Origin of the sequence: Pseudomonas sp. M2(2023) (assembly GCF_030263955.1) — a bacterium.
Taxonomy (GTDB): domain Bacteria; phylum Pseudomonadota; class Gammaproteobacteria; order Pseudomonadales; family Pseudomonadaceae; genus Aquipseudomonas; species Aquipseudomonas asiatica.
Window position 1 is genome coordinate 341,159 of sequence record NZ_CP127114.1, and the last position, 183,842, is coordinate 525,000.

General features: G+C 62.1%; 152 protein-coding genes, 1 tRNA gene and 2 pseudogenes (1 of these 155 cut by a window edge). 73 read left to right on the top strand and 82 right to left on the bottom strand.

All coding sequences use genetic code 11. The features are described from left to right. Both choW and QN085_RS01595 read right to left on the bottom strand, forming a co-directional pair. Positions 1 to 816 carry the 5' portion of a choline ABC transporter permease subunit gene (gene choW, locus QN085_RS01590; RefSeq protein ID WP_169774667.1) on the bottom strand. The gene continues 33 nt to the left of window position 1, outside the view, so 816 of the gene's 849 nt are visible here — the first part of the coding sequence; the start codon lies at positions 814 to 816; its stop codon lies beyond the left edge, outside the window. 81 nt (positions 817 to 897) lie between these two features. Beyond that, entirely contained in the window at positions 898 to 1,845 is a 948-nt protein-coding gene (locus QN085_RS01595; protein ID WP_003257486.1) for a choline ABC transporter substrate-binding protein, read from the bottom strand. Between the two features lie 453 nt (positions 1,846 to 2,298). On the opposite strand from QN085_RS01595, the gene QN085_RS01600 reads away from it, so the two are divergent. Together QN085_RS01600 and gbdR are read left to right on the top strand one after the other, a co-directional pair. Beyond that, complete coding sequence (locus QN085_RS01600) at positions 2,299 to 3,675, top strand: L-serine ammonia-lyase (protein WP_023661916.1); 1,377 nt, start codon at positions 2,299 to 2,301, stop codon at positions 3,673 to 3,675. Positions 3,676 to 4,131: 456 nt separating this feature from the next. After that, positions 4,132 to 5,238 (top strand): choline metabolism transcriptional regulator GbdR, encoded by a 1,107-nt coding sequence (gbdR, locus tag QN085_RS01605; protein ID WP_015268639.1) that lies wholly within the window; start codon positions 4,132 to 4,134, stop codon positions 5,236 to 5,238. Positions 5,239 to 5,357: 119 nt separating this feature from the next. On the opposite strand, the gene QN085_RS01610 is transcribed toward gbdR, so the two are convergent. The 5 genes from QN085_RS01610 to choX all read right to left on the bottom strand — a co-directional run bounded on the left by QN085_RS01610 (position 5,358) and on the right by choX (position 9,459). Beyond that, complete coding sequence (locus QN085_RS01610) at positions 5,358 to 5,615, bottom strand: hypothetical protein (protein WP_003257487.1); 258 nt, start codon at positions 5,613 to 5,615, stop codon at positions 5,358 to 5,360. Positions 5,616 to 6,035: 420 nt separating this feature from the next. Then, positions 6,036 to 6,512 (bottom strand): thioesterase family protein, encoded by a 477-nt coding sequence (locus QN085_RS01615; protein ID WP_013970499.1) that lies wholly within the window; start codon positions 6,510 to 6,512, stop codon positions 6,036 to 6,038. Positions 6,513 to 6,522: 10 nt separating this feature from the next. Further along, entirely contained in the window at positions 6,523 to 7,488 is a 966-nt protein-coding gene (locus tag QN085_RS01620) for an L-carnitine dehydrogenase (protein ID WP_013970500.1), read from the bottom strand. Positions 7,489 to 7,506: 18 nt separating this feature from the next. Next, entirely contained in the window at positions 7,507 to 8,391 is an 885-nt protein-coding gene (gene cdhC, locus QN085_RS01625) for a 3-dehydrocarnitine:acetyl-CoA trimethylamine transferase CdhC (protein ID WP_023662282.1), read from the bottom strand. A gap of 123 nt (positions 8,392 to 8,514) precedes the next feature. Continuing rightward, complete coding sequence (gene choX / locus QN085_RS01630) at positions 8,515 to 9,459, bottom strand: choline ABC transporter substrate-binding protein (protein WP_013970502.1); 945 nt, start codon at positions 9,457 to 9,459, stop codon at positions 8,515 to 8,517. 147 nt (positions 9,460 to 9,606) lie between these two features. On the opposite strand from choX, the gene QN085_RS01635 reads away from it, so the two are divergent. After that, entirely contained in the window at positions 9,607 to 10,551 is a 945-nt protein-coding gene (locus tag QN085_RS01635; protein ID WP_023662283.1) for a GlxA family transcriptional regulator, read from the top strand. 104 nt (positions 10,552 to 10,655) lie between these two features. Here QN085_RS01635 and QN085_RS25815 read toward each other — a convergent pair whose 3' ends face one another. The 4 genes from QN085_RS25815 to QN085_RS01655 all read right to left on the bottom strand — a co-directional run bounded on the left by QN085_RS25815 (position 10,656) and on the right by QN085_RS01655 (position 12,984). Beyond that, positions 10,656 to 10,805: a bacteriocin immunity protein gene (locus QN085_RS25815; RefSeq protein WP_352230948.1), complete on the bottom strand. Its 150-nt coding sequence runs from the start codon at positions 10,803 to 10,805 to the stop codon at positions 10,656 to 10,658. A gap of 327 nt (positions 10,806 to 11,132) precedes the next feature. Continuing rightward, positions 11,133 to 11,684: a hypothetical protein gene (locus QN085_RS01645; RefSeq protein WP_023662285.1), complete on the bottom strand. Its 552-nt coding sequence runs from the start codon at positions 11,682 to 11,684 to the stop codon at positions 11,133 to 11,135. A gap of 66 nt (positions 11,685 to 11,750) precedes the next feature. Beyond that, positions 11,751 to 12,467 carry a hypothetical protein gene (locus tag QN085_RS01650; protein WP_230397048.1) on the bottom strand — a complete coding sequence of 239 codons (717 nt, stop codon included), beginning with the start codon at positions 12,465 to 12,467 and terminating at the stop codon, positions 11,751 to 11,753. A gap of 115 nt (positions 12,468 to 12,582) precedes the next feature. Beyond that, a complete protein-coding gene (locus QN085_RS01655) occupies positions 12,583 to 12,984 on the bottom strand; it encodes a lysozyme inhibitor LprI family protein (protein ID WP_013970506.1) in 402 nt (133 codons plus the stop codon). Positions 12,985 to 13,271: 287 nt separating this feature from the next. Here QN085_RS01655 and QN085_RS01660 point away from each other — a divergent pair, with 287 nt between their 5' ends. The 7 genes from QN085_RS01660 (at position 13,272) to QN085_RS01690 (ending at position 22,639) form a co-directional block, all read left to right on the top strand. Beyond that, positions 13,272 to 14,249 (top strand): dipeptidase, encoded by a 978-nt coding sequence (locus tag QN085_RS01660; RefSeq protein ID WP_003257506.1) that lies wholly within the window; start codon positions 13,272 to 13,274, stop codon positions 14,247 to 14,249. A 77-nt stretch (positions 14,250 to 14,326) separates the two neighbouring features. Continuing rightward, positions 14,327 to 14,857 carry a DUF5943 domain-containing protein gene (locus QN085_RS01665; protein ID WP_013970507.1) on the top strand — a complete coding sequence of 177 codons (531 nt, stop codon included), beginning with the start codon at positions 14,327 to 14,329 and terminating at the stop codon, positions 14,855 to 14,857. Between the two features lie 15 nt (positions 14,858 to 14,872). Then, entirely contained in the window at positions 14,873 to 16,933 is a 2,061-nt protein-coding gene (gene dgcA, locus QN085_RS01670; RefSeq protein ID WP_013970508.1) for a dimethylglycine demethylation protein DgcA, read from the top strand. Positions 16,934 to 17,110: 177 nt separating this feature from the next. Further along, entirely contained in the window at positions 17,111 to 19,063 is a 1,953-nt protein-coding gene (gene dgcB, locus QN085_RS01675) for a dimethylglycine demethylation protein DgcB (protein ID WP_013970509.1), read from the top strand. Continuing rightward, entirely contained in the window at positions 19,063 to 20,295 is a 1,233-nt protein-coding gene (etfA, locus tag QN085_RS01680) for an electron transfer flavoprotein subunit alpha (protein WP_013970510.1), read from the top strand. The genes dgcB and etfA overlap by 1 nt, the downstream gene beginning before the upstream one ends. Before the next feature lie 10 nt (positions 20,296 to 20,305). Continuing rightward, positions 20,306 to 21,076: an electron transfer flavoprotein subunit beta gene (gene etfB, locus QN085_RS01685; RefSeq protein WP_013970511.1), complete on the top strand. Its 771-nt coding sequence runs from the start codon at positions 20,306 to 20,308 to the stop codon at positions 21,074 to 21,076. A 675-nt stretch (positions 21,077 to 21,751) separates the two neighbouring features. After that, complete coding sequence (locus tag QN085_RS01690) at positions 21,752 to 22,639, top strand: RHS repeat-associated core domain-containing protein (protein WP_080676080.1); 888 nt, start codon at positions 21,752 to 21,754, stop codon at positions 22,637 to 22,639. Positions 22,640 to 22,712: 73 nt separating this feature from the next. Here QN085_RS01690 and gbca read toward each other — a convergent pair whose 3' ends face one another. Further along, positions 22,713 to 24,005, bottom strand: a complete 1,293-nt coding sequence (gbca, locus tag QN085_RS01695; protein WP_013970512.1) for a glycine betaine monooxygenase oxygenase subunit — start codon at positions 24,003 to 24,005, stop codon at positions 22,713 to 22,715. Positions 24,006 to 24,299: 294 nt separating this feature from the next. Between gbca and gbcB the strand changes: the two genes are divergently transcribed. Together gbcB and QN085_RS25880 are read left to right on the top strand one after the other, a co-directional pair. Continuing rightward, on the top strand, positions 24,300 to 25,400 hold the full coding sequence (gene gbcB / locus QN085_RS01700) for a glycine betaine monooxygenase reductase subunit (protein WP_015268654.1): 1,101 nt from the start codon (positions 24,300 to 24,302) through the stop codon (positions 25,398 to 25,400). A gap of 260 nt (positions 25,401 to 25,660) precedes the next feature. Next, positions 25,661 to 26,230 carry an RHS repeat-associated core domain-containing protein gene (locus QN085_RS25880; protein WP_082041870.1) on the top strand — a complete coding sequence of 190 codons (570 nt, stop codon included), beginning with the start codon at positions 25,661 to 25,663 and terminating at the stop codon, positions 26,228 to 26,230. Positions 26,231 to 26,306: 76 nt separating this feature from the next. On the opposite strand, the gene QN085_RS25885 is transcribed toward QN085_RS25880, so the two are convergent. After that, positions 26,307 to 27,179 (bottom strand): methyl-accepting chemotaxis protein, encoded by an 873-nt coding sequence (locus QN085_RS25885; RefSeq protein WP_413468970.1) that lies wholly within the window; start codon positions 27,177 to 27,179, stop codon positions 26,307 to 26,309. Positions 27,180 to 27,209: 30 nt separating this feature from the next. Beyond that, a pseudogene (locus tag QN085_RS25890) lies at positions 27,210 to 27,932 on the bottom strand (MCP four helix bundle domain-containing protein); the annotation flags it as partial. Between the two features lie 274 nt (positions 27,933 to 28,206). Here QN085_RS25890 and QN085_RS01720 point away from each other — a divergent pair. From QN085_RS01720 to QN085_RS25900, 4 genes and pseudogenes are all read left to right on the top strand, one after another. After that, the gene (locus QN085_RS01720) at positions 28,207 to 28,437 is read left to right on the top strand and encodes a hypothetical protein (RefSeq protein WP_003257514.1); all 231 of its coding nucleotides are present in this window, start codon (positions 28,207 to 28,209) and stop codon (positions 28,435 to 28,437) included. Beyond that, complete coding sequence (locus QN085_RS01725) at positions 28,434 to 28,736, top strand: cell division protein ZapA (protein ID WP_013970515.1); 303 nt, start codon at positions 28,434 to 28,436, stop codon at positions 28,734 to 28,736. Before QN085_RS01720 ends, QN085_RS01725 begins: the two co-directional genes overlap by 4 nt. Positions 28,737 to 29,097: 361 nt before the next feature. Further along, a pseudogene (locus QN085_RS25895) lies at positions 29,098 to 29,940 on the top strand (PDC sensor domain-containing protein); the annotation flags it as partial. Between the two features lie 207 nt (positions 29,941 to 30,147). Beyond that, positions 30,148 to 30,852 carry a methyl-accepting chemotaxis protein gene (locus QN085_RS25900; protein ID WP_397427731.1) on the top strand — a complete coding sequence of 235 codons (705 nt, stop codon included), beginning with the start codon at positions 30,148 to 30,150 and terminating at the stop codon, positions 30,850 to 30,852. A gap of 153 nt (positions 30,853 to 31,005) precedes the next feature. Here the strand turns inward: QN085_RS25900 and QN085_RS01735 are convergent, their stop codons facing one another. Next, on the bottom strand, positions 31,006 to 32,046 hold the full coding sequence (locus tag QN085_RS01735; protein ID WP_013970517.1) for a threonine aldolase family protein: 1,041 nt from the start codon (positions 32,044 to 32,046) through the stop codon (positions 31,006 to 31,008). A gap of 338 nt (positions 32,047 to 32,384) precedes the next feature. Here QN085_RS01735 and QN085_RS01740 point away from each other — a divergent pair, with 338 nt between their 5' ends. From QN085_RS01740 to purU, 6 genes are all read left to right on the top strand, one after another. Further along, positions 32,385 to 33,638, top strand: coding sequence for a serine hydroxymethyltransferase (locus QN085_RS01740; RefSeq protein ID WP_013970518.1), 1,254 nt, complete (start codon positions 32,385 to 32,387; stop codon positions 33,636 to 33,638). Positions 33,639 to 33,653: 15 nt separating this feature from the next. Continuing rightward, the gene (locus QN085_RS01745) at positions 33,654 to 34,904 is read left to right on the top strand and encodes a sarcosine oxidase subunit beta family protein (protein ID WP_003255680.1); all 1,251 of its coding nucleotides are present in this window, start codon (positions 33,654 to 33,656) and stop codon (positions 34,902 to 34,904) included. Positions 34,905 to 34,918: 14 nt separating this feature from the next. After that, a complete protein-coding gene (locus QN085_RS01750) occupies positions 34,919 to 35,254 on the top strand; it encodes a sarcosine oxidase subunit delta (RefSeq protein ID WP_013970519.1) in 336 nt (111 codons plus the stop codon). After that, positions 35,251 to 38,268: a sarcosine oxidase subunit alpha gene (locus QN085_RS01755; protein WP_013970520.1), complete on the top strand. Its 3,018-nt coding sequence runs from the start codon at positions 35,251 to 35,253 to the stop codon at positions 38,266 to 38,268. Before QN085_RS01750 ends, QN085_RS01755 begins: the two co-directional genes overlap by 4 nt. Positions 38,269 to 38,450: 182 nt before the next feature. After that, complete coding sequence (locus tag QN085_RS01760) at positions 38,451 to 39,083, top strand: sarcosine oxidase subunit gamma (protein WP_013970521.1); 633 nt, start codon at positions 38,451 to 38,453, stop codon at positions 39,081 to 39,083. Between the two features lie 12 nt (positions 39,084 to 39,095). Next, positions 39,096 to 39,953: a formyltetrahydrofolate deformylase gene (purU, locus tag QN085_RS01765; protein ID WP_013970522.1), complete on the top strand. Its 858-nt coding sequence runs from the start codon at positions 39,096 to 39,098 to the stop codon at positions 39,951 to 39,953. Positions 39,954 to 39,959: 6 nt separating this feature from the next. On the opposite strand, the gene QN085_RS01770 is transcribed toward purU, so the two are convergent. Further along, positions 39,960 to 40,292 carry a hypothetical protein gene (locus tag QN085_RS01770; RefSeq protein WP_023660605.1) on the bottom strand — a complete coding sequence of 111 codons (333 nt, stop codon included), beginning with the start codon at positions 40,290 to 40,292 and terminating at the stop codon, positions 39,960 to 39,962. A 271-nt stretch (positions 40,293 to 40,563) separates the two neighbouring features. Here QN085_RS01770 and fdhA point away from each other — a divergent pair, with 271 nt between their 5' ends. Then, positions 40,564 to 41,763 (top strand): formaldehyde dehydrogenase, glutathione-independent, encoded by a 1,200-nt coding sequence (gene fdhA, locus QN085_RS01775; RefSeq protein ID WP_023660606.1) that lies wholly within the window; start codon positions 40,564 to 40,566, stop codon positions 41,761 to 41,763. 122 nt (positions 41,764 to 41,885) lie between these two features. On the opposite strand, the gene QN085_RS01780 is transcribed toward fdhA, so the two are convergent. Further along, entirely contained in the window at positions 41,886 to 42,791 is a 906-nt protein-coding gene (locus tag QN085_RS01780) for an RHS repeat-associated core domain-containing protein (protein WP_080563728.1), read from the bottom strand. Positions 42,792 to 42,987: 196 nt separating this feature from the next. On the opposite strand from QN085_RS01780, the gene QN085_RS01785 reads away from it, so the two are divergent. Next, on the top strand, positions 42,988 to 43,569 hold the full coding sequence (locus tag QN085_RS01785; RefSeq protein ID WP_013970525.1) for a DUF2780 domain-containing protein: 582 nt from the start codon (positions 42,988 to 42,990) through the stop codon (positions 43,567 to 43,569). A gap of 191 nt (positions 43,570 to 43,760) precedes the next feature. On the opposite strand, the gene QN085_RS01790 is transcribed toward QN085_RS01785, so the two are convergent. Next, positions 43,761 to 45,110, bottom strand: a complete 1,350-nt coding sequence (locus QN085_RS01790; RefSeq protein WP_031324235.1) for an APC family permease — start codon at positions 45,108 to 45,110, stop codon at positions 43,761 to 43,763. Positions 45,111 to 45,355: 245 nt separating this feature from the next. Further along, the gene (yihG, locus tag QN085_RS01795) at positions 45,356 to 46,243 is read right to left on the bottom strand and encodes a 1-acylglycerol-3-phosphate O-acyltransferase, YihG family (protein WP_013970527.1); all 888 of its coding nucleotides are present in this window, start codon (positions 46,241 to 46,243) and stop codon (positions 45,356 to 45,358) included. A gap of 182 nt (positions 46,244 to 46,425) precedes the next feature. Here yihG and rloA2 point away from each other — a divergent pair, with 182 nt between their 5' ends. The 4 genes from rloA2 to creD all read left to right on the top strand — a co-directional run bounded on the left by rloA2 (position 46,426) and on the right by creD (position 50,572). Continuing rightward, positions 46,426 to 46,926 carry a retropepsin-like aspartic peptidase RloA2 gene (gene rloA2 / locus QN085_RS01800; protein WP_003257529.1) on the top strand — a complete coding sequence of 167 codons (501 nt, stop codon included), beginning with the start codon at positions 46,426 to 46,428 and terminating at the stop codon, positions 46,924 to 46,926. 93 nt (positions 46,927 to 47,019) lie between these two features. Further along, complete coding sequence (creB, locus tag QN085_RS01805) at positions 47,020 to 47,700, top strand: two-component system response regulator CreB (RefSeq protein ID WP_013970528.1); 681 nt, start codon at positions 47,020 to 47,022, stop codon at positions 47,698 to 47,700. Next, on the top strand, positions 47,700 to 49,136 hold the full coding sequence (gene creC / locus QN085_RS01810) for a two-component system sensor histidine kinase CreC (RefSeq protein WP_023660608.1): 1,437 nt from the start codon (positions 47,700 to 47,702) through the stop codon (positions 49,134 to 49,136). The genes creB and creC overlap by 1 nt, the downstream gene beginning before the upstream one ends. Before the next feature lie 107 nt (positions 49,137 to 49,243). Next, a complete protein-coding gene (gene creD / locus QN085_RS01815; protein WP_285689332.1) occupies positions 49,244 to 50,572 on the top strand; it encodes a cell envelope integrity protein CreD in 1,329 nt (442 codons plus the stop codon). A 165-nt stretch (positions 50,573 to 50,737) separates the two neighbouring features. Here creD and QN085_RS01820 read toward each other — a convergent pair whose 3' ends face one another. The 5 genes from QN085_RS01820 to aceE form a co-directional block, all read right to left on the bottom strand. After that, positions 50,738 to 51,361 (bottom strand): glutathione S-transferase, encoded by a 624-nt coding sequence (locus tag QN085_RS01820; RefSeq protein WP_013970531.1) that lies wholly within the window; start codon positions 51,359 to 51,361, stop codon positions 50,738 to 50,740. A 3-nt stretch (positions 51,362 to 51,364) separates the two neighbouring features. Further along, entirely contained in the window at positions 51,365 to 52,033 is a 669-nt protein-coding gene (gene msrA, locus QN085_RS01825; protein ID WP_023660610.1) for a peptide-methionine (S)-S-oxide reductase MsrA, read from the bottom strand. 159 nt (positions 52,034 to 52,192) lie between these two features. Further along, a complete protein-coding gene (locus QN085_RS01830) occupies positions 52,193 to 54,883 on the bottom strand; it encodes a putative bifunctional diguanylate cyclase/phosphodiesterase (protein WP_023660611.1) in 2,691 nt (896 codons plus the stop codon). A gap of 282 nt (positions 54,884 to 55,165) precedes the next feature. Then, entirely contained in the window at positions 55,166 to 56,794 is a 1,629-nt protein-coding gene (gene aceF, locus QN085_RS01835; protein ID WP_285689336.1) for a dihydrolipoyllysine-residue acetyltransferase, read from the bottom strand. A 13-nt stretch (positions 56,795 to 56,807) separates the two neighbouring features. Next, positions 56,808 to 59,453: a pyruvate dehydrogenase (acetyl-transferring), homodimeric type gene (gene aceE / locus QN085_RS01840; protein WP_003258640.1), complete on the bottom strand. Its 2,646-nt coding sequence runs from the start codon at positions 59,451 to 59,453 to the stop codon at positions 56,808 to 56,810. A 383-nt stretch (positions 59,454 to 59,836) separates the two neighbouring features. Here aceE and glnE point away from each other — a divergent pair, with 383 nt between their 5' ends. The 8 genes from glnE (at position 59,837) to QN085_RS01880 (ending at position 69,954) form a co-directional block, all read left to right on the top strand. Beyond that, the gene (gene glnE / locus QN085_RS01845; protein ID WP_041506298.1) at positions 59,837 to 62,770 is read left to right on the top strand and encodes a bifunctional [glutamate--ammonia ligase]-adenylyl-L-tyrosine phosphorylase/[glutamate--ammonia-ligase] adenylyltransferase; all 2,934 of its coding nucleotides are present in this window, start codon (positions 59,837 to 59,839) and stop codon (positions 62,768 to 62,770) included. 223 nt (positions 62,771 to 62,993) lie between these two features. After that, a complete protein-coding gene (gene waaF / locus QN085_RS01850; protein ID WP_013970536.1) occupies positions 62,994 to 64,043 on the top strand; it encodes a lipopolysaccharide heptosyltransferase II in 1,050 nt (349 codons plus the stop codon). Next, positions 64,044 to 65,102, top strand: a complete 1,059-nt coding sequence (gene waaC, locus QN085_RS01855; RefSeq protein ID WP_013970537.1) for a lipopolysaccharide heptosyltransferase I — start codon at positions 64,044 to 64,046, stop codon at positions 65,100 to 65,102. After that, positions 65,102 to 66,226 (top strand): glycosyltransferase family 4 protein, encoded by a 1,125-nt coding sequence (locus QN085_RS01860; protein WP_013970538.1) that lies wholly within the window; start codon positions 65,102 to 65,104, stop codon positions 66,224 to 66,226. Before waaC ends, QN085_RS01860 begins: the two co-directional genes overlap by 1 nt. After that, positions 66,223 to 67,029, top strand: a complete 807-nt coding sequence (gene rfaP, locus QN085_RS01865) for a lipopolysaccharide core heptose(I) kinase RfaP (protein WP_013970539.1) — start codon at positions 66,223 to 66,225, stop codon at positions 67,027 to 67,029. The genes QN085_RS01860 and rfaP overlap by 4 nt, the downstream gene beginning before the upstream one ends. After that, positions 67,029 to 67,763: a lipopolysaccharide kinase InaA family protein gene (locus QN085_RS01870; protein WP_013970540.1), complete on the top strand. Its 735-nt coding sequence runs from the start codon at positions 67,029 to 67,031 to the stop codon at positions 67,761 to 67,763. The genes rfaP and QN085_RS01870 overlap by 1 nt, the downstream gene beginning before the upstream one ends. Then, positions 67,760 to 68,512: a lipopolysaccharide kinase InaA family protein gene (locus QN085_RS01875; RefSeq protein ID WP_003258637.1), complete on the top strand. Its 753-nt coding sequence runs from the start codon at positions 67,760 to 67,762 to the stop codon at positions 68,510 to 68,512. The genes QN085_RS01870 and QN085_RS01875 overlap by 4 nt, the downstream gene beginning before the upstream one ends. Next, on the top strand, positions 68,512 to 69,954 hold the full coding sequence (locus QN085_RS01880; protein ID WP_013970541.1) for a lipopolysaccharide kinase InaA family protein: 1,443 nt from the start codon (positions 68,512 to 68,514) through the stop codon (positions 69,952 to 69,954). Before QN085_RS01875 ends, QN085_RS01880 begins: the two co-directional genes overlap by 1 nt. Here the strand turns inward: QN085_RS01880 and QN085_RS01885 are convergent. The 8 genes from QN085_RS01885 to QN085_RS01920 form a co-directional block, all read right to left on the bottom strand. Further along, positions 69,915 to 72,734 (bottom strand): dermonecrotic toxin domain-containing protein, encoded by a 2,820-nt coding sequence (locus QN085_RS01885; RefSeq protein WP_285689345.1) that lies wholly within the window; start codon positions 72,732 to 72,734, stop codon positions 69,915 to 69,917. The genes QN085_RS01880 and QN085_RS01885 overlap by 40 nt on opposite strands. 66 nt (positions 72,735 to 72,800) lie before the next feature. Beyond that, positions 72,801 to 72,986 carry a hypothetical protein gene (locus QN085_RS01890; RefSeq protein ID WP_003258635.1) on the bottom strand — a complete coding sequence of 62 codons (186 nt, stop codon included), beginning with the start codon at positions 72,984 to 72,986 and terminating at the stop codon, positions 72,801 to 72,803. Continuing rightward, the gene (locus QN085_RS01895) at positions 72,983 to 74,095 is read right to left on the bottom strand and encodes a PepSY-associated TM helix domain-containing protein (RefSeq protein ID WP_024086126.1); all 1,113 of its coding nucleotides are present in this window, start codon (positions 74,093 to 74,095) and stop codon (positions 72,983 to 72,985) included. The genes QN085_RS01890 and QN085_RS01895 overlap by 4 nt, the downstream gene beginning before the upstream one ends. Before the next feature lie 56 nt (positions 74,096 to 74,151). Continuing rightward, positions 74,152 to 76,587, bottom strand: coding sequence for a TonB-dependent siderophore receptor (locus QN085_RS01900; RefSeq protein ID WP_013970544.1), 2,436 nt, complete (start codon positions 76,585 to 76,587; stop codon positions 74,152 to 74,154). A 219-nt stretch (positions 76,588 to 76,806) separates the two neighbouring features. Next, the gene (locus tag QN085_RS01905; protein ID WP_041506297.1) at positions 76,807 to 77,763 is read right to left on the bottom strand and encodes a FecR domain-containing protein; all 957 of its coding nucleotides are present in this window, start codon (positions 77,761 to 77,763) and stop codon (positions 76,807 to 76,809) included. After that, a complete protein-coding gene (locus QN085_RS01910; protein WP_013970546.1) occupies positions 77,760 to 78,278 on the bottom strand; it encodes an RNA polymerase sigma factor in 519 nt (172 codons plus the stop codon). The genes QN085_RS01905 and QN085_RS01910 overlap by 4 nt, the downstream gene beginning before the upstream one ends. Positions 78,279 to 78,521: 243 nt before the next feature. Then, the gene (locus QN085_RS01915) at positions 78,522 to 79,232 is read right to left on the bottom strand and encodes a 3'-5' exonuclease (protein WP_013970547.1); all 711 of its coding nucleotides are present in this window, start codon (positions 79,230 to 79,232) and stop codon (positions 78,522 to 78,524) included. Then, complete coding sequence (locus tag QN085_RS01920) at positions 79,229 to 81,166, bottom strand: DUF294 nucleotidyltransferase-like domain-containing protein (protein WP_023660892.1); 1,938 nt, start codon at positions 81,164 to 81,166, stop codon at positions 79,229 to 79,231. Before QN085_RS01920 ends, QN085_RS01915 begins: the two co-directional genes overlap by 4 nt. Positions 81,167 to 81,282: 116 nt before the next feature. Here QN085_RS01920 and QN085_RS01925 point away from each other — a divergent pair, with 116 nt between their 5' ends. Beyond that, complete coding sequence (locus QN085_RS01925) at positions 81,283 to 81,822, top strand: response regulator (protein WP_031324351.1); 540 nt, start codon at positions 81,283 to 81,285, stop codon at positions 81,820 to 81,822. 139 nt (positions 81,823 to 81,961) lie between these two features. Here QN085_RS01925 and QN085_RS01930 read toward each other — a convergent pair whose 3' ends face one another. After that, positions 81,962 to 84,139, bottom strand: coding sequence for a malate synthase G (locus tag QN085_RS01930; protein ID WP_023660891.1), 2,178 nt, complete (start codon positions 84,137 to 84,139; stop codon positions 81,962 to 81,964). 451 nt (positions 84,140 to 84,590) lie between these two features. On the opposite strand from QN085_RS01930, the gene QN085_RS01935 reads away from it, so the two are divergent. Beyond that, the gene (locus tag QN085_RS01935) at positions 84,591 to 85,109 is read left to right on the top strand and encodes a glycine cleavage system transcriptional repressor (RefSeq protein ID WP_013970551.1); all 519 of its coding nucleotides are present in this window, start codon (positions 84,591 to 84,593) and stop codon (positions 85,107 to 85,109) included. Positions 85,110 to 85,441: 332 nt separating this feature from the next. On the opposite strand, the gene rarD is transcribed toward QN085_RS01935, so the two are convergent. From rarD to QN085_RS01955, 4 genes are all read right to left on the bottom strand, one after another. After that, positions 85,442 to 86,329: an EamA family transporter RarD gene (gene rarD / locus QN085_RS01940; protein WP_013970552.1), complete on the bottom strand. Its 888-nt coding sequence runs from the start codon at positions 86,327 to 86,329 to the stop codon at positions 85,442 to 85,444. Positions 86,330 to 86,393: 64 nt separating this feature from the next. Continuing rightward, positions 86,394 to 87,368: a serine/threonine protein kinase gene (locus QN085_RS01945; RefSeq protein ID WP_013970553.1), complete on the bottom strand. Its 975-nt coding sequence runs from the start codon at positions 87,366 to 87,368 to the stop codon at positions 86,394 to 86,396. 162 nt (positions 87,369 to 87,530) lie between these two features. After that, entirely contained in the window at positions 87,531 to 88,295 is a 765-nt protein-coding gene (locus QN085_RS01950; RefSeq protein WP_031324349.1) for a TOBE domain-containing protein, read from the bottom strand. A gap of 82 nt (positions 88,296 to 88,377) precedes the next feature. Next, positions 88,378 to 89,109, bottom strand: coding sequence for a ComFC family protein (locus QN085_RS01955; RefSeq protein WP_031324348.1), 732 nt, complete (start codon positions 89,107 to 89,109; stop codon positions 88,378 to 88,380). Between the two features lie 89 nt (positions 89,110 to 89,198). On the opposite strand from QN085_RS01955, the gene bioB reads away from it, so the two are divergent. The 9 genes from bioB to QN085_RS02000 all read left to right on the top strand — a co-directional run bounded on the left by bioB (position 89,199) and on the right by QN085_RS02000 (position 99,777). Next, positions 89,199 to 90,257, top strand: a complete 1,059-nt coding sequence (bioB, locus tag QN085_RS01960) for a biotin synthase BioB (RefSeq protein ID WP_013970556.1) — start codon at positions 89,199 to 89,201, stop codon at positions 90,255 to 90,257. 1 nt (position 90,258) lies between these two features. Next, entirely contained in the window at positions 90,259 to 91,431 is a 1,173-nt protein-coding gene (gene bioF, locus QN085_RS01965) for an 8-amino-7-oxononanoate synthase (RefSeq protein ID WP_041506296.1), read from the top strand. Then, a complete protein-coding gene (locus tag QN085_RS01970; protein WP_024086135.1) occupies positions 91,424 to 92,155 on the top strand; it encodes an alpha/beta fold hydrolase in 732 nt (243 codons plus the stop codon). Before bioF ends, QN085_RS01970 begins: the two co-directional genes overlap by 8 nt. After that, on the top strand, positions 92,148 to 92,966 hold the full coding sequence (bioC, locus tag QN085_RS01975; RefSeq protein ID WP_023662347.1) for a malonyl-ACP O-methyltransferase BioC: 819 nt from the start codon (positions 92,148 to 92,150) through the stop codon (positions 92,964 to 92,966). The genes QN085_RS01970 and bioC overlap by 8 nt, the downstream gene beginning before the upstream one ends. 10 nt (positions 92,967 to 92,976) lie before the next feature. Beyond that, a complete protein-coding gene (gene bioD / locus QN085_RS01980; RefSeq protein WP_013970560.1) occupies positions 92,977 to 93,657 on the top strand; it encodes a dethiobiotin synthase in 681 nt (226 codons plus the stop codon). Positions 93,658 to 93,887: 230 nt separating this feature from the next. Continuing rightward, complete coding sequence (locus tag QN085_RS01985) at positions 93,888 to 94,184, top strand: hypothetical protein (protein WP_013970561.1); 297 nt, start codon at positions 93,888 to 93,890, stop codon at positions 94,182 to 94,184. Between the two features lie 286 nt (positions 94,185 to 94,470). Then, positions 94,471 to 96,276 (top strand): phenylacyl-CoA dehydrogenase, encoded by a 1,806-nt coding sequence (locus QN085_RS01990; protein ID WP_013970562.1) that lies wholly within the window; start codon positions 94,471 to 94,473, stop codon positions 96,274 to 96,276. 315 nt (positions 96,277 to 96,591) lie between these two features. Further along, on the top strand, positions 96,592 to 97,875 hold the full coding sequence (locus QN085_RS01995; RefSeq protein ID WP_013970563.1) for a GGDEF domain-containing protein: 1,284 nt from the start codon (positions 96,592 to 96,594) through the stop codon (positions 97,873 to 97,875). A gap of 123 nt (positions 97,876 to 97,998) precedes the next feature. Continuing rightward, positions 97,999 to 99,777, top strand: a complete 1,779-nt coding sequence (locus QN085_RS02000) for an acyl-CoA dehydrogenase C-terminal domain-containing protein (RefSeq protein ID WP_013970564.1) — start codon at positions 97,999 to 98,001, stop codon at positions 99,775 to 99,777. 252 nt (positions 99,778 to 100,029) lie between these two features. On the opposite strand, the gene QN085_RS02005 is transcribed toward QN085_RS02000, so the two are convergent. After that, positions 100,030 to 100,953 (bottom strand): LysR family transcriptional regulator, encoded by a 924-nt coding sequence (locus tag QN085_RS02005; RefSeq protein WP_004375209.1) that lies wholly within the window; start codon positions 100,951 to 100,953, stop codon positions 100,030 to 100,032. A 208-nt stretch (positions 100,954 to 101,161) separates the two neighbouring features. Between QN085_RS02005 and QN085_RS02010 the strand changes: the two genes are divergently transcribed. Both QN085_RS02010 and QN085_RS02015 read left to right on the top strand, forming a co-directional pair. Further along, positions 101,162 to 102,442, top strand: coding sequence for an aspartate aminotransferase family protein (locus QN085_RS02010; RefSeq protein WP_041506295.1), 1,281 nt, complete (start codon positions 101,162 to 101,164; stop codon positions 102,440 to 102,442). A 153-nt stretch (positions 102,443 to 102,595) separates the two neighbouring features. Then, a complete protein-coding gene (locus QN085_RS02015) occupies positions 102,596 to 102,754 on the top strand; it encodes a YqaE/Pmp3 family membrane protein (protein WP_009681539.1) in 159 nt (52 codons plus the stop codon). A gap of 134 nt (positions 102,755 to 102,888) precedes the next feature. Here the strand turns inward: QN085_RS02015 and QN085_RS02020 are convergent, their stop codons facing one another. From QN085_RS02020 to QN085_RS02060, 9 genes are all read right to left on the bottom strand, one after another. Then, positions 102,889 to 104,712: an alpha/beta hydrolase family protein gene (locus QN085_RS02020; RefSeq protein WP_041506294.1), complete on the bottom strand. Its 1,824-nt coding sequence runs from the start codon at positions 104,710 to 104,712 to the stop codon at positions 102,889 to 102,891. Continuing rightward, positions 104,678 to 105,838, bottom strand: coding sequence for a pyrroloquinoline quinone biosynthesis protein PqqE (pqqE, locus tag QN085_RS02025; protein ID WP_013970567.1), 1,161 nt, complete (start codon positions 105,836 to 105,838; stop codon positions 104,678 to 104,680). Before pqqE ends, QN085_RS02020 begins: the two co-directional genes overlap by 35 nt. Further along, positions 105,810 to 106,085 carry a pyrroloquinoline quinone biosynthesis peptide chaperone PqqD gene (gene pqqD, locus QN085_RS02030; protein WP_004375207.1) on the bottom strand — a complete coding sequence of 92 codons (276 nt, stop codon included), beginning with the start codon at positions 106,083 to 106,085 and terminating at the stop codon, positions 105,810 to 105,812. Before pqqD ends, pqqE begins: the two co-directional genes overlap by 29 nt. After that, positions 106,082 to 106,837 carry a pyrroloquinoline-quinone synthase PqqC gene (gene pqqC / locus QN085_RS02035; protein WP_031324410.1) on the bottom strand — a complete coding sequence of 252 codons (756 nt, stop codon included), beginning with the start codon at positions 106,835 to 106,837 and terminating at the stop codon, positions 106,082 to 106,084. Before pqqC ends, pqqD begins: the two co-directional genes overlap by 4 nt. Before the next feature lie 153 nt (positions 106,838 to 106,990). Further along, complete coding sequence (pqqB, locus tag QN085_RS02040; RefSeq protein WP_024086143.1) at positions 106,991 to 107,902, bottom strand: pyrroloquinoline quinone biosynthesis protein PqqB; 912 nt, start codon at positions 107,900 to 107,902, stop codon at positions 106,991 to 106,993. 78 nt (positions 107,903 to 107,980) lie between these two features. Next, on the bottom strand, positions 107,981 to 108,052 hold the full coding sequence (gene pqqA / locus QN085_RS02045) for a pyrroloquinoline quinone precursor peptide PqqA (RefSeq protein ID WP_003243383.1): 72 nt from the start codon (positions 108,050 to 108,052) through the stop codon (positions 107,981 to 107,983). A 158-nt stretch (positions 108,053 to 108,210) separates the two neighbouring features. Continuing rightward, positions 108,211 to 110,511, bottom strand: a complete 2,301-nt coding sequence (gene pqqF / locus QN085_RS02050; RefSeq protein ID WP_041506293.1) for a pyrroloquinoline quinone biosynthesis protein PqqF — start codon at positions 110,509 to 110,511, stop codon at positions 108,211 to 108,213. Between the two features lie 157 nt (positions 110,512 to 110,668). Next, entirely contained in the window at positions 110,669 to 111,463 is a 795-nt protein-coding gene (locus tag QN085_RS02055) for a carbon-nitrogen hydrolase family protein (RefSeq protein WP_013970571.1), read from the bottom strand. Between the two features lie 14 nt (positions 111,464 to 111,477). Then, positions 111,478 to 113,160, bottom strand: coding sequence for a flavin monoamine oxidase family protein (locus QN085_RS02060; RefSeq protein WP_013970572.1), 1,683 nt, complete (start codon positions 113,158 to 113,160; stop codon positions 111,478 to 111,480). Positions 113,161 to 113,771: 611 nt separating this feature from the next. On the opposite strand from QN085_RS02060, the gene QN085_RS02065 reads away from it, so the two are divergent. Next, positions 113,772 to 114,062: a hypothetical protein gene (locus tag QN085_RS02065; RefSeq protein ID WP_023661772.1), complete on the top strand. Its 291-nt coding sequence runs from the start codon at positions 113,772 to 113,774 to the stop codon at positions 114,060 to 114,062. 13 nt (positions 114,063 to 114,075) lie between these two features. On the opposite strand, the gene QN085_RS02070 is transcribed toward QN085_RS02065, so the two are convergent. The 12 genes from QN085_RS02070 to rpsU form a co-directional block, all read right to left on the bottom strand. Continuing rightward, a complete protein-coding gene (locus QN085_RS02070) occupies positions 114,076 to 114,537 on the bottom strand; it encodes an Lrp/AsnC family transcriptional regulator (RefSeq protein ID WP_013970574.1) in 462 nt (153 codons plus the stop codon). A gap of 557 nt (positions 114,538 to 115,094) precedes the next feature. Next, positions 115,095 to 122,594 (bottom strand): CHC2 zinc finger domain-containing protein, encoded by a 7,500-nt coding sequence (locus QN085_RS02075; RefSeq protein ID WP_164842892.1) that lies wholly within the window; start codon positions 122,592 to 122,594, stop codon positions 115,095 to 115,097. Positions 122,595 to 122,911: 317 nt separating this feature from the next. Next, a complete protein-coding gene (locus QN085_RS25905; RefSeq protein ID WP_404691356.1) occupies positions 122,912 to 123,232 on the bottom strand; it encodes a plasmid mobilization protein in 321 nt (106 codons plus the stop codon). Between the two features lie 313 nt (positions 123,233 to 123,545). Continuing rightward, positions 123,546 to 123,788, bottom strand: coding sequence for a TraK family protein (locus QN085_RS25820; protein WP_161629586.1), 243 nt, complete (start codon positions 123,786 to 123,788; stop codon positions 123,546 to 123,548). Positions 123,789 to 123,805: 17 nt separating this feature from the next. Beyond that, positions 123,806 to 124,699, bottom strand: a complete 894-nt coding sequence (locus tag QN085_RS02080; RefSeq protein WP_174435896.1) for a helix-turn-helix domain-containing protein — start codon at positions 124,697 to 124,699, stop codon at positions 123,806 to 123,808. A 5-nt stretch (positions 124,700 to 124,704) separates the two neighbouring features. Then, the gene (locus QN085_RS02085) at positions 124,705 to 124,923 is read right to left on the bottom strand and encodes a helix-turn-helix domain-containing protein (RefSeq protein ID WP_028633554.1); all 219 of its coding nucleotides are present in this window, start codon (positions 124,921 to 124,923) and stop codon (positions 124,705 to 124,707) included. A gap of 206 nt (positions 124,924 to 125,129) precedes the next feature. Then, the gene (locus tag QN085_RS02090) at positions 125,130 to 126,221 is read right to left on the bottom strand and encodes a site-specific integrase (protein WP_023662785.1); all 1,092 of its coding nucleotides are present in this window, start codon (positions 126,219 to 126,221) and stop codon (positions 125,130 to 125,132) included. Positions 126,222 to 126,347: 126 nt separating this feature from the next. Beyond that, positions 126,348 to 126,424, bottom strand: a tRNA-Ile gene (locus QN085_RS02095). A gap of 16 nt (positions 126,425 to 126,440) precedes the next feature. Then, positions 126,441 to 130,184 (bottom strand): bifunctional diguanylate cyclase/phosphodiesterase, encoded by a 3,744-nt coding sequence (locus QN085_RS02100; protein ID WP_013970577.1) that lies wholly within the window; start codon positions 130,182 to 130,184, stop codon positions 126,441 to 126,443. Positions 130,185 to 130,396: 212 nt separating this feature from the next. Next, a complete protein-coding gene (gene rpoD, locus QN085_RS02105) occupies positions 130,397 to 132,247 on the bottom strand; it encodes an RNA polymerase sigma factor RpoD (RefSeq protein WP_013970578.1) in 1,851 nt (616 codons plus the stop codon). Positions 132,248 to 132,314: 67 nt separating this feature from the next. Further along, positions 132,315 to 134,297 (bottom strand): DNA primase, encoded by a 1,983-nt coding sequence (gene dnaG, locus QN085_RS02110; RefSeq protein WP_013970579.1) that lies wholly within the window; start codon positions 134,295 to 134,297, stop codon positions 132,315 to 132,317. 303 nt (positions 134,298 to 134,600) lie between these two features. Beyond that, complete coding sequence (rpsU, locus tag QN085_RS02115) at positions 134,601 to 134,816, bottom strand: 30S ribosomal protein S21 (protein ID WP_003255575.1); 216 nt, start codon at positions 134,814 to 134,816, stop codon at positions 134,601 to 134,603. Between the two features lie 204 nt (positions 134,817 to 135,020). Between rpsU and tsaD the strand changes: the two genes are divergently transcribed. Next, positions 135,021 to 136,046 carry a tRNA (adenosine(37)-N6)-threonylcarbamoyltransferase complex transferase subunit TsaD gene (gene tsaD, locus QN085_RS02120; protein ID WP_023661234.1) on the top strand — a complete coding sequence of 342 codons (1,026 nt, stop codon included), beginning with the start codon at positions 135,021 to 135,023 and terminating at the stop codon, positions 136,044 to 136,046. A gap of 3 nt (positions 136,047 to 136,049) precedes the next feature. Here the strand turns inward: tsaD and plsY are convergent, their stop codons facing one another. Beyond that, entirely contained in the window at positions 136,050 to 136,619 is a 570-nt protein-coding gene (plsY, locus tag QN085_RS02125; RefSeq protein WP_004375186.1) for a glycerol-3-phosphate 1-O-acyltransferase PlsY, read from the bottom strand. Between the two features lie 74 nt (positions 136,620 to 136,693). On the opposite strand from plsY, the gene folB reads away from it, so the two are divergent. After that, positions 136,694 to 137,050 (top strand): dihydroneopterin aldolase, encoded by a 357-nt coding sequence (gene folB / locus QN085_RS02130; RefSeq protein ID WP_004375185.1) that lies wholly within the window; start codon positions 136,694 to 136,696, stop codon positions 137,048 to 137,050. Then, positions 137,041 to 137,550: a 2-amino-4-hydroxy-6-hydroxymethyldihydropteridine diphosphokinase gene (folK, locus tag QN085_RS02135; RefSeq protein ID WP_013970583.1), complete on the top strand. Its 510-nt coding sequence runs from the start codon at positions 137,041 to 137,043 to the stop codon at positions 137,548 to 137,550. The genes folB and folK overlap by 10 nt, the downstream gene beginning before the upstream one ends. 206 nt (positions 137,551 to 137,756) lie before the next feature. On the opposite strand, the gene QN085_RS02140 is transcribed toward folK, so the two are convergent. The 11 genes from QN085_RS02140 to QN085_RS02190 form a co-directional block, all read right to left on the bottom strand. Further along, positions 137,757 to 138,863: a multifunctional CCA addition/repair protein gene (locus tag QN085_RS02140; protein WP_023661235.1), complete on the bottom strand. Its 1,107-nt coding sequence runs from the start codon at positions 138,861 to 138,863 to the stop codon at positions 137,757 to 137,759. 55 nt (positions 138,864 to 138,918) lie between these two features. Next, positions 138,919 to 140,487, bottom strand: coding sequence for a SpoVR family protein (locus tag QN085_RS02145; RefSeq protein ID WP_013970585.1), 1,569 nt, complete (start codon positions 140,485 to 140,487; stop codon positions 138,919 to 138,921). Next, positions 140,484 to 141,755 (bottom strand): YeaH/YhbH family protein, encoded by a 1,272-nt coding sequence (locus QN085_RS02150; RefSeq protein WP_013970586.1) that lies wholly within the window; start codon positions 141,753 to 141,755, stop codon positions 140,484 to 140,486. The genes QN085_RS02145 and QN085_RS02150 overlap by 4 nt, the downstream gene beginning before the upstream one ends. A 130-nt stretch (positions 141,756 to 141,885) precedes the next feature. After that, a complete protein-coding gene (locus tag QN085_RS02155) occupies positions 141,886 to 143,808 on the bottom strand; it encodes a PrkA family serine protein kinase (protein WP_023661236.1) in 1,923 nt (640 codons plus the stop codon). 283 nt (positions 143,809 to 144,091) lie between these two features. Continuing rightward, positions 144,092 to 144,421 (bottom strand): thiosulfate sulfurtransferase GlpE, encoded by a 330-nt coding sequence (gene glpE, locus QN085_RS02160; protein ID WP_013970588.1) that lies wholly within the window; start codon positions 144,419 to 144,421, stop codon positions 144,092 to 144,094. A gap of 14 nt (positions 144,422 to 144,435) precedes the next feature. Further along, positions 144,436 to 145,302, bottom strand: a complete 867-nt coding sequence (locus QN085_RS02165; RefSeq protein WP_023661237.1) for a symmetrical bis(5'-nucleosyl)-tetraphosphatase — start codon at positions 145,300 to 145,302, stop codon at positions 144,436 to 144,438. Further along, positions 145,302 to 145,682 (bottom strand): Co2+/Mg2+ efflux facilitator ApaG/CorD, encoded by a 381-nt coding sequence (apaG, locus tag QN085_RS02170; protein ID WP_013970590.1) that lies wholly within the window; start codon positions 145,680 to 145,682, stop codon positions 145,302 to 145,304. Before apaG ends, QN085_RS02165 begins: the two co-directional genes overlap by 1 nt. A gap of 205 nt (positions 145,683 to 145,887) precedes the next feature. Next, on the bottom strand, positions 145,888 to 146,688 hold the full coding sequence (gene rsmA, locus QN085_RS02175; RefSeq protein ID WP_013970591.1) for a 16S rRNA (adenine(1518)-N(6)/adenine(1519)-N(6))-dimethyltransferase RsmA: 801 nt from the start codon (positions 146,686 to 146,688) through the stop codon (positions 145,888 to 145,890). After that, entirely contained in the window at positions 146,685 to 147,674 is a 990-nt protein-coding gene (gene pdxA / locus QN085_RS02180; RefSeq protein WP_041506291.1) for a 4-hydroxythreonine-4-phosphate dehydrogenase PdxA, read from the bottom strand. The genes rsmA and pdxA overlap by 4 nt, the downstream gene beginning before the upstream one ends. Then, positions 147,671 to 148,990: a peptidylprolyl isomerase gene (locus QN085_RS02185; RefSeq protein ID WP_013970593.1), complete on the bottom strand. Its 1,320-nt coding sequence runs from the start codon at positions 148,988 to 148,990 to the stop codon at positions 147,671 to 147,673. The genes pdxA and QN085_RS02185 overlap by 4 nt, the downstream gene beginning before the upstream one ends. After that, positions 148,971 to 151,778 (bottom strand): LPS-assembly protein LptD, encoded by a 2,808-nt coding sequence (locus tag QN085_RS02190; RefSeq protein WP_024086163.1) that lies wholly within the window; start codon positions 151,776 to 151,778, stop codon positions 148,971 to 148,973. Before QN085_RS02190 ends, QN085_RS02185 begins: the two co-directional genes overlap by 20 nt. Before the next feature lie 130 nt (positions 151,779 to 151,908). On the opposite strand from QN085_RS02190, the gene QN085_RS02195 reads away from it, so the two are divergent. From QN085_RS02195 to QN085_RS02205, 3 genes are read left to right on the top strand one after another with little or no spacing between them, the layout of a single operon-like run. Continuing rightward, entirely contained in the window at positions 151,909 to 152,928 is a 1,020-nt protein-coding gene (locus tag QN085_RS02195) for an aminoglycoside phosphotransferase family protein (RefSeq protein WP_041506290.1), read from the top strand. After that, positions 152,925 to 153,596 carry an N-acetylmuramate alpha-1-phosphate uridylyltransferase MurU gene (gene murU / locus QN085_RS02200; RefSeq protein WP_023662470.1) on the top strand — a complete coding sequence of 224 codons (672 nt, stop codon included), beginning with the start codon at positions 152,925 to 152,927 and terminating at the stop codon, positions 153,594 to 153,596. Before QN085_RS02195 ends, murU begins: the two co-directional genes overlap by 4 nt. Position 153,597: 1 nt before the next feature. Then, positions 153,598 to 154,365: a TerB family tellurite resistance protein gene (locus tag QN085_RS02205; RefSeq protein ID WP_013970597.1), complete on the top strand. Its 768-nt coding sequence runs from the start codon at positions 153,598 to 153,600 to the stop codon at positions 154,363 to 154,365. Positions 154,366 to 154,504: 139 nt separating this feature from the next. Here the strand turns inward: QN085_RS02205 and QN085_RS02210 are convergent, their stop codons facing one another. Next, positions 154,505 to 155,503: an alpha/beta hydrolase family protein gene (locus QN085_RS02210; RefSeq protein WP_031325444.1), complete on the bottom strand. Its 999-nt coding sequence runs from the start codon at positions 155,501 to 155,503 to the stop codon at positions 154,505 to 154,507. Between the two features lie 94 nt (positions 155,504 to 155,597). On the opposite strand from QN085_RS02210, the gene QN085_RS02215 reads away from it, so the two are divergent. From QN085_RS02215 to trpE, 9 genes are all read left to right on the top strand, one after another. Further along, positions 155,598 to 157,985, top strand: coding sequence for a PAS domain-containing sensor histidine kinase (locus QN085_RS02215; protein WP_041506289.1), 2,388 nt, complete (start codon positions 155,598 to 155,600; stop codon positions 157,983 to 157,985). Between the two features lie 7 nt (positions 157,986 to 157,992). After that, on the top strand, positions 157,993 to 158,625 hold the full coding sequence (locus tag QN085_RS02220) for a response regulator (RefSeq protein ID WP_169774891.1): 633 nt from the start codon (positions 157,993 to 157,995) through the stop codon (positions 158,623 to 158,625). Between the two features lie 296 nt (positions 158,626 to 158,921). Beyond that, on the top strand, positions 158,922 to 160,046 hold the full coding sequence (locus QN085_RS02225; protein ID WP_012270208.1) for an ABC transporter ATP-binding protein: 1,125 nt from the start codon (positions 158,922 to 158,924) through the stop codon (positions 160,044 to 160,046). 40 nt (positions 160,047 to 160,086) lie between these two features. Then, positions 160,087 to 161,121 carry an ABC transporter substrate-binding protein gene (locus QN085_RS02230; RefSeq protein WP_023662375.1) on the top strand — a complete coding sequence of 345 codons (1,035 nt, stop codon included), beginning with the start codon at positions 160,087 to 160,089 and terminating at the stop codon, positions 161,119 to 161,121. A 157-nt stretch (positions 161,122 to 161,278) separates the two neighbouring features. Further along, positions 161,279 to 162,526 carry an ABC transporter permease gene (locus QN085_RS02235; RefSeq protein ID WP_013970602.1) on the top strand — a complete coding sequence of 416 codons (1,248 nt, stop codon included), beginning with the start codon at positions 161,279 to 161,281 and terminating at the stop codon, positions 162,524 to 162,526. A gap of 11 nt (positions 162,527 to 162,537) precedes the next feature. Beyond that, positions 162,538 to 163,365, top strand: a complete 828-nt coding sequence (locus tag QN085_RS02240; protein WP_013970603.1) for an ABC transporter permease — start codon at positions 162,538 to 162,540, stop codon at positions 163,363 to 163,365. A gap of 194 nt (positions 163,366 to 163,559) precedes the next feature. Continuing rightward, positions 163,560 to 164,234 (top strand): ribulose-phosphate 3-epimerase, encoded by a 675-nt coding sequence (rpe, locus tag QN085_RS02245; RefSeq protein WP_023662374.1) that lies wholly within the window; start codon positions 163,560 to 163,562, stop codon positions 164,232 to 164,234. Beyond that, complete coding sequence (locus tag QN085_RS02250; protein ID WP_023662373.1) at positions 164,231 to 165,049, top strand: phosphoglycolate phosphatase; 819 nt, start codon at positions 164,231 to 164,233, stop codon at positions 165,047 to 165,049. Before rpe ends, QN085_RS02250 begins: the two co-directional genes overlap by 4 nt. A 69-nt stretch (positions 165,050 to 165,118) precedes the next feature. Continuing rightward, positions 165,119 to 166,600: an anthranilate synthase component I gene (trpE, locus tag QN085_RS02255; RefSeq protein WP_013970606.1), complete on the top strand. Its 1,482-nt coding sequence runs from the start codon at positions 165,119 to 165,121 to the stop codon at positions 166,598 to 166,600. 131 nt (positions 166,601 to 166,731) lie between these two features. Here the strand turns inward: trpE and estP are convergent, their stop codons facing one another. Then, a complete protein-coding gene (estP, locus tag QN085_RS02260) occupies positions 166,732 to 168,612 on the bottom strand; it encodes an esterase EstP (RefSeq protein ID WP_041506288.1) in 1,881 nt (626 codons plus the stop codon). A 368-nt stretch (positions 168,613 to 168,980) separates the two neighbouring features. Between estP and QN085_RS02265 the strand changes: the two genes are divergently transcribed. The 4 genes from QN085_RS02265 to QN085_RS02280 all read left to right on the top strand — a co-directional run bounded on the left by QN085_RS02265 (position 168,981) and on the right by QN085_RS02280 (position 172,334). Next, complete coding sequence (locus QN085_RS02265) at positions 168,981 to 169,574, top strand: aminodeoxychorismate/anthranilate synthase component II (protein ID WP_003259809.1); 594 nt, start codon at positions 168,981 to 168,983, stop codon at positions 169,572 to 169,574. Between the two features lie 9 nt (positions 169,575 to 169,583). After that, complete coding sequence (gene trpD / locus QN085_RS02270; RefSeq protein ID WP_013970609.1) at positions 169,584 to 170,633, top strand: anthranilate phosphoribosyltransferase; 1,050 nt, start codon at positions 169,584 to 169,586, stop codon at positions 170,631 to 170,633. Beyond that, positions 170,630 to 171,463: an indole-3-glycerol phosphate synthase TrpC gene (gene trpC / locus QN085_RS02275; RefSeq protein ID WP_013970610.1), complete on the top strand. Its 834-nt coding sequence runs from the start codon at positions 170,630 to 170,632 to the stop codon at positions 171,461 to 171,463. Before trpD ends, trpC begins: the two co-directional genes overlap by 4 nt. Before the next feature lie 166 nt (positions 171,464 to 171,629). Further along, the gene (locus tag QN085_RS02280; RefSeq protein ID WP_013970611.1) at positions 171,630 to 172,334 is read left to right on the top strand and encodes a lipoate--protein ligase family protein; all 705 of its coding nucleotides are present in this window, start codon (positions 171,630 to 171,632) and stop codon (positions 172,332 to 172,334) included. Here QN085_RS02280 and crp read toward each other — a convergent pair. Further along, on the bottom strand, positions 172,331 to 172,975 hold the full coding sequence (gene crp / locus QN085_RS02285; RefSeq protein WP_012270218.1) for a cAMP-activated global transcriptional regulator CRP: 645 nt from the start codon (positions 172,973 to 172,975) through the stop codon (positions 172,331 to 172,333). The two genes, QN085_RS02280 and crp, sit on opposite strands and share 4 nt — an antisense overlap. Positions 172,976 to 173,166: 191 nt before the next feature. On the opposite strand from crp, the gene QN085_RS02290 reads away from it, so the two are divergent. Continuing rightward, positions 173,167 to 173,595, top strand: a complete 429-nt coding sequence (locus QN085_RS02290; protein ID WP_013970613.1) for an OsmC family protein — start codon at positions 173,167 to 173,169, stop codon at positions 173,593 to 173,595. 88 nt (positions 173,596 to 173,683) lie between these two features. Here the strand turns inward: QN085_RS02290 and QN085_RS02295 are convergent, their stop codons facing one another. From QN085_RS02295 to hemJ, 6 genes are all read right to left on the bottom strand, one after another. Beyond that, entirely contained in the window at positions 173,684 to 174,724 is a 1,041-nt protein-coding gene (locus tag QN085_RS02295; RefSeq protein ID WP_013970614.1) for a hypothetical protein, read from the bottom strand. A 10-nt stretch (positions 174,725 to 174,734) separates the two neighbouring features. Further along, the gene (gene coq7 / locus QN085_RS02300; protein WP_003258825.1) at positions 174,735 to 175,382 is read right to left on the bottom strand and encodes a 2-polyprenyl-3-methyl-6-methoxy-1,4-benzoquinone monooxygenase; all 648 of its coding nucleotides are present in this window, start codon (positions 175,380 to 175,382) and stop codon (positions 174,735 to 174,737) included. Between the two features lie 65 nt (positions 175,383 to 175,447). Further along, positions 175,448 to 175,786 (bottom strand): histidine triad nucleotide-binding protein, encoded by a 339-nt coding sequence (locus QN085_RS02305; protein WP_013970615.1) that lies wholly within the window; start codon positions 175,784 to 175,786, stop codon positions 175,448 to 175,450. A 63-nt stretch (positions 175,787 to 175,849) separates the two neighbouring features. Then, positions 175,850 to 176,632, bottom strand: a complete 783-nt coding sequence (locus tag QN085_RS02310; protein ID WP_013970616.1) for an SDR family NAD(P)-dependent oxidoreductase — start codon at positions 176,630 to 176,632, stop codon at positions 175,850 to 175,852. 67 nt (positions 176,633 to 176,699) lie between these two features. Further along, positions 176,700 to 177,656: an NAD(P)H-dependent flavin oxidoreductase gene (locus tag QN085_RS02315; RefSeq protein ID WP_013970617.1), complete on the bottom strand. Its 957-nt coding sequence runs from the start codon at positions 177,654 to 177,656 to the stop codon at positions 176,700 to 176,702. A gap of 28 nt (positions 177,657 to 177,684) precedes the next feature. Further along, positions 177,685 to 178,110: a protoporphyrinogen oxidase HemJ gene (hemJ, locus tag QN085_RS02320; RefSeq protein WP_003258833.1), complete on the bottom strand. Its 426-nt coding sequence runs from the start codon at positions 178,108 to 178,110 to the stop codon at positions 177,685 to 177,687. Between the two features lie 141 nt (positions 178,111 to 178,251). On the opposite strand from hemJ, the gene argC reads away from it, so the two are divergent. Both argC and erpA read left to right on the top strand, forming a co-directional pair. Continuing rightward, entirely contained in the window at positions 178,252 to 179,286 is a 1,035-nt protein-coding gene (gene argC, locus QN085_RS02325) for an N-acetyl-gamma-glutamyl-phosphate reductase (protein WP_013970618.1), read from the top strand. 146 nt (positions 179,287 to 179,432) lie between these two features. Then, positions 179,433 to 179,783 carry an iron-sulfur cluster insertion protein ErpA gene (erpA, locus tag QN085_RS02330; RefSeq protein ID WP_015268740.1) on the top strand — a complete coding sequence of 117 codons (351 nt, stop codon included), beginning with the start codon at positions 179,433 to 179,435 and terminating at the stop codon, positions 179,781 to 179,783. A gap of 59 nt (positions 179,784 to 179,842) precedes the next feature. Here the strand turns inward: erpA and QN085_RS02335 are convergent, their stop codons facing one another. Both QN085_RS02335 and QN085_RS02340 read right to left on the bottom strand, forming a co-directional pair. After that, the gene (locus QN085_RS02335; RefSeq protein ID WP_013970620.1) at positions 179,843 to 180,934 is read right to left on the bottom strand and encodes an anhydro-N-acetylmuramic acid kinase; all 1,092 of its coding nucleotides are present in this window, start codon (positions 180,932 to 180,934) and stop codon (positions 179,843 to 179,845) included. A gap of 4 nt (positions 180,935 to 180,938) precedes the next feature. Next, positions 180,939 to 182,360 (bottom strand): peptidoglycan DD-metalloendopeptidase family protein, encoded by a 1,422-nt coding sequence (locus QN085_RS02340; RefSeq protein WP_041506286.1) that lies wholly within the window; start codon positions 182,358 to 182,360, stop codon positions 180,939 to 180,941. 213 nt (positions 182,361 to 182,573) lie between these two features. Here QN085_RS02340 and tyrS point away from each other — a divergent pair, with 213 nt between their 5' ends. Next, positions 182,574 to 183,773 (top strand): tyrosine--tRNA ligase, encoded by a 1,200-nt coding sequence (gene tyrS, locus QN085_RS02345; RefSeq protein ID WP_013970622.1) that lies wholly within the window; start codon positions 182,574 to 182,576, stop codon positions 183,771 to 183,773. Positions 183,774 to 183,842: the final 69 nt, after the last annotated feature.

Sequence of the window (183,842 nt, forward strand, 5' to 3'; positions counted from 1 at the left end):
CTTGCAGATACGGTCGAGCATGATCGCCAGCAGCACGATCGCCAGGCCCGCTTCGAAGCCCAGGGAAATATCGGCGGTGTTCAGTGCGTTGACCACAGGTTTGCCCAGGCCGTCAGCGCCGACCAGGGCGGCGATCACCACCATCGATAGCGACAGCATGATGCACTGGGTAACGCCGGCGGCGATGCTTGGCATCGCGTGCGGCAGTTCGATACGGGTGAGCAGCTGGCGCCGTGAGCAGCCAAATGCCTTGCCGGCATCCATCAGCTCCTGCGGGACGTCGCAGATGCCCAGATACGTGAGACGGATCGGCGCGGCGATGGCAAACACCACTGTCGAGATCAGCCCCGGCACCACACCCAGGCCGAACAGGGTCAGGGTGGGGATCAGGTAGACGAAGGTAGGTACCGTCTGCATCAGGTCGAGTACCGGGCGCATGGCGGTATAGAACATCGGTTTGTGCGCGGCGACGATGCCCAGTGGCACGCCGATGGCCACGCAAACCACCGTGGCGAAGGTGACCTGCGCCAGGGTTTCCATGGTTTCCTGCCAGTAACCCAGGTTGAGGATCAGCAGGAACGACAGGGCGACGAATGCGGTCAGCGCCCACTTGCGCTGGATGAAATGCGCCAGGGCGGCGAACAGAGCGATGAGCACGAACGGATTGAAGAAAGTCAGGGCACTGGTTACGCCATGGATCATGAACTCCAGGCCTTGCGCGATGGCGTCGAAGTAATTCGCGCCGTTCTGGGTCAGCCACTCGACGAACGACGCGATGTACTGGCCCAGGGGTATTTTCTGATCGATAAGCATGATAGCGAGCTTCCACCTGCATAGATTGAACTCAACCCGGGGCAGGCACGGTCCTGCCCCGAGGTAGCGCTATTGCGTATTTCGTTATTGCGTCAGCTTGGCCTTGGCCGCCTCAAGGCCGGGTTTGCCATCCACGGTGGTTACGCCGGCCAGCCAGGCATCCAGTTTGCCAGGGTTGTCCTTGAGCCACTTCTTGGCAGCCGCCTCGGGTTTCATCTTGTCGTCCAGGACATAGCCCATCATGGTGCTTTCATCCTTGAGCTCGAACGACAGGTTCTTCAACAGCTGGCCAACGTTGCTGCATTCCTGCACATAGCCCTTGCGGGTGTTGGTCAATACGGTCGCCTTGCCGAAGTCGGGGCCGAAGAATTCGTCTCCGCCGGTCAGGTACTGCATCTTGAAGCGGGTGTTCATCGGGTGCGGTTCCCAGCCGAGGAACACGATGGCCTCGCCGCGTTTCTGCGCGCGGTCGACCTGCGACAGCATGCCGGCCTCGCTGGACTGAACGATCTTGAATCCGGCGTCCTTCAGGCCGAAGGCGTTCTTGTCGATCATGCTCTGGATGGTGCGGTTGCCATCGTTGCCGGGCTCGATGCCGTAGATCTTGCCGTCCAGTTCCTGCTTGAACTTGGGAATGTCGCTGAAATCCTTCAGGCCCTTGTCATACAGCGCCTGGGGCACGGCCAGGGTGTACTTGGCGTTTTCCAGGTTGGCGCGCACGGTTTCCACGGTGCCGGCGTCGCGATACTGCTTGATGTCGTTCTCCATGGTCGGCATCCAGTTGCCGAGAAACACGTCCAGGTCCTTGCCGGTGGCCAGCGACTTGTAGGTCACCGGTACCGAGATCATGGTGGTGTGGGTCTTGTAACCCAGTGCTTCGAGCACAACGCTGGTGGTCGCGGTAGTGACCGTGATGTCGGTCCAGCCGACATCCGAGAACCGTACCGTCTGGCATTGCTCGGGTTCGGCGGCCTGGGCCAGCAAAGGCGCGGACAGCAACGCAACCAGCAACAGCGAGGGTGAACCTTTCATGGATGGACTCCTGTGATTTTGTCTTCGGGTTCGCGTGGGTCGCCGGGCTTTCTCAGGGTCCGGTCGACCAGGCCTGCAGAGGGCAGGATGCGTGGCCGTGCTTTACGAGTCGCTTTCGATAATCCTCCAGCGCCGGGCAATCGCCTACTGGTGGGGTCGTAACCAGTACGGAACGGGTCGTATCCAGTATGGGCGATGTCGTTTATGGATTTTTCCACCCCCTCAGCCGCATTTTTACGTCACCAGGCCGCCGTAAAGCGGCGTGGCAAGGGCAGCTCCCCGGTTGAAAACAGCGCGGCGCTGCTGGACAAAAGTACGTCGGTTGCAGACGGCGAGGGGGTTGGTAAAAGCCCGATGATGCGTGCATTCAAGGCGGCCCGCTGCTTCAGCCTAGCAGTTGCCCCGCCCTGCGCATGGCGCGCAGAGACAAGCCCAGCAAGAGGTGATTCGACAATGGCCATCAGCGTGTTCGACCTGTTCAAGATCGGTGTCGGGCCCTCCAGCTCCCACACCGTAGGCCCCATGCGTGCTGGCGCCCTGTTCGTCCAGGGCCTGCGCGAACGCGGCGAGCTGGAACGTGTGAAGCGGATCGAAGTGCGCCTGTATGGCTCGCTGTCGGCCACAGGTGTGGGGCACGGCACCGACAATGCCACCATCATGGGCTTGATGGGTGAATGGCCTGACGCCATCGACCCGACCCAGATCGTGCCGCGTATAGCCGACCTGCGCGAAACCAACACCCTGCAGCTGGACAGCCGCCTGCCCATCGAATTCGTCTGGGCCCGCGACATGCTGTTGCTGGACGAGAATTTGCCGTACCACCCCAACGCCATGACCCTGGTTGCCGAAGGCGAACAGGGCGAGCTGCACCGCGACACCTACTACTCGGTGGGTGGCGGCTTCGTGGTCGATGCCGCCCAGGCCGCCAGCGGCGTGCTGGATGCTGACCAGACGGTGCTGCCTTACGATTTCAATAGCGCTGCCGAACTGCTGCGCCTGTGCAAGCAAAACGACCTCAGCGTGTCGCAATTGATGATGGCCAACGAGAAGGTCTGGCGCAGCGAGGAAGAGATCCGCGCCGGCCTGCACAAGCTCTGGGAAGTCATGCAGGAATGCGTCAACAACGGCCTCAAGTACGAAGGCACGCTGCCCGGCGGATTGAACGTGCGCCGCCGCGCCGCCAAGCTGCACCGCAGCCTGCAGGAAATCGGCAAACCCAACGTGATCGGCTCGACCATGAGCGCCATGGAGTGGGTCAACCTGTTCGCCTTGGCGGTCAATGAAGAAAACGCTGCCGGCGGGCGTATGGTTACCGCACCGACCAACGGTGCGGCGGGCATCATCCCGGCGGTGTTGCACTACTACATGCGCTTCAGCGATGCGGTGGACGAGTCCAGCGTGGTCGACTTCTTCCTCGGTGCTGCCGCGGTGGGCATCCTGTGCAAGAAGAACGCCTCGATCTCTGGTGCCGAAGTGGGTTGCCAAGGGGAAGTCGGTTCGGCTTGCGCCATGGCAGCGGCGGGGCTTGCCGAAGTGCTGGGCGCGACCCCGCCACAGGTGGAGAACGCTGCCGAGATCGCCCTGGAGCACAACCTGGGCCTGACCTGCGACCCGGTCGGTGGGTTGGTGCAGGTTCCGTGCATCGAGCGCAACGCGATTGCCGCGGTCAAGGCCATCAACGCTGTGCAGATGGCCCTGCGTGGTGACGGCGAGCACTTCATTTCCCTCGACCAGGTGATCCGCACCATGCGCGATACCGGGGCCGACATGCACGACAAGTATAAAGAGACTTCGCGCGGTGGTTTGGCGGTCAGCGCGATCGAGTGCTGATAGCTTGACCGGACCTCAACGGCCTCTTCGCGGGTGAAACCGTGAAGAGGCCCTTGAGTTTGACGCAGGTGCAGCACAGCCCCCCAATGCATCCTTATGGTGCAGTGCGACGCATACCAATCGTCGGGTGTCGTAATCAGTGCGGGCATTGTCGGTGACACTCAAGAGTGTCGTTTCTGGGCATCCTACACTGCGCGTGTCACCAAATTGCTCAGCCATTCCACGCACACCGCCTAGCACGCCCGTTCTACGATGATTGACCAACTCGATCAAAGCACCTGATTTGCCTAACAAAGGCGTCGTTTTCAGGTTTTTTTGGATGGCCGTTCAACTTCAGGCACGGCGTTTGCGTAGAGATTGGTACCAAGGCCCCCACACATGAAACCGGGGCCATACATAACAAGAAATCAGTGCTCGCCTGAGGCACCCCCTGCATTTGTGTGAGGAGAAATCGCGATGACGTCGTACACCTCCGGGAACCCAACCCAGAACCGCACAGCCCCCCAGTCCATCGGGTTTCTCCTATTGGACAATTTCACCCTGATTTCCCTGGCGTCGGCCGTCGAGCCGCTGCGCATGGCCAACCAGCTGTCCGGCCGCGAGCTGTACCGCTGGCACACCCTCACCGCCGATGGTGGACAGGTGTGGGCCAGCGATGGCTTGCAGATAACCCCTGACGCCGCGATGCACAGTGCGCCTCCCATCGATACCGTGATTGTTTGCGGCGGCGTGGGCATCCAGCGCAGTGTCACCCGCGAGCATGTCACCTGGTTGCAAACCCAGGCCCGCCAGTCGCGCCGCCTGGGCGCGGTATGCACCGGCAGCTGGGCCTTGGCCTGTGCCGGGTTGCTGGATGGTTTCGATTGCAGTGTGCACTGGGAGTGCCTGGCTGCGATGCAAGAGGCTTTCCCGCGCGTCAACATGAGCACCCGGCTGTTCACCCTCGACCGTAACCGCTTCACCAGCTCCGGCGGTACTGCGCCGCTGGACATGATGCTGCACCTGATCAGCCGCGACCACGGCCGTGAACTGTCGGCGGCGATCTCCGAAATGTTCGTCTACGAGCGCATCCGCAACGAGCAGGATCACCAGCGCGTGCCGCTCAAGCACATGCTTGGCACCAACCAGCCGAAGCTGCAGGAAATCGTTGCGCTGATGGAGGCCAACCTCGAAGAGCCGATCGACCTGGACGAACTGGCGGTATACGTGTCGGTATCGCGCCGGCAGCTCGAGCGCCTGTTCCAGAAGTACCTGCACTGTTCACCGTCGCGTTACTACCTGAAGCTGCGCCTGATCCGCGCCCGGCAGCTGCTGAAGCAGACGCCGATGTCGATCATCGAAGTGGCGTCGGTGTGCGGCTTCGTGTCTACCCCGCACTTCTCCAAATGCTACCGCGAGTATTTCGGCATTCCGCCGCGTGACGAGCGCGTGGGCTCCAACACCGCGCAGCAGGTGGCGATGATGCCGATCCCGCAGGCCATGACCCTGTCGCCGCACAGCGGGCCGATGGCGGCCCTGAGCCAGGCGCGCAACGAGTCGACCTTTGCCAGTGTAAGGCTCTGAAACAGCACTGGCCTCTTCGCGGGTAAACCCGCTCCCACAGGTACTGCACTGCTTTTGAATTCAGTGCAGTACCTGTGGGAGCGGGTTTACCCGCGAAGAGGCCAGTACAGGAAAACGAATCAGCCGCGCTTGTTGAACTGCGCCAACGCCGGCAACAGCTGTTTGTCGATGGCCTGGCGCACCGCCGGCAGGATCGTCGCACTACCAGTATACATCTGCTCCACCATCCCCTTCAGCGCCCGTGCATTGGGCTCGGTCAACCCACGCACCACCGCTTCGCACGCCTGCTCGGCAGTAGCGCCGGCCGGAATCTCGAACCCGCGCGCGCGCAGGTGGCCTGCCAGATCGTCCTGGTCAATCAAATCCGCATGCATCATGGCTGTTGTCCCTTTTATCGCTAAGAGAGTGCTGCTGTGATTTACGACCGATTCTGTGACGCCGGCGACATGCCCGCAACAACAGAATGGCGCCATGGCTGCTTTGGCTAAGAACAGGTCGTTTACGGCTAAATCCAGTGTTCGGGAAGTGCGCAAACTCAAGCCATCTGCCGCAACGGAGGGTTTGGTCACCCTCGTTCGTGTACAGTGGATGTTGCTCGCTCTTGGCCCCGGATGCTCACGGCTTTCCGGGGTTATTTTTTTGCCCGGAGCAACACCGCCACCGCTGTTGGCTCACTGTCTTGCTCAATACTTGCAGGCATGCATGCCTCTGTGGGAGCGGGTTCACCCGCGAATGCGTCGGTAGCTTCACCATCGCATTCGCGGGTGAACCCGCTCTCACAGGGTACGCAGTTTTGTTCAGGATCGGGTGTTCAAACCCATCACCCGTCCGACGAACTCAGCCGGGGGCACATCCTGCTGCTCATCCACCAACCCTTGCAGCAACTCGACACTACGCTCACTGAACGGTGCCGACCTCGGCCCCGCCAGGTCCACATGCAGCAGCATCTGCTCACTGGTCGCCAGCGCTTCGGCGAACCCTGCCCGGTGCAGGCTGTGGTAGACATGCAGGCGCTTGCGATCAAAGCCGATGATCTGCGTCTGCACCCATACCTCGGTGCCCAGCTTTACTTCGTGCAGGTAGTTGATGTGCGCCTCCAGGGTGAACAGCGAGTTACCGCTCTGGCCGCGGCTGTCGGCATCCAGGCCGATGCGCTCCATCAGCGCGTCGGTGGCGTAGCTGAAGATCAGCAGGTAGTAGGCATCGCGCAGGTGCCCGTTGTAGTCGACCCAGTCCTCCTGGACCGGGGTGCGGTAGGTGATCAGTGCGGGCATCGCGGTCTCCTCAGTCGCCGAAAGCCATACCGTGGCTGGCCTTGCTGGTCTTTACCGCTTCCAGCACTGCCAACAGGGTGTCATCACGATAGCGCTCCAGCGCGGCGATGCTGCGATCCGCCAGTTGCACGGATGTCCCTTCGACCACATCGTCGATCAACTTGTCGGTGAGTTCCGGCGCCGGCAGGTAGGTCCAGGGCAGTTTCAACGCCGGGCCGAACTGGGCCATGAAGTGACGCATGCCCGCATCACCACCGGCCAGGGTGTAGGTGAGGAACGTGCCCATGAACGACCAGCGCAAGCCGGCACCGAAACGGATGGCATCGTCGATCTCGCCGGTACTGGCCACGCCGTCGTTGACCAAGTGCAGTGCTTCGCGCCACAGCGCTTCGAGCAGGCGGTCGGCGATGAACCCGGGCACTTCCTTGCGTACGTGTAGCGGGCGCATGCCCAGGGCGGTGTAGATGGTCCGGGCCGCTTCGATGGCTTCGGGGGCGGTGCGGTTGCCACCGACGATTTCCACCAGCGGCAGCAGGTACACAGGATTGAACGGGTGGCCGACCACGCAGCGCTCGGGGTGGGTGGCCGACTCGTAGAACTCGCTGGGCAGCAGGCCCGAGGTGCTGGAACCGATGATCGCGTCGGGTTTGGCGGCGGCGCTGATCTTTGCGTGCAGGTCGAGCTTCAGGTCCAGGCGCTCAGGGGCGCTTTCCTGGATGAAATCGGCGTCGCGGACACATTCCTCGATGGTGGCGACGAACTTCAGGCGGTCTTGTGATGCTCCTGGTGCCAGGCCTTGTTTTTCCAATGCCGGCCAGGCGTTGGCGATGCGCTTGCGCAAGGCCTGCTCGGCGCCTGGCGCCGGGTCCCAGGCGACCACGTCCAGGCCGTGGGCCAGGGCGCGCGCGACCCAGCCGCTGCCGATCACGCCACTACCCAGCGCGGCGAAGGTCTTGATCTCGGTGATGAAGGTCATGTTGAGCTCCTGAAGGTGTCAGCGGCGTTTGAGGTTCATCTTTTCCCGGCCTTCGGCCGGGGTCAGCACACGGGCGCCAAGGCGCGAAATGATTTCCACCGCGCGCTCGACCAACTGGCCGTTGCTGGCCAGCACGCCACGGTCCAGGTAAAGGTTGTCCTCCAGGCCCACCCGCACGTTGCCGCCCAGCAGCACCGCCTGTGCGGCCATCGGCATCTGCATGCGACCGATACCGAACCCGGCCCAGGTGACGTTTGGCGGCAAGTTGTCGACCATCGCCTTCATGGTGGTGGTATCGGCCGGAGCGCCCCACGGGATACCCAGGCACAGCTGGAACAGCGGGTCTTCGAGCAGGCCTTCCTTCATCATCTGCTTGGCGAACCACAGGTGGCCGGTGTCGAAGATTTCCAGCTCGGCTTTTACCCCCAGCTCGGTAATGCGCTTGGCGCCGGCGCGCAGTTGTGCCGGCGTGGAGACGTAGATCGAGTTGCCGTCGCCGAAGTTGAGGGTGCCGCAGTCGAGGGTGCAGATTTCCGGCAGCAGCGCTTCGACATGGGCCAGACGCTCCAGTGGGCCGATCAGGTCGGTACCCTGGCCGAACTCCAGTGGTGTTTCACCCGGGCCGATTTCCAGATCGCCACCCATGCCCGCGGTAAGGTTGACGATGATGTCCACGTCGGCTTCGCGGATGCGCTCCATGACTTCTCGATACAGCGCCACGTCACGGCTGAAGCGGCCGGTTTGCGGGTCGCGCACGTGGCAGTGGACCACGGTGGCGCCGGCTTTGGCGGCCTCTACGGCAGACTCGGCGATCTGCTTGGGGGTGACTGGAACAAGGTGGCTTTTCGAGGCGGTGTCGCCGGCGCCGGTGAGGGCGCAGGTGATGATGACGTCGTGGTTCATGTCGGGGTTCCTTGAGAGAGCTGTGGTGGCCTTTTCGCGGGCATGCCCGCTCCCACAGGGGACGATGTTGCCCCTGGCATGTGCATGACTTGTGGGAGCGGGTTTACCCGCGAATGGGCCGGATCAGTTGGCAGTGAGGTTTAGGTTGTCGGCAGCCGGCTTGCCATCGAAGGTGGTCACACCCTCCAGCCAGCGGGCCTTGTCCTCGGGGTGGTCCTTGAGCCACTGGCGGGCCGACTCCAGCGCATCCTTGTGGTCGAGCAGCGGCTGCATCATGCGGCTCTCGTCTTCGGCACTGAAATTCAGGTTGGCCAGCAGGCGGTGGGCGTTGGGGCAGCGTTCGGCGTAGTCCGGCGCGGTCACCGTCCACACTGTCGCGCGGCCTTCGTCCGGGCCCAGTGCGTCCTGGCTGTCGCCCAGGTAGACCATGTCGATATTCACGTTCATCGGGTGCGGTGCCCAGCCGAAGAACACCACAGCCTCGTTGCGCCGCACCGCGCGGTCGACGGCGGCGAGCATGCCGGCCTCGCTGGACTCGACCAGCTGGAACTTGCCCAGGCCGAACTGGTTCTTGGCGATCATCGCCTTGATCTGGGTATTGGCGCCGGAGCCTGGTTCGATGCCGTAGATTTTCCCACCCAGTTCCTTCTCGAACTTGTGGATGTCGGCGAAGGTCTTCAGGCCCTTGTCGGCCAGGTACTTGGGCACCGCCAGGGTGGCGCGGGCGTCTTCCAGGCTCGGCTTGTCGAGCACCTTGACCTGTTTGGCGTCGACGAACGGTGTGATGGTCTGGGTCATGATTGGGTTCCAGTAACCCAAGAACATGTCCAGGCGCTTGTCGCGGATGCCGGCGAAGATGATCTGCTGTGAAGCGCTGGTCTGCTTGGTCTGGTAGCCAAGGCCATCGAGCAGCACCTGCGCCATGGCGCTGGTGGCGATGACGTCGGTCCAGTTGACCACGCCCAGACGGACGTTCTTGCAAGCCGCGGGCTCGGCGGCGAATAGTGGGGAAGTGGCGATGCTGCTCAGGGCAAGGGTCAACAGGCTGCGGCGGATCAAGCTGTGCATGGTGGCTCTCCATCGGCAGTGCATATTGTTATTGGGGTTCGACCTCTCTGGGTCGTATGAAGAAGCTACGCTGCTGTCAGGGTGGGAAATCGCACCCTGGCGACCAACATTTGCACGGAGGCGACCACCTTTGCCGTGGAGCATGCAATGCCGCAAATCATTCACTTCCTGTTGTTGCCCGGGTTCTCGGCCATGGGTTTCATCAGTGCCCTGGAACCACTGCGGGTGGCCAACCGCTTCAAGGGCCCGTTGTATCGCTGGCAGGTGTTGAGCCTGGACGGCGGGGCGGTGCTGGCCAGCAATGGCATGTCGGTGAACGCCGATGCAGCGCTGGCGGCGGGCGAGCCTGGTGGCATCCTGCTGATCGTCGCCGGTTTCGAGCCATTGGCCTGTTATGGGCCGGCGCTGCAGCAGGCGCTACGCCGCCTGGACCATGAGGGGGTGGTTCTGGGTGGCATCGATACCGGCGCGGTGGTGCTGGCCGAGGCCGGCCTGCTCGACGGCCACCGCGCCACCGTGCACTGGGAGGCGCTGGAGGCGTTCAAGGAGCGCTATCCACGCTTGCAGGTGACCCAGGAGCTGTTCGAGATCGATCGGCGTCGCATCACCTGCGCAGGCGGTACCGCGTCAATCGACCTGATGCTTGACCTGATCGGCCAGGCCCATGGCAGCGAGCTGGCGGTGCAGGTGTCCGAGCAGTTCGTGCTCGGGCGTATTCGCCAGCGCCAGGACCACCAGCGCATGCAGATCGCCAGCCGTTACGGCATCAGCAACAAGAAGCTCGTAAAGGTGATCGGCGAGATGGAGCGAAATATCGAGCAGCCGCTCAATACCCAGGTGCTGGCCGATGCAGTGCAGGTGACCCGGCGGCAACTGGAGCGCCTGTTCCGCTTGCATCTGGACGACACGCCCAGTGGCTTCTATCTGCGATTGCGACTGGACAAGGCTCGGCAGCTATTGCGCCAGACCGACATGAGTGTGCTGGAGGTGGCAGTGGCGTGCGGGTTCGAGTCGGCGTCGTATTTCACACGCAGCTACCGGGCACGGTTCGAGCGGTGTCCGCGGGAGGATCGGTTGGCCCGGGTGGTGTGACTGGTCCTCGTGAGCCATTGAGGTTCAACTCTCGCCTCCTTGGAAAACTTGTTTGGTTAGACGAGGTGGGAGCCCCGATCAGTTTTTTGATCGGGGGACACATATTAAGGTTGAGCAAACCCTGGTTTGCCGTTTGCAGCACGCCAAGCCTTCACCTCGGCCACAATTTGCTCAGGACTATCTTTCCCTTCCTCTGGGTAAAAAAGAAGATCTGATCCAGCGGGGTGCTCTGACAGTTTCTCAAACTTTTCCACAGCGCTACGGTGCGCTTCGTCGCTAGGGTAGTCAACTACCTAAATTTTGTTCACAAACTCCAAAAATTCTATTTCTTTAATATTGTTAATCGAATCATTCATCTTTTATCACCTTGGTGAATTTGGATGTGGAGGCCGGCAGTGCATGGCGCAATCGGTAGGAGGTATCGAGCGAATCGGCCAAGTTGTCTACCGAGCAGAAGCCAAACAGGGTGAAAAAGTAACTGAAATCCTTTACGCGGCCCATGCTCTGGGCCATGCGTTCTGGCGACTAACCTTTGCACGGTGGCGACCACCCTCAGCCGTGGAGCGTGCAATGCCGCCTGGTTAGAACTGATCGAGGTCAGAAAGCGCCTGGAGGCGGTTTTCGACCTGTACTCGTCGCGCCTCGAAAGCCCGGGCGTCGAGTTTCGCGCCCATGTGGTCCAGTTGCAGGGCAAGGCGCGTACGTGGGGCATCCGGGTCGGTCGAACAGCACAGGTTGAAGACGATCGCCAGCGGGCTGCCGCTGTCATCCAGGTCAAATTCGATGCGCAGGTGCGAGCTGGCCGAAGTGCTGCGCAGCAGGGCGAGGTCTGGCTGTTTCAAGCCATTAAGTATTCCGTTGGCAACCCGCTCGAACTTGAGGTTGCGACGCTGGGGCGCTGGAATCCAGCCGTTGAAGACGTCTTGAAACACAGCATCCGTGGGTACGCAGTTGATGCTTTTCGTCGTCCGTTCGATCAGTTCGACACCGCTGTTCTCCAGGCCCTGCAGAAAACGGCTGAACCAGCGCTGGCCATCCTGTTGGCGATCGTGAGCCTGGTTGGCTTCCAGTTGCGCCAGGCGCAGGCAGGCATGAAGGTCTTCCCAGGGTTGGTTGGCGAGTTTGGTGGGCATGCTTGTGGTCCTCGCTGCAGGCGTAGGAAGGGGAGCCTGGCGCCGCTGGGCGGCGCCAGGTGCAGGTCAGAGTTCCAGCGCCAGGATGTCGAACGCCTGGCTGGCCAACTTCATCCTGACGGCTTCGCGCATGGCGTCGAAGTGGCGAACACTGAACGAGCCCTGTTGCGAGGCCCGGTATACACGGGTATTCGACTTGTCGATGATGCGGCCAGCGGACCCTGCGGCTTTCTCGGCCTTGTCATAGCTCAGCTGAACGCTGGTCATGTGCATGATCGGCAGGCCTTGCGGTGTCATCTCGCAGGCCGAAATCTGGATGGTGCTGGATTTGCCCGAAACGCTCACGCTGCTTTCTTCGAGCAGTTGCTGCGCCTTGGGTGTTTGCACGATCACTTCGAAGGAGCGTTTTACACAGCGGCTCAGGCGGTGGCTGGCGCCGATCTGGACGGTGACGATCTGCGGCACCAGGGTGGCCAGCGTGTGGGTGTCCTTGTCGATTGCTTCCTCGACATGGGCGGCGCCGGTCAGCGTCCAGCCGAACTTGCCCAGGCCGTCGTTGTAGAAGTTGTACCACTCGCGCTGCTGGGTTTCCTTGTCGAACTTCTTGTTTGCCGACAGGTTCATCAAGCGCATGCCATCGAGCACGTCTTCGGCAACGCTGGCAGGTACATCCGGGGCAAAGATGCAGACGGTGTTGGCAACCATGACGGCGCGTTCTTCGCCTTCTTTCTTCAGGGCGGCAATGGCGCTGTTCATGTCGGTCTTGCTGATAGTAGAGGTCATGTCTTGGTTTCCGATCGAGTTCATCATCGGCACCTCGGGTGAGGCGCCGGGGACGCACTTTGGTTCGGATCGTCAAGACAGATAAGCCGAAAGCCTTTCCTGCCGAGGAACTCCCTTACTGCTGGCCGATGGACTGCAGGTACTCCGAGCGGTCATCGCTGCGTTGTGCCACGCAGGTGTTCCACGCCGCTTCGAACGCCTTGCTGCCCGGTTTCTCGGCATAGGTTTCGACCTTGCAGTCGGCATCGCGCAGTTGCGTCCACAGTTTCTCGGCCGCCTCCATACGCTCGGCCAAGGCGTCTGCCTTGTCGCCTTCGTCGGCGTACTGGTCGCGAATGCGCTGTATCAGGTCGTCATACGCCGACTTAAGTTCACGCTCGGCCGTCTGCTTGTTGAACGCCGCGCAAGCGAATGTCTGCTGGTCGGTCTCGACGTTGTCGCACGGGGTGCTTTCTTCCTCGCCGGCCTGGGCGCCCGATACGACAGCCAGCAATACCAGCCATGCCATTGATTTCATCCGTTTTCTCCTCAACAAGGCTGACGAATCGGCTGGATTCTCGCTCAGCCGCCGACAAGACGATAGCTCCCTGAAGAAATGTTCATGAAACGGTCGGAAATGTCGTTATCGAGACTGTCTCTCATCGCCAGACGGCGCGCCAGAGGGCGCGATGTCGCGCATTGACGCTTTCGGCAAACCCCCTGTCGTTTTTGCATCGGGGCGCCTTTGGGCACAGGCATATGCTGGCCCCAAAGCGCCGGCAATAAGGTTTGGCGCAAACCCATTCAATAAAAGGGGACAGCCTGATGAGCCCAGCCGAACTTCACGCCGACAGCATCGTCATCGACGGCCTGATCATTGCCAAATGGAACCGCGAGCTGTTCGAAGACATGCGCAAAGGCGGGCTGACTGCGGCCAACTGCACGGTGTCGGTCTGGGAAGGCTTCAAGGCTACCGTCGACAACATCGCCGCCAGCCAGAAGCTGATCCGCGATAACAGTGACCTGGTGATGCCGGTACGCACCACCGCCGACATCCGCAAGGCCAAGGAACTGGGCAAGACCGGCATTCTCTTCGGCTTCCAGAACGCCCACGCCTTCGAAGACCAGATCGCCTACGTCGACGTATTCAAGCAGCTGGGCGTGGGCATTGTGCAGATGTGCTACAACACCCAGAACCTGGTCGGTACCGGTTGCTACGAGCGTGACGGCGGCCTGTCGGGCTTCGGTCGCGAGATCGTTGCCGAAATGAACCGCGTCGGCATCATGTGCGACCTGTCCCACGTGGGCTCCAAGACCTCCGAAGAAGTCATCCTCGAGTCGAAAAAGCCGGTTTGCTACTCGCACTGCCTGCCTTCGGGCCTGAAAGAGCACCCGCGCAACAAGTCGGACGAAGAGCTGAAGTTCATCGCCGACCACGGCGGTTTCGTTGGCGTGACCATGTTCGCGCCGTTCCTGGCCAAGGGCATCGACTCGACAATCGACGACTACGCCGAAGCCATCGAGTACACCATGAACATCGTCGGTGAAGACGCCATCGGTATCGGTACCGACTTCACCCAGGGCCACGGCCAGGACTTCTTCGAATACCTGACCCACGACAAGGGTTACGCCCGTCGCCTGACCAACTTCGGCAAGATCATCAACCCACTGGGCATCCGCACTGTGGGCGAATTCCCCAACCTCACCGAAACCTTGCTCAAGCGCGGCCACTCCGAGCGCGTGGTGCGCAAGATCATGGGTGAGAACTGGGTCAACGTCCTCAAGGACGTGTGGGGCGAATAAGCCGCTCTCCAAGCCTGAAAGCCCCTGCCAGCAACGCCGGGGCATCCCGATAAAAAATTTTATGGAGTTGAGTTTCCATGGCCAAGATCGCCCCGCAATTGCCAATCGAAGTAGACAGCGAGACCGGTGTCTGGACCAGCGACGCCTTGCCGATGCTGTATGTGCCGCGCCATTTCTTCGTCAACAACCACATGGGCATCGAAGAAGTCCTGGGCGCCGACAAGTACGCCGAGATCCTCTACAAGGCCGGCTACAAGTCCGCCTGGCACTGGTGTGAAAAAGAGGCCGAGTGCCATGGCCTGGAAGGCGTGGCGGTGTTCGAGCACTACATGAAGCGCCTGAGCCAGCGTGGCTGGGGCCTGTTCGAGATCCAGGACATCGACCTCGACAAAGGCACCTGCAGCGTCAAGCTCAAGCACTCCGCGTTCGTGTACGTCTATGGCAAGTGCGGCCGCAAGGTCGATTACATGTTCACCGGCTGGTTCGCCGGCGCCATGGACCAGATTCTCGCTGCCCGCGGCAGCTCGATCCGCACCGTGGCCGAACAGGTCTATGGCGGGTCGGAAGAAGGCCACGAAGATGGCCTGTTCGTTACAAAGCCGTTGTAAGCCGGAGATAGCGTCATGGCATTCGAAGCAATGTTCCAGCCGATCCAGATCGGCAAACTGACCATCCGCAACCGTGTGCTCAGCACCGCGCACGCTGAGGTCTACGCCACTGACGGCGGCATGACTACCGACCGCTACGTGAAGTACTACGAAGAAAAGGCCAAGGGCGGTATCGGCCTGGCGATCTGCGGCGGCTCGTCGGTGGTGGCCATCGACAGCCCGCAGGAGTGGTGGTCGTCGGTCAACCTGTCGACCGACCGCATCATCCCGCACTTCCAGAACCTGGCCGACGCCATGCACAAGCATGGCGCCAAGATCATGATCCAGATTACCCACATGGGCCGTCGCTCGCGTTGGGACGGCTTCAACTGGCCGACCCTGATGTCGCCGTCGGGTATCCGTGAACCCGTGCACCGCGCCACCTGCAAGACCATCGAGGTGGAGGAGATCTGGCGCGTGATCGGCAACTATGCGCAAGCTGCCCGCCGTGCGAAGGAAGGCGGCCTGGACGGCGTGGAACTGTCGGCCGTGCACCAGCACATGATCGACCAGTTCTGGAGCCCACGGGTCAACAAGCGTACCGACGAATGGGGCGGCACCTTCGAAGGCCGCATGAAGTTCGGCCTGGAAGTACTGAAGGCCGTGCGCGCCGAAGTCGGTGACGACTTCTGCGTGGGCATGCGTATCTGTGGCGACGAATTCCACCCCGATGGCCTCAGCCACGAGGACATGAAGCAGATCGCTGCCTACTATGACGCCACCGGCATGCTCGACTTCATCGGCGTGGTCGGCTCGGGTTGCGACACCCACAACACCCTGGCCAACGTCATCCCGAACATGAGCTACCCGCCGGAGCCGTTCCTGCACCTGGCGGCCGGCATCAAGGAAGTGGTCAAGGTCCCGGTGCTGCACGCGCAGAACATCAAGGACCCGAACCAGGCCACGCGCATCCTCGAAGGCGGCTACGTGGACATGGTCGGCATGACCCGTGCGCACATGGCTGACCCGCACCTGATCGCCAAGATCAAGATGGGCCAGATCGACCAGATCAAGCAGTGCGTCGGTGCCAACTACTGCATCGACCGCCAGTACCAGGGCCTGGATGTACTGTGCATCCAGAACGCCGCGACCTCCCGTGAATACATGGGCGTGCCGCACATCATCGAGAAGACCACCGGCGCCAAGCGCAAGGTGGTGGTGGTTGGCGCCGGCCCGGCCGGCATGGAAGCGGCCCGCGTGGCTGCCGAACGTGGCCACGATGTGACCCTGTTCGAGAAGAAGGAGCAGATCGGCGGGCAAATCACCATCGCCGCCAAGGCCCCGCAGCGTGACCAGATCGCCGGTATCACCCGTTGGTACCAGCTGGAGCTGGCGCGCCTGAAGGTCGACCTGCGCCTGGGCACCGCCGCCGACGTGGCTGCCATCCAGGACCTGCGCCCCGACATCATCGTGCTGGCGGTAGGTGGGCATTCCTTCCTGGAGCAGAACGAGCACTGGGGCGCCGCCGAAGGGCTGGTAGTCAGCAGCTGGGACGTGCTCGACGGCAAGGTTGCGCCGGGCAAGAACGTGCTGGTGTACGACACCATCTGCGAGTTCACTGGCATGTCGGTGGCTGACTTCATCGCCGACAAGGGCAGCCAGGTCGAGATCGTCACCGACGACATCAAGCCGGGTGTGGCCATGGGCGGTACTACCTTCCCGACCTACTACCGCAGCATGTACCCGAAAGAAGTGATCATGACCGGCGACATGATGCTGGAAAAGGTCTACCGCGAAGGCGACAAGCTGGTGGCGGTGCTGGAAAACGAATACACCGGCGCCAAGGAAGAGCGCGTGGTCGACCAGGTGGTGGTGGAGAACGGCGTGCGTCCTGACGAGCAGCTGTACTACGCACTGAAGGAAGGTTCGCGCAACAAAGGCCAGATCGACGTGGAGGCGCTGTTCGCCATCAAGCCACAGCCGATCCTCAGCCAGCCGGGCGAAGGCTACCTGCTGTACCGCATCGGCGACTGCGTGGCCCAGCGCAACGTGCATGCGGCGATCTACGACGCCTTGCGCCTGTGCAAGGACTTCTGATCGAGAAAAATCGTCGCCACCGGGCGCGGTCCCTGTGGGAGCGGCTTCACCCGCGAAAGCGTCAGCACAAGCAACAGAGTTGTCTGATCTGACGCATTCGCGGGTAAACCCGCTCCTACAAGGGGCCAATCCCATCTTCAGAGTGGCGCAAGAATCCAGCTGTTGTGGGAGCCTCCCATGTTGAACACCCTTCTACCAATCCTGCTGTTCGCTGCCCTTGGCCTGGCAGTGCTCGGCGCCCTGCGCCGGGTGCGCATGTGGCGGCGTGGCCGGCCGTCCAAGGTCAACCTGATCGGCGGCCTGCTGGCCATGCCGCGCCGCTACCTGGTGGACCTGCACCATGTGGTCGAGCGCGACAAGTACATGTCCAAGACCCACGTGGCCACCGCTGGCGGCTTCGTGCTGTCGGCCGTGCTGGCGATCCTGGTGCACGGCTTCGGCCTGCAGAGCAAGATCCTCGGCTACGCGTTGCTGGTGGCCACGGTGATCATGTTCAGCGGCGCCATCTTCGTCTTCAAGCGCCGCCTCAACCCGCCTTCGCGCCTGTCCAAGGGCCCGTGGATGCGCCTGCCGAAGAGCTTGCTGGCGTTTGCCGTTAGCTTCTTCATCGCCACCTTGCCGGTTGCCGGCATCCTGCCGGCCAACACCGGTGGCTGGGTGATGGTAGGCATTCTCGGCCTGGGCGTGCTGTGGGGCGTGTCGGAGCTGTTCTTCGGCATGACCTGGGGCGGCCCGATGAAACACGCCTTCGCCGGTGCCCTGCACCTGGCCTGGCACCGCCGCGCCGAACGCTTCGGCGGCGGCCGTTCCACCGGCCTCAAGCCGCTGGACCTGGAAGACCCGAACGCGCCGCTGGGCGTGGAAAAGCCGGTGGACTTCACCTGGAACCAGCTGCTGGGCTTCGACGCCTGCGTGCAGTGCGGTAAATGCGAAGCCATGTGCCCGGCCTTTGCCGCCGGCCAGCCGCTGAACCCGAAAAAGCTCATCCAGGACATGGTCATCGGCCTGGCCGGTGGCACCGACGCGCAGTTCGCCGGCAGCCCATACCCGGGCAAACCGATCGGTGAGCATGGCGGCCACCCGCACCAGCCGATCGTCAATGGCCTGGTCGACGCCGAAACGCTGTGGTCGTGCACCACCTGCCGTGCCTGCGTCGAGGAATGTCCGATGATGATCGAGCACGTCGATGCCATCGTCGACATGCGTCGTCACCTCACCCTGGAAAAAGGCGCCACCCCGAACAAGGGCGCCGAAGTGCTGGACAACCTGATCGCTACCGACAACCCGGGCGGCTTCGCCCCTGGCGGGCGCATGAACTGGGCCGCCGACCTCAACCTGCAACTGCTGTCGGAGGTGAAAACCACCGAGGTGCTGTTCTGGGTCGGTGACGGTGCCTTCGACATGCGCAACCAGCGCACCCTGCGCTCGTTCGTCAAAGTGCTCAAGGCGTCGGGCGTGGACTTTGCCGTGCTCGGCCTGGAAGAGCGCGACAGCGGCGACGTGGCGCGCCGTCTGGGCGATGAAGCGACCTTCCAGCAATTGGCCAAACGCAATATCCAGACCCTGGCCAAGTACAAGTTCCAGCGCATCGTCACCTGCGACCCGCACAGCTTCCATGTGCTGAAGAACGAGTACGGCGCCCTGGGCGGCGACTATCAGGTGCAGCACCACAGCACGTACATCGCCGAACTGATCGCGGCCAACAAGCTCAACCTCGGCCAGCACAAGGGCGGCAGCGTCACCTACCACGACCCGTGCTACCTGGGCCGTTACAACGGTGAGTACGAAGCTCCGCGTGCCGTGCTCAAGGCCCTGGGTATCGAAGTGCGCGAGATGCAGCGCTCGGGCTTCCGTTCCCGTTGCTGCGGCGGTGGTGGCGGTGCGCCGATCACCGACATCCCTGGCAAGCAGCGTATCCCGGACATGCGCATGGACGACATCCGCGAGACCGAGGCCGAGCTGGTGGCCGTGGGTTGCCCACAATGCACCGCCATGCTCGAAGGTGTGGTCGAACCGCGCCCGCAGATCAAGGACCTGGCCGAACTGGTGGCCGACGTGCTGATCGAAGAGGACGCGCCCTCTGCCCCAAAGCCGCAAACGGCCAAACGTGAACCTGCGGAGGTGCACTGATGAGCGACATTATCCGCCGCGACCCACGCGCCGAGTGGATCGCCCGTAACCGTCTGCACCCGCTGCATGCAGCGATGCAGACGCAGCAGACCAGCTGGATGGGGCCCAACGGCCTCATCCGCAAGAACCCCCATGCGATTGCCGCAGGCTTCATCGGCCCGGCCGGCATCAAGCGCATCGACCGCAGCGGCGCCCAGCAGGGCACCGCCGTGGGCGGGCGACGCACGGCGGCGGCCGAGGTCAAGCTGCCGCTGCACCAGGTGCCGGCGCCGGCGTTCTACATCGCCGTGGTGCCGGACATGGTCGGTGGCCGCCTGAGCAGCCACGACCGCGACCTGCTCGGCCTGGCCCACAGCCTGGCCGGCAGCGACGGTGCGGTGCTGGCAGTGGTGTTTGGCGAGCACAAGGAAAGCAACTTTTCCACAGCCGGGGTCGACCGCCTGCTGGTCATCGAAGGCGAGGCGTTCGAAGGTTATGCACCGGAGCAACTGGTACAAGGCCTGCGGGCTGTGGATAACCAGTTCACCCCGCGCCACTGGCTGCTGCCCGACAGCCGCACCGGTGGTGGCGAACTGGGCCGGCGCCTGGGCGCGGCACTGGGCGAGCGCCCGGCGACGCGGGTATGGCAGGTCAAGGACGGCCAGTGCATCGGCCGTGCCGGTGCCGGCCAGCAGGACCTGCAGCGCGCCGTACCACGCTTGATCCTGGCGGCGGCCGAGTGCGCCGAGCCGGTCAGCGAAACCCGTCACGAAGCGCTGCCCGTGGAGTTGTCCACAAGCGTGGCGCGCAGCCTGTCGCGCATCGAAGACCTCGGTTCGGTGGCCGTGGACCCGGCCACCATTGCCATGGCCGAAGCCGAGTTCATCATCTCGGGCGGCAACGGGGTCAAGGACTGGGACCTGTATCACAAGGCCACCGCGGCCCTTGGCGCCACCGAAGGCGCCTCGCGGGTGGCGGTGGACGACGGCTTCATGCCGCGCAACCGCCAGGTGGGTGCCACCGGTACCTGGGTTACCGCGCGGGTCTACGTGGCTGTGGGTATCTCGGGCGCGATCCAGCACCTGCAGGGCATCGGCGCCTGCGACAAGGTGGTAGCGATCAACATGGACCCGGGCTGCGACATGATCAAACGGGCGGACTTGTCGGTGATTGGTGACAGTTCGGCGATTCTCCAGGCACTGATCGAGGCTGTGGACAACTACCGCAGCGGCGGCCAGCGCGACGCGGCATAAGGGCACGAGCATGAGTACGAAAGTGATCAGCCTGGTTTCCATCGGTGCCCACCCCAGCTCCGGCCGCGCTCGCCGCGCCGAGCAGGATGCGCGCGCCGTGGAGCTGGGTTTGCAGCTGGCTGGGGATAACTTACAGGTGGTGCATGCCGGCGACCCACGGGAAGAGGCGCTGCGCGCCTACCTGGGGATGGGCCTGGACCACCTGGATGTGCTGGAGCAGCCGGCCGGCGCCGACGTGCTGGGCGTGCTCGGGGATTACCTGCGCGATGCCGGGGCACAGCTGGTGCTGACCGGCAGCCAGGCCGAGACTGGCGAAGGGTCGGGCATGTTGCCGTTCCTGCTGGCCGAAAAGCTCGGCTGGCCGCTGATTGTGGGGTTGGCTGAAGTGGAGTCGATCGAAAACGGCACCGCCCAGGTATTGCAGGCGCTGCCGCGCGGTCAGCGGCGTCGGCTGAAGGTGCGCCTGCCGTTGCTGGCGACTGTGGATAACGCCGCGCCCAAGCCGCGCCAGAGTGCTTTCGGGCCGGCGCGTCGGGGTGTGTTGGCGGCACGCAACGTGGCTATCGTCGAAGACGAACTGCTGGCCGAAGCCGAACTGCAACCAGCCCGCCCACGGCCCAAGCGGCTGAAGGTGATCAAGGCCAAGAGCGGTGCCGACCGGATGAAGGCGGCGACGGCCAAGGCCAGTGGCGGCGGTGGCAAGGTGTTGAAGGACGTTTCTCCACAGGAAGGCGCCGAGGCCATCCTCAAGCTGCTGGTGGAAGAGGGCGTGCTGCGCTAGAGCCTCACGCGGTCCCGGTGTGGGAGCGGCCTTGTGTCGCGATGGGCTGCGCAGCAGCCCCGGCAATCTTGACTCATAGTCGAGATCCTGAGGCCGCACTGCGGCCCATCGCGACACAAGGCCGCTCCTACATTCCATACACAGCCTCGATCGAGCGCTTTTGCCCACCGAATCTGTTCGCCAAGGTGTGGATAAAGTGTTGGCGCATGGCCGCAGCCCTTGTGTGACGGCGCCTCCAAGATTATGGTCAAAAAACAACCAGTATTATCCCTGCCTTCGCATGCAACGCGCGGCAGTACCCTCCGGATTTTGTCCACAATCACTGTTAGCCGGTCTGTGGATAATCTGTTCGGTAGCACCTGTAAGCCACATAGTTAAAGGCTTTGACAGGTTTGTTCAGAAAGTGATCAATCTCGCCATAATCCTGCTCGATCCTTGATAATCATGGTCGTGAGTGGCTTATCCACAATCCGATTGCACAAACTGCATCAGTTGCTCACAAACTCTGTTGGTGTTTCTGTGGACAAGGTGTAAGAAGTCCGCTGTAGCCCAATATCCACGCCATCCTGGCCGGTTTGATCAAACAATGATCAGGGGTTTGTCTGATATTTTTGCCAGTACGCAAACCTGGCGTCCGTCGTTACCCTGTCCACATGCGATCAGTGTGAGTCAACCATGGCGACATCCCTGTTGAATATCGATCGGCAGCACTCTGTACTGGGCGCGCTTTCCTTGGGTCCGCGCGCTTACTCACCCTATGGCTTCCTTAGCGGTTCCCTGGGTTCAGGGCTGGCTTTTTGTGGCCAATACCAAGATCCGTTGACGCATAATTATCTGTTGGGCAGTGGCCATCGCTCCTACAGCCCGGGCCTGATGCGGTTCATCACGCCGGATTCGCTTAGCCCATTCTCCAAGGGCGGAATCAATGGATACGCCTATTGTGAGGGGGACCCGATTAACAGGCACGATTCAACGGGCCGCGTTTGGCAGTGGATACCTCCACTGGCTCAGGCCGCCTCTAGTGTTTCAACAGGACTCGGCGCGGTTAACCGCAGGTCGCTTGCTGTGGTTAGACAGCGGATTCAGAGGATGAACGGGGAGTTACCCGACCAGGAACTTGTGCGCGCAGAGCTTGCAGACTCGCTCCAGTTTTATTCCTCTATCCCTATGGGGGCTGGTGCCAATCTCGCCCGAAATATCCTCAATGCACCTGTGTCGCCGGCAGATCCACTGGTCAGTCAGCTTGTCTGGACCGGAGCTGGGGGAAGTTCTGGCGTTGCCATAGGCACCAATTTAAACGGCTATTCGGTGTATCAAACATGGACGCAACTCGCAGATCAACATGGCATCAACCGGTGGAGCGTGGTGGCCGAGGCCATAGGGCAAGTCTTGCTCCCACCTTTCGTCAGGAGGGGGAGTTTGCAGGCGGGGCAATGGGCAGCGGAAGCGCTCGGTAGCGGAATAGCCGGGGCCTACCGTGTGCCGGGGAGGGTGATGGCCAAGGTACATAGCGATGATGGAGGAGAAGTTCTGAGAGCTGTCCTTGTCGTTAGAGGGAGTTGATGCTATTAGCGCCCCTTACTGAAACGCAGGTGTGTCGTGCCTCGTCATACCGGACGAGGCACGGCATCATCGTTTACTGTGCCTGAACTTCCTTCAGATACGCCGCCGGCTCCGCCCCCAGGTTGTTCAGCAAGCGCTGGCTGTACCAGTCAATGAAGTTGACCACGCCAAACTCGTAGGTTTTCGAGTATGGCCCAGGCTGGTAAGCGGTGGAGTTGATACCACGCTGGTTTTCCTCGGCCAGGCGACGGTCCTGGTCGTTGGTGGCGTCCCACACCTTGCGCATGTTCTCGGGGTTGTAGTCCACACCCTCCACGGCATCCTTGTGCACCAGCCACTTGGTGGTGACCATGGTTTCCTGGGCGCTGATCGGCCACACGGTGAACACGATCATGTGGTCGCCCATGCAGTGGTTCCAGGAGTGCGGCAGGTGCAGGATGCGCATCGAGCCCAAGTCCGGGTTCTGGATACGACCCATCAGCTTCTGGCAGGCCTGTTTGCCGTCCATGGTCATCGACACGGTGCCCTTGAGCAGCGGCATGCGCACGATACGGTTACGCAGGCCATGGCTTTTGTGCAGGTACGGGATCTTCTCGGCTTCCCAGGCGGCGGCGGAGGCAGCCACGTGGTCCTTGAATTCCTGGCTGGCGCGCGGGTCGTTGGTGTCGTCCCATTCCAGCAGGGTTTGCAGCAGCTCCGGGTGCGAACCGTTGCAGTGGTAGCACTCGCGGTTGTTTTCCAGCACCAGCTTCCAGTTGGCCTTTTCCATCAAGGTGGTCTGTACCGCCACCTTGGTGTTTTCCATGTCGTACGGTTCCATGTAGTGGTCCAGGGTGGCCAGGAACTCGTCGATGGCAGGCGGGTTTTCCGCCAGGCTGATGAAGATGTAGCCGCCGGCGACCTTCACGTTCACAGGCTTCAGGCCATACTGGTTCATGTCGAAGTCGGCACCCATTTCGGTACCGGCGAACAGCAGGCGGCCGTCCAGCTCGTAGGTCCACTGGTGGTACGGGCAGACCAGCTTGGCCACCTTGCCCTTGTCGCTGACGCACAGGCGCGAACCGCGGTGGCGGCAGACGTTGTGGAAGGCGTGCACCTTACCTTCGGCGCCACGCACCACGATGATCGGGTTCTTGCCGATCTGCAGGGTGATGTAGTTGCCCTTGGCCGGGATCTCGCAGGTCATGCCGGCGATCAGCCACTCCTTGTGGAAGATCTCCTGCATGTCGATCTGGAACAGACGCTCGTCGGTGTAGAAAGGCTGGGGCAGCGAGTAGGTGCGCTCGCGGGTCTGCAGCATCTCGGCGGTGGCCTTGCGTGCAGGTTCCAGTGGATCGCCCAGGCTCAGGGTTGCGGTGACGTCCATCGTGTATTCCTCGGGGCCGTGTGCGGCCGGCAAAAGGTGGCTAATCGTTGTTGTGGTGCCGCAAGGCTGCTCATCAGAAACAGCTAGTTGTTTTGCCGTGGAGTGTGCGTCCGAAGGCGTCATGAACCGTATCCATGGGCGACATGGCCGATTTGAATTACGACGCGCCAGCCCTTGCAGTGCGGGGCTGGTCGCGATAAGCACGCCGATGTCGCTGGCAGGAATGTACGTCGTCTTCAGCTTGCGCATTATCCAAGCCATAAAACGGCCAATAGTCGGCTGCTGGAGATGAACATGTCCGATACCTTCCTCAATCCGGTCACTACCCAGACCTGGGCCAACGGCCGCCACATCGTGCGCTGCGTCAAGGTCATCCAGGAGACCTGGGACGTGCGCACCTTCTGCTTCATGGCCGATCAACCGATCATGTTCTTCTTCAAGCCGGGGCAGTTCGTCACCCTGGAGCTGGAGATCGAAGGCAAGCCGGTGATGCGTTCCTACACCATCTCCAGTTCACCGTCGGTGCCCTACAGCTTCTCGATCACCGTCAAGCGTGTACCGGGCGGCCTGGTGTCCAACTTCCTCCACGACACCATGCACGAAGGCGCCGAGCTGCCGGTGCACGGCCCGGTGGGGCTGTTCAACGCCATCGATTTCCCGGCGCAGAAGGTGCTGTACCTCTCGGGCGGTGTCGGGATCACCCCGGTCATGTCGATGGCGCGCTGGTTCTACGACACCAACGGCAATGTCGACATGGTGTTCGTGCACAGCGCCCGTTCGCCGAAGGACATCATCTACCATCGTGAACTGGAGCAGATGGCCTCGCGCATCCCCAATTTCAGCTTGCACATCATTTGTGAAAAGCATGGCCTGGGTGAGCCGTGGGCGGGTTATCGCGGTTACCTCAACCAGCGCCTGATGGAGCTGATCGCGCCGGACTACATGGACCGTGTGGTGTTCTGCTGCGGCCCGACGCCATACATGACTGCGGTCAAGCGTATGCTCGAAGCGGTCGGCTTCGACATGAAGAACTATCACGAGGAATCGTTCGGTGCGACGCCGCCCGAGGCCAAGGCCGATGCGGTGGAGCATGCCGAGCAGGCTGCCGACGCGCCGGAACTGGATGCGGCCGACCTCAACCTGGTGGAGTTCATCGGCAGCGAGAAGAGCATCCGCATCGCCCCGGGCGAGACCGTGCACGCGGCGGCGGCCAAGGTTGGCCTGATGATCCCGAAAGCCTGCGGTATGGGCATTTGCGGCACCTGCAAGGTGCTCAAGCTGGGCGGCGAAGTGGAGATGGAACACAACGGCGGCATTACTGAAGAGGACGAAGCCGAGGGCTACATTCTGTCGTGCTGCAGCGTGCCGAAAGGGGATGTGCGGATCGATTACTGATCCGAGAATGCAGGGGGCTGCTATGCAGCCCATCGCCGGCAAGCCAGCTCCCACAGGTTTTGCACAAGGCAGAAATCCCCAGCAAGCCAGCTCCTAAAGATGCTGCACAAGGCAGAAGAGGTGCGCGGTCGGTGTAGGAGCTGGCTTGCCTACGATGGGCCGCAAAGTGGCCCCGGCTTTATAAAAGAACTAGTAAAACTATCAGTTCCAGAGTATCCGGCGGTGAAGTAGCTTTTCTTCAAAACCTCTGGAGGCTTTGTATGATTCAACCCATTTCAGCTTCTGTGAGCCTATGCCGTTCAGTACGGTACGACCCTTACGGCATTCAGCCTGGTCGATCTGCCTCCTTACTCGCATTCAATGGAGAGTGCCAGGATCGTCTAACTGGCAGTTACCTGCTCGGCAACGGTAGAAGAGCATACAGTCCAGCGCTAAGGCGATTTCTCAGCGCAGATCGGCTAAGCCCTTTCTCGCAGGGAGGCATCAATGGATACGCATACTGCCTAGGGGATCCCGTCAATCGTATGGACCCGAGCGGCGAATTCAGCGTCCTGGGCGCGCTCAAAGCGTTTAAACAAGTGCTTTGGGTTGCCGCGCGAATAAAAAATTTTGGCTTGAGAAATAGCACGCTGAAGACCGTGAGTGAGCTTGCCAAATATGGGGACAAGGTAGGTGCCGCAATGATCGGTGCTGGCATACCCGGTGGCCAAGAAGTGCTCACCGTCTCGCTTGGCGTAACTGTTGCTGTCAAGACAATCAAGTTTCTCCCGACAATCACGCCGCCGACATCGATGCTTCGTGCAGTTGGCAGGATGCCCAATCAAATGTGAGCATGAATGCTTGCCGATAAATTGAGTTATTAATGATTTTTTGCTGGGGTCGCATTGCGACCCCGATCTCGCATAATTAGGTACGGAAGCGTGCTACCAGACCATTCAAGTCAACCGCCAACCGCGACAACTCCGCACTCGCCGCACTGGTCTGATGCGCCCCGGTAGCACTCTGCACCGACAGGTCATTGATGTTCACCAGGTTGCGGTCCACTTCACGCGCCACCTGCGCCTGCTCTTCCGCCGCGCTGGCAATCACCAGGTTACGCTCATTGATCTGCGCCACCGCCCCGGCGATGGTGTCCAGCGCCATGCCTGCGCCACGGGCAATGTTCAGGGTTGATTCGGCACGCTCGGTGCTGGTGCGCATCGATTCCACCGCCTCTTCCGTACCGCCCTGAATACTGCCGATCATCCGCTCGATCTCGCTGGTCGACTGCTGGGTACGATGAGCCAGCGCCCGCACCTCATCCGCGACCACGGCAAAGCCACGGCCCGCCTCACCGGCACGTGCCGCCTCGATCGCGGCGTTCAGCGCCAGCAGGTTGGTCTGGTCGGCCAGGCCACGGATCACGTCCAGCACCTTGCCGATATCGCGCGACTGTTCGGCCAGGTGGGTGACCAGTTTGGCGGTGGCCTGCACATCGCCACTCATGCGCTCGATGGCACCCACGGTTTCCATGACCAGGTCGCGGCCGTCGCCCGCCGAACGGCTGGCTTCGCTGGAGGCTTCCGAGGTGCTGACTGCATTGCGCGCTACTTCTTCGACGGCGCTGGTCATCTCGGTCACCGCCGTGGCGGCCTGTTCGATTTCGTTGTTCTGCTGCTGCAGGCCGCGGGCGCTTTCGTCAGTGACGGCGTTCAGCTCTTCGGCAGCCGAGGCCAGCTGTGTCGCCGACCCGGCGATCAGCTGCAAGGTGTCGCGCAGTTTGTCTTGCATGCGGGCCATGGCGCGCAGCAGGCGGGCAGCTTCGTCGGTACCCTCGGCATGGATGACATGGGTCAGGTCGCCGTCGGCAATCTGTTCGGCACATCTAAGCGCCTCGTCGATCGGCTTGACGATGCTGCGGGTCAACAGCAGGGCACAGACAAAAGTCAGCACGGTGGCGGCGACCAGCAGGCCGATCACCAGAGAGAAGGCCGCGTCATACTGGCTGGCGGCTTTCGCGTTGGTGTCACGGGTCTGCTCGGTATTGATGCCCACCAGGGTCTCCATGATCTTGTTGATCTGCTCGGAGTTGGCCTGCAAGTCACGGTTGAGAACATCTCTCAGCTCGTCGAGGCGGCCGGCCTGGTTGAGGCTGCGCATTTGCGCCTCCAGCTGGCGATACTGGTTGAGCAACTGAACGTACTGGTCGTACGCAGCCTGTTCGTCGGCGGCAGTGATCAGCGGCACGTAGGCCTCGCGCGCGCGGTCGATCTGCTGGTTGCGCTGGTCCATCAGGTTGAGGATTTCCTGCTGGTTTTGCGGGTCGCGGTTCACCAGCAGGCGGTAGGAGAGGCTGCGCAGGCGCAGGTTCAGCGCGCTGATCTCATCCAGTGTCTTGATGGCGGGGACGCTGATTTGCTCGATGACCAGGCCGGCCTGGCGGATGTTGCCCATCTGGATCAGAGAGAAGATACCGAGGCCGAGCATCAGCAGGCCGATGAGCGCAAAGCCCAGCAATGCGCGTGGGGCAATATTGATGTTGCGTAATGACATGGTGGGCAGATCCAGGCAAGTGAAGGAGACGCATCCAGTGCGACAGAATGTGTCTCTCTGAGTATCGGTCGTGACCCGTCAGCCTTGAGTGCGCGCCTGGCAAAACTCCGAGTTGGCCCGGTTGTTCCTGACCGGCGGTTGACCCAGGTCGGAACAAGGGGCCGGTTACCCTGTCAATCTGCGGGTTAGACACTTTGTGAATCCGATATTTAATGGCGATGGGCCGCACTTTTCTTTATCGTGTGCGCCCCTCGCAACAACCTGAGATAGACCCATGCTGGAAGCTTCCCTGAATCAAATCGAGCAACTGGTCAGCGACCTGATGCAGAAGAACGCTCAACTCACCGAGCAGAACGCCGCCCTCGGTCAGGAACTGGCCCAGGCCAAGGAAGAGAACGAAACCCTGCAGCTGTCGCTGATGGAGCAGGAAGAGAAGAACGGCAGCACCGCCGCACGCCTGCAGGCCCTGCTCGAGCGCGCCAACGCCGGCGTCGTAGGCGCATGACACTGCGAGCGCAGCCGATCAATGTCGTGTCGATCCTCGGCAACGACTATTCGATCAAGGCGCCTGCAGGCCAGGAAGCGACCCTGGCCCAGGCGGTGCAGATGCTCAACACCGCCCTGGCCCAGACCAAGCGTCAGTACCCGACCCTGATCGGCGACAAGTTGCTGGTGCTGGCCGCGCTGAACCTGTGTTCGCGGCAGATCGAGCTGCAGGATGAGCACCGCAAGACGCTGGAGCGTACCCAGGCGCAGATCGATGCCACGGTGGACGCCATCGTGCGGACCATAGCCGAACAATAAGGCCTTGCATCGACCTCTGTGGGAGCGGATTCACCCGCGAATGCGTCAGTGCATTCAGCATCGCATTCGCGGGTAAACCCGCTCCCACAGGGTATCTGATTGCTTCAGGTCACTGGATTAACTGCATACGCAAGTGTATACACTTTCCGCAAAACAATAATTATGCGGGGAGTAGGGCATGCGTATCTGGCGTAAAAGCATCCAGTGGCAGTTGATCACCAGCATGGGCGCCGCCCTGCTGGCGAGCATCCTGGTGGTGGTCATCATTTTCACGGTGGCGCTAAACCGCCTCACCGAACGCTACCTGGTCGATACCGCGCTGCCCGCCAGCATCGAGGCCATCCGCAACGACATCGAGCGCATGCTCGGCCAGCCGCTGGTGGCGGCGGCGGATATTGCCGGCAACACCCTGCTGCGCGACTGGCTTGCCGCCGGTGAAGACCCCGCCCATGCCGCTCCATTCATCGAATACCTGACCGCCGCCAAGCAGCGCAACCAGGCCTTCACCACTTTGTTCGTTTCGACCGAAACCGGCCACTACTACAACGAGAATGGCCTGGACCGTACTCTCAGCCGCAGCAACCCCAAGGACAAATGGTTCTACGGCTACATCGACAGCGGTGCCGAACGCCTGATCAACATCGACATCGACGGTGCCACCGGCGAGCTCGCGCTGTTCATCGACTATCGCGTGGAAAAGAATGGCCAACTGGTCGGTGTGGCTGGCATGGGCCTGCGCATGACCGAACTGTCGAAGCTGATTCATGACTTCAAATTTGGCGAGCACGGCAGGGTGTTCCTGGTGCGTAACGATGGCCTGATCCAGGTTCATCCGGACGCTGCCTTCAGCGGCAAACGCCAGCTCACCGAACAGCTCGGCGCGGATGCCGCCAAGGCGCTGATGACCGGCGACGAGGGCCTGCGCAGCAGCCGCTTCAGCCGTGACGGCGAAAGCTACCTGGCGCTCGGCCTGCCCTTGCGCGACCTCAACTGGACCCTGGTGGCCGAGGTGCCGGAGGAGGAAATCTACGCGCCAATGCACCAGGCGGTATGGCTGACCAGCCTGATCGGTGGTGCCGTGGCCCTGGTATCGCTGCTGCTGGTGGTGCTGCTGGCGCGTGGCCTGGTGCGGCCGATCCGCCGCGTGACAGCGGCGCTGGTGCAGATTGGCAGTGGCGCGGGCGACCTCAGCCACCGGCTGGACGATTCACGCCAGGACGAACTGGGCGACCTGGCGCGTGGCTTCAACCGCTTCCTCGACAGCCAGCGCCGGTTGATCGGCGAGATATTGCACACTTCCGAGCGGCTGCACCTGGCGGTCGAGCAGGTGACACAGGTGGTGGACAACACCGCCGAGCGTTCCGGGCGCCAGCAGGAAATGACCGAAATGGTCGCTACCGCCGTGCACGAAATGGGTTTGACCGTGCAGGACATTGCCCGCAATGCCGGTGATGCGGCCCAGGCCTCGCAGTCGGCGAGGGACGAAGCCTTGCAGGCGCGTGAAGTGGTGCAACGCTCGATCCGTGGTATCGAAGGGATGTCGGGTGATATCGGCAAGGCTGCCGATGCAGTCAGCCAGCTGGCCGAGGAAGTAGCTTCGATCGACGAAGTTCTGGCGGTGATCCGTAGTATTTCCGAGCAAACCAACCTGCTGGCGCTGAATGCCGCCATCGAGGCGGCCAGGGCAGGGGAGATGGGCCGTGGGTTTGCCGTGGTGGCCGATGAGGTGCGTACCTTGGCCCGGCGCACGCAGCTGTCCACCGACGAAGTGCAGCAGATGATCCAGCGCTTGAAGCAGGGCGCGGGTTCGGCTGTGAGTTCGATGCAGGCTGGGCAGCAGGCGACGGGTAGCGGGGTGGAGTCGAGCCAGCGCACCGGAGCGTCATTGGGGGCGATCACTGACCAGGTCGAGCACATCAGCGACATGAACCATCAGGTAGCTACTGCGACCGAAGAGCAGTCGGCGGTGACCGAGGAGATCAATCGTACGGTGCAGGGGATTTCCGACCTGGCGCGGGAGACCGCGGCGGAGGTGCAGGGCTGTCGTGAAGAGTGCCAGGCGCTGCGTGGCTTGGCGGATGACCTGGCGCGGCAGATGGGTGGGTTCAGGCTTTAGATCAGTGTTGGCTTCTTCGCGGGTAAACCCGCTCCCACAGGTTCATCATTGCTCTTGAGGGCAGAGCTGTACCTGTAGCTCCCACAGGCTCACCTCAGGCCTTGAAACCTGCGCGATCCCTGTAGGAGCGGGTTTACCCGCGAATGCGGCCTGTCAGGCGCCGATGATGGCGCGGATATCCGCCGCCAGCTCGCGCACCCGCTCTTCCTCGGTATCCCACGAGCACATGAACCGCGCCCCGCCGCTACCAATGAAGGTATAGAACCGCCATCCCCTGCTGCGCAGTGCCTCGATCGCATGCTCCGGCATCTGCAGGAACACCCCGTTGGCCTCAACCGGGAACATCAGATCCACTCCCGGCAAATCACTCACCAGCGAGGCGAGCAACTGCGCGCAATGGTTGGCATGCGCGCCATGGCGCAACCAGGCGCCATCTTCCAGCAGGCCCACCCAAGGCGCCGACAGGAAGCGCATCTTCGATGCCAGTTGCCCGGCCTGCTTGCAGCGGTAGTCGAAGTCCTCGGCCAGTTGGCGGTTGAAGAACAGGATCGCCTCGCCCACCGCCATGCCGTTCTTGGTGCCGCCAAAGCACAGTACATCGACACCGGCCTTCCAGGTCAGCTCTGCCGGGCTGCAGCCCAGGAACGAGCAGGCATTGCTGAAGCGTGCGCCGTCCATGTGCAGGTTCAGCCCCAGCTCTTTGCAGGTGGCGCTGATCGCCTTCAGCTCGTCGGGGCGATAGACGGTGCCCACCTCGGTGGCCTGGGTAATGGTCACCACCCGTGGCTTGGGGTAGTGGATGTCCTGACGCTTCAGCGCCACTTCGCGGATCGACTGTGGTGTCAGCTTGCCGTTGACGCTGGGCGCGGTCAGCAGCTTGGAGCCGTTGGAGAAGAACTCCGGCGCACCGCACTCGTCGGTTTCGACGTGGGCGGTCTCGGAGCAGATCACGCTGTGGTAGCTCTGGCACAGCGAGGCCAGCGCCAGGGAGTTGGCGGCGGTGCCGTTGAAGGCGAAGAACACCTCGCAGTCGGTTTCGAACAGCTTGCGGAAGTATTCCGCGGCGCGTTCGGTCCACTGGTCGTCGCCGTAGGCGCGGTCGTGGCCATGGTTGGCCTTTTCCATCGCTGCCCAGGCTTCGGGGCAGATGCCGGAATAGTTGTCGCTGGCGAATTGTTGGCTCTTATCTGTCATGACACTGTCCTGTGAACGACGCAGAACAGCACTCTAAACCATCGATTCAGCAGTTGCCTATACAAGCGGTGCAGCGTTTGATTTCGGCATTGCCTGTACTGGCCTATTCGCGGCTAAAGCCGCTCCCACTGGGAGATTGCAAGCATTGAGGCAGCGCCGTACCTGTGGGAGCGGGTTCACCCGCGAAAGGGCCGGCACGGTCAACACAAAAGCGAATGTCGTAAACGCGCCATTGCAAGGCGTGCGCAGGCATCTGACCCGCCCCGGCCAGTCATAACATCGCCACAAAGGGCCACAGTGCCCCACGACAAAAAACGATCGCTGCCGGGAGATACACGATGTTCAGCAAGCAAGACCAGATTCAGGGTTACGACGATGCACTGCTGGCGGCGATGAATGCCGAAGAGCAGCGCCAGGAAGACCACATCGAGCTGATCGCCTCGGAAAACTACACCTCCAAGCGCGTGATGCAGGCCCAAGGCAGCGGCCTGACCAACAAGTACGCCGAAGGCTACCCGGGCAAGCGCTACTACGGTGGCTGCGAGCACGTGGACAAGGTCGAGGCCCTGGCCATCGAGCGCGCCAAGCAGCTGTTCGGTGCCGACTACGCCAACGTCCAGCCGCACTCCGGCTCCTCGGCCAACGCTGCGGTTTACCTGGCCCTGCTGCAGGCTGGTGACACCATCCTCGGCATGAGCCTGGCCCACGGCGGCCACCTGACCCACGGCGCCAAGGTGTCGTCCTCGGGCAAGCTGTACAACGCTGTGCAATACGGCATCGACACTAACACCGGCCTGATCGACTACGACGAAGTCGAGCGCCTGGCTGTCGAGCACAAGCCAAAAATGATCGTTGCCGGCTTCTCGGCCTACTCCAAGACCCTCGACTTCCCACGCTTCCGCGCCATCGCCGACAAGGTCGGTGCGCTGCTGTTCGTCGACATGGCCCACGTAGCCGGCCTGGTTGCCGCTGGCCTGTACCCGAACCCGATCCCGTTCGCCGATGTGGTTACCACCACCACTCACAAGACCCTGCGCGGCCCACGTGGCGGCCTGATCCTTGCCAAGTCGAACGAAGAGATCGAGAAGAAGCTGAACGCCGCGGTGTTCCCAGGCGCCCAGGGCGGCCCGCTGATGCACGTGATCGCCGCCAAGGCCGTTTGCTTCAAGGAAGCGCTGGAGCCTGAATTCAAGGCCTACCAGCAACAAGTGATCGAAAACGCCCAGGCCATGGCCCAGGTGTTCATCGACCGCGGCTACGACGTGGTTTCCGGCGGCACCGACAACCACCTGTTCCTGGTCAGCCTGATCCGCCAGGGCCTCACCGGCAAAGATGCCGACGCCGCCCTGGGCCGCGCGCACATCACCGTCAACAAGAACGCCGTGCCGAATGACCCGCAGTCGCCATTCGTCACCTCGGGCCTGCGCATCGGTACCCCGGCCGTTACCACCCGCGGCTTCAAGGTCGCTCAGTGCGTGGCCCTGGCCGGCTGGATCTGCGACATCCTCGACAACCTCGGTGACGCAGACGTCGAAGCCGATGTGGCGAAGAACGTCGCGGCCCTGTGCGCAGATTTCCCTGTTTACCGCTGAGTGGAGTCACACACCATGCAACGTTACTCGGGCTTCGGCCTTTTCAAGCACTCCCTCAGCCACCACGAGAACTGGCAGCGCATGTGGCGCACGCCAACCCCTAAAAAGGTCTACGACGTGGTTATCGTCGGCGGTGGCGGCCATGGCCTTGCCACGGCCTACTACCTGGCCAAGGAACACGGCATTACCAACGTTGCCGTGATCGAGAAGGGCTACCTGGGCGGCGGCAACACCGCCCGTAACACCACCATCGTGCGTTCCAACTACCTGTGGGACGAGTCGGCGCACCTGTACGAGCACGCCATGAAACTGTGGGAGGGCCTGTCCCAGGACCTCAACTACAACGTGATGTTCTCCCAGCGCGGCGTGTACAACCTGTGCCACACCCTGCAGGACATGCGCGACTCCGAGCGCCGGGTCAGCGCCAACCGCCTGAACGGCGTGGACGGCGAGTTGCTCAACACCGCCCAGGTCGCGGCCGAGATCCCGTACCTGGACTGCTCGAAGAACACCCGCTACCCGATCCTCGGTGCCACCGTGCAGCGCCGTGGCGGCGTGGCGCGTCACGACGCCGTGGCCTGGGGCTTTGCCCGTGCCGCCGACGCCCTGGGCGTGGACCTGATCCAGCAGACCGAAGTGATCGGCTTCCGCAAGGAAAACGGCGCGGTCATCGGTGTGGAAACCAACAAAGGCTTCATCGGCGCCAAGCGCGTCGGCGTGGTCACCGCCGGTAACTCCGGGCACATGGCCAAGCTGGCCGGCTTCCGCCTGCCGCTGGAATCTCACCCGCTGCAAGCACTGGTATCCGAGCCGATCAAGCCGATCATCGACAGCGTGATCATGTCCAACGCCGTGCACGGCTACATCAGCCAGTCCGACAAGGGTGACCTGGTGATCGGTGCCGGTATCGACGGCTGGGTCGGCTACGGCCAGCGCGGTTCGTACCCGGTGATCGAGCACACCCTGCAGGCCATCGTCGAGATGTTCCCCAACCTCTCGCGCGTGCGCATGAATCGCCAGTGGGGCGGCATCGTCGATACCTCGCCGGACGCTTGCCCGATCATCACCAAGACCCCGGTCAAGAACATGTTCTTCAACTGCGGTTGGGGTACTGGCGGCTTCAAGGCGACCCCGGGTTCGGGCAACGTCTTCGCCGCGAGCCTGGCCAAGGGCGAAATGCACCCACTGGCCGCGCCGTTCTCCATGGACCGTTTCTACAACGGCGCACTGATCGACGAACACGGCGCCGCCGCCGTCGCCCACTAACCGGAGACACCGTCATGTTGCATATTTTCTGTCCCCACTGCGGCGAGCTGCGCTCCGAAGAAGAGTTCCACGCCTCTGGCCAGGCGCACATCGCCCGCCCGCTGGACCCTAACGCCTGCTCCGACGAGGAGTGGGGTACCTACATGTTCTACCGTGACAACCCACGCGGTATTCACCACGAACTGTGGGACCACGTTGCCGGCTGCCGCCAGTATTTCAACGTCACCCGTGACACCGTGACCTACGAGATTCTGGAAACCTACAAGATTGGCGAGAAGCCGCAAGTGACCGCCAGCGGCAAGCAGAACAGCGCCGCGTCGACCGTCAAAGGCCAAGGGGAAAAAGTATGAGCCAGACCTATCGCCTCGCCAGCGGCGGCCGTATCGACCGCAGCAAGGTCCTTAACTTCAGCTTCAACGGCAAGACCTACCAGGGTTATGCCGGTGACAGCCTGGCCGCCGCGTTGCTGGCCAACGGCGTCGACATCGTCGGCCGCAGCTTCAAGTATTCGCGTCCACGCGGCATCATCGCCGCCGGTACCGAAGAGCCGAACGCCATCCTGCAGATCGGCTCCAGCGAAGCCACCCAGATCCCCAACGTGCGTGCCACCCAGCAGGCGCTGTACGCAGGTCTTGTAGCTACCAGCACCAACGGCTGGCCGAACGTCAACAACGACGTCATGGGCATCCTGGGCAAGGTTGGCGGCAGCATGATGCCGCCGGGCTTCTACTACAAAACCTTCATGTACCCGAAATCGTTCTGGATGACTTACGAGAAGTACATCCGCAAAGCCGCAGGCCTTGGCCGCGCGCCGCTGCAGAACGACCCGGACAGCTACGACTACATGAACCAGCACTGCGACGTGCTGATCGTCGGCGCCGGCCCTGCCGGCCTGGCCGCTGCCCTGGCCGCTGGCCGCAGCGGTGCCCGCGTGATCCTGGCTGACGAGCAGGAAGAGTTCGGCGGCAGCCTGCTCGACACCCGCGAAACCCTCGACGGCAAGCCTGCTGCCGATTGGGTCAGCGCTGTGGTCAAAGAGCTGGAAAGCCTGCCGGAAGTGACCCTGCTGCCACGTGCCACGGTCAACGGCTACCACGACCATAACTTCCTGACCATCCACGAGCGCCTCACCGACCACCTCGGCGATCGCGCCCCTATCGGCCAGGTACGCCACCGCGTGCACCGCGTCCGCGCCAAGCGCGTGGTGCTGGCTGCCGGCGCCCACGAGCGCCCGCTGGTGTACGGCAACAACGACCTGCCGGGCAACATGCTGGCCGGTGCCGTGTCCACCTACGTACGCCGCTACGGCGTGGCCCCGGGCCGCAAGCTGGTGCTGTCGACCAACAACGACCACGCCTACCGCGCCGCGCTGGACTGGCACGACGCCGGCCTGCAAGTGGTCGCCATTGCCGACGCCCGCCACAACCCACGTGGCTCGCTGGTTGAAGAAGCACGTGCCAAAGGCATCCGCATCCTTACCTCCAGCGCCGTGATCGAGGCGAAGGGCAGCAAGCACGTCAGCGGCGCCCGTGTGGCCGCCATCGATGTGCAGGCACACAAGGTCACCAGCCCTGGCGAAACTCTCGAGTGCGACCTGATCGCCACCTCCGGCGGCTACAGCCCGATCGTGCACCTGGCTTCGCACCTGGGCGGTCGCCCGGTATGGCGTGAAGATATCCTCGGCTTCGTGCCGGGCGATGCTCCGCAGAAACGCGAATGCGTGGGTGGCATCAACGGCGTCTACGCCCTGGGCGACGTGATCGCCGATGGCTTCGAAGGCGGCGTTCGCGCAGCCACCGAAGCGGGCTTCAAGGCCACCGTCGGCAGCCTGCCGAAAACCGTTGCGCGCAAGGAAGAGGCCACCGTGGCACTGTTCCAGGTGCCGCACGACAAGGGCACTGCCCGCGCACCCAAGCAGTTCGTCGACCAGCAGAACGACGTCACCGCGGCCGCAATCGAACTGGCCACCCGCGAAGGCTTCGAGTCGGTCGAGCACGTAAAACGCTACACCGCGCTGGGCTTTGGTACCGACCAGGGCAAACTGGGCAACATCAACGGCCTAGCCATCGCCGCCCGTTCGATCGGCATTACCATCCCTGAAATGGGCACCACCATGTTCCGCCCCAACTACACGCCGGTTACCTTCGGTGCAGTAGCGGGCCGTCACTGTGGTCACCTGTTCGAGCCCGTACGCTTCACCGCCCTGCATGCCTGGCACGTGAAGAACGGCGCCGAGTTCGAAGACGTCGGCCAGTGGAAACGCCCGTGGTACTTCCCGAAAGCCGGTGAAGACATCCACGCCGCCGTGACCCGTGAATGCAAGGCCGTGCGCGACAGCGTGGGCCTGCTGGACGCCTCGACCCTGGGCAAGATCGACATTCAGGGCCCGGATGCGCGTGAGTTCCTCAACCGCATCTACACCAACGCCTGGACCAAGCTCGACGTGGGCAAGGCCCGCTATGGCCTGATGTGCAAGGAAGACGGCATGGTCTTCGACGACGGCGTAACCGCCTGCGTCGGCGACAACCACTTCATCATGACCACCACCACTGGCGGCGCCGCCCGCGTGCTGCAGTGGATGGAGCTGTACCACCAGACCGAATGGCCGGAACTGAAGGTGTACTTCACCTCGGTCACCGACCACTGGGCCACCATGACCCTGTCCGGCCCCAACAGCCGCAAGCTGCTGAGCGAGCTGACCGACATCGACATGGACAAGGAAGCCTTCCCGTTCATGACCTGGAAGGAAGGCAACGTCGGCGGCGTACCGGCCCGGGTGTTCCGTATCTCGTTCACCGGCGAGCTGTCGTACGAAGTCAACGTGCAGGCCAACTACGCCATGGGCGTGCTGGAACAGATCATCGAGGCAGGCAAGAAGTACAACCTGACCCCGTACGGTACCGAGACCATGCACGTACTGCGTGCCGAGAAGGGCTTCATCATTGTTGGCCAGGATACCGACGGCTCGATGACCCCGGACGACCTGAACATGAGCTGGTGCGTAGGCCGCAACAAGCCGTACTCGTGGATCGGCCTGCGTGGCATGAACCGCGAAGACTGCGTGCGCGAGAACCGCAAGCAACTGGTAGGCCTGAAGCCGGTCGACCCGAACCAGTGGCTGCCGGAAGGCGCCCAGCTGGTATTCGACCCGAAACAGCCGATCCCGATGGATATGGTTGGCCACGTCACCTCCAGCTATGCGTCCAACTCCCTGGGCTACTCGTTCGCCATGGGTGTGGTCAAAGGCGGCCTCAAGCGCATGGGCGAGCGCGTCTACTCGCCGCAGGCGGATGGCAGCGTGATCGAGGCGGAGATCGTGTCTTCGGTGTTCTTCGATCCGAAGGGTGAGCGGCAGAACGTTTGAGGCTTCACCGGTAGCTCTGATTGGAATGCGGCCTCTGTGGGAGCGGGTTCACCCGCGAATGCGATGGTGGATTCACCGCCCTCTTCGCGGGTAAACCCGCTCCCACAATGGGTCTCCTCAGTCTGTGACTACAGGTTCTACCTCAGGTCTTCGCGATCAACAGAATTCAAGGCAGGTAAGAAATGAGCGCTATCAACGTCTTCCAGCAAAACCCCGGTGCCGAGGCCAAGGCCCAGTCGCCACTGCACCACGCCGACCTGGCCAGCCTGGTTGGCAAAGGCCGCAAGAACGCAGGCGTAACCCTGCGTGAACGCAAGTTCCTCGGCCACCTGACCATTCGTGGCGATGGCCACGACCCGGAGTTCGCTGCCGGCGTGCACAAGGCCCTGGGCCTGGAGCTGCCGGTGGCACTGACCGTGGTCGCCAACAACGAAATGTCGCTGCAATGGATGGGCCCCGACGAGTGGTTGCTGATCGTCCCGGGTGGCCAGGAGTTTGCCGTTGAGCAAAAGCTGCGCGCAGCCCTCGAAGGCCAGCACATCCAGGTGGTCAATGTCAGCGGCGGGCAGAGCCTGCTGGAACTGCGCGGCCCGAACGTGCGCGAAGTGCTGATGAAATCCACCAGCTATGATGTTCACCCGAACAACTTCCCGGTGGGCAAGGCAGTCGGCACCGTGTTCGCCAAGTCGCAACTGGTGATCCGCCGCACCGCCGAAGATACCTGGGAGCTGGTGATTCGCCGCAGCTTCGCCGACTACTGGTGGCTGTGGCTGCAGGACGCTTCGGCCGAGTACGGCCTGAGCATCGAGGCTTAAGGAGAACAGAACATGAGTCGGGCACCGGATACCTGGATTCTCACCGCCGACTGCCCGAGCATGCTCGGCACCGTCGACGTGGTGACGCGTTACCTCTTCGAGCAGCGCTGCTACGTGACGGAGCACCACTCCTTCGATGACCGGCTGTCGGGGCGTTTCTTCATTCGCGTGGAGTTCCGCCAGCCGGATGATTTCGATGAAGCCGGCTTCCGGGCCGGCCTTGCCGAGCGCAGCGAGGCGTTCGGCATGACCTTCGAGCTGACCGCACCTAACCATCGCCCCAAGGTGGTGATCATGGTGTCCAAGGCCGACCACTGCCTTAACGACCTGCTGTATCGCCAGCGTATCGGTCAGCTGGCCATGGACGTGGTCGCGGTGGTATCCAACCACCCTGATCTCGAACCACTGGCACACTGGCACAAGATTCCTTACTACCACTTTGCCCTCGACCCCAAGGACAAGCCCGGGCAAGAGCGCAAGGTACTTCAGGTGATCGAGGAAACCGGCGCCGAACTGGTGATTCTTGCGCGCTACATGCAGGTGCTGTCACCGGAGCTGTGCCGGCGTCTGGATGGCTGGGCGATCAATATTCACCACTCGTTGCTGCCAGGGTTCAAGGGTGCCAAGCCTTATCACCAGGCGTACAACAAGGGCGTGAAGATGGTTGGCGCTACGGCACACTACATCAACAACGACCTGGACGAAGGCCCGATCATCGCCCAGGGCGTGGAGGTGGTCGACCACAGCCATTACCCCGAAGACCTGATTGCCAAAGGGCGCGACATCGAGTGCCTGACCCTGGCGCGAGCGGTGGGGTATCACATCGAGCGACGAGTGTTCCTCAATGCGAACAGGACTGTGGTGCTCTGACCGCGTCTAGCTTTTATCGCGGGCATGGGCTTTCAGGGTTTCGCGGATGGCTGTAACGAACCTCTGGCGCATGTCCGCACCCAGTTTGTTGCCTGGGATTGGATCGCCGTCGCGGTCCACCCAGCCTGCTTTGAACTCGTGAAGATCCATGTCTTCGGCTTCTTCGTCGAAGTCGTAGCCGGGACCATAAGCCGCGTAATAGAAGATCTTATCGGCGTCCAGAAAGTACCGCTGTTTGCCGAACAATGCTGCTTCGATGTCTGGGTCGAAGCCCTGCTGCCTGGCAGCCTCGACCCAGTAGGGCCAGAAGGCGTCCTCGGGGCGCTCAGTATCCGTCATGGTGGTTCTCCAGTTTGATAGACGATGGGTTACTGCATCCCTATCGAAACACTCGGTCGCCGACGTATTGCGGTAGATATTCATCGTCCCGGGCATGCGCGCGACCACCACCTGGCCGATTGCCGTTCAGAGGCATTTGCCTGTCGTTTCCAGTCAGCGCATCCGTCCCCATCAGGCCCACAATTCCCTGCATTCCAGTAACACATGCCGCCCACGGATGGCGGCGCGTTCAACCACCGCTGCATAAATATAAATCAAGCGAGGTAAGAGCATGTCTGGCAATCGTGGAGTGGTATATCTCGGCGCCGGCAAGGTCGAGGTGCAGAAGATCGACTACCCGAAAATGCAGGACCCACGCGGCAAGAAGATCGAGCACGGCGTGATCCTGAAGGTGGTCTCCACCAACATCTGCGGCTCCGACCAGCACATGGTCCGCGGCCGCACCACTGCCCAGGTCGGCCTGGTCCTGGGCCACGAAATCACCGGTGAGATCGTCGAGAAGGGCCGTGACGTCGAGCGCATGCAGATTGGCGACCTGGTCTCGGTGCCATTCAACGTCGCCTGTGGCCGCTGCCGCTCCTGCAAGGAAATGCATACCGGTGTCTGCCTCACTGTCAACCCTGCCCGCGCTGGCGGTGCCTATGGTTACGTCGACATGGGCGACTGGACCGGCGGCCAGGCCGAGTACGTGCTGGTGCCGTACGCTGACTTCAACCTGCTGAAACTGCCCGAGCGCGACAAGGCCATGGAGAAGATCCGTGACCTGACCTGCCTATCTGACATCCTGCCTACTGGTTACCACGGTGCCGTGACTGCCGGTGTAGGCCCAGGCAGCACCGTCTACGTTGCTGGCGCCGGCCCGGTCGGTCTGGCTGCCGCTGCCTCGGCGCGCCTGCTGGGTGCTGCTTGCGTCATCGTCGGCGACCTCAACCAGGCCCGTCTGGCTCACGCCAAGTCCCAGGGCTTCGAAGTGGTCGACCTGTCCAAGGATACCCCGCTGCACGAGCAGATCGTCGATATCCTCGGTGAGCCGGAAGTGGACTGCGCCGTCGACGCCGTCGGCTTCGAAGCCCGCGGCCATGGCCATGAAGGTGCCAAGCATGAAGCCCCGGCCACCGTGCTGAACTCGCTGATGCAGGTTACCCGCGTTGCCGGCAACATCGGTATCCCGGGCCTGTACGTGACCGAAGACCCGGGTGCGGTGGATGCTGCCGCCAAGATCGGCGCGCTGAGCATTCGCTTTGGCCTGGGCTGGGCCAAGTCGCACAGCTTCCACACCGGCCAGACCCCGACCATGAAGTACAACCGCCAGCTGATGCAGGCAATCATGTGGGATCGAATCAACATCGCTGAAGTGGTTGGTGTGCAGGTGATCAACCTGGATCAGGCGCCGGAAGGTTATGGCGAGTTCGATGCAGGTGTACCGAAGAAGTTCGTGATCGACCCGCACAAGATGTGGGGTGCGGCGTGATGCCATGATGTAACGAGAAGCCCCTCATACTGAGGGGCTTTTTGCATGGGTGCGCCAGCGCATTAAGCTTGTCTGTAGCGGCCGTGCTGGTGATTTGGTGGTGGCGAGACGTGATGCAATACTTAATTTCTTCGAGCATTGCTCATTATTGCCCAAACAGCCAGCCCGACAATTATCCCGCCAAAAAGAACCCCGAATATCCCTCCAAGCATATTGGAGCTGCGTCTGTCTCCAATGATACGGTTAACTCTGACTTCGCTAGGTTGAGTCGGTTTTCTGACCGCAGGGGTGTGGATCTTATCAATATTCGAAAAAACGGGTTCAACGGGTTTTTCTGGGGCGATTGTCAAAGCTTTGGAGCCAGTCGATGTAGATGCTGGAGCAGTACCTGCTAATGTGGAGGGATTTGCAGTTATCGTGGTGGCGTTATTTGCAATGTTATTAAAGCCTGCTTTTTTTCTGCTGGCGCCTTTTCCTACGAATCCGTGACCCCCATTAATAGCAAAATTGACCGATGCTTTCTTGAACGAGTTGAAAGCGCGGAAAAGCAGCAACCGGGAAGATTCACCCGTTGGGTCATCCCGATTGATAGGGTCTCCCACGCAGTAGGCATATGAATTCAGACCGCCTTTTCCGAATGGGCTCGACGGGTCTTCGGTGCACAAGCGCATAAGTCCGGGTGAGTGAAACCGACGCCCCGCACCCAGGGGGTTCCCTTGAGTAACCCGGTCATACCTCTGCCCAGTGAATCCCAGCAACGCTTCCAATCTGTCGGTGGCCAAGTATCCATAGGGTGAATACGCCATTGGCCAAGAACCAATACCGAGGACTGAATTGGCAAGGTCAACTCGAAGCATCTTTGCCGATGGTGCCTGATCCAGTTGGGCTAGCGCCATGTCATTTGCCCATAACAAGCGACGATTGCCCTGCGCGGCTATTTCAGTTGTCAGATTCTCACTCTTGTAGAAGTGCAGGCTACGCTGGGGAGCCAGACCCTGATCGTTCTTGCTTGTGGAAGAGGTAGGCATGATGGTGACCTGAGTGGTGATTGCTGTGTCGATTACTTTGCGGGTCCTGTAAAACCATCACAACTAGCAGTTTTAACAGGTCGTGAGCACTGTGGCGGATTGCAAAGGTGGTCGACAGCCGGGTCGGAACAAACCTGCAAAAAGCCAGTCAGATGTCGCGTTTCCCAGGCCATCCCGGCCCACGAGGTCCCACCCGATGAAAGCATTCACCTTGGCAACCTTGATGACCCTGGCCGCAAGCCCGGTGTTCGCCTTCAACCTCAGCGACGCCGCTAACGCCGTGTCGGCCATGCAGAACCAGAATCAAAGCCAGCAAGGCCAGGTGCAGGCACCCGAGGCGCAGGCAAACCTGCTCAACACCTTGGGTAGCCAATTGAATATCACCCCAGAGCAGGCCGTGGGCGGGGCAGGGGCCATGCTGGGGCTGGCGCGCAACAACCTGAGTTCCGACGACTACGGTCAGCTGACCAAGGCCGTGCCAGGGCTGGACCTGCTTGCCGGGGCCAATGCACTGGGTGGCTTGAGTGGCTTGGGTGAGTTGCTGGGCAAGAACAGCGAGAGCCAGTCGGCGTTGAGCAATGCGCTGGGCAACAATGTGGAAAACCGCAGCGACCTGGACAATGCGTTCAAGGCGCTGGGCATGGATACCGGGATGATCGGGCAGTTTGCGCCGTTGCTGCTGCAGTACCTGGGGCAGCAGGGGATTGCCGGGTCGCTGTTGCAGAACCTGGGGAGTTTGTGGACCACTCCTGCTCCATTGACCCGACCTTCGGTCTGAGGGTTTTGCCAGCATCACAGCCTTGAAGGCTGACGCTGTACCTGTTGTGGGAGCGGCCTAGCGTCGCGAAAGGGGCGCGAAGCGGCCCCAGGGTTTCGGCATAATTGCAGAGATTGCTGGGGCCGCTTTGCGGCCCTTTCGCGACGCAAGGCCGCTCCCACAAAAAGGCAGATTTGCGTCGGGTCAGCAGATCAGGTCGCTTCGGTGAAATCCACCAGCCGCACCGGGCGGCGGAAGCCGGCGGTCAGTACTGCCAAGTACGCAAGACCCAGCGCAAACCAGCACAGGCCAATCACCAAGGTAAGCGCCGACAGGCTGGTCCACAGCCACAGTGTCAGCCCCAACCCCACCATCGGCACCAGGCCATAGCTCAGCAGCCCTTTGAGGCTGCGCTGCGAGCCATCGTCCACCAGGTGGGTCTTAACCACCGCCAGGTTCACTGCCGAAAACGCCACCAGCGCACCAAAGCTGATCAGCGAGGCAAGGGTCGCCAGGTCGATTATCAACGCCAGCAACGAGAACGCCGAAACCAGCAGAATGGCGAACACCGGCGTGCCAAAGCGCGGTGACAGGTAGCCGAACGTTCGCTGCGGCAGCACCTTGTCACGACCCATGGTGAACAGAATGCGCGACACCGCCGCCTGCGAGGCCAGCGCCGAGCCCAGGCTCCCAGCTACATAGGCCGCAGTGAAGAAGTTGGCCAGGAATTGCCCACCCGCCTTGAACATTACCTCGTTGGCCGCCGCATCGGCATTGGCAAAGGTGGTGCCGGGCAGTACCAGTTGGCTGACATAGGCCAGCACGGTGAACAGCACGCCGGCGAACAGGGTGGTGAGGATGATTGCCCGTGGCACATCGCGGCGGGCATCGCGGCATTCTTCGGCCAAGGTCGAGACAGCGTCAAAGCCGAGGAACGAGAGGCACAGCACCGCCGCACCAGCCATCAGCGCGCCGAAGCCCGGCTGCGAGCCGTCGCCCAGCAGTGGCGAAAGCAGGTCGAGCGGTTGGCCGGCCAGGGACTGGCAGGACAGGGCGACGAACACCACGATGAAGACGATCTGTGCACCGACGATCAGGTTGCTGGTCTTGGCCACAGAGTGAATTCCGACCACGTTGAGCACCGTGACCAGGGCGATAGCAGCCAGTGCGATCGACCACGCAGGGATGGCCGGAAAGGCGATGTTCAGGAACAGGCCGATCAGCAGGTAGTTGATCATCGGCAGGAACAGGTAGTCGAGCAGCAGCGACCAGCCGGCCAGGAAGCCCACGTTCGGGCCGAAGGCCATGTTGGTGTAGGAGTACGCCGAGCCCGCGACCGGGAAGCGTTTGACCATGAAGCTGTAGGAGGTGGCGGTGAACAGCATGGCCACCAGGGTGACGATATAGGCGCCGGCCGTGCGGCCACCAGTAAGTTCGGTGACGATGCCGTAAGTGGTGAAGATGGTCAGCGGGACCATGTACACCAGGCCGAAGAATACCAGGGCGGGCAGGCCGAGGACACGGCGGAGCTGGACGGGGGTGGAGCTGGGTGGGTTGGCCATCGTTCGATCCAGAGCTTTTTTGTAGTTGTGCTTTGGTCGATTTTTATCCACTTAGGTGGGGTGTGACAAAGAAGTAATCCTAATGCTGATTATTAGCCAGGTTTTTAATCGGATTCTTGTAATGCCTGTACCGGCCTCTTCGCGGGTAAACCCGCTCCTACAGGGGGCTCACAGGTCTTGAGTACTGCGCAGTACCTGTGGGAGCGGGTTTACCCGCGAAGAGGCCTGGTCAGGCAATGGAAATCTCAGCCCATCTCCACCCGCAGCTGCTCGATCCGCAAGTCCTTCTCAACCCACAACTGGTTCACCCAGGCCTGCACGGTCTGCCTGAACTCAGCATCATTCTCGTAATCCCCCGCCCACAGCATCGGGTCCAGTTCACGTACACGAATGTCGATAATCACCCGGCTGATGCTGCCATTGAGCAAATCCCAGAACCCCGGCGCCTTGTTGCCGGGGTACACGATGGTCACGTCCAGCAAGGCATCCAGCTGCTCGCCCAATGCCGCCAGCACGAACGCCACGCCACCAGCCTTGGGCTTGAGCAGGTAGCGATAGGGCGATTGCTGCTCGCGGTGCTTGGCCTCGGTAAAGCGTGTGCCTTCCAGGTAGTTCACCACGGTCACCGGCTGGCGTTTGAACAGCTCGCAGGCCGCCTTGGTGATCTCTAGATCCTTGCCCTTGAGCTCTGGGTGTTTCTCCAGGAAGGCCTTGCTGTAGCGCTTCATGAACGGGTAATCCAGGCCCCACCAAGCCAGGCCCAGCAACGGCACCCAGATCAGCTCCTTCTTCAGGAAGAACTTGAAGAACGGTGTACGGCGGTTGAGGCTCTCGATCAGCGCCGGGATATCGACCCAGGTCTGGTGGTTGCTGACGGCTAGGTACGAGGTGTCCTTGCGCAGGTTCTCGACGCCGCGGATATCCCACTGGGTAGGAATGCACAGGGCAAAGATGGCCTTGTCGATCTCCGACCAGGTCTCGGCCACCCACATCACCGCCCACGAGGCATAGTCACGCCCACGCCCCGGCAGCACCAGTTTGAGCAGGGCGAAGACCAGCAGCGGGCAGATCAACACCAGGGTGTTGAGCAGCAGCAGGGTGGTAGTGAGGATGCCGGTCAGCAGGCGACGCATAAAGAGACTCTTGTTGTGGGAGATAAACGGTTGGCAATGATAAGCAGGGCAGTGGCCTACGCCAAATTTCCAGTGCCCTGCGGCGAGGACAAATGTTTCACATTATGTTGGATAGGCTTGTGACAGCGAACCTATCCTGCCAGTGCAGTCTAAGCACTGACTCTCCTCAAGGAAGCTTGCCTGTGAAACCTCTGCTTGCCCTGTTGTCGTTGTTGGCGCTGCCGGTCATGGCCGCCGAGCCCACAATCTATGGCCGTTACGAGAACATAGCCCTGCCCGAACTGGGCGAAACCCTGAAAGCCAAGATGGATACCGGTGCCTTCACCGCGTCGCTGTCGGCCAAGGACATCGAGCTGTTCACCCGTGATGGCGACGAGTGGGTGCGCTTCCGTCTGGCCACCAAGGACTCGGACGGCAAGGTGTATGAGCACAAGGTCTCGCGCATCAGCAAGATCAAGGGCCGTGCCGATGAAGAGGAGGAAGGCGATGCGCCGGAAATCTCCAAGCGCCCGGTGGTCGACCTGGAGCTGTGCCTGGGGGACGTGAAGCGCACCGTCGAGGTCAACCTGGTGGACCGCAGCAGCTTCAACTACCCGTTGCTGGTGGGCTCCAAGGCTTTGCGCGAGTTCAAGGCGGCGGTCAACCCGGCCAAGAAGTTCACCGCTGGCAAGCCTGACTGCTGATCGCAAGCCACCTGTGCCGGCCTCTTCGCGGGCTTGCCCGCGAAGAGGCCGGTAAGTTAAAAGTCCAGTCTGCCCCCAGTTAGGCCGGACGCCATGCCCCACATCCTCATCGTCGAAGACGAAGCCGCCATCGCCGACACCTTGGTCTATGCCCTGCAGGCCGACGGCCATAGCACCGAATGGGTAACCCTGGGCAGCGCCGCCCTCGACCAGCAGCGCCAGCGCCCGGCCGACCTGGTCATCCTCGATATCGGCTTGCCCGATATCAGTGGCTTCGAAACCTGCCGTCAGCTGCGCCGCTTCAGCGAAGTACCGGTAATGTTCCTCAGCGCCCGCGACAGCGAAATCGACCGGGTGGTGGGACTGGAAATCGGCGCAGACGACTATGTGGTCAAACCCTTCAGCCCGCGTGAAGTGGCGGCGCGAGTACGGGCGATCCTCAAGCGCATGGGCCCCAGGGTCGAGCCAGCTGTCGAGACCACGCTGTTCCAGCTCGATACCTTACGCATGCAGATCACCTACCGCAGCCAGCCTCTTCCCCTTACCCGCCACGAATTCCGCCTGCTGCAATGCCTGCTCGAGCAACCGCACCGGGTATTCAGCCGCGAACAGTTGCTCGACGCTGTGGGCGTGGCCTCTGACGTGGGGTACGAGCGCACCATCGACAGCCATATCAAGAGCCTGCGCGCCAAGCTGCGCCAGGTGGCCAGCGACGCCGAACCGATCCAGACCCACCGCGGCCTCGGCTACAGCTACAGCCCGGACCATGCCTGATGCGCCTGGGTATCCGGATCTTCCTGGTGTACTTCCTGTTCGTCGGGCTGGCGGGCTACTTTCTGCTCAACACGGTGCGTGAACAGATCCGTCCGGTAGTGCGACAGTCCTCGGAAGAAACGCTGGTGGACACCGCCAACCTGCTGGCCGAGATCCTGCACGATGACGTCAAGGCCGGCACCCTGAACCAGAGCCGCTTGCCCGAAGTGCTCAAGGCCTACGGCTCGCGCAGCCCGGGTGCGCAGATCTGGGGCCTGGCCAAGAACCAGGTCAGCCACCGCATCTATGTCACCGACGCCAAGGGCACCGTGCTGCTGGACTCCAGCGGCGAGGACCTGGGCAAGGACTACTCGAAGTGGAATGACGTGTACCTGACCTTGCGGGGCCAGTACGGCGCCCGCTCCACCCGCAGCGACCCCGACGATGAAAGCACGTCGGTGATGCACGTGGGCGCACCGATCATCGACGAGGGCAAGATCATTGGCGTGGTCACAGTGGCCAAGCCCAACAGCTCGCTGCAACCGTACATCGACCGTTCCGAACGGCGCTTGCTGACCCTGGGCCTGGGGTTGATCGGCCTGGGCCTGCTGATCGGTGCCGCGTTGTCATGGTGGCTGGCGCGCTCGCTGCGCCGGCTGGCCCACTACGCTCAGGCGGTCAGCGAGGGCGAGCGCGCCGCTCTGCCGCATTACAAGGGTGGTGAACTGGCGCACCTGGCCCAGGCGGTCGAGCGCATGCGCACCCAACTGGAAGGCAAGGCTTATGTCGAGCGGTATGTGCATACCCTGACACACGAGCTGAAAAGCCCGCTGGCGGCCATTCGTGGCGCTTCCGAGCTGTTGCAGGGCGATGACATGCCGGCTGACCAGCGGGCGCGCTTTGCCGGCAACATCGAGCGCGAGAGCGAGCGTTTGCAGCAGATGATCGACCGCCTGCTCAACCTGGCCCGGGTCGAGCAGATGCAGGCGCTGGAGGATGAGCAGCAGGTGGCGCTGGCGGCATTGGTGGACGAGTTGCTGTTGGCCCATGCGGCGCGTATCGAAGGTGCCGATTTGCAGGTGCGCCAGCGGGTGCCGGCTGGTTTGCGCTTGTTGTGTGACCCATTCCTGATGCGCCAGGCGCTGGCCAACCTCCTCGACAACGCGTTGGACTTCACCCCGGAGGGCGGCGCGCTGCTGTTCGACCTGGAGCGCGATGGCGAGCGGGTGGCGCTGAGTGTGTTCAACCAGGGGCAGGCGATACCTGCCTACGCCATTGGGCGGGTGAGCGAGCGGTTCTACTCGCTGCCGCGGCCGGGGAGTGGGCGCAAGAGCACCGGGTTGGGGCTTAATTTTGTGGCCGAGGTGATGCAGCTGCATGGCGGGGCGTTGGCTGTGGATAACGTCGATGGAGGGGTGCGGGTGAGGTTGTGGCTGCCGGTGCGGCGTATCAGCTGACATTGCCGGGGCTGCTGCGCAGCCCCAAAAACACACAATCTCCACACCATCTCCCCGAGGCCTCCACGCAAGGCGCAGACACTGCGCCCACTGCCACAGGAGGCCCCATGAACAAGACCCTCGGTTTCAAACTCGGCATGATCGCCGTATTGATGTTGCTGCTGCTCGTCCCGCTACTGCTGATCAGCGGCCTGATCGGTGAACGCCAGGCCCTGCGCGACAGTGTGCTGCGCGATATCGCCCAGAGCGCCAGCTTCGACCAGCAACTCAGCGGCCCGCTGCTGGTGGTGCCCTACCGCAAGTACCAGCGCCGCTGGATCGAAAAGGACGGCGAGCGCACCCAGGAAACCAGCACCATTGCCGGCCACCTGTACTTCCTGCCGGAAACCTTCGCCGCCGACCTTGGCGTGGACACCGAACTGCGCGCCCGTGGCATCTACCAGGCCCGGCTGTTCCACGCCAAGGGCCGTATCAGTGGCCGCTTCAAGCTCCCGGAACGCTGGGGCATCGACAAGGATTTCGACGACTACCGCTTCGACAAGCCGTTCCTGGTGGTGGGTATCAGCGATATCCGCTGCATCGAGAACGGCCTTGAGCTGAGCATCGGCGAGCAGAAAGTACCGTTCGAAGCCGGTACCCGGCTCGACTGGATGCGCGGCGGCGTGCACGCCAGCCTGCCGGGGCTGGACGGCCTGCAGGCGCGTGAATTCAGCTATGGTTTCGATCTCGCACTGCAAGGCACCGGCCAGCTGCATGTAGTGCCGGTGGGCCGCACCAGTGCCGTGGACCTGCGTGCCAACTGGCCGCACCCGAGTTTCGTCGGCAACTACCTGCCCAGTCGCCGCGATATCGAGGCCCACGGCTTCAGTGCCCACTGGCAGACCTCGTTCTTTGCCACCAACCTCGAAGACGCCCTGCGCCAGTGCGCCACCGCCGGGCAGTGTGCGGACTTCAGCGAGCGCAGCTTCGGCGTCAGCTTCGTCGACCCGGTGGACCAGTACCTGAAGAGCGAGCGGGCGATCAAGTACGCCTTGCTGTTCATCGCCCTGACCTTCGCCGGCTTCTTCCTGTTCGAAGTGCTGAAGAACCTCAGCGTGCACCCGGTGCAGTACATCCTGGTGGGGGTGGCGCTGGCGTTCTTCTACCTGCTGTTGCTGTCGTTGTCCGAGCACATCGGCTTTGGTTTGGCGTATGGGCTGTCAGCTTCGGCGTGTGTGCTGCTGATCGGCTTCTACCTGAGCCATGTGTTGCGCAGCCTGGGGCGTGGAGTGGGCTTTGCGGTGGGGTTGGCGGCGTTGTATGCGCTGCTCTACGGGCTGCTGAGTGCCGAGGACTATGCGCTGTTGATGGGCTCGTTGCTGTGCTTTGGCCTGCTGGGGGTATTCATGGTGCTGACCCGGCGGCTGGATTGGGCCCGGGTGGGGAGGGTGGCATGAGGGAGGACAGAGAGATCGGGCGGTGGTTGGCTCTCAGAATCGGGCAGCTGTTTCCTTTGATACCGAGGTAAGGCCTTCGCGGGTGAACCCGCTCCCACAGGTACGGCGCACATTTCGAACCTGGCGCTATTCCTGTGGGAGCGGGCATGCCCGCGAAGAGGCCCTTCAGGCCACCGGAGAGGTTGCGACCATCGATGGCCGCTTGACCACCTCGGCATACCACGCAGCCAAGCCAGGCTGGTGCTCACGCCAGCCAAACTCGGGCTGGCGCAAATCCAGATACCCCAGCGCACAGGCCACGCCAATCGCTGCCAGGTCGAACCCGGACATCAACTCGGGCAAATGCTCCTGCTCCAGATTGGCCAGGCTACGGCGGATCTTGTCGCCCTGTGCCTGCAGCCAACCATCCCAGCGCTTGTCTACAGGGCGCAGGAAACTCTCGTAGCGGCTCGACACCGCCGCATCCATGATGGCATCGGCCTGCGACACCAGCGTCATGCGCCGCCAGCGTGCCGAGCCTTCGCGCGGCAGCAGCGGCAGGCCGACGTGCTGCAGGTCGAGGTACTCGCAGATCACCCGGCTGTCATGCAGCACGGTGCCGTCTTCCAGGCGCAGGGCCGGGATCTTGCCGATCGGGTTGTCCTGGTTGAGCTGTGGGTCGCCGCTGACCGGGCTGATGTTCACCGGCTGCAGCTGCACGCGCTCAAGTTGGCCGGTCTCGTGCAACACCACCATGACCTTGCGCACGAAAGGCGACAACGGCGAGTGGAACAGGGTCATCGTGCTCATGCTTCAGTTATCCTGCAGGCTCGGTGGAAGGCACACGCCGGTACCGCCGATACCGCAATAGCCGTCCGGGTTCTTTGCCAGGTACTGCTGGTGGTAGGCCTCGGCGAAGTACACGGTCGGTGCCTGATCGATTTCGGTGGTGATCTCACCGAAGCCGGCCTTGCTCAGTTCGGCCTGGAAGGCGTCGCGGCTGGCCTTGGCCTGTTCCAGCTGTTCAGGGCTGGTGCAGTAGATGGCCGAGCGGTACTGGGTGCCGATGTCGTTGCCCTGGCGCATGCCCTGGGTCGGGTTGTGCAGTTCCCAGAACATCGCCAGCAGCTCGCGGTAGCTGACCTTGTCCTTGTCGAACACCACCAGCACCACTTCGGTGTGGCCGGTCAGGCCCGAGCACACTTCCTCGTAGGTGGGGTGGGGGGTGAAGCCACCTGCGTAGCCGACCACTGTGCTGACTACGCCTTCACGTTGCCAGAAGCGACGCTCGGCGCCCCAGAAGCAACCGAGGCCGAAGATGGCGAAGTCGATGGCGCCTTCGAAGAAAGGGCCGAGCAGCGGCGTGTCTTTGAACACATAGTGGAACTCGGGCAGGCTCATTGGCGTTTCGCGGCCAGGCAGGGCCTGTTCCGCGGTTGGCATGACGTTTTTGTTCACCAGGATTTCCGAACGCAGGACCATGGCCGTTCCTCTGTAGATCTTTGAGATGGGGGCATTCGCGGGTAAACCCGCTCCCACAGGTCCTGCACAGATTTCGAATATTGTGATGTACCTGTGGGAGCGGGTTCACCCGCGAAGGGGCCCGTATGGGCTCTATAGTGCCCGAGGTTTGCGCGGCTGTCAGGCCACTGGGCCACGCGGATAGCGCTTCAGCCGTTCAGCCAGCTCGCGCCCCGGAATCGGCCGGTCGAACAGGTAGCCCTGGCCCACGTCGCAGCGGTGCCGACGCAGGAACGCCAGCTGCTCCGGTGTCTCTATACCCTCGGCCACCACCTTCAGCTTGAGGTTGTGAGCCATGGCTACCACCGCCGAGGTGATTTCCATGTCGTCCTGGTTGTCCGGGATCTCGTTGATGAAGCTGCGGTCGATCTTGAGGATGTCGATCGGAAACTTCTTCAGGTAGCTCAGCGACGAATAACCGGTGCCGAAATCGTCCATGGCCAGGGTCAGGCCCAGGGCCTTCAGTTCATCCAGCTGGCGGTGGGTATCTTCGGTGGCCTCCAGCAGCAGGCCTTCGGTCAGCTCCAGCTCCAGCAGGTGCGGGGGCAAGGCTTCTTCCTCAAGGATCGTGCTGATCGATGCCACCAGGTCCGGGTCGGAGAACTGCTTGGGGGACAGGTTGATGGCCACATGCAGGTTGCCCATGCCGGCTTCGCGCAGTTGCTGGCTCATGCGGCACGACTGGCGCACCACCCATTTGCCGATGGGGATGATCAGGCCGGTTTCTTCCGCCACGCTGATGAACTGGTCCGGGCGGATCATGCCGCGTTCGGGGTGGTTCCAGCGCAGCAGTGCTTCCAGCCCCAGCAGGCGGCCGCTGCGCAGGCACAGCTTGGGCTGGTAGAACACCTCCAGCTCGTTCTGGGTCAGGGCACGACGCAGGTTGTTCTCGACGAACAGCTTGTAGCTGGCTTCGGCATTGAGCACTTCGGTAAACACCTGCACCTGATGCTTGCCGTTGGCCTTGGCCTTGTGCAGCGCCAGGCCGGCGTTCTTCATCAGGCTGGCCGGGTCGGCGCCATGCAGTGGCGCGCAGGCCAAGCCCACCGAGGCGGTGACGTTGATCAGCTGGTTGTCGACGAACATCGGTTTGTCGAGGGTGCGCAGCAATTGCTGGGCGACGCCCTGGCCATCTTCAAGGCTTGTATCGTCGAGCAGTACGGCGAACTCGTTACTGGCAAAGCGCGCCAGGATACCGCCGGAGTGCAAGCTGTTGCGCAGGCGCCGGGCCAGGCTGATCAGCAGCTTGTCGCCGGTCTGGTGGCCGAGGCTGTCGTTGATGCGCTTGAAGTTGTCGATGTCCACCAGCAGCAGGCACATCGAGTATTCGCCATCACGGGCAAAGCGCTCGTCCAGGCTGCGAATGAACGCCGGGCGGTTGCCCAGGTTGGTCAGGTTGTCGGTGTAGGCCAGGCGCTCGATGCGCTGCTGGGCCAGCTTCGTCTGGGTGACGTCTTCGTAGATGCCGATGTAGTGGGTCAGCTCACGGTTGTCGCCATATACCTTGGAAATCGAAAGCTGCCCCCAGTAGGGTTCGAGGTTCTTGCGCCGGCTCTTGAACTCGCCCTGCCAGCTGTTACCCATGGCCAGGCTCGACGGCGAGTCGAACAGCAGCTCGCTCAGGTTCTCCAGCGCTGGCAGCTCAGCCAGGTGGCGGCCTTGCACTTCTTCGGTGCTGTACTGGGTGATGGCAGTAAAACTGGGATTGACGTATTCCACCACACCGTCGCGGTTGACCAGCAGGAAGGCGCTGGCGCTTTGCTCGACTGCGCGCTGGAACAGGTGCAGGGCGCTGGCGGCGGTGCGCCGGTTGTGGTTGGTGATGACCTGGGCGAACTGGTCGGCCAGTTCGCCGGCAAAAGCGATTTCGTCCGACTGCCAGGCCCGTGTCTGGCCGGTCTGCTCCAGGCACAGCACGCCGACAACCTGGCCATCGACACGGATACTGGCATCGAGCATGGCCTTGTTATCCGGGCACAGGCTTTGCGTCAGGGCGCGGGTCCGCGGGTCGTGGCTGGCATTGTGGGCGTCGATGGCGCGGCTGGCGTGCAACGCGTCAAGGTAGTCGGGGAAGCGGCTGGCATCGATGGCTTCGGGCTGGCGGTGTTCTTGCGCGTCCCGGTACCAGGCGATGATCGGCTCCAGGCGCTGGTCTTCAAGGTGCCAGATACTCGCAATATCGACCTTGTAGATTTCGCAGGCGCTCTGGGTAATCAGCTGGGCGGCTTCCCGCAGAGAGTTGCCTGCGCTGTAGCGCTGGCGGGCCAGGCGCAGGATCAGGTCTTGCTGGCCACGTACCCGCTCCAGGTGCTCGAGTTGTTCCTGCTGCGCGCGCTGGTTCAGTTGCAGTGCCAGTTGCAGGCGGTTGTTGCGCGATTCCAGGTCGCTGGCACCGGCCTCGCTGGTATCTTCGGCGAGGTCGTCGAGCACGCTCAGGAAGCCGCGCAACAGATGGCGGTTGTGCTGCTTGTAGGCTTCCCCAGCCTCCAGCAGGCGTAGCGAAGCAGTTGGCGTGTGCAAGGTGTAGCGCACGCGGTAGTAGCCGCGCTGGGCCAGTTGCAGCTGGATCTCGTCGTGCAGCCGGTAGCGGGCCTCGGGTTCCATCAGGCTGGCGTAGGGTGCGTCTACCAGGGCGCAGAGCTCGCCAGCGTGCAGGCCGAACTGGCGCTCGCAGGCCGGGTCGAGGTAGAGCATGGCCCAAGTGGCTTCGTTGAGCCTTTCGAAGCGCAGCATGCCGAGCCGCGAGGGCACGGGTAACTGCGTGACGACCTCGGCCGCCACACGGCTGGCGGCATCGGGTTGGCTTTTCATCGAAGACTCGCTTGAAGAGGAAACGCGGCCTTTGGGGGCGGCAGGTCTGGCAAGGTTGCATCATGTCCCGGGGGCTGGCAAGCAGCCATGCGTGATGCTGTGGACGGGTTATCGGCTGGTGGGCGGGAATCTGTAGTCTGGCTGATATTTCCGGGGCCGCTTTGCGACCCCAATGTGCCTTATGCGAGGCAAAAAAAAGCCCCGCCAATCGACGGGGTTGAGGTACGAGCGTGGCAGCTCGAAAAGCATACTGCCCCTCGCAGGGAGGGGCAGCGGGCTGCCTTACAGCAGCATGGTGCGGATATCGCCCAGCACGTCGCCCAGGCGCTTGGTGAAGCGCGCGGCGGCAGCGCCGTTGATCGCACGGTGATCGTAGGACAGCGACAGCGGCAGCATCAGCTTCGGCTGGAAGGCCTTGCCATCCCAGACTGGCTGCATGGTCGCCTTGGAGACGCCCAGGATCGCCACTTCCGGCGCGTTGACGATCGGCGTGAAGCCGGTGCCGCCAATGTGGCCGAGGCTGGAGATGGTGAAGCAGGCGCCTTGCATCTCGTCGGCCGACAGCTTCTTGGTGCGGGCTTTTTCGGCCAGCGCAGCCGCTTCGGCAGCCAGTTGCAGCAGGCTCTTCTGGTCGACGTTCTTGATCACAGGGACCAGCAGGCCGTCCGGGGTGTCCACGGCAAAGCCGATGTGGACGTACTTCTTGCGGATGATGGCCTTGCCGCTTGGCGCCAGCGAGCTGTTGAAGTCTGGCAGTTCCTTGAGCAGGAAGGCGCAGGCCTTGAGCAGCAGGGGCAGCACGGTCAGCTTAACGCCAGCCTTCTCGGCCACGGCCTTCTGCGCAACGCGGAAGGCTTCCAGCTCGGTGATGTCGGCGGAGTCGAACTGGGTCACGTGCGGCACGTTCAGCCAGCTGCGGTGCAGGTTGGCAGCACCGACCTGCATCAGGCGGGTCAGGGCCACTTCTTCCACTTCACCGAACTTGCTGAAGTCCACGGCAGGGATCGGCGGGATGCCGGCGCCACCGGTTGCGCCGGCGGCTGCCGGTGCTTCCTTGGCCTTCTGCATCATCGCCTTGACGTAGACCTGCACGTCTTCTTTCAGGATGCGGCCGTGCGGACCGGTCGCGGCAACCGCGCCCAGGTCGACGCCGAATTCACGGGCCAGCTGACGAACCGCCGGGCCTGCGTGAACCTTGGCGTTGCTACCGGCAGCCGGTGCGGTAGCAACCGGTGCAGGAGCAGCAGACGGGGCAGCAGCGGCAGGTGCGGCGGCCGGAGCCGCTTCAGCCTTGGCCGGGGCAGCAGCGGCAGGTGCCGGAGCAGCAGCCGGGGCAGCACCCGCGACTTTCAGCTTGAAGATCAGGTCGCCAGTGCCGACTTCGTCTTCCAGCTTGCACAGGACTTCTTCGACCACGCCGGCAGCCGGCGACGGGATTTCCATGGAGGCCTTGTCGGACTCCAGGGTAATCAGCGACTGGTCGGCTTCGACGGTGTCGCCGACCTTGACCAGCACTTCGATGATCTTGGCCTTGCCCGACGAACCGATGTCCGGCACGTGGATGTCCTGCACGCTGGCGGCAGCCGGGGCTGCTGCCGGAGCTGGGGCAGGGGCGGCTTCGGCGGCCGGAGCCGGCGCAGCAGCCTGGGCCGGAGCCTCAGGGGCCGCTGCAGCGGCGCCCTCGGCTTCCAGGACCAGCAGCTCGTCGCCTTCTTTCAGGCGGTCGCCCAGCTTGACCTTCAGTTCCTTGATGACGCCGGCTTTCGGGGCCGGGATCTCCATGGAGGCCTTGTCGGACTCCAGGGTCAGCAGGCTCTGGTCAGCCTCGATACGATCACCGACCTTGACGAACAGCTCGATGATTTCACCTTCACCGCTGCCGATGTCAGGTACGCGAATGAGTTCGCTCACTTAAAAATACTCCTCAGCAGTCCAGTGGGTTGCGCTTGTCCGGGTCGATACCGAACTTGACGATAGCGTCTGCAACAACCTTTGGTTCGATCTCGCCGCGGTCAGCCAGGGCTTCCAGGGCAGCCAGCACCACGAAGTGGCGGTCGACTTCGAAGAAGTGACGCAGCTTCTTGCGGCTGTCGCTGCGACCGTAACCGTCGGTACCCAGGACCTTGAACTCTTTGCTCGGTACCCACTGGCGAATCTGCTCGGCGAACAGCTTCATGTAGTCGGTGGAGGCGATGACCGGGCCCTTGCGACCGTTCAGGCACTGCTCGACGTAAGTCTGCTGTGGCTTCTGGCCAGGTTTCAGGCGGTTGGCGCGTTCCACGGCCAGGCCGTCGCGACGCAGTTCGTTGAAGCTGGTGACGCTCCACACGTCGGCACCAACGTTGAACTCTTCACGCAGGATCTTCGCTGCTTCGCGGACTTCGCGCAGGATGGTGCCGGAGCCCATCAGCTGTACGTGGTGCGCGGCTTCGCGGGTGTCTTCTTCCAGCAGGTACATACCTTTGATGATGCCTTCCTCGACACCGGCCGGCATGGCTGGCTGCTGGTAGGATTCGTTCATCACGGTGATGTAGTAGAAGATGTCCTGTTGCTCTTCGGTCATCTTCTTCATGCCGTCCTGGATGATCACCGCCAGCTCGTAGCCGTAGGTCGGATCATAGGTGCGGCAGTTCGGGATGGTGCCCGCCATCATGTGGCTGTGACCGTCTTCGTGCTGCAGGCCTTCACCGTTCAGGGTGGTACGGCCGGCAGTACCGCCGATCAGGAAGCCACGGGTGCGGCTGTCGCCAGCGGCCCAGGCCAGGTCGCCAATACGCTGGAAGCCGAACATCGAGTAGAAGATGTAGAACGGCAGCATCGGCTGGTTGTGGCAGCTGTACGAGGTACCGGCAGCGATGAACGACGACATGGCGCCGGCTTCGTTGATGCCTTCCTCGAGGATCTGGCCCTTCTTGTCTTCGCGGTAGAACATCACCTGGTCTTTATCGACTGGCTCGTAGAGCTGGCCGACCGACGAGTAGATGCCCAGCTGGCGGAACATGCCTTCCATACCGAAGGTACGGGCTTCGTCCGGGATAATCGGGACGATGCGCTGGCCGATTTCCTTGTCCTTGACCAGCTGCGCCAGAATACGCACGAAGGCCATGGTGGTGGAGATTTCGCGGTCGCCCGAGCCATCCAGGATCGCTTTCAGCGTTTCCAGTGGAGGGGTCGGTACGCTGAAGCTCTTGGCGCGGCGCTGTGGCACGAAACCACCCAGGGCAGCACGGCGCTCGGCCAGGTACTTGGCTTCGGCAGAACCTTCTTCCGGCTTGAAGAACGGCAGGTTCTCCAGGTCGGCATCCTTGACCGGGATGTCGAAGCGGTCACGGAAGTGACGCAGGCTGTCGACGTCGACCTTCTTGGTGTTGTGCGCGGTGTTCTTGGCTTCGCCGGCACCGGTACCGTAACCCTTGATGGTCTTGGCCAGGATGACGGTAGGCTGGTCCTTGTGATTGACCGCCTGGTGGTACGCCGCGTAGACCTTGTACGGGTCGTGGCCGCCACGGTTGAGCTTCCAGATCTCTTCGTCGGACAGGTCTTCGACCATGGCCTTGAGCTCTGGGGTGTTGAAGAAGTTTTCACGAACGTACGCGCCGTCTTTGGCTTTGTAGTTCTGGTACTCGCCGTCGATGACTTCGTCCATGCGGCGCTGCAGGGCACCGTTGGTGTCCTTGGCGAACAGTGGGTCCCAGAAGCGGCCCCACACGACCTTGTTGACGTTCCAGCCACCGCCACGGAACACGCCTTCGAGTTCCTGGATGATCTTGCCGTTGCCGCGAACCGGGCCGTCGAGGCGCTGCAGGTTGCAGTTGATGACGAAGATCAGGTTGTCCAGCTTCTCGCGGCCGGCCAGGGCGATTGCGCCCAGGGATTCCGGCTCGTCGCACTCGCCGTCACCCATGAAGCACCAGACCTTCTGCTTGCCGGCCGGGATGAAGCCGCGGGCTTCCAGGTACTTCATGAAACGTGCCTGGTAGATGGCCTGGATCGGGCCCAGACCCATCGAAACGGTCGGGAACTGCCAGAAGTCAGGCATCAGCCATGGGTGCGGGTACGAAGACAGGCCGTTGCCGTCCACTTCCTGACGGAAGTTGTTCATCTGGTCTTCGCTGATGCGGCCTTCCATGAACGCACGGGCGTAGATGCCTGGCGAAGCATGGCCCTGGAAGAAGATCAGGTCGCCGCCGTGTTCTTCGGTCGGGGCCTGGAAGAAGTAGTTGAAGCCGATGTCGTACAGGGTGGCGCTGGAGGCGAAGCTGGAGATGTGTCCGCCCAGGTCCGAGTCTTTCAGGTTGGTACGCATGACCATGGCCAGGGCGTTCCAACGCACCATCGAGCGAATGCGGCGTTCCATGAACAGGTCGCCAGGCATGCGTGCTTCGTGGGTGACAGGGATGGTGTTGCGGTATGGCGTGGTGATCGCATACGGCAGCTGGGAGCCACTACGGGTGGCCAGCTCGCCCATACGGGTCATCAGGTAATGAGCGCGGTCTTCGCCTTCTTTGTCGAGGACCGACTCCAGGGCATCCAGCCATTCCTGGGTTTCGATTGGATCGAGGTCTTGCATGGCTTGCTCCAGGGCGGAAAGGCAACCAGAATCGATTGCCTGAGATTGCGACTGGCCTTATGGGCAGACGTCGTGAATTCTTGGATTACCGGGGTGTCCTCCGGCGCCGTGTAGTTTTACTACATTTGCTTTCGCATTTCATGCTTTTACACGACACGAGTAGTAGTAAAACTACATTTGTGCGACGTTTCGTCGCATGCTGGCTTGTGAGGAAAAACGTTCATGTTGGTTGGCATTGTGTCGCGAACGGGTAATTCTTGATGTTTGTTGCCATTTTTTCGCTTCTTTCAGCTATTTCCAACTTTTGTACGACAGTCCAACCGTGGTCCGGCTTCCCCTTGGCCGCTTCTTCCCCTCTATTTCACGCCGATCAAGGATAGACCATGCGCCTACCTTTGCCGTCCGATCTGCCCGCTACCCTGCAGCCGCTGGTCGCGCGCAACCAGCAATTCATCAGCGATGCTGTGGCTGCCCACCCGGAACTCGACCTCCAGGCCTGGAGCCCGCTGCACCGGCAACAGTTCGATCAGGTAGCCGCCGCCAGCGACTTCGTGCTCGGCCTGGTCCGGCGCGAGCCGGCCATGCTGTTCGGCCTGCTGGCCAGTGGCGAGCTGGATCGGCGTTACGCCGCGGGTGAACTGCGCGGGCACATCGCTGCAGCCGCCCAGGCGGCGCAGAGCGAGGACGAGCTGGCGCGCAACCTGCGCCGCGAGCGCAACCGCCAACAGCTGCGCATCATCTGGCGCGACATCACCCGCCAGGCCGCGCTGGGCGAAACCTGCCGCGACCTGTCCGACCTGGCCGACGCCGCCATCGACGAAGCCTACCAATGGCTGTACCCGCGCCACTGCCAGCAGTTCGGCACGCCTGTCGGCAACCGCAGCGGCCAGCCGCAGCACATGGTGGTGCTGGGCATGGGCAAGCTGGGTGCAGTGGAGCTGAACCTGTCGTCGGACATCGACCTGATCTTCGCCTTCCCCGAAGGCGGCGAAACCGAAGGGGTGAAGCGCTCGCTGGACAACCAGGAGTTCTTCACCCGCCTGGGCCAGCGCCTGATCAAGGCGCTGGACCCGGTCACCGTCGACGGTTTCGTGTTCCGCGTCGACATGCGCCTGCGCCCGTATGGTTCGGCCGGCGCGCTGGTGCTCAGCTTCAATGCCCTGGAGCAGTACTACCAGGACCAGGGCCGTGACTGGGAACGCTACGCGATGATCAAGGCGCGGGTTGTGGCCGGCGACCAGGCGACCGGGGCACAGTTGCAGGAGATGCTGCGGCCGTTCGTGTACCGCCGCTACCTGGACTTTTCCGCGATCGAAGCGCTGCGCACCATGAAGCAGCTGATCCAGCAGGAAGTGCGGCGCAAGGGCATGGCCGACAACATCAAGCTGGGTGCCGGTGGCATTCGCGAGGTGGAATTCATCGCCCAGGCCTTCCAGCTGATCCACGGCGGGCGCGACCTCAGCCTGCAACAGCGGCCACTGCTGAAAGTGCTGGCCACCCTCGAGGGCCAGGGCTACCTGCCGCCAGCCGTGGTCGCCGAGTTGCGCGAGGGCTATGAGTTCCTGCGCTATACCGAACACGCCATCCAAGCCATCGCCGACCGCCAGACGCAGATGCTGCCGGACAACGAGATCGATCAGGCGCGGGTGGCCTACATGCTTGGCTATGCCGACTGGCAAAGCTTCCATGACCAGCTGACGCACTGGCGTAGCCGTATTGACTGGCACTTCCGCCAAGTGATCGCCGACCCGGATGATGAAGACGGCGAGGGCGAGCTGGTGGTGGGGGGGGAATGGTCACCGCTGTGGGAGCAGGCACAGGATGAAGATGCGGCTGGCCGTCAGCTGCAAGAGGCCGGATTCCGGCAGCCTGCCGAAGCCCTGCGGCGCCTGGCCGCGCTGCGCTCCAGCCCGCAGTTGCGTTCGATGCAGCGGATTGGCCGTGAGCGCCTGGACGCCTTTATCCCACGGTTGCTGGCCCAGGCTGTGGAACATGACAACCCCGACCTGGTGCTCGAGCGCGTGCTGCCGCTGGTCGAGGCCGTGGCACGGCGTTCCGCCTACCTGGTGCTGCTCACCGAAAACCCCGGGGCCTTGCGCCGCTTGCTGACACTGTGCGCCGCCAGCCCGTGGATTGCCGAGCAGATTGCCCGCTACCCGCTGCTGCTCGACGAGCTACTTAACGAAGGCCGCCTGTTCAGCCCGCCACTGGCGCCGGAGCTGGCCAGCGAACTGCGCGAACGCCTGACGCGCATCCCTGAGGACGACCTGGAACAGCAAATGGAGGCGCTGCGCCACTTCAAGCTGGCCCACAGCCTGCGCGTGGCCGCTTCGGAAATCAGCGGCAACCTGCCGCTGATGAAAGTCAGCGACTACCTGACCTGGCTGGCCGAGGCCATCCTCGACCAGGTACTGGCCCTCGCCTGGCGCCAGACCGTGACCCGCCACGGCCAGCCCAAGCGCAGCGACGGCAGCCTGTGCGACCCGGGCTTCATCATCATCGGCTACGGCAAGGTAGGTGGCCTGGAGCTGGGCCACGGCTCGGACCTGGACCTGGTATTCATCCATGACGGCGACCCGCAGGCGGAAACCGACGGCGCCAAGCCGATCGACAGTGCGCAGTTCTTCACGCGCCTCGGCCAGCGCATCATTCACCTGCTGACCACCCAGACCAACTCGGGCCAGCTGTATGACGTGGACATGCGCCTGCGCCCGTCGGGTGCCTCGGGTCTGCTGGTGAGCTCGCTGGGAGCGTTCGAGCGCTATCAGCAGAACGAGGCCTGGACCTGGGAGCACCAGGCCCTTGTGCGGGCCCGGGTGCTGGTGGGCTGCAAGCAGGTGGGCACGGCGTTCGAAGGTGTGCGCGCCAAGGTGTTGGGCCAGGCCCGCGACCTGGAAAAACTGCGCAGCGAAGTGAGCGAAATGCGCGCCAAGATGCGCGACAACCTCGGCACCAAGGCCACCGCTGCCGGTACCGCGGCCAACGCCTTCGAGGCCGGTGTACCGTTCGATATCAAGCAGGATGCCGGCGGTATCGTCGATATCGAATTTATGGTGCAATACGCCGCTTTGGCCTGGTCCCACGACCACCCGGCCATACTCCGATGGACCGATAACATCCGCATTCTGGAAGAGCTGGAGCAGGCGGGTTTGATGCCGGCCAGTGACGCGGTGCTGTTGCGTGAAGTGTACAAGGCGTTCCGCTCGGCCTCGCACCGCCAGGCCCTGCAGAAGCAGGCCGGGGTTATCGATGCGGCGCAGTTTGCCGATGAACGCCGTGAGGTGCGGCGGATCTGGGGTGAATTGGGCCTTACCTGAAGGCCCCGCCAACCCTGTGGGAGCGGGTTCACCCGCGAATAAGGCCACGCGGTGCCTGGCACCGGCTTCGCCGGTGTTCGCGGGTAAACCCGCTCCCACAGGGTCTGCAATCAGCGGCGGATATGCCTGAGTGGTACACTGTCCGCCACATAGCCTGAATATAAAGAGGGGAGGCCAGGCTGTACCGCAGCCTGTAGCCTCCCCGAGCGTTTCTGGACTAAGCATGAGAATACTGATCATTGGCCCCAGCTGGGTCGGCGACATGGTGATGGCGCAGACCCTGTTCCAGTGCCTGAAACAGCAGCACCCCGACTGCGTGATCGATGTGCTGGCCCCCGAGTGGAGCCGGCCGATCCTCGAACGCATGCCCGAGGTCCGTCAGGCCCTGAGCTTCCCGCTCGGCCACGGCGCACTGGAACTGGCCACGCGGCGACGCATCGGCAAGTCCTTGGCCGGCCAGTACGACCAGGCCATCCTGCTGCCCAACTCGCTGAAGTCGGCGCTGGTGCCGTTCTTTGCCGGTATCCCCAAGCGCACCGGCTGGCGCGGCGAAATGCGCTTCGGCCTGCTCAACGACGTGCGCAAGCTGGACAAGGCCCGTTACCCGCTGATGATCGAGCGCTTCATGGCCCTGGCCTACGCACCCGGCGCCGAGCTGCCGCAGCCGTACCCGCGCCCCAGCCTTCAGATCGAAGCGCAAAGCCGCGACGCCGCCCTTGCCAAGTTCGGCCTGGAGCTGGACCGCCCGGTGCTGGCGCTGTGCCCCGGTGCCGAGTTCGGCGAGGCCAAGCGCTGGCCGGCCGAGCACTACGCCACCGTGGCCGATGCGATGATCCGCCAGGGCTGGCAGGTGTGGCTGTTCGGCTCGAAAAACGATCACCCGGTCGGTGAGCAGATTCGCGATCGGCTGATCCCGGGCTTGCGTGAAGAGTCGTCCAACCTGGCCGGCGAAACCTCGCTGGCCGAGGCCATCGACCTGATGTCCTGCGCCCATGCCGTGGTGTCCAACGACTCGGGCCTGATGCACGTGGCCGCCGCGCTGAACCGCCCGCTGGTGGCGGTGTACGGCTCGACCTCGCCGGGCTTCACCCCGCCGCTGGCCGAGCATGTGGAAGTGGTGCGCACCGGCATCGAGTGCAGCCCGTGCTTCGACCGCACCTGCCGCTTCGGCCACTACAACTGCCTGCGCCTGCTGGAACCGGGCAAAGTCATCGCTGCCCTGCACAGCCTGACCGGGCCGGACCTGATCGATACCGTGGCCGAGGTCGACTAAGTGCGGGTACTGATCATCAAGACTTCGTCGCTGGGTGATGTGATCCACACCTTGCCGGCGCTTACCGATGCGGCCCAGGCCATCCCGGGCATCCGCTTCGACTGGGTGGTGGAAGAAGGCTTCGCCGAAATCCCCAGCTGGCACCCGGCGGTCGACCAGGTGATCCCGGTGGCCATTCGCCGCTGGCGCAAGAACCTCTGGCAAACCATCAAGAGCGGTGAGTGGAAGGCATTCAAGCAGCGTGTACGCGAGCGCAAGTACGACCTGGTGATCGACGCCCAGGGCCTGGTCAAGTCGGCCTGGCTGACCCGCTACGTGAAGGCGCCGGTGGCTGGCCTGGACCGCTACTCGGCCCGGGAGGGCTGGGCCAGCCGCTTCTATGACCGGCGCCTGTCGGTTGCCACCGGCCAGCACGCGGTGGAGCGGGTGCGCCAGCTGTTCGCCATGGCCCTGGCCTACGACCTGCCGGAAGGCATCGGCAACTACGGCCTCGACCTCGAGCGCCTGCAACTGCCGCCGGCCGCCCCCTATGTGGTGTTCCTGCACGGTACCACCTGGGCGACCAAGCACTGGCCTGAAGCCTACTGGCGCGAACTGGCCGAGCGCATGGGCCGGCGCAAGCTGGAAGTGCGCCTGCCGTGGGGCAACCCGGCCGAGAAGGCGCGGGCCGAGCGCATCGCCCAGGGCTTGAACAACTGCCAGGTGCTCCCCAAATTGAACCTTGCCGGCGTCGCACGCGTGTTGGCGGCGGCAAAAGCCTGTGTGGCGGTCGATACCGGCCTCGGCCACCTGGCGGCGGCACTTGATGTGCCCACCATTTCGCTGTTCGGCCCGACCAACCCGGGCCTGACCGGCGCCTACGGACGGACCCAGATTCACCAGGCCAGTGACTGGCCCTGCGCGCCCTGCCTGCAGAAGAAGTGCACCTACAAACCGAGCGCCGACGACCTGCGCCGGTTCGATCTGAAACGCGAGTGGCCGCTGTGCTTCACTCGCCTGAATCCCGAGCATGTGGCGAGCCGCTTGAGCGCGTTGCTGCTGGCTGAGGATGTCCGTTGATGCAACTGGCTTTCGTGCTTTACAAATATTTCCCCTTCGGCGGGCTGCAGCGCGACTTCATGCGCATTGCCCTGGAATGCCAGAAGCGGGGCCACCAGATCCGTGTGTACACGCTGATCTGGGAGGGTGACATTCCGCCGGGCTTCGAAGTGCTGGTGGCGCCGGTGAAGGCGATTTTCAATCACCGCCGCAACGAGAAGCTCAGCGCCTGGATGGCCGCCGACCTGGCCAAGCGCCCGGTCGACCGCCTGATCGGCTTCAACAAGATGCCTGGGCTGGATGTGTACTACGCCGCCGACGGCTGCTTCGAGGACAAGGCGCAGACCCTGCGTGGCGGCCTGTACCGCCGCTGGGGCCGCTACCGGCACTTTGCCGAGTACGAACGTGCGGTGTTCGCCAAGGACGCCCATACCGAAGTGCTGATGATTTCCGAAGTGCAGCAGCCGCTGTTCATCAAGCACTACGGCACCCCGGTGGAGCGTTTCCACCTGCTGCCGCCGGGCATTTCCCAGGACCGCCGCGCGCCGGCCAATGCCGGCGAAATCCGCGCCGAGTTCCGCAAGGAATTCAACCTGGGCGATGACGACCTGCTGCTGGTGCAGATTGGCTCAGGCTTCAAGACCAAGGGCGTTGACCGCAGCCTCAAGGCCCTGGCCGCGCTGCCATCGGCCTTGCGCAAACGTACCAGGCTGATGGTGATAGGCCAGGATGACCCCAAGGTGTTCCAGCTGCAAAGCGCTACCTTGGGCCTGGGCGAGCAGGTGCAGTTCCTCAAGGGCCGCAGCGACATCCCGCGCTTTCTGCTTGGCGCCGACCTGCTGATCCACCCGGCGTACAACGAGAACACCGGCACGGTGCTGCTCGAGGCACTGGTGGCCGGCCTGCCGGTGCTGGTCTCCAAAGTATGCGGCTACGCCCACTATATCGCCGAGGCCGACAGTGGCCTGGTGCTGGACGAGCCGTTCGAGCAGGAACAGCTCAATGGCTACCTGCAGCGCATGCTCGAAGACCAGCAGGCCCGCGCCAGCTGGTCGCGCAACGGCCTGGCGTTTGCTGAAACCGCCGATCTGTACAGCATGCCGCAGCATGCCGCCGACGTGATCCTGGGGCAGGAGTCCGCATGAAGCTGATACTGGCCGAACCGTTCAAGCGCCTGTGGGCCGGGCGTGATGCCTTCGATGCCGTGGAGGCGCTGCAAGGCGAGGTCTATCGCGAACTGGAAGGGCGCCGCACGCTGCGCACCGAAGTCGCTGGCGAGGGCTTTTTCGTCAAGATCCACCGCGGCATCGGCTGGGGCGAGATCTTCAAGAACCTGCTTACCGCCAAGCTGCCGGTACTCGGCGCCGGCCAGGAATGGCAGGCCATACAGCGCCTGCACCAGGTTGGCGTGCCGACCATGACAGCCGTCGCCTATGGCGAGCGTGGCAGCAACCCGGCCGCGCAGCACTCGTTCATCATCACCGAAGAGCTGGCGCCGACCATCAGCCTGGAAGACTTCAGCATCGACTGGGTCAGGCAGCCGCCCGAGCCGCGCCTGAAGCGCGCGCTGATCGCCGAAGTGGCGAAGATGACCGGCGGCATGCACCGCGCCGGGGTCAACCACCGCGACTGCTACATCTGCCACTTCCTGCTGCACACCGACCGCCCGGTGACGGCGGAAGACTTCAAACTGTCGGTAATCGACCTGCACCGCGCGCAGACCCGGGCGAAAATCAGCCGCCGCTGGCGCGACAAGGACCTGGCCGCGCTGTACTTCTCGGCGCTGGACATCGGCCTGACCCAACGCGACAAGCTGCGCTTCCTGCGCGGTTACTTCCAGCGCCCGCTGCGGCAGGTCCTTAAGGATGAAGCCGCGCTGCTCGCCTGGCTGGAGCGCAAGGCGCAGAAACTCTATGACCGCAAGCAACGTTATGGGGATGCACTCTGATGGCGGGGTGGACACTGGCGCCAGGCTACCAACACCTGGCGGCGGACTTCGGCAGCCTGGAAGCGGTATTTGCCCTGCAAGGCGAGCGCCTGACCCGCGACCCGCTCAGTGAGGTGGTGCGTATCACGCGTGACGGGGTCAATTATTACGTCAAGCGCTACACCGGGGCCGGCAAGCACATGCGCCGTTACCTGGGCCGGCCGCGGATCAAGGCCGAATGGCAGAACCTCAAGCAGTTCGACAAGTGGGGCATCCCCACTGCCGAAGTGGTGGCCTGGGGCCTGGAGCGCAATGGCCTGGCCTTTGGCCGGGGGGCCATGATCACCCGCGAACTGCCGCATACCGAAGACTTGTCGGCGCTGGCCGAGCGTAACGATGCACGCCTGGCCGATCGCGCCTGGGTCGGGCATGTCAGCAGCCAGCTGGCGCGCCACACCCGGGTCATGCACCAGCACCACTTCGCCCATAACGACCTGAAATGGCGCAACTTGCTGGTCGACGACCAGGGCACGCTATTCTTCATCGACTGCCCCACCGGCGATTTCTGGCGCGGCTTCATGTGGCGGCACCGGATGATCAAGGACCTGGCATGCCTGGACAAAGTGGCCAAATACCACCTGTCGGCGACCCAGCGCCTGCGTTTCTACCTGCAATATCGTGGCCGCGACCGGCTGAATGTGCGTGACAAGAAGCGCATTCGCCAGGTGGTGAGCTTTTTCGAGGGAAGGGAATGACCGATTACCTGGCCAGCGCGGACCTCGCGCTGCTCAAGCGCCATGGCCTGGACGACTTCGAGGCACTGTGGGCGCTGCAACTGGATGCCGTGGACGAACCGAACACCGGCCGCGGTGGCTGGAGCAGCGTGTACCGCCTGGAGCTCGAGGGCAAGGGCTACTACCTCAAGCGCCAGAGCGACTACCTGACCCGTACCCTGCACCGGCCATTCGGCGAGCCGACCTTCGCCCGCGAATTCCGCAACATCAGCCGTTACCAGAAACTGCAGATTCCGGCCTTGCAGGCGGTGTTCTACGGCGAGCGCAAGAAAGGCGGCACGCATCGGGCGATCCTGATGACTCGTGCTCTGGACGAATGGGCCGACCTCGACAGCTTGCTGGCCCGGTGGCCACAACTGAGCGATGCCGAACGCAATGGTGTCCTGCATGCCTGCGGCCAGCTGGCGCGCACCCTGCACAGCGCCGGCCAGGTGCATGGTTGCTTCTACCCCAAGCACATCTTCCTGCGTCAGCGCCGCGAAGGCTGGGACGCGCAACTGATCGACCTGGAGAAGACCCGACCCCTGCTGTTCGGCATGCGTGACCGCCTCAAGGACCTGGAACCGTTGCTGCGCCGCGCACCGGTCTGGGGCGAGCGCGATGTACGTACCTTACTGGCCAGCTACCTGGCGCAGCCTGCCGATGGCACGCTGGTCGATACCTGGCTGCAACGCCTGACGCAACGCCGTCGTGAAAAAGAGGCCCGCTGATGCGTTTGTCTGAATTGAAAGAGGCCGGGCGCAGCCCCTCGTTGCCCCTGAGCATCACCCTGGCCGATGCCGCCGGCACGGCCGACCTGCAATTGCTCAGCCTGCTGCGCGTGCTGCCGGGCCAGCGCTATGTGGGTGCCGGCGTGTGGCGCGGTACCCCGGTGCTGGCCAAGCTGCTGGTCGGTGGTAACGCTGCACGGCATTTCCAGCGCGAACTGCAAGGCGTGAAACTGCTGGCCGAGCAGGGCCTGACCACGCCGAAGCTGCTGGCTGACGGCCTCAAGGAAGGCGAGGGCGGCTGGCTGCTGTTCGAATTCCTCGACGGCGCCGAGAGCCTGGCCGATGCCTGGGCGGCAGTGGAGAGCTTGCCGGTGTTGGCAGACGAGCAGCATCTGGTGCTGGGCGAGGCGCTCACTGCAGTGGCGCACATGCACGCCCGGGGCCTGTGGCAGGAAGACCTGCACCTGGACAACCTGCTGCGCCACGGCGGCAAGCTGTACCTGATCGACGGCGCCGGCATCAAGGCCGAAACGCCTGGCCAGCAGCTGTCACGCCCGCGTGTGCTGGAAAACCTGGGGGTGTTCTTCGCTCAGCTCCCCAAGCGCCTGGAGCCTTTCATCGAAGAATTGCTGGTGCACTATCTGCTGGCCAACGCCGAGCATGCGCTGCCGCTGGAAGCCCTGCAGAAGCAGGTAGACAAGGTGCGCAGCTGGCGCCAGAAGGATTACCTGGAAAAGGCTGGTCGTGAATGCAGCCTGTTCAGTGTCGAGCGCAGCCTTTCGGGCTTGCGGGCAATCCGCCGCGACGAGGTCGAAGCCATGCTGCCGGTACTGGAGCAGGCCGACGCGTTGATCGACCAGGGTCACCTGTACAAGACCGGTGGTGCGGCCAGTGTGGCGCGCATCGAGGTTGGCGGGCGCACGCTGGTGCTCAAGCGCTACAACATCAAGAACACCGCGCACTGGTTCAAGCGCTTCTGGCGCCCGAGCCGGGCGTGGCATTCCTGGATCGAAGGCCATCGCCTGGAATTCCTCGACATTGCCACGCCGCGTCCACTCGCGGTGCTGGAGCAACGGGTGATGGGGCTGCGAAGCCGTGCCTACCTGGTCACCGAGTATATCGATGGCCCAGACCTGGCCGAATGCTTCGCGCCCTATGTGGATAACGGCGATGCGCCCGAGGAGCAGGTGGATGCCCTGGTGCATGTGATGCAGCAGCTGATTCGCGAGCGTATCAGCCATGGTGACTTCAAGGGCCACAACCTGTTCTGGCACAACGGCCAATGGTCGCTGATCGACCTTGACGCCATGTGCCAGCACGCCACCCAGCTCAGCTTCGCCCCGGCCTACGCCCGTGATCGGGCGCGGCTGCTGCGCAACTGGCCGAGTGGCAGTGCCTTGCATCAGCGGCTGGACCGGTTGCTGCCCAAGCTGGCCGAGTAATCCGCCGGCAGTGCCAGCCAGTCGCTGCTGCGGCCTGGCTGGCGCACGCGAATGCGCCATTGGCCGCCCTGTTGGCGCAATACTGCCCAGGCGTGGACTGCGCCCAGTGCCTTCTCGGGCAGCAGCAAATGGTATTGCCCGGCAAGCAGGTGCCGTCGAACCGGCAACTGATGGTTACCCAACTGCAAATAGAGTTGCCCCCCAGCGTCGTGCAGGTCGGCGTCCCCTGCCACCGGTTCGCCCGCTAATGGTTGTTGCAGGCGTACCTCTTCCAACAGGTGGGCTATGTCAGGCAACCCGTCGTGCCAAAGCACGATGGAATCGACCACCCAATTGCCGTTGCGCAGCCGTTTGATCGGCAGTTGCGCGTAGGCATCCGGCTGCCTGGGGTCGAGTACCCGCCAGCGATAGCCGTCGAAGTGGACGTTGTACAACCGCCCCTGGCTGTCCTTGACGAAGTACCGGTCCGGACCTGGCACGCTGTTGATCTGTTCGTACACTTCCTCGCCATGAACGCCGTCGATCCGGTAGCGCAGCTTGCTCACATCCACGGCCGCTTCGTGGGTATTCGGCAGTGGGCGCGGAGGTTGCGGTGGCAGGCCGCGCATCGCCCTGCGCATGAGGGGCGAACCAGCGAAACTGGACAACCCATCGGCGCTGTGGCTCAAAGCGGCCATGGCGTGGTGGAAGGTTGCTGCATAATCCTCTTTTTCCAGGGCTTCGAAGCCGTCCCACAGCGAAATCGACATACGGCCGAAGGCCAGGGCTGACATTGTCGGGGCCGGTAGCACGAGGCTGATCATGTCGAGAACCAGGCGCAGCGTCGACAGCCCGTACTCGCCGAGCAGCTCGCGGTTGCTGCGGCTGTTGGTATCGGCCTCGGCGATCATGGCGTGGACCTGGGCCTTGTAAAGGGCATCGAAGAGGTTGCCGTTGATCATTGGTCTTTGCACATATGGCCCGAGGCGGCCTTTGCGCACCAACTTGTCGAGCCGCTTGCCATCAGCCAGAGGCGCGCGCTGGATCAGGTACTTTCGCAAGGACGGCGTGCTGCGAAGGGTTCTGAGCAGCGCCCGGGTATCGGGGAATTCACGCCATGCGCGCCGGTCGGGAGCGTCCGGCGTATACAGCACCAGCGACGGCTGGTTGTCGCTCTCGGCATTGAGCAGCAGTACCCCTTGCAGCGTGTGCCCGTCGATGATCAGTTGGCGCACCGCGATACGATGCTCGTCGATGGTAGGGCGCCAATTGTTGTCGGGGTGGTCGGTGACGGCTTTGACCCAGCGATAGCCCCGCTCGCGGGTATCGTTCAGAAAGTGCCTGGCATAGCGGGCCTTGGCCGCCTCGGCGCGCATGCGGGCGCGGTTCATGTTGCCGTGGCATTGCATGCGCCATCGCGCACCTGGAGACTCCAGCAGGTGGGTTCGCAGGTAGCGGATGTAGCCACTGCCGGCGTCTAGCTCACGCACCAGGCGCTTTACCCCTTCCGCGGATATTGATTCCAGCGTGGAGCCGTCCTCGTTGTGTATCCGGGCAGTTAGCCAGTAATCGACGTCGAACCAGCCGATGTTCAGCAGGGCCAGCTCGTCCAGGCGGTAGGTGGTGGTTACCAGTTCGATGGTGCCACCGACATGGCGACGGTTGGCAACGGCCACGTAACCCGAAGGTGCCAGCGGGTTGATCAGCGGGCCGGTGCGGTGTGCAAGTGTGACGGTTATGCAGACTTTTTCGGCAGGCAATCCGATGGAGAATTCGCGCCGCAGCGCCTTGCCGAGACGTTCGCGCACCCATGCCAGCAGGTGGTGGCGATTGCCGAACGCCTCAAGGGTCAAAAGGCCGGGTGCAGCGGCCTGGGTGATGGCCCCGGCGAGCTCCTGGACCGTTTGCATGATGTGCGTCAGGCTTTGCGTGGAGCTCTGGCGCAGCCAGGCGGGCAGGTGTTTTTCCAGCAGCAGCGCATAACGGGTGGACAACGCATATTGGCTGCCCATGAGATCGGTCAGTGACTGCTGTTCGGCAAGGGTGCTTTTCAGTGCCGGTAGATTCGGGTTCTGGTCAAGCGCCCAGGCGGCGTGCCAGGCGATGGTGAGCCGTTGATGCTGCGCGTCGATCACGTCAGTGGCCTGTTGCTCGACCAGGTCGCCGGTAAACCACTCGTAGCGCAGCCGGTCGGCACACCGGACCAGTTGCTGGTCCTGCAGGCGAGGTAGCAATTGCAGCATTGGCCGGCTTTGCATGGGGTCGTCCAGGCGCTCGCACAGCTCCCTGTGCAGTTCGGCCAGGTTGGCGAAGCCTTCAACGCCATGAGACACGCTGCACAGCAGTGCCTGGCCTGTGGCTGTTGCGGGCTCGGCAATGGCCCCTTCCGGTGCTTCTGCCACCAGTACCAGCACGCCGGGTAACGGCAACCGGCCATGGGGGCTTGAACGATTGAATACCGGCCGATAAACCTGGGCCCGGTGGGAGTCTGGCAGGTGGTTGCGTTGCCAGGGTAGCGGCAGCTCCAGGGAGGTGCGCAGCAGGCTGATGTGGCTGTAGTCCAGGGTCTGGTCGGCGAGGCGCAGTTCCAGCTCGGCCAGAAGTTGCTCATGACGCAGTTCGCGCAGTTGTCGGGCGCGGCTGTGGCCTGCTTCGACAGGGTCGTTCCAGAACGCTGCCAGGTCACCGAAAAAACGCTGACGCATGGCGGCCGGCTCCGTTTCGCCCGCCAGTTCGGGTTTGCCTTGCTCAAGGGCGATCAGTTGTTGATCGAGCGCTTCGAGGCGCTGCAAAGGTGTCATGGTAAGGCTCCTTGGAAAATGGCAGCCAACCATGTCGCGGCAAAAGAGGGTGCGGGTATTACCCGGCTACTGCCGTGGACGAGGGTAGAAACCTTGCAGGCCAAGAGCCGCCGACAGCCCCAGGCCGAGCCAGGCCAGGCTGTCCCAGACCCCGTCCCCCAGCAAGGCGGCAAATAGCCCCACGGCAGTGAGCAGGGCCACGACCATCGGCCAGATGAAGATGCGCCAGGTCGGCTGTGACTTGTGGCTCATGCCCGCGCCTCCCGCTTCGTGCGTTGTTTGCCCCACCACAGGTACAAGCCGCTGCCGAGGACGATGATGGTCAGCACATCGAGTAGCGCCCACAGGATTTGCATTGGCCGGCCGCCGTAGTCGCCGAAGTGCAGTGGTTGCGACAGGCCCATGGCATCCATGTACCAGGGGCGTTCGCCGACGGCGGTCACTGCCAGTGTTCGCGCATCGATCAGCACGGGCGTGAGCAGGTGCGAGGTCAGGTGCGTGGCGCCCTTCATGAACACCGCATAGTGGTGCTCACTGGAAAAGCGTGTGCCGGGGAAGGCGATGAAGTCCGGGCGCATGCCGGGGGCGGCCTGTTCGGCGATGGTCAGCAGGTGAGTTGCCGGGGCGCGTTCGGTGAGCGGTGGGGCATCACGGTACGGGGCAACCATGGCGGCCAGGCTGTCGTTGCGCCAGGCGGCGATGACCAGGTCCGACAGCGCGCTGATGACACCGGTCACGCCTACCGTCAGTGCCCATGCCAAGGTGACCACACCGATCAGGTTGTGCAGGTCGAGCCAGCGCAGGCGACGGGATTTACCGTGGCGCACCGTGCCGAAGTCCAGGCGGCGCATGAACGGTGCATAGAGCACGGTGCCGGAGATGATCGCCACGACGAACAGCACGCCCATGAAGGCCAGCAGCAGCTTGCCGGGCAGGCCGGCGAACATGTCCACGTGCAGGCGCAGCATGGTCATCATGAAGCCGCCGTTGGCGGCCGGCATGGCCACGGCTTCACCGGTGCGGGCGTCGAGCATGAAGGTGTGCGACGAATTGGGTTCGGTGCCGGCGGTGACGGCGGTTATGGCCACTACGCCGTTGGCTTCGTCCTCGTCGTAGCCGAAGTACTGCATGACCTCGCCGGGGCGGTGCTGCTCGGCCTTGATCACCAACTGCTGCAGGTCCAGATGTGGTGTATCGGCTGGCATTTCACGCAGTTCTGGGGCGTCGCCGAGCAGGTGTTCGAGCTCGTGGTGGAAGATCAGCGGCAGGCCGGTGACTGCCAGCAACAGCAGGAACAGGGTGCAGACCAGGCTGCTCCAGGTGTGGATCACCGACCAGCGGCGGATGGTTGGGCTTTTCATCACGGTACCGATTTTTGCCTGTTGGAAGCTGGGGCCGCAAAGCGGCCCCCGTTCACTCAGAACTTGTAATTGACACTGGCCACCACGTTGCGCTCGTCGCCGTAGTAGCAGTAGTACCCGTCACAGGTAGACAAGTAGTCCTTGTTGAACAGGTTCTTCGCATCCACGGCTACGGTCACCCCCTTGAGGGTGCTGTTCAGGCGGCCCAGGTCGTAGTGCACCGAAGCGTCGTACACGGTGTAGGACCCCACATGCCCCCAATCGGTGTTAGTGGTATTACCGTAGGTGTCGCCCACGTAGCGCACGCCAACGCCGACCCCGAACCCATCCAGTGGTCCGCTGTGCCAGGTGTAGTCAGCCCAGGCAGTAGCCTGGTTGCGCGGCACCTGCGCCATGCGCTTGCCTTTCTCGTCACTGGTGCCTTTGATGATTTCGCTGTCGTTGTAGGTGTACGAGCCCACCAGTTTGAGGTTCTCGGTCACATCCGAGGTAGCCTCCAACTCCAGGCCTTTTACGCGCACTTCGCCTACCTGGCGGGTGACACCACCCTCGGTCACCGACATGTTCTCCTGTGTCAGGTCGAACACAGCAGCGGTGAACAGGCTATTGCTGCCTGGAGGCTGGTACTTGATGCCCAGTTCGTATTGCTTGCCTTCGGTCGGTTCGAAGGCATCGGTGCTGTTGACGGTGGAACCGGTGGCAGCCTGGAACGACTCGGCATAGGAGATGTAAGGCGTCAGGCCGTTATCGAATACATAGCTGAGAGCTGCGTTACCACTGAACTTCTTGTCGCGTTGGGTGTTGGTTGCGTCGCCTTGATTGTGGAAGGTGGTGCCGGTGTGCACCCAGTCCTCACGGCCACCAAGGGTCAGGCGCCAGTTGTCCAACGCCATCTGGTCCTGGATATACAGGCCGGTCTGCTGGGTTTTCTGGTCGTAGTCGTACATGTCGAAGTACTGAACGTTCGAGAAATCCTGACCGTAGATGGGGTTGTGGATATTGCTCGGTGGCACACCCGCCGAGCCCCAGCGCCAGCGGGCATTGCTGTCCGAGCGCTGGTGGTCGAGCCCCAGCAGCAGGGTATGGGCAACCTGCCCGGTCTGGAAGTCGGCCTGGAAGTTGTTGTCCAAGGCGAACTGTGAGATGTCCTCCTCGACGATACCGGCGGTGCGTTGCACGGTGCCATCGGCGCTGACAGCTTCGTCCGGGCCGGCTGGCCAGATCGAACCACCGGCGGTAATGCCCTTGAAGTCCAGTTCGTTACGCGCGTAGCGCAGGTTCTGACGGAACTGCCAGGTATCGTTCAGGCGGGTCTCGAACGCATAGCCCAGGTGGTAGTAGGTGCGGTCGTAGGACTCCCAATCCGGGTCGCCCAGGTTCTTGTGGTGCGAAATCTTGCCTGCGGGGCTATCCAGCTTGGTGCCTTGCAGTGGCAGGAACTGGCCGGTGATGCCGGTGTCATCGCGGGTGTATTGGCTGATGAAAGTCAGCTTGGTGTCGTCGTTGATGTTCCAGGTCAGGCTGGGCGCGATGTTGTAGCGTTTGTCCGGGATGTGGTCTACCGGCGAACCGCTGTCACGCACGGTGCCGCTCACTCGGTACAGGAACTGGCCTGCATCGTCGAGCTTGCCAGTGCTGTCGAAGTTGATCTGCTTGTGGTTGTTGCTGCCAACCTGGGCTTCGACTTCGTGGCTGCTTTCCAATTGCGGCCGACGACTGGTCATGTCCAGCAGGCCGCCTGGTGGAGTCTGGCCGTAGACCGAAGAGGCAGGGCCACGCAGCACGGCGATGCGCTCCAGGTTCCAGGGCTCGATCTTGGGGGTGGCGTAGTTGCCCTTGGGCAATGGCAGGCCATCGAGGAACTGGGTAGGCACAAAACCCCGTACCAGCAACCAGTCACTGCGCGAGTCGGATCCATAGCCGCTGCTCTGCACGCCAGCGGTGTAGCGAAGGGCGTCGTTCAGGCTGAGCACCGGCCGGTCTTCCATCTGCTGGCGGGTGATCACGCTTACCGAGCGGGGAAGCTCGGCGATGGCGGTGTCGGTCTTGGTGCCCGCTGCTGTCCGGGTCGCGGTGTAACCGTCTACCGGCCCCCAGGCGCTTTCATAGCTGGAAGTCGCATTGATCGCAGTCTCCGGCAACGCCAGTGTCCCTTCCGGCGTAGCCACCAGGCTGTAGCTGCCCACGCTGCTTTGCTGCAGTTGCAGGCCGGTGCCGCGCAGGGCGGCCTGCAGGGCACCAAGGCCATCGAACTGCCCGCTCACCGGGGCCGAGGTGCGGCCGCTGACCAGTGCCGGGTCGATGGCCAGGGCGATGCCGGCCTGGCTGGCGATCTGGTTGAGAGTGGTGGCCAGCGGGGCGCTGGGCAGGTCGTAGGCGCGCTGAGCGGATTGCTCGGCGGCGAACAGGGCAGGGCTGGCCAATGGTGCGGTCACGGCGATGGCCAGGGCCATCAGGCTGGGGCGCAGGATACGATCAACAGCACGGGACATGCAGAGGCTCCTCGACGGATAAGTGCTTTCTGCTTCCTTGCCGAGCGAGATTTGAAAAGTGACAGGGCGAATATGAAAAAAATTGAGAATTATTTGAAGTTGGTTTTCGCCTGTACCGCCCCTTTCGCGGGCTTGCCCGCTCCCACAGGGATCGCGGGGGCTTTGAGGCTGGTGCAACCCTGTGGGAGCGGGTTTACCCGCGAAGAGGCCGGTGCAGGTTTATTTGGGAACGACGGTCACCCACCACGGCGTATGCCGCTCGACCTTCACTGGCAGTGCCGGCACCAGCGACGACAGTGCCAGGTCGGTATCGGTCAGCGGGAAGCTGCCGGTCACCCGCAGATCGGCGACCTGGTCGTCTACCCCGAGGTAACCGCTGCGGTACTGGCCAAGCGTGGCCAGCAGGTCAGCCAGGCGCACGTTGTCCACCACTAGCATGCCGCGGGTCCAGGCGTCGGCACCGGCTGGCACCGTGCCGATCCGGCCAAGGCCGTTGGCGTTCATCAGCACCTGCTGGCCTTCGCGCAGCACCTGTTCGTCACCGCTGTTCAGCGGCATGGCGGCGACCGAGGCTTGCAGCACTTCCAGGCGCGTGCCGTCGTCCTCGCGGCGTACCAGGAAGCGCGTGCCCAATGGGCGCAGGCGGCCATCGTCGGTGCGCACCAGCAGCGGGCGCGGGTCCTGATGGCCGGTTTCGACCGAAATCTCGCCTTGGTGCAGCACGATCACCCGTTGCTTGCCGGCGTAGTCGATATCCACGGCCGTGTGGCTGTTCAGGCTCAACAAGGTGCCGTCTTCCAGGCGCAGGGTACGCAGTTCGCCGGTGGCGGTGCGCTGGTCGGCCAGCCAGTAGCTCGGTGCCAGCGATGGTGCGCCGACCCAGGCCAGCAGCGAGCCCAGCAGAAACATGCCGGCCAGCCCGCCGCCGACCTTGCCGATACGTCGGCGCAGCCCGGCGCGCGATTGCAGCAGGGCCTGGCGTGCCGGGCCGGCAGCGGCGCTCACGCGCTGGTCCATGGCACCGAGTTGGCGCCAGGCGCGGGCATGCTCCTCGCTGGCGGCATGCCAGCGCATGAATTCGCTGCGCTCGTCAGGTGTGCCGCTGCCGTTGTCGAGGCTGAGCTTCCAGGCAATGGCGGCTTCCAGCACCCGGGACGAAACCGGTGAACTGCTCACGTCGGCTCCCCGTACAGGGCCACGTAGCACTGGCGCATGCCCTGGGCGATGTACTGGCGCACCCGCGAAACCGAAACCCCCATGTGCTCGGCGATTTCGGCATGGCTCATACCGTCCAGGCGATTGTGCAGGAATGCTGCGCGGGCCTTGCTCGAGAGCTTGCCGAGCAGGCGGTCGATGGCCTTGAGGTCCTCAAGGATCAGGTGTTGCACTTCCGGGGAAGGTTGTTCGACTTCCGGCATCAGGGCCAGTTCGGCCAGGTAGGCCTGTTCCAGCGCGGCGCGGCGGAAGTGGTCGAACATCAGGCCCTTGGCCACGGCGGCCAGGAACGCGCGGGGTTCGCGGGGCGTATCCAGTTGCGCACGGCCGAGCAGGCGCACGAAGGTGTCCTGGCTCAGGTCTTCGGCACGTTGGCGGCAGGCCATGCTGCGTTGCAGCCAGGCGAGCAGCCAGCCGCGATGGTCGCGGTACAGCGCACCGACCAGATCGGCGTGTGGGCTCTGTGCAGAAGACAAGCAGCGTCCCCCCGGAACGAATGCATTAACTAACGATAATTATTCGCGATTGTTGCAGAGGGGAGGGGGTGGGTGCAATGGACGCTTATCGGATGGCCATCATCCAAGTCGTGCAGATGTTATGCCTGTGCTGGCCTCTTCGCGGGTAAACCCGCTCCCACAGGATCTCCAGGGCATCAAAGGCAGTACAGTCCCTGTGGGAGCGGGTTTACCCGCGAAGAGGCCAGCAAGGGCGGTGAAAAGCTACAGGCCGTGGTTGTGCACCTTGCGCCTGCGCCACCCGCGCAAGCGCTGCTCCAGCTGCAGCGGGCTGTCCAGCTGCTGGCGCCGGGCCTGGCTGAACAGGATCAGCGCCAGTTCGGCGGTAACCAGGGCATCGGCGCTGGCATGATGGCGCTCCTCGACTTGCAGGCCAAACCGCGCGACCCAGTCATCCAGCCCGGCCTCGCGCAGCACTGTGTCGGGGTTGAGCATCGGTGCCAGTTCGGCAACATCCAGGAAGGGCGAGTGCAAGCGATAGCCCAGGCTTTCCTTCAGCGCACGGGCCAGCATGCGCTGGTCGAACGGCGCGTGGAATGCCAGCACCGGGCTGTTGCCAATGAAGTCGAGCAGGTCGAGCAAGGCCTCGGCCGGGTCGCAACCGGCAGCCAGGGCACTCGGGCCCAGGCCATGGATCAGCACGCTGGCGTTGGTCTTCTGCAAAGGCCGGTGCAAGGTGCGTTCGAACTGCTGGGCAAAGTCGATGGCGCCGTCTTCGATGGCGACGGCACCAACCGATAGCACCTGGTCACGGTTGGTGTTCAGGCCGCTGGTCTCCAGGTCCAGCACCACCCAGCGTTGCTCGCGCAGGGTACACACCCCCAATGGCGCTGGCTTGGGCAGCCGGGCCAGGCGCTGGCGCGTGGCGTGGTCCAGTTCCGGCGCACTGGGGCGCAGCCAGGCGAACAGGCTCATAGCTGGTACCGCAAGGCCAGGCTGCTTTGCAGGCGCTGGGCCTGGCGCAGGGACTCGCGCAGGATGCGCCGGTCCAGGTGGTTGAGGCTGTCCGGGTCCAGGCGGTTGGAATAGGGCAGGTTGTCGCGGGTCTGGCGCTGGTGCTGCTGCATGCGCGTTTGCTGGATGAAGTGGTAGGCCTCTTCATACGCTGCGCTATCCAGTGCCTCGATCACGCCCTTGGCCACGAGCTGGCGCAGGCGCTCCAAGGTATTGCAGGCACCGATGCCGTTGGCCAGGGCCAGCAGCCGCGCACCATCGACGAAGGGCGTCAGGCCCTGGACCTTGAGGTCGAGGGTGGCGGCCTTGTCGTTGCCCTGGCGGGTCAGCACGAACTCGCGCAGGCGGCCCACCGGCGGGCGCTGGCGCAGGGCGTTGTCAGCCATCATGCGCTGGAAGATGCGGTTGTCGGCCACCTGGTCCAGCAGGCCCTGGCGCAGCTGCTCGCAACCTTGCTCGTCGCCCCACACCACGCGCAGGTCGAAATAGATGCTCGAGCCCAGCAGGTTCTCCGGGCTGGCTTCGCGGACAAAACCGGCAAAACGCCGCGCCCATTCACTGCGCGACAGGCACAGCTCGGGGTTGCCGGCCATGACGTTGCCCTTGCACAGGGTGAAGCCGCACTGGGCCAGGCACTGGTTGATGTATTGCGCCAGCGGCAGCAGGCGTGCGCGGATGGCGTCGGCTTCGGTGCTGTCGGCGGCTTCGAAGAGGATGCCGTTGTCCTGGTCGGTGTGCAGGGTTTGTTCTCGTCGCCCCTCGCTGCCAAAGCACAGCCAACTGAACGGCACGCCCGGGTCACCGCGCTCGGCCAGCGCCAGTTCGATCACCCGGCACACGGTGTGGTCGTTGAGCAGGGTGATGATCTGGGTGATCTGCGTGGAGGACGCGCCATGGGCCAGCATGCGCTCGACCAGCTGGCTGATTTCGCCGCGCAGCGAGACCAGGGTATCCAGGCGTGGCGCATGGCGGATGGTGCGTGCCAGGTGCACCAGGTCGACCCGTTGCAGGGAGAACAGGTCGCGCTCCGAAACCACACCGCACAGGCGTCGGTTTTCCACCAGGCATACGTGGGCGATATGCCGCTCGGTCATGGCCATGGCTGCGTCGAAGGCGCTGGCCTGGGGGCTGAGGTAGAACGGCTGGGCGGTCATGTGCCGCGCGATGGGCGCGCCCAGGTCGGCATCGGCCGCCGCCACCACCTGCCGCAGGTCGCGCAGGGTGAAGATACCGGTGGGGTAGCGCTGCGGGTCGACCACCACGATGCTGCCAACCTGCTGCTCGTGCATCAGCCGCACGGCGTCGCGCAGGGGCGTGTCGGGGCTGCACACCACCGGGTGGCGCATGGCCAGTTCACCCAGTGGCGTGTTCAGCGAATACTGGGTGCCGAGGGTTTCCACCGCGCGCTGGCGTACCTGCTGGTTGACCTGGTCGAGCAGGCTGCTGACCCCGCGCAGGGCAAAATCCCGAAACACTTCCGACATCGAGAACACGCGGATGAACGCGGCCTTGTTCAGCTGCAGGCAGAAGGTGTCCTCGCCGGCCAGATGTTCGGTGCGTGTCGCCCGCTCGCCGAGCAGGGCAGCCAGCGGGAAGCATTCGCCACTGGTGATCTCGAAGGTAGTCTCCACACCAGGTTTGACCAGATGCTGGCGTTCGCCGACCACGCGGCCCTGCTTGACGATGTAGAAGTGCTCGACCGGCCCGTCGGCAGGTTTGACGATGCTTTCGCCGCTGGCATAGAAGCGCAGCTGGCACTGTTCGACCAGGTAGGCCAGGTGGCTGTGTTCCATCTGGTTGAACGGCGGAAAACGCTGCAGGAACTGCAAGGTGCCCTGGATGTTCTGCAGCACTGCCGTCCTGCCCGCCTGGCTGTAGGCGTCCTTTTTGCTCATGAAACTGACCGTATCGCTATGCCGAACTATATATCTATATATATAGGTGCCGGCCATGTTGTTCTCTGCCTCCATGGTCGGCTTGCGGCGGGATGGTGCCCATTGGACGTAAGTCTATGAGAGCCCCTGTCAAAGACCCGACGAAAGGCCAGCCGGGTTACGCAAGTTCTGCGGTCCTAATGCTGAAGCGGAAATTTTTTGACGAGATGAGCATGCCTGAGCAACACGACATCCTGAGCGACGCCGAGCGCGAGGCATTGGCCGTCGTAAGTGCGCCCGTGGCTGCCAAGCCGCTGGTGCTGGTGGTGGATGACAATGCGGTGAATCGTGAGGCGCTGATCCTGTACCTGAAAAGCCGGGGGATTGACTGTGTCGGGGCGGATGGGGCCGAGGAGGCCAGGCTGTACCTGCACTACCAGCAACGGATTGGCTTGATGATTACGGATTTGCGCATGCAACCGGAGGATGGCCTGGACCTGATCCGCAAGGTTCGCGAATCAGAGCGGGCGGCGTTGTCGATCATCGTGGTGTCGGGCGATACCGACGTGAAAGAGGCGGTGGACGTGATGCACCTGGGGGTTGTGGATTTTCTTCTGAAGCCGGTCGATCTGGACAGGCTGCTGGAGCTGGTGAAGAAAGAACTGCAGATCGCTTAGCTGAGGAGCCTGTTCCGGCCTCATCGCCGGCAAGCCAGCTCCCACAGGGACCGCACAGTGTTTGAGGCCTGTGCAGTCCCTGTGGGAGCTGGCTTGCCGGCGATTGGGCCGCAAAGCGGCCCGCTGTCGCAGATGTCGCTTACAGCCCGTTACGCGCCTTGAACTCGCGGCGACGGCGGTGCAGTACCGGCTCGGTATAGCCGTTCGGCTGCTTGCCACCTTCCACCACCAGTTCTACCGCCGCCTGGAACGCGACGTTGTCGTCGAAGTTCGGTGCCATCGGGCGGTACAGAGGGTCGCTGGCGTTCTGCTGGTCCACCACCACGGCCATGCGTTTGAGGCTTTCCAGCACCTGCTCCTGGCTGACCACGCCATGGCGCAGCCAGTTGGCCAGCAGCTGGGCCGAGATGCGCAGGGTGGCGCGGTCTTCCATCAGGCCGACGTTGTTGATGTCTGGCACCTTCGAGCAACCTACGCCCTGGTCGATCCAGCGCACCACGTAGCCGAGGATGCCCTGAGCGTTGTTGTCCAGTTCGTTGCGGATCTCTTCGGCCGACCAGTTGGTGTCGGCGGCCAGCGGGATGGACAGGATGTCGTCCACCGACGCCGGGGTACGCGAAGCCAGTTCACGCTGACGCGCCTGTACGTCCACCTTGTGGTAGTGCAGGGCATGCAGGGTGGCTGCAGTCGGCGACGGCACCCAGGCGGTATTGGCACCGGCCAGGGGGTGGGCAATCTTCTGCTCGAGCATGGCTGCCATCAGGTCGGGCATGGCCCACATGCCTTTGCCGATCTGCGCCCGGCCTTGCAGGCCGGTGGCCAGGCCGACGTCGACGTTGTTGTTCTCGTAGGCACCGATCCACTTCTCGTTCTTCATGGCGCCCTTGCGCACCACGGCGCCGGCTTCCATCGAGGTGTGGATTTCATCGCCGGTGCGGTCGAGGAAGCCGGTGTTGATGAACACCACGCGCTCGGCTGCGGCCTTGATGCACGACTTGAGGTTGACCGTGGTACGGCGCTCCTCGTCCATGATGCCGACCTTGACAGTGTTGCGCTTCATGCCCAGCAGGTCTTCGACCTGGCTGAAGATCTCGGCGGCGAAGGCTACTTCCTCCGGGCCATGCATCTTCGGCTTGACGATGTACACGCTGCCGGTGCGGGTGTTCTTGCGGCTGGTGTTGCCATTGAGGTTGTGCAGGGCGATCAGGTTGGTGAACAGGCCGTCCTGAATGCCTTCGGGGATTTCGTTGCCTTGGGCGTCGAGGATCGCCGGGTTGGTCATCAAGTGGCCAACGTTGCGCACGAACAGCAGCGAACGGCCATGCAGGGTCACGCTACCGCCGTTGGGCGCGGCGTACTCGCGGTCCGGGTTCATGGTGCGGGTGAAGGTCTTGCCACCCTTGCTAACGCTTTCTGCCAGGTCGCCTTTCATCAGGCCCAGCCAGTTGCGGTAGACGATCACCTTGTCGTCGGCGTCGACGGCGGCAACCGAGTCTTCGCAGTCCATGATGGTGGTCAGCGCCGATTCCATCAGGATGTCTTTCACGCCTGCGGCGTCGGTGCTGCCGACCGGGGTGCTGGCGTCGACCTGGATTTCGAAGTGCAGGCCGTTGTGCTTGAGCAGCACCGCAGTCGGCGCGGCGGCATCGCCATGGAAGCCGATCAGCTGGGCGTCGTCACGCAGGCCGCTGTTGCTGCCGCCTTTCAGGGCAACTACCAGCTTGCCGCCTTCGATGCGGTAGCCGGTGGAGTCGACGTGCGAGCCGGCCGCCAGTGGCGCGGCTTCGTCGAGGAAGGCGCGGGCGAAGGCGATGACCTTGTCGCCACGCACCTTGTTGTAGCCCTGGCCTTTCTCGGCGCCGCCTTCATCGCTGATGGCATCGGTGCCATACAGTGCGTCGTACAGCGAACCCCAACGGGCGTTTGCGGCGTTCAGGGCGAAGCGGGCGTTCATCACCGGTACGACCAGCTGCGGGCCGGCCATGTGGGCGATTTCTTCGTCCACGTTCTGGGTGGTTGCCTGGAAATCGTCGGCTTGTGGCAGCAGGTAGCCGATTTCCTGAAGGAATGCTTTGTAGGCTACGGCGTCGTGGGCCTGGCCTTTGCGTGCCTGGTGCCAGGCGTCGATCTTGGCTTGCAGCTCGTCGCGCTTGGCGAGCAGGGCTTTGTTCTTTGGAGCGAGGTCATTGATGATCTTCTCTGCACCGGCCCAGAACTGCTCGGCGACGATGCCGGTCCCTGGGATGGCTTCGTTGTTCACGAAGTCGTACAGGACCTTGGCGACCTGAAGGCCACCGACTTGAACGTATCCAGTCATTGCTTGCCTCACTCTGCTCAGCTATTTCGCTCTTCTGTATTAAGCCTGTAGCGCTTCTCTAAACACGGCACCAGTGCATGCCCCCGAGTAAAGCCCCGAGCGCGGCTGGGTGCGGCCTGCCAGACCGGCTGGCAGACAGTGTGCGTATTTTCACAGGCGCCTTGGCAGACATCCAAACGACGTTTTGTAGTCCGCGCCACGGGATACTACATGAAGCAGTAGGCGGGGCAAAATCAGACTAAAAGCGCCGTTATGCGACCCGTTGGTCGCGTATGGTCACGCTGGGAGTGAGTATGTTCGCAAAAAACAGGTGGATTGTTCCAGATAAATCTTGAAACAGTACACGATTCGTTGTGCGGATTGCCCTGCGGCAGGTTGCCGCGCCTTGCCTATACTGAGTCGATCCCCCGATTTTCTGCCGCACGGCGCGGTCCGACACGAGGAAGGGCTTGTGGATCATCTTGTACTGACTGTGATTGCCCCTGACAAGGCCGGCCAGGTCGAGCGCATTGCCCAGTGCATCGCCGACCACAGTGGCAACTGGCTGGAAAGCCGCATGTCGCGCATGGCCGGGCAGTTTGCCGGCATCCTGCGTGTGGCGGTGCCGGCGGAAAACTACGACGAGCTGGTGGCTTCGCTGCAGGGGTTGGTCCGATATGACATCCGCGTGCTGATCGCCGAGAGCGGCATCGAGCCGTCGTGCACCTGGAAACCGATTGCCATGGAGCTGGTAGGTAATGACCGGCCAGGGATCGTGCGTGATATCACCCGCTTGCTGGCTGAATTGCAGGTGAACGTCGAGCGGTTTTCAACAGAAGTGCGGCCGGCGCCGATGAGCAGCGAGCCGTTGTTTCATGCAGATGCGTTGTTGGCTTTGCCGTTGACTCTACCGCTCGAAGAACTGCAGCAGCGACTGGAGAGCCTGGCGGATGACTTGATGGTGGAGTTGAAGCTGCGGCCGGAGGATTGATCCGAGATTGCCGGGGCCGCTTCGCGGCCCATCGCGACACAAGGCCGCTCCTACAAGGGTTACGCGTTCCCCTGTAGGAGCGGCCTTGTGTCGCGATGGGCTGCAAAGCAGCCCCCTGCGGTTATCCCGATATCACGGGGAAGGCCCTGTGGATAACCTGGGGGTTCCCCTCTCCAGCCCAGGCCGCTCGCGCCTTGCACGGCCGTGATCAAAAAACACCCAAAAATCAGCAGCTTGTGCACAAAGCACGGGGACGAGGGTGTGGATAACCTTTGGAGATGTCTCTGCAGGCCACGAATCACAAGGCCTGCAGAGTTTTGATCATTTTCTGATCAACTACGCTTGCGCAAACTGACCCACGCATCGACGCTGTAAATCGCCAAACCTGCCCAGATGAACATGAACGCCACCAAGTTGCTCGACGACAAGTGCTCATCAAACAGCAGCACCGCCTGCAGCAGCACCAAGGTCGGCGCCAAGTACTGCAGGAAGCCCAGCGTGGTGTACGGCAAGTGCCGCGCGGCAGCGTTGAAGCACACCAGCGGCACCAGTGTCACCGGCCCCGCAGCCATCAGCCACAACGCTTCGCTGCTGGTGTAGAACGCGCCCTGGGCACTTGTCGCCGCCGGATGCAGTAACAGCCAACCAAGGGCCAGCGGCACCAGCATCCAGGTTTCCACCACCAGGCCCGGCAGTGCCGCTACCGGTGCCTGTTTGCGAATCAGCCCATAGAAGCCGAAGCTCAGCGCCAGTACCAGCGACACCCACGGCAGGCTGCCCACCTGCCACACCTGCTGAGCCACACCCACGGCGGCCATGGCCACGGCCAGCCATTGCAGCCGACGCAGGCGCTCGCCAAGAATCAGCATGCCCAGCAGCACATTGATCAGCGGGTTGATGTAGTAACCCAGGCTGGCCTCAAGCATGCGCCCGTTGTTCACCGACCATACGTAGGTCAGCCAGTTGCCGGCGATCAGCGCCCCGCTCAGGGCCAGGATGCCCAGCCGGCGCGGGTTGTCACGCAGTTCACGCCACCAGCCGGGGTGTTTCCACACCAGTAGCAGCAGCGAGCCGAACAGTGCCGACCACAGCACCCGGTGGACAATGATTTCCACCGCCGGAACGCTCTGGATTGCCTTGAAGTACAGGGGGAAAAGACCCCAGATGATGTAGGCGCTGAGGCCCAGTAGGTACCCGCGACGCGGGTTTGCGGCGTGCATGCAGAATCCTTGCTTAGGTAGCTAAATAAAGCGACGCCTATTGTAGACAGAGGCGGGCGTGCTTCTAGAACAATTTCAGCGGCGCTTCATCCAGTGCGGCCATTTGCTCGCGCAGGGCGAGAATCTGGTCTCCCCAGTAGCGTGGCTGGCCGAACCAGGGGAAGCTCGGCGGGAACGCCGGGTCGTCCCAGCGCCGCGCCAGCCAGGCGCTGTAGTGCAGCTGGCGCAGGGCGCGCAAGGGTTCGATCAGGGCCAGTTCGCGCGGGTCGAAATCGTGGAACTCGTTGTAGCCGTCGATCAGTTCGGCCAGTTGGCCTAGGCGCTCCTCGCGGCTGCCGGCCAGCATCATCCACAGGTCCTGCACCGCCGGGCCCATGCGGCAGTCGTCGAGGTCGACCACGTGGTACACCTCGTCGCGGTGCATAAGGTTGCCGGGGTGCAGGTCGCCATGCAGGCGGATGAGCTTGTGCGGGGTGCGGGCATAGATGTCCTCCACTCGCTTGAGCAGGTCGCGGGCCACCGATTCGAACGCCGGCAGCAGTTCGCGAGGGACGAAATCGCCTTCCAGCAGGGTATTCAGCGAGGCGTGGCCGAAGTTGTCCACAGCCAGCGCTTCGCGGTGCTCGAACGGTTTGCTGGCGCCCACGGCATGCAAGCGGCCGAGCAACTGGCCAAGACGGTAGAGCTGGTCGAGGTTACCCGGCTCTGGCGCGTGGCCGCCGCGGCGGGGGAACAGGGTGAAGCGGAAGCCCTGGTGTTCGAACAGGGTGCGGCCGTCGTGCTGCAGCGGGGCGACCACCGGCACTTCGCATTCGGCCAGTTCGGCAGTGAAGCTGTGCTCTTCGAGGATGGCCGCGTCGCTCCAGCGGCCTGGGCGGTAGAACTTGGCGATCAGCGGTTGCGCGCCCTCGATGCCCACCTGGTAGACGCGGTTTTCGTAGCTGTTCAGCGCCAGCACCCGGGCATCGCTGAGAAAGCCCAGGCTTTCCACGGCGTCCAGGACCAGGTCGGGGGTGAGGGTATCGAAGGGGTGGGACATGGTGGCTCCGGGGATAGGCGGCGTGGGGACCATGGTAACGCGTTATGCCTGTACCAGCCTCTTCGCGGGTAAACCCGCTCCCACATGGACGGCGCAGCTGCCGGGGAAACGATGCACCTGTGGGAGCGGGTTTACCCGCGAACCGCGCAAAGCGCGGCCAGGCTATGCAGGAATCCCAAGCAATACATAAGAGGGATGAAATTGAACCCGCACCGAACTGCCTGCTGCTACCCGCTGCCCAGCCAACCAATCCGTCTCGGCAAACGCACACAACGTCTGCCCATTCCCCAACGCCAACCGGACCTCACCAGGCCCATCAGCCTCCGCCAGTACCTCCTCCACCTTCGCCCACAGGCAATTGCTATCCGCTTCGGCCTGTTCCTCGTCGGCCAGCAACCTCACCCACCCCGCCTTGAGCAGCGCCACTACCGTCGTCCCCAGCGTCAGTTCCAGCCGTGCGGTGCTGTCGTGGGTGATCAACGCTTCGATCTCCAACCCTCCGCCCAACGCCAGGCTGACGCGATCATGCCGTCCTTCGCGGCGCAGGCCGCTGACCTGGCCCTGCAACTGGTTGCGCGCGCTGGTACGCAGCATCAGCCGGCCGAGCAGGTCGAGGTCGCTGGACTCCTCGGCCGCTTCGAGGATTTGCGCCTGAAGGGCCTGCAGCCTCTGGTACAGGCGCAGCACCCGCTGGCCTTCCGACGACAGACGGGCACCACCGCCACCACGCCCGCCGGTACTGCGCTCGACAAGGGGCTGGCTGGCCAGGTTGTTGAGTTCGTCGATGGCGTCCCAGGCGGCCTTGTAGCTGATGCCCGCAGCCTTGGCGGCGCGGGTGATCGAACCTTCTTCGGCAATGTGCTGCAGCAGCGCGATGCGCTGGGGGCGGCGGGCGATGTGCTGGGTGAGGTGGGGGGGCAGGGGCATGGGCATTTGGTCATTGTAAGTGGCAGCGAAGTGTAGCTTGTGTGGGAGCGGCCTTGTGTCGCGAAAGGGCTGCTCCCACACGTCATACATACCCGGGCTTGGCCGTACGCGCCAGGCAATACACATCCACCCGCCGCGCACCGGCCTTGCGCAGCACTTGGGCAACCGCCTGCGCGGTAGCACCGGTGGTCAACACATCATCGACAATGGCGACATGCTTGCCCGTCAGCTTGCCCGTGACGGTAAACGCCTGGCGCAAGTTGCGTCGCCTGGCTTTGGCGTCCAGTTGCTGCTGCGCAGGTGTCTCCCGTGTGCGCAGCAGCAACCGCTCGTCGCAACGTACCCCCACGTGCGACGACAGCCAGCGACCGAGCATCCCCGCCTGGTTGAACCCCCGCTCCCGTAGTCGACGTTTGGCCAAGGGTACAGGCAACAACAGGTCGGGGCGCGGCAGCCCTTCGGTAAAGCGGTGCAGCAGCCCATGCGCGAGCAATTCGGCCATCAGGCGCCCCAAGGGCCACTGGCGGTTGTGCTTGAAACGGCTGATCAGCGTGTCCACCGGAAAGCCGAAATGCCACAGTGCAAGCACCTGCTCGAAGGCCGGTGCGCGGCGCTGGCATTGAGCGCAAGTCAGGCCGGCTATCGGCAATGGCAGGGCGCAGCGCAGGCAATGATCGCCCAGCCAGGGCAGTTCCTGCTCGCAGGCGACGCACAGCGGGTAGGCCTGCTCGGCAGGTTCATCGCACAGCAAACACGATTGATTAATAAGTGAGCACTTGTAAACCAGCCTTTTACAGTATGGTTGACAGTTCATAGGCCTTCCATGACTATGCGAGCTATCCGTGATGCGCTGGCGGGCTTTCCTGTCCCGGCGCCTGCTTCAGCCTAAACAAGGAAACGCCAATGAGCGCCAGCACAACTGCAACAACACGTCACGACTGGTCCCTGGCCGAGGTCAAGGCGCTGTTCCAGCAACCGTTCAATGACCTGCTGTTCCAGGCGCAGACCGTGCACCGCGCGCATTTCGACCCGAACCGCGTGCAGGTTTCGACCCTGTTGTCGATCAAGACCGGCGCCTGCCCGGAAGATTGCAAATATTGTCCACAGTCCGGCCACTACAACACCGGGCTGGAAAAACAGAAGCTGATGGAAGTGCAGAAGGTGCTGGAAGAAGCCGCCCGCGCCAAAGCCATCGGTTCTACACGCTTCTGCATGGGCGCGGCGTGGAAGCACCCGTCGGCCAAAGACATGCCCTACGTGCTGGAGATGGTCAAAGGCGTGAAGGCCATGGGCCTGGAAACCTGCATGACCCTCGGCAAGCTCGACCAGGAGCAGACCAAGGCCCTGGCCCAGGCCGGCCTGGACTATTACAACCACAACCTCGACACCTCGCCTGAGTTCTACGGCAGCATCATCACCACCCGCACCTACAGCGAGCGCCTGCAGACCCTGGCCTACGTGCGCGATGCCGGGATGAAGATCTGCTCCGGCGGCATCCTCGGCATGGGCGAGTCGCTGGACGACCGCGCCGGCCTGCTGATCCAGTTGGCCAACCTGCCCGAACACCCGGAGTCGGTACCGATCAACATGCTGGTCAAGGTGGCCGGTACGCCGCTGGCCGAGGAAGAAGACGTCGACCCGTTCGACTTCATCCGCATGCTGGCCGTGGCCCGTATCCTCATGCCCAAGTCGCACGTGCGCCTGTCCGCCGGCCGCGAGCAGATGAACGAGCAGATGCAGGCCCTGGCCTTCATGGCTGGCGCCAACTCGATCTTCTACGGCGAAAAACTGCTGACCACCGCCAACCCGCAGGCCGACAAGGACATGCAGCTGTTCGCACGCCTGGGCATCAAGCCCGAAGCGCGTGAAGAGCACGCCGACGAAGTGCACCAGGCGGCCATCGAGCAGGCGCTGGTCGAGCAGCGCAGCAGCGAGATGTTCTACAACGCCGCGACAGCCTGAAATGGCCTTCGACCTGGCAGCGCGCCTGGCCGAACGGCGCGCCGCAGACCTGTATCGGCAGCGGCCACTGCTGGAAAGCCCGCAGGGGCCGGAAGTGGTGGTCGATGGCCAGCGTTTGTTAGCCTTCTGCAGCAATGACTACCTGGGCCTGGCCAACCACCCCGATGTGATTGCCGCCTGGCAGGCCGGCGCCGAGCACTGGGGTGTCGGTGGCGGTGCCTCGCACCTGGTGATCGGCCACAGTACGCCGCACCACCAGGTGGAAGAGGCCTTGGCCGAACTCACCGGGCGCCCGCGCGCGCTGCTGTTCTCCACCGGCTACATGGCCAACCTGGGCGCCATCACCGCGCTGGTGGGGCAGGGCGACACGGTGCTGCAGGACCGCCTGAACCACGCTTCGCTGCTGGATGGCGGGTTGCTCAGTGGTGCCCGTTTCAACCGCTACCTGCACAACGACCCGGCCAGCCTGGCCAGCCGCCTGGACAAGGCCGTCGGCAATACCCTGGTAGTGACCGATGGCGTGTTCAGCATGGACGGCGACCTGGCTGACTTGCCGGCGCTGGCCGATGTCGCCCGCGCTCGCGGTGCCTGGCTGATGGTTGACGATGCCCATGGCTTGGGCACCCTCGGCACCCAGGGCGGCGGTATCGTCGAGCACTTCGGTCTGGGCGTTGAGGATGTGCCGGTGTTGATCGGTACGCTGGGCAAGGCTTGTGGTACCGCCGGTGCCTTTGTGGCCGGCAGCGAAGAGCTGATCGAGGCGCTGGTGCAGTTCGCCCGCCCGTACATCTATACGACCAGCCAGCCACCGGCGCTGGCCTGCGCCACCCTCAAGAGCCTGGAATTGCTGCGCCGCGAAACCTGGCGCCGCGAGCACCTGGCCGCGCTGATCCGCCAGTTCCGTGAAGGTGCGCAGCAGATCGGCCTGGAGTTGATGGACAGCCCGACGCCGATCCAGCCCATCGTCATCGGCGACAGCGCAAAGGCCCTGCGCCTGTCACACATGCTGCGCGAGCGCGGCTTGCTGGTGACGGCCATCCGCCCGCCCACCGTGCCGGCGGGCAGCGCACGCCTGCGGGTGACATTGAGCGCCGCGCACAGCGAGGCGCAGGTGCAGCTATTGTTGAATGCATTGGCCGAGTGTTATCCACAGTTGGAGAGCGCCGATGCGTAATCGACTTGTTCTGTTGCCTGGCTGGGGCTTGGGCACTGCTTCCCTGGAGCCGCTGGCCGCCAGCCTGCGTGCCCAGGACGCCCGCCTGCAGGTAGAGCTGGTGCCCTTGCCGGAACTGGCCCACAGCGATGTGCAGGCCTGGGTCGACCACCTCGACCGCAAGCTGCCGAGTGATGTCTGGCTGGGTGGCTGGTCGTTAGGCGGCATGCTGGCCAGCGCGCTGGCGCACAAGCGCGGCGACCATTGCTGCGGCCTGCTGACCCTGGCCAGCAACCCCAGTTTCGTGGCTCGCCCCGACTGGCCCCACGGCATGGCCGAAGACACTTTCGGCACCTTCCTCGATGGCTGCCGCAGCCATACCCAGGTCACCCTGAAGCGCTTCCGTACCTTGTGCAGCGACGGTGCCCTGCAACCGCGCACCCTGCTGCGCCAGCTGGGTGTCGGCGTGCCGGACACCGACCCGCTGTACCTGGCCACCGGCCTTGAAGTGCTGGCCAAGCTGGATACCCGCGAAGCACTGCAGGCCTACGGTGGCCCGCAACTGCACCTGTTCGCCGGCAGCGATGCGCTGGTGCCGGCAGAGGCGGCAAAAGCGCTGAGCGAGCTGCTGCCCGATGTGGAAGTGGGCCTGGTCGAAGACAGTTCCCACGCGTTCCTGCTGGAATACCCGCAGGAACTGGCGGCGGGCATCAAGAGTTTCCTGCATGAGAGTGGCGATGACTGACCTTTCCCGTCCGACCCTACCCGGCGCGCTGCCCGACAAGCGCCAGGTAGCGGCCTCGTTCTCCCGCGCCGCAGCTAGCTACGACAGCGTGGCAGCCTTGCAGCGTGCGGTGGGTTCGAGCTTGCTGGAGCAGTTGCCGGAAGGCCTGCAGCCGTCACGCTGGCTGGACCTGGGCAGCGGCACCGGTCATTTCAGCAGGGCGTTGGCCGAGCGGTTCACCCAGGCCAGCGGCGTTGCGGTGGATATCGCCGAGGGCATGTTGTGCCATGCCCGCAACGAACAGGGCGGGGCGCTCTATCACGTGGCCGGTGACGCCGAGCGTTTGCCGCTGCGTGATGCCAGTGTCGACCTGGTGTTCACCAGCCTGGCCGTGCAGTGGTGCGGCCAGTTCGCCAGCGTGCTGGCAGAAGCGCTGCGAGTGCTGCGCCCAGGCGGCGTGCTGGCCTTCAGCAGTTTGTGTGTGGGTACCCTCGATGAACTGCGCGCCAGTTGGCAGGTGGTGGATGGCCTGGTGCATGTGAACCGCTTCCGCCGTTTCGAGGACTATCAGCGCCTGTGCGCAGCCAGCGGCTTCGAGCAGCTTGGGCTGCAGCGCTGCCCGCACGTGTTGCACTACCCGGATGTACGCAGCCTGACCCATGAGCTCAAGGCACTCGGCGCCCACAACCTGAACCCTGGCCGGCCTTCCGGGCTTACCGGCCGGGCCCGCATGCAGGGCCTGCTGCAGGCTTACGAGGCGTTTCGCCAGCCCGAGGGGCTGCCAGCCACCTACCAGGTGGTCTATGGTGTGTTGCGCAAGCCACAGGCTTAAGGGGAGCGAGATGAGCCAGGCCTATTTTATTGCCGGTACCGATACCGATGTTGGCAAGACCACCATCGCTGCCGGGCTGTTGCATGCGGCACGGTCGCAAGGCTTGAGCACGCTGGGGGCCAAGCCGGTGGCCTCCGGTTGCACGATGACGCCCAAAGGCTTGCGCAACAGCGACGCTCAGGCGCTGATTGATGAAAGCACGATCAAGCTGCCCTACGAACAGGTCAACCCGTTTGCCTTCGAGCCTGCGATTGCGCCGCATGTGGCAGCACGTGAGGCAGGGGTGACGCTGGCCGTGTCGGACCTGCTGGCAGCGATGCGGAATGTGCTGCAACAAAATGCCGATTTCACCCTGATCGAGGGAGCCGGAGGCTGGCGCGTGCCGTTGTCGGGGCTGGAAAACCTGTCCGACCTTGCGGTGGCCCTGCGGCTGCCGGTGATTCTGGTGGTCGGGGTGCGGCTGGGCTGTATCAGCCATGCCTTGTTAAGCGCTGAGGCGATCGAGCGTGACGGGCTGCAATTGGCTGGATGGGTGGCGAACATCATCGAGCCGCGTACTTCGCGCCTGGAAGAGAACCTGGCCAGCCTGGCCGAGCGTTTGCCGGCGCCATGCCTGGGGCGGGTGCCCAAGTTGAAGCAGGCCAGTGCCGACATGGTTGCTGAACACCTTCAGCTGGATCTTCTGGATTAGCCGTTTCCAGGCCCGGCTCTTTCGCGGGTAAACCCGCTCCCACAGGTATTGCACAAGTCTCGAAAACTGTGGAGACCCTGTGGGAGCGGGTTTACCCGCGAAGAGGCCCGTGCAGGAATACCCAGGGCCTATCAAATGGCACCAGGCCATTAGGGATTTAAACGGGCCTTTTCACCCCTGGCCTGCTTTAATTGGGCCTGTTCGTCATCCAGCGTCAATGGAGTCCTGACATGGACATCACCGGTAGCTCCGCCTATTACGCGGGCCTGAGCGCAGTCCAGACCGGCCAGAACCGCGTCGATCAGGCTGCCAGCCAGATCGCCAGCACCACCGCCGAACGTAGCGCCACCAGCCAGTCCAGCGATTTTCAGGCCGAACGCCTGCGCGCGGTCGACCGCAGCCAGCAGATGGACCTGGCCACCAGCACCGTGCAGCTGACTCTGGGCAAACTCGAAGTAGAGCTTGGCGCAAAGGTCGCCAAGGCATCCGACGAAATGCTCGGCCGGATCATCGACACCTACGCCTGACCCGGCGGCCCTTCCCGAACATAACGCTATCCCTGTGGGAGCGGGTTTACCCGCGAATGCGTCCGCCCGGAAACCTCTGTTTTCCGGGCTGGCCCATTCGCGGATAAACCCGCTCCCACAGGGGGACTTATCATTGATTGACGCTTTTGCCATTTTTCGTGGCGCAAATGGCACCATAGTCCATCCTTGACATAAGGCGGAGCTAAACGTAAGTTTCAAACAACTGTTTGATCGACGGCCGCCAAGTGCTGGTCACCCCACAGAACTCACCTAGAGGTTCATCGCAATGCCTGATTACAAAGCCCCCTTGCGTGATATCCGCTTCGTTCGCGACGAGCTGCTCGGCTATGAGGCGCACTATCAGAGCCTGCCGGGTTGCCAGGACGCCACGCCCGACATGGTCGACGCGATCCTCGAAGAAGGCGCGAAGTTCTGTGAGCAGGTGCTGTCGCCGCTGAACCGCGTGGGTGACCAGGAAGGCTGCACCTGGAGCGAGGCGGGCGTTAAAACCCCGACCGGCTTCAAAGCGGCCTACGAACAGTTCGTAGAAGGCGGCTGGCCGAGCCTGGCGCATGACGTCGAGCACGGCGGCCAGGGCCTGCCGGAGTCGCTGGGCCTGGCGCTGAGCGAAATGGTCGGCGGTGCGAACTGGTCGTGGGGCATGTACCCGGGCCTGTCCCATGGCGCGATGAACACCATCTCTGCGCACGGCACCCCCGAGCAGCAGCACACCTACCTGACCAAGCTGGTATCCGGCGAGTGGACCGGCACCATGTGCCTGACCGAGCCGCACTGCGGTACCGACCTGGGCATGCTGCGCACCAAGGCCGAGCCACAGGCCGACGGTAGCTACAAGGTGTCGGGTACCAAGATCTTCATTTCGGCCGGTGAGCACGACATGGCCGACAACATCGTCCATATCGTCCTGGCCCGCCTGCCGGACGCACCGGCTGGCACCAAGGGCATCTCGCTGTTCATCGTGCCGAAGTTCCTGCCCAACGCCGAAGGCGGTGTGGGCGAGCGCAACGGCGTGAGCTGCGGCTCGATCGAACACAAGATGGGTATCCACGGCAACGCCACCTGCGTGATGAACTTCGACGGCGCTACCGGCTACCTGATCGGCCCGGCCAACAAAGGCCTGAACTGCATGTTCACCTTCATGAACACCGCTCGCCTGGGTACCGCGCTGCAAGGCCTGGCCCACGCCGAAGTCGCGTTCCAGGGTGGCCTGAAGTACGCCCGTGAGCGCCTGCAGATGCGCTCCCTGACTGGCCCGAAAGCACCGGACAAGGCTGCTGACCCGATCATCGTCCACCCGGACGTGCGTCGCATGCTGCTGACCATGAAGGCCTTCGCCGAAGGTAACCGCGCGATGGTGTATTTCACTGCCAAGCAGGTGGACATCGTCAAGTACAGCCAGGATGAAGAAGAGCGCAAGAAGGCCGATGCCCTGCTGGCGTTCCTGACCCCGATCGCCAAGGCGTTCATGACCGAGGTCGGCTTCGAAGCAGCCAACCATGGCGTGCAGATCTACGGTGGCCACGGCTTCATCGCCGAATGGGGCATGGAGCAGAACGTACGGGACAGCCGCATTTCCATGCTGTACGAAGGCACCACCGGCATCCAGGCCCTGGACCTGCTCGGCCGCAAGGTGCTGATGACTCAGGGCGAAGCGCTGAAGGGCTTCACCAAGATCGTGCACAAGTTCTGCCAGGCGCAGGAGGGCAACGAAGCGGTCAAGGAGTTCGTCGAACCGCTGGCGGCGCTGAACAAGGAATGGGGCGAGCTGACCATGAAAGTGGGTATGGCCGCCATGAAGGACCGCGAAGAAGTGGGTGCGGCCTCGGTCGATTACCTGATGTATTCCGGCTACGCCTGCCTGGCCTACTTCTGGGCCGACATCGCCCGCCTGGCGGCCGAGAAACTGGCTGCCGGCACCAGCGAAGAAGCGTTCTACACCGCCAAGTTGCAGACCGCGCGCTTCTACTTCCAGCGCATCCTGCCGCGTACCCGTACCCATGTGGCGACCATGCTGTCGGGTGCCAACAACCTGATGGCGATGGACGAAGAGCACTTCGGTCTGTCGTACTGATCCTGCCGCTGTAAAGCAAACCCGCCTGCCTTCACCGGCAGGCGGGTTTTTACATTCTGGAAAGCTGAACGCTATCCCCTGTGGGAGCGGCCTTGCGTCGCGAAAGGGTTGCGTAGCAACCCCGGCAATTTCGGCTGTGATACAAAAAGCTGGGGCCGCTTCGCGCCCCTTTCGCGACGCAAGGCCGCTCCCACAATGATCGCGTGCACGCCGGAATTTCCTGTTCATTCAATCCGCATACTCAACTGTTCATGTGCACTGCCGATGAAGTAAGGGCACAATGCCATCATTGATCTGCCGGGTTGGAGATTACCCTTGTTTCGTTTTAACGCTGTTCGCGCGAGCCACTTCCTGCCTTCGCTGATTCTTTTGCTGGCAGGACTCGCCGCGGCCTATGTGAGAGACCTCAGTGTCTTTTTCACATCGCTGTTCAACGTCCTGCCCACCTTGGTCCTGCTGCTGGGTGGCGCCTACTGTGCGGTGTACCGTCGCCAGCGCGAACTGTTCCTGATGCTTACGGTGTACATCGCCTACTACCTGCTCGACACCCAGACCGACTTCTACCGTGACCATGGCCGCGTTCGCGAGGACGCGGCGGTGATCTTCCATCTCGTGTGCCTGCTGCTACCCGCCCTGTTCGGGCTGTATGGTGCCTGGCAGGAGCGCACCCACCTGCTGCAGGACCTGGTCGCCCGTGGCGCCGTGCTGTTCGCCGTCGGTAGCGTGGCGGTGGCCCTGGAGCAAAGCTACCCCCAAGCACTACTGACCTGGTTGGCGGAAATCCGCTGGCCAACCTTGCATGGCCAATGGATGAGTCTGATCCAGATGGTCTATCCGCTGTTCCTCGGCGTGTTCATCCTGCTGGTGGTGCAATACCTGCGTGCGCCACGGCCGCTCCACGCTGCGCAGGTGATGGGCCTGCTGGGTATCTTCTGGATGTTGCCGCAAACCTTCATCCTGCCGTTTACCCTGAACATCATGTGCAGCCAGGTCATGCTGATGATCGCCGCAGCGGTGGCGCACGAGGCCTACCAGATGGCTTTCCGCGACGAACTGACCGGCCTGCCGGGGCGCCGTGCGCTGAACGAGCGCATGCACCGCCTGGGACGCAACTATGTGATCGCCATGACCGATGTCGACCACTTCAAGAAATTCAACGACACCCACGGCCACGACGTCGGCGACCAGGTGCTGCGCCTGGTTGCCAGCCGTCTGTCCAAGGTAACCGGGGGTGGCCGTGCCTACCGCTATGGCGGCGAGGAGTTCGCTCTGGTGTTTGCCGGCAAGACCGCCGAGGAATGCGTGCCCCATGTGGAAGCCGTGCGCGAAATGATCGCCAACTATGTGATGCACCTGCGCGACCAGCACAACCGTCCGCAGGATGATACCGCCGGGCGCCAGCGGCGGGCGGGCAGCAGTGGGGGTACGGTGTCGGTCACCATCAGCATCGGTGTGGCGGAGCGCCATGCCGATCATCGTAACCCCGAAGCGGTGCTGAAATCCGCCGACCAGGCGCTGTACAGCGCCAAGGGCGCAGGGCGTAATTGTGTCATGGTTCATGGGCAACAAGCGCAGCGAGGGGCGGTGCGCACGGCGTGACCGAGCCAGACTATACGGTCTATTGATGACCCTATGTCTCGTAAAAGTTGTTCGGTTACACTGCCTGCAACCCAGTGTCGCGGTTCCCCGAGACCGCCCCGACCCGACTAGCGAGAGGTTGTCATGGCTGAATATAAAGCGCCCCTGCGCGACATGCGCTTCGTACTGAATGAAGTCTTCAACGTGGCCGAGCAGTGGGCGCAGTTGCCCGGGTTGGCCGAGGTTGTCGATGCCGACACAGCCATGGCCGTGCTGGAAGAAGCCGGCAAGGTTACCGCCAAGTCCATCGCACCGCTCAGCCGTGCCGCCGACGAAGAGGGCTGTCACTGGGAAAACGGCGCGGTAAGTACCCCAGCCGGTTTCATCGAGGCGTACAAAACCTACGCCGAAGGCGGTTGGGTGGGTGTGGGTGGCGACCCGCTGTTCGGCGGCATGGGCATGCCCAAGGTCATCTCGGCCCAGGTCGAGGAAATGGTCAACGCCTCCAGCCTGTCCTTCGGCCTGTACCCGATGCTGACTGCTGGCGCCTGTCTGTCGATCAATGCCCACGCCAGTGAAGCGCTGAAGGAAAAGTACCTGCCAAACATGTACGCCGGCGTGTGGGCCGGTTCCATGTGCCTGACCGAGCCGCACGCCGGTACCGACCTGGGCATCATCCGCACCAAGGCCGAGCCCCAGGCCGACGGCAGCTACAAGGTCAGCGGCACCAAGATCTTCATCACCGGCGGCGAGCACGACCTGACCGAGAACATCATCCACCTGGTGCTGGCCAAGCTGCCGGACGCACCGGCGGGGCCGAAAGGCATTTCGCTGTTCCTGGTGCCGAAGTTCCTGGTCAATGAAGATGGCAGCCTGGGGGCGCGCAATCCCGCCACCTGCGGCTCGATCGAGCACAAGATGGGTATCCAGGCCTCGGCCACCTGCGTGATGAACTTCGATGAAGCGGTCGGCTATATCGTCGGTGAGCCGAACAAGGGCCTGGCGGCCATGTTCACCATGATGAACTACGAGCGCCTTGGCGTTGGTATCCAGGGCCTGGCGTCGGCCGAGCGCTCCTACCAGAATGCCGTGGAGTACGCCCGCGACCGCCTGCAGAGCCGCGCCCCGACCGGGCCACAAGCCAAGGACAAGGCCGCTGACCCGATCATCGTCCACCCGGACGTGCGCCGCATGCTGTTGACCATGAAGGCGCTGATCGAGGGTGGCCGTGCCTTCTCCAGCTATGTGGCCATGCAGCTGGACAGTGCCAAGTTCAGCGAAGACACCGCCGTGCGCAAGCGCAGCGAAGAACTGGTGGCACTACTGACGCCGGTTGCCAAGGCCTTCCTCACCGACCTGGGCCTGGAGTGCGCGGTGCACGGCCAGCAGGTGTTCGGCGGGCATGGCTACATTCGCGAATGGGGGCAGGAGCAACTGGTGCGCGATGTGCGCATTACGCAGATCTACGAAGGCACCAACGGCATCCAGGCCCTCGACCTGATGGGGCGCAAGGTGGTGGCCAGTGGTGGGGCATACTACCGGCTGTTCTCCGACGAGATTCGCCAGTTCATTGCCAGCGCAGGTAGCGAGCTGGATGAATTTGCCAAGCCGTTGGGTGCCTGTCTCGATCAGCTCGACGGGCTGACCGAGTGGGTGCTGGAACAGGCCAAGGGCAACCCGAACGAAATCGGGGCGGCTTCGGTCGAGTACCTGCAGGCCTTTGGTTATGTCGCCTACGCCTACATGTGGGCACTGATGGCGCGGGCGGCGAAGGCGGGTGAGGGGGATGAAGCGTTCTATACGGGCAAGCTGGGTACGGCGCGGTTCTACTTTGCGCGGTTGCTGCCGCGGGTGAATTCGCTGGTGGCTTCGGTGAAGGCGGGGAGTGAGTCGTTGTACCTGCTGGATGCCGAACAGTTCTGACAGATATGGGGACTGCGTAGCAGTCCCTGCCGTGTAAGCTTTTTCCTACACAACGTGGTGACTTTTCACCACTGTTCTCAGATTGGATCCACGGTTATTCTTTACCACATGGACGTTGCGCAGGAAGCGCAAAGGACAGATCAAGGACGACGACGAAGGACCACCTGCCAGGATGGCGGGGCGATACGGATGTCACAGGGAAACAGTCTGGAAAACCCCGCTTCGGCGGGGTTTTCTTTGTGCGCGTGTTTTTCAGCCCAGCACATCCAACGGTGATGCACCCAACAGGCGGGCGTCCGTCTCTTCCTCCAGCAACGTGCGCAGCAGCTCCACAGAGGCCTGCTGGCGCTGGGCATCGCGGAACACCAAGCCAACCTTCAGCGGTACCCGTGGCTCGCTCAACGGCTTCCACAGCAGCCCCTGGTCATCCTCGGCGGCCTCCTTGGCCCGCCCCGGCAAGATGGTGGCCAGCGCGGTATGGGCCAGGCTGTCGAGAATCCCCGCCATGTTGTTCATCTCTGCCTGCACCTGCGGCCGACGCCCCTGGCTGGCCAGCTGCGCCTGCCAGATCTGGCGGATCTGGAATTCCTCGCCCAGCATCAGCATGGGCAGCTCGGCGGCCTGGCGAATGGACACCTTCTTGAAGTCCTTCAGCGGGTGGGTGGCGGGGATGACCAGTTGCAGTTCATCTTCATAGAGCAGCAGACCATGCAGCCCCGGCTGGCGTGGCGGCAGGTAACTGATACCGATGTCCAGGCTGCCATTGAGCAAGCGCCGTTCGATCTCCAGCCCTGACAATTCGTAGATCTGCACCACCAGGTGCGGCTGTGCCCTGCGCAGGCGTTCGAGCAGCTGCGGCACCAGGCTCGGCCGCACGGTCTGCAGCACGCCGATGGCCAAGGTACGCAGCGACTGGCCCTTGAAGTTGCGCATGGCCTCGTGGGCGCGCTGCAGGCCATCGAGCAACGGCAGGGCGTGGTTGTACAGAGTGTGGGCGGCCAGAGTCGGCAGCAGGCGCTTGTTGCTGCGTTCGAACAGGCTCAGGTCGAGGCTGTGCTCCAGCTGGCGGATCTGCTGGGAAAGCGCTGGCTGGGACAGCGACAGGCGCTCGGCGGCGCGGCCCACGTGGCCTTCTTCATACACCGCGACGAAATAACGCAGTTGGCGAAAATCCATAAGTGATACTTATCGAAAATGCTGGAAAAACGAAATGGTCGAAAACCCTCGCGAGGCCTAGTCTATCGCCGTATTCCAACGGGTTACAGCGATGAATCGATCGATTGTTACTCCGGATGAAAAACACTTTTGATAGGCAAGGCAAAATATCGAGTGCCGCACCAAGACCGCACCGTGACCGCCCCTGTCGTGATTGGTTGGAGCCCTGATGAACCTGTTCAACCTGCGCCGCCCGGCCCCTGCCGCCGTCGCCGAGCCCAAGCGTGCGCCGGTGATCGTGCCGGAAGCGCCACAGCTGTCGCGTGAGTGCCTCATGCCCAGCACCGAACGCGCAGCGCAGGTATTCGTGCGTGGCCAGGGCTCCTGGTTGTGGGACAACGAAGGGCATGCCTATCTGGACTTCACCCAGGGTGGTGCGGTCAACAGCCTGGGCCACAGCCCCAGTGTGCTGGTGAAGGCGCTGGGCAGCCAGGCCCAGGCGTTGATCAACCCGGGCTCGGGCTTCCACAGCCGTGGCCTGCTGGGGCTGGTCAACCGCCTGTGCCAGAGCACCGGCAGCGACCAGGCCTACCTGCTCAACAGCGGCGCCGAAGCCTGCGAAGGTGCGATCAAGCTGGCGCGCAAGTGGGGCCAGCTGCACCGTAACGGCGCCTATCACATCATCACCGCCACCCAGGCCTGCCATGGCCGCAGCCTGGGCGCGTTGTCGGCGTCCGACCCGCTGCCGTGCAACCGCTGCGAGCCGGGCCTGCCGGGCTTCAGCAAGGTGCCGTTCAACGACTTGGCGGCGCTGCACGCCGAGGTGGACTCGCGCACCGTGGCGATCATGCTCGAGCCGATCCAGGGCGAGGCGGGTGTCATCCCGGCCACGCAGGAATACCTCAAGGGTGTGGAAACGCTGTGCCGCGAACTCGGCATCCTGCTGATCCTCGACGAGGTGCAGACCGGCATCGGCCGCTGTGGCGCGCTGCTGGCTGAGGAAACCTACGGCGTGCGCGCCGACATCATCACCCTGGGCAAGGGCCTGGGCGGTGGCGTGCCGCTGGCGGCCTTGCTGGCCCGGGGTACGGCGTGCTGCGTCGAGCCTGGCGAACTGGAAGGCAGCCACCATGGCAACGCGCTGATGTGCGCCGCCGGCCTGGCCGTGCTGGATACCGTGCTGGAGCCTGGCTTCTTCACCCAGGTGCAGGACAACGGCCGCCACCTGCGTGAAGGCCTGAGCCGGCTGGCCGGGCGTTATGGCCAGGGCGAAGTGCGCGGACAAGGCCTGCTGTGGGCCCTGCAAATGAAAGAAAACCTGGCCCGCGAGCTGGTGGCGGCTGCCTTGGATGAAGGCCTGTTGCTCAATGCACCGCAGGCGGATGTGGTGCGTTTTTCGCCAGCGTTGACCGTGAGCAAGGGCAACATCGACGAAATGCTGCTGCGCCTGGCCCGTGCCTTTGCCCGTCTGCATGCCCAGCAGCAGGCCCGCCGCGAAATGCCAGCCTAGCGGCCTGGTGACATCGAGAATTCTACGAACCGTCTGGCGTTCCTGCGCATCGCCCTTGGCCTGTTTCATTCGGCCCGGGGCGTTTTTTTTTGCCTGTTGAACCTCTGTGGTGGGCGGCTAGTCTCTGATGTAACCCCTTCAGGAGAGACTCGCATGGACTTTATACGCATCATCATCGCCATCATCCTGCCACCGCTGGGCGTGTTTCTGCAGGTGGGGTTTGGCGGGGCGTTCTGGCTGAATATCTTGCTGACCTTGCTGGGGTACATTCCGGGGATCGTGCATGCGGTGTATATCATCGCCAAGCGCTGAAATTGCTGGGGCTGCTCTGCAGCCCTTTCGCGACACAAGGCCGCTCCCACAGGTAAAGTGCAACATTCGGGTTTGCGCGATCGCTTGTGGGAGCGGCCTTGTGTCGCGATGGGCCGCAAAGCGGCCCCAGAGGCTCAGCCCCTCAACACCCGGCAATAGAACTTCCACTCTTCTTCCAAGGCATGCGCCAGGTTCTCCGCCTTGCGGAACCCGTGCCGCTCCCCCGCATAGAAGTGCCCTTCAGCCTCGATCCCGTTAGCCTGCAGTGCCGCCAGCATCGACCGCGTCTGCTCCGGCACCACCACCGCATCCAGTTCGCCCTGGAAGAAAATCACCGGTACCTTGATCTGCCCCGCATGCAGCAGCGGCGTACGCTGGCGATAGCGCTCGGCATCCTGCAGCGGGTCGCCGATCAGCCAGTCCAGGTAGTCCCCTTCGAACTTGTGGGTGGCCCGGCCCAGGGCAACCGGGTCGCTGACCCCGTACAGGCTGGCACCGGCGCGGAACACATCATGGAACGCCAGGGCACATAGGGTGGTGTAGCCGCCCGCACTACCGCCGCGGATGAACGCCTTGCGGCTGTCGATCAGCCCACGTCCGGCCAGGTATTCCACAGCCGCGCAAGCATCGGCCACATCGCTTTCGCCCCAGCGCAGGTGCAAGGCCTGGCGGTATTCACGGCCATAGCCGGTGCTGCCCCGGTAGTTCAGGTCGGCGACGGCGAAGCCGCGTTGGGTCCAGTACTGGATGCGCGGGTCGAGCACGGGATAACAGGCCGAAGTCGGCCCGCCATGGATGAACACCACCAACGGCGCGGCACCTTGCGAGCGGGCTGCCGGGTAGAAGAAGCCATGGGCGCGCTGGCCGTCACTGCCGTAGTGGATCGACTGCGGCAGGCTGATATGCCTTGCCGGCAGCACTTCGGCGCCACCAGCCAATACGCTGACCTCGTGGTTGCTGCGGGCGATGGCGATGACCGCCGGCGGGCTGATCGGCGAGGCGGCAATGGCAAACAGGTGTTCGGCATCCATGGCCAGGCTGCGAAAACGCGTGTAGGCACTGGCGAAACGCTCCAGGCTACCATCGGCAGTACGCAGCCCCAGTTGCCCGAAGCCGTCTTCGAACCAGCTGGCCAGATAGCTTTGCTGTCCCAGTGCCAACCAGGTGCTGGCGCCGAGTTGCCAGGGTGCCGCAGCGTGGTCCGCGGGCTCGGCAGGCAGGGCCTGCCAGCAGCCATCGACCTCGCCCCAAGGTTGCCAGAAGCCATTGCGGTCAGACAGGCAGTAGAGTCGGCCTTCGCTATCGAAGCGCGGCTGCTGCAGCGATTCGTCAGCGCCGGCCACACATTGCGGGGGCCCCCAGTGGCCACTTGCATCACGTGTGCGGCACATCAGCCTGGTGACGGTCCAGGGTTGTGCCGGGCGGTCCCATTCGACCCAAGCCAGGCGCTGGCCGTCGATACTCGCCGTAGGTGAGGCATAGAAGTCGGCCCCCTCAGCGAGCACTTCGCGAGCTTGTTCCCAAAGGGCGACCAAGCGATGCTCGACCCGTTCGCCATGCTGCTCCTCGACCGCCAGCACCAGGCCGTCGTGCCACTGCACATCGCCGTAGCGGCAGCTGGCATCATCAGTCAGGGCGCGCGGTACCGCGCCTTCCAGGGCCTGGGTATAGACCTGCTGGTCCTTTTCATTGACGAACAGCAGCCCATCACCACCCAGGCAAAAACTGCCACCGCCGTATTCGTACACCCGGCTACGTACGCTGAAGCCATCAGGTGTCAGGCAGCGGGCCTGCTGGTGCTGCCAGTGCCAGATGCGACAGGCACCATCGGCCGGGCGAAACTCGTTCCAGAACAGCCCCGCGGCGCTGACCTTGAGTTCGGCGAAGTCGGTGCCGGCGGCAACTGCCTGGGCCGCGCTGAACTCAGCCGCGGACGATGACACGGGAGTTTCGTTCATTGCGGAAGGTCATCTCTTCAATGGTGAGCTGGGCGGTTTCCGCCTCCTCGCGGGCCTTGAGTATGATGCCGTGGTCGGCCGACTTGGCGCACACCGGGTCGGCGTTGCTGGCATCGCCGGTGAGCATGAAGGCCTGGCAGCGGCAGCCGCCGAAGTCCTTTTCCTTCTCGTCGCAGGAACGGCAGGGTTCGGGCATCCACTCATAGCCACGGAAGCGGTTGAAGCCGAACGAGTCGTACCAGATGTGATGCAGGTCGTGGTCGCGCACGTTGGGGAACTGCACCGGCAGCTGGCGCGCGCCGTGGCAGGGCAGGGCGGTGCCGTCCGGGGTGATGGTGAGGAACAGGCTGCCCCAGCCATTCATGCAGGCCTTGGGGCGCTCCTCGTAGTAGTCCGGGGTGACGAAGATCAGCTTGCACGGGTTGCCCTCGGCCTTGAGCTTGTCCCGGTACTCGTTGGTGATGCGTTCGGCCCGTTCCAGCTGCGCGCGGGTTGGCAGCAGGCCCAGCCGGTTGAGGTGGGCCCAGCCGTAGAACTGGCAGGTGGCAAGCTCGACGAAGTCGGCCTCCAGGGCGATGCACAGCTCGATGATGCGGTCGATCTTGTCGATGTTGTGCCGGTGGGTGACGAAGTTGAGCACCATCGGGTAGCCATGGGCCTTCACCGCACGGGCCATTTCCAGCTTTTGCGCAAAGGCCTTCTTCGAGCCGGCCAGTAGGTTGTTGACCTGCTCGTCGCTGGCCTGGAAGCTGATCTGGATATGGTCCAGGCCGGCTTTCTTGAAGTCGGCGATGCGCGCCTCGGTCAGGCCGATGCCCGAGGTGATCAGGTTGGTGTAGTAGCCCAGCCGGCGGGCCTCGCCGATCAGTTCGGCGAGGTCCTGGCGTACCAGCGGTTCTCCGCCGGAAAAACCGATTTGCGCGGCACCCATTTCCCGGGCTTCGGCCATCACCTTGAACCACTGCTCGGTGCTCAGCTCCTGGCCCTGGGCTGCGAAGTCCAGTGGGTTGGAGCAGTACGGGCACTGCAGCGGGCAACGGTAGGTCAGCTCGGCCAGCAGCCACAGCGGCAGGCCGACTGCGGGCGTGGGCGGTAACTCAGGCGAGGACGATCCAGTGTTCGGCACGGGCCACCTCCATGAACTGCTCGATGTCATCGGCCACTTCCGGGACACCGGGGAACTGTTGTTCGAGTTCGCTGATGATCGCGGCAACGTCGCGTTGGCCGTCGATCAGGCCACCAATCAGGGCTGCGCTGTCGTTGAGCTTGATCATGCCCTCTGGGTACAGCAGCACATGGCCCTTTTGCGCCGGCTCGTACTGGAAGCGGTAGCCGGGGCGCCAGGCTGGCACTTGATTACGGTCGAAACTCATAGGGGGATCCCTTTGTGCCACACCCGTTCCTGGGTGACGGAGTGATAGGGCGGGCGGTTCAGCTCGTAGGCCATGCTCATGGCGTCGAGCATGCTCCAGAGAATATCCAGCTTGAACTGCAGTATCTCCAGCATACGCTCCTGGCCCGCGCGGGTGGTGTAGTGCTGCAAGGTAATCGCCAGGCCATGCTCCACGTCACGCCGGGCCTGGCCCAGGCGGGTGCGGAAGTATTCATAGCCGGTCGGGTCGATCCACGGGTAGTGCTGCGGCCAGCTGTCCAGGCGCGACTGGTGGATCTGCGGGGCGAACAGCTCGGTCAGCGAGCTGCTGGCCGCTTCCTGCCAACTGGCCCGGCGGGCGAAGTTGACGTAGGCGTCCACGGCAAAGCGCACACCGGGCAGTACCAGTTCCTGGGAGCGCAGCTGGTCAGGGTCCAGGCCCACGGCCTGGCCCAGGCGCAACCAGGCTTCGATGCCACCGTCCTCGCCGGGCGCGCCATCGTGGTCGAGCAGGCGCTGGATCCACTCGCGGCGTACTTCGCGGTCCGGGCAGTTGGCCAGAATCGCGGCATCCTTCATCGGGATGTTGACTTGGTAGTAGAAGCGGTTGGCTACCCAGCCCTGGATCTGTTCGCGGGTGGCGCGACCCTGGTACATCGCCACGTGGTACGGGTGATGGATGTGGTAGTAGGCGCCCTTGGCGCGCAGGGCCTGCTCGAATTCGGCAGGGGACATTGGCAGTGCGTCGCTCATTCGGCTGGCTCCTGTATAGCTGAGTCTCGGCGCGATCCCTGTGGGAGCGGGTTTACCCGCGAACACCGGCGAAGCCGGTGCCATACACTGTGTGGGATTCTTCGCGGGTGAACCCGCTCCCACAGGGCCTGTGTTGCTTGTGCGATCTGGCTGTTACAACTCGATACTCATGCCATCGAAGGCCACTTCCACACCCCGGCGCAGCACTTCAGCACGCTCGGGCGAGTCTTCGTCGAGAATCGGGTTGGTGTTGTTGATGTGGATAAGTACCTTGCGCTGGCGCGGGAAGCCATCCAGCACCTCCAGCATGCCGCCTGGGCCGTTCTGCGCCAGGTGGCCCATCTCGCGGCCGGTGCGGGTGCCCACGCCACGGCGCTGCATTTCATCATCTTCCCACAGGGTGCCGTCGACCAGCAGGCAGTCGGCGCCGTGCATCATCGTCAGCAGCTTGTCGTCCACCTGGCCCAGGCCCGGGGCGTAGAACAGCTTGCCGCCGGTGCGGGTGTCCTCGACCAGCAGGCCAAGGTTGTCGCCCGGGTGCGGGTCGAAGCGGTGCGGCGAGTAGGGCGGCGCGGCGCTGCGCAGGGGGAACGGGGTGAAGCGCAGGTTGGGGCAGGCGTCGATGACGAAGCTGCCTTCCAGCTCTATACGGTTCCACTGCAGGCCGCCGTTCCAGTGGCTGAGCATGTTGAACAGCGGAAAGCCCGTGGTCAGGTCCTGGTGGACCATGTCGGTGCACCACACCTGGTGCGGGCAGCCTTCGCGCAGGCTGAGCAGGCCGGTGGTGTGGTCGATCTGGCTGTCCAGCAGGATGATGGCGTTGATGCCGGTGTCGCGCAGGGCGCGGGCCGGCTGCATCGGCGCAAAGGCCTGGAGCTGGGCACGAATATCGGGCGAGGCATTGCACAGCACCCAGTGCACGCCGTCGTCGGACAGGGCGATGGACGACTGGGTGCGTGGCGTGGCTCGCAGGGTGCCGTCACGCAAGCCCTTGCAGTTGACGCAGTTGCAGTTCCACTGTGGGAACCCGCCGCCGGCGGCGGAACCGAGAACCTGGATGTACATGGCCACTCTCTCTGCAGAAACCGTAGCGAAAAAACGAAAACGCCCCGGCAGGCCGAGGCGTTGAACCGTAAGCCGGGCTTAGCGGTTGGCGAAGTACATGGTGACTTCGAAGCCGATGCGCAGATCAGTGTATGCAGGTTTGGTCCACATGGAATTACTCCTTCCGGATGAGGGGGTGGGTTTGTCAGCTACTACTTGGGTACCGCCATTGGCTGGAGGTTCCCAAGGTTGGGATTGCGCTATCTTACAAGAAAAATTTGTACCGAAAGGTTAATTATTCGAAAACTCCGTTGCGGTTTTCGTAACAATCATGGGTTTGTACCCAGCCAGGAAGTATCTGGTGCGACTGCGTTGGCAAGGCATAGCCAAGTGGAATCTTTATCGAGCAAGTGGTTCAGCAACTGGTCCAGATCCGTCTGCCGCGTTTTCAGGATAGACCTGCACAGCGCATCCAGCCTGCCGGGTTGTGTGGCCAGGAATGTCTGCCACGCCCATTCGGCGACTTCGGCGTTGCCCATCGCCGGTTCATCGAATTGCCCGGCCAGGGCCTGACGAGCGGCAGGGGCCAGGGTAACGCCCTGGCGCAGCAAGGTGAGCAGGTGGTCGAGGATCTGTACCTGGCTGGCATGAGGCGACTGGACCCCGAACAGCAGGCCGCCGACACCCTCTACCTGACGAAAGGTACTGAATACCGCATAGCCGAGTTGCAGTTCTACCCGTAGCCGTTGGTAAACCGGCCCTTGCAGCAACTGCGCGAGCAGGCGGCCAGCGGCTTCCATGGCCGCTGGCAGTGGGCAGAACAGCAGCAGGGCATGCTCACTGCCGGGTACTTCGGCATGTTGCCAACGGTGGTTGGCTAAGGCGGGCAGAGGGCCAGGCGCTGAGCCTTGCCCAGGGCAGTGCTGCAGCACGGTGCCCAATGCGTTCAGGGCGCCATCGTCGAAGCCGGCAGCCAGGCCGTGCCAGCGTGCTTGCTGCCACAGTTTGTCGAGATGCGTCTGTGCCAGGGTGCAGGCCGCAGCAGGTTCAGGCGTGGCGCCCAGCACGGCGTCGGGCAGCTGCTTGAGCAGGGCCCGGATGGGAATCAGTGCCGGAGGCTGCGTCGAACTGGGCAGCCAGCTGCCTGCCGGGGGCTTGCGCATCAGCGCCAAGGCTTGGTCTACAGTGCGCAGTACCGCTGCCGGCAGCCCGGCGCAGCGAAGTTGCCAGTATTCGCCAGCGGCACTGAACTGCAACTGCACCGATACGCGCTCGCAGCGCTCCTGCAGGGGGTGCAAGGCGCGTTCGAGCAGCGCATGCAGGCGCTGGCGCAACGGCGAAGGGACATGCCAGCGCAGGTACAGCGCCGCGTACTGACGAGCACCAGGCAGCTGGTCGCTGACTTTCAGTGCCGCTGGCAGCGGGTGCGGCCTGGCATCAGGCAAGTCGGCCAGGAGCAAGGGGTCGACTGCGGGCAGTTGCCAATGCCCATGTGCGCGGCCCGGCAGGCCTTCCAGCAGGGCACGGAGCGCCTGCAAGCCTTGTGTGTCCAAACCGCTGAACGGCTGGCCGGCGCTGTCCCGGCGGGCCAGCTCAAGCGCGCTAGCGCTGCGTTCGCGGCTTTGCTGCAGCAGCTCGAATTCGGCACTCAATTGCTCAGGGGCGGCCTGGCGGATGAAGCCGAACCAGCCCTGCAACAGGGCATCGGCTTCCTCTGGGCAGGCGTCCTCGCTCAGCTTCAGGTCAATGTGCCACAGCAACTGCCCGGCGAAGGCATACAGCGCCTCGGCCTTGAAGCTTTGCAGCCAGCCACGCTGGCGAAGTGCATGCAGCCAGGTGCCTGGGCGGCTATCGCCGAGGCAGGCGATGAGCAACTCAAGGGCCTGCTCGGCACCTGCCGGCAGGTTTTCGTGGCTGAACAGCAGGTGCGTATCGGACGTCGATAAAGGCGGTGGCAGAGCTTGTGGCACCCGTTCACCTGTTGCGAACAGCTTGGCATGCTGCCGGCCCAGCAATTCCAGTTCATCCAGCGATTGCGGGCCGCACAGGCTCAGGGTGACCTGGCCGCCTTGGTAGAAGCGCTGGTGAAAGCCACCGAGCGCTTGCTGGAAGGCAGGATCCTGCAAGGCCAGGGTATGCCGGTTACCGGCATGAAAAGCGCTCAATGGATGGCCGGGCGCTGCCGATTGCAGCAAGGCGAACTGCTGCTGGGCCTGAGGGTTGCGCGACCAGGCAATGAACTCGGCGTGGATTACTTCGCGTTCGCGGCGTTGGCGCTCGATGCCCAGGTCTGGTTCGGCCAACATCTGGCACAGGCGCTCCAGCCCCCCGGCCAGGGCGCTGGGCGGGACCTCGAAGAAGAAGTCGGTGGTGCGTTCGCGGGTGCTGGCATTGACCTGGCCGCCGAGGGCCTGCACATAGCGCATCAGGCCGTCGTCGAGAGGGAAGCGCGAGGTGCCGAGGAAGAACAGGTGCTCCAGGAAGTGGGCCAGGCCGGGCCATTTGGTCGGCGTGTCGTGGCTACCCGCGTGCACCCGCAGGGCCGCGGCCGAGCGCTTCAGGCGCGGGGCGTGGCGCAGGGTCAGCTGCAGGCCGTTGGCGAGGGTGAGGTGGCGGGTGGCGTCAGGCATGGAAACTCCGGGGCAGGTGTTCATGCTAACCCATTTGTTTGCAGGGCCGGCCTCTTCGCGGGTAAACCCGCTCCCACAGGCACGGCATAGCTTTCAGGCCTGTGATTTACCCTGTGGGAGCGGGTTTACCCGCGAATGGGCCGCCCAGCGGCCCCTGTCAGCCTTTACGCAGGTGCAGCTCCTGGCGCAGATCGCTCAGGTAAGGAAACGCCGCCCGCCCCTGCACCACCCGCTCATGCTCCAGCTCCGCCAGCAACTGGCACTCGTCCCGCCCGGCCATGGCCAACAGGCTGCCATCCGGGCCGACGATGCTGCTCTGCCCGCAATACTGGATCTCGCCTTCCGAGCCGCAATAGTTGGCATACACCAGATGGCACTGGTTCTCCTGCGCCCGCGCCCTCACGGTCACCTGGCAGATGAAGTCGTACGGCGACATGTTCGCCGTCGGCACCAGGATCAGCTCGGCACCGTCCAGCGCCAGGCGCCGGGCATTCTCCGGGAACTCGATGTCGTAGCAGATCAGCAGGCCGACCTTCCAGCCATCCAGCTCCACCACCGGGAAGTGATCGGCACCTGCGCTGAACATCGAGCGGTCCAGCTCGCCGAACAGGTGGGTCTTGCGATAGTTGCTCAGGCTGCGGCCGTGACCATCGATCAACTGCACGCTGTTGTAGATCGCGCCATCATCGCCACGCTCCGGATACCCGTAGACGATGGCGATGCGGTGCGCCTGGGCGATTTCCACCACCTCCATGGCCGTCGGGCCATCGGCGGCCTCGGCCAGGCGCTCGACCTGGGCCAGGCCGATGTTGTAGCCGGTCAGGAACATCTCCGGGCACACCAGCAAACTGGCGCCGCGTTCGGCCGCCAGTTGCGCCTGGTGGCGCAACCGTTGCAGGTTGCCGGGCACGTCCAGTGGCTTGGGTGCGCCCTGGAACAGAGCGATGCGCATGCTGCCTCCTTGTCTCAGTCCGGCAGGGCGATCGGGCCGATTTCGTCGAACACGTCGCCTGGGCCGGGGTTGTCCGGGTGGGTGCGGCCACCGAAGTGATTCATGATACCCCACACCGCATTCAGCGATGTCTGTACCGCGCCTTCCACCCAGGCCGGCGTCCACGACACGTCGTCACCGGCGATGAACATGCCGCGCTGTTCGGCAGGCATGTCCTGCTGCATGAAGTGCGCGTACATGCGCTGGTTGTAGCGGTAGTGCCCAGGCAGCGCGCCCTTGAAGGCGCCGAGGAAGTGCGGGTCGGCCTCCCAGGAAACGGTAATCGGGTCGCCGATGATGTGCCCGGCGATGTCGGTCTTCGGGTAGATCTTCTTCAGTGCGTCCAGGGCCAGTTGCACGCGTTTTTCCACCGGGTGCGGCAGCATCTTCAGCGCGTCGCTCATCCACGAGTACGACAGGCAGATCACCCCCGGCTTGTCGTCACCGTTGTCGAACAGGTAAGTGCCGCGGGTGAGGCGATCGGTGAGGGTCATGCTCATCAGGTCGCGGCCGGTTTCCGGGTCTTTGTCTTTCCAGAACGGCCGGTCGACCATGACGAAGGTCTTCGACGACTGCATGTAGCGGGTGCGGTCCAGGGCCATCCACATCTTTTGCGAGAACAGCGATTCCTCGCAGTCGATCTGGGTGGTCAGCAGCCAGGTCTGGCAGGTGGCGAGCACGGCACTGTAGTGACGGGTGTCGCCCCAGTTATCGGTGACCGCCAGGCGGCCATCGGCGGCGCGGGCGATGCGCTTGACTCCGGTACGCGGTGCGCCGCCATGCAGCCCGCTCAGGCTGGTGCCTTCCGGCCAATGCACGCAGCGCTCCGGTACATGGCGCCAGATGCCTTGCGGTACCTGCTCTACACCGCCCACTACCAGGTGCTGGTGGTCGTCGCAGTTGGTCATCACCACGCGGAAGATTTCCAGCATCGAGTTGGGGAAGTCCGAGTCCCAGCCGCCGGTGCCGAAGCCGACCTGGCCGAACACTTCGCGGTGCTGGAAGCTCAGCTGGGCGAACGAACGCGAGGTGGCGACGAAGTCGTAGAAGGTGCGGTCATCCCACAGCGGTACCAGCTTGTTCCACAGCTCTTTCAGGCGCGGTACGTCCCGGTCGCGGATGGCCTGCTGGATGTCGGCGAACCGGGCACCGCTTTCCAGCGCGTCGGCCCAGGCATCGGCCACTTCGTGGAACAGCTTGGGCAGGTCGGTGGGTTTTTCGGCGTAGTAGGTCTGGCCTTCCAGGTCGATCACCGTGCTGCCCGAGGCCGGGGTCAGCGGGTTGGGGAACGGTTTGGTCTCCAGACCCAGCTTGTCCACGTAGTGGTAGAAGGCAGTGGACGACACCGGGAAGCGCATGCCGCCCAGTTCGGCGATGATCCCGTCGGTGCCGTTGAAGGTTTGCGAGCGCAGCCGGCCACCCAGCTTGGATGCTTCGTACACCACCGGCTTGAGGCCCAGCTTCATCAGCTCGTAGGCCGCCACCAGGCCGGCAATACCGGCGCCCACGATTGCCACTTCCTCACCATGGCGCTCGGCCGGGATGCTGCCCAGGCCTGCGGGGTGTTCCAGCCAGTCGTCGAAGGCGAAGGGGAAATCCGGGCCGAAGATGGTGACGGGTTTTTTACCATCGGCGGGGTGGCGGTTTTTCTTGTTCATGAAGTGACCTTGCCAGAGAGGCTGCGCAGCGGGCGGAGCCTGAGTATAGGAGATGCCTGGAGGCCATTTTAGGGAGTGGGGTGTTCGTTATTAAGGTGCAGATTGTTGTCTGAATGTAGCTTGTGTCGTCGAAATGAAGGTATTCATAGGTATTATGACGAAAAGCGCGATTGAGTAATCGAGAGTTGAACCGGTCTATGTAGGAGCGGGTTTACCCGCGAATGCTGCAGTCAATCTACCGACGCATTCGCGGGTAAACCCGCTCCCACAGGGGGGCTGTGTTGCCCTTGCCATGCGGTCGATCAGACAGTGCCTACACCCATGCCGGGAAATAACGAATTACCCTACGCCCCCTATCGCCTTGGTCTGGCATCGCGGGAATCGCTTCATCGTTAACTTCACTGGGTCGCCGGAAATTCGGCGATCGGGCGTGAGAACCCGCGGACCGTTCTGGAGGCGCACTGCTATGGCAGCTGTGCGCGGGCAGGCTTTGCCTGGCCGGGACGCGCCTCCAAGTTCGCCGGTTCTCACCTCGTGCATGGCTGCCACCCAATTCCCGTGAGAAGGATGCGATTGGCCGCCGATCACCCTTGTGATTTGGAGGCTATACCATGACCAACCGCTTACCCGACCAACCCGAAAAACTGAAACCCACCGCAGAAAAAACCTTCTGCAACTGCGAATCCAGCCATCCGCCATTATTCGCCATACGCCCCGGCATCGACGCTGCAGACGCCTTGGTCCACGCCTGCCTGCTGGCCCGTGGCCTCAATCAGATCGCCACCGACTACGCCCAGCATCACGCCCCCGAGCGCAGCCGTGACATCGTCTGGTCGATGCAGCATTCCGCCGAAAGCCTTTCGGCGATTCTGGAAGGCCTGCTCGACGGCCAGGAGGCCTGACCGCCAGCCAGGTTCAGAAAGGCTGCCCGCGGTCCACCTTGCTGCTAAGAATGATCGACGTGGTGGTCTTCTCCACCCCGTCGACGCTGCCGATCTGGTCGAGCAACTGGTCCAGTTGCTCGGGCGAATCCGTACGCAGCCAGGCCACATAGTCGAACTCGCCGCTCACTGCGCACAGTTGCTGTACCTGGCCCATGGCACTCAGGCGCCGCACCACCTCCTTGCCCGAGCGCGGCTGCACCTTGATCCCCACATATGCCTGCAGCCCACCACCCATAACCCGCTGGCCCAGGCGCACGCCATAGCCGGAGATGACCTTGTTCTTCTCCAGCCGCTCCAGACGCGAGTTGACGGTAGTACGAGCGATGCCCAGCTGGCGGGCGAGGGTGGCGACGCTTTCGCGGGCGTTTATCTGCAACAGGGCGATCAGCTGGCGATCGATTTCATCCAGCGTGATGGAGCGGGAATCCGACATGGCGAGTCTCTACGGTTGACCCGCTAGCCTAGCCAGCCTGCGGTAAGCAGGGCAAGGGTAGACAGTTGGCCATGTTGATACGCTCCTACAGCTGCCGCGTCGGCCTGGCCCAGGATGTAACATCGGCCGTAGCTTTTTCATCCGGCAGAACCGCCGAAAAGAAAAAGGCCTACGTTCTGCAACGTAGGCCTTTGATTATCTGGTGGGCCCACACGGACTCGAACCGTGGACCAAAGGATTATGAGTTGCTGGGCGACCGTGTATGCCTAGTGAAGTCGTTCTTAGCTGAACGTAGGTTGGCATAGCTGGAGGCCCTGTAGTATATGGCGTTGAGTGTAGTTTAAATTAGTTTACAGAAGCTAGGTACCGTACCGTAGCTGTACCGATTTTCACTGCCGATGATTCTACGATGCTGACGATCTCCCAGCTCTAGAGTGCCAAAAGGTGTCTGCTCTCAAAGCCATACTAGCGGCATTTGTCAGCAGCACCCTGCTGCGAGGAATGTGACCAGCCCCTATCGACAGGTTCTTTCCTAGGGGCTCGTAAACTATCCAAAGTCACTTGGTCCATGAAGGGACCGAGATGTAAGGTAAGGCCTCACCGTCCCGCAAAGTCATATCGGCCTCTAACCAGTCATAAAATGCCGGAGAGCAGAGCAGGTCAAGCTTCTCTACCGATGAAAAAGGCTGTTGGTGTCCATTGTTGAAGAAAGAATTTGCTCGCTCAACAATCGCTTTCCCATCAGCAAAATATTTACTGAAGTTAGCGATGAAGTCGCTGTCGACATCCTTGCTTATGCTTTGCGTGATAAGTTGCCAGAATTTGTTTCGGCTTTTAAGATGTCCAGCCAATCTCTGATTATGAGTATTATTGGCGATATTGGTATGATCGACTTGAACTGCGGCGCAGAGAGTCTGGTCCAAGCTTGCTTCGTCGACAGTTTCAACGATCGGGAGGTATGCCACTAGCTGTAAAGGGACAGGCAGCATTTGAGGTCTAGGCTTGCCTTCAAGCATATTATGAGGATCAATATCTGCGATTACCAATGCCTGATCGATTTCGCTCAGCGGATCATGTTTGCTGTTGTAGTAAATTCCTTTTGACCAGCCATGGTATGGCGTAATGGTATCAATGTAACCGTGAGAGCCTGACCCTGTTTTCCAGCTTTCTCTGCCAATAAAGCAACTGCCACCCTTAAGTCCAGATCCTACGCCATTGATAAATACAGTTGTAGTGCCGGCCGCAAGCAAACCTGCTTGGCCTGCTATCCAATAATCAGCAGTGCGAGTGGTCGCGGCAGGCACGATCAAAATTGATCGTTTAGAGTCGGCTCCACCAGGCTTGGAACAGACCGAAAGCCATTTAGACAGCAGTGTTAAATCCGCCCAAGCTTGAGTTTCTGCAGCGCCGAAGCCAAATCGTGTACACATTGAAACATAATCTCTTGCCATCTCTGGAATGTTGGTGGGGCTCGTGAAAAGGAAAATCTCAGAGCATATAAGTTCCATGAAATTAGCAAGTGGTAACTCTGTGTTTGCTAACAGTTTAACAACGCCATCAGCGTCCAGGTCCCAATTGGCACGTCTCAATTCATCGATTATTTTTCCGGGCATGAATAGGGGGGTGAGAGGATCAGTTCCAGGCCGAATGAACTCATTTAGAGCTACTGATCGGTATTTCTTTGATCTGCCCCATTGCAATACAATGCCCTTGTCAATTTTGTCACTTAAAGATATAGCGTCTTCATTTGTTGTGGGTGCGAGCGGTTTGAGGCATTCTGCGATATCCCGCGGTACAGGCCACAAAAGGTTGAGGCTCGCGCTTTGTTTTAGGAGTGGGGGGCGAGAGTCGAAAGCTAAATATGTTCCTGCTAAAACGGCTACTGTTTTTCCAGGTAAGCACTCATCTTTTAACCACTCAACAGTCTCTGCACGGACTGAGTATTCAGGAAGTATCAGTAAATCCACACCAAATGACTGGCATGCATTTACTGCGTTGAGCAATAATCGCCGTCGACGAAGCTCGCCCCAGCTGGGTAGGGAAACATTTTCGTTAATCCATAGATGGTTTTGGCCGGCAGATTCAGTTGCATTTAAAAGTGCTTGATAGGAAGAGCTATTTATCCCTTTTAGTTCTTTTAATACTGCTGTCTTACACGCAGAACTGAAAGGCCATTTTTGAGGGGTGGTCTCCACCATCGGGTGTGCATAGCTCAGTTCTTGGTCCCACTGCAATATAGCTACACGAACATGAGCAGGGTTCTTGTTAGATTTTCTATCACTCCAAGCATTTAGCTGGCTATTCCGAAATGAGTTCTTTCGGGAGTTGAACGTTGCGTCAGTGAACGGGGGAGGGGCATTGCGCGTTGTACTGCGTCCCGTATCTATTTTATCAACGCTGACGTCAGTGCTAGTTGGTGTTGGTTGTGGGGCAGCGAAAGCAGCCTCCGACTCGGTTCCAGTTCCCGTCCTATTTTCAATCGCGTCAAGATCCGGCGAGATATCTATAGATACGCCTTCAATACCCTGCTGGCTAGGGGCTGACGCAATGTTGTGCTTGTGATCTACATTTTTGGCCTCGCCACAAAGTGATTGCAAGTCCTTGTGTAGCGCAATTGATGCGAACGGTTCACCCAGTACTGAGATAGAAAGCAGACGTTGACTGTTTTTGTCGTAAATCTCGCTCCATACGCGTACGATTCTACCGTCTTGATCAAAACACTCCTCAACGCGGCGGGCACGCAATGGATATTGCGAAATCATCCATGGCTTTATATCCCATGCAAGACCTCTTGAGTCAATGAAGCGTTTGGATTGAGCATTGAAGCCGTATGATTGTTGCGTAACCAAAATTACTTGGAGTCCAAGCGCGGAATCTAAGTTTTTGATTAGGCCGCAGATGCTCTCCAGTAATTCTATATTAAGGGTGTCGAAAGCTTTTTCGCCAATATCAAAGAAAGGCCAGTCGCTTGCATCCACCGTAGTTGAGTCTTTAGTAGTGAGGCCCGCTAGTGCTGTAGCGTGTTTTCTTATCTCGGTGCTGATTTCTTCTGAGATTTGTGGCTTGCCGTCGTCGTCCAACCTCATTCGGTGCCCGAGATGTGATACGAGTACCCGGAGTTGGTCGAGTAGGCTTACATTCTCATCACCAGTTTTATCTATTGCCCCAGATTCGGATAAAACTGCTGCGGCAGGGGGAAGCTCCCATTCCGCTGGGAAATCGAATCCTTCAAAGCGTGCGAACCCTCCGTGACTTCTTAATGAGGCTATAATCCCCCGTAGAGCAACAGTTATACCAATGCATACAACTCCAGCTCGAAAAATTTTCCACGCAAAAATTGGAGAGAGTTTTTCTTCTTCATCCATCGACCATATACTTCTGGCAAGGGTCAAGACTCCACTCAGATCTCTCCTCAGGTCATCGACTGCTTTAGTCGGTGCAGCAATTTCCTCGCCTATGCTCAAGGGTAGTTTCGTTAGAACTCTATCGGCTACCGCACGTAGAAATACCGTAAGCTCTGTTACTTCAATGTTTTTCTCATAGCGGACGCGCATTCCCGCAGTTTCAGTTTCGGTAGCAAGCAAATGCATTAGCTGCATCTTTTCACTATCTGAATCTTCCGGGAAACACTCCAATAATTCAAGTGCACGCTCAACACTTGCCGGAAGAAAACTTGGGGGCATAACGCGTCGCCCGATTTGTGAGTTGGCAAAGGCGCCCCTTAGTTTACGAAGTTGGCTTCGTAGCACGTACTGAGAGGGCGCGGCTAGCGTTGTCTCATCTAAAGGTATTTCGGATTCGGAGGAGCTAAATTTGGCAATGTCGTCGTGCAAGCCTAGGTAGTCGCTGAGTGCAACCCCTGCCCGCCATAATTGGGCTTCGTATATCGGTATCTCAATGGTTCTGAGGGCCCGCCCCCCGTCTCTTACAAATGCGCGGTTTCCTACCTCTCCTTTTGCTACGCCCTCACAAATTAGGTAGCAGCGCCCAGATGTCGTATCTGTGGCAAGGTATGGCCAAGCAGGTATGAGTTCTAAACTATCATTTTGCCTCTCGTATTCAGCCATTATCACCACAAGGGCTCTATATAGCGAGGCTACGTGCTTTAATCCTTGAATTGCGGAAGGAATGCCGGTAGACGGTTTCTCGAATATCTCCAGCACGAGTTTTTTCGGAGCTTTTGATGTTGATCTAAGTATAGCGGATTGAGTTTGGGCATCGGTGTCCCATGTGGGTGTATACACAGCCACGCCCGCAGCATCTGCGCCAAAAAATTCTAAAAGTGTGGTATTGGGTTTGGTTGCATTTATTTCATAACACTCAAACGAGCTGATTTTTTTGATTTTGTTTTCTGCGGAACTATCGATCTGGCAAGCGACTATACGTTGCTGATTGATGCCAGGAAGAGGGGGCATGACTAATAATTTGCTGCCAGCTTCTAGAGGGCAGAGTAAACACGCTCTATTTGAGAGGATCTGTATTATGCTTTCCCGGGGGACCAATGCGACCAAAATCTGAATTGCTAAGCCAGAGTATCGGTTCTCTGTTTTTGAGAAAAACTCAAGATCGCTATCGTTGCCATCGGATGGCAGTAAATACCGGAAGAAGTTATAAGACTCGGCGTGATTAGGTCTGATGCTCTTGGCTATAGATTGGTACTGAGTGACATATGAACTCAATGGGTCGGAACCGCTGGCCTGATCCGCGAGCATGAAATCTTCCACTGCGGCATGGAACCAGTTGAAGGGTTGCCAGGAGCGAATATACATTGATCGCTCAGCGTAGGATTTAGTTCTACGGACCGGTACTCCGCACGATTTCGACGCTTTCCATTCGAGGAGATCTAGTCTTTTATCTATCTGGTGCTTAAGCTTAGAATCGCTTTCAAGAGCATGCAGTTTGAACCGCTCTCCAAGCACGGTTTTAGCTAGAAAAGAGATACGTTTGTGCCGAAGTGAGTTTTCTGAAGCAGTTAAACCTGATTGCAGGCTATTTTTATGATCTATGAGCTTTTCCAGTCCCTCAAGTGCGAAAAGATTTGGTGCTTCCCATCCGAAACTATCCGGGTTTAACTGCCATCCACATTCTTCGGTACATTCCTTCCAATAGCGATCATAAAGTTCCCATGCTAAGTCTGCAGCATCGCTTGGATCAATGTCAGCTAAGAGGAGGTCGGATGCTACAACGTACCAGATGAGCCTTGCTCCTTTTGCAAGCTCGCTAGAACGCAAATCCATCGCCAGAAAAGAAGTTTTTACTGTTTGCAAGATTATTTCTACTGGGCTTTTGTATATCTCCCAGTTTGATAGCAACTGCAGCGCAGATTGTCTATCTGAAGGGGGAGTTCCTGACCAGAACTCCCACCCCGCTTCACCATCGCCCGCCAAGGGTGGTTCCCAGGCCGGACCAGACGCCTCTAAAGCTCGCCCTTGATTTGCATAATCTGCAAACTCATCAGCAGACATTGGCGGAATAGCGTCGGCTTTCGCGACCAACGCCAGGTCTAAGCTCCGAGTTTTCTGATCAACTATCTCTCTCAGCTCCTCAAGAAGTACGGAGCTGCTAGCTAACAAGACTATGTCATCTACATACCTTGCATACCCGAGATGAGTTTCCCCGTCTACATTGTATTTGTTCATCATTTCCAGTGCCGCGAGATCTACTGGAAATAAAGCTACTGAACCTAACCATGCTGAGATTACTGGACCTTGAGGAATACCGCGTAAAGGGTCTGATTTATTAGTTCTCCCATTCTCCGGGCTAAGGTAGGGGTAGCCAAAGAGCATGTCACATAGTTGTTCGACAATTATCGCAGATTTGTCTGCTGCTTGATCTGCAGCGGCTTGTATTTTCATGAGCTCAGCAAAAGCCGGTGCATTATCAGCAACAGTTTCCAAAGCTTGTTGTATAAATGGTTGAATGCTATCTCTTACGACGTGTCTGCGGATGCGGTCGTAATATCGACTGACATCTAAACGGATAACGTGCACATAACTTATTTCTTTGGCTTGATTTTTAAGGGACTGCATGAAATCTCGCCAGCATTCCAGGAACGGACGGAACATTCCCTGATCTGTAGCTGGCTGCCTGCCCTCAATGACCTCCATATCGATTTGATAGGCGAAACTTAACGTCTTTTCAAGTGTGAAAGGTTGGGTTTCATTGGAGGGGTTGGATATTCCTGTTGTAACAGTTTTTCTTTCTTCACGGTAATAGCGGACAGCTGGAATACACTGACTGAAAGCTGTAGTGCCGAGAGCGGAAGCATCCCAGCGTTCTGTAAGTAGCTCATTTAGTATGTACTGATGCGCTATTAAATCCTCAGGTTGAGGCATTACCTTTAATCTCGGCTCCTCTGCACCGAAAGACCTCGGCACCCATACCGCTTCAAACGGGTCGATGGGGCCATGTATTTCGTTAGCCAAGCGTTCAGTGAGTAATAGGTTGAATGCGCTCGCCGCAATGTCCAACCTCTCCCATTTTGATTCCTCGCAGGGCAACTCTCCTCTCCTGGAGCCCATATAGGCGAGCAGTCGAGCGTGGTTTAGTCTAGTGCCTGAGTTGGTAAGGTAGCATTCCGAAGAAGCGGCTTCAGTCGCAATGTCAACACTTAAGAAATCAATCCATTCTGTTTGAGCAGCCGAGTCAAAGTCTGTTCGGTCATTTGCAAATGGCTCATTTAGTCGGGAGTGGGAGTTACCTAAAACCTTCCGAAGTTCAGCGCGGGTTTTTTCAAATGATCTGTACTTCCGAGAGCGGGCGGCGCTGTTCCATTTTGGGTTTTCAAGCAGTTCGTCGGCATGGACACCAAACTGATTTGCTAGTACTGCTACTACGGGACCATAGGTGGAAACTTCGATAAGTGAATTGACCTGCGACGCGGACAGATTTCTCAAATATTCGTCGGGATCTTTTATGCTTGTGTTTGGATGGTCTAAGCTTGTAAGTTGAGAGGTAGTAGGCCATATGAATAGCACATCAAAGTTGGCGCCTAAAAATTTCAGGACAGCCTCGGATGCTCCTCTTAATCCCGCTTCATCTCGATCAAAACAAATACAGATTGTCAAAGAGGCTAGCTTTGAAGGGAGCGTGTCGCTTAGTCTTTTGATAATTTGAATTTGTTCTTTGCTAATAGAGGTTCCCATTACTGCTACTGCAGGAAGTCCCAAGCTTTCCAATCTGAGAGCGTCAAAAAATCCCTCGCAAATATATAAGCGTAGATTTGTTTCGCCTCGCTTTACTAGGGCTTTGAGTGTGGTTGTAGCTTGCTCTATTCTAAAGATGGCCTTGGATTTTGGAAAGTTTTTTGAAAATAGATATTTTGCTGGCTGCTCATCTACCGCACGGGCAGCAATTCCCAGGATTCTTTTTTGATCGTCTCTTATCGGGAATACGATTCGATCGCCTGCAAAGAAGTCTATGTAATTGTTGTCGTGACTTGATTGTAGATTTAGGTGGTAGGTTTGGTAGCCTGAGTTTGGAAGTATTTTGCGTATTAAGTTTGCATCTTCCAATGTTGCTGCTAGCTCACGTCTTGATCCAAAGTCTTTTTTTGAGGAGACATGTTTAGATAGTGAGTTTTTGTGTGCGTATATGAAGCCCGCATCTTCCATGAAAGCTATATCAAATTTGCGATCAGCTACCCATTTAGCTAGTTTTGGCTTATCATTGCTTAATTGGTATAGTTTGTAAGCTTGCGCAAGCCCCGTGCCTTCTGGCAGCTCGGGCTGCATACCTTTGTTTTTTCTTGTCCTGTTTACCGGAACGGTAGTAGAGTTTGGGGAAAGCCACTCTAGTGCTCCTTTGAAATCGATATGAAGGACTCCCTTCACAAGATCTATTGCATCTCCATGTTCACCGCAGGCAAAGCAGTGATAGTGCTGTCCAGAGTTATCTCTGCTCGTATCAATCAGAAGGGAAGGAGTTTTATCGTCATGGAACGGGCACAGCGTAAGCTTGCGCGTAGCGGACTCGCTCCTGAGCGCCATCCCTAATCTTTCTGCCACCTTGTCGATTTCGATCTCAAGCAGCAATTTCTCAACGTTGATACGGGGCATTCCGACTCCTTTCGATGTGGACCTGATGGTGGGCAGAGATGCTGCCAGAGCCATCATATCTTCATATCTGTCGGTCGCCCATGTCACCTTCTATCGCTGACTTCAGCCTGGAGGTCTATTGCTCCTGGTCTTGCCGATCAAGCCAGCGCGGTTTGACCTAGCGGCATACAGAATTCAGTTGCGTTCACCTACATCCCAGGGGGTAGGGTCAAGTGGGCAAAGCGGCTCACAAAGGAGGAGCGCTCAATGAATCATGCTCACCGGGCAGCGACGGCTTATGCGGCTTCAACACCGCGCTTAGCTTGAAAAATCCCAGATTACGAGTTGGAGGAGCTGTGGAAAGCAGATGTCAAAACGTTTGTTCCATGTGGAGCGCATCGGGTCTTCAGGGACGTGATGTTCGTGGAGGCACAGGGAGCAGATTTTATCTTTGGAATCGAGAATGAGGATGGTCGACCATGAGGCGTCCGCGCAGAGGCGAGCGTGCTTGTAATCTCATAGCCAAGGCTCAGCCGCCGCAGGTACTCAGCGACCGTCAGGCTCGCCTTGGATGCGTTTTCTTTAATGGTTAGCTCCTCACTCGGTAATACCGGCACACGTAAATGCTTTCCGTGTTTACGTGTATCTCTCAGCTTCATTGCGGTTCATGGTCTGACCACTCTTTGGTGTTCACAGAGTCGCGGCAGCGACTGCCTCGCAGAGCAAGACAGCATTGAGCGCCGAAGGCGCGAATACGCGAGAGTGAAATTAGATAGCCGACTTGTCGGTTAGCTAACTTCACCTGTCTTGCCCTGAATATTCGTATGGCTGGCATGAGTGTCAGCAGCGACCTCGGGTAAACAATAGGGTTGCTACAGCGTTCAGCTATGACGTGATCGCTGAAACAACGGCAGTGATCGAGTATTGAACGCCTGGGCAACGATTGTTCGGCTCAGCAACGGTGTGCAATAGCTATTGAACGCCGCAGTGTACGGGTAGCAATCTCTTGGCGTAGCGACGAAATGCTTGATAGCCAAAGTCGATAGATCCCTCATCATGCAAGGTCGTCCATATTCCTAACAAAGACCAACCACCTGCAATCGCTTGCAAAATATCCTCGCGTAGCAAGATGAACTGGGCCAAGTTGGTAGCAGGGCTTGAGGGCGGATAGGTTGCGGCTACTCGTTCCGCGATCCGTACAGTAAGTGGCTTCATTTCAACCTCCTGGACGACTATGTCTCAGAGCTAGGCTCTGGCCCCTCAACTGTCAAAATCCGAACTGGTGATAAGCCAGAGCTAGACCTATTTATCTTTAACTTCTTTAAATATTCCTTTCCTACGGTAGACCGACCCTCGTTCTTGACAGTTGAGGGGCTTTCTCTCGGAGTTGCTGTCGGGGTCCTTGGGGGCGCGTTATCGGCGCTAGTTGGCTCCCATGCAGAGGATTGATCCTTGAAGTTGTAACTGCCATCTCGATATCGCTTGATCACTCCGTGGAACCACCTTATCGCTGTGGTTTTGATCGATCCTGCTTTGATGGCAGCTGAGAGCTCGTTCAGCATCCGCTGCTGGTCCACGGGTGCAACCAGCTCCAGCGCCTTGAAAATCTGGCTCCTGGTTTCCGCGGAGACCAATGCCGCCAACCGCAGTGGTGGATCCCCGGCCTCTAGGGCTGAGTCGAGTGACGTAGTAGTTTTTTTATTTTTTGGTTTTATTGTTTGTTTAGTATTTATATGTGCTTGTTTCTCCAGATGCGGCTGATCCGTCTTCGGATTATCCATCTTTGGATTTTCGCAATATGGTGCAGAGTCGGTCCTTTCAGATGGTTCGTCAGAGATATGCCACACCGTTTTTGCGAATCGACCTCGGGAGTCGTGGGTGCGCTCGATGCTCAAATAGCCAGCGGTCTCAAGCTCATGCAGGCCGCTCCTGGTTGCGGCTGCACCAGTGCCATTTTTCTTGGATAGCGATTCCATTGTCAGGTATGAACAGCCTGGGGGTAGGGACAGCAATTTCACCAATAATCCTAACGATTTCCAGCTTAGGTTTTTGTCATTTATTACATCGTTAGGGATAATTGTGAAATGACTGGATACCTTCCTTTTTACAATTAGGGATATAGACATCGTCGTCAGCCCTGCTCGAGAACCTTGGCTACATCTGCGGTTCTAAAGTAAATCCTTCTGCCAATTCTGACCTTGCAAGGAAGAAATTTTCTCGATACCTCATTGTCGCCACTCAGGCTGATTCTCAGGCCGTCCTTGCTTCTATGTAATACCTCTGCAAGCTGCTCAAGGGACAAAAGTGGAGCCCCAGAGAATAAGTCGCGTATGTATTCTTCCGTGGTCATGTTAGGTGTCCTCCGCTTAATTTCGGATATCCTATGACACCTAGCGCGATTTTTAAAAGTATTTTTTCAAACTCCACTTGACGGTGAAAAAGTTTAGCTATAGTGCCTCTTGGTTTTTTAGTTAAACTTTTCCAGGGTTGTGGTTTTTTAGCGGCTAAAATTTATTTTCAGCTTGTGGGTCGCGATAAAAGAGCTAAGGACTTTAGCTAAACTTCCTTTTGGAGTTTAGCTAAACTTTTCTTTCTTTTTGACATGCTATCTAGTCGGGCAACTAGATCCTCGGAGCGTAAGTGCGTATATCTTTTCAACATTTGCATTGATTTGTGGCCGCTGATGCTCGATACCTCCTGGTCGGAGAGACCGCCCTCCACAAGGCGGCTTACCGCCTCATGTCTCAAGTCGTGAAATCTGAAGTCGGATAGCTGTAGTTTCTTGACCAGTAGCCCCCAGATTTTTGTGAACGCATAGGGGCGACGTTTCCCGTCCTTCCCAGGTTCACCAAAAAACACCAGATTGCAATCGCTAGGGCGAGCGGGATTCATCATCGCGGCTTTGAAAAGCGCAGTCGCTCGCTTGCTCAGTGGCACAGTTCGTTGACCATCATTTTTCGTGTCAACGAGTCTTACGATGCGTCGCTCTGTATCCACCTGAGGTCTGCGTAGCGACGCGATTTCACCTGAGCGCATACCAGTTTCCAGAGCGATGCCAACGATCCACCCAAGCATTGGATTGCTATGCCGATTCACCTCTGCGAACAGCCGCCGTTCCTCATCCGGCGAGAGTCTACGATTGCGACCCTCCCCGGGGCTTGGCTTGCGTATATTCAACACGGGGTTAAACGTCAGGCCCAGCCCCCATTCTTGGATCGCGACCGTGAAAACGTGGCTCAGTAGAGCCAGCTCCAGGCGAACGGTGTTGTTGCTGGTCGTGCCTGCGCGGCCTGGCTCGTTAAGGCGCTTGTCGCGATAGTTGGCAATGGTTTCAGCGGAAAGGGCTGCGAGAGAATACTTGCCCAGATGCTCCGTTAGCTTTTTAGCCTTGGAGATCTCACCGCGTTGAGTTGTAGGCTTCTTTGTAGGTGTAATGTCGGTCAGGTAGCGCTTGAGCGCTATTTCAAGCGTCATGCGCTCGGAGCCGCTGCGCTGGATGTACACACCGCGCACCATCTCGTCTTCGGTGCGTCGTGACCAATCCTCAGCGTCGCGTTTAGTGCGGAAGGTTTTGGCATTGGTCGGCCATCCGGTCTTGCGGATAACGGCCTTCCAGGTGCCGGCAGGGGTTTTGACGATTGTAGCCATCTGAAGGACTCCAAAGGCGTGCAAGCGAAGCCGCACTGTACCTAATTTGTACCTTTAGACCATAGGACTGTATCTGAGGTGGTTCCGCCAAAAACACGAAAGCCGCGCAGTGCGCGGCTTTGAGTATGGTGGGCCCACACGGACTCGAACCGTGGACCAAAGGATTATGAGTCCTCTGCTCTAACCGACTGAGCTATAGGCCCTCAGTAAGTGGCCGGATTATAACGAGGGTTTCGCACCTGTGCCATCTGAAAGATCCGATAGTGCTATGCGAAGAAACGTCGCCGCGAACTCGTCCGGGGGTAGGGGCAGGCTGACGATGTAGCCCTGGATCTGCTCACAGCCTTCTGCCGCCAGGAACCGTTGCTGGGCCTGGTTTTCCACGCCCTCGGCAATGATGGTCAGCTGCATGCTGCGGCCCAAGGCGATGATGGCGCGGGCGATGGCGGCGTCATGAGGATCGTCGGGCAGCCCGCGGATGAACGACTTGTCGATCTTGAGAATGTCCAGCGGCAGGCGCTTGAGGTAGCTCAGCGATGAATAACCGGTGCCGAAATCGTCGATGGCCAGTTGCACGCCCAGTTTCTTCAGCTGGTACAGCACGGCCAAGGCTTCCTCTGCCTGGCTCATGATGAAGTTTTCGGTGATTTCCAGCTGCAGGTCACCGGCTGTGAGCTGGTAGTGCTTCAGCAACTGTTCGATGCGCCTGGCAAGATGGGGATGGCGCAGCTGGGCGCCGGCGAGGTTTATCGACAACGGGCCGAAGGGTTCGTAGTGCATCTTCCACGCCTGCATCTGCCGGCAGGCCTGCTCCAGTACCCAGTCACCGATCTGGAGGATGGTGCCGTTCTCTTCCGCCAGGTGAATGAAGTGCTCTGGCGGCACTTCACCAAAGGTCGGGTGGCTCCAGCGTATCAGCGCTTCGGCACCGACCAGGCTCTGTGTCTTGAGGCTGAGCTTGGGCTGGAAGCACAGGCTCAGTTCGTTGCGTTCGATGGCGCGGCGCAGTTCGTGCTCCAGGGCGATGCGTTCGCTGGCCTGGGCGGTGAGGTCGAGGGTGTAGGCTTCGACGCGGTTACGGCCCTTGGCCTTGGAGCGGTACATGGCGGCGTCGGCGTTGCGAATCAGTGTGGCAACGTCGGTGCCGTCCTGTGGATAAAGGCTGATGCCGATGCTGGCGCTTGTGAAGAACTCATGCTCGCCAGCCTGGAACGGCGCGTTGAAGCAGGTCAGCAGCTTGTTGGCGATGGCGCTGGCGTCACTGGGTTTGTGCAGGCCGGGCAGCAGGATGATGAACTCATCGCCACCCAGGCGGGCCACGGTGTCGACATCACGCACCTGCTCCTTCAAGCGTTGGGCGATGCCCTTGAGCAGCAGATCGCCGACTGGGTGGCCGAGGCTGTCGTTGATGTGCTTGAAACGGTCGAGGTCAAGGAACAGCACCGCGCCCTTGCGGTTGGAGACCTGCGCGCAGGTGAGCGCGGCCTGCAGGCGGTTCTCGAACAGGGCACGGTTGGGCAGGCCGGTCAGTGGATCGTGGTGGGCCTGGTAGTCAAGCTTGGCCTGGGCGTGCTTGAGGCTGGAGATGTCGGCGAACACAGCGACGAAGTGGGTAATCTCGCGCTCGCTGTTGCGCACGGCGCTGATGGTCAGCCAGCCGGGGTACAGTTCGCCGTTCTTGCGCTTGTTGTAGATCTCGCCTTGCCAATGGCCTTCATCGGTCAGCTGGTGCCACATGGCGGCATAGAACGCACTGTCGTGCTGGCCGGAGGCGAGCAGGCGTGGGGTCTGGCCGAGGGCTTCGATCTCACTGTAACCGGTGATTTCGCTGAAGGCGCGGTTTACGGCACTAATGTGCTGGTCGATGTCGGTGATCAGCACGCCTTCGGCGGTGTTCTCGAACACGGTGGCGGCCAGCTGCAGCTTTTCCTGCATCAGATGGCGCTCGGTGATGTCGCGGGCGATGGTCAGTATGCAGTCGTCGCCAGCAATCGGCAGCGGCCGTGCAGAGAGTTCGCAGAGGCGAATCTGCCCGTCGCTGCGGCGCAGGTGGCACGTGAAGTCGCGTACGAAGCCGTCGCGGTTTAGCTGTTGGACCAGACGCTTGCGCTCGTTGAGGTCGACCCAGATGCCCAGGTCCAGCGAGGTCTGGTCGATGGTCGGGCTGAGGTCATAGCCGGTCAGGCGGCAGAAGCCTTCGTTCACTTCGAGCAGCAAACCGTCGCTCTGGCGTGACAGCAGCAGGCCATCGGGCGAGGCATGGAAGGCCTTGGCGAATTTCTCTTCCGAGGTTTGTAGCTGCTCCTGGGTTTCCTTGAGCTGGCTGATATCGCGTACCGCCACCACGAACGCGAGGTTGCCGTCGAGTTCAAAGGTTTCGGCCGAGGTCAGGCCGGTGAAGAGTTGGCCGTTGCTGCGGCGGAAGCTCATTTCCAGGTTGCGGATACCGCCTTGGTGCAGGCGTTCGAGCAGCCGCGGGCCGTCGCCTTCGACGCCCCACAGGTTGAGTTCGGTGGCGGTGCGGCCAATTACCTGGTTCGGGGTGAGGCCGATCTGCTCTTCGAAGGCCTCGTTCACCTCCAGCAGGCAGCCGTCGCTGTGGCGGGCGATCAGCAGGATGTCGGGGCACTGCTGGAACACCGAGGCGAACTTCTGTTCGGACAGGCGCAGGGCGTCCTCGGTGCGCTTGGTCTCGCTAATGTCGATCATCAGGCCACGCATCACCGGCTGGTGGCCATGCTCGATCATGCTGACGATGTTGCGTACCCACAGTGGCTGGCCATCGGCTCTGATCACCCGGTAGTCGAGGCTGTGGTCGCGGCCGGCGGCAGTCTCGCTGTCGCAGTAGGCCTGGGCCCAGAGGGCATCCTCCGGGTGCAGGATGCTGCGCCAGAAGCCAGGTTTGAGCCAGTCGGCCAATGGGTAGCCGAGCAAGCCTTCTGCGTGGGGCGAGACGTAGCTGTAGGTGAAGTCGTTGGCGTCGGCCTCCCAGGCTATGGCGGACAGGCTCTCGACCAGGCTGCGATAGTGGTACTCGCTGCTGCGCAGTTCCTGCTCCAGGGCGATGCGCCGTGAAATTTCCGAACTGAGCCGGCGGTTGATGCGGATGACCGCTGCCAGCACGGCCATCAATACCAGCACCGTGGGCAGGCCATACACCAGCAGGTCCGACCAGAACATCCGTTGGTCGACCACATTGCCCACCCAGCGTTGCTGGATCTGGCTGACTTCGCTGCTGCTCATGTCGGCTATCACTTTGTCGAGTATGCCGACCAGTACTTTCTTGTCGCGCGGGGCGGCCATGGCCAGTTGGTAGCGGTAGGGCGTTTCGCCGCTGACGTAGAGGCCGTCGAGCTTGAGCTGGCGCAGGCTCCAGATGCTTGAAGCGAGGTCACCGACCACGGCGTCCACTTCGTCGGTGGCCAGGGCCTGCAGGGTGGAGCTGACGTTAGGTAGAGCCACCAGGTTGAGGTCTGGGTGGTGGGTGCGCAGCAGTTCGTGCGGGGCGTAGTTTTCGACCACGGCGATCTTCAGGCCGTAAAGGTCGTCCAGGTTGCGCGGCTGTGCACCGCCTTTATGGGCGAGGATTACGATGGGGAAGTCGAGGTACGGCCGGGTGAAGGCCAGGTAGCCTTGGCGTTCGGGGGTGGACATGATGCCGGGCAGCAGGTCGATGCGGCTTTCGCGTGCTTGCGCCAGTACCTCGGTCCAGCTGCTGGGTTCGACCGGTTTGAGCGTCACGCCCAGGCGTTGCTGGATCGTGGCGATGTAATCGGCGGCCAATCCCTGGTACCGGCCCTCCTGGTCGCGAAACTCGAACGGTGGCCAAGAGGCGTCTACACCCAGGCTTAGCTGCGGGTGGGCAGCCAACCAGGCTTTCTCCTCGTCTGTCAGGGTCAGGGCGCCGGCCGCTGTGTTCCACAAAATCAGGAGCAGCAACAGGATGGCCGGCATCAGCGGCATAGCGGCCTCACATTCAAGTGGTATGAAGTCGAGTGTAGACGGGCATTGCTGTAGGTGTGCGGTGGAAGGACGGGCTTTGTGTTCTGGCTGTCGGAAGGGGGAGGTAATGAGGAAATGGGGCTGCTGCGCAGCCCATCGTCGGCAAGCCGGCTCCCACAGGGATCGCGCAGGGCCGGAAAAGAAAAACCCCGGCCTAGGCCGGGGTTTTGTCATCACTCGTCGAGGAAGGAGCGCAGATGCTCGCTGCGAGTCGGGTGGCGCAGTTTGCGCAACGCCTTCGCTTCGATCTGACGGATCCGCTCGCGGGTCACGTCGAACTGCTTGCCCACCTCTTCGAGGGTGTGGTCGGTGTTCATGTCGATACCGAAGCGCATACGCAGCACCTTGGCTTCGCGTGCGGTCAGGCCCGAGAGCACGTCACGAGTGGCTTCCTTGAGGCTTTCGACCGTGGCCACGTCAATCGGGGACTGCATGGTCGAGTCCTCGATGAAGTCGCCCAGGTGCGAATCTTCGTCGTCACCGATCGGGGTTTCCATGGAGATCGGCTCTTTGGCGATCTTCAGTACCTTACGGATCTTGTCCTCAGGCATTTCCATGCGCTCGCCCAGCTCTTCCGGGGTCGGTTCGCGACCCATTTCCTGCAGCATCTGGCGGGAAATACGGTTGAGCTTGTTGATCGTCTCGATCATGTGCACCGGAATACGGATGGTGCGCGCCTGGTCGGCGATCGAACGGGTGATCGCCTGGCGGATCCACCAGGTGGCATAGGTCGAGAACTTGTAGCCGCGACGGTATTCGAACTTGTCCACCGCTTTCATCAAGCCGATGTTGCCTTCCTGGATCAGGTCGAGGAATTGCAAGCCACGGTTGGTGTACTTCTTGGCGATGGAGATCACCAGACGCAGGTTCGCCTCGACCATTTCTTTCTTGGCGCGGCGGGCCTTGGCTTCACCGATCGACATGCGACGGTTGATTTCCTTGATCTCGGCAACGGTCAGGCCGGTTTCGGTCTCAAGGTCGATCAGCTTCTGCTGGCAAGCGACGATGGCAGCGTCCTTTTCACCCAGGGCGGCAGCCCATTTGGTGTTGCGCTTGGCCAGGTCACCGCTCCAGGTCTGGTCGGTTTCGTTGCTCGGGAACATGCGCAGGAAGTCGGCACGCGGCATGCGGGCATCACGCACGCACAGCTGCATGATGGCGCGTTCCTGCTGGCGCAGGCGGTTCAGGGCGTCACGAACACGCTCTACCAGTACCTCGAACTGCTTCGGTACCAGCTTGATCGGCATGAACAAATCGGCCAGGGCCTGCAGGGCGTCGATGCTTTCCTGGTGGGTGCGACCATTCTTCTTCAGAACCTTGTTGGTGGCCTGAAGCTGGTCGTTGACCGCGCCGAAACGCTGACGGGCGACTTCCGGGTCCGGGCCGCTCTCGGCCTCTTCCTCGTCGTCACCGCTTTCGGATTCGTCCTCGTCGTCGTCGGACTCTTCCTTCGCAGCGGCGGCCTTGGTGCCCGGGATCGGCACTTCTTCGGTCGGCGCGGCGATATTGTCGTCAGGATCGATGTAACCGCTGAGAACGTCCGACAGACGGCCGCCTTCGCTGGTGACACGGTCATATTCGCTGAGAATGTAGTCGACAGTGCCCGGGAAGTGAGCGATGGCGCCCATGACTTCACGGATGCCTTCCTCGATACGCTTGGCGATTTCGATCTCGCCTTCGCGGGTCAGCAGCTCGACGGTGCCCATTTCGCGCATGTACATGCGCACCGGGTCGGTCGTGCGGCCGATATCGGTTTCAACTGCCGCCAACGCAGCAGCGGCTTCTTCGGCCGCGGCTTCGTCGGTGTCGGCTTCCGCCAACAGAAGGGCATCCGCATCCGGAGCACTCTCGAATACGTTGATCCCCATGTCGTTGATCATGCGGATGATGTCTTCCACCTGTTCCGGATCTGAAATATCCTCAGGCAGGTGGTCGTTGACCTCCGCGTAAGTCAGGTAGCCCTGCTCACGACCGCGGGTGATCAACTCTTTGATACGAGACTGCTGTTGCGCTTTTCCGGACATAACACCCTATCCACTGAAGGTCTTGGCGGGCAAAAAACAAGCCGAGGATTATACCCGAGCATGGGCCTCACGCGCCAGATGAGGTCGGCGTTTGTGCGGGAACATTCCGGCTCAGCAGGGCGAGGAGCTGGGTTTTTTCCTCGCTGGTCAATTCGCTTTGACGTGATTTCCTGAGCAGTTGTTCCAGGCTGCGCTCGCGTTGGCGGGCGGACAAGCTAGTTATAGTGTCGAAAAACTGTTGTTCAAGGTTGTCGGCCACGATCAGCCATTCCTTTTCCGCCAAGGCCCGCAGCAGGCGCCCCTGTTCGGTGCCGTGCCAGCGTGCGATCAACTGCATAGAGCTTAGCCCAGGATTTTTCTGCGCGGCTTCGATCAGTGCCACCAGCAGCTGGCTGTACAAGTGTTCTTCATCGGCGAAGTGGCTGGCATCTTCCACCTTGCCGGCCAGCAGAGGGTGGTGCAGCAAGGTGCGCAGGGCGGCCAGGGTGGGCGGCTCGACCGGGGCCGGTACGCGTGGTGGTGCTTCGTCACGCTGCTGCCATGGCTTGCCACCCTTGCGGTTCTTGTCCCAGGGTTTGTCGCCCCACTGCTTCTTGCCAGCGCCCTTGTTCGGCTTCCACTCCTGTTCCTGATGAACGGGGGCGAAGTCGTGCTGCGGCATGTCGCCGTAATCGGGGGTATAGCTGGCCATGGCGTCATAGTCGTAGCCAGGGTCGTAGTCCGGCACGCTGCTGGTGGCCGGGGCGTGTTGCGCCAGTTGCTCGACCTGCTGCGGGTCGAGGCCGGTGATTTCCTTAAGGCGGTTGCGCATCAGCTGGCGCAGGTTGGCGCCGGGGATCTTTTCGATCAGCGGTGCGGCAAGGGTCGCCATGTGCGCCTTGCCTTCCAGCGAGCGCGGGTCGGCTTCGACGCTTAGCTGCTCGAAGAAGTAATCGGCCAGCGGCTGGGCGTGCTGGTTGATGCGGGCCATGAAGGCGTCGGTGCCTTCGGCGCGCACCAGGCTGTCCGGGTCTTCGCCTTCGGGCAGGAACAGGAAGCGCGCGCGGCGGCCGTCCTGCAGGTTCGACAGGGTCGACTCCAGGGCGCGCCAGGCGGCCTTGCGCCCGGCCTGGTCACCGTCGAAGCAGAACAGCACGCTGGGTACCACGCGGAACAGGCGCTTGAGGTGCTCTTCGCTGGTGGCGGTGCCGAGGGTGGCCACGGCGTTGCGCAGGCCCTGCTGGGCCAGGGCAATGACGTCCATGTAGCCCTCGACGACGATGATTTCGTCGAGGTTGCGGTTGTGCTTGCGTGCCTCGTACAGGCCGTAGAGTTCCTGGCCCTTGTGGAACACCGGGGTTTCCGGGGAGTTCAGATACTTGGGCTTGTCGTCGCCGAGCACTCGGCCACCAAAGGCGATGATGCGTCCGCGGCTGTCGCGGATCGGGAACATCACCCGGTCGCGGAAACGGTCGTAGCGCTTGCCGCTTTCGGCGTTTTCGATCAACAGGCCGGCATCGATCATCACCTTCTGCTGCAGGGTGTCGGCACCCAGGTGCTTGAGCAGGTTATCCCAGCCTGGCGGGGCGAAGCCCAGGCCGAAGTCACGGGCGATTTCCCCGGACAGGCCGCGGCCCTTGAGGTAATCCACCGCTGCCTTGCGGGTCGGGTGGCTGCGCAGGGCCTGGCGGTAGAACTCCGAGGCGGCGTCCAGCAGCGGGTACAGCGGCGAATCGGTTGGCTGGCGCGGCTTGTGGTCGCGGCGACCTTGCTCGCGGGGTACTTCCATGCCGGCGGCGCGGGCCAGCTCCTCGACCGCCTGGGGGAAGTCCAGGTTGTCGTGGTCCATTACGAAGCCCAGGGCGTTGCCGCCGGCGCCGCAGCCGAAGCAGTAGTAGAACTGCTTGTCGGGGCTGACCGTGAAGGAAGGGGTTTTTTCCTTGTGGAACGGGCAGCAGGCGGAATAGTTCTTGCCGGTTTTTTTCAGCTGGACGCGCGAACTCACCACGTCGACGATGTCGAGGCGGTTGATAAGGTCGTCAATGAAACTCTGGGGAATCAGCCCGGCCATGGCAGTCTCGTCATCTGGCAGCTGGCAAGTCTAATCGCTCACGCGCCGAATGGGGCGAGTGCCGCTTGGGAAAGTGCGAGGGAATGTGTGCTCGTCGCCAGCCCCTGAGGGCTCGTCAGTCGGACGTGCACGTCTGGTCATACAACAAGGAGGACCAGCTCTGACGTTTCAGGCAGGTTGCCCATGTGCAGTTCGCATGAAGCTTGTGCAGGGCCTTGAGCTAGCTGCTCAAGTTTGAAGCGACCACTGCCATCGCCCGGCGGTTAGCCGGGCAGGGCAGAAGCTTTGCGTAGAACGTCTGTATTAGTACAGACGAACGGCGCGGCGCTGTTCGCGCTGAACTTTCTTGGCGTGACGCTTAACAGCAGCAGCTGCTTTGCGCTTACGCTCGGCGGTCGGCTTCTCGTAAAACTCGCGGCTACGAACTTCAGCCAGTACACCGGCTTTTTCGCAGGAGCGCTTGAAACGACGCAGAGCTACGTCGAAGGGTTCGTTCTCTTTAACTTTGACGGCTGGCATCCAGGGCTACCTTAATTCATTACCGGGGTAGACGTGCTCCTGGCAAAACAAAGGTGTGCTGGAGAACGTCGGTTTTCAAGGGTTGCGGATGTTAACCCTTAGCAAGCCGGAATGCAAAGCCTCTGATCGAAAACCGCTGGTCGGCATCCGACACGGGGACTATCATGCGCGGCTTCGAATTCAGCCCCTACAAGGGACGAACCCATGCTAGTACTGGGATTGGAAACATCCTGCGACGAAACTGGCGTCGCATTATACGACAGCGAACGCGGTTTGTTGGCCGACGCGCTGTTCAGCCAGATCGACCTGCACCGCGTGTTCGGCGGTGTGGTGCCTGAGCTTGCCTCGCGCGACCACGTCAAGCGCATGCTGCCACTCATCCGCCAGGTGCTGGATGAGGCCGGCTGCGTCGCCACCGAGATCGACGCCATCGCCTACACCGCGGGCCCTGGCCTGGTCGGTGCCCTGCTGGTGGGGGCCTCCTGTGCCCAGGCGCTGGCCTTTGCCTGGGACATCCCGGCGATTGGCGTACACCACATGGAAGGCCACCTGCTGGCACCCATGCTGGAGGAAAACCCACCGGAGTTTCCGTTCGTCGCTTTGTTGGTTTCCGGTGGTCACACCCAGCTGGTGCGGGTCGATGGCATCGGCCAGTACGAGCTGCTGGGCGAGAGCCTGGACGACGCCGCCGGCGAAGCGTTCGACAAGACCGCCAAGCTGATCGGCCTGAACTACCCCGGTGGCCCGGAAATCGCCCGCCTGGCCGAGCGCGGCGTGCCTGGCCGCTTCGTGTTCCCGCGGCCGATGACCGACCGCCCGGGCCTGGAGTTCAGCTTCAGCGGCCTGAAAACCTTTGCCCTGAACACCTGGCAGCAGTGCCGCGATGCCGGTGACGACAGTGAGCAAACCCGTTGCGACCTGTCCCTGGCATTCCAGCAGGCGGTGGTGGAGACTTTGACCATCAAGTGCAAGCGGGCGTTGAAGCAGGCAGGCCTCAAGCGCCTGGTCATTGCTGGTGGCGTCAGCGCCAACAAGGCCTTGCGTGCGTCCCTCGAGGACATGCTCGGCAGCATCAAGGGCAACGTGTACTACGCGCGCCCGCAGTTCTGCACCGACAACGGCGCGATGATCGCCTATGCCGGCTGCCAGCGGTTGTTGGCCGGGCAAAAGCAGGACCTGGCAATCAGCGTGCAGGCACGCTGGCCGATGGAGCAGTTGCCGCCGGTTTAAGCGTTAGAAGTGCCGTTCGCGGCCTGCGAACAGGTCGCGAAGGTTGCTGCGGTGGCGCCATACGATCATCGCCGTCAGCACAGTGATCGGTAGCAGGGCCTCTGGCTCGCGCCAGGCCAGCAACGGCAAGGTCAGCGGTGTGGCGATCAGCGCCGCCAGCGAGCTGGTGCGGGTGAGGTAGAAGGTCAGCAGCCAGGCGCCAATGGCCAGCAGCGCGGCCGGGAAGTACAGGGCCATGAGCATGCCGGCGGCGGTTGCCACGCCCTTGCCGCCCTGGAAGCGGAAGTACAGCGGGAACAGGTGGCCCAGCACTGCGCAAACGCCAATCCAGGCCTGCGCTTGCAGGTCCAGGCCGGCACCGCGGGCGAGCAATACCGGCAACAGGCCCTTGCACAGGTCGCCAAGCAGGGTCAGGATCGCCAGTTTGCGGCCTGCCAGGCGTAGCATATTGGTGGCGCCGGCATTGCCTGAACCGCTGGAACGCGGGTCCGGGCTGCCCGTAAGGCGGCTGAGGACGATGGCGAAGGACAGCGAGCCGAGCAGGTAGGCGAGCAACGCCAGTAACCAAAACATGCTAACTATTCCGGGCGAGGACGCCTTGATTCTAACGGCGCCAGTCGCCCTTGTCGTGCTGTGGAGAGAAGTGCTTGGACAGAGTGTTCATCGAAGGCCTGGAAGTCGATACCGTCATCGGTGCCTATGACTGGGAGCGGGATATTCGCCAGTGCTTGCGCCTGGACCTGAGCTTTGCCTGGGATAACCGCCCGGCTGCGGCGGGTGACGACCTGAACCTGGCGCTGGATTATGCCAGTGTGTCGGCCCGTATCCAGGCGTTTGCCGAACAGGCGCGTTTCGAGTTGGTTGAAACTTTCGCCGAGCGCCTGGTGGCGACGCTGATGGAAGAATTCCACATCCCGTGGGTGCGGTTGAAGCTGACCAAGCCGGGTGCGGTACCGGCGGCCCGTGGCGGTGTTGGCGTGGAGATCGAGCGCGGATGTCTCTGAGCACGGTTTACCTGGGCCTTGGCAGCAACATTGATCGCGAGGTGCATTTGTGCGCCGGGCTCGATGCATTGGCAGGCATCCTGACCGACATGCGCTGCTCGCCGGCGTTCGAAAGCCAGGCGGTGGGGATCAAGAGCGGTCCGTTCATCAACTTCGTGGTGACTGGGCAGACTGCGTTGCCGTTGATCGAACTGGACCGCCGGTTGAAGTTCATCGAGGCCGACAATGGCCGCTATGCCCCGGACCGCAAGGGGCTGCCGCTGGATATCGACGTGCTGATGTATGACGACTTGCACGGCACGTTCGATGGGCTGGTGTTGCCTCGGGCCGAGATCCTGAAGAACGCCTTTGTGCTGTGGCCACTGTCGCTGCTGGCGCCGGAGCTTGTGCATCCGGGGGTAGGCAAGACAATGGCGCAGTTGTGGCAGGAGGCGCGGATTGATCAGGTGCTGGCGCCGGTTGCCTTTGAGTGGCGTGGGTTGCAGCTGACTCCCGCGTAAGCCTGTACCGGCCCTTTCGCGGCTAAAGCCGCTCCCACAGGTTTGGTGCGAGGCTCAGAAAATGCGCGGTTCCTGTGGGAGCGGGCGAGCCCGCGAACACCGGCGTAGCCGGTGCCATCCACTGAGTTGAGTTCTTCGCGGCCATGCTCGCTCAGGCTCACGCAGTCCCTGTGGGAGCGGCTTTAGCCGCGAAGGGGCCGGTATGTTCAACCGAGCTTGTAAGCTTCGAGGGCTTTCAGCCGCTCACTTTTGAGCGCTTCACCCAAGGCCTGGCCAGTCAGCCCTGCCTGCACCAACGGCTTGACATCCACTGCCCGCGCCGCCGCCGCTGCCTCTCGCAGGTAGTCGGCCTGTGGATAACCCGCTTTGCCCTCGCCCAGCGCTGTCATCTCGCAAGCGATCAGGAAGTCTTCGAACCGCTGTGGCCGCCGGTACACATCGAACTTCTGCAACAGCTCCAGCAGTGTCGTGGCAGGCAGCTCCTGCGCCTGGTTGCCCAGCTTCAGGCACTCACCCGTCAGCAGCGCCAGCTCCTGGCACTCCCGCGGCGCCTTCAGGCGCTGGTTGATGGCTTTGATCGCGGCTGATGCCAGCGACTGCAGCAGGCAGGCCCAGCGTACATGCAGGGGCTTTTCATGCATTGCCGCCTGTTCCAGCGCCGCCAGGGCCTGGGGGGCGTCACCAAGCTCTGGCAGCAGCTCCTGCAGGGCCCCACAAGCATGCAGCACCTGGAAGAACACCTGCGGCTGCGCCTCCATCAGCGCCCGCTCGATTTCCTTCCAGCTGCGCTCGGCGGTCAGCGCCTGCAATTCGCCAGAGGCACTGATCTGACGCATCAGCTCAAGCGTCTCATCGGCAACCCGGAAACCCAGCGGTGCATAACGGGCAGCAAAGCGCGCAACTCGCAGCACACGCAATGGATCTTCGGCGAATGCCGGGGAAACATGGCGTAAAAGGCGCTGGTCGATATCGTCCTGGCCATGATAGGGATCGTATACCGTACCCGTCTCGTCCTCGGCCATTGCATTGATGGTCAGGTCACGACGGATCAGGTCTTCTTCCAGGGTCACATCGGGGCTGGCGTGGAAAGTGAAGCCGCCGTAGCCCCGCCCGCTCTTGCGCTCGGTGCGCGCCAGGGCGTATTCCTCGCCGGTTTTCGGGTGCAGGAACACCGGGAAATCAGCGCCAACCGGTCGAAAGCCCTTGGCGTGCATTTCCTCGACCGTGGCGCCGACCACCAGCCAGTCGATATCGCTGACAGGGCGGCCGAGCAGGCGGTCGCGCACGGCGCCGCCGACTTTGTAGATGTGCATGTGCAGCTCTCCATAACTGCCGACAGGATAACCCGTCGGCAGCCTTGAAGTTGCACTAGAGGTGGTGAATGACAGCCAGATCCATGCGGCCATAGTCGGCGCTTTCGCCGTGCTCGCCGCGTGGTGGCATGTGGTGGGTTTTCATCACCTGCTCGCCCTGGACGGTCTCCAGGTGGATGTCGAAGCCCCACAGGCGGTGCAGGTGCTTGAGCACTTCATCGGTAGAATCGCCCAGCGGTTTGCGGTTGTGTTGCTGGTGACGCAAGGTCAGCGAGCGGTCGCCGCGGCGGTCAACGCTCCAGATCTGCACGTTCGGTTCGCGGTTACCCAGGTTGTACTGCGCCGCCAATAGTTCGCGAATGGTCCGGTAGCCGGCCTCGTCGTGGATGGCAGGTACATACAGGTCGTCGCGCTGGTCGTCATCGAGGATGCTGAACAGCTTCAGATCTCGAATGACCTTCGGCGACAGGTACTGCAGGATGAAGCTCTCGTCCTTGAAGCTGCTCATGGCGAACTTGATGGTAGAAAGCCAGTCGCTGCCGGCAATGTCGGGGAACCAGCGCCGATCTTCTTCGGTCGGGTTTTCGCACATGCGGCGGATGTCGGTGTACATCGCAAAGCCCAGTGCGTAGGGGTTGATGCCGTTGTAGTAGGGGCTGTCGAAGCCGGGCTGGAATACCACGCTGGTGTGCGACTGCAGGAACTCCATCATGAAGCCTTCGGTGATCAGCCCCTCGTCGTACAGGTCGTTCATCAGCGTGTAGTGCCAGAATGTCGCCCAGCCTTCGTTCATCACCTGGGTTTGGCGCTGCGGGTAGAAATACTGGGCGATCTTGCGCACGATGCGCACCACTTCACGTTGCCAGGGCTCCAGCAGCGGGGCGTTCTTCTCGATGAAATACAGGATGTTTTCCTGCGGTTCGGCGGGGAAGCGCGCATCATCGCGCTCGTTACCCTTGTCGGCGCTCTTCGGAATGGTCCGCCAAAGGTCATTGATCTGCCGCTGCAGGTGCTCCTCGCGTTCCTTCTGCCGCCGCCGCTCCTCTTCGGCGGAAATCGGATAAGGCCGCTTGTAGCGGTCGACGCCGTAGTTCATCAGGGCGTGGCAAGAGTCGATCAGGTCTTCCACGGCATCGATGCCATGGCGCTCTTCGCACTGGGCGATGTACTGCTTGGCGAACACCAGGTAGTCGATGATCGAGCTAGCGTCGGTCCAGGTGCGGAACAGGTAGTTGCCCTTGAAGAAACTGTTATGGCCGTAGCAGGCATGGGCAATCACCAGTGCCTGCATGCACATGGTGTTTTCTTCCATCAGGTAGGCGATGCACGGGTCGGAGTTGATCACGATCTCGTAGGCCAGGCCCATCTGGCCACGGCTGTAGGACTTCTCCGTGCTGAGGAACTGCTTGCCGTAGGACCAGTGGTGATAACCCAGCGGCATGCCGACCGAGGCGTAGGCGTCCATCATCTGCTCGGCGGTAATGACCTCGATCTGGTTGGGGTAGGTGTCCAGGGCGTAACGCTCGGCCAGGCGGCTGATTTCCCGGTCGTAGGTCTGGATCAGTTCGAACGTCCACTCGGACCCGGTGGAAATAGGTTGGCGTCTCTGTGCTCTGGCGGTCATGTGGCTAACCTGCGCTGGAAGAGTTCACGGAAGACCGGGTAGATATCGCCGGCCGATACCAACTGCTGCTGGGCGAACGTGTCGGGGAAGGCTTCGCCGATGCGCTCGTATTCGTACCACAGCGCCTGGTGTTCACGCGGGGTGATTTCAACGTAAGTGTAGTACTGCACATGCGGCATGATCTGCTTGGCCAGGATGTCACGGCAGATCGGCGAGTCGTCGTTCCAGTTGTCGCCGTCGGAGGCCTGGGCGGCGTAGATGTTCCAGTCGCTGGCCGGGTAGCGTTCGGCCATGACCTCCTGCATCAGCTTCAGCGCGCTGGAAACGATGGTGCCGCCGGTTTCCCGCGAATAGAAGAATTCTTCCTCGTCGACTTCACGTGCGCTGGTGTGGTGGCGGATGAACACCACTTCGATGCGGTCGTAGTTACGCTTGAGGAACAGGTACAGCAAGATGAAGAAGCGCTTGGCGATGTCCTTGGTGGCCTGGGTCATCGAGCCGGACACGTCCATCAGGCAGAACATCACAGCCTTGGAGCTGGGGTTGGGTTGCTTGACCAGCAGGTTGTACTTGAGGTCGAAGGTGTCGAGGAAGGGCAGGCGGTTGATGCGTGCCTTCAGGCGTTCGATCTCGTGCTCGACTTCCTGGATATCGGTGAAGTTGTCCGGTTCCTCGACCTTCAGGCGGGCGAGTTCCTTTTGCGCTTCGCGCAGTAATGCGCGGCTGCTGCCGGTCAGGGCGATACGCCGGGCATGGGCCGAACGCAGTGTGCGCACGATGTTGATGCGTGACGGGTTGCCTTCGTTGGCGATACCGGCGCGCACGGTCTTGAAAGTGTCGGCCCCGGTCAGGTGACGTTTGACCAGGTTGGGTAGCTCGAGGTCCTCGAACATGAACTCGAGGAATTCTTCCTGGGTGATCTGGAAGACGAAGTCGTCCATGCCCTCGCCGGAGTTGCCGGCCTTGCCGCGGCCGCTGCCACCGCCGCCGCCTTGTGGCCTTGGGATGTGTTCACCGGCAGTGAATTCCTTGTTGCCTGGATGCACGATGGTCTGCTTGCCCCCGCGACCATGGTGCAGCACCGGTTCGTCGATGTCGCGCCCCGGAATGCTGATCTGCTCGCCATGTTCCATGTCCATGATGGAACGGCGGCTCACCGCCTCTTCGACGGCTTTCTTGATGTGTTCGCGGTACCGCCGCAGGAAGCGCTGGCGGTTCACCGTGCTCTTGTTCTTGCCGTTCAGGCGTCGATCTATAACGTAGCTCATGGTCCCTCCGGTAGCTGGGAACAGCTGCACGCTTCAAGCTACGAGCTGCTGCACATAAAGGCAGCAAAGCAGCTGCCGCCGCCCAGGGCTGGCATGGCAGCCCTGGGCGCGCGGTGGGTAGCTTGTCGCTTTATTGCGATTTCCTGACCCGCAGGTACCATTCCGACAGCAGACGAACCTGTTTGTCGGTGTAGCCACGCTCCACCATACGCGTGACGAAGTCGTTGTGTTTCTGTTGGTCCTCCTTGCTTGCCTTGGCGTTGAAGCTGATGACCGGCAGCAGGTCTTCGGTGTTGGAGAACATTTTCTTCTCGATCACCACCCTCAGCTTTTCGTAGCTCAGCCAGCTCGGATTCTTGCCGTTGTTGTTGGCGCGGGCGCGCAGCACGAAGTTGACGATTTCGTTGCGGAAATCTTTCGGGTTGCTGATGCCGGCCGGCTTCTCGATCTTCTCCAGTTCTTCGTTGAGGGCGATACGGTTGAGGATTTCGCCGGTTTCCGGGTCGCGGTATTCCTGGTCCTGGATCCAGAAGTCTGCGTACAGAACGTAGCGGTCGAAGATGTTCTGGCCGTATTCGCTGTAGGACTCCAGGTAGGCGGTCTGGATCTCCTTGCCGATGAACTCGATGTAGCGCGGGGCCAGGTATTCCTTCAGGTAGCGCAGGTAGCGTTCGCGCACTTCGGCCGGGAATTGTTCCTGCTCGATCTGCTGCTCCAGCACATAAAGCAGGTGCACCGGGTTGGCGGCCACTTCATGCGGATCGAAGTTGAACACCTTGGACAGGATCTTGAATGCGAAGCGGGTCGATAGGCCGTTCATGCCTTCGTCGACGCCTGCCGCATCGCGGTACTCCTGGATCGACTTGGCCTTCGGATCGGTGTCCTTGAGGTTCTCCCCGTCGTACACCCGCATCTTCGAGTAGATGTTGGAGTTTTCCGGCTCTTTCAGGCGCGACAGCACGGTGAACTGGGCGAGCATTTTCAGCGTGTCTGGCGCGCAGTGCGCCTTGGCCAGCGAGCTGTTGATCAGCAGCTTGTCGTAGATCTTGATTTCGTCGCTGACGCGCAGGCAGTACGGCACTTTGACGATGTAGATCCGGTCGATGAACGCCTCGTTGTTCTTGTTGTTACGGAAGGTGTGCCACTCCGATTCGTTGGAGTGAGCCAGCAGAATCCCGGAGTAGGGGATGGCGCCGAGGCCTTCGGTACTGTTGTAGTTGCCTTCCTGGGTGGCGGTAAGCAACGGGTGCAGGACCTTGATCGGGGCCTTGAACATCTCGACGAATTCCATCAGGCCCTGGTTGGCCCGGCACAGCGCGCCCGAATAGGAATATGCGTCGGCGTCGTTCTGCGGGAATTCCTCGAGCTTGCGGATATCGACCTTGCCGACCAGGGCCGAGATGTCCTGGTTGTTCTCGTCGCCAGGTTCGGTCTTGGCGATGGCGATCTGGTTGAGGATCGACGGGTACAGCTTCACCACCTTGAACTTGCTGATGTCGCCGCCGAACTCCTGCAGGCGCTTGGTGGCCCAAGGCGACATGATGGTGTTCAGGTAGCGCCGCGAGATGCCGTACTCTTCCTCGAGAATGGCCCCGTCTTCGGTGGCATTGAACAGGCCCAATGGCGACTCGAATACCGGCGAGCCCTTGATGGCGTAGAACGGTACCTTTTCCATCAGCTGCTTGAGTTTTTCGGCCAGCGACGACTTACCGCCGCCCACCGGGCCCAGCAGATAGAGGATCTGTTTCTTTTCCTCCAGGCCTTGGGCGGCGTGGCGGAAGTAGGACACGATCTGGTCGATGCACTCTTCCATGCCATGGAAGTCGGCAAAGGCCGGATAGCGGCGGATAACCTTGTTGGAGAAGATTCGCGACAGTCTGGAGTTGGTTGAGGTGTCGATCAGCTCCGGCTCACCGATGGCCAGCAACAGCCGTTCGGCCGCCGATGCGTAGGCACTGCGATCCTCTTTGCACAGCTCGAGGTACTCCTGCAGCGAGAGTTCTTCCTGGCGCGTAGACTCGAAACGTTGTTGGAAGTGGCTAAAAATACTCATGACGTCACCTCGCTCGATACGTGGAGACGACGCCGGATCAGTCAGCTGATGCTGGCATGCAACCGGGGCTGCCGATTGCTGTATACCCCCCAGAACACCCTGTAACGCTACCGATGACCCGCACGCCGGTGTACCGGCTCTCCCCTTTTTCTGGATGGCCTGCGCTTAAGAATAGTTGGTTATCCGCAAGGTCAAGGGCGAGGGGCGGAGAAGTTGCGAACGACCGTTCGTCAGATAAGCCGCAAGCCCGCATGGGGCGCGGGCTGCAGTAAAAATGAAAAAATTATTCGGCAGCGCCCTGGGCGGTTTCGGCCGGGTAGGTGGCGCGCCACAGCTCAAAGCCGCCGTCGACGCTGTATACGTCCGAGAAACCCTGGTTCACCAGATAGGCCGCAGCACTCTGGCTGGAATTGCCGTGGTAGCACACCACCAGGGTTGGGGCGTCGAGGTCGGCATTGCGGATGAACTCGGCGACAGAATGGTTATCCAGATGCTTGGCGCCAGTGATGTGGCCGGCGGCATAGGCCTGCGGGTCGCGAATGTCGACGACTACCGCACCTTGCGCGCGAAGGGCCAGGGCCTGTTCGGGAGGGATGCGCTTGAATTCGCTCATGGGTACGGCTTCCTTCAGGATTGATCGTTCAGTGTAGGCGTTTGGGCGGGGAGGCGTAAGTTGCCGTCGTCGCTGCAGTCACAGCGGTGATATTCGCCGCTGTCGACGTTGTACAGGGTCATGGCACCGCCCCACACGCAACCGGTGTCCAGGGCGATGATGCCGGGCTCGTTGACCTGCCCCTGAAGGGCGGCCCAGTGGCCGAAAATAATCTTCACGTGGCGCGAGCGGCGGCCTTTGTGTGCGTACCAGGGCTTGTAGCCTTTGGGGGCGGTATCCAGGCCTTCCTTGCTCTTGAGGTCGAGCTTGCCCTCGGCGGTGCAGAAGCGCATGCGCGTGAGGCAGTTGGTGATGACCCGCAGGCGTTCGATGCCGGTGAGGCTTTTGCTCCACTTGTTCGGCTCGTTGCCGTACATGCCGTCAAGGTACAGTTTCAGGCGCTCGTCGTCGCGCAGCACTTCCTCGACCTCGGCAGCCAACTCCAGGGCTTTGCCCAAGGTCCATTGCGGTGGAATGCCGGCGTGAACCAGGGCAATGCCGCGGGGTTCGTCGTAATGCAGCAGCTTTTGCCGGCGCAGCCAGTCGAACAGCTGGTCGGCGTCAGGCGCTTCGATGATCTCGCGCAGGGTGTCGCTTTTTTTCAGGCGTTCGACGTTATGCCAGGCGGCCAGCAGGTGCAGGTCATGGTTGCCCAGCACGCACACCAGCGACTGGCGGATCGAATAAAGGAAGCGCAGGGTTTCCAGTGACTCGGGGCCGCGGTTGACCAGGTCGCCGACCAGCCACAGGTGGTCGACGGCGGGGTTGAAGTTGACCCGTCCGAGCAGGCATTTGAGTGGCTGCAGGCAGCCCTGCAGGTCACCGACGGCGTAGGTAGCCATCAGTGCAGTGCCCCGGGCACCGCCAGGCGGAAGGGGGCGATCTCGGCATCGAAGCGTTTGCCGTCTTCGGCGAACATCTGATAGCTGCCCTGCATGGTGCCCACGCGGGTGCTGATGACCGCGCCGCTGCTGTAGGTGTGGCTCTGGCCCGGGTCGATGTTGGGCTGCTGGCCGACCACGCCGGCGCCACGCACTTCCTCGACCTCGCCGTCACCGTTGGTGATCAGCCAGTGGCGCGACAGCAGCTTGGCCTTCAGCGAGCCATTGTTCTGCACGGTGATGGTGTAGGCGAAAGCGAAACGACTGTTTTCGGGGTCGGATTGTTCTTTGAGGTAGCGGGTCACGACGCTGACGTCGATTTTATAGCGAGGGTCGGACATGCAAGGGCCTTGGGCAAACTGACGCAATAATGCAGTCTAGGCCATTGAGAGGGGGAAGGGCCAGCGGTGAGGGGCTTGGGGATTTGTGTGGTCTGTCCCGGCCCTTTCGCGGGTAAACCCGCTCCTACAAGGTGCTACGCAGATTTTGAGGGCTGCAGTACCTGTGGGAGCGGGTTTACCCGCGAAGAGGACGGTACACGCGATATCAGGCTTGCTGATCGGCCAACTGGTCAGCCAGGCGCACGAAGGCGGCCAGATCCAGCTGTTCAGGGCGCAGGCTGCCATCCACGCCGGCAGCTTCGATGGCCGCGCTATCGAGCAGGCCTTTCATGGTGTTGCGCAGGGTCTTGCGACGCTGGTTGAAGGCTTCGCGTACCACTTGCTCCAGCAGCTTTGCATCCTTGGCCGGGTACGGCAGCACTTCGTGCGGCACCAGGCGGACGATGGCCGAGTCCACTTTCGGCGGCGGGTTGAATGCGCCAGGGCCAACGTTGAACAGGTGCTCGACCCGGCAGTGGTACTGCACCATGATCGACAGACGCCCCCAGTCACCACCGCCAGGGCCGGCGGCCATGCGCTCGACCACTTCCTTCTGCAGCATGAAGTGCATGTCGCGGATCAACCCGGCATGGCTGAGCAGGTGGAAGATCAGTGGGGTGGAAATGTTGTAGGGCAGGTTGCCCACTACCTTGAGGCTGCGCGGTGGCACGCCTAGCTGGTTGAAGTCGAACTTCAAGGCGTCGCCCTGGTGCAGGCGGAAATTGCTGCGGTCGGCGAACTTGTGCTGCAGGATCGGCACCAGGTCCTTGTCCAGTTCCACCACGTCCAGTTGTGCCCCGCTGCCCAGCAGGCCTTCGGTCAAGGCGCCCTGGCCTGGGCCGATTTCCAGCAGATGTTCGCCGGCCTTGGCGTTGATGGCACGCAGGATGCGGTCGATGATGCCGGCGTCGTGCAGGAAGTTCTGGCCGAAGCGCTTGCGCGCCCGGTGTTGGTATTGCTCGTTCATGGTCGGTTCTCGGCCATCTGGTAGGCGGTTTCCAGCGCGACGCGCAGGCTGCCGGTGTCGACCTTGCCGGTGCCGGCCAGGTCGAGGGCCGTGCCGTGGTCGACCGACGTGCGGATTATCGGCAGGCCCAGGGTCACGTTGACCGCAGCGCCGAAGCCTTTGTACTTGAGTACGGGCAGGCCCTGGTCGTGGTACATCGCCAGCACCGCATCGCAGTGCTCCAGATATTTGGGGGTAAACAGGGTATCGGCCGGCAGCGGCCCGCGCAGGTCCATGCCTTCGGTGCGCAGGCGGGCCAGGGTCGGCTCGATGATGTCGATTTCTTCGCGGCCCAGATGGCCACCCTCGCCCGCGTGCGGGTTGAGGCCGCACACCAGGATACGCGGGTTGGCAATGCCGAACTTGTCGCGCATGTCGGCATGCAGGATACGGGTTACACGCTCGACGCGCTCGGCAGTTATGGCGTCGGCAATGTCGCGCAGCGGCAGGTGCGTGGTAACCAGGGCCACGCGCAGGCCACGGGTAGCCAGCATCATCACCACTTGCGCGGTGTGGGTCAGCTCGGCAAGGAATTCGGTATGCCCGGAGAAAGCGATACCGCTTTCGTTGATTACGCCCTTGTGTACAGGGGCGGTGATCATCCCGGCGAAATGCCCTTCCAGGCAGCCTTGCCCGGCACGGGTCAGGGTTTCCAGCACAAACGCGGCATTGGCCTTGTCGAGCTGGCCCGGCACTACCGGGGCCGCCAGGGGGGTATCCCAGACGTACAGGCTACCCGCTGGCGCCGGCTGCTCGGGCCATGGGCCCGGCGCTACCGGCAGCAGGTTGACGGCCAGCCCCAGCTGCGTGGCCCGCTCGGCGAGCAGGTCACGGCTGGTGATGGCGATCAGGGGGTGGGGCTGGGCGTCTGCGGCGAGCAGCAGGCACAGGTCAGGGCCTATGCCGGCCGGCTCGCCGGGGGTGACGGCGAAGCGCAGGGGCTTCACTGGGCGGCCTGGTCAGCGCCAGGCAGCTTGATTTCAACGTAGGCCTCGTCGCGGATCTGGCGCAGCCAGGTCTGCAGTTCTTCGTCGTACTTGCGGTTGCGCAGTACGTTCATGGCCTGTTGCTCACGAGCCTGCTCGGTGCTGTCGGTGGCGCGACGGCCCAGCACTTCCAGGACATGCCAGCCGTACTGGGTCTTGAACGGTTTGGTCACGACGCCTTGCTGGGCGTTGGCCATCTGTTCACGGAATTCCGGTACCAGGCTGTTCGGGTCAACCCAGTTGAGGTCGCCGCCGTTGAGCGCCGAACCCGGGTCTTCCGAGAAGCTCTTCGCCAGCTCGCCGAAGTCTTCGCCGCTCTTGATGCGATCGTACAGGCGCTCGGCCAGTTGCTCGGTGGCCGCCTCGCTGCGGATCTCGCTCGGCTTGATCAGGATGTGGCGAACGTGCACTTCGTCACGTAGCACGTTCTCGCTGCCACCGCGCTTCTCCTCGAGCTTGAGGATGATGAAGCCGCTGGGGATGCGGATAGGCTGGGTAATTTCGCCAACCGGCATGCTGCTGAGCATCTTGGCGAAGTCTGGTGGCAGCTGGCCGGCTTTACGCCAGCCCATCTCGCCGCCTTCCAGGGCGTTTTCGCTGGCGGAGCGGGCAATGGCCATCTGGCCGAAGTCCGCGCCCTGCTTGAGTTGCTGGTACACATCGCCAACCTGGCGTGCGGCGGCCTGGATGGCTTCCGAGTTGGCCGCTTCCGGGGTCGGGATCAGGATGTTGGCCAGGCGGTACTCTTCCGACATCTGCATCTTGCCAAGGTCGGAGTTGAGGAAGTTCTTCACTTCCTGCTCGGAGACCTGGATACGCTCGGCCACGCGGCGCTGGCGCACGCGGCTGATGATCATCTCGCGCTTGACCTGCTCACGGGCGTCGTCGAACGACATGCCGTCACGAGCCAGGGCGGCGCGGAACTGGTCCAGCGACATGCCATTGCGCTGGGCAATGGTGCCCATGGCCTGGTTCAGCTCTTCGTCGGTGATGCGGATGCCGGAGCGCTCGCCGATCTGCAACTGCAGGTTCTCGACGATCAGGCGTTCCAGCACCTGCTGATCCAGCGCACCGGCAGGCGGCATGCCGCCGCCACGCTTGGCGATGGTTTGCTGGACCTCGCGGACACGCTGGTCCAGCTGGCTTTGCATCACTACGTCGTTGTCGACGATGGCCACCACGCGATCAAGAGGTTGCACCGCGGCATGCACCGCGCCACTCAGCAATGCAACGCCCAGCAACGCCGGGCGCAGTCGATCAATAAGCTTGGTCTTCACGTTCACGATAACCTTGAATGCCTTGGTCGAGGAAAGATTCGACCTTGTTGCCGACTACACCACCGAGGCCTTTCAGCACGATCTGAAGGAAGATGCCGTGGTCGCCCTTTTCGTTTGTCGGAAGGGCTTGGCTGAAGTCGTCGTAATCGATCCAGTAACGGTTGATCAAACGCAGCTTCCAGCAGCAGTTGTCGTACTCGAAACCGCCCATGGCTTCCAGGGTGCGGTTGCGGTTGTAGTCATGCTGCCAGCGAGCGATGACGCTCCACTGCGGAACGATCGGCCAGATGACCGAGAAGTCATGCTGCTGGATCTTGTAGTAATCCTTGATGTAGTTCGGGTCCCCCGGGTTGCCATAGTCGCCGCCGCCCACTTTCCAGGTACCGGTGGTGGAGTCGTAGGCGATGGTGTCGTTACGGTAGCGATAACCGAGGTTGACCACCTTGTTCGGGTTGTCTTCAGGCTGGTAATGGAACATCGCGCTGCCCGAGCGGGTGCTGCGGCTGTCCGGGTCCCAGTTGAAATCCGAGTTGAAGCGCCAGTCGCGGTTGAAATAGTAGTTGTACAGCAGAGCGTACGGCGACACATCGGATTGCGCGTCTTTGCGGTCGCGGTAGTCGATGCCTGGCAACTGGACCTTGCGGTCTTTGAAGTAGTAGGCCTGGCCGATACTGAAGTTCTGGCGCTCGAAGCCGTTTTCCTCGATCCAGCGGGTGGTCACGCCCAGCGACAGCTTGTTCTCGTCGCCGATGCGGTCGACGCCGCTGAAGCGGTTGTCGCGGAACAGAGAATCGTAGCTAAAGAGCGTCTCCCCAGAGTCAAACAGCGGAATGTCGACCTGGTCCTTGTATGGAACGTAGAGATAGAACAGGCGCGGTTCGAGGGTCTGCTTGTAGTTCGTGCCGAACATGGATGTGTTGCGGTCGAAGTACAGGCCACTGTCGACGCTGAAGATCGGAACGTCACGGTTCTGGTTGCTCTTGAAGTCACCGTAAAGATCGATCCGGCCCGGGTTATCGATCAGGTCTTGTTTGCCCTTGCTGTCCAGATCAAGGTCATAATGTGTGTACATGTACTTCAGCTTTGGCGTGATATAGCCATAGCTGGCTTCCATCGGCAGGCTGATCGACGGTGCGACATTGAAGCGGTTGCCCGTGGAGCGAGCTACGCCGAAGATATTTTCGTCGAGTCGCTTACCCGGCACGCCGCCAACGCTGGTGTCTGGGTTGCCATCTTCGTCGAAGACGAAGTCATCTTTCAGATCGCGATCAAAGCGTACTGCTTCCGTCTCGTAACCGAAGTTCAAGCCGCTAGGATGGAACGGCAGCGTACCGTTGAATGTGATTTGCGGCAGGCGATCGTACGGCGTGATCTGCGAGATAGTCGCCATTTCGTAGGCGTGCACGTTCAGTCGCGCGGTGTAGCTGTCGCCGCGCCAGGTCAGTGCACCCTGTTGATCCAGGATGTCCTTGCTTTCAACACCGATCTGATCAGACTCCAGGTCCTGGAAATAGAACGGGTCGCTGATGTCGGTGTAGTCCACCTCGGTCATCAGGCGCTCGTCCAGCCCGCCCTTGTGCTGCCAGTTGACCATCCAGCGCTGCTCTTTGTAGTCAGTCTGGTCTTTGCGGTCGTCGTTCTTGTCGTTGAGGTACGCGCCACCGAACTGGCCTTCGCTGGAAGGCGTCAGGTAGCGGAACTCGCCTTCCATCAGCAGGCCGCGCTTGGTCATGTAGCGCGGGTACAACGTGGCATCGTAGTTCGGCGCCAGGTTGAAGTAGTACGGCGTGACCAGCATGAAACCGGTATCGCTGGTGCTGCTGAACGATGGCGGCAGGAAGCCGGACTGGCGACGGTCGTCGATCGGGAAGTAGATGTACGGTGTGTAGAACACCGGGAAATCCTTGACCCGCAGCGTAACGTTGGTCGCGGTACCGAAACCGGTGGCCGGGTTCAGGGTGATGTTGTTGCCCTTCAACTGCCAGGCGTTGCTGCCCGGTTCGCAGGTGGTGTACGTACCGTCCTTGAGACGAATGATGGCGTTCTCGCCACGCTTGGCGTACAGGGCACTGCCGCGGATGTGCGACTTGTGCATCACGTATTCGGCGTTGTCGACCTGGGCTTCGCCCGTGTCGAGCTGGATCTGTGCCTCGTCACCGACCACCAGCGAACCGTTGTCACGGATCTTGACGTTGCCCTTGAGCTCGCCACGGTTTTCGGTCTGGTAGAGGTTGGCCTCGTCGGCCTCGGCCTGCATGCTGCCCTGGCGCATCACCACGTCACCGGCGAGGGTAGCGATCTGCTGCTCTTGCTGGTACTTGGATACCTTGGCGTTGATGTAGGTCGGCGACTCGTCCTTCGGCGTGGTGTCGGCCATGCCAGGGCGGGTTGGCTCGATGTAGGCGCCACCGCAGTACGGGCCGGTTTCGGCCAGCTGTGCGGCAGTGAGCTTTTCACGCGGAACCCAGTCCAGGTGGCTGTAGTCTTCGCTACGCGACTTCAGGCCACGGCCCTTGGCCTCGGTGACCAGCATCGGCCGATCCGCGGTTTCGCCTTCGCTCGCGGCTTCGGTGCCGGTGCTGACGGCAGCACCCTCGTGCACCGGGCGCGGCGGCAGGTTGTTGGCTGGGGTCTTGGGCTTGCAGTCCCAACCACCGGAGGCGGACACTTGGCAGTCGAACTGTTCGGCTGCCACCACGTAAGACGTGGCCAGAGGTTGCAGGGCCAGCAGACCGCCGGTTACCAGCAACGGAAACTTTCTACGAAACGCGGGGGATTTCAATGCCATCTTATTAGTCCGGGCTTCCTGCGTGCCATCTGCCCGCGTGTGGGGCCGCACGCCTCTCGATGGTCTGAAAAAGATGCTGGATAATAAAGCATGACCCGCTTGACGGCTAGGGCCGTCGGAGACCCTTGTAATGCCTGAACACGATGTACGCCTGCAACAACTGACGGTCTGGCTCGATGAGCAGCTCAATGATCTTTTCCGGAAAAATGCTTGGGGCGACGTGCCTGCAGGCAGCTTGACCGCGGCCAGCAGCGACGCCAGCTTCCGCCGTTATTTCCGCTGGCAGGGTGCCGGCCACAGCTTCGTGATCATGGATGCACCACCTCCGCAGGAAAACTGCCGACCGTTCGTCGCCATCGATCACCTGCTGGCCAGCGCCGACGTGCACGTGCCGCTGATCCATGCCCAGGACCTGGAACGTGGCTTCCTGCTGCTGGGTGACCTGGGCCACCAGACATACCTTGATATCATTGATGCGGACAACGCCGACGGCCTGTTCGCCGATGCCATCGACGCGCTGCTGGCGTTCCAGCGCCTGCCGATGGACGCGCCGTTGCCCAGCTACGACGATGCGCTGTTGCGCCGTGAAGTCGAGTTGTTCCCGGAGTGGTACGTGGGTCGTGAGCTTGGGCTGGCCTTCAGCGATGCCCAGAAAGCCACTTGGCAACGAATCAGCCAGCTGCTGATCGACAGCGCACTGGCCCAGCCCAAGGTGCTGGTGCACCGCGACTACATGCCGCGCAACCTCATGCAGAGCACGCCCAACCCCGGCGTGCTGGACTTCCAGGATGCCGTGTATGGCCCGGTCACCTACGACATCACCTGCCTGTTCAAGGACGCGTTCCTCAGCTGGCCGCAGGCACGGGTCGAAGGCTGGCTGCGCGACTACTGGCAGAAGGCGCAGGCTGCCGGCATCCCGGTGCAGGCCGATTTCGAGGCGTTCCAGCGTGCCAGCGACCTGATGGGTGTACAGCGCCACCTGAAGGTGATCGGTATTTTCGCCCGTATCTGCCACCGTGACGGCAAACCCCGTTACCTGGGCGACGTACCGCGCTTCTTCGCCTATATAGAAGAAGTGATCAGCCGCCGGCCCGAATTGGCGGAGCTGAGTGAGCTGATTACCGAGTTGCGGGCCGGAGCGCGTGCATGAAGGCAATGATCCTGGCAGCGGGCAAGGGCGAGCGCATGCGCCCGCTTACCCTGCACACCCCCAAACCGCTGGTCCCGGTCGCCGGTCAGCCATTGATCGAGTACCACCTGCGGGCCCTGGCTGCGGCGGGCGTCACCGAGGTGGTGATCAACCATGCCTGGCTCGGCCAGCAGATCGAGGACCACCTGGGTGACGGCAGCCGTTTCGGCCTGAGCATCCGCTATTCGCCCGAAGGAGAGCCGCTGGAAACCGGCGGTGGCATCTTCAAGGCCCTGCCATTGCTGGGTGACGCGCCGTTCCTGTTGGTGAACGGCGATGTCTGGACCGACTACGACTTCGCGCGCCTGCAGGCTCCCCTGCAAGGCCTGGCTCACCTGGTGCTGGTCGATAACCCAGGCCATCACGGCCGCGGCGACTTCCGCCTGGTGGGCGAGCGGGTGGTCGATGGTGACGATGCGCCCGGCACGCTGACCTTCAGTGGCCTGTCGGTGCTGCACCCGGCGCTGTTCGAAGGCTGCCAGCCTGGCGCCTTCAAGCTGGCGCCGTTGCTGCGTCAGGCCATGGCTGCGGGCCAGGTCAGTGGCGAGCACTACCATGGGCACTGGGTTGATGTCGGTACGCTCGAACGCTTGGCCGAGGCCGAGCGCCTGATCGGCGAGCGTGCCTGACATGTGGTGGCCAAGCACGGTGATTGGTGTCGGTGCCGGCTTTGCCGTTGCCAGCATCCCCGGGGCCTTGCTCGGGGCGTTGCTCGGACAGGCCATGGACCGTCGCCTGCGTTTGCAAGGCTGGGAGGACATGCGCGAGCGCCTGGGCGGGCGCCCGGCGTTGCAGGACGACGAATTGCTGTTCGTGATGCTCGGGCGCCTGGCCAAGTGCGATGGCCGGGTGGGCGAGCAGCATATTCAGCAGGCACGCCAGGAGATGGTGCGCCTGGACCTGGCCGAAGCGGCTCGGCTGCGTGCGATTGCTGCGTTCAACCGCGGCAAGGCGGGCAAGGACCGGCTGGGTGGGCACCTGCGGCGCATTCGCCAGCAGCCGCATGCGGCCGAAGGTACCCTGCGTGCCTGTTGGCGCATGGTCTGGGCCGACGGCAAGATGGGCAACAAGGAGCGTGAACTACTGCTGGACTGGGGGCAGAAACTGGGCCTGAGCCGGCGGCAGGTGCAGGCCATGTCGCTGGAGTACGAACCACGCAAGGCGGCGGGGCCGGAAGGGGTCGCCATGACCTATGCGGCGGCGTTGCGCTTGCTGGCGGTCGAGGCGGATACCGATGGCGACAAGGTCAAGCAGGCGTATCGTCGACTGGTCAGTCGGCATCACCCGGACAAGCTGGCGGGTACTGGTGCCAGTGAGTCGCAGGTGCGTGAAGCGACTGAACGGACCCGGGAGCTGCATCAGGCTTATGCCATGATCCGCAAGCGGCGGGGCCTTTAAAAAGCGGGGGCGCTTCGCACCCCTTTCGCGACACAAGGCCGCTCCCACAAGTACTGCGCAGCCCTCGGGTTTTGCGCGGCACCTGTGGGAGCGGCCTTGTGTCGCGAAAGGGCCGCAAAGCGGCCCCAGCATTCCTGGATCAATCCTGTGGGCTCATCCACCCCCGCACCCGGCGGAACAGTTGCTCCTGCTCGGCCGCCTTGTTCCCCGGCATGGCAATCAGCGACAACTGTCGGTACAGGCTGTCCTTCTGCCGCTTGCTGGCCTGCAGGCGCTGTGCGGCTGCATTGCGGTCACTGCTGCGGGTGGCGTAGTAGATGTCGGCAGTCGGCACTTTCAAGGTCGGCGCCAGGCTTTCCAGGTCATGCTCCACCCGCGCCGGTGTCTGCGCGGCAACCATCACCAGTTTCTGCACCTGCGGTGGCTGTTTCTCGCTCAGGTAGCGGGCCGCCCAATATGCGCCGCTGCCATGGCCGATCAGCACGATGCTGCGGGCGTTGTGCTGCTGGGCAAAGGCCACCGCAGCATCCAGGCGGGCGAAAATGCGCTCGGCATCGGCTGGGTCGGTTTGTTCGCTGGCCTGTTTGGCGTCAGTGCTCTCTGCGGTGTCGGCATCGGCTGCGGTAGCCTGGGCGACGTTGGCATTGGCATCGGCTGGTACGTCCTTGGCCGGGGCGCTTTCGCCCTTGTCTGGCTGCGGCTCGGCAGCCGGCTTGGCCTCGACTCGCGCCTGCGGGCTGTCGGCGAGCAGGTCGGGCAGGCTTATGCTGAGGCTGTGCCAGCCGATATCGGGGAACTTCTGCCGCAGCGGGCCGACCGCATTCGGCCAGTCAGCCGTTTCGCCAGCCCCCGGGACGATGATGACCGCGCCCTGTGGATCGCTGTCGTTGGCCGGTTTCCACAAGGCCAGGAAGCTGTCGGCACCGGCCTGAAGGGTCTGCTGTTCGGCCTTGGGCACCAGCCGTTCAAGTGCCTGGGCATCCTCCTGGCTGCGTTCCAGCAGCGGCGGGCGAGGAGCTTGGGCAACGGGTGCCTCGGTGGTGGTGGATGGTTTTTCGGCATCGGCGGCCAGGGCGCCGAGTGGAAGGATCGATGCCAGGCAGCACATTGCCAGCGTCGTGCGATAAAGTGTGGACATGAGTCAACCCGGGGCCAGAATGATACCGGCAGCCTAATGGTATTTGCCCGTGACGGCCATGCTGCATGGCCGCTTTGCCAAGACGAGCGTGTAGATGAAGCGAGTGCGTCGCCTGTTGGTTATCGGCTGCTTGTGGCTGCCCTTGATTGCATTGGCCAGGCCCGAAGCGGTGCCCACGGTTGCCCTGGAACCTGCCCAGCAGCAATGGCTGGATACACATCGGAGCCTGCGTGTCGGCCTGGTGTTGCAGGCGCCCTACGCTCAGTTCGACCGGCGCTTGCAGCAACTGTACGGTGCCAACGTGGAACTGGTGAGCAGCCTGGCGCAGGCGCTGCGGCTGGACCTTACCTGGCGCAACTTCGCCGACCAGGCCAGCCTCGAACATGCCCTCCAAGCCGGCGAAATCGACTTTGCCCCGGGGCTTACCCAGACCCCCGCCAGCTTGCGTCTGTGGCTGTTCAGCGACCCTTACATGCGCGTGCCGCAACTGGTGGTGGGGCCGCGCACCGGGACGATGGCCGTGGAGCTGGAAACGCTCGGAGCCGAGCAGCGGGTGGCGGTGCGCATGCCCAGCCAGCTGGCGGACTACCTGCGCGGTAACTACAGCAACCTCAACCTGCAAGGGGTGCCCAACGAGCGCGAGGCCCTGCAATTGGTGGTGGGCGGCCAGGCCAGTTTCGCCGTGCTGGATGAAGCTCAGCTCAGCCGCCTGTCGCGCGAAAGCGAGTTCGGCGAGCTGGCTGTGGTCGGCGATATCGGCCTGCCGCAACTGTTGCGCATCGGTTCGCGGCGCGACTGGCCGCTGCTGGCCGATGTGTTGGAGCGCGGCCTGCAGGCGCTGCCGGCCAAGGAACTGGAGCAACTGCACCAGCGTTGGCTGCAGCCAAAGTACCCACGCCTGAGCGAGTCGACAGGATTCTGGAAGAACCTGGCACTGCTGTTCGGCTTGCTGCTGTTGTGCGCGCTGGCCACCCTGGTGTGGCAGCGTCGGCAACAGCGCCAGCTGGAGCGCAGCCTGCTGGCCACGCGCGAAAGTCTTGTGGAGCGGCAAGTGCGCGAAGAAGCGTTGCGCCTGAGTCAGTTTGCCATCGACCAGAGCACGGTGGGCATCCTCTGGGTCAACTGGGACAGCCACGTACGCTACGCCAACCATGCCGCCGAGCGCATGCTGGGCTACGGCGAAGGCGCGCTGCTGGAGCGGCCGCTGAGCGACTTTGAACCCAGCCTGACCATGGACCGCTGGCTAGAGCTGTGGAAGGGCGCGCGCACCGGGGCGGGCGGTGTCGGCCAGTTCGAGACGCAGTGTCGCCGGGCTGACCACAGCCTGCTGCCGGTCGAGCTGTCGCTGAGTTTTCTGCGCTTTCGTGACTCCGAGTACCTTGTGGTTTACCTCGCCGATGTTACCGAGCGCCACCGCGCCCTTGCGGCCCTGCGCGAAAGCGAGGCGCGGCTCAAGGGCATTGCCGGCAACGTGCCGGGGTTGGTGTTCCGTCTGGAGCGCGACCCGGCCGAGGGCGACCTGGAATTCCCCTACATCAGCGAGGGCAGCGAGGCCTTGGTGGGCTATTCGCCCAGCGAGATCCAGCACCCGCAGATGGGCCTGCGCAACCTGGTACATCCCGAGGACCGCGCCGATTACCACCGAGTGCAGGACCTGGCCCTGGCCAGCGACCAGGACTGGTCCTGGCAGGGGCGCATCCTCACCCGCCAGGGTGAACAGCGCTGGGCCGACATCAAGGCCAGCACCCGGCGCCTGGGCAACGGCCAGGTGGTGTGGGACGGTGTGGTGTGGGACATCACCCAGGGCAAGCGGGCCGAGTTGGCGCTGGCGAAATCCCAGGAGCAGCTGCGCGAACTGTCGGCCCACCTGGAGAGCGTGCGTGAGGAAGAAAAGGCCCGCATCGCCCGGGAAGTGCACGATGAGCTGGGGCAGATGCTGACCGTGCTCAAGCTCGAGGTGTCGATGTGCGAGCTGGCCTTCGCCGAGCTGGACCCGGGCCTGAACGAGCGCCTGACCAGCATGAAACGCCTGATCGCCCAACTGTTCCAGCTGGTGCGCGATGTGGCCACCGCCTTGCGCCCGCCGATTCTCGATGCCGGCATCGCCTCGGCCATCGAATGGCAGGCGCGGCGTTTTGAAGCACGCACGCAGATCCCCTGCCTGGTGCAAGTGCCGGATAATCTGCCAGCATTGAGCGATGCCAAGGCCATCGGGCTGTTCCGTATCCTCCAGGAGGCGCTGACCAACGTGATGCGCCATGCCCAGGCGCATAGCGTGGAGATCGAACTGGTGCGTGAGCACGGGCAATTGCGCATGACCGTCAGCGATGACGGCCAGGGCTTTTGCCGCGACCAGCCTCGGCCCACCTCGTTCGGCTTGGTAGGGGTACGTGAGCGGGTGCTGATGCTGGGCGGCAGCATGGCGCTGGACAGTGAACCGGGCGAAGGCACCAGCCTAAGCGTGGCCATACCGTTGGAGTAGGAGAGCGATCGTGATTCGAGTGCTGGTGGCCGAAGACCACACCATTGTCCGTGAGGGCATCAAGCAGTTGATTGGCCTGGCCAAGGACATGCAGGTGGCGGGGGAGGCCGGTAACGGCGAGCAGTTGCTGGAAACCTTGCGCCATACCCCGTGCGAGGTGGTACTGCTGGATATCTCGATGCCGGGCGTGAATGGCCTGGAGGCGATTCCGCGAATCCGCGCGTTGCAGGACGCCCCGGCGATCCTGATGCTGTCGATGCACGATGAAGCGCAGATGGCGGCGCGGGCGCTGAAGGCCGGAGCGGCGGGCTATGCCACCAAGGACAGCGACCCAGCGTTGTTGCTGACCGCGATTCGCCGGGTTGCCGCTGGCGGGCGCTATATCGACCCTGCGCTGGCCGACCGTATGGTCTTCGAGGTGGGCCTGACCGAGTCGCGGCCGTTGCACACCCTGCTGTCGGAGCGAGAGTTTTCGGTGTTCGAACGCCTGGCCCAGGGCGCCAACGTCAACGACATCGCCCAGCAACTGGCGCTGTCGAGCAAGACCATCAGCACCCACAAGGCGCGCCTGATGCAGAAGCTGAAAGTGAATTCGCTGGCTGAGCTGGTGAAGTACGCCATGGAGCACAAGCTGGTCTGATTGCGACATGCGCTTCCTGCGTCCTGTAGCGAATCCCTGTGGGAGCGGGTTTACCCGCGAAAGGGCCTGACCTGCCATCTGCGGTGCCTGGGCTGGCCTCTTCGCGGGTGAACCCGCTCCCACAGGGGCGTGCCGGAGGGCTGAGAGAAATATTCCAAACCCGCCATCTTTGTAGGGGAATCCCTACAACAAATCTTCCATCCGGATGATGGCATTCTCTCAGCACCCCCGATTTTCCGGCGCTTGCCGCTTGTCTAGTCTATGCCTACGCAGTCATCCAACAAGAAGGTGCAGGCATGAGCGAGGCGAAGTCGAACGCTGCAACCAGCGAAACGCTGGTCAGCTTCCGTGGTGTGCAGAAGAGCTACGACGGCGAGTCGCTGATCGTCAAAGACCTCAACCTGGATATTCGCAAGGGCGAGTTCCTCACCCTGCTTGGCCCGTCCGGCTCGGGCAAGACCACCAGCCTGATGATGCTGGCCGGCTTCGAAACCCCCACCGCAGGTGAAATCCAGCTGGCCGGGCGTTCGATCAACAACGTGCCGCCGCACAAGCGCGACATCGGCATGGTGTTCCAGAACTACGCGCTGTTCCCGCACATGACCGTGGCCGAGAACCTGGCGTTCCCGCTGACCGTGCGCAACCTGAGCAAGACCGACATCAGCGAGCGGGTAAAGCGGGTGCTGAACATGGTCCAGCTCGATGCCTTCGCCAAGCGTTACCCCGGCCAGCTGTCCGGCGGCCAGCAGCAGCGTGTGGCCCTGGCCCGGGCACTGGTGTTCGAGCCGCAGCTGGTGCTGATGGACGAACCGCTGGGCGCGCTGGACAAGCAGCTGCGCGAGCACATGCAGATGGAGATCAAGCATATCCACCAGCGCCTTGGCGTGACCGTGGTGTATGTGACCCACGACCAGGGCGAGGCGCTGACCATGTCCGACCGGGTGGCCGTGTTCCATCAGGGCGAAATCCAGCAGATTGCCGACCCGCGCACGCTGTACGAAGAACCCTGCAACACCTTCGTCGCCAACTTCATCGGCGAGAACAACCGCATCAACGGCACCTTGCTGGCCAGTGATGGCAAGCGCTGCCAGGTGCAGTTGCCGCGTGGCGAGCGGGTCGAGGCGCTGGCGGTGAATGTCGGCCAGGCCGGCGAGCCGGTGACCCTGTCGATCCGCCCAGAGCGCGTGCGCCTGAACGGCCACAGCGAGAGCTGCGTGAACCGCTTCTCGGGCCGGGTGGCGGAATTCATTTACCTGGGCGACCACGTGCGGGTGCGCCTGGAAGTTTGCGGCAAGGGCGATTTCTTCGTGAAACAGCCGATTGCCGAGCTCGACCCGGCCCTGGCCGTGGGCGATGTGGTACCGCTGGGCTGGGAGGTGGAGCACGCCCGCGCGCTCGATCCGATTGCCGAAGCCCATTGATGGATTGCTTCACCAACCCTGTACTGTGGAGAGAATAATAATGCGCAAGCAGTTGAAACTGACCGCCCTGGCCCTGGGGCTGTTCGCCGCTGGCCAGGCCATGGCCGCAGACCTGACTGTTGTCTCGTTTGGTGGTGCCAACAAGGCGGCCCAGGTGAAGGCGTTCTACGAACCGTGGGAAAAGGCCGGCAAGGGCAAGATCATCGCGGGCGAGTACAACGGCGAGATGGCCAAGGTCAAAGCCATGGTCGACACCAAGAGCGTGTCGTGGAACCTGGTGGAAGTGGAGTCGCCAGAGTTGGCCCGCGGCTGTGACGAGGGCATGTTCGAAGAACTCGACCCGGCCCTGTTCGGTAATGAGGCCGACTATGTGCCGGGTGCCATTCAGCCATGCGGCGTTGGCTTCTTCGTATGGTCCACGGTGCTGGCCTACAACGCCGACAAGTTGAAGACCGCACCGACCAGTTGGGCCGATTTCTGGGACACCAAGAAATTCCCGGGCAAGCGCGGCCTGCGCAAGGGTGCCAAGTACACCCTGGAATTCGCCCTGATGGCCGACGGTGTGGCGCCGAAGGACGTGTACCAGGTGCTGGGCACCAAAGAGGGCGTGGACCGCGCCTTCAAGAAGCTCGACGAACTCAAGCCAAGCATCCAGTGGTGGGAAGCTGGCGCCCAGCCGCCGCAGTACCTGGCCTCGGGTGACGTGGTCATGAGCTCTGCCTACAACGGCCGCATCGCTGCGGTGCAGAAAGAGAGCAACCTGAAGGTGGTGTGGAACGGCGGCATCTACGACTTCGACGCCTGGGCCATCCCGAAAGGCGCCAAGGATGCCGAGGAAGCGAAGAAATTCATCGCCTTCAGCGTGCAGCCCGAGCAGCAGAAGACCTACTCCGAGAACATCGCCTATGGCCCGGCCAATTCCAAGGCCGTGAGCCTGTTGTCGGACGATGTGAAGAAGGACATGCCGACCACGCCTGAAAACATCGCCAACCAGGTGCAGATCGATGTGGCCTTCTGGGCCGACAACAGCGAGCAGCTGGAGCAGCGCTTCAACGCCTGGGCGGCGAAGAAGTAAACGACCAGTGTAGGGGGCCGCTTTGCGGCCCATCGCCGGCAAGCCAGCTCCCACAGGGGGCCGCTGCCCTGGAGCCAGCGCAGTATCTGTAGGAGCTGGCTTGCCTGCGATGGGCTGCGCAGCAGCCCCATTTTCAGTTCGTATCGCGGAGTTCGCCATGGCCATTGCAGTGCCCCTCAAAGAAGGCGCAGGTCCAAGTCTCAAGCAGCGCCTCAAGCATGCCGAGCGGGTCAACCGCTGGAAGGCGCAGGCGTTGATCGCGCCGCTGGCGCTGTTTCTCCTGCTGGTGTTCCTGGTGCCTATTGCGGCGCTGCTGTACAAGAGCGTCGGCAACCCGGAAGTGGTTGGCGGCTTGCCGCGCACCGTTGGCGTCATCACCCAGTGGGATGGCAAGAGCCTGCCGGGCGAGGACGTTTACAAGGCGTTGAGCCAGGATTTGGCCGAATCGCGCAAGAACCAGACCTTGGGCGACCTTTCCAAGCGCCTGAACATGGAGCTTGCCGGTTACCGCAGCCTGTTGGCAAAGACCGCGCGGGCGCTGCCGTTCAAGAGCGAACCCGCTTCGTATAAAGATGCCTTGCAGGCTCTCGACGAGCGTTGGGGCGACCCGGCTTACTGGCAGGCAATCCGCCGCAACACCAGTACGGTCACCTCTTTCTACCTGCTGGCTTCGCTCGACCACCGTATCGATGACCTTGGCGAACTGGCCAAGGCCACCCCGGACCAGGCCATTTACCTGGACATCTTCGCCCGCACCCTGTGGATGGGTGTGGTGATTACCGCAATCTGCCTGGTGCTGGCCTACCCGCTGGCGTACCTGCTGGCCAACCTGCCGACCCGGCAGAGCAACCTGCTGATGATTCTGGTGCTGCTGCCGTTCTGGACCTCGATCCTGGTGCGGGTGGCGGCGTGGATCGTGCTGCTGCAGTCGGGCGGCCTGATCAACAGCGCGCTGATGGCCATGGGCATCATCGACCAGCCGCTGGAACTGGTGTTCAACCGCACCGGCGTGTACATCTCGATGGTGCACATCCTGTTGCCGTTCATGATCCTGCCGCTGTACAGCGTGATGAAGGGCATTTCGCCGAGCTACATGCGTGCGGCGATCTCGCTGGGCTGCCACCCGTTCGCCAGTTTCTGGCGGGTCTACTTCCCGCAGACCTACGCCGGGGTTGGCGCTGGTTGCCTGCTGGTGTTCATCCTGGCCATCGGCTACTACATCACCCCGGCACTGCTGGGCAGCCCGAATGACCAGATGGTCAGCTACTTCGTGGCCTTCTACACCAACACCAGCATCAACTGGGGCATGGCCACCGCGCTTGGCGGGCTGTTGCTGCTGGCGACCGTGCTGTTGTACCTGATCTATAGCTGGCTGGTCGGCGCCAGCCGCCTGCGCCTGAGCTGAGGAGCGTTGTCATGCTGAGCCCTTACATGTCGCCCGTGGAGCGGGTGTGGTTCTACAGCCTGCGCATTCTTTGCGGCTTGATCCTGCTGTTCCTCATTCTGCCGGTCTTGGTGATAGTGCCGCTGTCGTTCAACAGTGGCAGCTTCCTGGTGTACCCGCTGCAGGGCTTCTCGCTGCAGTGGTACCAGGACTTCTTCGGCTCGGCCGAGTGGATGCGGGCCTTGAAGAACAGCATCATCGTCGCCCCGGCAGCCACGGTGCTGGCCATGGTGTTCGGCACCCTGGCGGCCATCGGCCTGACCCGTGGCGACTTCCCGGGCAAGTCGCTGGTGATGGCGCTGGTGATTTCGCCGATGGTGGTGCCGGTGGTGATCATCGGTGTGGCCAGCTACCTGTTCTTTGCCCCGTTGGGCATGGGCAACAGTTTCACCTCGCTGATTCTGGTGCATGCGGTACTCGGCGTGCCGTTCGTGATCATTACCGTGTCGGCGACCTTGCAGGGCTTCAACTACAACCTGGTGCGCGCGGCAGCCAGCCTGGGCGCCTCGCCGCTGCTGACTTTCCGCCGGGTGACCCTGCCGCTGATCGCGCCCGGGGTGATTTCGGGGGCATTGTTCGCCTTTGCCACGTCGTTTGACGAAGTAGTGGTGACCCTGTTCCTGGCCGGGCCGGAGCAGGCGACCCTGCCGCGGCAGATGTTCAGTGGTATTCGCGAGAACCTGAGCCCGACCATTGCCGCGGCGGCGACCTTGCTGATTGCCTTCTCGGTAGTGTTGCTGCTGACCCTGGAGTGGTTGCGTGGGCGTAGCGAGAAGCTGAGGACCCAGCAGCCTGGTTGAAGGTATGTTGCCTGTGCTGGCCTCTTCGCGGCTAAAGCCGGTCCCACAGGATTTGTGCAGCTTTCGATGCCTGCGCGGTCCCTGTGGGAGCGGCTTTAGCCGCGAAGAGGTCGGTACAGGTTGATGCTAATCAGCCTTCATCCGCTTCCCTGGGTTACAATGCGCGCCACCGTGATTCTGCCAACAGGTGCGCCATGCAGCCCTACGCTATTGCCCCCTCCATTCTCTCCGCCGATTTCGCCCGTCTGGGCGAGGACGTCGACAAGGTATTGGCCGCGGGTGCCGACATCGTCCACTTCGATGTGATGGACAACCACTACGTCCCCAACCTGACCATCGGTCCGATGGTCTGCACCGCTCTGCGCAAGTACGGCGTCACCGCCCCGATCGACGTGCACCTTATGGTCAGCCCGGTCGACCGCATCATCGGCGACTTCATCGAAGCTGGCGCCACCTACATCACCTTCCACCCGGAGGCCTCGCAGCACATCGACCGTTCGCTGCAGCTGATCAAGGACGGTGGTTGCAAGGCCGGTCTGGTGTTCAACCCGGCCAGCAGCCTGGATGCCTTGAAGTATGTGATGGACAAGATCGACATGGTGCTGCTGATGAGCGTCAATCCTGGCTTTGGCGGGCAGAAGTTCATCCCTGGCACCCTCGACAAGCTGCGCGAGGCGCGTGCGCTGATCGACGCCAGCGGCCGTGATATCCGCCTGGAAATCGACGGTGGCGTCAACGTCAACAACATCCGCGAGATCGCTGCCGCTGGCGCCGACACTTTCGTGGCCGGCTCGGCGATCTTCAACGCCCCGGACTACCAGGAAGTCATCGCCAGGATGCGCGCCGAACTGGCTCAGGCCCGCCCATGAGCGGCTTCGAGCAGCTGTTCCCCGGGACGCTGCCCAGGCTGGTGATGTTCGATCTGGACGGTACCCTGATCGATTCCGTGCCAGACCTGGCCGCCGCCGTGGACCGCATGCTGCTCGAACTGGGGCGCCCGGCTGTCGGCCTGGAGGCGGTGCGCCACTGGGTGGGCAACGGTGCCCAGGTGCTGGTGCGCCGGGCGCTGGCCGGCGGCATCGACCACGCTGCCGTGGAAGATGCGCTGGCCGACCAGGCGCTGGCGCTGTTCATGGATGCCTATGCCGAAAGCCACGAACTGACCGTGGTCTACCCCGGTGTGCAGGACACCCTGCGCTGGCTGCGCAAGCAGGGCGTGGAGATGGCTCTGATCACCAACAAGCCCGAGCGCTTCGTTGGCCCACTGCTGGACCAGATGAAGATCGGCAACTACTTCCGCTGGATCATCGGTGGTGACACCCTGCCGCAGAAAAAGCCCGACCCTGCGGCGTTGCTGTTCGTCATGCAGATGGCCGGTGTCACCCCGCAGCAGTCGCTGTTTGTCGGCGATTCACGCAGTGACGTGCTGGCGGCCAAGGCGGCTGGCGTGCAGTGCGTCGGCCTGACCTACGGCTACAACCATGGCCGGCCGATCCACGACGAATCCCCCAGCCTGGTGATCGACGACCTGCGTGCATTGCTGCCCGGTTGCGCAGACCCGGCCACTGGGATAACGTTGGCGGACCTTCAAGCCTCACAAGACAGAGAGTCCACCGTGGCGGTTACCGGCAAATTCTGGATGAAAGTCATCAAGGCCCTGGCCCGTTGGCGTTGGCGCGCCTGACTTCAGCCTGCCGGCGCGTGCCGGCCCGTCCGTTTGCCTGACCTATTGCTGCTTGCCACGAGGCTACCCATGACCCGCGAAGAATTCCTGCGCCTGGCCGCTGCCGGCTACAACCGCATTCCCCTGGCCTGCGAAACCCTGGCCGACTTTGACACGCCGCTGTCGATCTACCTGAAACTGGCCGACCAGCCCAACTCGTACCTGCTCGAATCGGTGCAGGGCGGCGAGAAATGGGGCCGTTACTCGATGATCGGCCTGCCGTCGCGCACCGTGATGCGTGTGCACGGTTACCACGTCAGCATCCTGCAGGATGGCGTGGAGGTGGAAAGCCACGATGTCGAAGACCCGCTGGCCTTCGTCGAAACCTTCAAGGACCGTTACAAGGTCGCCGATATCCCTGGCCTGCCGCGCTTCAACGGCGGCCTGGTCGGCTACTTCGGCTACGACTGCGTGCGCTATGTGGAAAAGCGCCTGGGCGCCAGCCCCAACCCGGACCCGCTGGGTGTGCCGGATATCCTGCTGATGGTGTCCGATGCGGTGGTGGTGTTCGACAACCTGGCGGGCAAAATGCACGCGATCGTGCTGGTCGACCCGGCGGAAGAGCAGGCTTTCGAACAGGGCCAGGCACGCCTGCAAGGCCTGCTGGAAACCCTGCGTCAGCCGATCACTCCACGCCGTGGCCTGGACCTGAGTGGCCCGCAGGCTGCCGAGCCGGAATTCCGCTCCAGCTACACCCGCGAGGATTACGAGAACGCCGTCGGCCGCATCAAGGAATACATCCTGGCTGGTGACTGCATGCAGGTGGTACCGTCGCAGCGCATGTCGATCGACTTCAAGGCGGCGCCTATCGACCTGTACCGCGCGCTGCGCTGCTTCAACCCGACGCCGTACATGTACTTCTTCAACTTTGGCGACTTCCATGTGGTCGGCAGCTCGCCCGAGGTGCTGGTACGCGTCGAGGACAACCTGGTCACCGTACGCCCGATTGCCGGCACCCGCCCGCGTGGTGCTACCGAAGAGGCCGACCGCGCGCTGGAAGACGACCTGCTGTCGGACGACAAGGAAATTGCCGAGCACCTGATGCTCATCGACCTGGGCCGTAACGACGTCGGTCGCGTGTCCTCGACCGGCAGCGTGCGCCTGACCGAGAAGATGGTGATCGAGCGTTACTCCAACGTGATGCACATTGTGTCCAACGTCACTGGCCAGCTGCGCGAAGGGCTGACGGCGATGGACGCACTGCGGGCGATCCTGCCGGCCGGTACGCTTTCGGGTGCGCCGAAGATTCGCGCGATGGAGATCATCGACGAGCTGGAGCCGGTCAAACGTGGGGTTTACGGTGGTGCCGTCGGTTACTTCGCGTGGAACGGCAACATGGATACCGCCATTGCCATCCGTACCGCGGTAATCAAGGACGGTGAGCTGCATGTGCAGGCCGGGGGTGGCATCGTTGCCGACTCGGTGCCGGCGCTGGAATGGGAAGAGACCATCAACAAGCGCCGAGCGATGTTCCGCGCGGTGGCGTTGGCTGAGCAGACTTCGGCCAAATAAGTTGATCGGGGCTGGGTTGCAGCCCTTCGCGGGCATGCCCTTTCCCACAGGGAAATCACATGCTGCAAGGCCTGTGCAATACCTGTGGGAGCGGGCGAGCCCGCGAAGGGCCGCAAAGCGGCCCCATCAATTCAAAAGTCGACACTGATGCCCAAGCTCACTCCCTGCTGCGTCAATTCATCACTCTTGCGCCAGTTATAGTTGCCGCGCAAATGCACCCCCGCCACCACTTCATGGCTCACCCCCAGGCTCGCCCGGGTCAGGTCGCTGTGCGGCGTATACCCTGTCAGGGTGAAATCGTTCGCCGGCAGGCTGGTCAGGTGCATCGTCACATCCTGCTGGTCATCCTTGAACTCGTGCTCCTGCGCCACCTCGGCGAACAGCCGAGTACCTCGCAGCACCTGCACGCTACCCAGCAACCCCACGCCCAAACGGCGTGATGTACGTTCCTGGTCATCGAAACCCAGCGCCGTCGAGCGCCCGCTCTTCTCGTCATAGCCATCCACCTTCACCCGCGCATAGTCGGCGCTGATGAACGGTGCCAGCTGCCAGCTGCTGCTCTCGGCTGCCATGTTGTAGCCCAGTCGCCCCGACATCGCCCAGGCCTCGCCGTTGGTGTCGCCCTTTTCGCTGCGGTCGTTCACGCCAAGGGCGAAGGTGCGCTTGAGGTCGCTGTAGTCCAGGTGCCCGGCGGTAAGCGCCGCGTCGGCCCACCAGCGGTCCTGGCGGTATTGGGCGAAAGCGCTGGCAAGGTAGCTGTCCAGCTTGTAGTCCGAGTCCTGTGCGCCGGCTTCCAGCTTCTGCCGGTACACGCCTCCGGCCAGGCCCAGGCGCCATGCATCGTTCAGGCGGTAGCTGCCGCCCAGGGTCAGGTTGTAGCCGCGGCCGTCGCCGCTGGCCGCGCTGCGCTGGCCGTCGAAGTCCAGGTCCTGGGCGCCGGTGGCAACGAAGGCCTGCCACTGGCCAACTGCCTGCCAGGGTGTTTGCCACTGGTTGCGCAGTTCGTCCTGGTGAGCGCGCAGGCTGGCGTGGGCCATTTCCGGAAGCAAGGTCAGTTCCCAGGGGGCGGCGATGATCGAATAGGCGTAGTCGGCAATCAGTTGCTGGCCGGCGATGGTCGGGTGGACCGAGTCGTTGAACAGCAGCTTGGTCGGGTCTGGCGTGGCGCCGTTGATGCCGTACACCGGATTTTCCACACAGCCTTCGCCGCTGTAGCAGGTGCCGACCAGATTCTGGCCGCTGGCCAGGCCGAACTGTTCGGGGCTGGCCAGCGCTTCGCTCAGCAGCACAGGGATGTTCAGCGGAATGATTTCGGCATCGATCTGCCCCAGTTGGCTGAGCAGCGACTGGTTGAACGCGCCGGATAGCAGCGACAGTGGGTTTTGTTGCGGCGTACCGCTGAAGTTCGGTGTTTGCCCGAGGTCGGGCAGCAGCCAGACCATGATGTAGCGGGCGCCGCCTTGCTGCAGAGCCTGGGCGCTGGCGGCCAGGCGGGCGCCGGCGGCCACGGCATCGGCCGGGCTGTTGACCAGGCCTTGCAGGAAGTCATTGCCGCCGCCAGTCAGGTAATACAACGCGTTGGGGTCGGCGCGCAGACCGTTGGCCAGGTAGCCCGGTTTATCACGCAGTACCAGCCCGGCGCCGGGTCGCCCTGGCGGGATGACGGTTTCGGAGGTACTGGTGATCGAATCCAGGATCTGCTGGGTGGTGTAGCCACCGACTGCCCAGTTGTTGCCGTCGGGAAGCCCCAACACCGGATTGACCGGGGAGGTGGAGGGGCCAAGCTCGGTCGGGCTCACACCAAGCCGCCCGCCCAGGATCATCGGTGACACTGGCGCATAATTGCCATTGGCATCGCGGTTGGTGAAGCGCACCCCGCCAAACTGCCCAGCGTCGCTGAGGCTGTCACCAAACACGATCATGCTGGAGTAGGGCGAGGGTGCAGCAAAGGCCTGGCTGCAGGCTAACGCCAATGAGGCGAGGGTAAAGCGCAATAACGGTGCTTTTCGCATCAGGGAACATCCTTTTCTTTGTTTTTATCAGGACAACCCCATCGACCTTAGCAAATCGCAGTGCATCCCTCCCAAGTCCATTCGTTTCCCCGTGTTTACGGGCATATTGCGCCCGCCGCCCCGGTAGGCTACTGTGCCGGAACGTATGAGCGAGACCTATCCTGTGTTGATCGTCAGCAAACTCTTGATGCGCGTTATCAAGGCCCACGCCCGTTGGCGTTGGCGCGCCTGACTTTATCCCCTGCCGGCCCGTCCGGCCCGCCCCCGTTTGCCTTCCTGTCTACCGCCCCTGAATGGCCAAGCTGCGCCTTTGGCAGAAGCAGGAAGGTTCGAATTTTGAAGTCAGTAGATTCAAGAGGTTTAACCCGATGTTACTGATGATCGACAATTACGACTCATTCACTTACAACGTCGTTCAGTACCTTGGCGAGCTGGGTGCCGAGGTAAAGGTCATTCGCAATGACGAAATGACCATCGCCCAGATCGAAGCCCTCAACCCCGAGCGCATCGTCGTATCTCCAGGCCCGTGCACGCCGAGTGAGGCGGGCGTGTCCATCGAGGCCATCCTGCATTTTGCCGGCAAGCTGCCGATTCTCGGTGTATGCCTGGGCCACCAGTCCATCGGCCAGGCTTTTGGTGGTGATGTGGTACGTGCCCGCCAGGTGATGCACGGCAAGACCAGCCCGGTACATCACCGTGACCTGGGCGTGTTCGCCGGCCTCAACAACCCGTTGACCGTTACCCGTTACCACTCGCTGGTGGTAAAGCGCGAAACCTTGCCCGAGTGCCTGGAAGTGACCGCCTGGACCGCCCATGCTGACGGTTCGGTCGACGAGATCATGGGCCTGCGCCACAAGACGCTGAATATCGAAGGGGTGCAGTTCCACCCCGAGTCGATCCTGACCGAACAGGGCCACGAACTGTTCGCCAACTTCCTCAAGCAGACCGGCGGCCGCCGCTAAGGATCGAACATGGATATCAAGAGTGCGTTGAGCCGTATCGTCGGCCAGCTGGACCTTTCAACCGAAGAAATGCGCGACGTCATGCGCCAGATCATGACCGGCCAGTGCAGCGAAGCGCAGATCGGCGCCTTCCTGATGGGCATGCGCATGAAGAGCGAAAGCATCGACGAGATCGTCGGTGCGGTGTCGGTGATGCGCGAGCTGGCCGACAAGGTCGAACTGCAGAGCCTCGATGGCGTGGTCGATATCGTCGGTACCGGCGGTGATGGCGCCAACATCTTCAACGTGTCCACCGCCTCGTCGTTCGTACTGGCGGCGGCAGGTTGCACCGTGGCCAAGCATGGCAACCGCGCGGTATCAGGCAAGAGCGGCAGTGCCGACCTGCTGGAGGCCGCCGGTATCTACCTGAACCTGACGCCCACCCAGGTGGCCCGCTGCATCGATAGCCTGGGCATCGGCTTCATGTTCGCGCAAAGCCATCATTCGGCCATGAAGCACGCTGCCGGCCCGCGTCGCGACCTGGGGCTGCGCACCCTGTTCAACATGCTCGGCCCGCTTACGAATCCGGCCGGGGTGAAGCACCAGGTGGTCGGGGTATTCGCCCAGACCCTGTGCCGCCCGTTGGCTGAAGTGCTGCAGCGCCTGGGCAGCAAGCACGTGCTGGTGGTGCACTCGAAAGACGGCCTGGACGAGTTCAGCCTGGCTGCGCCGACCTTCGTCGCCGAACTGAAAAATGGCGAAATCACCGAATACTGGGTAGAGCCGGAAGACCTCGGCATGAAGAGCCAGAGCCTGCACGGCCTGGCCGTCGAGAACCCGCAGGCGTCGCTGGAGCTGATCCGCGATGCGCTGGGCCGACGCAAGACCGAAAACGGCCAGAAGGCCGCCGAGATGATCGTGCTCAATGCGGGCGCGGCGCTGTATGCCGCTGACCATGCCATGAGCCTGAAAGCCGGTGTGGAACTGGCCCACGACGTTCTGCACACCGGGCTGGCCTGGGAGAAGCTGCAGGAGCTGGGTGCCTTTACTGCAGTATTCAAGGTGGAGAACGAAGCATGAGTGTGCCGACGGTGCTGGAAAGGATCATTGCCCGCAAGTTTCAGGAAGTGGCCGAGCGCAGCGCGCGCGTCAGCCTCGCCGAACTGGAGGCCCTGGCCAAGGCTGCCGACGCCCCGCGTGGCTTTGCCAAGGCCCTGATCGAGCAAGCCGCGCGCAAGCAGCCGGCGGTGATTGCCGAAATCAAGAAGGCCTCGCCGAGCAAGGGCGTGATTCGCGAGAATTTCGTGCCGGCGGAAATCGCCGTCAGCTACGAGAAGGGCGGGGCGACCTGCCTGTCGGTGCTGACCGATGTGGATTACTTCCAGGGCGCCGACGAGTACCTGCAGCAGGCCCGCGCGGCGGTGTCGCTGCCGGTGATCCGCAAGGACTTCATGGTCGATCCGTACCAGATTGTCGAGGCCCGGGCCTTGGGCGCGGACTGTGTGCTGCTGATCGTGTCGGCTCTGGATGACGTGAAGATGGCCGAACTGGCGGCCACGGCCAAGGATGTTGGCCTCGACGTGCTGGTGGAAGTGCACGATGGCGATGAACTGGAGCGCGCGTTGAAAACCCTGGATACACCGCTGGTGGGGGTGAACAACCGCAATCTGCACACCTTCGAGGTCAGCCTGGAAACCACCCTCGACCTGCTGCCGCGTATTCCGCGTGATCGCCTGGCGGTTACCGAGAGCGGCATCTTGAACCGGGCCGATGTGGAGCTGATGGCGATCAATGAGGTCTACTCGTTCCTGGTAGGTGAGGCATTCATGCGCGCCGAGCAGCCAGGGCTTGAATTGCAGCGGTTGTTCTTCCCGGAACAGGTGAAGAAGACTGTTCAGCAACTGGACTGACCGAATGAAGCCGGCGTTATTGCCGGCTTTTTTGTATGTCTGTAATGGCCCCTTCGCGGGCTCGCCCGCTCCCACAGGATGATCACCGGCTTTGGCATCTGTGGAATTCCTGTGGGAGCGGGCGAGCCCGCGAAGAGGCCGGTAAAAAAAACACATAGGTGGATCAATGACCGATCAACCCCTGGCCCTGACCGTAGAACAAGGCCTGCACGCCGAACAGGAATTGCTGGCCGCCGTCTGCCGCGGGGAGTGCGACAGTGGCGTGCTGTTCTGGCGCCCGACCGACCACGCCCTGGTCATGCCCCGGCGCATGAGCCGTCTGGAAAACTTCGAAGCCGCCTGCGCGGAGCTGGCGATTGCCGGCTGGCCGGTGCTGCTGCGCGAAACCGGCGGCGAACCGGTGCCGCAGTCACACTCCACGGTGAACGTAGCCCTGGTCTATGTTGCCCCCCGCAGCGAAGGCGACCACGGCCGTATCGAAAACGCCTACGAGCGCCTCTGCCTGCCGCTGTGTGAGGTGCTGCGCGAGTGGGGCGGGGTGGCGTCGGTGGGCGAAATCGACGGCGCCTTCTGCGATGGCCGCTACAACGTCAACCTCAATGGCCGCAAACTGGTGGGCACCGCCCAGCGCTGGCGCCAGGGGCTGGGTGGAAAGCGCCCGGTGGTGCTGGTGCACGGTGCGCTGCTGCTGGACAACGAGCGTGATTCGATGGTGGCTGCGGTCAACCGCTTCAACGAGTGCTGCGAGCTGGAGCAGCGCTGCCGCGCCGATGCGCACATCGCCCTGCACGAAGTGGCGCCTGCGGCCCCATGGTTCGAGCGGCTGTCGCAGGCCTATGCCAAGGTGCTGGCCGACCTGCCCAGGGACTAGCGGGTACCGTAGACCACCATGGTCTTGCCTTTGACCTGCACCAGGCTGCGTTCTTCAAGGTCCTTGAGGACGCGGCCGACCATTTCCCGCGAGCAACCGACGATGCGGCCGATTTCCTGACGAGTGATCTTGATCTGCATGCCATCGGGGTGGGTCATGGCGTCGGGTTGCTTGCACAGTTCCAGCAGGCAGCGGGCGACACGCCCGGTAACGTCGAAGAACGCCAGGTCGCCGACCTTGCGCGTGGTGTTGCGCAGGCGCTGGGCCATCTGGCTGCCCAAGGCATAAAGGATTTCCGGGTCCTGGCGCGCCAGTTCGCGAAATTTCTCATAACTGATTTCGGCCACTTCGCATTCGGTCTTGGCGCGCACCCAGGCACTGCGCTGCTGTTCACCTTCGACTGGTTCGAACAGGCCCAGCTCGCCGAAGAAGTCGCCATTGTTGAGGTAGGCGATGATCATTTCATGGCCGTCATCGTCCTCGATGAGGATGGTGACCGAACCCTTGATGATGAACGACAGTGTCTCGGCCCGGTCGCCGGCGCAGATGATGTTGCTTTTGGCGGTATAGCGACGGCGCTGGCAGTGCACCAGCAGCTTGTCGATGTTCTTGATCTTGGCGGGTAGGGCGGAAGCAACCATCACGAAATCCTGTTCGACATGACGCATAGGCTTTTTATAAAGGTTGGCTGGCGAAGTGCGCCAGTCATTTGGCGCCAGCTTATCAGACACTACCGGATGTTTCGGTACTAAACCGACATGACTCGTACTTTTCCCACAGCCGTACAAGGTCTAAGCTGACACCCTTTTTCGTAAATCAGGAGTCCGGGTAGATGAAGGCACGTATCCAGTGGGCCGGTGAGGCGATGTTCCTCGGCGAATCGGGGAGCGGCCATGTCGTCGTGATGGACGGCCCGCCCGAGGCCGGTGGCCGTAACCTGGGCGTGCGCCCGATGGAGATGCTGTTGCTGGGCCTGGGTGGCTGCAGCAGCTTTGACGTGGTCAGCATTCTGAAGAAGTCGCGCCAGGCGGTGGAAAGCTGCGAGGCGTTCCTGGAGGCCGAGCGTGCCAGCGAAGACCCGAAGGTGTTTACCAAGATCCACATGAACTTCGTGGTGAAGGGGCGTGGGCTGAAGGAGGCCCAGGTCAAGCGTGCGGTAGAGCTGTCGGCGGAGAAGTATTGCTCGGCTTCGATCATGCTCGAGCGTGCCGGGGTTGAGATTAGCCACGGGTACGAGATTGTAGAGCTGGGTCAAGGCTGACATTTTGGGGCCGCTTTGCGCCCCATCGCGACACAAGGCCGCTCCTACAAGGGATCGCGTACCACCTGTAGGAGCGGCCCTGGCAATTTCAGCTGCGAAGCGCCGGCAGCGCAGCCCGCACCCATCCCGGCAAACAATCGCGCATCACCCGGCTCAACCGCTCCCGCCGCTTCTGGTAAACCAGCCCCAGCCCGATAACCCCCAGCCCGATCAGGGTCACCACCACCGGGAACAGCAGCGAGTCGGCAAACACCTCGTACGACAGGTACCCCAGGTAAGCCGCCACACCCAACGCCCCGAACACCATGAACACCGGCCGGCGCAACAGCACCGCCATTCCCATCAAGGCAATATTGATCAGGCAGTACAGGGCCTTGCCCAGCTCGCTGCCGCTGTCCACCAGCGTCAGCCCGCCCCAGAATGCCGCCAGCCCGGCCAGGTAGCCCCAGTGGGCATAGTCTTCGCGGGTGCGGCCGTCCACACCAACAAAAAGCACCAGCAAGCCCAGACCGAACCACAGCGAAACCTCGCGGCGCTGTTCCCAGCTGAATGGCGAGCCGAAAAACCATTCGCTCAAGTCCATCGACATGAACCACAGGGCGACGGCAATCGGCATGACGATAAACGGGTAGGGGATCAGCCTCAGCATCAACAGCCCGGCAAGTACCGTGGCTGCTTCCATTGCCAGCCAGCCGCCCTGCACGTAGGTGTAGTACTGGTGATAGTTCGCCTGCGCATCATCCATTGGCCACCAGCCGGCCAGCCGTTCGATGGCGAACACCGCCAACGGCACGATGCTGACCGCCACCGCCGCCAGTACCCCGGCCGCGACGGGCTGTACGCGCCGTTGCAGGTTAACGGCGAACAGTGTGAGCAGCAGAATATAGAGGCTGGCGATGAGCAGTAGCGCCCAGTCGCCGATGCGCATCCAGGCTTCGGTGAGCAACCAGCCCATGGCTGCCATGATCAGCATGGCGCCGAAGTAGAACGCGACATGGGCCAGCTGGAAGCTGCCACGCTGTGCTGGTCGCTGGCGCAGGAATGCCAGCAGGGCCTGGTCCTGGCCCGGCTGGAGAATGCCGGCTTGCACGGCGCGCGCCAGGTCCTTGGCGTCGAAACGGTCCGTCATGGTGATGCCTTCAGATACGGTAGGTGCTCTTGGTCATGACTTTGGCCAACAGGCTCATGCCAAAGCGAACCGGAGCAGGGAAGCGATAACCGCCGGCTTCCAGTGCAGACTCGGCGTGCTGTTCCTCGTCGACGCGCATCTGTTCGAGGATGGCCCGGGACTTTTCGTCTTCCTGCGGAATCTGCTCCAGGTGCTCGTCGAGGTGCTTGCACACCTGATGCTCGGTGGCGGCGACAAAGCCCAGGCTGACCTTGTCGCTGACCAGCCCGGCGAGTGCACCGATACCGAACGACATGCCGTAGAACAACGGGTTGAGCACGCTGGGGTGGCTGTTCAGCTGGCGAATGCGCTGTTCGCACCAGGCCAGGTGGTCCACTTCTTCCTCGGCGGCATGTTCCATGGCCTTGCGCACTTCGGGCAGCTTGGCGGTCAGGGCCTGGCCCTGGTACAGCGCCTGGGCGCACACTTCACCGGTGTGGTTGATACGCATCAGCCCGGCAACATGGCGGGCCTGCTGTTCGTCAAGGTCGACGTCCGGCTGGACGATGGCCGGCGATGGGCGGGCGGGTTGGCCGCTGAAGGGCAGCAAGGTGCGCATGGCGGTATCGGCCTGCAGCAACAAGCGGTCGAGCGGCGAGTAGTGACGTTCGGTAGCCATCGGGCACCTCCGCAAGAATGTGCCCGACAGTTTACCGCAATAGTGGCAGGGTCGCTTGCCGTGGATCAGCCCGGTGGCCAGTGCATCTGGCGCTGGCCAAGCACGTGCATGTGGATGTGGTAGACGGTCTGGCCGCCTTGCTCGTTGCAGTTCATGACTACGCGGAAGCCTTCTTCGCAGCCAAGTTCCTTGGCCAGGCGCTGGGCGGTGAACAAGATGTGACCAGCCAGGCCTTTGTCTTCCTCGGTCAAGTCATTGAGAGTGCGGATGTGCTTTTTCGGGATGACCAGAAAATGCACGGGCGCCTGGGGGGCGATATCGTGGAACGCCAGAACCTGGTCGTCCTCGTAGATGATCTTCGCCGGGATTTCCCGGTTGATGATCTTGATGAATAAATCGTCCACAGCACTTGCTCCATGGTGAGGGTCGGGCCGAGTGTACTCAGCCGGGCGCCGCTCGCCCAGTAGCTATTCCATACCAACCGGGCAATAGCGGCGGTGGATGGCACCGGCCAGCTTGCGCACCAGCCAGCGCGGCAGCAGACGCGGGGCGAACGCCAGCCAGCGGTTGCGCCGGCCGGGCATGATCAGCGCGCGGTTCTTGTCCAGCGCGCGTACCGTGTACAGCGCAACTTCCTCAGGGCTGAGGCAGCGTGGCTTGCCATCCAGCCGCGGAATGCGCCGGCGCGAGGAGTGCACCGGGCCTGGGCACAGTACCGAAACCTTGATGCCGGTGCGCTTGAGTTCTTCACGCAAGGCCTGGGAGAAGCTCAGTACATAGGCCTTGCTAGCGGCATAGGCGGCCATCCACGGGCCAGGCGCCACCCCTGCCAGGCCCGCGACATTGAGGATCTGTCCGCCGCCCTGCACGGCCATCAGGTTACCGATGGCGTGGCACAGGCGGCTCAGGGCCAGCACGTTGACTTCCAGCAAGTCCTGCTCGTCCGCCCACTCATGGGCCAGGAATGGCCCGTAGGTGCGCAGGCCGGCACAATTGACCAGCAGGTCTATACGTCGCTCGCCTTCCTCCAGTTCAAGCACGAAGCCTGACAGGCGTAACGGTTGGCTCAGATCGCAGGCGCGGAATAGCACCTCGACACCGAAGCGTTGGGTCAGTTCGATGGCCACCGGCTCCAGCGTTTCACGCTGGCGAGCCACCAGGATCAGGTTGCGCCCGCGCCGCGCCAGGGCTTCCGCCAGGGCGAGGCCCAGGCCGCTGGAAGCACCAGTGATCATGGCGTAACGGGTCATGCAAGGCTCCTGGGGGCTGAAGAGGGCGCCTAGTGTACAGCTTGGCCAGTCAAGGTGTTGCCTTTTGCTACAAGGTACGGTCGCGCAGGGCCTGGCAGCGCTCCAGAGCGTCCCGGTACTCGTCATGCAGCCGTCCGATGAGCGCGCTGGCACTGGGCAGGTCGTCGATACCGCCGACCCCCTGGCCCGCCGACCACACGGTCTTCCAGGCCTTGGCTTCATCGTCGATCGGCTTGAGCTTGCCTTGCTCGTGGCCGCCCTTGAGGTTATCCATGTCGTAGCCAGCTTGCTCCAGGCTCGGGCGCAGGAAGCTGGCAGGGACGCCGGACACCGCTGGGGTGTGGATGATGTCGGCGGCATGGGAATCGAGCAGCATCTGCTTGTAGGCGCCCGGGGCCTGGCTTTCTGCGGTGGCGATGAAGCGGGTGCCCATGTACGCAAGGTCCGCACCCAGCATTTGCGCGGCGAGGATCTCGTGGCCGTGGTTGAGGCAGCCGGCCAGCAGCAGGGTCTTGTCGAAGAACTGGCGAATCTCTGCGGCCAGGGCGAACGGGCTCCAGGTGCCAGCATGGCCGCCTGCGCCCGCAGCGACGGCGATCAGGCCATCGACGCCGGCTTCGGCGGCTTTCTCGGCATGGCGGCGGGTGGTGACATCGTGGAACACCAGGCCGCCGTAGCCATGTACGGCATCGACCACTTCCTTCACCGCGCCGAGGCTGGTGATGACGATCGGTACGCGATGCTCCACGCACAAGGCCAGGTCGGCCTGCAGGCGCGGGTTGGTCGGGTGGACGATCAGGTTGACGGCATAGGGTGCTGGCGCCTGCAACAGTGCCAGGCCTGCCTCGATTTCCTCCAGCCAGGCCTTGAAGCCGGCACTGTCGCGCTGGTTCAGGGCCGGGAAGCTGCCGACCACGCCGTTGGAACAGCAGGCCAGTACCAGCCTGGGGTTGGAGATCAGGAACATCGGTGCGGCAACCACGGGCAGGCGCAGGCGTTGTTCGAGGGAGGCAGGTAGCGACATGGCAAGGCTCCTTGAGCGGGTGGCTATGTCAAAACGGTTTGACCACCACCAGAATTACGATACCCAGCAGGAACAATACGGGTACTTCGTTGAACCAGCGATAGTAGACATGGCTGCGGGTGTTGCTGCCGCTGGCGAAGCGCTTGCGCTGGGCGCCGCACATGTGATGGTAGACGGTCAGCAGGATGACCAGGGTCAGCTTGGCATGCAGCCAGCCCTGGCTGAGCCAGCCGGGCGTGAGATAGAGCATCCACGCGCCGAATACGTAGGTGGCGATCATCGCCGGGTTCATGATGCCGCGAAACAGCTTGCGCTCCATGGTCACGAAGCGTTCCTGGCTGATGCTGTCCTGGCTTTGGGCGTGGTAGACGAACAGCCGCGGCAGGTAGAACAGGCCGGCGAACCAGCAGACCACGCTGACGATATGCAGCGCTTTGATCCATAGGTAAAGCATGGGGGAGTTCCTTCAGGTATTCACGGTCGTCAGATAGTAGTGGTCAAGCGCCCGAAGGGTCACCCGAAGAGTTGTTACAGGCGCCTTGCGCCCCTATTATCGTGCGCTTTCCAGACGGCTCGTTGATAAGGGGCAAGCGTTATGATCAAGGTCGGTATCGTCGGCGGCACGGGTTACACCGGCGTCGAACTGTTGCGTCTGCTGGCACAGCATCCACAGGCCGAAGTGGCGGTCATCACTTCGCGCTCCGAGGCGGGCGTTGCAGTGGCGGACATGTACCCGAACCTGCGCGGCCACTATGACGGTCTGGCGTTCAGCGTGCCGGACAGCAAGACCCTGGCCGCCTGCGACGTGGTGTTTTTCGCCACCCCGCACGGTGTTGCCCACGCCCTGGCTGGCGAACTGCTGGCGGCAGGTACCAAGGTGATCGACCTGTCGGCCGACTTCCGCCTGCAGGACGCCGCCGAGTGGGGCAAGTGGTACGGCCAGCCGCACGGTGCGCCAGAGCTGCTCAAGGACGCGGTATACGGCCTGCCTGAAGTCAACCGCGAGAAGATTCGCCAGGCGCGCCTGATCGCTGTGCCGGGTTGCTACCCGACTGCTACCCAACTGGGCTTCCTGCCGCTGCTGGAAGCTGGCCTGGCCGACCCGTCGCGCCTGATCGCCGACTGCAAGTCGGGTGTCAGCGGCGCTGGCCGCGGTGCGGCGGTGGGCTCGCTGTTCTGCGAAGCCGGCGAAAGCATGAAAGCCTATGCAGTGAAGGGTCATCGCCACCTGCCGGAAATCAGCCAAGGTCTTCGCCTGGCCGCTGGCAAGGATATCGGCCTGACTTTCGTGCCGCACCTGACGCCAATGATCCGTGGCATCCACGCCACCCTGTACGCTACCGTCGCCGACACTTCGGTCGACCTGCAGGCGCTGTTCGAGAAGCGTTACGCCAACGAACCGTTCGTCGACGTGATGCCGGCTGGCAGCCATCCGGAAACCCGCAGTGTGCGCGGTGCCAACGTCTGCCGCATTGCCGTTCATCGCCCGCAAGGTGGTGACCTGGTGGTGGTGCTGTCGGTGATCGACAACCTGGTCAAGGGCGCGTCCGGCCAGGCAGTGCAGAACCTCAACATCCTGTTCGGCCTGGACGAGCGCATGGGCTTGTCACACGCCGGCCTGCTGCCGTAAGCCGCCAGCATTCGAAAAGGCCCGCGTCGTGCGGGCCTTTTTGTAGGTCGCGACTAAAGCCGCACAATTCTTGACCGATTTTCTCGGGAAAGCGGATAATGCGCGTCATCGAGTTTTATGGCGGCTACCACGCCGGGAGAATCAACATGAGCGTCGAAACCTTCACCCCTACCGCTTTGGAATTCACCCACGGCGCTGCGCAAAAGGTGAAGAACCTGGTTTCCGAGGAAGGCAACGATCGTCTGAAGCTGCGCGTGTTCGTCACCGGTGGTGGCTGCTCGGGCTTCCAGTATGGCTTCACCTTCGATGAGGACGTGGCCGAAGACGACACCATCGTCGAGCGCGAAGGTGTTTCCCTTGTGGTCGACCCAATGAGCTTCCAGTACCTCGCCGGCGCCGAAGTGGATTACCAGGAAGGTCTGGAAGGCTCGCGCTTCGTGATCAAGAACCCGAACGCTGCCACCACCTGTGGCTGCGGCTCCTCGTTCTCGATCTGAGGCCTGGCCATACGAAGACGCCGCGCAATTGCGCGGCGTTTTGCTTTCTGGCGTAAGGTTCAGGCCGGGTAGATTGCGCCGAGTACGCGCAGGCCCTTGGCCGCTGTCACGCTAGGGCGATTGGCAGCGATGCCTTCCAGGCAGCAGTGGGCCAGCCAGGCGAAGGCCATGGCTTCGACCCAGTCCGGGTCCACGCCATGGGCGCCGGTGCTGGCGACACGGGCGTCGGGCAGCAACTGGCCAAGGCGTGCCATCAGGGCGCCGTTGCGCGCACCGCCACCGCAGACCAGCAGCGCTTCGGTGCCTTGCTGGGCGTTGCTCAACGAGTCGATGATGCTGCGTGCGGTCAGTTCCAGCAAAGTTGCCTGTACGTCCTCGTCGCGGTAAGCAGGCAGGCGGGCCAGGTGACCTTCCAGCCAGGACAGGTTGAATACTTCGCGTCCGGTGCTCTTCGGGCCGATTCCGGCGAAGAACGGGTCGGCCAGCAGTGCGCTGAGCAAGTCGGCTCGCACCAAGCCCGAGGCAGCCCAAGCCCCATCCGCATCGTAGGCCTGGCCGCGCTTGCGTTCGATCCAGGCATCCAGCAGCACGTTGCCCGGGCCGCAGTCGAAGCCGTGGACTGGCTTGTCGTGTTCGATCAGGCTGAGGTTGCTGAAGCCGCCCACGTTGAGAATTGCCAGGCGCTGGCCCAGGTGGCTGAACAGGGTTTCATGGAAGGCCGGCACCAGTGGCGCACCTTGGCCACCGGCGGCCACATCGCGCCGGCGGAAGTCGGCGACTACGCTGATGCCGGTAAGCTCGGCCAGCAGCGCCGGGTTGCCGATCTGCACGGTAAAGCCGCGTGCAGGTTCGTGTCGGATGGTCTGGCCGTGGCTGCCGATGGCGCGGATGGCTCCGGCCTGCAGCCCTTGCCTGGTCAGCAGCTCGCGGATGCCTTCGCCTGCCAGGCTGGCCCAGCGGTTTTCCGCCAGTGCAGCGCGGGCGATCTCGTCAGGGCCGCTGCTGCAAAGGCCCAGCAGTTCCTGGCGCAGGTCGCCGGGCATGGGCAGGTAGTGGGTGGCGAGCAGTTGGAGCTGCTCGCCTTGTTCGATCAAGGCAATGTCCAGGCCATCGAGGCTGGTGCCGGACATCACCCCCAGGTAGAGCCCCATGGGCTTAGCGCTTGTTCGCTGCGAGCAGGGTGGCCTTTTCCTGATCCATGCGGGCGATCAGGGGTTGGCTCTGCTGCAGGAAACGCTGGCGCTCGTTCCTGGCGATCGGGTCGGCCATCGGCACCTTCTGGCTCAGCGGGTCGACGTGCACGCCATTGACCTGGAACTCGTAGTGCAGGTGCGGACCGGTGGACAGGCCGGTGGTGCCGATGTAGCCGATGATCTGGCCCTGCTTGACCGAGCCGCCGGTCTTGATGCCCTTGGCAAAGCCCTGCATGTGGCCGTACAGCGTCTTGTAGCGGTTGCCGTGCTGGATGATCACGGTGTTGCCGTAACCACCGCGGCGCCCGGCCAGCTCGATGCGGCCGTCACCGGCTGCCTTGATTGGAGTGCCGCGTGGGGCGGCGTAGTCGACGCCTTTGTGGGCACGGATCTTGTTCAGGATCGGGTGCTTGCGGCCGGCGGAGAAGCGCGAGCTGATGCGGGCGAAGTCGACCGGGGTGCGGATGAAGGCCTTGCGCAGGCTGTTGCCATCGGCGGTGTAGTAGCTGGTGTTGCCCTGCTTGTTGGTATAGCGCACCGCGGTGTAGGTCTTGCCGCGGTTGGTGAAGCGCGCGGACAGGATGTTACCGGTGCCGACGACCTTGCCGTCCATTACCTTCTGCTCGTAGACCACGTCGAATTCATCGCCCGGGCGAATGTCCTGGGCGAAATCGATGTCGTAACCCAGCACGCGAGCCATGTCCATGGTCATGCTGTGGGACAGGCCGGCACGTTGGGCCGAGGCCGACAGCGAGCTTTTGATCACGCCGTGGGCGTAGGCGGTACGCACAACCGGCTTGCTGATCTCGCGGTTGAAGGTATAGCCCTTGTCGGTCTTGGTCAGGCGAATGGTTTCGAGGTTGCTGACCTTGCTGTGCAGGCTGGCCAGCTGGCCGTCCTTGTCGAGCTCGAACTGCAGCACCTGGCCGTGCTTGAGCTGGCTGAACTGCTTGGCCTGCTTGTTGCTGGCCAGCAGGTCGTGCACCGCGTTGCTCGGCAGGCCGACCTTGGTGAACAGGGTGGACAGGGTATCGCCCCGGGCCACAGTGACTTCGCGGTGGCTGGGTTGCTTGGCGGCTTCGACGACCGGTTCGGCGGCAGGGGCTTCCTGCTCGGCGTTCTGGGTCTCGGGGGTGGTCTCTTCGATTTGGGCGAATGGCGAGCCTTGCTCACCTTCTGCCTGCACCAGGGGCGCAGCGCGGGATTCGTCCTTCAACTGCTCGGCAGGGCTCTCCAGCTCGAGGTTGAGGGTGGTTTTCTTGGCTTCCACTTCGCTGGAGGGAAACACCAGCAGGGCCAGGCTGAGCAGGGCGGCGATGCCGCTGGCGGCCAACAGATGGCTTTTCGGATAAAGCGGGGGCGCTTTAGGCGGTTCGTTGGTCATGGGCAAGGTGACTTTGAAAAAGGTGAAATGGAAAAGATGAATGACATGATGAAGATGAAATAACTGTATAAAATATAACCAAATCCATTTTCACGCAAGGGCGCGTAGACGCCGCAAGCCTGTGTTCGGGTCACATTCCTTTGCGAAACTTGTAATTGACGGCCGATCTTGTATGGTTGGCTCCCCCTGAATCTGAGCCTTGCGGGTTTGTCTATGAAGTCGGTTGAAGAGCAGCTGGCGCTTATCAAGCGCGGTGCGGAAGAAGTACTGGTCGAGTCGGAACTGGTGGAGAAGCTCAAGCGCGGCCAGCCTCTGCGCATCAAGGCCGGCTTCGACCCGACCGCGCCTGACCTGCACCTTGGGCACACGGTGCTGATCAACAAGCTGCGCCAGTTCCAGGACCTGGGGCACCAGGTCATCTTCCTGATCGGTGACTTCACCGGCATGATCGGTGACCCGAGCGGCAAGAGCGCCACGCGCCCGCCGCTGACCCGCGAGCAGGTGCTGGAAAACGCCGAGACCTACAAGCAGCAGGTGTTCAAGATCCTCGATCCGGCCAAGACCGAGGTCGCGTTCAACTCCACCTGGATGGACAAGCTGACCCCGGCCGACTTCATTCGCCTGGCATCGCAGTACACCGTGGCGCGCATGCTCGAGCGCGATGACTTCGACAAGCGCTACACCACCAACCAGCCTATTGCCATCCATGAGTTCCTGTACCCGCTGGTGCAGGGTTATGACTCGGTGGCGCTGAAGGCAGATGTCGAGCTGGGTGGTACCGACCAGAAGTTCAACCTGCTGATGGGGCGTGAGCTGCAGCGCGCCTATGGCCAGGAGGCGCAGAACATCGTGACCATGCCGCTGCTCGAAGGGCTCGACGGCGTGAAGAAGATGTCCAAGTCGCTGGGTAACTATGTAGGTATCCAGGAAGCGCCGGGGGTGATGTACAGCAAATTGGTTTCGATCCCGGATACCCTGATGTGGCGCTACTTCGAGCTGCTGAGCTTCCGTTCCATGGAAGAGATCGAGCAGTTCCGTACCGACGTCGCCAATGGCGCTAATCCGCGCGACATCAAGATCAAGCTGGCGGAAGAGATCGTTGCACGCTTCCATGGCGAAGAGGCTGCGGCCAATGCTCACCGTGCCGCGGGTAACCGCATGAAGGAAGGCGAGTTGCCGGAAGATCTGCCGGAGGTCGAAGTCGCTGCGGCTGAAAGCCTGCCAATTGCTGCCGTGCTGAACCGGGCTGGCCTGGTGAAGAACTCGGCTCAGGCGCGTGATTTGCTGAGTGGTGGTGCGGTCAAGGTTGATGGCGCGGTGGTCGATCGTGACTTCGTCTTCGCGCTGGGTGCAACCCATGTGTGCCAGGCGGGCAAGAAGTCATTTGCACGGGTTACCCTCAAGGCCGAGTGATTGTCTGCAGGTGTAGCTATATAGAAGCGGGGAGGCCGACAGGCCTCCCCGCTTTGCTTTTCGGCGATA

What these genes read in the sequence shown, in the direction of transcription:
- QN085_RS02000 (WP_013970564.1), top strand. Translation starts at nt 97,999, where the DNA reads ATGGCTGAATATAAAGCGCCCCTGCGCGACATGCGCTTCGTACTGAAT.
- QN085_RS01870 (WP_013970540.1), top strand. Translation starts at nt 67,029, where the DNA reads ATGGCGGGGTGGACACTGGCGCCAGGCTACCAACACCTGGCGGCGGAC.
- dgcA (WP_013970508.1), top strand. Translation starts at nt 14,873, where the DNA reads ATGGCATTCGAAGCAATGTTCCAGCCGATCCAGATCGGCAAACTGACC.
- QN085_RS01645 (WP_023662285.1), bottom strand. Translation starts at nt 11,684, where the DNA reads ATGCCCACCAAACTCGCCAACCAACCCTGGGAAGACCTTCATGCCTGC.
- QN085_RS01820 (WP_013970531.1), bottom strand. Translation starts at nt 51,361, where the DNA reads ATGAGCACGATGACCCTGTTCCACTCGCCGTTGTCGCCTTTCGTGCGC.
- QN085_RS01770 (WP_023660605.1), bottom strand. Translation starts at nt 40,292, where the DNA reads ATGACGGATACTGAGCGCCCCGAGGACGCCTTCTGGCCCTACTGGGTC.
- QN085_RS01875 (WP_003258637.1), top strand. Translation starts at nt 67,760, where the DNA reads ATGACCGATTACCTGGCCAGCGCGGACCTCGCGCTGCTCAAGCGCCAT.
- QN085_RS02020 (WP_041506294.1), bottom strand. Translation starts at nt 104,712, where the DNA reads ATGAACGAAACTCCCGTGTCATCGTCCGCGGCTGAGTTCAGCGCGGCC.
- QN085_RS02310 (WP_013970616.1), bottom strand. Translation starts at nt 176,632, where the DNA reads ATGACCCGTTACGCCATGATCACTGGTGCTTCCAGCGGCCTGGGCCTC.
- pqqB (WP_024086143.1), bottom strand. Translation starts at nt 107,902, where the DNA reads ATGTACATCCAGGTTCTCGGTTCCGCCGCCGGCGGCGGGTTCCCACAG.
- QN085_RS01785 (WP_013970525.1), top strand. Translation starts at nt 42,988, where the DNA reads ATGAAAGCATTCACCTTGGCAACCTTGATGACCCTGGCCGCAAGCCCG.
- rpsU (WP_003255575.1), bottom strand. Translation starts at nt 134,816, where the DNA reads ATGCCAGCCGTCAAAGTTAAAGAGAACGAACCCTTCGACGTAGCTCTG.
- etfB (WP_013970511.1), top strand. Translation starts at nt 20,306, where the DNA reads ATGAGTACGAAAGTGATCAGCCTGGTTTCCATCGGTGCCCACCCCAGC.
- etfA (WP_013970510.1), top strand. Translation starts at nt 19,063, where the DNA reads ATGAGCGACATTATCCGCCGCGACCCACGCGCCGAGTGGATCGCCCGT.
- QN085_RS01890 (WP_003258635.1), bottom strand. Translation starts at nt 72,986, where the DNA reads ATGAGCCACAAGTCACAGCCGACCTGGCGCATCTTCATCTGGCCGATG.
- QN085_RS01755 (WP_013970520.1), top strand. Translation starts at nt 35,251, where the DNA reads ATGAGCCAGACCTATCGCCTCGCCAGCGGCGGCCGTATCGACCGCAGC.
- creB (WP_013970528.1), top strand. Translation starts at nt 47,020, where the DNA reads ATGCCCCACATCCTCATCGTCGAAGACGAAGCCGCCATCGCCGACACC.
- QN085_RS01725 (WP_013970515.1), top strand. Translation starts at nt 28,434, where the DNA reads ATGACACTGCGAGCGCAGCCGATCAATGTCGTGTCGATCCTCGGCAAC.
- QN085_RS02340 (WP_041506286.1), bottom strand. Translation starts at nt 182,360, where the DNA reads ATGACCAACGAACCGCCTAAAGCGCCCCCGCTTTATCCGAAAAGCCAT.
- pqqF (WP_041506293.1), bottom strand. Translation starts at nt 110,511, where the DNA reads ATGCCTGACGCCACCCGCCACCTCACCCTCGCCAACGGCCTGCAGCTG.
- gbca (WP_013970512.1), bottom strand. Translation starts at nt 24,005, where the DNA reads ATGGACGTCACCGCAACCCTGAGCCTGGGCGATCCACTGGAACCTGCA.
- QN085_RS01750 (WP_013970519.1), top strand. Translation starts at nt 34,919, where the DNA reads ATGTTGCATATTTTCTGTCCCCACTGCGGCGAGCTGCGCTCCGAAGAA.
- QN085_RS01895 (WP_024086126.1), bottom strand. Translation starts at nt 74,095, where the DNA reads ATGAAAAGCCCAACCATCCGCCGCTGGTCGGTGATCCACACCTGGAGC.
- QN085_RS01860 (WP_013970538.1), top strand. Translation starts at nt 65,102, where the DNA reads ATGCAACTGGCTTTCGTGCTTTACAAATATTTCCCCTTCGGCGGGCTG.
- QN085_RS02265 (WP_003259809.1), top strand. Translation starts at nt 168,981, where the DNA reads ATGTTACTGATGATCGACAATTACGACTCATTCACTTACAACGTCGTT.
- hemJ (WP_003258833.1), bottom strand. Translation starts at nt 178,110, where the DNA reads ATGCTTTACCTATGGATCAAAGCGCTGCATATCGTCAGCGTGGTCTGC.
- QN085_RS01885 (WP_285689345.1), bottom strand. Translation starts at nt 72,734, where the DNA reads ATGACACCTTTGCAGCGCCTCGAAGCGCTCGATCAACAACTGATCGCC.
- QN085_RS02250 (WP_023662373.1), top strand. Translation starts at nt 164,231, where the DNA reads ATGAGCGGCTTCGAGCAGCTGTTCCCCGGGACGCTGCCCAGGCTGGTG.
- QN085_RS01620 (WP_013970500.1), bottom strand. Translation starts at nt 7,488, where the DNA reads ATGACCTTCATCACCGAGATCAAGACCTTCGCCGCGCTGGGTAGTGGC.
- QN085_RS01830 (WP_023660611.1), bottom strand. Translation starts at nt 54,883, where the DNA reads ATGAAAAGCCAACCCGATGCCGCCAGCCGTGTGGCGGCCGAGGTCGTC.
- apaG (WP_013970590.1), bottom strand. Translation starts at nt 145,682, where the DNA reads ATGTCCGACCCTCGCTATAAAATCGACGTCAGCGTCGTGACCCGCTAC.
- QN085_RS02195 (WP_041506290.1), top strand. Translation starts at nt 151,909, where the DNA reads ATGCCTGAACACGATGTACGCCTGCAACAACTGACGGTCTGGCTCGAT.
- QN085_RS02290 (WP_013970613.1), top strand. Translation starts at nt 173,167, where the DNA reads ATGAAGGCACGTATCCAGTGGGCCGGTGAGGCGATGTTCCTCGGCGAA.
- QN085_RS02075 (WP_164842892.1), bottom strand. Translation starts at nt 122,594, where the DNA reads ATGCCCCGTATCAACGTTGAGAAATTGCTGCTTGAGATCGAAATCGAC.
- QN085_RS02085 (WP_028633554.1), bottom strand. Translation starts at nt 124,923, where the DNA reads ATGACCACGGAAGAATACATACGCGACTTATTCTCTGGGGCTCCACTT.
- QN085_RS01925 (WP_031324351.1), top strand. Translation starts at nt 81,283, where the DNA reads ATGAGAGCCCCTGTCAAAGACCCGACGAAAGGCCAGCCGGGTTACGCA.
- QN085_RS01635 (WP_023662283.1), top strand. Translation starts at nt 9,607, where the DNA reads ATGCCGCAAATCATTCACTTCCTGTTGTTGCCCGGGTTCTCGGCCATG.
- QN085_RS01740 (WP_013970518.1), top strand. Translation starts at nt 32,385, where the DNA reads ATGTTCAGCAAGCAAGACCAGATTCAGGGTTACGACGATGCACTGCTG.
- folK (WP_013970583.1), top strand. Translation starts at nt 137,041, where the DNA reads ATGTCTCTGAGCACGGTTTACCTGGGCCTTGGCAGCAACATTGATCGC.
- QN085_RS02060 (WP_013970572.1), bottom strand. Translation starts at nt 113,160, where the DNA reads ATGAACAAGAAAAACCGCCACCCCGCCGATGGTAAAAAACCCGTCACC.
- glpE (WP_013970588.1), bottom strand. Translation starts at nt 144,421, where the DNA reads ATGAGCGAATTCAAGCGCATCCCTCCCGAACAGGCCCTGGCCCTTCGC.
- QN085_RS01735 (WP_013970517.1), bottom strand. Translation starts at nt 32,046, where the DNA reads ATGACAGATAAGAGCCAACAATTCGCCAGCGACAACTATTCCGGCATC.
- QN085_RS02145 (WP_013970585.1), bottom strand. Translation starts at nt 140,487, where the DNA reads ATGACCGCCAGAGCACAGAGACGCCAACCTATTTCCACCGGGTCCGAG.
- creD (WP_285689332.1), top strand. Translation starts at nt 49,244, where the DNA reads ATGAACAAGACCCTCGGTTTCAAACTCGGCATGATCGCCGTATTGATG.
- QN085_RS01650 (WP_230397048.1), bottom strand. Translation starts at nt 12,467, where the DNA reads ATGACCTCTACTATCAGCAAGACCGACATGAACAGCGCCATTGCCGCC.
- QN085_RS25885 (WP_413468970.1), bottom strand. Translation starts at nt 27,179, where the DNA reads ATGGCCCGCATGCAAGACAAACTGCGCGACACCTTGCAGCTGATCGCC.
- QN085_RS01690 (WP_080676080.1), top strand. Translation starts at nt 21,752, where the DNA reads ATGGCGACATCCCTGTTGAATATCGATCGGCAGCACTCTGTACTGGGC.
- purU (WP_013970522.1), top strand. Translation starts at nt 39,096, where the DNA reads ATGAGTCGGGCACCGGATACCTGGATTCTCACCGCCGACTGCCCGAGC.
- QN085_RS25905 (WP_404691356.1), bottom strand. Translation starts at nt 123,232, where the DNA reads ATGAAGCTGAGAGATACACGTAAACACGGAAAGCATTTACGTGTGCCG.
- QN085_RS01990 (WP_013970562.1), top strand. Translation starts at nt 94,471, where the DNA reads ATGCCTGATTACAAAGCCCCCTTGCGTGATATCCGCTTCGTTCGCGAC.
- aceE (WP_003258640.1), bottom strand. Translation starts at nt 59,453, where the DNA reads ATGCAAGACCTCGATCCAATCGAAACCCAGGAATGGCTGGATGCCCTG.
- rarD (WP_013970552.1), bottom strand. Translation starts at nt 86,329, where the DNA reads ATGCACGCCGCAAACCCGCGTCGCGGGTACCTACTGGGCCTCAGCGCC.
- rpoD (WP_013970578.1), bottom strand. Translation starts at nt 132,247, where the DNA reads ATGTCCGGAAAAGCGCAACAGCAGTCTCGTATCAAAGAGTTGATCACC.
- QN085_RS02150 (WP_013970586.1), bottom strand. Translation starts at nt 141,755, where the DNA reads ATGAGCTACGTTATAGATCGACGCCTGAACGGCAAGAACAAGAGCACG.
- pqqD (WP_004375207.1), bottom strand. Translation starts at nt 106,085, where the DNA reads ATGAGTTTCGACCGTAATCAAGTGCCAGCCTGGCGCCCCGGCTACCGC.
- plsY (WP_004375186.1), bottom strand. Translation starts at nt 136,619, where the DNA reads ATGTTTTGGTTACTGGCGTTGCTCGCCTACCTGCTCGGCTCGCTGTCC.
- dnaG (WP_013970579.1), bottom strand. Translation starts at nt 134,297, where the DNA reads ATGGCCGGGCTGATTCCCCAGAGTTTCATTGACGACCTTATCAACCGC.
- QN085_RS01920 (WP_023660892.1), bottom strand. Translation starts at nt 81,166, where the DNA reads ATGAGCAAAAAGGACGCCTACAGCCAGGCGGGCAGGACGGCAGTGCTG.
- erpA (WP_015268740.1), top strand. Translation starts at nt 179,433, where the DNA reads ATGAGCGTCGAAACCTTCACCCCTACCGCTTTGGAATTCACCCACGGC.
- QN085_RS02155 (WP_023661236.1), bottom strand. Translation starts at nt 143,808, where the DNA reads ATGAGTATTTTTAGCCACTTCCAACAACGTTTCGAGTCTACGCGCCAG.
- QN085_RS01655 (WP_013970506.1), bottom strand. Translation starts at nt 12,984, where the DNA reads ATGAAATCAATGGCATGGCTGGTATTGCTGGCTGTCGTATCGGGCGCC.
- bioF (WP_041506296.1), top strand. Translation starts at nt 90,259, where the DNA reads ATGGCCTTCGACCTGGCAGCGCGCCTGGCCGAACGGCGCGCCGCAGAC.
- QN085_RS02235 (WP_013970602.1), top strand. Translation starts at nt 161,279, where the DNA reads ATGGCCATTGCAGTGCCCCTCAAAGAAGGCGCAGGTCCAAGTCTCAAG.
- QN085_RS01600 (WP_023661916.1), top strand. Translation starts at nt 2,299, where the DNA reads ATGGCCATCAGCGTGTTCGACCTGTTCAAGATCGGTGTCGGGCCCTCC.
- QN085_RS02335 (WP_013970620.1), bottom strand. Translation starts at nt 180,934, where the DNA reads ATGGGGCTCTACCTGGGGGTGATGTCCGGCACCAGCCTCGATGGCCTG.
- trpD (WP_013970609.1), top strand. Translation starts at nt 169,584, where the DNA reads ATGGATATCAAGAGTGCGTTGAGCCGTATCGTCGGCCAGCTGGACCTT.
- QN085_RS02055 (WP_013970571.1), bottom strand. Translation starts at nt 111,463, where the DNA reads ATGCGCATCGCTCTGTTCCAGGGCGCACCCAAGCCACTGGACGTGCCC.
- QN085_RS02240 (WP_013970603.1), top strand. Translation starts at nt 162,538, where the DNA reads ATGCTGAGCCCTTACATGTCGCCCGTGGAGCGGGTGTGGTTCTACAGC.
- QN085_RS01595 (WP_003257486.1), bottom strand. Translation starts at nt 1,845, where the DNA reads ATGAAAGGTTCACCCTCGCTGTTGCTGGTTGCGTTGCTGTCCGCGCCT.
- argC (WP_013970618.1), top strand. Translation starts at nt 178,252, where the DNA reads ATGATCAAGGTCGGTATCGTCGGCGGCACGGGTTACACCGGCGTCGAA.
- QN085_RS25820 (WP_161629586.1), bottom strand. Translation starts at nt 123,788, where the DNA reads ATGAAGCCACTTACTGTACGGATCGCGGAACGAGTAGCCGCAACCTAT.
- QN085_RS01660 (WP_003257506.1), top strand. Translation starts at nt 13,272, where the DNA reads ATGAGCCCAGCCGAACTTCACGCCGACAGCATCGTCATCGACGGCCTG.
- QN085_RS02280 (WP_013970611.1), top strand. Translation starts at nt 171,630, where the DNA reads ATGACCGATCAACCCCTGGCCCTGACCGTAGAACAAGGCCTGCACGCC.
- murU (WP_023662470.1), top strand. Translation starts at nt 152,925, where the DNA reads ATGAAGGCAATGATCCTGGCAGCGGGCAAGGGCGAGCGCATGCGCCCG.
- QN085_RS25880 (WP_082041870.1), top strand. Translation starts at nt 25,661, where the DNA reads ATGATTCAACCCATTTCAGCTTCTGTGAGCCTATGCCGTTCAGTACGG.
- QN085_RS01880 (WP_013970541.1), top strand. Translation starts at nt 68,512, where the DNA reads ATGCGTTTGTCTGAATTGAAAGAGGCCGGGCGCAGCCCCTCGTTGCCC.
- estP (WP_041506288.1), bottom strand. Translation starts at nt 168,612, where the DNA reads ATGCGAAAAGCACCGTTATTGCGCTTTACCCTCGCCTCATTGGCGTTA.
- QN085_RS01945 (WP_013970553.1), bottom strand. Translation starts at nt 87,368, where the DNA reads ATGTCCCACCCCTTCGATACCCTCACCCCCGACCTGGTCCTGGACGCC.
- trpE (WP_013970606.1), top strand. Translation starts at nt 165,119, where the DNA reads ATGACCCGCGAAGAATTCCTGCGCCTGGCCGCTGCCGGCTACAACCGC.
- QN085_RS01790 (WP_031324235.1), bottom strand. Translation starts at nt 45,110, where the DNA reads ATGGCCAACCCACCCAGCTCCACCCCCGTCCAGCTCCGCCGTGTCCTC.
- yihG (WP_013970527.1), bottom strand. Translation starts at nt 46,243, where the DNA reads ATGCGTCGCCTGCTGACCGGCATCCTCACTACCACCCTGCTGCTGCTC.
- pqqC (WP_031324410.1), bottom strand. Translation starts at nt 106,837, where the DNA reads ATGAGCGACGCACTGCCAATGTCCCCTGCCGAATTCGAGCAGGCCCTG.
- gbdR (WP_015268639.1), top strand. Translation starts at nt 4,132, where the DNA reads ATGACGTCGTACACCTCCGGGAACCCAACCCAGAACCGCACAGCCCCC.
- fdhA (WP_023660606.1), top strand. Translation starts at nt 40,564, where the DNA reads ATGTCTGGCAATCGTGGAGTGGTATATCTCGGCGCCGGCAAGGTCGAG.
- glnE (WP_041506298.1), top strand. Translation starts at nt 59,837, where the DNA reads ATGCGCCTACCTTTGCCGTCCGATCTGCCCGCTACCCTGCAGCCGCTG.
- bioD (WP_013970560.1), top strand. Translation starts at nt 92,977, where the DNA reads ATGAGCCAGGCCTATTTTATTGCCGGTACCGATACCGATGTTGGCAAG.
- coq7 (WP_003258825.1), bottom strand. Translation starts at nt 175,382, where the DNA reads ATGGCTACCGAACGTCACTACTCGCCGCTCGACCGCTTGTTGCTGCAG.
- QN085_RS02230 (WP_023662375.1), top strand. Translation starts at nt 160,087, where the DNA reads ATGCGCAAGCAGTTGAAACTGACCGCCCTGGCCCTGGGGCTGTTCGCC.
- QN085_RS01615 (WP_013970499.1), bottom strand. Translation starts at nt 6,512, where the DNA reads ATGCCCGCACTGATCACCTACCGCACCCCGGTCCAGGAGGACTGGGTC.
- QN085_RS01950 (WP_031324349.1), bottom strand. Translation starts at nt 88,295, where the DNA reads ATGCCCCTGCCCCCCCACCTCACCCAGCACATCGCCCGCCGCCCCCAG.
- QN085_RS25900 (WP_397427731.1), top strand. Translation starts at nt 30,148, where the DNA reads ATGGGTTTGACCGTGCAGGACATTGCCCGCAATGCCGGTGATGCGGCC.
- QN085_RS02015 (WP_009681539.1), top strand. Translation starts at nt 102,596, where the DNA reads ATGGACTTTATACGCATCATCATCGCCATCATCCTGCCACCGCTGGGC.
- tyrS (WP_013970622.1), top strand. Translation starts at nt 182,574, where the DNA reads ATGAAGTCGGTTGAAGAGCAGCTGGCGCTTATCAAGCGCGGTGCGGAA.
- QN085_RS02070 (WP_013970574.1), bottom strand. Translation starts at nt 114,537, where the DNA reads ATGTCGGATTCCCGCTCCATCACGCTGGATGAAATCGATCGCCAGCTG.
- QN085_RS02140 (WP_023661235.1), bottom strand. Translation starts at nt 138,863, where the DNA reads ATGCACATCTACAAAGTCGGCGGCGCCGTGCGCGACCGCCTGCTCGGC.
- QN085_RS02010 (WP_041506295.1), top strand. Translation starts at nt 101,162, where the DNA reads ATGAACCTGTTCAACCTGCGCCGCCCGGCCCCTGCCGCCGTCGCCGAG.
- cdhC (WP_023662282.1), bottom strand. Translation starts at nt 8,391, where the DNA reads ATGAACCACGACGTCATCATCACCTGCGCCCTCACCGGCGCCGGCGAC.
- QN085_RS01900 (WP_013970544.1), bottom strand. Translation starts at nt 76,587, where the DNA reads ATGTCCCGTGCTGTTGATCGTATCCTGCGCCCCAGCCTGATGGCCCTG.
- QN085_RS02295 (WP_013970614.1), bottom strand. Translation starts at nt 174,724, where the DNA reads ATGACGGACCGTTTCGACGCCAAGGACCTGGCGCGCGCCGTGCAAGCC.
- choX (WP_013970502.1), bottom strand. Translation starts at nt 9,459, where the DNA reads ATGCACAGCTTGATCCGCCGCAGCCTGTTGACCCTTGCCCTGAGCAGC.
- QN085_RS01970 (WP_024086135.1), top strand. Translation starts at nt 91,424, where the DNA reads ATGCGTAATCGACTTGTTCTGTTGCCTGGCTGGGGCTTGGGCACTGCT.
- QN085_RS02225 (WP_012270208.1), top strand. Translation starts at nt 158,922, where the DNA reads ATGAGCGAGGCGAAGTCGAACGCTGCAACCAGCGAAACGCTGGTCAGC.
- QN085_RS01955 (WP_031324348.1), bottom strand. Translation starts at nt 89,109, where the DNA reads ATGAACTGTCAACCATACTGTAAAAGGCTGGTTTACAAGTGCTCACTT.
- creC (WP_023660608.1), top strand. Translation starts at nt 47,700, where the DNA reads ATGCGCCTGGGTATCCGGATCTTCCTGGTGTACTTCCTGTTCGTCGGG.
- QN085_RS01930 (WP_023660891.1), bottom strand. Translation starts at nt 84,139, where the DNA reads ATGACTGGATACGTTCAAGTCGGTGGCCTTCAGGTCGCCAAGGTCCTG.
- QN085_RS02065 (WP_023661772.1), top strand. Translation starts at nt 113,772, where the DNA reads ATGACCAACCGCTTACCCGACCAACCCGAAAAACTGAAACCCACCGCA.
- QN085_RS01760 (WP_013970521.1), top strand. Translation starts at nt 38,451, where the DNA reads ATGAGCGCTATCAACGTCTTCCAGCAAAACCCCGGTGCCGAGGCCAAG.
- QN085_RS02005 (WP_004375209.1), bottom strand. Translation starts at nt 100,953, where the DNA reads ATGGATTTTCGCCAACTGCGTTATTTCGTCGCGGTGTATGAAGAAGGC.
- bioB (WP_013970556.1), top strand. Translation starts at nt 89,199, where the DNA reads ATGAGCGCCAGCACAACTGCAACAACACGTCACGACTGGTCCCTGGCC.
- dgcB (WP_013970509.1), top strand. Translation starts at nt 17,111, where the DNA reads ATGTTGAACACCCTTCTACCAATCCTGCTGTTCGCTGCCCTTGGCCTG.
- QN085_RS02090 (WP_023662785.1), bottom strand. Translation starts at nt 126,221, where the DNA reads ATGGCTACAATCGTCAAAACCCCTGCCGGCACCTGGAAGGCCGTTATC.
- tsaD (WP_023661234.1), top strand. Translation starts at nt 135,021, where the DNA reads ATGCTAGTACTGGGATTGGAAACATCCTGCGACGAAACTGGCGTCGCA.
- waaF (WP_013970536.1), top strand. Translation starts at nt 62,994, where the DNA reads ATGAGAATACTGATCATTGGCCCCAGCTGGGTCGGCGACATGGTGATG.
- QN085_RS02215 (WP_041506289.1), top strand. Translation starts at nt 155,598, where the DNA reads ATGAAGCGAGTGCGTCGCCTGTTGGTTATCGGCTGCTTGTGGCTGCCC.
- bioC (WP_023662347.1), top strand. Translation starts at nt 92,148, where the DNA reads ATGACTGACCTTTCCCGTCCGACCCTACCCGGCGCGCTGCCCGACAAG.
- QN085_RS02080 (WP_174435896.1), bottom strand. Translation starts at nt 124,699, where the DNA reads ATGTCTATATCCCTAATTGTAAAAAGGAAGGTATCCAGTCATTTCACA.
- QN085_RS01720 (WP_003257514.1), top strand. Translation starts at nt 28,207, where the DNA reads ATGCTGGAAGCTTCCCTGAATCAAATCGAGCAACTGGTCAGCGACCTG.
- QN085_RS02210 (WP_031325444.1), bottom strand. Translation starts at nt 155,503, where the DNA reads ATGTCCACACTTTATCGCACGACGCTGGCAATGTGCTGCCTGGCATCG.
- QN085_RS01610 (WP_003257487.1), bottom strand. Translation starts at nt 5,615, where the DNA reads ATGATGCATGCGGATTTGATTGACCAGGACGATCTGGCAGGCCACCTG.
- QN085_RS02190 (WP_024086163.1), bottom strand. Translation starts at nt 151,778, where the DNA reads ATGGCATTGAAATCCCCCGCGTTTCGTAGAAAGTTTCCGTTGCTGGTA.
- QN085_RS02165 (WP_023661237.1), bottom strand. Translation starts at nt 145,302, where the DNA reads ATGGCTACCTACGCCGTCGGTGACCTGCAGGGCTGCCTGCAGCCACTC.
- QN085_RS02100 (WP_013970577.1), bottom strand. Translation starts at nt 130,184, where the DNA reads ATGCCGCTGATGCCGGCCATCCTGTTGCTGCTCCTGATTTTGTGGAAC.
- QN085_RS01665 (WP_013970507.1), top strand. Translation starts at nt 14,327, where the DNA reads ATGGCCAAGATCGCCCCGCAATTGCCAATCGAAGTAGACAGCGAGACC.
- QN085_RS01985 (WP_013970561.1), top strand. Translation starts at nt 93,888, where the DNA reads ATGGACATCACCGGTAGCTCCGCCTATTACGCGGGCCTGAGCGCAGTC.
- rfaP (WP_013970539.1), top strand. Translation starts at nt 66,223, where the DNA reads ATGAAGCTGATACTGGCCGAACCGTTCAAGCGCCTGTGGGCCGGGCGT.
- gbcB (WP_015268654.1), top strand. Translation starts at nt 24,300, where the DNA reads ATGTCCGATACCTTCCTCAATCCGGTCACTACCCAGACCTGGGCCAAC.
- rpe (WP_023662374.1), top strand. Translation starts at nt 163,560, where the DNA reads ATGCAGCCCTACGCTATTGCCCCCTCCATTCTCTCCGCCGATTTCGCC.
- rsmA (WP_013970591.1), bottom strand. Translation starts at nt 146,688, where the DNA reads ATGAACGAGCAATACCAACACCGGGCGCGCAAGCGCTTCGGCCAGAAC.
- QN085_RS01745 (WP_003255680.1), top strand. Translation starts at nt 33,654, where the DNA reads ATGCAACGTTACTCGGGCTTCGGCCTTTTCAAGCACTCCCTCAGCCAC.
- QN085_RS01780 (WP_080563728.1), bottom strand. Translation starts at nt 42,791, where the DNA reads ATGCCTACCTCTTCCACAAGCAAGAACGATCAGGGTCTGGCTCCCCAG.
- QN085_RS02205 (WP_013970597.1), top strand. Translation starts at nt 153,598, where the DNA reads ATGTGGTGGCCAAGCACGGTGATTGGTGTCGGTGCCGGCTTTGCCGTT.
- msrA (WP_023660610.1), bottom strand. Translation starts at nt 52,033, where the DNA reads ATGGTCCTGCGTTCGGAAATCCTGGTGAACAAAAACGTCATGCCAACC.
- QN085_RS02315 (WP_013970617.1), bottom strand. Translation starts at nt 177,656, where the DNA reads ATGTCGCTACCTGCCTCCCTCGAACAACGCCTGCGCCTGCCCGTGGTT.
- trpC (WP_013970610.1), top strand. Translation starts at nt 170,630, where the DNA reads ATGAGTGTGCCGACGGTGCTGGAAAGGATCATTGCCCGCAAGTTTCAG.
- crp (WP_012270218.1), bottom strand. Translation starts at nt 172,975, where the DNA reads ATGGTTGCTTCCGCCCTACCCGCCAAGATCAAGAACATCGACAAGCTG.
- QN085_RS01915 (WP_013970547.1), bottom strand. Translation starts at nt 79,232, where the DNA reads ATGAGCCTGTTCGCCTGGCTGCGCCCCAGTGCGCCGGAACTGGACCAC.